Here is a 226,216-nt window from a genome sequence, read left to right on the forward strand (position 1 = left end):
CCGGGACGGTGGACCGGTAGGAGACGGTCTTGGTGTCCGGGATGGGCAGGGCGTCGATGTCGGCGCGGATCGCGAACAGCGGGCGGCCCTGGGCCTCGGGGGAAGAGGTGCCGATGTCGCAGACGAGTCCGGTGCCCATGGCGAGTACGCGCGGCCGCAGACCGGCGGCCTCCAGGCGCGCCTTGATGGCGGCCGTCGTGCGGAACTCCTGGTTGCCGAGCTCGGGGTGCATGTGGAGGTCGCGCCGGAAGGCGATCAGCTCCGAACGCAGCGGCTCGGTCAGTCTGCCGGGCACGGCCTCGTCGCCCGGCACGTCGCCCGTGCCGGGCAGCTCGTCTGCGCCGGGTCGTTCGGCTTCTTCGGACTCGCGGGACATCAACTGGTTCACCCAGTGAAGGTTATGCCCCCGAGCGGGTCGGCTGTCGTCCGATCAACAAAAGATCAGCCTCATAGGCGAAGAAAGCCCTCGGTGAGGGGCATGGGTGCGGGGGGCGGTGGGTAAACTCACTCCCTTTGTCCGGGACCGGGGTGGGCGGCCGGTGCCGTGCCGTCCCTTCAAGCGGGCGCCGCCAGCCGGTGCACCCCGCGGGCCGTGCCGGTGACCACGGCCAGGAAGCCCCCGGCCCGCGGTGACGCGGTCTCCCGCAGCCATTCCGGCGCGATGTCGCACACCGCGACCTTGATCCCGGTGCCGGCGAGCGCGAGCGGCAGGGTGTGGACGACCGTCGACGGGAAGCTGAGCACGGACTCGCCTATCGGGCCCCGGCGGGCGATCAGCTCCAGCGGCAGATCCGGCCGGACGATCTCCAGACCGGTCACGGAGGCGAGCCGGTGCAGCTTGTCCGGGCTCTCCCTGCGGTGCGCGAAGTAGCGGGTGGCCCCGTGGGCGCGGGCGAGCCCCTCGACGGCGTCCAGGTACTGCTCCGCGCCGACGACGCCCGTCTCCACGAGCGAGGTGCCGACCATGTCGGCGCCCCGGGTCAGCAGCGGCGGGCCGAACCGGGCGCGGGTCCAGGCGTAGTCGTTGGCGGTCACCTCGACGCCGGGCGGCGGCTCGACCGGCATCGAGGTGAAGACCTCGACGGGGCGGCCGGGCGCCGGGGTCAGGCGCTTGCGGGCGGCGAACGTGACGGGCGCGAGCACCAGCTCACGCGGCCCGCGCCGGCCGCCGCGCCGGTGCCAGCGCACGAGCTGCTCGCCGCGCGCGATCTGGGCGACGAACTCCATGGTGGCGGTGCCGTCGTCCACGACGGTGAGGGCCCGGCCGCCGACGAGGGTCAACAGGAGCTGGACGTAGCGGGAGAAGGGGTCGCCTATGACGATCCGCTCGGCCGTGCGCAGCATCGGCCCGAGCTCCCGGACCGTCCGCACCGGCGCACCGGCCCCGCCGCGCGCCTCCTGCCAGCGGACGCGGAACCCCTCGTCACGCGCCAGCTCCGCCATCCGCCGGAGCTGCCCGCGCGACATGGGGTCGGTCGGCGACAGCACGACCACGGTGAGCGAGTCCGCCGGGGTCCCCTCGGCGTAGGCCCACTCCAGGGTGTTCAGAAGCTGGACCGGGCTCTCGACGAAGGCGAGATTCACTGCGATTCACCTCGTGATTCCTGCGCGGGGGGCGCCCTGACGGGCGCGCGGGGTGGGGGTGCGCCCCGGGGGGGCGCGGGTACGGGGGTCGGGCTGCGCCCTGGGGGCGCGGGTTCGGTGCCGCCCGGCGGTAGCCGGGCTGCACCTGGCGGTGCGGGTGCGCCCCAACGGGCGCGGATACTGCGCCCCGGAGGGCGCGGCTTCGGTGCCACCCGGCAGGGCCGGGGTGCACCTGGCGGTGCGGTGCACCCCGATGGGGCGCGGGTTCCGTACCACCCGGCGGGTGCTGCGCCCCGGAGGGCGCGGGCTTCGTGCACCCGGCGGAGCCGGGGTGCGCCTCGCGGCGCGGGTTCCCTGCGGGTGCGGGTGCACCCCAGGGGGCGCGGGCTTGGTGCACCCGGCGGAGCCGGGGTGCCGCCCCGGGGGCGCGGCTTCGGTGCCACCCGGCAGGGCCGGGCTGCACCTGGCGGTGCGGGTGCGCCCCGGGCGGGGCCTCGGGCACCCGGCGGGGCCGGGGTGCGCACGAGGTGTCGGTCGCGCGCCCTGCGAGCGCCCCCCGCGCCCGGGGGCGCAGGGGGGACGGGGTGGGGTCAGACCGTGGCCGGTTCGCGGTCGCCGGCCTCGGCGACGACGCCCGGGACGCGGCGGAGCTTCTTCATCGGGCCCAGTTCGCTCTCGTAGACCTTCTTCACACCGTCGCCGAGGGACTCCTCGACGACGCGGATGTCGCGGACCAGGCGGGCCAGGCCCTGGGGCTCGACGGAGGCGGCCTGGTCGGAGCCCCACATGGCGCGGTCGAGGGTGATGTGGCGCTCGACGAAGGTGGCGCCGAGGGCGACGGCGGCGAGGGTGGTCTGGAGGCCGGTCTCGTGGCCGGAGTAGCCGATCGGGACGTTGGGGTACTCGGCCTGGAGGGTGTTGATGACCCGCAGGTTGAGCTCCTCGGCCTTCGCCGGGTACGTCGAGGTGGCGTGGCAGAGCAGGATGTTCTCGCTGCCGAGGACCTCGACGGCGTGGCGGATCTGCTTCGGCGTCGACATGCCGGTGGAGAGGATGACGGTGCGCCCGGTGGCGCGCAGGGCGCGGAGCAGCTCGTCGTCGGTGAGGGACGCGGAGGCGACCTTGTGGGCGGGGACGTCGAACTTCTCCAGGAAGGCGACGGCCTCGGTGTCCCACGGGGAGGCGAACCAGTCGATGCCGCGGCGGCGGCAGTACTCGTCGATGGCGCGGTACTCGTCCTCGCCGAACTCGACCCGGTGGCGGTAGTCGATGTACGTCATCCGGCCCCACGGCGTGTCGCGCTCGATGTCCCACTGGTCGCGCGGGGTGCAGATCTCCGGGGTGCGCTTCTGGAACTTGACCGCGTCGCAGCCGGCGTCCGCGGCGGCGTCGATCAGCTTGAACGCGTTGTCCAGGTCACCGTTGTGGTTGATGCCGATCTCGCCGGTGATGTAGACGGGGCGGCCGGGGCCCGCGGTCTTGGTGCCGAAGGTGCGCAGACGGGTGGTGCTCATGGGGGTGTTTCCTTACTTCTCGGAGGAGTGCACGGGGGACGTGCGGGCGGTTTCAGGGGTGTCGAGGTGCGGGCCGAGGAGCCAGGCGGCGATCTCGCGGATCGCGCCCTCGCCGCCGGGTGTCGCGGTGACGGCACGGGCGGCGGCCCGTACGGAGTCGTGCGCGCTGGCCACGGCCACGGGCCAGCCGGCGAGGTGGAAGCACGGGAGGTCGTTGACGTCGTTGCCGACGTAGAGCACCCGCTCGGGGGCGATGCCCCGTTCGTCGCACCACTGCTTCAGGGCGATGTCCTTGCGGTCGATGCCGTGCAGGACGGGGACCTGGAGCTTGCGGGCGCGGGCGGCGACGACGGGGTTCTGCTCGGTGGAGAGGATCAGCAGGTCGACGCCGGCGCGGCGCAGCCGGGCCACGCCGAGTCCGTCGCCGCGGTGCACGGCGACGATCTCGCGGCCGTCGGCGTCGATGAGGACGCGGTCGTCGGTCTGGGTGCCGTCGAAGTCGAGGACGACGGCGTCGACGTCCTCGCGGGTGGGCAGCGCGGCCGTGTCGAGCAGCGGCGCGAGTGCCCGGGCGCGGGCGAGGTCGTGCGGGTCGTCGACCTCCAGCACCCGGGCGGGGTCGGTGCGCACCAGCGCGGTGCGGCCGAAGAAGCGGTGGCCCGCCTCCCGGAAGCCGGCCGCGTCCATGGCGTAGGCGGCGCCGGTCTCCAGGAAGTCCTGGGGGCGGTCCTGGCGGCGGGGCCGGACGGACCGGTCGTGGTTGACGCCCTGCCCGGCGCCGGCGGCGGTGTCGTCCTCGCGCCAGACGAAGCCGTGGAACGGGGCCACGGCGACCGCGCTGTCGGCGCCGTCGTCGGCGACGGCGCGGGCGACGCCGTCGATGTCCTCACGGGTCAGGAACGGGCTGGTGCACTGGACGAGCAGGACGACGTCGACGGGGGTGCCGTGGAGGGCCTCGTGGGTGTCCATGGCGTGCAGCACGGCCGACTCGCTGGTGGCGGTGTCGCCGGCGATGGCGGCGGGCCGCAGCACGACCTCGGCGCCCGCCGCCCGGGCGGCGGCGGCGATGTCGGCGTCGTCGGTGGAGACGGCGACGTGCGTCACCAGGGGGGCGTCGAGGCAGGCGCGGACGGCGCGGCCGACGAGCGGCACACCGGCGACGGGTGCCAGGTTCTTGGCGGGGACGCCCTTCGAGCCGCCCCGGGCGGGGATCACGGCGAGTACGTTCATCGGGGCTCCAGTACGGGGGCGGACGGCGTCGTGGGCAGGGCGGCGGCGGCTTCGCCGCGGGCGGCGGGGCCGGTGGCCGGGGCGGCGCGCGGGTGCGCGGGGCGGGGGGCCGTCACAGCTCGCCCATCCGCCGGATGACGGGGGCGACCCGCTGCACGCCGTGGCGGTAGGCGCCCCGGGCGGCCTCGCGGACCGCCTGGCGCACCGCGCGCCGGATGCCGGTGGGCGCGGTCTCGGGGGCGGCGGCGCCGGCCAGCGGGGTGCCGTCGGGGGCGAGGTGGTGGCGGGCGAGCAGCGGCGGCAGATAGCCGGGGGCGGTGGCGGGTGTGTAGTACGGGGCGAGCGGGGGCCGTTCGGCGGCGAGCAGCAGTTCGGCGACCCGCTGCCGGGCCTCGTCGAAGGCCTTGTCGTACGCCCCGTCGGCGGCGACGCCCTGGCGGGCGAGCCAGTCGGGGTCCGGCGCGGGCCGGTGGCCGCCGTCGAGCAGGTCCCAGGAGGTGAGCAGGCCCGAGCCGAGGAAGTGGTGGTTGCCGAGCGGCTCGCGGACCCCGAGGTCGGTGAGGACCGCGGTGGGGATGGAGCGGTGCAGGGATTCGAGCGCGGCGGTCGAGGAGACGGTGACCAGGAGGTCCGTGCGGTCCAGGACCTCGCCCATGTTCCCGTACACCAGGCGGAAGTTGGGCGGCAGGCCGCCGGGCAGCTTCTGCGCGAGCTTCTGGTAGGGCAGTTCCTCCAGGTGGGTGGTGTGCTCGCCCGGCCGGGAGCGGAGCTTGAGCAGCACCTCGCGGCCCGGGTGGAGCCGGGCGTGCTCGACGAGCCGGCGCAGCAGGTAGGTGCGGTCGGCACGGCTGTCCGGCACGGAGGGCTGGGCGGCGAACACGACGGTGTCGCGCCCGTCCTCGGGCCGGTAGGGCGCCCCGCCGAGGAACGGCAGCGCGGCCTCGGTGACGGCGGCCGGGTCGGCGCCGACCCCGCGGTAGACGGCGCGGAAACGGTCCGCGTCGTGGCGGGAGTTGGCGAGGACGACGTCGGCGCCGTGGCGCAGCAGCAGTCCGTCGGAGAGCTTCTCGTAGACGACGCCGACGTAGCCGGTGACGACGACGGGGCGGCGGGCGAGGCCGAGGGCGGCGAGGCCGTGGAGCATCGCCTGCACTCCGCCGCCGACGAGGGCGAGGACGACGATGTCGTAGGAGCCGTCCGCGATCTCGCGCAGGAACTCCCTCCCCGTCACCTCGCGCAGGTCGTCGACGGCGACGCCGACCTCGGCGAGCTGGCGCGGGGTGGGGGTGGCGCGGCCGCGCAGCAGGAAGCCGCTCAGCTCCACGGAGGTGCTGGGGGTGATCCGGCGTGCGGTCAGCGCACCCCATTTCCACCGGGTGTCGGAGTCGGCGAGTACGGCTACCCGTACGGCCTCGCTGGTACGTGTTGGCACGTCGAGGACGCTAGGAAGGCATGTGGTTTCACGGCCCAACTCGACTGCAACAGCGGGTTAACAGCGCACTTACGGACGGGTGAATGGGCCGGGTGCCGGACGGGTTAAGGGCCCCGATGCCCAGCGTTCACCTGCCATACCGCTGTGCGTCAGCGCGAATGACGAGGCGCCGCCTAGCGTCGTGCGGGTGGTTAAGCTCTCCGTCATCGTGCCGTTCTTCAACGTGCAGACATACGCCCCCGACACCCTCAGAAGCCTGCGGGCGAATGCCCGGGAGGACTTCGAGTTCCTTTTCGTCGACGACTGCTCGACGGACGGGACGCCGGAGATCCTGGAACGGGCCGAGCGGCAGATTCCCGGGGCACGGCTCATCCGGCACGAGAGGAACGGGGGCCTGGCCACCGCGCGCAACACCGGTCTGGACGCGGCCCGGGGCGAGTACATCGCCTTCCTCGACGGGGACGACTGGCTGTCGCCCGGTCACTTCGAGGGCCTGCTGGCCCCGTTGGAGGAGCTGGGCTGCGACTTCGTGCGCACCGACCATGTGCAGTGCACCGCACGGGCGCGCACGGTGCACCGGGTGCCGGTGGGTCCGCGCGGCGAGGTGCTGAAGCCGCGGGACTGGATCCTGCCGGCGGACCGGTCGACGGGCGTCGACTATCCGTACGCGTGGGCCGGGATGTACCACCGCAGGCTGGCCGATCAGGGGCTGCTGCATTTCACCCACGGGCTGCGCACGGCGGAGGACCGGCCGTGGATCTGGCGGCTGCACCGGGACGCCGCGTCATTCGCGGTGATCAGCCGGCTGGGAATCTTCTACCGCCGCGGTGTGGCCTCCTCCTTGACGCAGATCGGCGACATCCGGCAGCTCGATTTCATTCGCGCTTTCGACCAGGTGCTCGACGAGACGGCGGCGGACCGGGACGCGGAGAAACTGCTCCCGAAAGCGGTCCGCACGTATTGCGCCGTCATTTCGCATCACCTCGGTTCGATCGAACGGTTCGAACCGCAGGTGGCGCGGAAACTGCGCGCGATGAGCGCCGCGGCACTGCGCCGGATGCCCCAGGCGGTGCTCGACGACGCGCTGGCCTCCATGGACGTGGAGCGCGCGTCCCGGCTGCGCAGGCTGCGCCGCCGTCCCTCCCCGATGACCGCGGAGGCGGCGGCCTGATGCCCACCACCCAGATCTTCTTCGCCTCCTCCCTCTACGGCGTCGCCACCGTCGCCGCCGCGCTCGACAGCGGCTGCTTCGCCGCCGCGGACCGGCGTCTGCTGCTCGTCAGCAACAACGCGGCCACGCCCGAGACCACCCCGGCGCTCGACGAGATGCCCGGCTTCGAGCGGCTGCGCTCCCGCTTCGACGGGGTGCTCTCGTGGAACGGGGCCATCGCGCCCTTCCACCCGGGCGGCTGGTCCCCGCGCCCCGACGACGTCCCGCTGTGGGAGCGGTATCTGCGCGGGCTGTGGGACCTGGGCGACGACCGGATCGAACTGGCCGTGGAGTCGGTGCAGGTGGTGCCCGCGCTCGCGGTCGCCCAGCTCTTCCCGGACGCGACGCTGTGCGTGTACGCGGACGGCCTGATGAGCTACGGCCCCACCCGGAACAAGATCGACCCGCTGGTGGGCGAGCGGGTGCGCAGGCTGCTGCACCTGGATCTGGTGCCGGGGCTGAAGCCGCTGCTGCTGGCGGAGTTCGGCGCGGTGCCGGAGGTGGTGCCCACCGAGTCCTTCGTCAAGGTGATCGCCGAACTCTCCGACGCCGTCCCGGACGCGGTGCCGGGCGTGGCGGCGGGCCCGGCGGACGCGTCGGCGCACGGGGAGCCGGGCGCCGGGGACGGGCCCGCGCTGATCCTCGGCCAGTACCTCGCGGCGCTCGACATCATCACGCGCGAGGAGGAGGAGCAGCTCCATGTGCGGATGCTGCGCGGGGTGGCCGCGCACGGGCACCGCCGGGTGGTCTTCAAGCCGCACCCGACGGCCCCGGCCTCCTGGAACCGCACCCTGGAGGAGGAGGCGCGGGAGCTGGGCGTCGAGCTGACGGTGGTGGAGCGCCCGCTGCTCGCCGAGGTGCTCTACCGGCAGCTCCGTCCCTCGCTCGTGGCGGGCTGCTTCTCCACCGGGCTGTTCACGGCCGCCGCGTTCCACGGCATCCCGGTCGCCCGGCTGGGCACGGAGCCGCTGCTCGACCGGCTCACGCCGTACCAGAACAGCAACCGCGTGCCGCTCACCGTCGTCGACGCCCTGGTGCCGGACCTGGAGACGGGCACGCCCGTGGTGCCCGGCCCGCCGGACGCGTTCCTGACGGGGCTGCTGGAGGCGGTCGGCTTCGCGATGCAGCCGCAGATCCGCCCGGATCTGCGGCCGGCGGCCGAGCGGTTCCTCGCCACCTCGCTGAACTCCCGCACGCTGCGCTACTTCAAGCGCCGGCGGCTGACCGTGCTCGGGCTGCCGGGCGGTCTTCCGGTGCCGCGCAACGAGGCGGTGCGCCGGGTGGTGCGGCGGGCCCGCCATCTGAAGCGGGCCGTGCTGCGCTGAGCCGGGCGCCCGGCCGAGACGACGGCACCGGCCGGCGGACCATCGGTCCGCCGGCCGGTGCCGTGTTCGCGTTCGCGTTCGTGTGCGCGTCGGTGTTCGTGCGGGGCCGCGGTCGTACCTGGCCGCTTCGTCAGGCGCTGCTGAGCGACAGCTTCACCGCGAAGCCGAGGAAGAGCGCGCCCGCCGCCGAAGTCGCCCCGGCCGACAGCCGCTTGCGGCGCCGGAAGGCGGCGGCGAGGCGGGTGCCGCTGAAGATCAGCGTGGTCAGGTAGAGGAAGCTGCCGAGCTGGAGCAGGGCGCCGAGGACGACGAAGGACAGCGCCGGGTAGGCGTAGGACGGGTCGACGAACTGCACGAAGAAGGAGATCAGGAAGAGGATCGCCTTCGGGTTGAACAGGCTGATGACCAGCGCCCGCCGGTACGGGTTCTCCGCGGCGCCCGAGGGCGCTCCGCTCTCGCCCGTACCGGCCGCCGCCTCGCCCCGGGAGCGCCACATGCTCCACGCGGCGCGCAGCATGCCGATCGCCATCCACGTCAGGTAGCCCGCGCCCGCGTACTTCACGATCATGAAGAGCACCGGCGTGGTCTGGAGCAGCGAGGCCGCGCCGAGGGCGGCCAGGGTCATCAGGACGGTGTCGCCGGTGAACACACCGGCGGCCGCCTTGTATCCGGTCCGGGTGCCCTTGCGGGCGGCGACGGACAGCACGTAGAGCGAGTTCGGCCCCGGCAGCAGAATGATGAGGACGAGGCCGACGAGGTAGGTCGGCAGATCGGTGACACCCAGCATGAGCCGGAGTGTCGCACACGAGTACGAGGACCTGCACAGCCGTCTCACATTCGGAGTTCAGTGCTCCGCATCACCCCGGACCGGTCCGCCGGAGGGCACGCGCCAGGTGCCGTCAGTACGCGTCCGGGGGCACGTAGCTCCCCCACACCTCGCGCAGCGCGTCGCACACCTCGCCGACGGTGGCCCGCGCGCGCAGCGCCTCCTTCATCGGGGGCAGCACGTTGTCCGTGCCGGCGGCCGCCTCCTTCAGCGCGGCCAGCGCCCGCCCCACCGCCTGCCCGTCGCGGCCCGCGCGCAGCCGGGCGAGGCGCTCGGCCTGCCGGGCCTCGATGGCGGGGTCGACGCGCAGCGGCTCGTACGGCTCCTCCGCGTCGAGGGTGAAGCGGTTGACGCCGACGACCACCCGCTCGCCCGCGTCGGTCTCCCGGGCGATCCGGTAGGCGTTGCGTTCGATCTCCTCCTTCTGGAAGCCGCGCTCGATCGCGGCGACCGCCCCGCCCATGTCCTCCACCCGGCGCATCAGCGCCAGTGCCGCCGCCTCCACGTCGTCGGTCATCGACTCCATCACGTACGAGCCGGCGAACGGGTCCACCGTGGCCGTCACGTCCGTCTCGTACGCCAGCACCTGCTGGGTGCGCAGCGCGAGGCGGGCCGATTTGTCCGTCGGCAGCGCGATCGCCTCGTCGAAGGAGTTGGTGTGCAGCGACTGGGTGCCGCCGAGGACCGCGGCGAGCCCCTGCACCGCGACCCGGACGAGGTTCACCTCCGGCTGCTGGGCCGTGAGCTGCACCCCGGCGGTCTGGGTGTGGAAGCGCAGCATCCACGACTTCGGGTCGCGCGCACCGAACTCGTCCCGCATCACCCGCGCCCAGATCCGCCGGGCCGCGCGGAACTTCGCCACCTCCTCCAGCAGCGTGGTGCGCGCCACGAAGAAGAAGGACAGCCGGGGGGCGAAGTCGTCCACGTCCATGCCCGCCGCGACGGCCGTGCGCACGTACTCGATGCCGTCGGCGAGGGTGAAGGCGATCTCCTGCACGGGCGAGGCCCCGGCCTCGGCCATGTGGTAGCCCGAGATCGAGATCGTGTTCCACTTCGGGATCCCGGTGCGGCAGTAGCGGAAGATGTCGGCGACCAGCCGCAGCGACGGCGCCGGCGGAAAGATGTACGTGCCGCGGGCGATGTACTCCTTGAGCACGTCGTTCTGGACGGTGCCGGTCAGCTTCGCGGCCGGTACGCCCTGCTCCTCGGCCACGAGCTGGTACATCAGCAGCAGCAGGGCGGCGGGGGCGTTGATCGTCATCGACGTCGACACCCGGTCCAGCGGGATCCCGTCGAACAGCACCCGCATGTCCTCGACCGAGTCGACCGCCACCCCGACCTTGCCCACCTCGCCGTGCGCGACGGCGGCGTCGGAGTCGTACCCCATCTGCGTCGGGAGGTCGAAGGCCACGGAGAGTCCGGTCGTGCCGTGGGCGATCAGCTCCTTGTAGCGGGCGTTCGACTCCGCCGCCGTGCCGAACCCCGCGTACTGCCGCATCGTCCACGGCCGGCCGGTGTACATCGTGGGATACACGCCGCGGGTGAACGGGAAGGCGCCGGGCTCCCCCAGCTCCGCTGCCGGGTCCCGCCCGGCAGCGCCGTCCGGCCCGTAGACCGGCTCGATCGGCAGCCCCGACTCGGATTCGCGTGTCATCCGCCTGTGCCTCCGCGATCAGCCGACGGCCGTCCGTGCCACGTGTGTCACAGACCGGGGACGACGCGTCGTGTCGTTCTCGTCCCCCAACTGTTACCCCCATGATGCTCGGGATTGTGCAACCCGGCCGTTGCGGAATCTGTCTCTTCAGGCACAGGACCGAAATAGGGGGACGATCATGCTCAGGAAGAACATCGCGGTCAGAACGCTGGCGGCCGCCGCCGCGCTCACCGTGGCCGCGGTGACCGCCGGCTGTTCGGCGCAGGCGGCGACGGACGTCCGGACGGACGCCAAGCCGAGCGCCGCGCCGACGACCTCGGAGCCGGCCGGCGACGCCTCGCCGTCCGAGTCCGCCGAGCCCTCGGAGCCGGCCTCCCCGACGCCGTCGGCGTCGCCCTCGCCGTCGGCGTCCTCCTCGGCCCCGCCCGCGAAGGTGCTCATGGCGCCCGGCGCGAAGGGCGAGCAGGTGAAGGAGCTCCAGGCGCGGCTGGCCCAGATCGGCTGGTTCGACGACAAGCCGACGGGCTCGTACGGGCCGGTCACCAGCACCGCCGTCAAGGGCTTCCAGGGCAAGCGGCAGCTCCCCGCCACCGGCAGCACGGACGAGGTGACCTGGCAGAAGCTGCTGGGCATGACGACGAAGCCGACGCGTGCGGAGCTCGACGGCAAGGACGTCGAGAAGCCGAAGGCGAAGCTCGACCCGCGGTGCATGGAAGGCCGCGTGATGTGCATCAGCAAGACCACCCGCACGCTGTCCTGGATGATCGACGGCAAGGTGCTGTCGACGATGGACGTCCGGTTCGGCTCGCAGTACACGCCGACCCGTGAGGGCGAGTTCAAGGTCGGCTGGAAGTCCCGGGACCACGTCTCGACGATCTACGACACCCCCATGCCGTACGCGATGTTCTTCAGCGGCGGCCAGGCCGTCCACTACTCCTCCGACTTCGCGGCCCGCGGCTACAACGGCGCGTCGCACGGCTGTGTGAACGTCCGGGACAAGGCCGCCGTCGCGGCCCTCTTCGACCAGGTGCGCACCGGCGACAAGGTCGTCATCTACTGGTGAGCCCCGTCGGGCGGGCACGGAGCGGGCGCCTGCGGGCGGGCTCCGTGCCCGGGTCGGACCGGTCGTGAAGAAACGTTCCGAACTGGAAATCCACTGATCTCGCCGGATCCGGCGCGGCAGGTGTGACGTTTTCCGGACGGCTGGCGCAGTATGAAGTGCCGACTGGTCATCGGCCGCGCGAAGAGCCGGGGTTCCCCCCGTACCTGCGGCTCAGCGCACCCGGCGCGGGCGGGACACGTTCCCCCGGTCCCGCCCGCGCCCTTTCTCCTCGCCTTGCTTCCCCCTCCGCCCGCACCGGGCTTCGCCGGGGATCTCCGTCTGCGACGGGCTTCGCCGGTCTGCCCCAGCCCCTCGGGGCGGGAGAAGCGGGAACACGGCAGCCCCGCGCGGCGGAGAAGCGCGAACACGGCAGCCCCGCGCGGTGGAAGAGCGGGTACGCGACAGCCCCGCACGGCAGGGAAAACGGGAACGCGGCGGCAGGGCCCCGCGGAGCGTCAGAGCAGCGGGGTGGCCGCGGCGGACGCCAGGGCCGCCACGGTGTCCCGCGGTGGCGACGGGACCAGCTCGGGGGCGATCCGCAGCGGGTCGGGCGGCGTGAGGGAGACGTTGCCGTCCTTCCCCGAACCGGAGCCCGAGCCGGAACCGCCCTTGCCGTTGCCCGAGCCCCCGGAGTCGCGGTCGTCGTCGCCCTGGTCGCCGTCGCCCCAGCCGTCCCCGGAGGAGTCGCCGCCGAGCACGCGGTCGCAGAACTTCTTCACCCCGTCCGGCCCGTCGGCCAGCTCCTCCAGGCGCTTGCGGCGCTCGGGGTCGATACGGCCGCTGCGGTACGCCTTGCAGGTCTCGACGATCCTGCGCCGGACGTCGGAGTCCTTGCCGGGTGACGAACCGGGCGTCGTGGGGGCGGCGTCGGAGCCGCCGGTCCCGTCCGGGGTGCCGGTGACGCCGCCGTCGCCGGGGGCCGTCCGCGTGGGGCCGCCGCTCGCCGCGGGCGGGGAGGGCGGCGGGCTGACGGAACCGGGCGGCTTCGGGGACCCGTCGCCGGCCTCCCCCTCCGGGCTCCGCGTCTCCAGCGGTCCGGGGGTCGCGGCGGCCGTGACGGAGGACGCGGGCACCGGGGCGTGGTCGCGGTGGAAGGGGGGGGGCAGCACACCGGTGCCCGCCGCGACCGCGACGCCGCCGAGCGCGCACCCCGCGAGCGCCGCCGCGATGCCGAAGCGGAGCGGGCGGCCGAAGCGCAGTCCGCGGACGGGGACGCCGCCGCGGGTGACGGTCACGGTGCCGATCGAGTCGCCGGCCGGGGCCGCCGCGTCGCCCCGTGCCTTGCGGAAGGCCGCCAGGGCGGCCGCCTCGCCGGGCAGTTCGCCGTCGTCGAAACGGTGGCGGTACGCGCCGGCGCCGCGCAGTGCCGCGCCCAGCCGGGCCGCCTGCACACGGGCGTGCTCGTCGGCGGCTCGTACAGGTTCTCCCCGCAGCAGTTGCTCCGCCGCGTCCCTGTCAAGCCACTCGTAGCGCTCGTCCGCCATCACATGTCCTTCTGCGTCCGCGTACGCGAATGCGTCACACCGGCGGAGGTGGGGGCTCCGGTGCGCGGGGCGCGTTGTGGGGGGAGTCCGTCTAGGTCACCGGCCTGCTGTTCACCACCGTCACCGGCCGGCGGGCCGTCCGCGAGCAGGGGTTCCGCGAGGCCGGTCGGCGTCGCCGGGACGGGCGCGCCGTGGGTGCTCTCCAGCAGTTCGGCGAGCCGCTTGAGGCCCCGGTGGGCCGCGGTGCGCACGGCGCCGGGCCGCTTGCCGAGGGTCTGCGCCGCGCTCTTGGCGTCCAGTCCGACGACCACGCGCAGCACCACGGCCTCGGCCTGGTCCTGCGGGAGTTGGGCTATCAGGGCCATGGTGCTGCCCGTGCTGATGGACTCCATGGCCTCGGCGACGGTGTCCGATTCGGACGGCTTGCCGGTGAGTTCGGTCTCGTCGCCGCCGACGGCCGGGCGGCGGCCGCGCATCCGGATGTGGTCCAGGGCGCGGTTGCGGGCGATGCGGGCGGCCCAGCCGCGGAAGCGGTCGGCGTCGCCGCTGAAGCGGTCGAGGTCCCGGGATATCTGGAGCCATGCCTCGGAGGCGACGTCCTCGGCGTCCGCATCGCCGACGAGCGTGCGTACATAGCCGATCAGCCGCGGGTGCACGGCGCGGTACACAGTACGGAAGGCGTCCTCGTCCCCGTCCTGAGCCGCGAGCACCGCGGTGGTCAGCTCCGCGTCGTCCCCCAGCACTACCTCATACCTGTCTGAATCGCAGCTGGTCACCACTGCCGCGCCACCCTGCGCGAACCAGCACGCTACGTCCTTTTCCGGGTGCGCGTCCATGCCTAGTACAACCGGCAACAACCTAACAACGCGGTGCGGTGTGACAGAAAACGCATGCACGGCGCTGAGAGGAGTACGGGGTGCCACTGTCACCCCGTCCGAACGACGACCGGGGCCTCTCCTGTGGGGGGTGGCGGCCCCGGTCGTCCTTCATGATCGCCACGACGAGTGTGATCACGAAGGTGCGATTCCGCGGGATGCTGCGGCGAACCGTAGGCAATCCGTGATGCTTTCGAGACGCCCGGTCCGGCTTCGGGCCGGGCGTCCGCCGGGGACCGCACGGGTCCGGTCGCGGTGGGGCTAACGCACCACGCGGTGGCTGAGGTGGACGACTCCGGCGCCGAAGGTGCGGGTCCCGATCAGTTCGAGGTCCACCCGGCGCTCGCCGTGCGGGAAGAACGGGACGCCGCCGCCGACCAGCACCGGGTAGACCATGGCCCGGTACTCGTCGATCAGGTCCAGCGCGGCCGCCTCGGCGGCGAGGTTCGCGCCGCCGATCGCGATCTCGCCCTCCCCCGGCTCGGCGCGGAGCCGCTCGATCTCCTCCGCCACGCTGCCGGTGGCCAGCCGCGCCTGCCCCTCCACCGCCGACAGCGTCCGGGAGAACACCACCTTGGGCAGCGGCTTCCAGAGCGCCGTCCACTCACGGTTGTCCGCGTCGAGCGACGGGTCCTGGTCGGCGGTCTCCCAGTAGAGCATCGTCTCGTAGAGCCGACGGCCCATCAGATGGACGCCGACCTGCCGGATCTCCTCGATCCAGAAGCGGAAGACGTCGTCGCCGGGCGTCGTCCAGTCGAAGCCTCCGTCCGGTCCGACGATGTAGCCGTCGAGCGAGACGCTCATCGAATAGGTCACGCTGCGCATCAGATGTCCTCCTCGGTGACGGGTTCGACAGTACGACCGCCGGGCGCCCCGGGACTCATCGCGACGCGCGGCACTCGCGGGGCGCGGCCTTCACGGGCCGGACGGGGCACGGCCTTCGCGGGCGCGGCGACGCGCGGCGCTCGCGGGCGAGGCCTTCGCGGGCCGGACGTGGCGCGGCGTCCGCGGGCGGCCTCCCCGCGGGCACGGCGACGGGCCGCCGCGCCGGAGCGCGGCGGCCCGCGGATGCCGCTGCCGGTCCTTCCCTCCGGTCAGCCGGTGGCGCAGCTCCTGCCGCCGAGGGTGAAGGCCGCCGGGGCGCTGTTGCCGCCCGTCCAGCTGGCGGTGAAGCCGAAGCTCGCCGTCCCGCCGGGTGCCACGCCGCCGTTCCAGGCGACGTTGGAGGCGGTGACCGCGGTGCCGTTCTGCTGATGGACGGCGTTCCAGATCTGCGTGATCCGCTGGCCCTGCGGGAACGACCAGGCGAGCTGCCAGCCGTTCAGGGCCGTGGTGCCCTTGTTGGTGAGGGTGACGTCCGCCTGGAAGCCGCCCGACCACTGGTTGGTGATCTTGTAGCTCACGGCGCAGACGGCGGTCGGGTCCGGGTCGGTCGGGTCGGTCGGGTCGGTCGGGTCCGTGGGATCGGTCGGGTCCGTCGGATCGGTGCCGCCGCCGTCCGAGGAGTCGCCGTAGATGATGCCGCGCCCGTTGGTCGCGATGTAGACGCGGCCGAAGACGCGCGGGTCACCGGTGATCGAGGCGCCCGTCCAGCCCCACTGGTGGGCGTCGTCGTTGATCCGGACCCAGCTCGCGCCCTTGTCGGTGGAGCGGAAGATCCCGCGCTTGCCGCCGATCTGGGCGCTGATGAACAGCGTCTGGTACGAGGCGCCGGCGGCCGCCTTGCCGAAGCCGACGGCGTCCGCCTCCTGCACACCGGTCAGTTTGGTGAACGTGGCGCCGGAGTCGATGGAGTGCCACAGCCCGTAGGTGCCGTTCTCCTTGCCGCCGGCGAGCCAGATGTCGCCCTCGGTGCCGGGGACGGCCTGGAAGCGGACGTTGCCCTCGGCGGGCAGACCGGTCGCCTTGGCGGCGAAGGTCGCGCCGCCGTCGGTGGAGACGTAGAACGTGCCGGCCTTGAAGCCGTAGAACTTCTTCGGGTTCTTGCGGTCGGACTCCACGATCGCGTCCGCGGGGATCCCGGTGGACGCCGTCCAGGAGGTGCCGAAGCCGGTGGTGCGGTGCACGCCCGCGCCGGCCGGGCTCCAGACGAAGGAGCCGCCGTCGGCCGCGGCGGCCACCGTGCCGCCGCCGGTCACGCCGGAGGGCTGGGAGCCCTGGAACCAGTTGGCGCCGTTGTCGGTGGAGAAGCCGATGTTCTGCGTGGTGTCGCCGTGGCCGACCCGCACCACGGTGTTCGGGTTGGCCTCGGCGAAGTCGAGGCTGGTGGTGCCGCTCATGTTCGGGGTGCGGAACATCATCGACGGGACCTTGTCGACGTCCGTGTGCCGGAAGCCGCCGAGGTCGAGCATGCCGCTGAGCAGCGGCGCGCCGGAGGGCGGGCTCGCCAGGTCGTTGACCGCCGTCTCCTCCAGCCCCTTGATCATGGGCTTGATGCCGAAGGTGCCGCCGGTGTCCCAGGTCGTGAGGTTCTCGGTGCCGTAGATCGTGGCGCCGGTCCCGTACATCATCCGGTCGGAGTCGAACGGGTCGATCTCCAGCGCCTCGGTCATCCAGCCGAGCTTCGGCGCGGTCTCCGGCGGGGAGGGGTTGCCGCCCCAGGTCAGCCACGGCACCGAGGAGACGTCCTGGGTGTAGTGGTTGACCCGGTTCGGATAGCCGTTGTACTCCCACGCCTGCTTCCAGGTCGCGCCGCTGTCGGTGGACCGGAAGATCTGGGTGTCGGGCCACCAGGAGCTGTAGGCGGTGGCCATCAGGGTGCCGGGCTTCTGCCGGTCGACGCTCAGTCCGCTGAAGCCGTAGTAGGTGTCGGCCTCGGCGACCGGGCTGACGTCGGTCCACGCGCCGGTCGCCGTGGTGTAGCGGTAGACGCGGCCCTTGCCGCCGTCGTACGGGCCGCCGGTGTCGCTGAGCGTCACGAACAACTGGCCGGTGGCGGAGTCCAGTACGCCCTTGTGGGCGAGGTAGCCGGTCGGCTGCCCGGCGACGCGGGACCAGGTGGTGCCGCCGTCCGACGAGCGGTAGACGGCGTTCTCCTTGTCGGCGACGCCGACGTAGATGTCCTTGGTGACGCTGCCGGCGGCGGAGGAGCGCTCGTCGAAGGTGACCCAGACGACGCCCTGGTTGTCGTTGCCGTAGCCGCTGGTGTCGGACGGGTCCTGCGCGTAGTTGCCCGGGTTGGGGAAGGACGCCACCTGGGACCAGGTGACACCGGAGTCCGTGGAGCGCCACAGGCCCTTGCCGCTGGGCGCGCCGAAGTAGAGGACGGAGTTCTTGTTCGGGTCCACCGCGAGGCGTTCGCCCATGCCGCGGCCGGGCATGTTGCCGCCCAGCTTGAAGGGGAGCTGGGTGGCCTGCCAGCTCGCACCGCGGTCCGAGGAGCGCAGGATCGCGCCGTTGGTCGGGTCCCAGTCGTTGGTGTACGTGCCGACGGCGGCGTACACCTTGGCGGGCTGCACGGGGTCGGAGGCGATGCTGGCGACACCGGTCCAGCCCCAGCGGTCCCAGTCGACCCAGTCCAGCAGCGGCTTCCACTGCTTGCCGGACTCGTCCCAGCGGTAGGCGCCGCCGATGTCGGTGCGGGCGTAGGCGAGGTTCTTCTCGGTCCGGTTGAAGACGATGCCGGGCACGAAGCCGCCGCCGTCGATGCGGACGTTCTTCCAGGTGTAGGACGGGTCGGCGGCGGCGGCCTGTGACGCCGCCCTCGCCGACACATCGGATGCCTCGGCGGTCCCGACCGCCTGCGGAGCGGCGGGCGGGTGCGGCGAGGGGCGCGCCGCGGAGGCGGGGCCGGCGGTGAACAGCCCCGCCGTCATGCTGAGTGCCGCCACCAGGACGGCGGCTGGTCTGGCGCGTAGGCGCACGGGAGAATCCTCTCCGAGCGGGACCGCCAACGGAGGCGGTGTGCGGGTGACTTGGAGATGGGAGCGCTCCCATGTGGCGTGCTCGATGGTAGCGGCGCGGCGGGTGGGGGTGAAGAGCCGTGCGCCACTCATCCGATGACTGCGGGCGTCAACTCCGTTGCGGGCGGGGCCTGAAGGGCCGCCGGCCGGGCGTGTCCGCTCCTGGCCGGAGACACGCACGCGGCCGGCGACCCGCACGCGACGTGCCGCGTGCGGGTCGCCTCACGCGGCACGCGGCGCGCCGGTCGCGGGACCGGCCGATCGCGTGCGGGGAGTCGGGGGCGGCCGGGGCCGGGTCCCGTGTCAGCCGACGTGCACGCCCGCCGTCTCGCGGTCCGCGGCGGCCTCGATCTCGGCCCGGGAGGGGTTGCGGATCACGAGGAACGCGATGACGGCCGAGGCGAGGCTGAGGCCGGCGGCCCACCAGAACGCGGTGGTGTACCCCTCGATGTCGGCAGCGAGGCGGGCGACGGTCGGGTCGGACGCGAAGGTCTCCTTCAGGGACTCGGCGTAGAACGTCGACAGGAGCGCTATGCCGACCGATCCGCCCACCTGCTGGGCGGTGTTGACCAGGGCCGACGCGGCCCCCGCGTCGGCCGGGCCGACGCGGGCGGTGCCGGCGGCGAAGGTGGTCGGGAAGAGGACGCCGGCACCGAGCCCGGCGGCGACGAGACCGGGAAGGACCCCGTCGACGTATCCGGAGCCGGTGTCCAGTTGCGCGAGCAGCAGGCATCCGAGGGCGGCCAGCGCCAGACCGGCGGAGATCAGGGTTCGCGGGCCGATCTTGTTCAGCAGCACGCCCGCGGTGACGCCGGAGGCGACCATGATCGCGATGTTGAGGGGCATAAACGCGAACCCGCTCTTCAACGGGGAGTAGTCCAGGTTCTGCTGGAGGTAGAAGGTGAGGAACAGGAAGACGCCGAACATCGTGACGCCCAGGGCGGCGATCGCGAAGCAGGCCCCGGCACGGCTTCGGTCCGCGAGGAGGCGCAGCGGCAGCAGTGCGTGGTCGCTGCGCCGCTCGATCATCACGAAGGCGGCGAGCAGCACGCCGCCGAGAAGCAGCAGTGCGAGGGTGGTCGTCGAGCCCCAGCCTTCGGTCTCCGCCCGGGAGACGCCCAGCACCAGCGCGAAGAGGCCGGCGGTGGCGGTCAGCGCTCCGGGCAGGTCGAGGACCTTTCGGGCGTTGCTCGTCTCGTCCTTGCGGATCGCACGGACGCCGAGCAGCGCGACGCACGCGAAGACGATGTTGACGTACAGGCACCACCGCCAGGACACGAGGTCGGTCAGGACGCCCCCGAGGAGCAGTCCGGCACCGGCACCCACTCCGGCGATGGCGCTGAAGACGCCGAACGCCTTGTTGCGCTCCGCGGGTTCGGTGAAGGTCACCGCGACCGTGGCGAGCGCGGCGGGGGCCAGAACCGCTCCGAAGACGCCCTGCCCCACCCGCGCCACGATGAGGGTTTCGAAGTTCTGCGCCGCGCCGCCGAGTGCCGAGGCGAGGGCGAAGCCGATCAGGCCGACGGCGAACAGACGGCGACGGCCGAAGAGGTCACCGAGCCGGCCGCCGAGGAGGAGAAGCGCTCCGAAGGCGATCGCGTACGAGCTGACGACCCACTGCCGGTCGTCGACGGAGAAGCCGAGGTCGGCCTGGGCCGAGGGCAGGGCGATGTTGACGATGGTCGCGTCGAGGACGACCATCAGTTGGGCGACGCCGACGACGGCCAGCACCAGCCACTTGCGGTTCTGATTGACGTGCGGGGACAAGGGCTTGCGCCCTCCTTCCAGACGAGTGGACACGTGGCCCATCAGGTGGTTGGAGGTCGCGCTCAAGCCCTAGCGTCCGACCGAACCGGCGAGCCGACGTCAGTCGGTTGAGGCAAGGCCGGCTTTCTGCGGCGAGGATTCTAGGCACAACGGCTCAGACGCGTCAAAGCACCACATACGGTGATCCACCGATGACACGCCACGCCCGCACTCGCCCCGCCGGGCCGGCGTCCTCGCGCCCGCGGGTCGTCACCCGCGAGCTCGGCGTCGCCCGCGGCCTCGACAAGGTTCCGGCCGGTACGGCCGCGGCCGCGGGCGCGGGCGCGGGGCAGCGAAGGCCCACGGGACCCTGGGCCGCGAAGGCCCCGGGCCGCCCGCGGACAGCGTCCCCGGGGCGGGCGGCCCGGGGTGCGGACGTCCTCGGGCCGCCCGGCGGTGCGTGCCGGGGTGACCGTGCCGGTCAGCCCCATCCGGCACCCGCCAAGCGCGGGCTCCTCGGGCGGCGTTCCGGCGATCCCAGGCACGCGCGACCCGGGGGCGCGAGCGGTCGGGCCCTCGCGTCCCCGGGGCGGGCGGCCCGGGGCGCGGACATCCCCGGGCCGCCCGGCGGTGCGTGCCGGGGCGGGCGGGGTCAGTCCCGGCCCGCGCCCGCCAGGGCGGGCTCCGCGGGGGCCGGCTCGGTGGGCTTGCGCGGGCCGGGAGTCGCCCGGGGGACGATCGCCGGGACGCCCTTGCCCTTCGCCGCCCGGAGGGCGATCCACCGGTCGGCGAACAGGTTGAGGAGCAGGCCGGCCGCTCCCCAGACGCCGATGGTGAGCAGGTGGCCGCCGATGGCGTCGCCGCCGAAGTACACCAGGTCGCGGGCCGTGCCGACGGCCGCCGGGAGCGGCAGCACGTCGTGCAGGGTGCGGAAGATGTCGGGGACCATGGCGAGCGGCAGGCCGCCGCCCGAGGCCGGGACGCCGAGCAGCATCAGCACCACCATCACGGGGATGATCGCGGCGAGGCCGAAGAGACGGGTGAAGGCGTTGGCGGCCAGCGAGACGCAGAAGATCGTCAGCGCCCCGATGCCGATCAGCGCCCCGGCGTGGCCGTTGACCGCGCCGATCATGACGTCGAAGAGCAGCCAGAGCCACAGCGCCATGCCGACCGACCAGCCGGCCAGCTTGACCGCGAACTGGCGGGTGCGCCGCAGTTCGGGGGCGCCGCCGCGGAGCACCGCGGCGATCAGGAAGCCCGCCATGATCCAGGACATGCCGACGTAGAGGCTGTTGGTGCCCATGGTGTCGTCGGGGGTGAGCGGTTCCAGGTCGGTGGTGGTGAGTGCGGCCTGTTGCCCCTGGGCGACCTGGGTGAAGGTGCTGGTCAGGATGGTCTGCTGGCTGCTGCCCGCGCCGGAGGCGCCGAGCAGTTCGGCCGCACCGCCGGCCTCGGTGGGCAGGACGTAGGCGCCGGCGATCTCCTGGTCCCTGATCAGGTCTGCGGCCTCGTCGGCGGAGTCGAGCGCGCGCAGGTCGAACATGGCGCCGAGCGAGGGTTCCATCCCGGCCACGGCCCGTTCGGCCTGCTGCTGGGTGGCGCCGACGACGGCGACGGGCATGTCCCGCACCTGCGGCTTGTGCATGGAGCCGGCCATCAGCCCGACCACGCAGACCAGGATCGCCATCGGGAAGGCGAAGGCGGCGATGTAGCGGGCGCGCGGGGAGCGGACCGGGCCGCCGGCGAGGGCGGGGAGCGGCAGGGAGGAGTCGGTGGCGGGCGGCGCGGCGGGTATCGCGAGGCCGGAGCGGCGTTCCTTGAGGAAGCACAGGGCGAGGGCGGCGGCGATCCAGGCGCCCAGCGTCAGCAGGTGGCCGCCGATTCCGCGTCCGTCGAAGTAGATCAGCGAGCGCATCGCCTCACCGGCCGCCGGGAGCGGCAGCACGCCGTGCAGCCATTGGAAGAACCCCGGCATGGTGTGGATCGAGAGCGAGAGGTTCGACGACGGCATGCCGAAGACGACCCAGAGCAGCATGCCGAAGAGCACGGCGAGCGGCCCGACCAGCTTGGTGAAGAGGAGCTGGGTCGTGGCGACGGCGCCGGTGGCGAGCAGGCCGATGCCGAGGAAGTGCAGGTAGTGCCCGTCGACCGCGCCCACGACGGGGCCGAGCAGGACCCAGATCAGGGTGCTGGTCAGCGCGGACCAGCCGAGCATCAGCGGGAGGAAGCGGCGCAGCGTCAGCAGGTAGGGCAGCGACATGGTGAGGATGCTGAGCGGCACATAGCCGGCGAGCATCATGCCCATGCCGGCGAAGAGCACGGCGGTCCCGGAGAGGTCCTCCCCGGCGAGCGGGGCGACGTCCTCGGTGGTCGTGGTCCAGCCGTTCTCCACGGCGACCGGCGCCAGGAGCTGCTGGACGGTGCCGGCCTGGGAGGCTCCGGCGGCGCCCGCCGTGTAGACGACGGCCTCCGCCCCGCCCTGGGCGGGCGGCAGCAGGGCGCCGCTGATCTCGCGGTCCTCGAGGAGGTCGACGGCCTCGTCCCCGGTGGCGACGGTGCGGACGTCGAGCGCGCCGCCTGCGGCCTTCTCGATCCCGTCGGCGAGCGCCTGGGCCTGGGCGCCGGTGCCGACCACGGCGACGGGCATGTCGCGCGGCGCCGGATCGTGCATGGTCCCGACGTACGTCGCGTACATCATCGTGACCATCAGGAAGGGCATCGCGAAGAGCGCGACATAGCGGCCCATGCGGGTCCTGCGGTCCTCCTCGGGGACGGCCGGGCCGCCGCCCGGGGCCGCCTCCGGCTGCTGCGCGCGCTCCGGTGCTCCGGCGCTCGACGATTCCACGTTGGACTCCTGGCAGAGGGGGTGGGTGGCGCCCGGCACTCCGCGGTTCCGCCCGCCGCGGTGCGGGGGAGGTCGCCGGACCCTCCCACTGTAAGTCACGTGACTTAAGAATGCCCTCATGGGCTAGCTTGGAGCCGCCGAACCGCGCTCCACCTGGGAGGACCCGCCGTCGTGGCCAGATCCGACGCCAGCCGCACCGCCCTGCTCGACGCCGCCGAGCGGCTCTTCGCCGAGTCCGGGATCGCCCAGGTCTCGGACCGGAAGATCGCGGAGGCGGCGGGCAACAGCAACCACTCCGCGGTGGGCTACTACTTCGGCGGCCGCGACGGCATGCTGCGGGCCCTGCTGACCCGCCACCTCACCGGCCAGGAGGACGGCCGCAGGCGGTACTTCGACTCCTCCGACTCGCTGCTGGGCGACGTGCGCAGCCTGGTGCTGCCCGCCACCGAGGAGCTGGCCCGGCTCGCCGACGAGGCCGGGCCGGACGGGCAGACCTGGCGGGCCCGCTTCGTGTCCGCCGCCCTCCACGACCCGCAGACGGTCGCGATCTACCGGGAGCTCGGGGACACCGCCCCGGTCGCCCGCGCGGTGATCCACTCCATCGCCGGACGCATCGACGACCTGCCCGCCGAGGTGGTCCGCGCCCGCGCCGCGCTGATGACCCACGTCATCACCTCGACGTGCGCCGAGTACGAGGACAAGACCGCCCGCGAGCGCACCTCCCCCGACTGGCGGGCGACCGGCCGCTTCCTGGCCGACGCCATCGCCGGGCTGCTGCGCGCCCCGGTCAGCACCGACTGACGGCACCGGGACGCCGCCACGACCGGCCTGGCCGCCACCGACCCGCGTCCGGTTAGACTTTGCGGCGGTGACGAGCTGTGACGCACTGCGACGGCGACCCGACGGGCACTCGCGGGGCACGGAGGGGGCACGCCATGGCACAGGTACTGATCCGCATCGAACCCGACCCGGACGCGAAGGCGACCCGGTCCCTCTATCGCGCCCTCTGCCGGGATCCGGATCTGGGCGGATCCGCCGGGCTGTCGCTCCGCGAGTCCGCTCCGGCACACGATGAACTCGGGCCCGCCGCGGACGCCGTCCTCGCCGTCGTCAACAGCGGCGTCGCCCTCGGAGCGCTCGTCGTGGCCATCGCCTCGTGGCGGGACAGCCGCTCGACCAAGTGGACCGTCGCCCTGGAGCGGGACGGACTGACGGTGGAGCTCCAGGGCAGTTCGCGGGAGGAACTGGACCGGATCGTCCGTGCGCTGGAGGGGCCGCGAGGTGACGGTTCCTGACCCGGAACGGTCTCGCGTACTCCTCATCGGCTTCTCCGCCTTCGCCGACTTCCCGCCCGTCCCGGCGGTCCCCAACAACCTGCGACGGCTGAAGGAGATCTTCCGCGACGAGCGGATCTGGGGGATCCGCGGGCGGAACGTCGTCACCCTCACCGGCAGGCACGGAATGAGCAGGGGCGGCCTGCTGCGCCGGATCCATGACGAAGCCGACCGCGCCGAGGACACCCTCGTCGTGTACTACGCAGGGCACGGCTTCCTGGACGAGGACGACGACGACAGTCTGCTGCTCGCTCTGCCGGGTTCGAGGAGACGGCAGCACTTCTCGGCCCTTCCCTACGAGGAGTTGCGCCGGGCGGTGCGCAACTCCGGGGCGCGACGGAAGGTGGTGATCCTCGACTGCTGCTACTCGGGCCGGGCGCACGCGAACGGCCACCTCGACGGTTCGGTTCCGGGCGAACACCGGGAGGTCGCTCACCAGGCTCCGATCGAAGGTGCCTGTGTCCTCACCGCCACCTCCGACTACGCCAGGGCCCGCGCATCGCCGGACCAGCCGTACACGGCGTTCAGCGGCGCGCTCATCTCGGCACTGGAGAACGGGGTTCCCGGAGCGGGACCGCACCTCGACATCCGGGCGGTCTTCGGCGCGCTGCGCCAGGAGATGCGCAGTCAGGGCCTCCCGCGGCCGCATCTGAGCACGCGGGACGACGGCAGCGCGCTCGTGCTGGGCCGCAACCTCGCGCACGACGGGGACACCGCCCTGTCCCCGCCGGAGGAGTCCGGAGCGGCTTCCCCGCCACCGCGGAGCGATTTGGTACGACGGCGGCCCCGGCCGGCGGTCCTGCGCCGCCTGGCCGTCGGGGTGAGCGCCCTGGCCGTGGTGGCGGCCACCGTCACCTTCGTCGTCACGAAGCACCAGGACACACCGGCCTCCGCGGGGGCGTGCCCGGCCGAGGGGTCCCGGCAGGCCGACCTCGTGCCCGCCGGCCGGCCGGACAGCAGGACCCGCTTCCCCGGGGCGACGGGCTTCAGTCTGCCGAACGACCTCGTCGGTCCGATGACGGTGATCGGATTCGAGCCACCGCCCGCCGTCGGCGGGCATCCTGGAACGTATCTGTGGCAACCCGAGCGCCGGTGCTTCGCGGCACCCGCGGGCTTCGGAAGCGACTATCTGGATGTCGCCGTCAGCCCTGACGGACAGTGGATCGCAGGCGTGGACATGCGCAATGTGCCCGGCGCGCCGGTGACCGTCATGGACCGGAAAGGCGGCAGCAGAAGAGTCGTCCCCGTCCCACCCGGGATGTACGCCACCCATCTCCAGTGGAACAGGCGGAGCGACACACTGCTCTTCACCCAGGCGCGGGCCGACACCCGGCACGACTACACCATCACGCGAGGGGCGGACGCGGTCACCCTCGCTCTGCACGAGGCGAAGCCGAAGGTCCTCGAACTGGGGGCCAACGCCCCGTACCAGTGGGGGCCGGACGGCACCATCGCCGGCAACTACGGCTACGCCGATCCGCTCGATGTCCGCATGTTCGACACCTCGGGTCGGCACAAGTCGACGCTCGAAGGGGTCGGGATTCTCGGGCAGGCCGGGATGAAGGGATTCTCGCCGTCGGAAGCGGAGATGGTGACCCATTGCCCGGGCGGACCGGACGAGCACTGGGCCTGCGTCTGGGATGTCCGGCGAGGAGACCTCGTCGGCACCCATCCGGCGGGCCGTGTCTTCCCGGGCCGGCCCTTCGGCAGCCTGGGCTGGTACGACGACAAGCACCTCCTGATGACCGTCTGGGACGTCGAGACGGACTGGTGGGCGACGGCCGTCCGGGACATCGGGACCCCCGGGCCGGGGTCGGCCGCCGGCCGGACGACCGTCCTCGGGCGGATGGCCGACAAGGGCGGCCACCTCATCTTCGCCCCCGCCCCCTCCTGACGCCCGGCCCCGCGGCCGGATGGTGACGGGCGAGGTCGCCCCGGGCAGGATGGCGCGCATGGCCGACGACGGGAACACGATCTTCACGCTGCCCCACGGCGCGAGCGGCTTCTCCACCCGGGCGGCCGGTCCGCTGCCGGTGACCGACACGCGTGCCTTCCGCCGCGCCCTCTTCACGGCGGCCCGTGCCGCCGGGGGCGAGGCCGGCGAGGTGGAACGGCAGACGTATCCGCTGAGCTTCCACACCGGCGCCGTCGTCCTCCGCGAGGACGAGCACGTCGTCCTGTGCCATGCCCACCTCCCGTGGATCGCCTTCGCGACGGAACGCCGCAACTGGTACACCGAGCAGTTCGGCGATCCCCCGCCGTGGGCGTCGGCCTTCGCGGAGGCGGGCTTCGACGTCCTCGGGCGCGAGCACCTCCTGACCCCGCTCGCCGAGGTGGACACCTCGTTCCTGTCGCGCGCCGAGTGGTACAACGTGCGCACGTACGGGGTCGACACGCTCGGCGGCGTCCTCTTCAACGCCTGGGCCTGACCGCCGGGCCACCCCACGACCGCGCCCTCCGCCCGGAGTGCCGCAACCCTCGCGTCCGGTCCGCCCGGCCCGTGCGGACCTTGCCCGAACCCGGCAGCCGGGCGCGGCGGTTGACTGCCCGCCCGGGGGCCTGCGGGACCGCCCCCGGCACCCGTAGCGTCGCCCTCGGCGGCGACCGGGGCCACCGGCCCCGCGCACGACCGCGTACGAGGGAGGCGGAGCAGGTGGACTGGAACGAGCCCGTGTTCAAGCGCAGCAAGTGGGGCACCAGCCGCTACGTCTACAACGCGGAGAACCCCCTCGGGATGGCGCTGATCGTCCTGAGCGTCATCGTCACCGTGACGGTGCTGGTGATGATGCAGACCCGGTCGGGCCCCTTCGCCCTGGACGACCGCCCCGCCCCGGACCCGCCCGCCCCGTCCGTCTACGTACCGGACGCGTACCTGCCGGACATGGACGCGCCCGGCGGCCCGACGGCCTCTTTGGAGGTGCCGACTCCCTGACCCCCGTGTCCGTGGCCGGTGGGACCGGGCAGCTCGCACCAGACCGTCTTGCCGCCCGGCGCCTGCCCGACGCCCCACCGCAGACTGAGCGCGTCCAGCAGGGCGAGCCCGCGCCCGCCCTCGTCGTCCTCGGCCGCGCTGCGCAGCACGGGCAGCGCACGGGGGTCGGGGTCGGTGACCTCCAGCCGCATCCGGCCCCGGTCGCAGGTGACCCGCAGCGTGACCGGCACCCCGGCGCCGACGTGACGGATCACGTTGGTCAGCAACTCGTCGGCGCAGAGCTGGAGATCACCGCCGTACGCGCGCAGCAGGCGGCGCGCGGCGGGGACGGACTCCGGCGTCGCGAGCAGGTCGAGGGCGAGGACGGAGACGGGCGGCCTCATCGCCCGGCCCCCTTGCGCAGGGCGGCGGTCAGCGCCCTCGCGGTGAGCACGTTGCAGTTGCCGAGGGAGACCAGGGGCCGGGTCGGGTAGCGGGAGGCGAACGTCGGCAGGTCGACGCCGAGGGACGGGAGCGTGATGCCGTGCGCGGCGAGGGCCGCCCTCAGCTCCTCGGCGCAGGTGTCCGCGTCGGGGTGGTGGTCGTGCGTGGGGGGCAAGGGGTCACACCTTCCAGTGCGCTGGGTGACGAACTGCTCACACCCTGGCGCGGTGCCGCGTACCGTGAGAAGCCTTTCGGAGCCCCGCCGTGAACTGCGGTGACACGGGGCGTGGTTGGTATCGGGCGTGGACACCCCGGGAAGCGGCACCAGGAGCGGTGAACGATGGGACAGCGCAAGGACATCGACGGCTCGGCAAGCGTCCCCACCTTCTACGGCAAGGAACTGCGGTGGAAGCGCGAGGAGGCGGGGCTGACACTCACCCAGCTCGTCGAGGGCAGCTTCTACGGCCCGAGCCACCTCAGCGAGATCGAGCGCGGGGAGCGCCGGATGCCGGCGGAGCTGGCCTCGCACGTGGACCGGGTGCTCGGCACGGACGGGTTCTTCCAGCGCCGCTGCGAGGACGTGCGGAACGCGCGGCGGCGCGGGCACGCGCGGTACTTCGAGCGGGTGCTGGAGGCGGAGAAGCACGCGGAGTCCATCGAGGAGTGGTGCCCGACGCTGATCCCGGGGTTGTTGCAGACGGACGCGTATGCGCGGGCGGTGGTGCGGGCGACGCATCCGCTGGCGCGGGACGAGGAGGTCGAGGAGAAGGTGAGCGCGCGGATGGCGCGGGCCCAACTCTTCGACGTGGACCACCGGTCACCGGTGTACTGGGCGATTCTCTCCGAGTCGCTGATCCGGCAACCGATCCTGCCGCCCGGGCAGATGGCTGAGCAATGGGGGCACATCGCGGCACTCGCGCGAAGGCGCCGGATCGTTCCCCAGGTGCTTCCGTGGAACTGTGGAGCGCACCCGTTCATGCTCGGCACCGCCAAGGTCATGGCTTTCCCAGATGCACCACCGCTCGTGTACACGGAAGCGCTGCACAGCGGGGACACCATCGACGATCCGGCCCTCGTGAAGGAGTACCGCAGGTCGTACGATCTGCTCAGGGCCGCCGCGCTGCCGCCGGAGGCGTCCCTCGCCCTGATCGAGCGCGCGGCTGAGGATCACCGACATGGCAAGCAGGACGATTGACCTGAGCACCGCCGTCTGGCGCAAGTCGAGCTACAGCAACGGCAGCGGCGGCGACTGCGTCGAGGTCGCCGAGGCGTTCCCCGGCGCGGCCACCTGGCGCAAGTCCACGTACAGCAACGGCGACGGCGGCGACTGCGTCGAGGTCTGCGACGCGCACCCCGGCGTCGTCCCCGTGCGGGACTCGAAGGTGCCCCACGGGCCGGTCCTCACGATCGCCGGGCCCGCGTGGACCGCCTTCGTCGCCTCGCTCACGGGGGACGACGCCGCATAGCGGCGGCTACCCGAGGTCGGCCTCGATCACCGTGCGGGTGATCAGGGGCCGGTCCCGCAACGCGAGGATCTCGTTGGCGAGTTCCACGGTCTCCAGGGGGTTCCGCTCGCCGTGGACCTCGATCGCGGCGGCCAGGAGGCCGCGCGGCACGGCGTCCGCGTCGAGCAGGACGCGCCAGTCCTCCGGGGACAGGTCGAGGAACTCCAGGCCGTCGAGGCGGGCGATCTCCAGCGGGTCGGCGAGGGTGCCCGGGTAGGCGGTCAGGGTGCGCAGGCGCGGGAGGCCGAAGAGCGGTGCGAGGCCGACCGGTTCGCCCTCCATCACGCCGAGGCTCAGCGCCTCCAGCCCGGGGTGGGCGGCTGCCTCCACGCTGGGGACGGAGCTGCGGTTCACCCAGGCCACGACCGGCTTCGCGGCGGCGGTGCCCGCGCCCCGGCCGTCCGCGGCGTGCCGGTCGAGCACCAGGTCGGTGAGGGAGTCGGCGACCAGGCCCGCGCCGATGTTCTCCTCGTGGCTCATCACGATGACCTGCCCGAGGTGTCCGCCCGGCCCGGGGGTCAGGTCGACGGCGATCCGGTCGCCGCCGCCGGTGTCCCCGAAGACGATCCAGCCCGGCGAGCCGACGAGCCCCTGCACGGCGGCGTCGGGCCGGGTGTCCACGGCGTCCATCGCCGCGTACTTCCACGGCGCCGGGCGGGAGGCGTTGTCCGCGACGTACACCTCGTCCAGCGCGAGGAGTTCGCAGCCGACCGCCTTCGCCATCCGGGTCGCCGCGCCGTAGTCCTCGCCGAGGTCCTGCCAGCGGGCCCGGACGACCCGGTAGAGGGCCTTCAGCTCCTCCGGCAGCGTGATCCCCAGGCGGGCCCCGGTCGCCGCGATCTCCTCCTCGGTGGCGCCGATCGCGTCGGGCAGCCGCTCGCGGAGCGTGCGCTCCAGCAGTGCGGGGTCGGCGGTCGGGGCGGGTGCCGCGCGCGGTGACGGGTCCGGCAACCGGCGCCACGGCTCGGGGACGGCCCCCTCGGCCAGCACGAGCGCGCCGACGGGCTGGGACACACCGGACTCGACCGAGGGCCCCAGGTCGATGAAGTGGACCCGTACCGTGCCGGGGGCGGGGGCCTCCATGACGAAGGAGACGTGGTCGACGCCCTCCTCCACCAGGACGTTCCGCACCTTCTCGACCGCGTCGAACTCGGCCTGCATGTCGCTCACCAGAGCCGCCCGCCCGGGCTGGAACACGGGCCGGGCCACCGGCACGCTCCAGCCCCCGCGGCCGACCGTCCCCGTCACGTATCCGCCGGGCGCGGCGAGGTGTTCGGCGTTGTCCTGGAGCATGAGCCGCAGCAGCGGCTCCCAGGTCGTGACGTCGTGTATCGGGGACAACTCTTCCTCCGTGGTGTGGTGTGCGGAGCCCGCAGGGCGTCCGGTCGTCATCCGACGGGCAGGCGGCGGCGACCGGCGATCTCCGTCGCAAGCGCGCCGCCGACGAGGACGAGTCCGAGCAGCGCGGTCAGGCCCGCACCGTAGAGGTGGGAGCGGTCGTCGAGCGCGCGGGCCCGGACCTCCTCCTGTGCGGCCGTGCCGGAGCGGTCGTCGAGGAAGTACCGGGAGTCCATGGAGTTCGCCCGGTGGTCGCCGAGCAGGAACAGCCTGCCCTCGGGGACGGTCACGTCGTACTCGGGAGCCCCGGCGCCCGACGGGTCTCCGTCCTTGACGTACGGCTCCTCCAGCGGTTTCCCGTTCACGGTCACCGGCTCGCCCGGCCGCTGCGCGACCCGGTCGCCGCCGACGCCGATGACGCGCCGCACGGCGGGCATCCCGCCGTACCACCCGGGCGACGCGTGCAGCACCACGTCGCCCCGCCGCACCTCGCCCGGCTCGACGCGCTCCAGGAAGACCCGGTCACCGGGCGCGTACGCCGGCCGCATGGACTCGCCCGCGACGACGGCCGTCGTGTGCCCGGCGACGACGTACCAGAGGGCCCCCGCCAGCAGGAGCAGCCCCACCGCCCCCAGCCCTCGGAAGAACGCCTTCACTCTCCACCCGTGCACCGGCCCGCCCCTTGATGTCGTCCGTCAACCCTGGTCACGGGCGTGCGTTCCCCGGACGTGCGGCGGAGCGGGCCCGTGATCGGCAGCGGATTATCGGACGTTCGGCCGACGTCAGGTCAACTCGGATCGCAAAGCGGACATGCGAGCGCGGTGAGCCTCAGCCCGTGACGCGGGCCCGGCGGGAGACGACGGCGCGCAGCACGCGGCGGCCCTCGGTGGAGATCTCCAGGGCGTGGCGCAGGCCGTTGCCGCCGGGCGGTTCGGCGACGATCTCCAGGATCTGCGCCTGCCGGCGCAGCTCCCCGGCGACCATCGGGCCGACGCCCTCCGGCCCGTCCTCCCGGCAGCGGGCGAGGAGTTCGGGGCCGCAGTCCCCCACGTCGAAGCGCCGGTGCACCTCCAGCGCCGACGCCGAGCAGCCGTCGGCCCAGGCGCGCAGCGCGTCGGGAGCCCAGTCGGAGGGGGCGGCGGCGAGCATCGCGCGCACCAGGGCGGCGTCCTCGTCGTCGAGCGCCGTGCTCTCCAGGGCCTGCCGCGCAGCGGCGAGTTCGCCGGCCCAGCCCTCCTCGCCGCGGGCGATCGACGCCCACAGCGGCCGCAGGACGTCGTCGTCCTGCGCGAGCAGCGGCAGACACCGGTCCAGGCACCCGAGCCCGCTCGCGGCCAGACCGCGCACGTCGGCCTCTGCGAGGAGTTCCGTCAGGCTCTTGGAGGTCATGCGCACGCCTTCCGTCCGGGACGAATCACACCCTTGTACCTGTTCGTACTGCGCCAGGTGGCTCGAATGCGTCACTCCGTGGCCGGAACGTTACCGTCGGCGCAGACGGGTGCCCGAAACGGCCGTGACCGGCGCGGTGGGCGCCGGTCACGGTGGTGCGGCGGGCGCGGCGGGCGCCCGGTTCCGGTCCGGTCAGACGGGGTTGCCCGCGCCGCGCAGTGCCTTGGTGTGCTGCATGCGCGTCAGGCGGTGGACGAAGAGGGCGGCGACGACGGCGGCCACGATGTCCAGGAGGCAGGCGAGGACGACGAAGTCGGCCGCGGAGACGATCTCGTGGAGCGACTCGGCCCGCTCGTAGCGGCGGTCCGCGAACCGCACGGCGATCCAGGCGGCGACGAACAGACCCCACCAGACGTTCAGCAGCGTGGCGCGCTCGTGGTCGTCGGGGGCGTGCGGGTCGGTGCGGCTGGCGCGCCAGGTCTCGGCGGCGACGCCGCGCGGGATCCAGAGGAACGCGATCGGGATGAACCAGCCGCCGATCGCCCAGCCGGTGCCGCGGGTGAAGCGGTCCGGGGCGAAGATCCCCGCGTTGGAGCGGACGCGGTGGAACCAGATGATGAAGACGGTCGCCGTCGCCAGCAGGGCCAGCACCTGGGCCACGGAGGTGGCCGCCATCAGCAGGTCGGCGGCGTCGGCGTCCGTCTCCGACACGGCGAGGAACCCGCCGTCGGACATGGCGGTGACCACCCGGCGGAGGTTGAACGCGGCGAGGGCCGCGGCGAGGTCGGTGACGGCGACGACGATCAGCAGGATCACCGCGGCGCGGCCCAGCCCGACCGGGGAGCGGAGCGGCTGGTAGGTCCCGGGCGCCGGGGGCCGCACAACGACCGGGCTGAGGTTCGGCGTGGCGGACGCCGCCGGAGGCGTCGTCACCGGCACGGGCGCCCCGCCCGAAGGGGCGGCGGGCTCCGCGGGGGCGGTGGCGGCTCCGGCCGCCGGGGCGGACGCGGGCACGGCCGGGGCGGGTGCCGGGCCGCTCTCCGCGGCCGGGGCCTTCGCGAGCGACGCGGCCCCCTCGGGCGCGGCGGGCTCGGATCCGGCAACGCCTCCCGGCGCGGGGGCCTCCGGCGCGGCGGCTTCCGCCACCGGGGCGGACGCGCCCTCCGGCGCGGCGGCGCGGCACTCCGCGCACAGCGGCCCGCCCTCGGTCGCGGGTCTCTCCTGGCAACGTGAACACGGCATGACGAACGAACCCCCCAAGGGAACGGTGGCAGAGGGTCGCGACCGCCCCCAGCGGTGCGACACGGGAACACACGGGTGGACGGTCCGCGCGAGAACGGCGGCCGTCGCGCGGACCATATGTCCGCGCGACGGCCGCCGTCCAGTGGAAACCCCAGGTCAGACCCTCGGCAGGTCGGCCGGGGCGGCCCGTCAGGAGGTCGCCCGGTCGGCCACCGCCTGGAACTGTGCCCAGGAGAGGGCCGGCCGCTCCGCGTCCCAGAGCTTCTGGGAGACGGCCTGGAGGGGGCGGCGGATGCCGTCGGCGACCTGGGCCTGGGTCTGGGAGTTCGCGAGGTCGCACCAGACGGCGAACCGGCCGCCGAGGATCTGGTCCGAGTACTTCGCCGCGACGGGCGTGGTCCCGCGCAGCACCAGCGGCGTCCACTCCTCGTAGATGCGGCGGCCGGTCGGGTAGGTGAAGTCGTTGGGCTCGCCGAGCACGTAGTAGAGGTACTCGTCGTTGAGGTTCACCACCTTGCGGCCCTCGGCGAGGTACTCCGTCGGCGGGCGGGCGCCGATCTCCTTGCCCGTCCAGTACTCGACCTCGATGTCCTTCGACGCGGTGACGCTGCCGCCGGTGAAGAAGCCGTCGTTCCACGCCTTCGGGGTCTGCTTCGCGGCGCGCACCACGGCGGCGCGGTCGTTCATCCAGCCCTCGGTCAGGTCCTGGACGCCGGCGCCCGGGCCGTACTTCTCCGTCGCCGCGCTCGCGAGCTGCGGGTAGGAGGCGGCGGGGTCGCTGACGGTCAGCGCCTGGTACTCGTCGGCCCCGATGTGGAACCACCGGCCGCCGAAGAGCCCCGTGTACTCGCGCAGCAGGTCGTCGATCAGCTCCGCCGACTCCGGCTTGGAGATGTCGATGGCGCCCTGCCGCGGCACGCCCTGCGCGTTGCGGAGCTGGAGCTGCGGGTGGGCGCGCAGCACCGCGCCGAGGTGTCCGGGCGAGTCGATCTCGCCGAAGACGTCGATGTGCAGCCGCTGCCCGAGCGCGATGATGCGCTTGATCTGCGCCGTCGTCAGATGCGGGTCGGTGACGATCTCGGGGTGGGAGGTGGACTCGATGCGCCACGCCTGGTCGTCGGAGAAGTGCAGTCCGAGCTGGTTCAGCTTGAGGTCGGCCATCTCCCGCATCCGGGCCTCGATCCACTCCGCGGTGAAGTGCTTGCGGGCGATGTCGAGGTTGAAGCCGCGCTGCGGGCGGGCCGGCCGGTCGCGGACGACGCCCTCCGGCATGGCGCCGGAGGCGTTGACGGACTGCTTGAGGGTGCGGGTGCCGTAGAAGACGCCGGCCTCGTCGGGGCCGGCGATGCGGACGATCGAGTCGCGGACGGTCACGGTGTACGACTCGGGCGCGCCGCCGGAGGCGGAGAGCGACAGCGCCACGTCGCCCGACCGGGCGGTGTTCGTGCCGCGGTAGTCGAGCTCCAGTTCCTGCGCGATGAGCCGCCCCTCGTCGGCGAGCTCCTCGCTGCCCTTGGCGACGACCACCGCGCCGTCCGCGCCGGGCCGCCAGCCGGGGCCGCGCGCGGCCTCGTGCTCGCTCACGGCGGGGACGGTGGCGGGCGGCTCCGAGAGGGGGTAGCTGCGCGTCGGGCTGGGGGTCGCCGTGGTGGGGGCCGCCTGGTCGGGTGCCGCGCTGCCCGGATCCTGCGGGGAGTCGTCGGAGCAGCCGGCCAGGGCGAGGGAGAGGACGGCGAGGGCGGCTATCGCGCCGGTGGCGTGCGTCCTGCGTGAGCGCCGGGTCATGGGCGAACCTTCCGTGGTCCGGCCGGGCCTGCCGGCCGGCCGGGCGAGATGGCGTCGTCGGGGCGCGGCGCGGCCGGTGGTGCCGGGCCGGGAGGCGAAAACGCCCCGAAGGGGTGAAACCGGGTGGAACGTCTCCTCCAGAGTCCACCCACAACGTCCATCACATGGGTTCAAACTCTCCCGTCCGGGTGAAATTCGCGCATCCTTCGGACAGCTTTCGACACAGATCGATACCGTTGCGGCTCATCCTCATCTGCCTTCCCTGCCTCATCTGCCGTCCCAGCCGGCTTCGCCGGCCCTTCGAGGAGTCCCGCTGTCCAGCGACACGCCCGCCGGCATTCCCGAGCGACCGCCGGCCGTCCGACACGCCTTGCGCGGACACGCCGGGAGCGCGCTCTTCCCGCAGGCCATACCGTCCGGACCGGGCAGCCCGTACCGGTCCGGCAGCCTGCCCGGACTCGCCGCGTTCAACACCATGCCCGCCCCGGCGGCCGAGGAGCTGCTCCTCGACTGCTGCGGCAGCCACCGCTGGGCCCGGCGTGTCGCGGCGCACCGGCCCTACCCCGACCTGGAATCCCTGCTCGCGGGGTGCGACGAGGCCGGATACGACCTGACCCCGGCCGATGTGCACGAGGCCCTGGCCCACGAGCGCTCGGCCCTCGCGCCCGGGGCTCCCCCGGCGGCGCAGACCGCGCTGGCCGCGGCGCACGCCGCCTACGAGAGCAGATTCGGACACGCGTTCGTGATCTGCCTCGACGCGTACCGGCCCGAGGAGTGGCTCGACCGGGTGCTCGACGGCATCCGGCGGCGACTCGCCCACGACCCGGACGAGGAGCGGTCCGTCTCGGCCGACGAGTTGCGGGCCCTGGCCCGCTCCCGGCTGGCGCACGCGATGGCCGCCCACCCGCCGGGCGGAGGTCCGGGAGGCCGCGGCCAGTAGCCCGTCCGTGGCTGTTTGATTGCCTGTTTGATCACACCGGTGCACCCCGGGCGAACGAACCGACAACACGTCGCTACGATGGCGAGGGCCGGAGGACCGTACCCGGCCGGGCCCGACCGACACCCACAAGCCGGCAGGCCCCAGTCCCCGCTCCCGGAGGGTTCTTCCGTGCCGGCTGGAACGCTGTACCGCGGCCGGGAAGGAATGTGGAGCTGGGTGGCTCACCGAGTCACCGGCGTCCTCATCTTCTTCTTCCTGTTCGTACATGTGCTGGACACCGCTCTCGTCCGCGTCTCCCCCGAGGCGTACGACGAGGTCGTCGCCACCTACAAGACACCGCTCGTCGCGCTGCTGGAATACGGCCTCGTCGCCGCGATCCTCTTCCACGCGCTCAACGGCCTGCGCGTCATCGCCGTGGACTTCTGGTCCAAGGGCCCGCGCTACCAGAAGCAGATGCTCTGGACCGTGATGGGCATCTGGGTCGTGCTGATGGCAGGCGCGCTGTACCCGGTGCTCGGCCACGCCGCTCGTGAACTGTTCGGGAGCTGAGGCGAGAGATGTCCACTGAGGTAACTTCTTCCGGGATCGGCGAGGTCGAGGGCGAGCGCGTCTACGATGTCGACAACCCGGCCCCGTACATCGAGGCACCGCGCAAGCGCACCGGGAAGACCCCGAAGTCGACCCGCGGCAACTTCGAGATGGCCGCGTGGCTGTTCATGCGCCTGTCCGGCGTGGTGCTCGTCGTCCTGGTCATCGGCCACCTGCTGATCCAGCTCGTGCTCGACGGCGGCGTCTCCAAGATCGGCTTCGCCTTCGTGGCCGGCCGCTGGGCGTCCCCGTTCTGGCAGACCTGGGACCTGCTGATGCTGTGGCTCGCCATGCTGCACGGCGCCAACGGCCTCCGCACCGTCATCAACGACTACGCGGAGCGCACCAACACGCGCCTGTGGCTCAAGGGCCTGCTGTACACCGCCACGGTGTTCACCATCCTTCTGGGCACGCTGGTGATCTTCACCTTCGACCCGAACATCCGCTAGGCACGGGGCTGAGGTAATCCACCCATGAAGATCCACAAGTACGACACCGTCATCGTGGGCGCCGGCGGCGCCGGCATGCGCGCCGCCATCGAGTCGACGAAGCGCAGCCGCACCGCGGTGCTGACGAAGCTCTACCCCACCCGGTCCCACACGGGCGCCGCGCAGGGCGGCATGGCCGCCGCGCTGGCGAACGTGGAGGAGGACAACTGGGAGTGGCACACCTTCGACACCGTCAAGGGCGGTGACTACCTGGTCGACCAGGACGCCGCCGAGATCCTGGCGAAGGAGGCCATCGACGCCGTCCTCGACCTGGAGAAGATGGGCCTGCCGTTCAACCGGACCCCGAACGGCACCATCGACCAGCGCCGCTTCGGCGGCCACTCCCGCAACCACGGCGAGGCCCCGGTCCGCCGGTCCTGCTACGCCGCGGACCGCACCGGTCACATGATCCTCCAGACGCTGTACCAGAACTGCGTCAAGGAGGGCGTGGAGTTCTTCAACGAGTTCTACGTCCTGGACCAGCTCATCACCGAGGTCGACGGCGTCCGCAAGTCCGCCGGCGTGGTCGCCTACGAGCTGGCCACCGGCGAGATCCACGTCTTCCAGGCGAAGGCCGTGATCTACGCGTCCGGCGGCACCGGCAAGTTCTTCAAGGTGACCTCCAACGCGCACACCCTGACCGGTGACGGCCAGGCGGCCTGCTACCGCCGCGGCCTGCCGCTGGAGGACATGGAGTTCTTCCAGTTCCACCCGACGGGCATCTGGCGCATGGGCATCCTGCTGACGGAGGGCGCCCGCGGTGAGGGCGGCATCCTCCGCAACAAGGACGGCGAGCGCTTCATGGAGAAGTACGCGCCGGTCATGAAGGACCTCGCGTCCCGTGACGTCGTCTCGCGCTCCATCTACACGGAGATCCGCGAGGGCCGCGGCTGCGGTCCCGAGGGCGACCACGTGTACCTGGACCTCACCCACCTGCCGCCGGAGCAGCTCGACGCCAAGCTCCCGGACATCACCGAGTTCGCGCGGACCTACCTCGGCATCGAGCCCTACACGGACCCGATCCCGATCCAGCCGACCGCGCACTACGCCATGGGCGGCATCCCGACCAACGTCGAGGGCGAGGTGCTCGCGGACAACACCACCGTCGTCCCGGGCCTCTACGCCGCCGGCGAGGTCGCCTGCGTCTCCGTGCACGGCGCCAACCGCCTCGGCACCAACTCGCTGCTGGACATCAACGTCTTCGGACGCCGCTCCGGCATCGCCGCCGCCGAGTACGCCGCGAAGCACGACTACGTCGAGCTGCCCGAGAACCCCGCCTCGCTGGTCGAGGAGCAGGTCGAGCGGCTGCGGAACTCCACGGGCAACGAGCGGGTGGCCGCCCTGCGCCTGGAGCTCCAGGAGACGATGGACGCCAACGTGATGGTGTTCCGCACCGAGCAGACGATCAAGACGGCCGTCGAGAAGATCGCCGAGCTGCGGGCGCGCTACAAGAACGTGTCCGTCCAGGACAAGGGCAAGCGGTTCAACACCGACCTGCTGGAGGCCATCGAGCTGGGCAACCTGCTCGACCTGGCCGAGGTCATGGCCGTCTCCGCACTGGCCCGCAAGGAGTCGCGCGGCGGTCACTACCGCGAGGACTTCCCGAACCGCGACGACGTCAACTTCATGCGCCACACCATGGCGTACCGCGAGGTGGGCGACGACGGCTCCGAGTCGATCCGTCTCGACTACAAGCCGGTCGTCCAGACCCGCTACCAGCCGATGGAGCGTAAGTACTGATGGCTACCCCCGTACTGGACAAGGTCGAGGCGGAATCCGCCGCCTCCCCGTACATCACGGTCACGATGCGGATCCGCCGCTTCAACCCCGAGGTGTCGGACGCGTCGGTCTGGGAGGACTTCCAGATCGAGATCGACCCGAAGGAGCGGGTGCTCGACGCCCTTCACAAGATCAAGTGGGACGTCGACGGCACGCTGACCTTCCGCCGCTCCTGCGCGCACGGCATCTGCGGCTCCGACGCGATGCGGATCAACGGCAAGAACAGGCTCGCCTGCAAGACGCTGATCAAGGACATCAACCCGGAGAAGCCGATCACGGTCGAGGCCATCAAGGGCCTGACGGTCCTCAAGGACCTGGTCGTGGACATGGAGCCGTTCTTCCAGGCGTACCGGGACGTCATGCCGTTCCTGGTCACCAAGGGGAACGAGCCGACGCGCGAGCGCCTGCAGTCCGCCGAGGACCGCGAGCGCTTCGACGACACCACCAAGTGCATCCTGTGCGCCGCGTGCACGTCCTCGTGCCCGGTGTTCTGGAACGACGGCCAGTACTTCGGCCCGGCGGCGATCGTCAACGCGCACCGCTTCATCTTCGACTCGCGTGACGAGGCCGGGGAGCAGCGCCTGGAGATCCTCAACGACAAGGACGGCGTGTGGCGTTGCCGCACCACGTTCAACTGCACGGACGCCTGCCCTCGCGGTATCGAGGTCACCAAGGCGATCCAGGAGGTCAAGCGGGCGCTGATCACGCGCCGCTTCTGATCCCCGCCGGCCACGGCCGGGCGCACGTCACGGAAGGGCCCCGACTCCCCGCGGAGTCGGGGCCCTTCCGTGTCCGGTGCCGACTTCACCGACCGGGGCGGCACCTGGCAGGATCGTGGGGAGTCCGGCAGAGCGGCACAGAACGGGGACCTCCATGACCGAGCCACGCGCGCCCAGGGAAGAGGAACCCGAGTACGACTGGGGCCCGGACGAGCCCGCCGCGGCGCCCGCGCACCCGCCCACGCAGGCGTACGGCGTGCCGCACGACCCCACCCGGGCCGAGGGCGAGTCGCTCGCCCGGCAGGCCGCCTACCAGCCGACGGTGGGGGCCGGGGTGCCGCTGCCCGCCCAGGGGGCCGGCGCGCCCGCCGCCGGGGCGCAGCCGTTGATCACGATCGGCGACATCACCGTCCTGGCGGACTCGGTGGTCACCCCGGCGGGCACCATGCCGCTGCGGGGCGCCGTGTGGAACGCGGTGGACCACTCCCGCACCGAGAAGAAGACCCCGGTGTACGCGATCGTGCTCGCGGTGCTGTTCGTCGCCGCCTGCGGTCTCGGTCTGCTCTTCCTGCTGCTCAGCGAGAAGCGGACGACGGGCTTCATCCAGGTGACGGTGACCGGCGGCGGCCACCACCACACGACGGCGGTCCCGGCGAAGGGGCCGGAGACCTGGACCGAGGTGATGGGGCAGGTCACCTACGCCCGTTCGATCAGCGCCAGCGCCATGTGAGGGCTCCCGCGTCTCCGGCAGTCACAGCGGTCCCGGCGGCTCAGGCGGCTCAGGCGGTCCCGGCGGCCTCGGCGGCCTCGGTGAGGAAGTCCGCCAGCAGGGCGGTGGTCTCCTCCGGGCGCTCCATGCTCGGGAGGTGTCCGGCCCAGGGCAGTTCGACGTGCCGGGCGCCGGGGACGGCCCCGGCGAGGTGGGCGGCGCCCAGCCGGAAGTCGCTCAGGTCGTGGGCGCCGGAGACGACCAGCAGGGGCACGCCGATGCCCGCCAGGTCGTGGGGGCCGTCCGCCTCGGTGGCGGAGAGCACGAAGCGCGCCCCCTCCTTCTCCACCGCCTGCTCGGCCGCGGTCTGCACCTCGAAGGCGTGGAGCTGCATGGCGTGGACGGCCGCCCGGACGGTCTCGCCGCCCTCCGGGCCCACCCAGGTCTCCACGTTGAGCGCGGCGGCCGCTTCGAGGTCGTCGGCCTCGAAGAGTTCGTTCTCCCGGCGGTCGAACTCGGCCAGTTCCGGGCTCGCGCAGCCGCCCTGGTCCGGCAGGGGTGCGTTGAGCACCGCCAGCGCGGTGAGCCGCTCCGGGGCGCGCAGGGCGGTGAAGAGCGCCACCCGGCCGCCGAACGACGCCCCGACGAGCGCCGCGCGTTCGATGCCGAGGTGGTCCATCAGGGCCAGTACGTCACCGGAGTTGGTGTAGGGCTCCTCGGCGACCGGGCTCTCGCCGAAGCCGCGGAGGTCGGGGCGCACCACCCGGTGGCCGGCCGCGGCCAGGGCGGTGAACTGGGCGTCCCACATGCGCCGGTCGCACACGCCGGCGTGGAGGAGCAGGACTGCGGGGCCGTCGCCGGCCTCGTCGTAAGAGAGGGTCATCCGGCCGAGGTTAGGGCCAGGGGCCCTGGTCACGCCGCCGATTTCCGGCCCGGGAGGGCGCGTTGGCCGTCACACCCATGACTTGAACATGTTCAAAAGAAGGTCTACAGTCATGACCGCCAGCTTTTGAACATGTTCAAGGGAGGGTGGGGCATGGACCTCACTGTCGTCGCGTACGTCATCTACCTGCTGATCAGCGTCGCCCTCACGGTCTGGGTGGCACGCACCCTCAGCCGGAACGGGAAGATCTTCCTCGCGGACGTCCTCAAGGGGAACGAGACCCTCGCCGACGCCGTCAACCATCTGCTCGTCGTCGGCTTCTACCTGGTCAACCTGGGCTTCGTCACCCTCTACCTCAAGGCGGCCGAGGCCGTGTCCGACGCCCGGGGGCTGTTCGAGGCCCTGTCGGTGAAGATCGGCGTGGTGCTGCTCGTCCTCGGCGTCATGCACCTCGGCAACGTCTGGGTGCTCAACCGGATCCGCCGCCGGGGCGTCATGGAGCGCGAACTCACCCCGCCCGTCGGCCCCCAGGGCTGGACCAGGCAGCAGTCGGCCACCGGCCCCTGGACGCCGCCCGCCACCGGCCCGGCCGGGGCGTGACACCGTGACCACCGCCGTCCGGGGCCTGACGGTCCTCTACGACGCCGAGTGTCCCCTCTGCGTCCACCTGCGCGCCTGGCTGATGCGCCGGCCGCAGCTCGTGCCCCTGCACACGGTCCCGGCCGGCTCCGCCGAGGCCCGCCACCGCTACCCGGAGCTCGACCACGGGCGCACCCTGCGGGAGATCACCGTGATCGGCGACGCGGGCCAGGTCTACACCGGGCAGGCCGCCTGGGTCGTGTGCCTGTGGGCGCTCACCGAGTACCGGGCGAAGGCCCACTGGCTGGCCACCCCGGCCGGGGCGCCCTTCGTCCGGGCCACCATGCTCGCGGCGGCCAAGTACCGCGAGCGCCTCGGCCCCGGGCGGGGCGCCACGCCCTGCGACGTGCGGTGCGCGGCACCCCGTTAGGCTCGTCCACCGTGACAGATGCGAAGGCCCCCACCCCGTCAACGGCACCCCCGGCACCCCCGGCAGCCCGGACAGCTCAGGCAGCTCAGGCAGCTCGGACGCCCGAGGCCGGGAAGGCGCAGAAGGCATCGCAGGCGCCGAAGAGCGAGCAGACCCGCACGCTGATCCTGGAGACCGCCCTGCGGCTCTTCCAGGAACGGGGCTACGACAAGACGACGATGCGGGCCATCGCCAAGGAGGCCGGGGTCTCCGTCGGGAACGCGTACTACTACTTCGCCTCCAAGGAGCACCTCGTCCAGGGCTTCTACGACCGGATCGCCGCGGAGCACCGTGCGGCGGTCCGGCCCGTGCTGGACGCCGAGACCGACTTCGAGGCCCGGCTGGCGGGGGTGCTCACCGCGTGGCTGGACATCGCCGCGCCGTACCACGAGTTCGCCGCGCAGTTCTTCAAGAACGCCGCCGACCCGGAGTCGCCGCTCAGCCCCTTCTCCCCCGAGTCCGAGCACGCCCGGGAGGCCGCCATCGACGTGCACCGGGAAGTGCTCGCCGGGTCGAAGGCGAAGGTCGCCGAGGAACTGCGCGACATACTCCCGGAGTTGATGTGGCTCTCCCAGATGGGCCTCGTCCTGTACTGGGTGTTCGACCGCTCCGAGGGCAGCGAGCGCAGCCGGCGGCTGGCCGTCCGCGGCGCCCGGCTGACCAGCCGGGGCGTCGCGCTCGCCCGCTTCCGGGTGCTGCGCCCGCTCGTGCGCGAGGTGCACGAGCTGTTCACCGACTTCCTGCCGGGGATGGCGCAGACCGTGGCCGCCCGCAGGACCGCGGGCGGCGGGACCGGTCCCGCTCAGGCCTGACGCGAGGCGAGCTGCACCACGGTGATGTCCGACTCCGCGCCAACCCGCACCGGCGGGCCCCAGGCGCCCGCGCCCCGGGACACGTAGAGCTGGGTGTCCCCGTAGCGCTCCAGTCCCGCGACGGTGGGGTTGGCCAGGCCGGCCAGCATGTTGCCCGGCCAGAGCTGTCCGCCGTGGGTGTGCCCGGAGAGCTGGAGGTCCACCCCGTGGTCCACGGCGTCGTGGATCACGACCGGCTGGTGGGCCAGGAGCACCGCCGCACGGGACCGGTCGCGGTCGCCGAGCGCCCGGCCGAAGTCCGGGCCCTGGCCCGTGTCCTCGCCCGCGACGTCGTCCACTCCGGCCAGGTCGAAGCCGCCCGCGATCTCGACGCGCTCGTTGCGCAGCGGACGCAGGCCCAGCTCGCGCACATGGTCGACCCACTCGTCGACGCCGGAGAAGTACTCGTGGTTGCCGGTCACGAAGAACGACCCGTCCCGGGCCCGCAGCTGAGCCAGCGGTTCGGCGGCGTGCCCGAGGTCGGCGACGCTGCCGTCCACCAGGTCGCCGACGACGGCCACCAGGTCGGGCTGCGCGGCGTTGATCGAGTCCACGATCCGCTGGGTGTGGGCGCGCCCCAGGATCGGGCCGAGGTGCACATCGCTGACGACGGCGATCCGGTAGCCGTGCGCGGCCCGGGGCAGCTTGGCCAGCGGCACGGTGACCCGCTTGACGCGGGGCCCGCGCAGCACGCCGTACGTCCCGTACCCGACCGTCCCCACCGCGGCGGCCGCCGCGGCCCCCCCGACCACCCGCGCGACGAACAACCGCCGCGAGACCGTGGCGGGGGCGGTGACGCCCTCGGGGGCGTCGCCGCCTGCGGGGGCGCCGGCCTCGGGGGCGGTGTCGGTCGCCGCGGGTGCCGCACCGCTGGGGGCGTCGGCCGCGGACGCGGTGGCGGTCGCAGCCGTGCCGGCGGCGGCCGCGGGCGACGCGGCGTCCGCGGGCGACGCGGCGTCCGCGGTCGCCGTCGCGGTCGTTCCGGCGGAGCCGGTGTCGCCCGCCGGGGCCGCACCGCTCGGGGCGGCGGCCGCCTGGGCGGAGGTGCCCGCCGCAGCGGCGGAAGCCGCCCCGGAACCCGGGGCGCTCGGCGTGGCGGTGGTCGCCGCGCCGGCGGCGGCAGCGCCAGCCGCGGGCGACGCCCCGTCAGGCGACGTGCCGGACGGCGTCGACGCGCCCGGGGCGGCGCCCTGCGCCGCCTCCCCCGCGCTCCGCGCGGCGGCGCGGCGGGTGAGGGCGCGGGTCAGGAGCGGGCGGACCGCCTCGCCGACGACGAGGGCCAGGACGATGTACAGCAGGAGCGCCAGCCACAGGTACCCCGGCCAGGCCAGCACCTGCTCGACCCAGAACGGCGCCCCCGTCCGCGCCGACAGCAGCGCGCCGAACGAGAGCGCGGGGAGGACCCAGATCGCCACCGTGCCGATCCGGCGGGCCGCCCCTCCGGGTGCCGTCGTGTCGCGGACGAGGCGCCGCCACACGTACCAGTGCACCCCGGCGAGCAGGGCGAGGACCAGAATGATCACGAGTGCGGCGACAGCCACCATGGACGGTTTCCCCTACCCCTTCAGGTGCGCTCTTCGCGCAAGGCGCGCACACCGCGCAACCCGATGACCCCGACGACCGTCCCCAGAACAAAGGACGTGATGGCGAGCAGCAGATGGACCCAGAAGTACCCGGTCGGGTCGCCCGCGTCGTCGAACGCGAGCCCGCTGCCGTCCTGCCACAGGTTTTTGACGAAAGTGACCCAGATGAACCAGCTCCACACCCCGAACGCGAGCAGGAACCAGGACACGGGGCGGCTGAGCTTCATGAGCCAAGTATCGCGGGTGTCACCCGACCGGGTACTCCGGGGTGGGCTGTCCCGGCGTCGTGCCCGGCGGGTCAGCGGGCCGATCTCCATATTTTCCCCGGCGCACTGTACGTTCTCGTCCGTGTCTGCTCTGTCTGCTGCCCTCAGGTCCGCCGCGCGAAGGGCCGCGCCGGCGGTTCTCGCCGCCGCGATGCTGCCCGCGATGACCGCCGCACCCGCGTTCGCGGCCGTGCACGACGACAAGCCCGGCAAACAGCCGCAGCCCCCGGCGCAGATGTCCGGCGTCGGCGGGGTGCAACTCGGCAAGCCCGGCACCCAGGTGAGCCTCGGCGCGGGTGCGCCGGTCCTCCCGAAGGACGTCAGCGGGCGGTCGTGGATCGTCGCGGACGCCGAGAGCGGTGAGGTGCTCGCCTCGCACAACGCCCACTGGAAGCTGCCCCCGGCGTCGACGCTGAAGATGCTGTTCGCCGACACCCTGCTGCCCAAGCTCCCGAAGGACGCCGTGCACAAGGTGACCGACGCGGAGCTCGCGGGCGTCGGTGAGGGCAGCAGCCTGGTCGGGGTCAAGGAGGACCACACCTACAGCGTCCACGACCTGTGGCTGGGTGTGTTCCTGCGCTCGGGCAACGACGCCGTCCACGTGCTGTCGGCGATGAACGACGGCGTGGAGAAGACCGTCCAGGACATGCAGGCGCACGCCGAGGAGCTCCAGGCGCTCGACACCACCGTCGTCTCGCCCGACGGCTACGACGAGCCGGGGCAGGTGTCCTCCGCGTACGACCTGACGCTGATCGCCCGCAGCGGCCTTCAGAAGAAGGACTTCCGGGAGTACGCGTCCACCGTGACCGCGCAGTTCCCGGGCGAGCAGAAGAAGGGCAAGCCGCGCGAGACGTTCGCGATCCAGAACACCAACCGGCTGCTGACCGGGGCGGACGGCGTCTCCCCGTACCAGGGCATCGCCGGCATCAAGAACGGCAACACCACCCACGCTGGCTCGACCTTCACCGGTGTCGCCGAGCGGAACGGCCGGGTGCTGCTGGTGACGGTGATGAACCCGTCGTCCGAGGAGGGCCAGGCCGTCTACAAGGAGGCGGCGCGGCTGCTCGACTGGGGGTTCGCCGCCGCGGGCAAGGTGACCCCGGTGGGTGAGCTGGTGGCCCCGAAGTCGGCGGAGCTGCCGTCGTCGGGCGGCTCGGAGCCGGTGCGGGAGGGCAAGGGCGCCCCCGCCGAGCCGGTGGCCGCCGCGCAGACCGGCTCGGGCGGCATGGGCATCGCGCTCGCCGTCATGGGCGGCGTGCTGGTGGTGCTGGCCGCGGGCGGCTTCCTCGTCAGGCGCCGCTGGCCGCTGCCGGACCGGATGCGCCGTTCCCCGCGTCCGTGACGGACGGGCCCTGCCCGTCCGCCGTGTCCGCCCCGGCGGGCTTCTCGTCGCTGCCCGGCGTCGCCGTCCAGGCGGCGCAGTACAGCAGCAGCTTGGCCGTGAAGTTGATCCACAGCAGCAGCGCGATCGGCACGCCGAAGGCCCCGTACATGCTGCGTGAGGCGACCCCGCTGAGGTAGCCGCTGAGCAGCAGCTTCAGCAGTTCGAAGCCGACCGAGCCGATGAGCGCGGCCACCAGCAGCCGGCGGCGGGGCGGATGGGCGCCGGGCAGCAGGGTCAGCAGGTAGAGCAGGATCAGGAAGTTCGCCAGCACGGCGAGGACGAGGGCGGCGATCCGCAGCAGGACGCCGCCGACGCCCCCCTCCTCCAGGCCCAGCCGCTTCATCGTCCAGCCGACGGCGGTGGAGCCCAGCGCGGAGACCGCGAAGGTCAGCAGCCCGGTGCAGCCGAGCCCGGCGAGCACCCCGACGTCCTTGGCCTTGCGCAGGACGGGATTGCCCTCGTCCTCGTCGTCGGTGCCCCAGACCGCCCGCAGGCAGTCCCGCATCGAGCCGACCCAGCTCGCGCCGGTGAGCAGCAGCAGCACGCCGGAGACGACACCGACCGTGCCCGCGTTGGCGACCAGCGAGTTGATGTCGAGCTGGTCGGAGATGCCGGGGATCTGCTCGGCGATCTTGTCGTTGAGCTCGTCCACCGCGTTCTTGTCGAGGGCCGCCGCGATGATCGCGGCGGCGAAGGTGATCAGCGGGAAGAGCGCCAGGAAGCTCAGGAACGTGATGGCGGCCGCGAGCCGCGTCCAGTGCGCCCGTTCCAGCGTCTCGTAGCTGCGCCAGGCGTGGGTGCGCATCAGCCGTTCGACGAGGGGGCCCACGACGGGGAGCTTGATCAGCCAGTCCATGGGCTACGCCTACCCGGTCACCGCCCGTGCAGCCCCCGCGACCCGCCGGGACGGCCGCGACCGAACGCAGGTGCCGGGCGCCGCTGGCGGCAGGTCAGAGGGTGGTGGCGTGCTCGTCGACCGGGGAGCCCTGCGCGGGGACGCCCGCGACGCCGCCGCCGAAGGCGTAGGTGTTCAGCTTCCGCCACACCGCGTCCGTGCCCTGCTCGTAGAGCGCGAAGGAGGCGCACGTCCAGGCGGCGGTGTACTCGGACAGCTCCGTGTACGCCCGGTCCATGGCCTCCTCGGCGATGCCGTGGGCCACGGTGACGTGCGGGTGGTAGGGGAACTGGAGCTCGCGTGCCAGCGGCCCGGCGGTGTCGCGCACCCGCTCCTGGAGCCAGGAGCAGGCGGAGCCGCCCTCGACGACCTGGACGAAGACCACGGGCGACAGCGGACGGAAGGTGCCGGTGCCCGACAGCCGCATCGCGAACGGCCGGCCCGCGGTGGCGACGGCGGCCAGGTGGGCCCGCACGGCGGGCAGCGCGCCGGAGTCGACCTCGGTGGGCGGCAGCAGCGTGACGTGGGTCGGGATGCCGTACGCGGCCAGGTCCCCGAAGCCCGCGCGGCGTTCCTGGAGCAGGCTGCCGTGTGGCTCCGGGACCGCGATCGAAACGCCGAGCGTTACGGTCCCCACGTCGTTCTCCTCGGGTCTGTGCACCGGGTGTCCGGTACGAGGTCGGTTGTGGTGGTGCAGCCGCCAGTGTGGCGGCTGCACCCACTTCGTGGCCAGAGTCCTTGGACACAGGTCCTTCGGCTCGGGCGGGGCCGTGACGGCTCCGTGACGGCGCGGTGACGGCCCGCTGCGGGCCCCGTGCGGGCGCCCGGCCCGCACGGTGGCTTTTCAGTGCTTCGCGGGGATGAATCCCACCTTGTCGTATGTGCTGGCCAGCGTCTCGGCGGCCACCGTACGGGCCTTCTCCGCGCCCTTGGCGAGGATCGAGTCCAGCGTCTCGGTGTCGTCCAGGTATTCCTGCGTACGGGTGCGGAAGGGTGTGACGAATTCGACCATCACGTCCGCGAGGTCGGTCTTGAGCGCACCGTAGCCCTTGCCCTCGTACTTCTGCTCCAGATCGGCGACGGCCGTACCCGTGAGGGTGGAGTAGACGGTGAGCAGGTTGCTGACACCGGGCTTCTCGGCGGGGTCGAAGCGGATCACGGTGTCGGTGTCGGTGACCGCGCTCTTCACCTTCTTCGCGGTGGCCTTCGGCTCGTCGAGGAGGTTGATCAGGCCCTTGGGCGTGGAGGCCGACTTGCTCATCTTGATCGCCGGGTCCTGGAGGTCGTAGATCTTGGCGACCTCCTTCAGGATGTGCGGGCGCGGCACGGTGAAGGTGTCGCCGAAGCGGCCGTTGAACCGCTCCGCGAGGTCGCGGGTCAGCTCGATGTGCTGGCGCTGGTCCTCGCCGACCGGGACCTCGTTCGCCTGGTACAGCAGGATGTCGGCGACCTGGAGGATCGGGTACGTGAACAGGCCGACCGAGGCGCGGTCGGCGCCCTGGCGCGCGGACTTGTCCTTGAACTGCGTCATCCGCGAGGCCTCGCCGAATCCGGTGAAGCAGTTCATCACCCAGGCGAGCTGCGCGTGCTCGGGCACGTGGCTCTGCACGAACAGGGTGCAGCGCTCCGGGTCCAGGCCGGCGGCGAGGAGCTGGGCGACCGCGAGGCGGGTGTTGGCGCGCAGCTCGGCGGGATCCTGCGGGACCGTGATCGCGTGCAGGTCGACGACCATGTAGAAGGCGTCGTGGGTCTCCTGGAGCGCCACCCACTGGCGGACGGCGCCGAGGTAGTTGCCGAGGTGGAACGAGCCCGCGGTGGGCTGGATCCCGGAGAGCACACGAGGACGCTGCTGCATGGCGGTGCCATTCCCCTGCTGGTGGTGGGCGACGGTCGGGTCAGAGGCCATGCACATCATTCTCTCAGGTGCCCGGCGGGCCCCGGTCCGCCGGGCGCGCGCCGGTCGCGCGCCCGGCGGGCGGGGGCGCGGTCAGACCGCCAGGCCCGGCGCGGGGTGGGCGGCCATCAGGGCGGCGACCTCGGCGCGGACGGCGGCGAGGGTCTCCTCGTCGCCCGCGGACGCCGCGGTGACGGCCCGGTCGATCCACTCCGCGACGGCGGGCATGTGCTCGGCGGTCAGCCCGCGCGAGGTGAGCGAGGGCGTGCCGATACGGATGCCGGACGGGTCGAACGGCTTGCGGGGGTCGTAGGGGACGGTGTTGTAGTTGACGACGATGCCGGCCCGGTCGAGGGCCTTCGCCGCGATCTTGCCGGGCACGTCCTTCGAGGTCAGGTCGATGAGGATCAGGTGGTTGTCGGTGCCGCCGGAGACCAGGTCGAAGCCGCGCTCCAGCAGCGCGTCGGCGAGCGCCCGGGCGTTGGCCACCACCGCGTGGGCGTAGTCGCGGAAGGAGGGCAGCGCGGCCTCCTTGAGGGCGACGGCGATCGCGGCGGTGGTCTGGTTGTGCGGGCCGCCCTGGAGGCCGGGGAAGACGGCCTTGTCGATCGCCCTGGCGTGCTCCTCACGGGCCATCAGCATCGCGCCGCGCGGGCCGCGCAGGGTCTTGTGGGTGGTGGTGGAGACCACGTCCACGTGCGGCACCGGCGACGGGTGGGCGCCGCCGGCGACGAGGCCGGCGATGTGCGCGATGTCGGCGACCAGCACCGCGCCCGCCTCCCGGGCGATCTCCCCGAAGGCGGCGAAGTCGATGGTGCGCGGCAGGGCGGTGCCGCCGCAGAAGATGACCTTGGGCCGCTCCTTGAGGGCCAGGTCGCGCACCTCGTCGAAGTCGATCAGGCCGGTGTCGCGGCGCACCCCGTACTGCACGCCGCGGAACCAGGAGCCGGTCGCCGAGACGCCCCAGCCGTGGGTGAGGTGGCCGCCCATCGGCAGGGCCATGCCCATCACCGTGTCGCCCGGCTCGGCGAAGGCCAGGTAGACGGCGAGGTTGGCCGGGGAGCCGGAATACGGCTGGACATTGGCGTGGCCGGTGCCGAAGAGGGCCCGGGCGCGGGCCACGGCCAGGGACTCGACCGGGTCGATGTTCTGCTGGCCCTCGTAGTAGCGGCGGCCCGGGTAGCCCTCGCTGTACTTGTTCTGGAGGACGGTGCCGGACGCCTCCAGCACGGCGGAGGAGACGTAGTTCTCGCTCGGGATGAGCCGCAGGGTCTCGGCCTGGAGCAGCTCCTCGGCGCCGACGAGGGCGGCGAGTTCGGGGTCGGCGGCGGCGAGGGCGGGATGCGGGAGCGGAAGGGCCATGGGTGTCCTCCGGGACGGTCCGTGACGATCGGTCGTTGTCCCGGGGTGCCCAGGCGGACGGCACCACGTGCGAAGCCCCGCACGGCTCCCCCGGGGTCGATTCCCCGCGCGCCAGTCGCCGTACGTCGCGCCACCCTAGCGGGCCCGGCGTGTGGGGGACGGCGGCGTCCGCATGGCGAGCGACCATGGAGAAGGGGGCCGGCCGAGAGGGTGGGGGCCACCGGGGGGCCGCCGCACGACGATCGGAGCACCCGTGTCCACCACGCCGCCCGCCACGACGTCCGCCCTCGCCGCCGCCGAGGCGCACACCGCGCACACCTACCACCCGCTGCCGGTCGTCGTCGCCTCGGCGGACGGCGCCTGGATGACCGACGTGGAGGGCCGCCGCTACCTCGATCTGCTCGCCGGCTACTCCGCGCTCAACTTCGGACACGGCAACCGGCGCCTGATCGCGGCGGCCAAGGCCCAGCTCGACCGGGTGACGCTCACCTCCCGGGCCTTCCACCACGACCGGTTCGCCGACTTCTGCGCCCAGCTCGCCGAGCTGTGCGAGATGGAGGCGGTGCTGCCGATGAACACCGGCGCCGAGGCCGTGGAGACGGCGGTGAAGACCGTCCGCAAGTGGGGCTACCGGGTCAAGGGGGTGCCCCAGGGGCAGGCGAAGATCGTCGTCGCCGCGAACAACTTCCACGGCCGCACCACCACGCTGATCAGCTTCTCCACCGACCACGACGCCCGGGCGGACTTCGGCCCCTACACCCCGGGCTTCGAGATCGTGCCCTACGGCGACCTGACGGCCATGGAGAACGCCCTGTCGGCGAACACGGTGGCCGTGCTGCTGGAGCCCGTCCAGGGCGAGGCCGGGGTGATCGTGCCGCCGCCGGGCTATCTGCGCGGGGTGCGCGAGCTGACCCGGGAGCGCGGGGTGCTCTTCGTCGCCGACGAGATCCAGTCCGGCCTCGGCCGCACCGGTGCCACCTTCGCCTGCCGCCAGGAGGGCGTGGTCCCGGACATGTACGTGCTGGGCAAGGCGCTGGGCGGCGGCGTGGTGCCGGTCTCGGCCGTGGTCTCGTCGGCCGAGGTGCTCGGCGTCTTCCGCCCCGGCGAGCACGGCTCGACGTTCGGCGGGAACCCGCTGGCGTGCGCGGTGGCGCTGGAGGTGATCGCGATGCTGCGCACCGGCGAGTTCCAGCAGCGCGCCGCCGAGCTGGGCGCGCACCTGCACCGCGAGCTGGGCGCGCTGGTGGGCGGCGGCTCGGTGGACGCGGTACGGGGCCGGGGCCTGTGGGCCGGCATCGACGTCGCCCCGTCCCGGGGGACGGGGCGCGAGATCTCGGAGCAGCTCATGGAACGCGGCGTCCTGGCCAAGGACACCCAGGGCGCGACGCTCCGGATCGCGCCGCCGCTGATCATCTCCGAGGAGGACCTGGACTGGGGGCTCGACCGCCTGCGCGAGGTCCTGGCGGGGGGCGGATCGGGCGGATCGGGCGGCGCGGGGGGATCGGGCGGATCGGGCGGATCGCCGGGGGCGTGATGTCCTGACGGCGGCGCGGGGGCCGCGGGCGGCGCGCCGGGGGCGTGAGGCGGGCGGGCCCGCCGCGGGTGGCGGGCCCGCCCGGGCCGGAGGTCCCGTGCGGACCGGGGTCGGGGCCTCGGGGCCTCGGGGCCTCAGAGGATCACGTGCGGGAGGAAGCGGGCGTACCCGTCCGTGATCAGACCGGCCGACTCCCGGATGCCGAGGCCGGCCGACTCCCCGTCGACCACCCAGGCGCCCAGCACCGTGCGGTTGCCGTCGAACGAGGGCAGCGGCGCCAGCTCCTGGTGGCAGCAGGGCTCACCGGGCTGGACGAACGCGCTGCCCGCCTCGTGCACGGTGACGCCGGCGCCCTCGCGGCCGAGCAGCGGCTTGGACACCCAGCCGGGCCCGGCGGCCAGTTCGCGCGGCCCGTCGAGATAGGCCGGGAGCAGGTTCGGGTGGCCCGGGTACAGCTCCCACAGGATCGCCAGCAGCGCCTTGTTGGAGAGCAGCATCTTCCACGCGGGCTCGATCCAGCAGGTGGTCCCGGTGCCGCCGCCGTTGTCCAGGGTGTCCAGGACGTGCGGACCGAAGTCGTCGGTGACCAGCCACTCCCACGGGTAGAGCTTGAAGCAGCTCCGGATGAAGCGCAGCCGGTCGTCGACGAAGCGGCCCGAGATGCCGTCCCAGCCGATGCTCTCGACGGAGAGCGCCTCCGTCTCGATGCCCGCCTGTTCGGCGGTCTCGCGCAGATACGCGACGGTCATCAGGTCCTCGCCGCACTCGTCGCCGTCGGTGTGCACGAAGTGCACGGGGCCGGGCGGCAGCAGCGGCGCCTGACGGCGCCAGGCGGCGACGAGGCGCTCGTGGAGGGAGTTCCACTGGTCGGCGCCGGGGAAGCGCTCCTCCATCCAGAACCACTGGGGGCTCGCGGCCTCGACGAGCGAGGTCGGGGTGTCGGCGTTGTACTCCAGCATCCTGGCGGGGCCGGTGCCGTCGTAGTGGAGGTCGAACCGCCCGTAGAGGGACGGCAGTTCGTCGCGCCGCCGCCAGGCCTCGGCGACATGGGCGACGACCCGGGGGTCGGTGATGCCCAGTTCGGCGAAACGCTTCTTCTCGACGATGTGGGCGGCCGCCGCCAGCGACATGGCGTGCAGTTCCTCGACCACCTCCTCCAGGGCCTCGACCTCGGGGAGGGTGAACTCGTAGTAGGCGCTCTCGTCCCAGTAGGGGCGCAGGGAGCCGTCCGGGTGCCGGGTCAGCGGGTAGACGCAGCCCTGCGCCTCGACGGTCTCCTGCCAGCCTTGGCGCGGCTCGATGGTGCGGCGCTGCACGGCGCTCAGCCCCCGCCCGAGCCGGACTTGCCGAAACCGCCGCGCTTGACGGCGGACTTGTCGAAGCTGCCGCCGGAGACCTTGCCGTCGCTGACCGTGCCGCCGTAGTAGTACTTGCCGCCACCGCCGCCCGAGCCGTTGCTGCCGCTCTTGCAGCGGGAGTCCGGCAGTATCTCGCGCGACACGGGGTCGGCACACCGCTTGTCCGGCTCCGACCCGCACGCCGCGAGCGAGGCGGCGAGCAGCCCCACCCCTCCGAGCAGCACCGTGCCCGACCTCAGCCTGCGTCGTCCCATCGTGACCTCTCCCCCGTCGTCCTGCGTCGTCCTGCGTCGTTCCGACGTCACCGGCCGGGGCCGGTGCGTCCACCTGATGTCCACGCCCCGAACGGCACCCGCGGTTCCGCTTCCCGCCCGCCGACCGCACGGCGCGGCGCCCGCGTGGTGCGGGCGGGCCGTGCGACGGCGGCTGCGCGGCGCGGTGTCCTGCGTGGCGCGGCGTGCTGGGTGATGCGGGCTGCGGCGTTCTGCGTGGTGTGTCGGTTCCCGGCCATGTCCGGTTCCCCTGCCATCCTGCCCCGCCGGGGTCCGCCCAGGCACTGCCGGGGTCCGGCAGACTCCACCGCGCCCCAGGTGCCCGCGCCCGGCAGCCCACCGGGGGGGGGGGGGACGGCTGGTCGCCGCCTCAGAGAGCGCGCAGCCGGTTCTCCCGGCCGATACGCCGCTCGCCGAGGCTGATGACGGGCGCGTTCTCCCGCCGTGGCCCGGCGGCCGCATCGACGTCCGGCGCGAGTGACCTCAGGAGCACGGGGTGCAGGGCCACGTCCTCGGCCGCCTGAAGAAGCGAGGGCTGCTCGCCGTACCGGCGGGTCAGCATCGCCCGCATGAGTGCCGGCTGTTCCGGATGCACGGTCACCGGCTCGGCCGCTCGCCAACCGCGCGCGGACAGTTGCTTGTACAGGCTTTCGCGGCGGGCGGCGTCCACATGTCCGAGATCGTGCGCGCGGTTGATCAGGGCCTGGATCGAGACGCCCCAACGCTTTTTCAGAGCAGCGAAGTCCCTCAGCATCAAGGGCCCGTCGAAGGCCTCCGCGGCGCGTTCACGCGGCAGAAGGAACGCTCCTGCGAACCGGTGCGCCTCCACCTCGGCGGTGGGGGCGTCGAGCAGCCCCCGGCGGGCGGGGTGCAGCACCAGGTGGCCGAGTTCATGGGCGGTGGTGAAACGCTGCCGGTCACCGCTGCCGGCGGAGAAGTAACTGACCAGCATCGGATCACCTGCGCCCCGCCAGCAGGAAGCACCGGAGTGCCCCACGACGATCTCCTCGCCATTGCCCTGGGCATCGACCAGCACCAGCGGCACGACGGGGATACCCGCGCCCTCACAGGCACGGATGACGTGCCCGACGACGCCGTCGCGGGCCAGGCCCAGCGCGTCACGGGTGAGCCCGGCGAGCTCCTCGATGTCGTCCATGCCGAGGTCGCCCTCGGCGCGCGGCAGCCGGGTGCGCCGCACCCGGGTCTCGGCGATGAGGCCGGCTGCGACGCGGTACGCCTCGCGCACGGTCGCCTCGACCCGTTCCACCTCACGCGCCGACGTGCCGGCCTTCTTCCGGAAGGCCAGCGTGTCGGTCGGCAGATCCACCGGGTCGATCTCGAAGAAGGACATGGGCGTGCCGGTGGCCTGGGCGATACGCGTCAGCACGTCGTCGGTGACCGCCCTGGTGCCCCGCTGCATCTGCGAGACAAGAGGCTGGGAGACGCCTGCGGCCTGGGCCAGTTCACCCTGGGTGAGACCCATCAGGAGTCTGAGCGTGCGGATACGCTCCCCAGGATTACGCCCCACTTCCTTCACCCTCTTCGCGAAGATCGTCGTCGAAATCGAAGGGCAGCGCGATGCCGCCCTCGTCCGGGACGAACTCCCACTCGGCACCCGTGAACGTCTCAGTGTGGCGGGGCAGCTCGAAGTCCAGGTCGAACTTGGGCGGGCGACCCGGCTTCCACTCCCCGATCGGACGCACGATGCGCACGGAGATCTCCCCGCCGGTCTCCGCAGGAGACAACCAGACGGCGAGGAGGTTGCTCACCTCGACACCGAACAGGTCAACCGTTCGATTTCGATAGTAGCTAATCCGCGCCTTGTTCCTGCCGGGGGCGGGAATCAGATCGAACGGCGTGGCATGCAGGAGCCGCAGGGTCATGGTGCCGTGCGCCAGATGCAGACGGCCACTGGCCACCGAGAGGGGGCGCCAGCCTCCCAGATCCGCCCGCCCGGAGTGCAGCTCCTCCAACCGCCGCCTGGCGTGGTCGCGCGTGAGGTCCGTGCGCCCCTTGCTGTAGCCCTCACCGACCATCCCCGTCTCGTCGTAGTGACCGTGCGCGGCGGTGTAGCCAAGGTCGAGCGCGGCATACAGGGGCTCGGCCAGCCCTTCGGTGGCAGCCGTGATGTAGGAGGCGTCCTCAGGTGTGAGCATGCGCGTTATTTTATAGCGCCGAATCCCACACCCGTGGAACAGTGCACAGGTTCCACCCTTTCGGGGCCCGCGAAACCTAGAGTCCCCTCGTGTTCCTCGGGATGATCTGCGCCCTCGCGTCCGCGGTCTGCTACGGCACGGCCTCCGTCCTCCAGGCCATGGCGGCGCGCAGCACCGCGCCCGGCAGCGGGTCCGGTGTGGACGCGGCGCTGCTGATGCGGGCCGTGCGCCAGTGGCGGTATCTGCTGGGGCTCGGGCTGGACGGGGCCGGGTTCCTGCTCCAGATCGTGGCCCTGCGGGCGCTCCCCATCTACGCCGTCGGGGCCGCGCTCGCCGCGAGTCTCGCCGTCACGGCGGTCGTGGCGGCCCGGCTGATGCGGATCCGGCTGAAGCGGGCCGAGTGGGCGGCGGTCGCCGCCGTCTGTCTGGGGCTGGCGCTGCTGGGCCTCGCGTCCGGGCCGGAGGGCGACCGGGAGGGCTCGGACGCGCTGCGGTGGTCGATGCTCGGCGCGGCGGCGGGGGTGCTCGCCGTGGGCGCGCTCGCCGGGCGGCTGCCGGACAAGCCGCGCGCGCTGGTGCTGGGGCTGGGGTCGGGCATCGGCTTCGGGGTCGTCGAGGTGTCCGTCCGGCTGATCGACTCGCTCGCCCTGCCGGGCCTGTTCGCCAACCCGGCGCTGTACGCGCTGCTGCTCGGCGGCGGGGCGGCCTTCCTGCTGCTGACCTCGGCCCTCGCCCGCGGCTCGGTGACGACCGCGACCGCCGGGATGGTCATCGGCGAGACCGTGGGGCCCGCCCTGATCGGCGTCGTCTGGCTCGGCGACCGCACCCGGGAGGGCCTGGCCCCGCTCGCCGTCGCCGGCTTCACCGTCGCGGTGGCGGGCGCCCTGGCACTGGCCCGGTTCGGCGAACCGCCGGCCCGTCCGGAGCCCGCTCCAAACGCCGCCCCGGCCGGGTGAGCGGCCGGCCGGGGCGCACGGCTCAGTCCTCCCCGTCGACGCCTCGCGCGGTGCGCCATTTCCGCAGGTCGTCCAGCACCTTTCGCGTCAACTCGGCGTACTGCACGGGGCACTCCCACAGGCCGCGGTCGGAGAGCTCGGCCGGCACGGGGGTGTCCGGGTGGTCGTCCGGTGCGTACAGGTGGACCACCGCGCTGTACCGGGCCTTCGTCTTGGACGGTACGGAGGACCAGGGGTGCCGCGGATGCGCGCAGGCGACGTCGAGGTCGACGGTGGCCAGGGCGGCGGCGATGTCCCGTGTGTACGAGGGCGGCAGGCCCGCGTACGACTGGGCGACGCCCATCCACAGGCACAGGTGCAGGCCGATGCGCTCGTCGTCGCGCACCCGGCCGGAGAGCAGGCGGCGGGCGGACCACAGGGCGACCGGGCCGGTGTTGTCCTCCCAGGTGCGGCGGATCGACTCCTGTGCGGCCACGATGTCGAGGCTGCCGTCCTCCCGGACGAACTGCGCGTCGAGGTGGGAGACGTCGATGTCGCCGAAGGTCTGATTCCGCGCCGCGCTCAGCTCGCCCACGGCCTCGTCCGCGAGGTCCGCCAGGAGCCTCTCGCAGGTGAACGCCGCGGAGTCCTCCTCGTCGAGGTCGTAGTCCTCGGTGAATTCCGCCCACCCGGCCCGGGTCAGCATGCTCACCCCGGCCTCGACCTGGTACTCCCCGCCCAGCCGCTCGAGGTGAGCGCCGTCCGCGCACGCGCAGGAGGCGCCGGCCGGCCCGGACCGGAGCCCGTCCAGTGCCCGGATGTACGCCTCGAACAGGGACGCCGAGTGGACGCGGGAGGCCAGGTACCAGGAGGTGGCGTGCAGGAGGATCGTGTATCCGGCCCGCTCCCGGCGGGCCTCCGGCGTGCCGTCGCGGCCGATCGCGCCGGCGGCGTCCGCGGCAAGACCGGCGAGGGTCGGTTCGGGATCCGCATAGGGGTAGTCGTTGACGATCCCGGACAGGTCGGAGATCAGTTCCTGACGGCTCGGGTGCAGCACACGCGTCTCTTCGGTCACATCCATCACGGACGGTGCCGGACACGGGGCGGTTCCCCGGCGGACGCGACCGGCGGGGACGCGCCGCCGGTGCGTCCGGGCGCTCACGGATCCAGCGGGGCCGCGGCCGGTCACGCGGCGACCCGCCCACGGTCGCGCCCGCTTCGCCTCGCACACGCGTGCTGGAACAATTCCCCTGTGGTGGACAACAGTTGGTGGATCGGGCTGATAACCGGCGGCACCGCCGTCGTCGCGAGCTGGGTGACCGGGCGGAGCCTCACCCGGTCGGCGCGGGTGGAGGCCGAGGTCACGGCGACCGCGGCCGAGGTGGCGCAGGCGCGCACCCGGCGGCGGGACGCGTACCGGGAGCTGAGCGCCACGGTGCACGGGCTCTCCGAGGTGTTCTGGCGCATGGAGGAGGCGGACGCCGCTCCCGAGGGCGCACGGCGGGAGGCGATCCTCGGGGAGATGCGCAACGCGTCACGCGCCGCGCTCAACGAGGTGACGCGGGCCAGCCGCGAGGTCGCCCTGGAGGGGCCCGCGGATGCCGCCGAGGCCGCGAGACAGCTGCGGCGCAGGGCGCTCACTGCGCAGCGGGAGCTGGTCGGCCTGGCCACGGGCGAGGGGGACCGGGAGGCGTACGACCGGGCCTACCGGGTGTTCCGCGAGGAGCACTCCCGCTTCCTGGACCTGGCCCGCGCGGCCCTGGAGGTCGGCTGAGGCGGTGGTCGGCGAGTCCGTGGCCGGGCGCGGGGCGGCCCGCGCCCGGCGGGCCCGGCGCGGACTCCGTTCCCGGCGGCTCACGGACCGGCCCGCCTCCGGTGGTCACGCCGTCGCGCGGAGCACGTTGCACAGGGTGTCGAGCGTCCCGCTCCAGGAGCTGTCCGAGGGGGTGCCGTAGCCGACGACCAGGCCCTCCGGGCCGCCCGGGAGGGCCGACGGGTGGCGGAAGCGGGAGAGCCCCTGGACCTGGAGGCCGTGCCAGGCCGCCGCTCGCAGCGCCAGGGCCTCGCCGCCCGGGGGCAGTTCGAGGACGGCGTGCAGCCCGGCGGCGATCCCGCTCACCCGGACGTGGGGCGCGTCGCGGCGCAGGCGTTCCACCAGGTCGTCGCGGCGGCGCCGGTAGCGCAGCCGCATGGCCCGGACATGGCGGTCGTACGCGCCCGAGGTGAGGAACTCCGCGAGGGTGAGCTGGTCCGTGACGCCGGTCAGCCGCTGCTCGCCGCCGCTCGCGTCGAGCACCTCGCCGACGACGGGCTCGGGCAGCACCATCCAGGCGAGCCGCAGCCCCGGGGCCAGGGACTTGCTGGCGGTGCCGAAGTAGACGACCCGCTCGGGGTCGAGCCCCTGGAGCGCGCCCACCGGCTGGCGGTCGTAGCGGAACTCGCCGTCGTAGTCGTCCTCCAGGACCAGCCCGCCCGTCCGGCGCGCCCAGTCGACGACGGCGGCGCGGCCGGTGGGCGACAGCGGGACGCCGAGCGGGAACTGGTGCGCCGGCGTCATCAGCACCGCACCGGCCCCGTGCAGCGCCCCGGGCGGCTCGGGGCGGGTGCCGGTGGCGTCGAACGGCAGTGCGGAGAGGGCCAGTCCGGCGTCGGTGAGCAGATCCCAGTGGATGTCCAGCCCGTAGGACTCGACGGCGGCCCGGCGCACCCCGCGGCGGGCCAGTGCCCGGCCCATGAGGGCGAGCCCGTGCGCGAATCCGGAGCAGATCAGGATGCGTTCGGGCGTGGCGTGCACCCCCCGGGCACGGGCCAGGTAGTCGGCGAGCGCGGTGCGCAGTTCGACGCGTCCGCGCGGATCGCCGTACCCGAACGCGTCGTCGGGGACGCCGGCGAGGGCCCGGCGGGCCGCCTTGAGCCAGGCGGCCCGGGGGAACGAGGCGACGTCGGGGCGCCCCGCCATCAGGCTGTAGGCGGGGCGGTCGCGCACCGGCCGGCTGCGCGTCGGCGCCGCGGGCGCCGGGGCTGGCGGCCGGACGGCGGGGCGCGGGGCGACCCGGGTGCCGGAGCCCTGCCGGGCGGTGAGCCAGCCCTCGGCGACGAGTTCGGCGTAGGCGTCGGCGACGGTGTTGCGGGCGATGCCGAGGTCGGCGGCGAGCGAACGGGAGGACGGGAGCCGGGTGCCGGGTGCGAGCCGGCCCGTGCGCACGGCGTCCCGCAGGGCGCCCATCAGGCCGGCGCGCAGACGCGGTCCGCTCAGGTCCAGGTGCAGGTCGGCACCGAAAGTGGCCCGGGAATCGGTCATGGGAATGGACCATACTCCTGCGCCACACGACGCCTACGGTCGGACGCATGACGACGACACCGACGGCATCCGAAGGCGGCTACGCCCCCGAGCACACCCCCCGGCTGAGCGTCTCCGGCGTGCTGCCCCACGTCTACAAGGCGGCGGCGCGGCTGGACGCGGAGGCCCGCAAGGGCCTCGACCCGAAGCTGGTCGAGCTGGTCAAGATCCGTGCCTCGCAGATCAACCACTGCGCGTTCTGCCTCGACATGCACAGCAAGGACGCGCTGGCCGCCGGGGAGTCGGTGGAGCGGATCGTGCAGCTGTCCGCGTGGGAGGAGTCGCGGCACTTCTACACGGAGAAGGAGATCGCGGCGCTCGAACTGACGGAGGCGGTGACGGTGCTCACCGACGGCTTCGTCCCCGACGAGGTGTTCGAGCGGGCGGCCAAGCAGTTCGAGGAGACGGAGCTGGCCCAGCTCGTCGCGTCCATCGGCATGATCAACTTCTGGAACCGCCTCGGCGTCGCCGGCCGCCTGACGCCCGGCCACTACCACCCGGGCTCCCCGAAGCACTGAGCCGCCCGGAACCTGTCCACGGAAAGGCCGACATGACGAACACCGGGACGCAGTACTTCCGTTCACTGCACCACGGCAGGCATCCGGAGCATCCCCTGGTCCTGCCCGGACCGTGGGACGCGGCCGCCGCCCGGGCGTTCGCGGACGCCGGCTTCCCGGCCCTGGCGACGCCGAGCGCGGGGGTCGCGGCGTCGCTCGGGTACGCGGACGGGGACGTGCCCGCGGACGAGATGTTCGCGGCCGTGACCCGGATCGCGCGGGCGGCCGGCGTACCGGTCAGCGCGGACCTGGAGGGCGGGTACGGGCTGCCGCCGAAGGAGCTGGTCGAGCGGACCCTCGCGACGGGCGCGGTCGGCTGCAACCTGGAGGACAGCGGCCCGTCCGGCGCGCTCGCGGACCCGCACCGGCACGCGGACTGGCTGGCCGAGGTGTGCGCGGAGGCCGACGGCGCGCTGTTCGTGAACGCCCGCGTGGACACGTATCTGCGCGGCGACACGGACCCGGAGGCGGCGGTCGCCCGGATCACCCTCTACGAGGCCGCCGGGGTGCACGGCGTCTACCCGATCACGGCGCCGCCGGAGCATCTGCCGGTACTGGCGGCCGCGACGACGCTCCCGGTCAACGTCCACGCCGCCGCGACCGCTCCCCCGGTCGCGGCGCTCGGCCGGCTCGGCGCCCGCCGGATCACCTTCGGCCCGGGCCTTCAGCGGCGGGCGCTCGGGGCCGTGGCGGAGATGGCCCGCGAGCTGGCCGGATTCCCCCCGGACGCGGCGCCGACCCTCTGAAGAGGCTCAACTCCCTTGCCCCGTCCGTCTCGCCGCACGGACGATCGAGGCATGTTCGGACTGACGAAGCGGGATGCGCAGACCATTTTCGTACGGGACTCGGACGCCGTGACCGCCGCGCTCGGAAAGGCACTGGCCGAGGCCCCGCCGGAGGAGCGGCCCGGTCTGGAGCGTGCGCTGGAGATCGCCGGCGGCGTCTGTTCGTCCTCCGAGGCCGAGACGCAGGCCCGCTGGGTCCGCGCCCACCTGGACGCGGCGGCGGTGACGGGCCCGGCCGACTCGGTCACGGCGATCAAGGCGCTGCGCGAGGCCGCACCGGGGATGAGCCTGCTCGCCGCGGTCGAACTGGCCCGCACCACACGGGCGGTGGAGGACGCGCGGGGCGCCGCGTAGCGCGGGTGGCGGGCGGGGCGCGGCACGCGAGGGCGGGCGGGGCGTCCCGCCGGTTCCGCCGGGTCGGGCGCTGTCCCGATCCCTTCGATCTTTGGCCGTGGCAGGTGTGGAGAGCGCCGGGCGGGGCGCGGACCATGAGGGAGTTCGTTCGCCGTCGTGACGAGGGAGGGGCCGACGTGGCTCTGGAGATGCGAGACCGGTGTGAGCGCTGCGAGACGGCCGTCCTGGCGGCCGACGGGCCCGCGCGGATCTGTTCGTACGAGTGCAGCTTCTGCGTGGCCTGCGCCGACGCCATGACGGGTGTGTGCCCCAACTGCGGTGGCGAACTGGTGCCCCGGCCGCGCCGCGCCGCCGCGGACCCCGCCGGGACGCGGGACGCCTGAGCCGGTCCGGGGCGCCCACCCCGAGGGCGGCGCGGGGGCGGATCGGGAGCCGTTCAGGGACCGTTCGGGGGCCGTTCAGGGACCGTCGGGGGCGGATCGGGGGCGGATCGGGCGACCATATATCTTGACGATCGAGATACTTTGCATCCTCGATCCAGAAGGGCACGCCCGTGTCACTGCTGTTCGCCGTTCTCGCGGCCGGTCAACTCGCCCTGGCCGTCGCCTTGGCGCGGTACGTGCGGACGGCTCCCGGGCGCCTCGCCCTCATACCCGCCCTGACCTGCGCCGCCCTGGTCTGGGACAACGGGGTGATCGCGCTGGGCGCCGCCATGGGCGAAGGGCCGCTCCTGGAAGCGCTCAACACGCCCCGTTTCGTGCTGCATGCCCTGCTCACGCCGCTCCTCGTCATCTGGGCGCTGACGGCGGCGGAGTGCGCCGGCGTGCGCGCCGCCTCCCGCCCGCCGCTGCGCATCGCCGCGGGCGTGCTCACCCTGCTGCTGATCGTCGCGGGCACCGCCCACGACATCGTCGGGCTGTCCCTGAGCCCCGAGGAGTGGCACGGAGTCCTGCGCTACGCGAACGACGCCCCCTCCCCCGTCGGCCCGCTGCCGGCCATCGTGACCGGCCTGGTGGTCCTCGGCGCCGGGATCGCCGTCTGGCGGCGCACGGGCTTCGGGCCGCTCGCCGTCACGGCGGCCGTCATGGTCGTCGTCTCCGGGGCCGCCGCGGGAATCCCCGTGCTCGGCAACGCGGGCGAGGTCGTCCTCGCCACGGGGTTCCTGCTCACCGTCCGCCGCTTCCTTCCCGGCCGGACGGCTCCGGAGGCGGCCACCGCCTGACCGCGCGCCACGCATCGCCGCAGGTCGCACCGGATCGCGGGAACCCGCGACCCGGTGTCCCGCGACCCGCTCGCGCACGACGCAAAAGACTTTCAAGTACCGGGGGAAAGAACCTCACCCACCCCACCGGAGCCCGCGACGCAATGCGTCACCCTCCCGGGTGACTTGGGCCGATCGGACTGGATTTCGGGCCGGTGGGCGGGCATATGCTCGCCGCGACAACTCCAGACATGCGTCGGCCCCCGGCCGGGACTGCGAATCCCGATCGAGGGCCTGACCACCGAGGAAGTACGAGGCTTCCCGATGGATACCCCGCAGATTAGCGCGCCCTCGCGCGCCCCGTCCCGCGTTCCCGGGCGCGTCACCGCTTTCGGCGTCGTCCACGTCCACGCGATCCACACCGAGCGCTTCACCATCGTCGGCAACCACCTCGCCCAGCACGGCGCGTTGTCGCTGACCGCTATCGGGCTCGCCGTGCACATCCAGTCGCTGCCCGACGGCGCGAAGGTCGGCGTCAAGGCGCTCTCCGCCCGCTTCCCGGAGAGCGAGGCCCGGATCGCCACCGCCCTGCGCGAGCTGGAGACCCACAGCTACCTGCGGCGCTTCGTGGAGCGCCTTCCCGGCGGCAAGGTCGTCACCCGCACGCTCTCGTACGCCCGGCCGGAGGGGGTTCGCGAGGCAGTGCCCCCGGAGCCGGTGCGGCCCGTGGAGCCCGTGCGGCCCGCCCCCGCCCCCGTCGCCCCCGTCGAGCCCGAGCCCGAGCCGGTGCCGGTGCCGGAAGCCGCCGCCCCGCCGCCGGAGCCCGGGACACCCCCGGCCCCGCTCCCGGAGCCCGCCGCGTACGACCCGGACCGCCACCGCACCGCCTCCGGCCTGCTCTCCGCGCTGCGGCGCGACGACGCCCGCCTGCTGCTCTCCGCGCACGAGGTGCGCCGACTGACCCCCGCCGTCTCCGCCTGGCTCGAACGCGAGGCCCACCCCGACGCCGTCCGCCTCGCTCTCACCACCGGCCTGCCCGCCACCCTCAGACGCCCCGCCGGCCTCCTCGCCCACCGCCTCGCCACCCTCCTGCCGCCACCCCTCCCGGCTCCGCCGCCCCCGCCCCTCCCGATGCGGAACTGCGACGGCTGCGAACGCGGCATCCGCGCCCCGGAGGGGGAGCTGTGCCGCGACTGCCGGGGCACGGCGGCGAGGGCCGCCTAGCATGAGAGGGACGACCCCTGCCGCCGGGTACGGACGACGAGGAGCGAGCCCCATGACCATCGCCCCGGACGACGCTCAGCACGACGCCCGCCTGTACGAGGTCATGCGCGAGTTCGTCCAGTCCATGGACGACACCCTTCCCGGCAAGTTCGAGATCACCAAGGAAGGGATCGTCCACGACATGATGTCGCCCGCACGGCCGCACGAGCTCACCGTGCTGCGTGTCCGCCGGCGCCTCGAACAGGTGCTTCCGGAGGGCTTGGTGGCGCACACCGGCACGCCCGACGTGGAGCACGCGGGCGAAGGCGTCATGCGCCACCCGGACGTGATGGTCATCGCCGAGGCCGACATGGAGGGCGAGGGCTCGTTCGACCCGTACACCGTGCTCGCCGCGATCGAGGTCGTCTCCCGCTCCAACCCGGACAACGACTGGGTGGGCAAGATGCGCGACTACCCCTTGCTCGGCATCCCGGTCTACGCGCTCTTCGACCCCCGCACCGGTTCCGGCGCGGTACTCGGCGACATCCACACCACCCCGGCGGGCCCGCGCTACGCCGCCCGCCGGGAGTTCGTGTACGGCGAGAAGGTCACCATCGGCGACTGGACGATCCCGACCGAGGGGCTGCCGCTGTACGCGGACTGATCAGGCGTCCGCCCGTACGTCACGACACCCGCCGGTACGCGGCGGACCCGCACGCTCGGCGAGCGTGCGGGTCCGGTCCGGGGAGCGCGGGGCGTTCAGCCCTGCGGCAGCCACTCCCGCCAGGTCGGCTCGTTCGCGGCGACCCACTTCCTCGCGGCCTCCTCGGGCGAGAGCTTCTGCTCCGCGATCATCAGGGAGACCTCGTTCTGTTCCTTCTCCGTCCAGCGGAACTTCTTCAGGAAGGCGGCCGCGTCGCCGCCCTTGTCCGCGAAGCGGGTGTTGAGGAACTTCTGGAGGGGGGTGTGGGGGTAGGCGCAGGCGACCTCGTCCGGGTCGGCGTCGCAGCCCTCGGTGTACTCGGGGAGCTTCACCTCCGTCATGGGCACCTTCTCGAAGAGCCACTGGGGCTTGTACCAGTAGGAGAGGAACGGCTTCTTCGCCTTGGCGAACTGCTGGATCTGGGTGATCTGCGCCGCCTCGGAGCCGGCGAAGACGACCTGGTAGTCCAGGTCCAGGTTCTTCACCAGGGCCTTGTCGTTGGTGACGTAGGACGGGGAGCCGTCCAGCAACTGGCCCTTGCCGCCGCTCTCCGCGGTGCGGAGCTGGTCGGCGTACTTGTCGAGGTTCTTCCAGTCGGTGACGTCCGGGTGCTGCTCGGCGAAGTACGTGGGCACGAACCAGCCGATGTGGCCGGTGACCCCGAGGTCGCCGCCGCGGGTGATGGTGCCCTTGTCCTCGATGTAGCGCTGCTCCTGCTCCGGGTGGCCCCAGTCCTCCAGGATGGCGTCCACCCGGCCCTGGCTGAGCGCGTCCCAGGCCGGGACCTCGTCGATCTGGACGGTGTCGACGCGGTAGCCGAGCTCCTTCTCCAGCAGGTACTGCGCGACGGCGACATTGGCCTGCGCGCCCACCCAGGACTGCACGGACAGGGTGACCGTGCGGGCACCCTGGGCGGCGGCGTACGGGGACGCCTGCTTCGTCATGTCGGCCGCGCCGCAGCCGGTGAGCACGGTCAGACCGAGGGCGGCGGCGAGGACGGCGAAACGCGGGCGAGCCATGTCAGGCCCCCTTTCCGGCGGGTGCGCGACGGTCCGTGGGCTGGGTGACGCGGTCGAGCATCAGGCCGAGGCAGACGATCGCGGCGCCCGCGACCAGTCCGGTCGCCAGGTCGCCCTGGGCGAGGCCGAAGACGACGTCGTAGCCCAGCGCGCCACCGCCCACCAGGCCGCCGATGACGACCACGGCGAGGACCAGGACGACACCCTGGTTCACCGCGAGCAGCAGCGCGGGCCGGGCGAGGGGCAGTTGGACCTGGAGGAGCTGCTGGCGGCCGGTCGCGCCCAGCGAGCGCGCGGCCTCCACGGCGGACGGGTCCACGGCGGCCATGCCCTGCGCGGTGATGCGGACGACGGCGGGCAGCGCGTACACCACGGCGGCGGCGACCGCCGGCGCGCGGCCGACGCCGAAGAGCGCGACCACCGGGATCAGGTACACGAACTGCGGCATCGTCTGGAAGACGTCCAGCACCGGGCGCAGCGCGCGGTTCAGCCGGGCGCTGCGGGCGGCGGCGATGCCGGTGGCGAAGCCGGCGACCAGGGTGACGGCGACGGCGGCCAGCACCTGGGACAGCGTGTCGAGCGCGGGCTCCCACACGCCGAGGACACCGATCCCGGCCATCGCGAGGACGGCCGTCGCGGCCGTGCGCCAGGTGCCGATGAGCAGGGCGAGCGCGCCGACCAGGAGCAGCACGGCCCACCAGGGCAGCCACGTCAGGCCGGAGCGCACCGGGTCCAGCACCCAGGTGGTGAAGTGGGCCGCCCAGTCGGAGGTGCCGCCGATGACGGGGACGCCGGTGTAGAGGTGGGCGGTCATCCAGTCGACGGCCCGGTTGACGGGCTCGGCGACGTCCAGCGTCCAGGCGTCGGGCCAGCCGAGCCGGCCGGTGAACCGGCCGGCCAGCGCGGCGGCGAGGGTGACGGCCGCGGCGATCGCCCAGCCGAGGCGGGCACCGCGGGCGGGGGCGTCGCCGAGGCGGGCGCCGGCGGCCGCGGTGACGCGGTCGAGGACGACGGCGAGCAGCACGATCGGGACGCCCGCGGCGAGCGCGGCACCGACGTCGACGGAGGCCAGCGCCTGGTAGACGCGGTCGCCGAGACCGCCGGCCCCGATCACGGAGGCGATGACGGCCATGGAGAGCGCCATCATGATCGACTGGTTGAGGCCGAGCAGGAGTTCCTTGCGGGCGAGCGGCAGCCGGGCGGTCAGCAGCCGCTGCCGGGCGGTCGCGCCGAGCGAGGCGGCGGCCTCCATCACCCCGGCGTCCGCGCCGCGCAGACCGAGCGCGGTCAGCCGGGCCATGGGCGGGGCCGCGTAGACGACGGTGGCGAGGACGGCGGCGGGCACGCCGATGCCGAAGACGAGGACGACCGGCAGCAGGTAGGCGAAGGCGGGGAGCACCTGCATGGTGTCGAGGACGGGGCGCAGCACGCGGTGCATCCGGTCCGAGAGGCCGGCGGCGAGACCGAGGAGGCCGCCGAGCAGCACGGACGCGGCGACGGCGACGGCCATCAGGGCCAGCGTCTGCATGGTGGGCACCCACATGCCGAGGAGCCCGCAGGCGGCGAACGCCGCGACGGAGCCGAGCGCGAGGCGGACACCCGCGACGCGCCAGGCGATCACACCGGCGGCCGCGGTGACACCGGCCCAGCCGGCGGCGAGCAGCACCAGGTAGACCGCGCGCACCGAGAGCACGACGGCGTTGCTGACGTGGCCGAGGACGTAGAGGAAGAGGGGGTGGCTGTCCCGGTTGTCGATGATCCAGTCGCTGGTGTCGCCGAGCGGTCCGGAGAGGTCGACGGCCATCCGGCCGGGCCAGGTGCCGCCGCCGAGGAGGACGGCGCCGAGGACGAGCAGCACGGCGGTCCCGGCGGCGATGAGCCGCGTGCGGTGCCGGGCGAGCGAGCGTCGCGCCGACCGGGAGGACGCCGCGGCCGCGGGGGACGTCGCGGCCGCGGCGTCGGGGGCGTCCCCGGTGGAGGTGCCGACGGGCGTGGCGGTGGCGGTCACCGGCCCCACCGCCCGGGGGCGGGGGCGGTCGTGACCGGCCGGGGCGCGGGGAGGGCACTCACCGGCCGGGGCACGGGGAGGGCACTCACCGGCCGCGGCGCGGGGATGCGGGGTATCCGGGGGCCGCAGCCCGTCAGGCGCGGGGTGCGGGGGCCGAGGGTGCGGGCCGCCGTGGCCGAGCCGGGGCGGCGCGGCGCGGCGGAGGCGCGGTCGTGCGGGGTGCGGGGGCCCGGTATGCGGGGGGTGTCGTGCGGGGTGCGGGGCGTGCGCGGGTCGGAGGCGGGGCGGAGGGCGCGGGGGCCCGGCGGGGGCCAGGTGGTGTGGGAGTGCATCAGGCCACCGCCTTCCGCGCCGGGGGCGTGACACCGGCGACCACGCCCAGCAGCCCCGCGTGGTCGACGACGCCCAGGCAGCGGCCGCCCTCGACGACGCGGGCGGACTCGCCGGTGCGGGCGACGGCCTCGATGGCCTCGTGGACGGTGGCGTCCGGCGCGAGGGCCGGGCCGGTCTCCGTCTCGGCGGCGGCCGCCGGGCGCATCGCGGCGCGCACGGTCATGACCTGCTCGCGCGGCACGTCCCGGACGAAGTCGCGGACGTAGTCGTCGGCCGGCGAGCCGACGATCTCCTCGGGGGTGCCGAGCTGCACGATCCGGCCGTCGCGCATCAGCGCGATCCGGTCGCCGAGGCGCAGCGCCTCGGCGAGGTCGTGGGTGATGAAGACCATGGTGCGGCCCTCCTCCCGGTGGAGGCGGACGACCTCCTCCTGCATGTCCCGCCGGATCAGCGGGTCGAGCGCGCTGAACGGCTCGTCGAACAGCAGCACCTCCGGGTCGACGGCGAGCGCGCGGGCGAGGCCGACGCGCTGCTGCTGGCCGCCGGAGAGCTGGCCTGGGCGCCGGTGCTCCAGGCCGGCGAGGCCGACCTTCTCCACGAACCCGGCCGCCCGCGTACGCCGTTCCGCGCGCCCGACGCCCTGGATCTCCAGGCCGTAGGCGATGTTGTCGAGGACGGAGCGGTGCGGCAGCAGGCCGAAGTGCTGGAAGACCATGGCGGCCCGGTGGCGGCGCAGGGCGCGCAGCCGGCCCGCGTCCATGGAGAGCACGTCCTCGCCGTCGATGGCGATCGCGCCCGAGGTGGGTTCGATCAGCCGGGTCAGACAGCGCACCAGCGTGGACTTGCCGGAGCCGGACAGGCCCATGACGACGAAGACCTCGCCCTTGCGGACGTCGAAGGAGACGCCGCGCACGGCGGCGGTGCAGCCGGTGCGCTCGCGCAGCTCGGCGGCGTCGAGCGAGGCGAGTTCCGGGTCGGCGGGGACCCGGTCGGCCTTCGGGCCGAAGACCTTCCACAGGTCGCGCACGGCGAAGACGGGCGGCGCCGCCTCGGGGGTGTCGGGTGCGCCGGATGCGGCGGGTGCGGTGGCGGTACTCATCGGCTCGTGCCTCCCAGCAGGTCGGCGCACTTCTCGCCGACCATGAGGACGCCGATCATCGGGTTCACGGCGGTCATGGTCGGGAAGACGGACGCGTCGGCGATCCGGATGTTCTGCAGGCCCCTGATCCTCAGGTCGGGGGCGACGACGGCGAGTTCGTCGTCGGCCGCGCCCATCCGGCAGGTGCCGGCGGGGTGGTAGACGGTGTGCGCGACCTGGCGGGCGTAGGCGCTCAGCTCCTCGTCGGAGGTGATCTCCGGGCCCGGGCAGACCTCCCGCTTCAGCCAGCCGGCCAGCGGCTCGGTGGCGGCGATCTCGCGGGCGACGCGGATGCCGTCGACCAGGGTCCGGCCGTCGTAGTCGTCCTCGTCGGTGAAGTACCGGAAGTCCAGGGCGGGCTTGACCGCGGGGTCGGCGCTCGTCAGGTAGAGCCGGCCGCGGCTGCGGGGCTTCGGGATGTTCGGCGTCATCGACACGCCGTGCGCGGGGCGTTCGTAGCCGATCCGCTCCGGATTGTCGGTGAACGGGATCTGGTAGAAGTGGAACATCAGGTCCGGCCCGGCGGACGCGGGGTCGCGGCGGACGAAGAGCCCCGCGTCGGAGTCCATCGCGGAGTTCTCCGGGATGGGGCCGTGGGTCTCCCAGACGATCACCGACTCGGGGTGGTCGAGCAGGTTCTCGCCGACGCCCGGCAGGTCGTGGACGACCGGGATGCCGAGCTTCTCCAGGTCGGCACAGGGCCCGATGCCGGAGTGCAGCAGCAGCCGCGGGGTGTCCACCGCGCCCGCGCACACCAGCACTTCGCGCCGGGCGCGCACGACGTGCTCCGCGCCGTCGGCGGTGCGGATGTGCACGCCGGTGGCCCGGGTGCCCTCCAGCTCCAGCCGGAACGCCCAGGTCTCCAGGGCGATGTGGAGGTTGGGCCGGTCCAGGAACGGGTGCAGATAGGCGACCGAGGCGGAGGAGCGCTTGTTGTCCTCCGGGTGGTACGCCAGGTCGAAGAAGCCGGTGCCCTCGTGGAAGGGCGCCCGGTTGAAGCCCTCGACGCGCGGCACCGACAGGGCCGCCTGCGCGGCGTCGACGAAGTCGCGGGCGATGGCGTTCCGGTCGGCCTCGTCGACGGGGACGATGTTGTTGCGCAGCCGGCCGAAGTACGGGTCCATCGCGGCGGCGTCCCAGCCCTCGGCGCCCGCCTCGGCCCACTCGTCCCAGTCGGACGGCAGCGGCTTGAAGGCGATCAGGGTGTTGTGGGACGAGCAGCCGCCGAGCACCCGGGCGCGGCTGTGGCGGATGTGCGAGTTGCCGCGCGGCTGCTCGGTCGTCGGGTAGTCGTAGTCCAGCTCGCCGCCGAGCAGGCCCATCCAGCGGCGCAGGGTGAGCACGTCGTCGCGGCCGACGTCGCTGGGGCCGCCCTCGATGACGGCGACGGTGACGTCCGGGTCCTCGGTCAGCCGGGAGGCGATCACCGATCCGGCGGTGCCGCCGCCGACGACGACGTAGTCGTAGACCTGGTTCTCGTGGTTCTCGGTCATGGGTCCGTCCCCCGTGCTCAGCCCGCGAACCAGCGCACGGGGCGCGGGGCGAGGTTCTCGTAGACGTGCTTGGACTCGCGGTACTCGGCGAGGCCCGTCGGCCCGAGCTCGCGGCCGGTGCCGGACTTGCCGAAGCCGCCCCACTCCGCCTGCGGCAGATAGGGGTGGAAGTCGTTGATCCAGACCGTGCCGTGGCGCAGCCGGGCGGCGACCCGCCGGGCGCGGGCGGTGTCGGCGCTCCACACGCCGCCGGCCAGGCCGTACTCGGTGTCGTTGGCGAGGGCGACGGCCTCGTCCTCGGTGGTGAAGGTCTCCACGGTGAGGACCGGGCCGAACACCTCCTCGCGGATCACGCGCATGTCGCGGTGGCAGTGGTCGAGCACGGTGGGCCGGTAGAAGAAGCCGGGCCCCTCGGGCTTCTCGCCGCCGGCGCGGAGCACGGCGCCCTCCCTCAGCGCGGAGGCGACGAAGTCCTCGGTCTTCGCGAGCTGGGCGGCGGAGACGAGGGGGCCGCACTCGACGCCCTCGTCGGTGCCCCGGCCGAGGCGTATCCGCTCGGCGCGGCGGGCGAGTTCGGTGACGAAGCGCTCGCGCACCGACTCCTCGACGATCAGCCGGGAGCCGGCCGAGCAGACCTGGCCGCTGTGGATGAAGGCGGCGTTGAGCGCCTGGTCGACGGCGGTGTCGAAGCCCTCGTCGGTGGCGCAGGCGTCGGCGAAGACGACGTTCGGGTTCTTGCCGCCGAGCTCCAGGGCGACCTTCTTCACGCCCTCGGCCGCCGCCTTGGCCACCTTGACCCCGCTGACGAGGCCGCCGGTGAAGGAGACCAGGTCGACGTCCGGGTGCTCGGCGAGGCGGGCGCCCACGGTGGCTCCGGGGCCGGTGACGATGTTGGCGGCGCCGAGCGGCAGCCCGGCCTCCATCAGCAGCTCGACGAGCACGACCGTGGTCAGCGGGGTGATCTCGCTGGGCTTGACGACGAAGGTGTTGCCCGCGGCGAGGGCGGGCGCGATCTTCCAGCTCGCCTGGAGCAGCGGGTAGTTCCACGGCGTGATCAGCGCGCAGACGCCGACCGGCTCGTGCACGACGACGCTGTGGATGTCGTCCGACCCGGCGTCGACGACCCGGCCGCCGCTCTCCGCCGCCAGCAGGTCGGCGAAGTAGAGGAAGGCGTCGCGCACGCAGTCGACGTCGACGCGGCCCTCCTCCAGCGTCTTGCCCGCGTCCCGGCTCTCCAGGGCGCCGATCCGCTCCCGGTCCCGCTCCAGCAGCCCGGCGACCCGGCGCAGCAGCGCCGCGCGGTCGGCGGCCGGCGTACGGGGCCAGGACCCGTCGTCGAAGGCCGCCCGGGCGGCGGCGACGGCGTCGTCGGTGTCCGCGACGTCGCCCTCCGACACGACCGCGAACACGTTCGCGTCGACGGGGTCGATGATCTCGCGGGTGGCGCCGGAGACGGCCGCTCGCCACTCTCCGCCCACATGGATGGTCTGTTGTGCTGCCGACACGTCGCGTTGTGGCCTTTCGTTCCCGGTACTTCCCCCTGCCGGTCGCCCCGGCGATCGGGCCGCCTGCCCCCGCCCCGCCGATCCATGCGTATCGCTTCACGGATAGTGGGCCGCTTCACACCGCGCGTGAGACGGGGGTCACGCCCCGGCGGGCGGCTTCCGCCCGTCCGGCGGAGCCGGGGTGGCGGGCGGCTTCAGCCCGTCCGGCGCGGTGCCCGGCGGAGCCGGGGTGGCGGGCGGCTTCAGCCCGTCCGGCGATTGAGGACACGGCCGCAGGCCGTGCCACGACCACCGGGCCCGCGCCCGGAGCGCTGCGTTCCCGACCGCGGCCCGGTGGCCGCGGCACCACGCTGCGCGCGGTGTCCTCAAACGCCGGACGGGCTGAAAGGGCAAGCGCCCCGGGACCGGAGCCTCAACCGCCGACGGGCCCCGAAGGGCCGGCAACCTCAGCCCGTCCGGCGATTGAGGACACGGCCGCAGGCCGTACCCCGACCACCGGGCCGCGCCCGGAGCGCCGCGTTCCCGACCGCGGCCCGGTGGCCGCGGCACCACGCTGCGCGCGGTGTCCTCGAACGCCGGACGGGCTGGAAAGGCAGCCCCACGCCAAGCGCCCCGCAGGGAAAAGGCGTTGTTCCGCCGGAGCGGGCGCCGCTAGCGTCAGCGCATCGACGTGTAGCTCAGTCAGCCAGAGCGCCGGGCTTCGGACCCGGAGGGCGCGGGGGCGGAACCCGCCACGTCGGCTTATGGACGAGAACGCTGAGCAGCAGCATCCGACCGCGTCGCCCTCCTACGCCCGCGCCGAGCTGGCGCGGGCCTTCACCACCTCGGTGACCCACGGGGATCCGGCCACCCGTGAGCGCGCCACGGCGCGCGTCGCGCGGTGGCGGGCCGTCCTCGCGGGCATGGCGGACGGGCGGCTGCGCATCGGATCGCGCACCCCGGTCGCCGGGCTTCCCGCCTGGGTCACCCCCGAGGTCGTCCGCGGCGGCTTCGCCACCGGGCAGCCCGCCGCCGGCGGTCCGCTGCTCCCCCACGAGACGGCCGCCGCCGAGCGGGCCGGTGTCCCCGGGGACCGGCGGGCGCTCTTCGCCCACTTCCTGACCGAGCCCGGCCTCACCGAGCTGTGGGAGCTGCTGGACAGCGGCCGCTACGAGGTCGCCCTCCCCGAGGAGGCCGCGCTGCTGACGGTGGCGTGGCTGGTCCGGGCCGGGGAGACGGACGCCGCGCTGGAGCTGGTGAAGACCTTGGAGCCGTTCGCCGGACGGCTGCGCATGCTGCCGCGCCCCTCGGACGTCTCCCCGCCCGGCCCCGGCGCGCTCCACCGCAGGACCGCCGACGACGCCGGCTGGTCGCTGGCCCTGCGCGGCCCGAACGGCAGGGTCGAGGCCCAGCGCGAGTCGCTGGCGGTCTGGCTGCCGTTCGCCGACGAGCTGCTGTCGCACTGGCTGGAGGTACGGGAGCCCGACGGCACCTCCCGGAACGCCCCGGACCAGGGCCGCACACCCGCCCCGCACGCCCCCGCCGCGCACGCTCCCGCCCCGCACGCCCCCGCCGCGTACGACGCGGACTGGCTGGCGCGCGGCGACGCGCTGCTGCGCCGCTACCGCCGCCTGGCCGAGGAGCACACCCGGTGCGCCAAGCACCGCCGCCCCCGGGAGAACGCGGCGATCCTGCGGGCCGCGCTGGAGGACGTCGTGGCGGGCCGCCGGCCCGCCGCCCGGCTGGAGGGGCTGCTGCGGCACGCGGTGGCGTCGATGGTGCGCAAGCGCGGCGTCCCCGGTTCGGCGCGGCACGCGGCGCTCCGCGGTGAGCAGGCCCGCCAGGCCGCGCTGCCCGCGCACCACCTGCTGGCGCAGCTCGTGGTGGTCCGGCTGTCCGGGCTTCCGCAGGGCGTCGGCATCGCCGACACGGCCCCGCTGCTCGCCCCGGTGAGCGCGCGGGAGGCCGAGGAGAGCGGACTGCCGGCCGGTACGGAGATGCCGCCGTCGGTGCGCGCCACCGTGGAGTCGGCGCTGAGCGCGCCGCTCGCCGTGCTGGTGGAGCGGGGTGTGGTGCCGTCCGCCGAGGTGCTGGCGGAGCTCGTGCCGCAGCTCGTCGCGGCCACCACCGCCGACGCCTACCGGGACGGGGCGCTGCGCACCCTGATGGCGTCCGTGTACCGGGCGTTCCGCAACCGGCGTTCGCTGCTGCTGCTCCACCTGGCGAGCCAGGTGCGTGTCGAGGAGCTGCCCTGGGTGCGCGCCGTGGCCGGGCACCGCGGCGGCGACGAGGCCGTGGCGGACGCCGCCCGCGCCGCCCTGCGCGAGCTGGGCACGCTCGCGGTGCAGGCGTTCCCGGGGACGCTGCTGCCGAATCCGCTGGTGCGGGAGATGTCGGTGCTCGCGCGCGAGGCCGATCTCGGCGTGCCGTTCACGGAGGAGCTGGCCGCGGACATCTTCATGGGCGAGTTCGGGCCCAAGTTCCTCGTCGCGGCACGGGTCGCGGCGGAACTGCTGCGCGGGACGCTCTACGAGCGCTACTACGGCGTCGACTACGCCGCCGTGCGCAACCTGGCGATCACCGAGGCGGGGCGCGCGGCGGGCCGTTCGCGCCCCGCGCGCACCTCGCCCGAGTTCGGGCGGTTGTGCGCCGAGCGGGCGGCGGCCGAGCGGACCGGCGGCGGCCGGGGCGGGTCCGTGGCGGCCAACGGCACGGTGATCGAGCAGGCGCAGATCCTGACCACCCACAATCTGGCGACGCTCGTGGGCCGGGTCGGCATCACGCCCGAGCCGGGCCACGACGCCCTCGCCGCGCGCTGCTTCCACACCGTGTGCCGGCTCGCCGCACGGGTGCACGGCGAGCGGCGTCCGCTCGCGACCATCAAGGACGCGGCGTACGCGTGGCGGCAGATGGTGTTCCACCTGTCGCTGTGCGCGGACGACCGCCGCGCCGCCGTACTGGTCGCGCTCGACGGACAGGCGGCCCGGTACCCGGAGCACGTCGCGGCGCGGCTGGCGCCCGCCCTGGCCGGACTGCGGCTGACCGCCGCCGGGGGCGCCTTCGGGCCCGACGGCACCGCGGACGGCGGCCGGGCGCGGCGGCTGGTCGGCTGGTCGACGGGGTGGCACTGGATGCGCGACGAACGTCCGTCGGACACCGCCCGGGCCGCCTCGCGCACCTGACGCCGTCCCGGCCGTCCCGCCCCGGTCCGGACGGCCGGAAGGAGCTCTCGGCCGCAGGCCCTAGAGTCGCGGGCATGACCACGACCTTCAGCGAGCCGCTGCGGCGGCTCACGGAACGCCATGCCGCCTGGGGCGCCGAACAGCTCGACACCTTCAACGAGTTCCTCCCCGTCGGCGACTGGAGCGCCGATCTCGGGCAGCGCCTGTTCCGTCAGTCGGGGAAGGAGCTGCGGATCTCGCTGCTCGGCACGTTCGAGGTCAACGAGTGCTCCTGGCTGTGGGCGTGGGCCAACCCCGGCTTCGCCTCCTCGCCGCTCGCCGAGGCGGCCGAGGCGGTCCGGGCCTACGGACACGCGCACGGGGTGCCGGAGTTCACCGGGGAGCTGGTCCCGCTCGACGGCCACGAGGACCCGCGGACTGCGGCGGAGACCCTGGCGTTCACGGCGATGGGCGTCCTCGGCGCGACCGGCTACCTCGGGGTCCAGGCCAGCCCGGACGCGCGCGCCTACATGGTCCCGGACGACCCGCAGGTCCCCCGCGCCGAGCCGGACGCGATCACGCTGCCCCGGGTGCTGCTCACCGGGGCCTCCCTGGTGCCCTGCTCGGCGCGCGCCGTGGTCGAGGGGTACGTCGCCCACCACGCCCTGCCGCACCGCGCCGCGGCGGACCGGCTGAGCGCGGGCCTGCCCGACGGCGGCACCGTGGAGGTCCTCTTCGACGAGCACGACCGCATCGCCTCCGTCCGCGTCAACACGGGCGCGCCCGCGGCGTCCTGAGCGACCGGAGCCTCGCTCCGGTACTTCCCCGGGACGGCATGCCACCGCCCCCGCCGGCCGGAGCCGACGGGGGCGGTGTGCGAGGTGCGGGGCGGCTCAGATGAGGCCGAGCTCGCGGACGGCCGCGCGCTCCTCCTCCAGCTCCTGCACGGACGCGTCGATGCGCGCACGCGAGAACTCGTTGATGTCCAGGCCCTGGACGATCTCGTAGCGGCCGTCCTTGGTGGTGACGGGGAACGAGGAGATCAGGCCCTCCGGGACGCCGTAGGAGCCGTCCGACGGGATGCCCATGGAGGTCCAGTTGCCCTCGGCGGTGCCGTTGACCCAGGTGTGGACGTGGTCGATGGCGGCGTTCGCGGCCGAGGCGGCCGAGGAGGCGCCGCGCGCCTCGATGATCGCCGCGCCGCGCTTGGCGACGGTCGGGATGAAGTCGTCGGCCAGCCACTTCTCGTCGTTGACGACCTCGGCGGCGTTCTTGCCGGCGATCGTGGCGTGGAAGATGTCCGGGTACTGGGTGGCCGAGTGGTTGCCCCAGATCGTCAGGCGCTGGATGTCGGAGACGGCCGCACCGGTCTTCGCGGCGAGCTGCGAGATCGCGCGGTTGTGGTCGAGGCGGGTCATCGCGGTGAAGCGCTCGGCCGGTACGTCCGGGGCCGCGGCCTGGGCGATCAGGGCGTTGGTGTTGGCCGGGTTGCCCACGACGAGGACCTTGATGTCGTCCGCGGCGTTGTCGTTGATGGCCTTGCCCTGGGGCTTGAAGATGCCGCCGTTGGCCGAGAGCAGGTCACCGCGCTCCATGCCCTTGGTGCGGGGGCGGGCACCGACGAGGAGGGCCACGTTGGCGCCGTCGAAGCCGACGTTCGGGTCGTCGGTGATGTCGATGCCCTTGAGCAGCGGGAAGGCGCAGTCGTCGAGCTCCATGGCGGTGCCCTCGGCGGCCTTCAGGCCCTGCGGGATCTCGAGGAGGCGCAGCTTGACCGGCACATCCGCGCCGAGCAGGTGTCCGGAGGCGATACGGAAGAGCAGCGCGTAGCCGATCTGGCCGGCCGCGCCGGTCACGGTGACGTTGACGGGGGTGCGGGTCATGACGATCTCCGTTAGACAGCTGGCGGATGGGGCAGCGCTCCCCATGCGGGTCGGCTCGTCCACGCCCACCTGAATCTTGACGTGAAGAGACTTCCAGCGGTCAGGCTATCGGACCCGGGCCCCCGCCCGTCCATGCCCCCTCGCGGCGCGGCCCGTTCCCGCCGCCCCCGCACGCCTCCGCGCGCCGGGCCCGCGCACCCTGGCGCGCCCGGCCACCGCATCCGTAGCGCAACGATCACACGATGGCGGAATGGTCACTTCCGTGCCACAGGGAACTGCCGCCCCTTGAACCGTTTTGGCACGTCCATGACTCTTGAAACCACGACGGCGCCCGTCCTCCCTCGGGGGAGAGGACGGGCGCCGTCCCCGTGTACGGGGGTGGTGCGCAGGCCGTCGCGGTGACGGCTCCGGGGGTGGTGCGCCCGCCCGGCGGGCGCCTCGCGGGCGCCTTCCGGGCGCGGCTCTAGCGGACCGTGAAGTGGACCGCTTCCTCGATGATCGGGATGTCCAGCCAGGGCTTGGGCTGGGCCACCAGCGCCAGCAGCACGATCGCCGTGCCCAGCAGCCCGTACGTGACCATGTCGGTGAACCGCGAGCGGACCGCGAGCATGCCGACGGACGGCATGACACGGCGCAGCACGGCCCCGGTGAGCAGCGCGGCCCCGATCAGGATGATCCCGATCCGGACGGCGTCGGTGAACGCGTCGGTCCCGACGATCAGCAGACCCGCCGCCGTCATCCCGAGCACCGTCAGCAGCGGCCACTGCCGCGCCGGCGCGGGCGCGTCGCCCGGCGCGGCCCGGCCGCCGCCCTCGGGGCGCGCGGTGTCCAGGGTGACGGCGGGCGGACGCCGCGAAGCCGACCGACCGGCCTCCTCGCCCTCGTCCGGTTCCCCGTCGCCCCGCTCGTCCGCCGCCCCGCGGCCCTCGGCCGCGTCCTCCCGCCCCCGTCCCCGTCGCCCGCGCCCGGCGCCGCCTTCGGGGCGGCGCCGTCGGACGCGGCGGCGGCCGGCGCGTCCGGCACCGAACCGTTCGGCGCCCCGTCGCCCGGCGCCACCGCGGAAGCCGTGCCGTGCGACGCGGCCGTGCCGCCGGACTCCGCGCCGGCCGGCGCGCCCGCCGCCGAACCGTCCGCGGCGGCAGGGCTCACGTCCGTACCGTCCGCGGCCTGCGGCGCCGGCCCCTCCGCCGTCTCCGGCGCGGGAGCGTCCTGCCTGCCCGGCGCGGGTGCGGCGCCCGTGGTCTCGCCCATGGCGTCAGCCCTTCCCCGTCAGCCCTCGGACGGGGCCGCGACCGCGCGCTCCGCGGCCTCGACCACGTTGACCAGGAGCTGCGCCCGCGTCATCGGGCCCACGCCGCCGGGGTTGGGGGCGACCCAGCCGGCCACCTCGGCGACGCCCGGGTGCACATCGCCGACGATCTTGCCGTGCTCGTCGCGGCTGACGCCGACGTCGAGGACGGCCGCGCCCGGCTTCACGTCCTCGGGCTTGATCAGGTGCGGGACGCCCGCGGCCGCCACGATGATGTCCGCCTGCCGCAGGTGCGACGACAGATCGCGCGTCCCCGTGTGGCACTGCGTCACGGTGGCGTTCTCCGACTTGCGGGTCAGCACCAGCGGCATCGGGCGGCCGATGGTGATGCCGCGGCCGACGACGACCACGTTCGCGCCCTTGATCTCGACGCCGTGGTGGCGCAGGAGCTGGACGATGCCGTACGGGGTGCACGGCAGGGGGCCCTCGATGCCGAGCACCAGCCGGCCCAGGCTCATCGGGTGCAGCCCGTCGGCGTCCTTGGCCGGATCCATCAGCTCCAGGACCCGGTTTGCGTCGATGCCCTTGGGAAGCGGGAGTTGGACGATGTAGCCGGTGCACTCGGGGTTGTCGTTGAGCTCGCGCACCACCGCCTCGATCTCCTCCTGCGAGGCGGTCGCGGGCAGTTCGCGCTGGATGGAGGCGATGCCGACCTGCGCACAGTCACGGTGCTTGCCGTTGACGTACCAGCGGCTCCCCGGGTCGTCCCCGACCAGCAGGGTCCCGAGCCCCGGGGTGACACCCCGCTCCTTGAGGGCCGCCACGCGGGCGGTCAGATCGGACTTGATCGCGGCTGCGGTGGCCTTGCCGTCGAGAATCTGGGCAGTCATGACCCCATCCTCCCGGATGGACCCGCCCCGGTTCCAATCCGGGCCGCCCCGGTCTCGCGGTTCGGTCGCCCGGCCCGGGCGAACAACAGGTTGCACTTGCACAACACCTGTGGGTATCGGCTGGACAAAAAGTCGGCCAAGACATGACGATGAACCGCGCAGTGCCGCGGGCAGTGCCGGGGGGCCGGACATCGAAGATCGTGCAGTACCTCCGCTCGGACCGCGTCGTCCCCGCACTTCCAACGGAGGAAACACCGCCATGAGCTTCGGCGACCCCAACAACCCCTACGCCCAGCAGGGCCAGCCGCAGGGCCAGCAGCCCGGTTACGGCTACCCCCAGGCCCCGCCGGTCCAGCCCTACGGCGGCGGCTACCCGACCGGCCCGGTGGAGATGCCCGGCGCCGTCAAGGCCGCGCGGATATTCCTGTACGTCATCGTGGTCTGCCAGGTCATCGTGGCCGGCATCTACGGCTACAGCATCTCCGAGTTCGACAAGACGACCTCGGAGCTCAACGGCACCGACGCCGAGGTCTTCGCCGACCTCGGCAAGGGCGTGCTCGGCTTCCTGCTCGGCCTCTCCCTGGTCTTCGCCGCCCTCGGCCTCGCGCTGGCCCTGAAGTACGCGAGCGGCGGCAACGGCGTCCGCGTCTGCGCCATCGTCTACGGCTCGTTCGCCATCGTCAGCGGCATCTTCACCATCCCGGTGGGCCTGGTCACGCTGATCGTCGCGATCCTGCTGATCGTGTTCGCGGCGAAGCGCGACAGCGCCGAGTGGTTCAAGCGCCCGCGCCACTGACACCCACGGTGCACGGGAAAGGCCGTGGCCCCCGCCCGTCGGGCGGGGGCCACGGCCTTTCCCGTGCACCGTGACACCGCGTCCGTGCCACACCGGGCGAAAGGTGTGACCCGGCGGCCGTGCCCTCCCTACCCTGGCGTGACCCATCCGGGGAAGGACAGCGGGGGAGGACGGATGCACACGATCATCGTGGTGCCAGGGGCCCGGGACACCGCCGTGGCGCCGGACCAGATCCGGCTCGGCCCGGGCGACCGGCTCCGGTTCGGCCGGACCCCCGGCGGCTCCGGACGGCGGACGCTGGCCATCGACCATCCCGGGGTCTCCCGCACGGCCGGCGAGATCACCGCCGCGGGGACCCACTGGGCGCTCAGCAACTTCAGCGGCTCCAGCACCTACGTGGTCGAGAACCCGGAGGGCGCCGGGGAGCACATCAAGGTCGCGTCCGGACGCATCGGCGCTCCCGTGCCCTTCGAGTTCTCACGGATCGTGCTGCCCGCCGCGGACGAGCTGGTCAGCTTCGACGTGTGGGCACCGCGCCACGACTACGCCGACGGGACGGCGGACGCCTGCGACGGCGAACCGACCGCGTCCGCCTTCCCCCTGGACCGCACCAGGCGCTACTTCCAGGTCCTCGCCGCCCTCTGCGAGCCCCGGCTGCGCGGGGCACCGCACGCGCCGCCGCCCACCGTCGACCGGATCGCAGGCCGGCTGCGCCCCCTGTGGCCCGCCGCCAACCGGGCCGCCGTGCAGTGGAACATCGACTACCTCGCCGTCAAACTGCGCATCAAACCGGGCCCGGACACCGCGGAACAGGGGCCCCGGCTGCACACCAAGAAGGAGATGCTGGTCTCCCTCGCCCTGCGCTTCGACCTGGTCCGCGAGGACGACCTGACCGTCCTGACCGGCCCGGCGGGCTGCCCGGACGCGGGGCACGTCCCGGGCCGCGGGGACGCCTCGCGCCGTACGCAGGGAGCGGGCGGTGCGGACTTCCCGGGCGGTGCCGTCCGGTGACCGGCCGGCGGGAGCCGGAGCCGTACACCGTCGCCGACCTGCCGCGCGGCTACCGGGTCGGGCCCTGGGCCGTGGAGAAGCCGCTCGGCTCGGGCGCCTTCGGCCAGGTGTACGCCGCTCGGCACGCGGACGCCGCCGCCGACCCGGCCCGCGCGGCCCTGAAGTTCCTGCCGACCGGCACCCACACCCCGCGACAGCTCCGCCACCTGCGGGAACTGGCCGAACGGGAGGTGTCGCTGCTGAGCCGGCTGCGCTCTCCCCGGCTGATCCGGATGCACGACGCGCTCACCGTCGACGACCCCGACCACCCCGAACTCGACGGCGCCACCGTCCTCGTGCTGGAGGAGGCGCGGGGCTCCCTGGAGGCCCTGCTCGCCTCGGACAGCGCGCCCCGGCAGGGACCGGCCCTGCTGGCGCAGATCTGCGAGGGGCTGTGCCAGCTCCACGACGCGGGCTGGGTGCACGGCGACCTCAAGCCCGCCAACGTGCTGCTGATGGCCGACGGCACGGCACGGCTGGGCGACTTCAACCTCGCTTCCGAGCTGGACGGCACCCACGCCTACGCCCCCGCCTTCACCACCGCCGACTACTCCCCGCCCGAACTCCTCTGGTCGGAGGTCGGCGAGCGGGGCACCCGGATCCGGCCGACCGCGGACATCTGGGCGTTCGGCGTCCTGGCGCACCTGGTGCTGACGGGCGCCCTCCCGCTGCCGGGCCCCACCCCGGCCGCCCGCCGGGACGTGGCCGTGCGCTACGCGCGGGGCGAGGAGGAACTGCGCCTCTCCCCCGGACTGCCTCCGGCCTGGCGGGAGATCGTCACGGACTGCCTCTCCCGTACCCACGACGACCGCGTCCGGCACGACGCCGCGTCACTGCTGCGCCGAGTGACCGGCGCGGCGGAGGGGCGCCCGTCCTCAGGGCGGCGCCGGCCCCGGTGGCGGCTGCTCGCCGCGACGGCGGCCCTGCTCGCCCTCACGGCGGCCGGCGTCGCCGCCGGCGTGCTGCGGCCGGACGCCCCTCCCACCGAGCCGGACGCCCGCCCGGACACGGCCACCGCCGTGGCGGCGACGGCCACCGGCTTCGACCGCTGCGCACCGGGCTCGGTCTGCTTCTTCACCGGCACCGGCGGCTCCGGAGAGATGTGCGGCTGGGAGGGCGACGAGTTCACCTGGACCGAGGGCACCGTCCGCTGCTCCTGGGCCGAGCGCCGCCGCCCCTCCTCGGTCTACAACAACGGCGTCGCCGACCCCAACGGCTTCGTCCACGTCGTCTACTTCGCCGAACCGGGCCTCAGACGCCGCCTCGGCTGCGTCGAACAGGGCGCCCGCCACGACCTCCCCGCCCGGCCGGACGTGCGCTCCCACATCTGGGCGAAGGCCTGCTGACGCCGGCGCGCCCGGCAGTGCCGCCGGGCGCGCCGGCCCCGTGTCAGCGCAGGTAGACCTTGGGCCCGAGCTCCATCGGCCGTTCACCGGACGAGCACTCGCCACCCCACTTCGCGCTGTTGATCCGGGTGGTCGCGGGGAAGTTCGTCCACGAGCCCGAGGTGAGCCCGGAGGCGTTCTCGTCGAAGTGGAGGCAGCCCTTCACCGAGCGGTAGGTGCCGTCCCCGTAGTTGACCCAGCCCGCGTACCGGATGTGGTCGGCGCCCACGTCCTGCATCCCGTTGTTCAGCATCGACCGGACGTCGCCGGAGGTGCCGGACCAGGTGCCGGCCGTCCTCTTGTCGATGCCGTCGGTGAGGTTCGTGCCGTTGAACGCGCAGACGTAGCCCGGCGCGCACCCGTTGTGCGTGTCGTCCCCGGCGTGTGCCGTCCCCGCGACCGCGAACACGGCCCCCAACGCCGCGGTGACCGCGACTGCCCCGGCTCGGCGCATGCGTGACCTCATGGTTTCCCCCATCGAATGGTGTCGGGGCGATCTGCCCGAGGACGACGCTAGGGAGGAGGCGCGGCGCACGGCACCTCGTACGAACGAGGTTGACGCCGACGGGGGCGCCCCTCCCTCCGCCGGGCGAGGACCGGCGGAGGGAGGGGCGACGGCCGTCAGTGGAAGAAGTGGCGCGTGCCCGTGAGGTACATCGTCACGCCCGCCTTCGCGGCGGCCTCGGCGACCAGTTCGTCGCGGACCGAACCGCCCGGCTGCACCACGGCCTTGACGCCGGCGGCCGTCAGGATCTCCAGACCGTCGGGGAAGGGGAAGAACGCGTCCGACGCGGCGTAGGAACCGCGGGCGCGCTCCTCGCCCGCGCGCTCCACGGCCAGCTTGGCCGAGTCGACGCGGTTGACCTGGCCCATGCCGACGCCGACCGAGGCGCCGTCCTTGGCCAGCAGGATCGCGTTGGACTTGACCGCGCGGCACGCCTTCCAGGCGAAGGCCAGCTCGGCGAGCTCCTCGGCCGTGAGCGCCTCGCCCGTGGCCAGCGTCCAGTTCGCCGGGTCGTCGCCGTCGGCCTGGAGGCGGTCGGTGACCTGGAGCAGCGCGCCGCCGTCGATCGGCTTGAGCTCGACCGGGGCCGTCGGGGCGCCCTCGGCGCGCAGCACCCGGATGTTCTTCTTCTTGGCCAGCACCTCGACCGCGCCGTCCTCGTAGCCGGGCGCGACGATGACCTCGGTGAAGATCTCGGCGACCTGCTCGGCCATGGCGACGGACACCGGGCGGTTGACGGCGATCACGCCGCCGAACGCGGAGAGCGGGTCGCAGGCGTGCGCCTTGCGGTGCGCCTCGGCGACGTCGGCGCCGATCGCGATGCCGCACGGGTTGGCGTGCTTGATGATCGCGACGCACGGCTCGGCGTGGTCGTACGCGGCCCGGCGCGCGGCGTCGGTGTCCGTGTAGTTGTTGTAGGACATCTCCTTGCCGTGGAGCTGCTCGGCCCGCGCGAGGCCGCCCGTGCCCGAGGTGTAGAGCGCGGCGGGCTGGTGCGGGTTCTCGCCGTAGCGCAGGACGTTCTCGCGCTCCCAGGTGGCGCCCAGGAAGTCGGGGAAGCCGCTCTCGTCGGCCGCCGCGTAGGAGGACGCGAACCAGGAGGCCACGGCCACGTCGTACGCGGCGGTGTGCTGGAACGCCTCGGCGGCGAGCCGCTTGCGGGCGGACAGGTCGAAGCCGCCCCCGCGGACGGCCGCGAGCACGTCCGTGTACCGGGCGGGGCTGGTGACGACCGCCACGGACGGGTGGTTCTTGGCGGCGGCGCGGACCATGGACGGGCCGCCGATGTCGATCTGCTCGACGCACTCGTCGTCGCTCGCGCCGGAGGCGACGGTCTCCTTGAACGGGTAGAGGTTCACGACCACCAGGTCGAACGGCTCCACGCCCAGCTCGGCGAGCTGCTCGCGGTGGGCGTCCAGCCGCAGGTCGGCGAGGATGCCGGCGTGCACACGGGGGTGGAGCGTCTTGACGCGGCCGTCCAGGCACTCGGGGAAGCCGGTCAGCTCCTCGACCTTGGTGACGGGGACGCCCGCGGCGGCGATCTTCGCGGCGGTGGAGCCGGTGGACACGAGCTCGACACCGGCCTCGTGCAGACCCCGGGCAAGCTCCTCGAGACCCGTCTTGTCGTAGACGCTGACCAGTGCGCGACGGATGGGCTTGTTACCCGACTTATTCACCGACATGAACCTTTCGTCCCTCAATGCGGTAGCCGTGCCGGGCGAGACGCCCCACGACCTCGACGAGCAGCGATCGCTCGACTTCCTTGATGCGCTCGTGGAGAGCGTCTTCGTCGTCCGTCTCCCGTACCTCGACCACGCCCTGGGCGATGATCGGGCCGGTGTCGACGCCGTCGTCGACGAGGTGGACGGTGCACCCGGTGACCTTCGCCCCGTACGCGAGCGCGTCCCGCACTCCGTGGGCACCGGGGAAACTGGGCAGCAGCGCGGGGTGGGTGTTGACGACCCGCCCGCCGAACCGCGCGAGGAATTCCTTCCCCACGATCTTCATGAAGCCGGCCGAGACCACGAGGTCCGGCTCGTACGCGGCGGTCGCCTCGGTCAGGGCCGCGTCCCACTCGGCGCGGGACGCGAAGTCCTTGACCCGGCGGACGAACGTCGGCAGCCCGGCGCGCTCGGCGCGCTCCAGACCGGCGATTCCCGTCCGGTCCGCGCCGACGGCGACCACCTCGGCGCCGAACCCGTCGGGGTCGGCGGCGATCGCGTCGAGGAGGGCCTGGAGGTTCGTCCCCGATCCGGAGACCAGGACGACGAGGCGGGCGGCGGCCACAGGGGGACTCTTTTCGCGTTACGGTGCGGCTTTGTAGGGTCGTACGAACACTTCGCATCCCCGGATACGGGGAACTCTACGAAGGGGCCGACCGTCAGCAACGATACCGGCACACAGCCCGGCCCCCACGGGACGGGGGCGTGGCCGGAAGGTAGCGTCTGGGGACAGAGCCCGCGCCCGGGCGGGTTCGAAGCCGGGCTTGACGAGGGGAAGACGTTCACCAGATGCCGGACCGACGCCACCGTACGGACCTCCTGTTGCTGCGGGAGCGCCAGTCCACGGACGACGACAACCCGTTCGCGCCGCCGCCCGAGGGCAGGCCGGACCAGCCCTGGCAGCCCCGCCACCCGGCGGACGGCTCCTCCGGGGACCCTTCGTCCGGGGACCCGTCGAACTCCTCCGGCTCCGGCCGGGACGGCGACGGCTCGTCGCAGGGCGGCGGCCAGTGGAGCAGCCGCCAGCCCGGCCGCTCGTCGGGCGGCGGCTTCGGCCGCCCCGGCGGCCGCAAGGGCGACCAGAACGGCCCCGAGGGCGGCGGCTCCGGCGGCGGCCTGCGCTGGGACCCGACCGACCCCCTCCAGCGCCGCGCGCGGTACGCACTGCTGGGCGGCATGTGGGCGTTCTTCTTCGCGCTCTTCGACTTCCCCGAGATCGCGCTGCTGCTGGGCGCCCTCGCCGTCTACTGGGCCGTGAGCTCGCTGCGCGGCAAGCCGGTCGCCACGGCCGGGGACTCCGCGCAGGCGGCGGGGAACGCGCCCCGGCCCGCCGGGGCCCAGCCCGCGCAGCGGCAGTCGAGCCGCCCGCAGATCACCGCCGCGACGAGCGGCCTGGTGATGGCGGGCATCGCGCTGCTGATCGTGGCGGCCTCGTTCGCGGCGCAGCTCGTCTACCGCGACTACTACACGTGCGTGAACGACGCCCTGACCAAGTCCGGTCAGATGGCGTGCAACGACCTGCTCCCCGAGCCGCTGCGCGACGTCCTCGGCGTCCAGGAGTAGCCCGCCCCGCACGCACCCGCTCGCGGCCCGGCCCCGGTACTTCCGGGGACCGGGCCGCAGGCATGTCGGGGCTGCCGCCGGGACCGGGCGGGGCCGGGCCGGCATGGGACGGGGGGCACGGGACGGGGGCGCGCGGGGCCGTGCGGGGCCGTGCGGCCTGGGGCGGGGGCGTGCGGGGGCGCGGAGGTGCGTGGCGCGCGGGGTGCGTGCGGGGGGCGGGGCCGGTCAGGAGGGGGGCGGGCTCGGGGGCGGCGGGTCGTCGTCGGAGCCCGCCGGCGGTGCGGCCGCGGGGGCGTCGTCCCCGGGCGGCTCCGGGACGGAGGGCGCGGCGGGGGCGTCGGCGCCGGAGGGCTCCGGGGCGGGGGGCGCGGCCGGCGGGGCGGGGGCCGGCGGGGTCGGGGACGTGCGGGCGGTCCAGGTCGCCGCGGGCAGGACGTCGTACAGCTCGAAGTCGTCCTCCAGGTCGAACACGTCCAGCGTCGTCACGGCGGACGGCGCCCCGCCGCCCGCCCCGGCCTCCGCGGCGCCGGCGTCCGCACCGGCGCCTTCGCCCTCGTCGGCGCCGCGCTCCGCGCGCTCGCTCCGCGGCACCCGCACCCGCCAGGCCCGGATCCCCAGCGCCAGCGGGACGGCGAGCGCCGCCGTCCAGACCAGGGCGGCGGCCCCCACCCGCCACCACACCGGACCGAACTCGGCCAGCCGCCCCCCACCCAGCGGACCGCCCGCCGCCGCTGCCGCCACGGCGGTGAACACCGCGCAGCCCGCCGCGCCGAGCAGCGCGGTCAGCGCCGTCCCGCCGCGCGACCAGGCGTCGTCCCGTTCGCCGTACCGGGGCGCCGCGGCACCGGCGGTACGCCAGGCGATCAGCACCGCGGCGGCCACCGGGACCGCCGCCCCCGCCCAGTGCACGGCCTCGCCCGGCCCGCGGCCCGGCAGGGCGGCGAGCAGCGGGAAGTCCGGCAGGGCGGGCCTTCCGGTCAGCGCGAACGGCGTCGCCGTCGCCCCCGTCCCGAGCGCGAACCCGGGCCCCAGCCCGTACGCGGCACCCCACACCGCCGCGTTCGGCAGCAGCGCGAGGGCCAGCAGCACCACGGCGAGCCGGCCCGACCAGTCGCCCGCGAGGCCGGACAGCGACGCCTGCGCGGCGGGTCCGTGCCACACGAGCGAGGAGAGGACCAGCACCGCACCGCCGCCGATCAGCACGCACGTCGCCCAGGCGGCGGAGCGCAGCGCCACCGCGGCACGGGTGCGCGCGAGGGCCACCCGCAGGCGGCGGGGCAGCCCGGCGGGCAGCGGCCCGAACGGCCGGCCGTGCGCGCTCCACGCGCCGAACGCCGCCGCCCCGGACACCACGAGCGGCAGGTGCACCATCGCGCTCACCGGAAGCGCGGCGAACGGCCCGCCGGCGGCGTAGAGCACCACGGGCGCGGCGACCAGCATGTAGCCGCTGGTCGTCGCGGCGAGGACGGCCGACACGGAGGGCGCGGGCCGCTCCTCGGCCTGCTCGCCCGTCCGCTCCAGCGCCTCGCGCGCCGCCCGGTGCGCGAGCCACACGGGCAGCGCGGTGAGCAGCAGCGGCACGACGCCCATCGGGGCGGGGACGGCCGACACCGTGTCCGCGCGGACGAGTTCGGCGCCGTGGGCGAGCAGCCAGGTCGCGGCCGCGACCCGGAGCGCGCCGCCGGAGCCGCTGTCCGGGTAGGGGGAGCTGATCCACAGCACCATCACCAGCACCGTGACGGCCCCGAGTCCGAGCCCGGCGGCCGTCGCGCCCCGCACGAAGGCGCCCACCACGGCCCCGGACGCGCTTCCGTGGACGGCGGGGCGGTGTTCGGCGACGGCGGCGGGGCTGGGGTCGGTCGTCTGGGTCACCCGGCCATGCTCCCAACGACACGCGCTTCGTCCGCGTAACGGGCGAATGACCGTGGTGTCGCACAAAATACGTTTGTCTAATTTTCTGCCTGCTAGAGCGCTGCATGGAGCCTCATATGACTCAGAGCACCGCACCGTCCGCGCCGGGGTCGCCACTGCCGCCGCCCAAGGAACGCCGCAGGCTCCGCGAGGCCGGCTCGCTGACGGAGGCTCAACTGGCCGCCGCGGTCGGCGTCACCAAGGCGACGCTCCGCTCCTGGGAGACCGGCCGCACCAGCCCCCGGGGGCGCAAGCGCGAGATGTACGCGAAGGTGCTCGCCACCTACGAGACGGCCCCCGCCCCCGCGCCCGCCGACACCACGACGGCCCCGGCACCCGCCCCCGAGAAGGCCCGGGCCCACCCCCGCAAGCGGCCTCCGGAGTCGGACCCGGCACCGGACCACCCCGCCCCCGCGCGCCGGGGCGCGCCCGCCGACACCACGACGGCCCCGGCTGCCGACGTGCCCGGGGCGGACGGGGCGGACGCGCCCGCCGCCGCCCGCGCGCCGAAGGCGTCCGCGGCCGGGGCAGCGGCACCGGCACACTCCCGGAGGCGCACACCGCGCCCGCGCCCGACCCGGCGGCCACGCCCGACCCGGCGGCCACGCCGGACGCGGCGGAGCCCGCCGCCGCAGCGGACCGCACGCCGAGGGCGCCCGCGGACGGGGCGGACGGGCACGCGTCGGAGCCCGGGGCGGACGGGGCCGTGGGACGCCCCGCCCCGCTCACCCCCGAGGAAGCGTTCGACCTGCTCTACACCCACGCCGCGGCCGGCCTCGTCCGTCAGACCTTCGTGCTCACCGGGCGCCGCCGGCTCTCGCAGGAGGCGGTCGAGCGGGCCTTCCAGCTCGCCTGGCAGCGCTGGCCCGAGGTCGCCACCGACCGCGACCCGACGGGCTGGGTGCGGGCCGCGGCGTACGAGTACGCCATGTCGCCCTGGCACCGGCTGCGCCCCGCGCACCGCCACCCCGACGAGCCGCCCGCCGAACCGGAGCGGCGCGAGCTGCTCACGGCCCTGCACACGCTGCCGCCGCCGTATCTGCGCACCCTGCTGCTCTACGACGGACTCGGGCTCGACCTGCCGGAGACGGCCGCCGAGACCGAGGCCAGCACGCCCGCCGCGGCCAGCCGTGTCCTGCACGCGCGGGAGGCCGTGGCCGAACGCCTCCCCGCTCTGGCGGCGGAGGGCGCGCTCCAGGACGCACTGCGCGCGCTCGCCGCCGGCGGCCCCGCCCCCGACCCGTCCCCCGCGCAGGACGTGCGCACCGGCTGCGAGCGGCGCGCCGAGGTGTGGACCAGGGTGGTCGTCGTCGCGACGGCCCTCATCGTGGCCGCGACCGCGATCGCGCTGCTCACCTCACCGGGGCACTACGAACCGCCGATGCCGCCCACCCGGCAGGTCGAGGGCGTGCCGGCACCGCACAGCGGGCCCCAGCGGCTGACCGCCGAGGACCGCAAGCTGCGCGACCGGCTCGCCGCGGAGCCCGCGGCGGGGCCGGAGCGGCTGCTGCCCGGCCTCGGCTGAACCGCGCCGCGCACGCGTGAGGGCCCGCCCCCGTGAACCGGGGGCGGGCCCTCACGCGTGTCGGGAACCGTGCGGCACCCGGTGCGGACGTCAGCCCGCGAGGATGGCGCGCGCCAGCTTGGCGGTCTCGGTCGGCGTCTTGCCGACCTGGACGCCGGCGGCCTCCAGGGCCTCCTTCTTCGCCTGGGCGGTGCCGGAGGAGCCGGAGACGATGGCGCCGGCGTGGCCCATGGTCTTGCCCTCGGGCGCGGTGAAGCCCGCGACGTAGCCGACGACCGGCTTGGTGACGTTGGCCTTGATGAAGTCGGCCGCACGCTCCTCGGCGTCGCCGCCGATCTCGCCGATCATGACGATCAGGTCGGTCTCGGGGTCGGCCTCGAACGCGGCGAGCGCGTCGATGTGCGTGGTGCCGATGACCGGGTCGCCACCGATGCCGACGGCGGACGAGAAGCCGATGTCACGGAGCTCGTACATCATCTGGTAGGTCAGCGTGCCGGACTTGGACACCAGACCGATGCGGCCGGGCTTGGTGATGTCGCCCGGGATGATGCCGGCGTTGGACTGGCCCGGCGTGATGAGACCGGGGCAGTTCGGGCCGATGATGCGGGTCTTGTTGCCCTTCGACGTCGCGTACGCCCAGAAGGCGGCGGAGTCGTGGACGGCGATGCCCTCGGTGATGACGACCGCGAGCGGGATCTCGGCGTCGATGGCCTCGACGACGGCGGCCTTGGCGAAGGCCGGCGGCACGAAGAGGACGGAGACGTCGGCGCCCGTCTTCTCCATCGCCTCGGCGACGGAGCCGAAGACCGGTACCTCGGTGCCGTCGAAGTCGACGGAGGTGCCGGCCTTGCGCGGGTTCACGCCGCCGACGATGTTGGTGCCGTCGCCGAGCATCAGCTTGGTGTGCTTCATGCCCGTGGCACCGGTCATGCCCTGGACGATGACCTTGCTGTCCTTGTTCAGGAAGATAGCCATGGTTCTACAGTCCCTCTTCCCTTACTTGGCCGCAGCGGCGAGCTCGGCGGCCTTGTCGGCCGCGCCGTCCATGGTGTCCACGCGCTGCACCAGCGGGTGGTTGGCGTCGGAGAGGATCTTGCGACCGAGCTCCGCGTTGTTGCCGTCCAGACGGACGACCAGCGGCTTGGTGACCGCCTCGCCCTTGTCGGCGAGCAGGGCGAGCGCCTGGACGATGCCGTTGGCGACCTCGTCGCAGGCGGTGATGCCGCCGAAGACGTTGACGAAGACGGACTTGACGTCCGGGTCGCCGAGGATGATCTCCAGGCCGTTCGCCATCACCTGGGCGGACGCGCCGCCGCCGATGTCGAGGAAGTTGGCCGGCTTCACGCCGCCGTGGTTCTCACCGGCGTACGCGACGACGTCCAGGGTCGACATGACCAGGCCGGCACCGTTGCCGATGATGCCGACCTCGCCCTCGAGCTTCACGTAGTTGAGGTTCTTGGCCTTGGCGGCAGCCTCGAGCGGGTTGGCTGCGGCGTGGTCCACGAACTCCTCGTGACCCGGCTGACGGAACTCGGCGTTCTCGTCGAGGGAGACCTTGCCGTCCAGCGCCAGGATGTCGCCGCTCGCGACCTTGGCGAGCGGGTTCACCTCGACGAGGAGCGCGTCCTCGGCGATGAAGGTGTCCCACAGGGTCACCAGGACCTCGGCGACCTTCTCCGCGACCTCGGCCGGGAACTGGGCCTGCGCGACGATGTCGCGGGCCTTCTCGATCGTGACGCCGGTGTTGGCGTCGACCGGGACCTTCGCGAGCTTCTCGGGGGTCTTCTCGGCGACCTCCTCGATGTCCATGCCGCCGGCGACGGAGGCCATGGCGAGGAAGGTGCGGTTGGTGCGGTCGAGGAGGTACGAGACGTAGTACTCCTCGACGATCTCCGGAGCGGTCTCCGCGATCATCACCTTGTGGACCGTGTGGCCCTTGATGTCCATCCCGAGGATGTCCGTCGCGCGGGCGACGGCCTCGTCCGGGGTGGCGGCCAGCTTCACGCCACCGGCCTTGCCGCGGCCGCCGACCTTGACCTGCGCCTTGACGACCGACTTGCCGCCCAGTCGCTCCGTCGCCTCGCGCGCCGCCTCAGGCGTGTCGATGACTTCACCGGCCAGCACCGGTACACCGTGCTTGGCGAAGAGGTCCCTCGCCTGGTACTCGAACAGGTCCACGCGCGTCCGTCCCTTTTCTGATGATCGCGGTTCGTTGTCTGCGTGGGCAGTGCCGCGAAGGGCAACGTGACGAGCGCTGTCACAAGGGAGGCACACACGGTGTCCGTGGGCGCGGCATGTCCGCCTGGCAGGTTATCCCCGCATCGCGCGGGTCCCTAAGTCGCAGATCACACCTGGGCGGTGATTACGGTCACAGACCCCCCGCCTCACCTGCGCGGACCGCGGACTGTGAGCCTCGGCACTCCCCCGGGCGCCGCGCGCGGCCGCCCGTGCCGGGCACCTGGTCAGCACCCGTGCGCCGGGCGGGCGGCGGGCGCCGTGACGCCGCCCCGCCCCGGGCCGCGCCCGCCGTGCGCGGGATCCGGCCACGGTGCCCCGGTCCGCGGCGGGTACGCCCACAAGGCGTACCCGCCCGGGCCGGTCAGGCGGTGGCCGGGACCGGGAGGGGACGCCTCTCGATCGCCGCCGCCATCACCTCGGGGAACAGGTCCGGTGTGCAGGCGAACGCCGGCGAGCCGAGGGCGGCCAGCGCCGCCGCGTGCTCCCGGTCGTAGGCGGGCGCCCCCTCGTCCGAGAGCGCCAGCAGCGTGACGAACCGCACGCCCGCCGCCTGCATGGCGGCCACCCGCTTCAGCATCTCGTCGCGTATGCCCCCCTCGTAGAGGTCGCTGATCAGGACGACGACCGTGTCCGCGGGGCGGGTGATCCGCGACTGGCAGTAGGCGAGCGCCCGGTTGATGTCGGTCCCGCCGCCGAGCCGGGTGCCGAAGAGCACGTCGACGGGATCGTCCAGCTGGTCCGTCAGATCGGCGACGGCGGTGTCGAAGACGACCAGCCGGGTGGCGATGGAGCGCATCGAGGCGAGGACGGCGCCGAAGACGGAGGCATAGACGACGGAGGCCGCCATGGACCCCGACTGGTCGATGCAGAGCACCACCTCCTTCTTCACCGACCGCGAGGCGCGTCCGTAGCCGATCAGCCGCTCGGGGACGACCGTGCGGTGCTCGGGGAGGTAGTTGCGGAGGTTCGCCCGGATGGTGCGGTCCCAGTCGATGTCGCGGTGACGGGGGCGGCCGATCCGCGCCGAGCGGTCCAGCGCCCCGGTCAGCGTGGACCGTGTGCGGGTGGCGAGCCGCTTCTCCAGCTCCCCGACGACCTTGCGGACCACGGCCCGGGCCGTCTCCTTCGTCGTCTCCGGCATCGCCTTGTTGAGGGAGAGCAGGGTGCCGACGAGGTGCACGTCCGCCTCGACGGCCTCCAGCATCTCGGGCTCCAGCAGGAGCGCGGAGAGGCCGAGCCGGTCGATCGCGTCGCGCTGCATCACCTGGACCACGGAGCTGGGGAAGTAGGTGCGGATGTCCCCCAGCCAGCGGGCCACCGAGGGCGCGGACGCGCCCAGGCCGGCCGATCTGCCGCCGCTCCTGCCCTGGCCGGCGGGGCGGGCGCCGTAGAGCGAGGCGAGCGCGCCGTCCATGGCGGCGTCCGTGCCGGCGAGGGCGACGCCCGTGCCGTCGGCGGCGTCGCCGCCGAGGACCAGGCGCCATCGCCGGAGCCGCTCGCCGTGCCCGTCCGGAGCCGCCCCCGCGGCACCGCCTGCCCCGGTCTCGGCCGCCGGGGCGGCCTCGTGCGTCGTCATCGGCTCACTCCCGCGAAATCGTCATGGCGGCCTCCGCCGCCCCCGTCGGCACCGGACCGGGCGGCCCCGGTGAACCCAGCCGGCCCGGTGAACCCGGAGCCTCCAGCCGCAGGCCCGGTTGGCCTGGTGGGCGGGGCGGTCCCGGTGGCCCCGGTCGACCCGGCGCCCTCACCGCCTCCGCCGCCCCCGGCGGCACCCCCGGCGATGCCCAGCAGCAGACGCACCACCGGCAGGACCTCCTCGGCCCGCGACTCGTCGAGGCCGGGGCCGAAGCCGGGGGCCGCCGGTTCGGGGGGTGCTCCGCCCGGCGTGGCGGCGGGGCCCCGGCGCACCAGTTCGCCGAGGGTGCGGCGGACGCCCGGCTCGTAGGCGGAGAACGTGCGGCGCAGCAGGGGCAGCACGTCGGTGAAGGCGTGATCGGGCACGCCCGTCAGCCAGGCGTCCACCAAACCGAGCAGCCGCTCGTCGTGGACGAGCAGCAGCCCGCCGCCGGACTCGCCGCCGACGAAGCCCTCGATCCAGGCCGCCGCCTGCGCCGGCGGCACGGCGGGCGAGAGCGCGAGGCCCATCAGCCGGGCGGCCTCGTCCTCCGCGAGCTGCCCCTCGTCGAGCAGCAGCCTGGCCGCCCGGCCGCGCAGGACGCCGTGGACGGTGTCCCGTGCGGCGAGCCGGCGCAGGGCGTCGCGCCAGCGGGGCGCCGTGCCGGACGAACCGGGCAGCAGGGCGACCGCGGTGTGCACGCCGTCGATCAGGCCGCGCATCTCCGCGGCCGCGTCCGCGTCGAGCCCGGTGCAGGCGGGGGGCAGGCCGATGCAGATCCGCTCCGCGAGACCGGCCGCCACCTCGCCGAGCGCCTCGGTGTCCGTGGCGCGGACGTCCCCGTAGCGCAGGGAGCGGGCGAGGGCGGGCAGGGCCCGGGCGAGGTGGCCGACGTCGGTGTCGAGCGCCGCGCGGTCGGCCAGGGCGGCCATCACCACGGGCAGGGCGTCGGGCAGCGAGGCCAGCAGGCACTGCTCGGCCAGGGCGGTGACCTCGCCGAGCGATCCGGCGGACACCGCGCCGGACGTGGCCTTCGCCGTCGCGGCGGCGAGCACGGTGGTGCCCCACATGCCGGCCTCGGCCACCTTGACGTGCAGCTCGGGCTCCCAGCGCAGCCGCCAGGTCTCGCGGAAGGTGCCCGTGCTGCCCCGGCCGGCGGCGGGCTCGCCCCAGCCGACGGAGAGGAGTCGCAGCCGGTGCAGCAGCAGGCTCCGGCCCGCGTCGCCGTCCTTGCGCAGGTCGAGCTCCAGCTCCCGCTCCGCGGCCTCCGGCTTCAGCCGCAGGGCGCGCTGCTGCCGGGCGAGATCCCGCTGGAGGGGCACCGCGGGCGCGGCGTCGGGCACCTCGCCGAGCACGTCGCCCACGACGAGTGCGTCCCGCACCAGGTCGAGCGGCACGTCGGAGCCGTCGCACATCACCGCGCGCACCGCGTCGGTGGTCTCGCCGAGGCCGGCGAACGGGCGGCCCCGGACGACCGCGAGGGTCTCGGCGAGACGGACGGCCTCGATGACATGGGCGGGGGACACGGGCCGGTCCTCCTCGCGCAGCAGCCGCGCGACCTTCGTCATCCAGCGCTCGACCGGCCGGTCGGGAACCTCGAACAGGTGGCCGTACCAGCCGGGCGAGTCGATGCCCGCGCCGTATCCGGAGTACCGGGAGAGCCTGCGGTGCGTCCACGGCACCCAGGTGGTCTCCGTCCTGACCTTCGAAAGCCCCTTCAGCAGGGCCCGGTCGGCGGCGACCGTGCGGCGCTCGGCGAGGGCCGGGACGTGCCAGGCACCGCAGACGACGGCGACGCCGTCGCCGAACTCCTTGCGCGCGGCCCGCAGGGCGAGCCGCATGTGGGCCTCGCGGATCAGGTCCCGCTCGTGGCCGCCGTGTCCGTACGTCTCGCGCAGCGCGGTCATGGCCTCCGCGACGGCGGCGAAGGGGGCGAAGGCGTCGGCGGGGCCGTCGCCGCCGCGGTGCTCGACGACGTCCTCCCACCAGCGCTCCGGGTCGTCGTAGCCGGCGGCGTCGGCCAGCACCCCGATCGGGTCGATCCGCACCCCGGGACCGCCGGGACCGGGCACCGGCTCCCCGCCCTCACCGGCCTCCGGGGCGAGGCCCCTCGCACCGGCGTCCGGCTCCGGGCCGCCGCTCCCGGCCCCGGCGGCGGGGCCGTCGTCCCCGGCCGCGGGGGCCGGGCCGGCGCCGGACGGGTCCATGGCGAGGGAGTGCGCCGCGGGCAGGTCGATGAAGCGGACCGGTACGCCGTGCGCCAGGGCCCAGCGGACGGCCACCCACTCCGGGCTGAAGGCGGCGAACGGCCAGAACGCCGAGCGCCCGGGGTCGTCCACGGCGTGGGCGAGCAGCGCCACCGGGGGCCGCATCCGCTCGTCGGCCGCCAGGTGCACCAGCCCGTCGCCCTCCGGGGGCCCCTCGATCAGCACCGCCGGGGGCCGCGCCGCGTCGAGGGCCGCGCCGACCGCCCGGGCGGAGCCGGGCCCGTGGTGGCGGACGCCGAGCAGGAGCGGGCCGCTCATGCGCTCACCTCGCGGCAGGCGCGGTAGAAGTCCTTCCAGCCGTCCCGCTCGCGCACCACGGTCTCCAGGTACTCCTGCCAGATCACCCGGTCGGCCGCGGGGTCGCGGACGACCGCGCCGAGGATCCCGGCCGCCACGTCCTGGGGGCGCAGCACGCCGTCGCCGAAGTGCGCGGCGAGCGCGAGGCCGCCGGTGACGACGGAGATCGCCTCGGCCGTGGAGAGCGTGCCCGACGGGGACTTGAGCTTGGTGCGCCCGTCGGCGGACATCCCGTCACGCAGCTCCCGGAAGACGGTGACGACCCGGCGGATCTCCTCCAGGCCCTCGGGCACGGCCGGCAGGTCGAGCGAGCGCCCGAGCTGGTCCACCCGGCGGGCGACGATGTCGACCTCGGCGTCGGAGGTGGCGGGCAGCGGCAGGACCACCGTGTTGAAACGCCTGCGCAGCGCGCTGGAGAGGTCGTTGACCCCGCGGTCGCGGTCGTTGGCCGTGGCGATCAGGTTGAACCCGCGGACGGCCTGGACCTCCTGGCCCAGCTCGGGCACCGGCAGCGTCTTCTCGGACAGGATGGTGATCAGGGTGTCCTGGACGTCGGCGGGGATGCGGGTCAGCTCCTCGACGCGTGCGGTCATGCCCTCCGACATGGCGCGCATCACGGGACTGGGCACGAGGGCGTCGCGGCTGGGGCCGTGGGCGAGGAGCTGCGCGTAGTTCCACCCGTAGCGGACGGCCTCCTCCGGGGTGCCCGCCGTGCCCTGCACCAGCAGTGTCGAGTCGCCGCTGACGGCGGCGGCCAGGTGCTCCGACACCCAGGTCTTGGCCGTGCCGGGCACACCGAGGAGCAGCAGGGCCCGGTCGGTCGCCAGGGTGGTGACCGCGACCTCGACGATCCTGCGCGGGCCGACGTACTTCGGGGTGACGAGGGTGCCGTCGGCGAGCGTCCCGCCGAGCAGATAGGTGGCGACCGCCCAGGGCGAGAGCCGCCAGTTGACCGGGCGCGGGCGGTCGTCGTGCGCGGCGAGCGCGGCGAGTTCGGCGGCGAAGGCGTCCTCCGCGTGCGGCCTCAGGGCCTCGGCGGAGCTGGTGGCGGCGGTAGCGGGCACGGTCATGGTTCCCCCTCCAGATCGTTCGACCCGTTGTGGGACCACCGTGCACCACGCCACTGACAACGGGGCGTTGCCGCAGGTCACCGCCGTGGCGGCGACCTGCGACGGGGAGTTGGGGCGGGGCGTCGGGGGCGGTTACTGCTCGCTGCCGACGGGCGATTCGCCGATACAGCCGCCGGCGGTCATCAGCCCTTCCCCGGACTCCTCGGCGAGCACCTTGCCCTTGTGGGTGATCTTGCAGGTGACCTTCGCGCCCGTGAGGTCGGCGGCGGCCGGGATGACGCCCGACGGCATGATGCCGCGCAGGGTGACCGTCTTCGTCCAGGGCAGCTCGGGCTTGTCGACCGTGGTGACGGACGGTTCGAGGGCCTTGCCCCCGCCGTCGTGGTAGCTGATCGAGTCGACGTTGTCGCCCGTGACCTCGTAGGTGACCTCGTAGGTGTCGTTGACCGCCTTGTCGACCGTGTCCACGGCCTCGGAACAGGCGGTGGCGCCGAGGGCGAGACCCGCCGCGGCGACGGCGCCGCAGACGGAGCGGGCGAAACGGTTCATACGTGACCTCGGTTCTCGAGTCGTCGATACGTCCACTCAGTGTAAAGGGAAGGTAAAGACCGTTTCGCCACCAGGAGTTCGCAGGTCGGAGCGATTGTCAGTGGCGGGGCCTAGCGTCGTTCCCATGCTGCGACTCGACGGGGACCCCGCGGACACGGGGGAGCGCTGGACACCGGAACAGGTGCTGTCACTGGCACCTGACGACGCGTCACGCAAGGCGGGGGCCCGGCTCTCCACCGCCGGGCCGTGGTCGGCCACGGGCTCGGACGGCGCGGGGGCGGTCTGGGGGCTGTGCAAGGGCAGCGGCGGCAGCCCGTACCGGACGGTCGTGGATCTCACCGGGCCCGCGTACACGTGCAGTTGCCCGAGCCGGAAGTTCCCCTGCAAGCACGCCCTGGGGCTGCTCCTGCTGTGGTCCCGGGACAGCACGGCGGCGGGCGGCGCCGCCGTCCCCGACTGGGCGGCCCCGTGGCTGACCGCCCGGCGCGAGCGCGCCGCCGCCGGACGGCCGGCGGCACGGACCGGCGCGGCCCGGGCGGGCGGGGACACGGAGGCGGCCAGGAAGCGGGCCGAGCGCAGGGCCGCGCGGATCACCGCGGGCGCCACCGAACTGGAGCAGCGGCTCGCCGATCTGCTCCGCGGCGGCCTCGCCGCGGCCGGCCGCTCCGGGTACGGGCTGTGGGAGGAGACGGCCGCCCGGATGGTCGACGCGCAGGCCCCCGGCCTCGCCTCCCGGGTGAGGGAGCTCGGCGCCGTCCCGGGGTCGGGTGCGGGCTGGCCGCCGCGGCTGCTGGAGGAATGCGCGCTCCTCCATCTCCTGGACACCGCGTGGCTCGGCCGCGACCGGCTGCCCGAGCCGCTGGCCGTCACCGTGCGCACCAGGGTGGGCCTCCCCTCGGTCGCCGACGGCGCCACCGTCCGCGACCACTGGCTGATCCTGTCGCAGGACGACACCTCCGACGGCAGGCTCATCACCCGCCGCATCTGGCTGCACGGCCGCGACACCGGGCGCAGCGCCCTGCTGCTGTCGTTCGGCGCCGCCGGACGCAGCCCGCAACTGGCGCTCCCGGTGGGCCTGATGGCACAGGCCGACGTCACCTCCCACGGCGGCGCCGGACAGCTCCGGGCGGAGATCGGCGACCTGCTGAGCGTGCCGGTGCCGATCGACGCGCCGCCGAAGGGCACGGACTGCGCCGGCGCCACCGGGCTCTACGCCAGGGCGCTGCGCGACGACCCGTGGCTGGAGGCCCTGCCCGTCACCCTCTCCGGCGTCGTCCCCGTCCCGGCCGGCGACGGCTGGCAGCTCGCCGACGCCGACGGCGACGACGCGCTGCCCGTCGCTCCCGCCGTGGTGTCACGGCCGGGGCTGTGGCGGCTCGTCGCCCTCGCGGGCGGGCGGCCCGTCACCGTCTTCGGCGAGTTCGGCCACCAGGGCTTCGTGCCGCTGACGGCCTGGTCCGACGATCCGTCCGAGACGGTCCCGCTGATCTGAAGGAGGCCGCGATGACCACCCGCACCCACCCCTCCGGCACGGCGACGCCGTGGGAGGAGCTCGTCACCTCCGCCCTGCTCGGCACCGACCGGCGGCCCCCGTCCCCGGAGTCGGTGCCGCCCGGCAAGGAGCCGCCCCTCGCGCTGCTCGACGCCGCGGCCGTGGAGACGCTGCGCCGCCGGGCCGGCCTGCGGCCCGCAGCCGCCCCGGCGGACCGGCCCGCCGCGGCGCCGCACGATCCCCGTCCGGAGCCGCCCGCGGCGGCCCGGCGCAGACTCGCCCAGTTGCTGGCCGACCGCGCGGGCGCGGCGGGCGCGGGCGGCCGCCGGGGCACCGCCCCCGACCTCACCGAGCTGCTCCCCCAGTGGCTGGCCGCGGCCGGCGAGCGCGGCTACCGGGCCCCGGCCCCCGCGCTGCCCGCCCTGCTGGACGCCGCCCGCGCCCGTACCGACCTGAGGCCCCTGGCCCTCGCCTTCGCCGGCCCGCGCGGCCTGTGGCTCGCCCGGCTCAACCCGGAGTGGAGGTTCGCGCTGCGCGGCGGCTCCGGGAGCACCGCCGTGCCGTCCCCGGACGACGGCACCGCGGTACGGCGCCTGTGGGAGGAGGGGCTGTTCGCCGAGCGGGTGGCGCTGCTCTCCGCGCTGCGGGCCCATGACGCGGAGTCCGCCCGCGCCCTGCTCGCCTCCACCTGGCCGACGGAACGGGCGGAGGACCGGCTGATGTTCCTCGACTCCCTGCGCACGGGTCTGACCGGTGCCGACGAGCCCTTCCTGGAGCAGGCCCTGGCCGACCGCAGCCGCAACGTCCGCGCGACGGCGGCCGAATTGCTGTCCGCGCTCCCCCGGTCCGCGCTCGCCGCGCGGATGGCCGCCCGCGCCGCCACCTGCGTCGCACTCGACCACAGCGGCGGCGCAGGTCCGGTGATCGCGGTCGAGGCGCCCCACGAGTGCGACGCCCTGATGCAGCGCGACGGGGTCGTGCCCACCGCCCCGTCGGGGCGCGGCGAGCGGTCCTGGTGGTTCGGCCAGCTCGTGGAGGCCGCGCCGCTGTCCACCTGGCCGGCCCGCCTCGGCGGGCGCAGCCCCCACGACATCGTGGCGCTGCCCGTCTCGGACGACTGGGCCGACGAACTGCACGCCGCCTGGTGCAGGGCCGCCGTGCGCCAGCACGACGCCCCGTGGTCCCGGGCCCTGCTCGGATCGCCCTCGGCCCCGCCGTCGACCGGCCCCGGCACCACGTCCCCGGCCGAGCGCTCGAAGCTCCTCGCGACCCTGCCCGACGCGGAACGGGCGTGCTGGGTGGCCGATTTCATCGCCGCGCACGGCCTGTCGGAGGCCTTCCAGCTGCTCGGCGTCTGCGCGGTGCCCTGGGCGGAGCCGCTGGGCAGGGCCGTCGTCGACGCCCTGGACATCGCCCGGGACGCCGGCAGCTACCCGTGGAGCTTCAGCGGGGTGATGGGCCTCGCGGAACGCTGCCTCGACCCCTCGGAGGCCGCCCGCCTGGAGATACTCACCGCGACCCCCGACGAGCCGGAGGACGCCTCACCGGGAGCGGGCGGCTACTGGTCCGAGGCGTTCCAGCGCCTCGTCTCCACCCTCCGCCTGCGCGCCACCATGCACGCGGAACTCGCCTGACGCCCCGCCTGTGCGCGGAACTCTCCCGATGCCCCGCCTGCACGCGGAACCCGCCCGACGCCCCGCCTGTGCGCGGAACCCGCCCGACGCCCCCGGGCGCGCGCCCGTCAGCCGGGGCCGGAGGCCGGCGCACGGGGCGCCGGCCCTCACGTGACCCTCGGATCAGGCCGCGACGCGCACGTTCGCGTTCACCCAGTCCACGATGGCCGTCGTCGTCGCCCCGGGCGTGAAGATCTCCGCGACGCCCAGCTCCTTGAGCGGGGGGATGTCCGCCTCGGGGATGATGCCGCCGCCGAAGACCTTGATGTCCTCCGCCTCACGGTCCTTCAGCAGCTCGATCACCTTGGCGAAGAGGGTGTTGTGCGCGCCGGAGAGGATCGACAGGCCGATCGCGTCCGCGTCCTCCTGGATGGCGGTGTCCACGATCTGCTCGGGCGTCTGGTGCAGCCCGGTGTAGATGACCTCCATACCCGCGTCCCGCAGCGCCCGCGCGATCACCTTGGCGCCCCGGTCGTGGCCGTCGAGCCCCGGCTTGGCGACCACTACACGGATCGGACCCGTCACACCCATCACTGCCTCCACCTACCGATGCGCCGCCTTGGCACGGGGCTGCCGCGCGCCAGGGGTGCGGCGCACGGAGTGAACGAACGTTATCTGCCGTTGTCCAGCATCCCGCAAGCCGCCGTTTCACGGGACTCGGGGAGGGGGAAATCACACGTGGGACATTTTTCGTGAGCGTCGCACCGGCACCAGGCACCGCGCGGGCCCCCCGGCGCGCGGCACCCGTTCAGCACCGCCACGGGAGCCGCCGCAGGTCCACACGGGTGGCCGTACCACCGAGCCGACAGCCGCACGGCTCGGTGGTACGGCCCGTCGCGGACCACCGACGCACCGCGCGCACCCGCTGAGCGCGCCCCGCCGAGGGCGCACCCCGCGGTCGCCCCGCCGCGGGGCACGGCGCCCGGACGAGCCGCGCCGGCCGGGAGGTCGCTGTGAAGCCTCTGCAACTGCCCTCGCCCCTCGGACCTCTCGCACCGCCCCTCGTGGCACCGCTCGGGCCACGGGTGACACGGCTCGCCGCCCGCCTGACGGTGCGCTGCCTGGACGAGCTGCGCCGGTACCGCGCCCCTTCTTCCGCCCTGGTCCGGGCGACGGCGCTGGAGCTGGTGATCCTCGCCGGGCATCTGGTGCTCTACCCGACGGGTGTGGTGCCCGAGCGCCCCGTGCCGCGCCGGGCCGGGCGGCCGCGGGGCGGCACGCCCCGGCTGCCCGCCGGGGACACCGTCCCGACCGTGCTGCTGCACGGCTTCGCCGACAACCGCTCGGTGTTCGTCCTGCTGCGCCGGGCACTCGCCCAGCACGGCCCCCACCAGGTGGCCTGCCTCAACTACTCCCCTCTCACCTGCGACATCCGTGCCGCGGCCGATCTGCTGGGCCGCCATGTGGAGGAGGTCTGCGCCCGCACCGGGCGCGCCGAGGTGGACATCGTCGGGCACAGCCTGGGCGGCCTCATCGCCCGTTACTACGTGCAGCGCCTCGGCGGCGACCGGCGGGTGCGCACCCTGGTGACCCTCGGGACGCCGCACGCGGGCACGTCGGTGGCGCCGCTCGCGGGCGTGCATCCGATCGTGCGCCAGATGCGGCCGGGCTCCTCGGTGATCGAGGAACTGCGCGCTCCGGCCCCGGGCTGCCGGACCCGGTTCGTCAGCTTCTGGAGCGATCTGGACCGGATCATGGTGCCGGTGGAGAGCGCCCGCCTGGACCACCCCGACCTGCTGGCGGAGAACGTGCCGGTCAGCGGGATCGGCCATCTCGCACTGCCCGTTCACCCCGCGGTCGCCGCCGGCATCCGGGAGGCGCTCGCTCCCGGGCCGCGTGCCACGGGTCCGGTGGAGGCCGTCGCCTGACCGCTTTTCGAACAGTTGTCGAACGTAGGGCCAAAGCTCGGCACGCTCGCCGCCGAAAGACGGCCGAATGCCCGTTTCCTGACAGCGGAGATGCCGACGAAGATTGTCGCCATCGCATACCGCCGGGTACAGTCACGCCACTGCTTCCCCCCGGGGCCCCTCTCCACACGGCTCCGGACGCAGGTCCTGCTGCCGAGGCGAGAGAGAAGTTGGTGAACGACCAGCACGCCCACGCCGGGTACGCCGGCTACGCCACCGGCAGCTTCGATTCGGATCCGCTCTTCGGCACCATGCCGGGCGCCCACGAAGCGGGCCACAGCGGCCAGTACGACGCCTCCGCCTGGGACGCGTCCGCCCCGACCGCCGGCTACGACGCCTACGCGTCGGCCCAACAGCCCTCGTACGACCAGCAGTACGCGCAGTACGACACCACCGGCCAGTGGGACGCGAGCGCCTGGAACCAGGCCGGCGAGACGGGCGGCTACGAGACCGCCGCCGCCACCTTCGCGTACGACACGACGGGGCAGTGGGCATCCCCCTCCGTCGACACCGGCGCCTTCGACGCCACCGCGTGGAACCATGGCACGGGCACCCCGGAGGGTCTCGTACCGCAACAGTTCGCCCCGGAGCAGGAGTTCGCCCCGGCCCCCGGCTACGACACCGGCGCCTACACCGAGTACCAGGAAGCCGAGTACCGGGAAGCCGAGTACCAGCACACCGCGTACTCCGCCGACGCCGGCCACCTCACCGGCACGGACTACGGGCAGACCACCGACTACGCGCAGGCCCAGGACTACGGGCAGCAGACGCACGACCTCCCGCAGCACGACCTCCCGCAGCACGGCGACGAATCCGCCGCCCTGCCGGACCACGACCACACCGGGTACGACGCGGCGCGGTACGAGGACCTCGGCCACGAGTCCGCGTACGACACGGCCGCCTACGACGAGGCCGCCCCCGGCGGGGAGCATCCGGACGACGAGCCGGCCGGCCACGCCCACCCCGCCGACGACGGCGCCGTGGACGACGAGCCCGACCAGCACAGCGCGCTGACCCAGACGATGACGGCGGTGCCGGTCACCCCCCGCCCGGTCCGCCGCGCCGGCGGCAGCCGCGGCAGGCGCCGCACGCCCGCCAAGCGCTCGGCCCTCCTCACCGTCGCCGTGCCCTCCGCCTGCGTGATGGGCGTCGCCGGCATCGCGGCCGCCTCGGTCGGCGACATCGGCGCCGTCGAGAAGAAGGACGACACGGCCAACCTCGCCGCCGCGGACCCGGCCTCCGTGAAGCCGGTCGCCGTCAACAACGAGATGGACACCCAGCTCGCCGCCCTGAGCGCCGACGCCCGCGACTTCGGTGACCGCGCCTCGCGCACCCAGGAGCGCATCGACCTCAAGGAACGCCAGGCGGCGGAGAAGAAGAAGCGCGAGGAGGAGGCGGCCCGCCGCGAGGCGCTGCGACCGAAGTTCTCGCTCCCGGTCAAGCGGACGGGCCTGAGCGCCTACTACGGCCAGTCCGGCGTCAACTGGATGTCGCTGCACAGCGGTATCGACTTCCCCGTGATGCAGGGCACCGAGGTCCTGGCCGCCACCGACGGCACCGTGCGCACCCAGTGGAACGGCGCCTACGGCAACATGGTCATCGTGACCGCCGCCGACGGCACCGAGACCTGGTACTGCCACCTCAGCTCGGCCAAGATCCGCAGCGGCTCGGTCAAGGCGGGCGACGTGATCGCCTACTCGGGCGACACCGGCAACTCCACCGGCCCGCACCTGCACTTCGAGGTGCGCCCCGGTGGCGGCGCGGCGATCGACCCGCTGGCCTGGCTGCGCAGCCACGGCCTCGACCCCACGTAGATCTCGGCGCACCGGCCCCGGCCGGACCTGCGCACACCGGAAAGGGGGCCGCTACGCGGCCCCCTTCTCGCGTCCCCGGGAGGGGGATCGGTCAGAGCTTCTCGACCGGCGCGTACCGCAGCAGCAGCCTCTTCGGCTTCTCGTCGCCGAAGTCGATCGTCGCCTGGGCCTCCGAGCCGGAGCCCGTCACGCCCACGACCGTCCCGAGACCGAACTGGTCATGGGTGACCCGGTCCCCCACCGACAGGGCGATCACGGGCTTGTCGTTGGTGCGCCGGGTCGCGAAGCCGGACGCCCCCGCGCGGGAGCGGGACGACGACAGCGACGAGGTGATCCCGGACGTCGGCCCGGCGGGCGCGGCCATGGGGCCGGTGCGCCGCCAGTCCAGGTGCGCGACCGGGATCTCCTCCAGGAAGCGCGACGGCGGGTTGTACGAGGGCTGCCCCCAGGCGCTGCGCATCGACGAACGCGTCAGGTACAGGCGCTCCCGGGCCCGGGTGATGCCCACGTACGCCAGCCGGCGCTCCTCCTCCAGCTCCTTGGTCTGGCCCAGCGCCCGCATGTGCGGGAAGACGCCGTCCTCCATGCCGGTCAGGAAGACCACCGGGAACTCCAGCCCCTTCGCGGTGTGCAGGGTCATCAGCGTGATGACGCCGGTGCCCTCCGCCTCGTCGTCGGGGATCTGGTCGGAGTCCGCCACCAGCGCGACCTGCTCCAGGAACTCCGCCAGCGTGCCGGCGCCCTCCTCCTCGGAGCGGTCCTGCTCGAACTCCAGCGCCACGGCCGCCAGTTCCTGGAGGTTCTCGATGCGCGTCTCGTCCTGCGGGTCGGTGGACGCCTGGAGTTCGGCGAGGTAGCCCGTCCGCTCCAGGACGGCCTCCAGCACGACGGCGGGACCGGCGCCGGACTCGGCGATGGTCCGCAGCTCCTCCATGAGCACGTTGAACCGCTTGACCGCGTTGGCCGACCGGGCGGCCATGCCGTAGGCCTCGTCGACCCGCTTGAGCGCCTGCGGGAAGGTGATCCGCTCACGCTGCGCCAGGGCGTCGACCATCGCCTCGGCCCGCTCGCCGATGCCGCGCTTGGGCACGTTGAGGATGCGGCGCAGCGGCACGTTGTCCTCGGGGTTGGCGAGCACCCGCAGATAGGCCAGCACGTCGCGGACCTCCTTGCGCTCGTAGAAGCGCACGCCGCCGACGACCTTGTAGGGCAGGCCGACGCGGATGAAGATCTCCTCGAAGACACGGGACTGCGCGTTCGTCCGGTAGAAGACGGCGACGTCCCCGGCGCGGGCGTCGCCCGCGTCCGTGAGCCGGTCGATCTCGTCGGCGACGAACTGCGCCTCGTCGTGCTCGGTGTCCGCGACGTAGCCGGTGATCCGGGCGCCCTCGCCCGCGTTGGTCCACAGGTTCTTCGGGCGGCGGGACTCGTTGCGCTCGATGACGGCGTTGGCGGCGGAGAGGATCGTCTGGGTGGAGCGGTAGTTCTGCTCCAGCAGGATCGTGGTCGCGTCCGGGTAGTCCTCCTCGAACTGGAGGATGTTGCGGATGGTCGCGCCGCGGAAGGCGTAGATCGACTGGTCGGCGTCGCCGACGACGCACAGCTCGGCCGGCCCCAGGTCCTCGTAGCCGGTGCCGACCAGCTCGCGCACGAGCGTGTACTGGGCGTGGTTGGTGTCCTGGTACTCGTCGACCATGACGTGCCGGAAGCGGCGGCGGTAGTGCTCGGCCACGTCGGGGAAGGCCTGGAGCAGGTGGACCGTCGTCATGATGATGTCGTCGAAGTCCAGCGCGTTGGCCTCGCGCAGCCGCGACTGGTACATCCGGTACGCCTCGGCCAGCGTCTTCTCGAAGCCGTCGGCCGCCTGGTCGGCGAAGGTCTCCTCGTCGATCAGCTCGTTCTTCAGGTTGGAGATCTTGGCGCTGAACGACTTCGGCGGGAACTTCTTCGGGTCGAGGTCCAGGTCGCGGCAGACCAGCGCCATCAGGCGCTTGGAGTCGGCGGCGTCGTAGATCGAGAACGACGAGGTGAAGCCGAGCCTCTTCGACTCGCGGCGCAGGATGCGCACACAGGCGCTGTGGAACGTCATGACCCACATGGCGTTCGCCCGGGGGCCGACGAGCTGCTCGACCCGCTCCTTCATCTCCCCGGCGGCCTTGTTGGTGAAGGTGATCGCCAGTATCTGGCCGGGGTGGACGTGCCGGGTGCCCAGCAGATGGGCGATGCGGTGGGTCAGCACCCTGGTCTTGCCGGAGCCCGCGCCGGCGACGATGAGCAGCGGGGAGCCGGTGTGGACGACCGCGGCCGACTGCTGTTCGTTCAGCCCGTCGAGCAGGGCGGCCGGATCCGCCACGGGGCGCGGGTGGCCGTCGCGGTAGTAGCCCTCGCGGGCCGGGGGCACGTCGTAGCCGCCCTGGAAGAGGTCGTCCGGGATCGGCTCCGGTGCGTGCTCCTCGGGCGGCGGGGGCTGCTCCTCCTGGTGGGGCTCCCCCTCGGGGGACTGGAGGCCGGCCAGGAAGCTGTCGTCAAAGAGGCTGCTCATCGCCTACCGAGTCTAGGCGGCCCCACCGACACTCCGGGCCGCATCGGCGGACCCGCCCCCGGAGCAGGGGACGGGACACGGTGTGTGACCGGGCGGATCCGGGACGCCATCGCCGCGTCGCCGGTGAAGAAGGTCACGAAAATGTATCGGACATATCGAACATCAACCTTCACAGCACCCGCACGAGTTGGCTAGCGTGCTCGACCAGACGGCCCGCACCCCTCCCGGCGAACCGCGCCGAACGGGTCGACTGCGCCGAATCCGTGCTGACCGCTGGGCAGTTCGGAACCGGGGACCCACTCAAGCAGCACCGGGGTGAATCGGGCCGTGTCCGCACGGCCCGTAGGGCACCTTCCGTTCGCCCGAACCCGACAGCTAACCCGGTAGGCGGTCCACGGAAGAAGGAGATGCCGGCCTTGGCGTCGCATCGCAGGATCCGCAGTCGCAGCACCAGGACCTCCCCCGCCGTCGGGTTCACGACGGCCGCCCTCGCGGGCGTCACCCTCCTGTCGACGCAGAGCGCCACCGCCTCGCCGAACGACCCCAAGCCCTCCATCGAGGAGGTGCAGAAGAAGGTCGACGACCTCTACCGCCAGGCCGGCAGCGCGACCCAGGAGTACAACAAGGCCAAGGAGTCCACGGCCGAGCAGCGGCGTGAGGTCGACACCCTGCTCGACGAGGCGGCCACCCGCGCCGAGCAGCTCAACGAGTCCCGCCGGGCGCTCGGCACGTTCGCCGCCGCCCAGTACCGCACGGGCGCGGTCACCCCGACCGCCGCGCTGATGTTCGCGGACAGCCCGCAGGCGTACTTCGACCAGTCGCAGCTCATGAACCGCATGACCGACCAGCAGCGGACGGCGGTCAAGGACTACGAGGACGAGCGCGCCGCGGCGGCCGTGCAGCGCGCGGAGGCGGGCAGGAAGCTCCAGGCGCTCACCGAGTCCCAGCAGGCGCTGCGCACGAGCAAGCAGACCGTGCAGACCAAGCTCACCGAGGCCCGCACGCTGCTCGACCGGCTGACGGCCGAGGAGAAGGCCCGGCTCGCCGCCGCCGAGCGCAAGAAGGAGGAGGAGGCCCGGCGGAAGGCGGAGGAGAAGGCCAAGGCGGAGGCCGAGGCCCGCGCTGCGGCGGAGGCCGAGGCGGCCCGCCAGGAGAGGGAGCGGCAGCAGCAGGAGCAGCCGCCGCCTTCCGGCGGTACCGGCGGCACGACCGACGGCAACTACACGGCCAAGGCCGACAAGGTGCTCGCCTTCGCCCGCGCCCAGATCGGCAAGCCCTACGTCTGGGGTGCGACCGGGCCGAGCTCCTACGACTGCTCCGGGCTGACGCAGGCGGCCTGGAAGGCGGCCGGCGTCGACCTGCCGCGCACCACCTGGGACCAGGTGGAGGTCGGCAAGCGGGTGGCGACGGCCGATCTGCTCCCCGGTGACCTCGTCTTCTTCTACGACGACATCAGCCATGTCGGCATCTACATCGGCGACGGCATGATGATCCACGCCCCGAAGCCGGGGGCGAACGTCCGCGAGGAGTCGATCTACTACATGCCGATCTACGGCAGCGTCCGCCCGGTCTGACCCCGGAGCGGACCGGGCGCCCGACGGAAGGGGGCGGCGGCGGCATCACCGGCCGCCGCCGCCCCCTGTGCGCGAGGCGGTTCCCCGGGATCAGGTCCAGAGCGTCGCGATGAAGATGTTGGCGACCGTCAGCCCGCCGACGGCTCCGAAGACGGCCTTGTCGACGCGCTCCTCGTCCCGCTTGACGTAGACCAGGCCGAGGATCACCACCAGCACCGCGAGCTTGATGCCGATCTTGAGGTTGTTCACCGTCTGGTCGTCGGCCTGGTTGAGGCCCACCAGCGCGACGCCGGTGACCAGCATCGTCAGCGCGCCGTGCAGCATCGCGGGGACGAAGCGGGCCGTCCCCGCGCCCATCGCCTTCATCTGGGTGAGGAAGCCACCCAGCAGTGAGGCGATGCCGATGATGTGCAGGGCCACGAAGACATTGATGAGTACGTCCATGCGGCGGAGCCTATGCGGCCCCCGACGGCGGTCCGGCGGCCGGGGCCCTCTTACCGCACGGGCGGGCGGCCCGGCCGCCGTCGGCGGACATCGGTCAGGACAGGGGGCGGACCGATGCCCCCGGCAGACGGCAGAACGTCAGGAAACGGGCAGCTACGAGCACATTCGGGCAGTTGTGTTCCTCATGTCTCGCTCCGGTAACGGCCGGGGCTAGCGTCTCGCACCAGGTGGCCGCTCCCACCGCCGCCGTGCAGCCGGGCGGCACGGCCACCCCCGCCGAAGGTCCGGCGGCATGCCCGCTCCCCCGTGCGGCGTGCCGCCGGGCCGCGGGACCGGCGGACGGACGACGGAAGGAACGGCGCCACCGTGGCAGCGCACCGGAAACCGCACCGCAGCCCCCACCGAAAACCCCAGCGGAATCCGCTCGCCGGACCGGCCGCCCGCACCGCGGCCACCCTGGCCCTCGCGGGAGCGGCCGCCGGCGCGGCGGGCGGCCTCGCCCACGCCGAGCCGCACCTCACCCCCGCGCAGATCAAGGCCCGCGTCGACGCCCTGTACCAGCAGGCCGAGGCGGCCACCGAGAAGTACAACGGCGCGAAGGAGCGCTCGGACACGGCCCGGGAGGCGCTCGACGCGCTCCGCGACCGGGCGGCCCGCAGCACCGAGCAGCTGAGCGCCTCCCGCGCCGCCCTCGGTTCCTTCGCGACGGCCCAGTACCGCGCGGGCGGCATGGACCCGGGGCTGCGGCTCGCGCTGACCTCGTCCCCCGACGCCTACCTGGAGCAGGCCGCGCTGGCCGAGCGGGTCGGCGACCGGCAGGCCCGGGCGGTCGCGGACGTCCGGCGCCGGATCGCCGGCATCGCCGGGCTCCGCGCCGAGGGGGGCAAGCGGGTCGCGGAGCTGGAAGAACGCCGGCGCGAGCTCCTGCGCCACAAGACCACCGTGCGGGACCGGCTCGCCGCGGCCGAGCGCCTGCTGGCCCGGCTCACCGCCGAGCAGCGCGCGGCGTACGAGCGCGGCACGGCCGAACCGGCCCGCGCCGACCGCTCGGGCCGGGACGGGGGCCCCGCCGCCGCGCCGGGCAGCCGCGCGGCGCAGGCCGTCGCCTACGCCTACGGCGCCCTCGGCAAGCCCTACGTCTGGGGCGCCACCGGCCCGGGCTCGTACGACTGCTCCGGGCTGACCCAGGCCGCGTGGAAGGCCGCCGGAGTCTCGCTGCCGCGCACCACCTACACCCAGATCGACGCCGGCCGGCGGGTGCCCCGCTCCCAACTCGCCCCCGGCGACCTGGTGTTCTTCTACTCGGGCGTCACCCATGTCGGCCTCTACATCGGCGACGGACGGATGATCCACGCGCCGCGGCCGGGCGCGCCCGTGCGGATCGCGCCGATCGACGAGATGCCGTTCGCCGGTGCCACCCGCGTCGGCTGAGCGGCCCCGGCGGGGGCGTCCCTCAGACGAGCCGCCGCGCCGTCGCCCAGCGGGTCAGCTCATGGCGGTTGGAGAGCTGCAACTTCCGCAGCACCGCCGAGACATGGGACTCGACCGTCTTCACCGAGATGAAGAGCTGCTTGGCGATCTCCTTGTAGGCGTAGCCGCGGGCGATGAGCCGCAGCACCTCCCGCTCGCGCTGGGTCAGCCGGTCCAGGTCCTCGTCCACCGGCACCGCGTCGGTGGACGCGAAGGCGTCCAGCACGAAGCCGGCCAGCCGCGGCGAGAAGACGGCGTCGCCCTCCTGCACCCGGAAGATCGAGTCCACCAGGTCGGTGCCCGTGATGGTCTTGGTGACATAGCCGCGGGCGCCGCCGCGGATCACGCCGATCACGTCCTCCGCCGCGTCGGACACGGAGAGCGCGAGGAAGCGCACCGGGTGCTGCGCGGCGGCCATCAGCGTGGCGCAGCGGCGCAGCACCTCCACCCCGCCGCCGCCGGGCAGGTGCACGTCCAGCAGCACGACCTCGGGACGGGTGGCGGTGATGACGGTGACGGCCTGGTCCACGTCGGCGGCCTCGCCGACCACCTCGACGCCGGTGGCGGCCGTCTGCCCGATCTCCGCCTGCACCCCCGCGCGGAACATCCGGTGGTCGTCGACGAGCACCACCCGTACCCGCCGCTCGGCGGTCTCTTCAGCAGCCTCGGTCATCCGTCAGCCCTCTCCATCTCGAGCTCCACCTCGGTCCCCCCGCCGGGCACCGCGCGGAGCCGTGCCGTACCGCCGTTGCGCTGCATCCGGCCGATGATCGATTCTCTTACGCCCATCCTGTCACCGGGCACCGCGTCCAGGTCGAATCCCGGCCCCCGGTCCCGGACGGAGACGAACACCGAACGGGGCTCGACCTCGGCGAAGACCTGGACCGCGCCTCCCGAACCACCGTACTTGGCGGCGTTGACCATCGCTTCGCGCGCGGCCTGCATCTGTGCCGTCAGGCGTTCGTCCAGCGGGCAGTCGCCGACGACGACCACCTCGACGGGCACACCGTGCTTGTCCTCGACCTCGGCGGCGGTCCGCTTCACCGCCTCGGCGAGCGAGTCCGGCTCCTCCTCGTCGTCCTTGCCCGTTCCCTCGGGGCGGTAGAGCCAGTTCCGCAGCTCGCGCTCCTGCGCGCGGGCGAGGCGGCGCACCTCGCCGGGGTCCTCGGCGTTGCGCTGGATCAGGGTGAGGGTGTGCAGGACGGAGTCGTGCACATGGGCGGCGACCTCGGCCCGTTCCTGGGCCCGGATGCGCATGGTCCGCTCCTCGGAGAGGTCCTGGGTCATCCGCACCAGCCAGGGGCCGGCGAGCAGGGCCACACCGGCCACGACGGCGATCACGGCGGTCAGGACGGAGCCGAGCTGCGCGGCCGAGCCGCGCACCACCACGAAGACGGTCAGCCCCGTCACCGCGAGACCGACACCGGCGAGGACCCGCACCAGCGGGATCAGACGGCGCGGCCCGGCCCCGGACGCCGGCGGTGTCCAGCTCGCCCGGCGGGCGTTGTCCGCCTGCCGCCAGACCAGTACCACGCCCGCGCCGATCAGCAGGATCGGGACGACGTAGCGGTTGCTGCTGTTGCGCTCCAGGTTGTCGACGAAGATCGCGCCGCCGACGAACAGCGCGCCGAGCGCGAGCAGTTGGCCCTTGTCCGGCTTGCGCAGCCGCCGCCGGCCGTCGGGCGAGACCTCGAAGAGGGTGCGGCCCTGCGCCCCGCGCCCGCCGACGCCGAGCGGGACGACGATCCAGAACACGGCGTACGGCAGGGCGCCCAGCCCGTCCGCCATGAACAGCAGCAGGAACACCAGGCGCACCCAGATGACCGGCAGTCCCAGATGTCCGGCGAGACCGCGCGCGACACCGCCGAGCAGCCGCCCGTCGGCGCTGCGGTACAGCTTGCGGACCGCCGGCTCTTCGGCCTCGGACGGACGGGTGGCGACTGGCATGCCCCGATCGTCACACGGCGGCGGGGGCGCGGACATCAGGGCAGTCCCTTAATCCGACCCTGAGACCGCCCGTCCGGTGCCGGGACCGCGCCGGGTGCCCGGGCGGGGCCGCCCGGAGGCGCCGTCCGGGGGCCCGCGCCGGGGTCCGCCGCCCCGGCCGGCCGCGGCCGCCCGAGGGGCCGGGCCCGCGGCCCCGGGGCGAATATCAGGGAACGGCCAGGGTCGGGGCGGCTGCCCCCCGGGCCGCCGGGCCGTCACCATGGACACATGAGCCAGCCGACCACCGCGCCACCCCTCCCGCCGCAGGAGCCGGACGGGCAGCAGCCGCTGCGCCGCACCCCGCGCTCCAAGATGGTGGCGGGCGTCTGCGGCGGGCTCGGCCGCCACTGCGACGTGGACCCGGTGATCTTCCGCATCGTGGTCGCCGTGCTCTCCGCGACCGGCGGCGTCGGGCTGATCTTCTACGGCTTCGCGTGGCTGCTGGTCCCCGCGGACGACGAGGACGAGAACGAGTTCCGCCGGATGCTGACCGGGCGGGTCGACCGCGCCGCGCTGAGCGCCGTCCTGCTCGCCCTGCTCGGCAGCGGACTGCTGCTCACCACGCTGAGCAACGCGGACATGCTCGCCTTCGCTTCCATGCTGTCGCTGGCCGGCGCCGGGGTCGCCGTGTGGTCGCTGCGCCGCAGGGCCGCCTCGCCGGACGGCGCCCCGCTGGACCCGGTGACCGCCCAGACGGTGGCCGAGGCCCCGCCCGAGACCAAGGCCCCGCCCTCCCCCGACGCCCCCTCGTGGTGGCGCGACCCGATCCTGAAGGACGGCACCACGGGGCCGGTGGCGGCCGGCTACCTGTGGGGCCCCGAGGACGCCGTCGCCTCCGGGCCCGGCGCACGCGACCGGGGCCGCCGCCCGGCGGCGCCCGCGCAGCCCTGGGGACGGCGCGGCATCGGCGGCGCGGTCGTCGCCCTGGCGATCGTCGCGGGGGCGGTGGGCACGGTGGCCAGCTGGGACGGCCGGCCGCTGGGCGCCAGCCTCCAGATCGGCCTGGTCGCCGCCCTGGCCGTGCTCGGCGCCGGTCTCGTGGTGAGCAGCGTCGTCGGCCGCACCGGCTTCGGCACCGTCCTGCTGACCACGGTGACCGCCTGTCTGCTGGCGGGCGCCTCGGCCCTGCCGGAGAACATCAGCACCACCTTCGGCGAACGGACCTGGCGGCCCGCGTCGGCCGCCGCCCTGGCGCCCTCCCACGAGCTGGGCTCGGGCTCCGCCACCCTGGACCTCGGGGCCGTGGAGGTGCCGCCCGGCACCACGGTGTCCACCCGCGCCGAGGTCGGCCTCGGCCTGCTCCGGGTCGTGGTGCCCCGCGACGCCACGGTGGTGCTGGACGCCGAGGTCGGCTTCGGGGACGTCCGGCTGCCCCCGGGGACGGCGGGCGGCGCCGCGGGACCGGACCTGACGGTGCGCGAGACCCTGGCACCGCCCAAGGGCACCGAGCCCGCGGGGAGGCTGGAACTGAAGCTGGACGTGAGCTTCGGACAGGTGGAGGTGGACCGTGTCGCACCATGAGTTCCTGCACGGCTTCCGGCCCGGCCGGCTGATCGCCGGGCTGTCGGTGCTGACCTGCGCGGCGCTGTACGCGGGCGACGCCGCGGGCGCCTGGCACACGCCCTGGTTCACCGCCCTCCCCGTCGTCCTCGGCGGTCTGTGCCTGGCCGGGTTCGCGGGGTCCCTGCACTACGGTGTGCGGCGCCGCCGGGCCCGCAGGAAGGCGTCGGCCGAGAACCGGTCGGCACCGGCCAGCACCAGCGGCAGCCAGGCCATCAGATAGGCCAGGTCGTTGCCGTAGTAGTACGGGTCGCTCTGCCAGCTCACGGTGAGCCACAGGCTCAGCGAGATCAGCGCGCCGCCGAGCGCGGCCACCCGGGCCAGCAGCCCGACGAGGGTGCCGATGCCGACGGCCAGTTCACCGAAGGCGATCGCGTAGCCGAAGCCCTCCGGGCTCTTCAGCGCGAGGTCGACCAGACCGGGCACGGCGGAGCTGTCCCGCACCCCCTCCATCAGCGCGCCGATGGAACCGGGGCCGGACGCCGACATGAACGCGCTGTCGGTCAGCTTGTCGATGCCCGCGTAGACGAAGGTGATGCCGAGGAACAGCCGCAGCGGAAGCAGGGCGTTCGCCGTGGCCCACGCCTTCCAGCCGCGCGGACCGCCGCCGGGGACGCCGTCGTCCGATGCCGTCCGGTACGAGTGTGTCATCGCTGTTCCCGCCTTCAGTCGACCCGTCAACCGACCATACGTACGGGCAGGCGGCGCCGCTCACCAGGGGTGCGCCACGTTCCGTGACACGGACGGTACAGCCGGGGCGGCCGGGGCAGAAGGGGGCGGCGGCACACGGCGACGCCGCCGCTCCGGGAGTCGGAGCGGCGGCGTCGGCGGCACGGGTGCGGGGAGGAGGTCACTCCCACTCGATGGTGCCCGGCGGCTTGCTGGTGACGTCCAGCACGACGCGGTTCACATCGGCCACCTCGTTGGTGATCCGGGTCGAGATGCGGGCCAGCACCTCGTACGGCATCCGCGTCCAGTCCGCGGTCATGGCGTCCTCGGACGAGACCGGGCGCAGCACGATCGGGTGGCCGTAGGTGCGGCCGTCGCCCTGGACGCCGACGCTGCGCACATCGGCGAGCAGCACGACCGGGCACTGCCAGATCTCGCGGTCCAGACCGGCCGCGGTGAGCTCCTCGCGGGCGATGGCGTCGGCCTCCCGCAGCAGGTCCAGGCGCTCGCGGGTGACCTCGCCGACGATCCGGATGCCGAGGCCGGGGCCGGGGAACGGCTGGCGCTGGACGATCTCGTCGGGCAGGCCGAGCTCCTGGCCGACCATCCGGACCTCGTCCTTGAAGAGCTGGCGCAGCGGCTCGACGAGCTCGAACTCCAGGTCCTCGGGCAGACCGCCGACGTTGTGGTGGGACTTGATGTTGGCGGTGCCGGTGCCGCCGCCGGACTCGACGACGTCCGGGTAGAGGGTGCCCTGCACGAGGAAGGCGACCTGCTCGCCGTCGGCGGCGCCCTCGGCGACGATCTCGGCCTGCGCCTGCTCGAAGACCCGGATGAACTCACGGCCGATGATCTTGCGCTTGGTCTCCGGGTCGGAGACGCCGGCGAGCGCGGCCAGGAAGCGCTCCTGCGCGTCGACGACCTTGAGGTTGACGCCGGTGGAGGCGACGAAGTCCTTCTCGACCTGCTCGGTCTCGCCCTTGCGCATCAGACCGTGGTCGACGTACACGCAGGTGAGCTGGGAGCCGATGGCCTTCTGGACGAGCGCGGCGGCCACCGCGGAGTCGACGCCGCCGGACAGGCCGCAGATGGCGCGCTTGGTGCCGACCTGGGCGCGGATGGCCTCGACCTGCTCCTCGATGACGTTCCCGGTGGTCCAGGTCGGCTCGATGCCGGCGCCGCGGTAGAGGAAGTGCTCCAGGACCTGCTGGCCGTGGGTGGAGTGCAGAACCTCGGGGTGGTACTGGACGCCGTAGAGCTTCTTCTCGTCGTTCTCGAACGCGGCGACCGGGACCACGTCGGTGGAGGCGGTGACGGTGAAGCCCTCCGGAGCGGCGGAGCAGGCGTCGCCGTGCGACATCCACACCGGCTGCTCGGCCGGGGTGCCCTCGAAGAGGGTGGAGCCGGGCTTGCTGACGTGCAGCGGGGTCCGGCCGTACTCACGGGCGCCGGTGTTGTCGACGGTGCCGCCGAGGGTGGTCGCCATCAGCTGGAAGCCGTAGCACATGCCGAAGACCGGGACACCGGCCTCGAAGATCGCGCGGTCGAGGCGCGGGGCGCCCTCCGCGTACACCGACGACGGGCCGCCGGACAGGATGATCGCTCGGGGGTTCCTGGCCAGCATCTCCTCCACGGGCATCGTGGACGGGACGATCTCGCTGTAGACCCGGGCCTCGCGGACGCGGCGGGCGATGAGCTGTGCGTACTGGGCGCCGAAGTCGACAACGAGGACGGTGTCCGGGTTGGATGCGGGCGCGGCAGCGGGAGACGCTGATGACACTTGCGGCCTTCCGGCGGTGGGAGTGAGGGTCGGTATCTGTCGATTCTACCGGGGGTCCCGCGCCCTCTTTTCGTCTCACCATCCGAACCCGCTTTGGCCCGCCCCGGGGCCGGGGCCATACTGACCGCATGCACCAGCAGCTGACCCACGTCTTTACCTATGGCACCGGCCCGTCCGGCTGCCATGGTCGTGCTGCCTAGCTTCAGACAGCGACTTCCCAGGCGCCCCGGGCCGACAAGGCCCGGGGCGCTTCGGCTTTCCCGGGTCCTGCCGGTCCGGTGCGCCTCCCCGACACAGAGGAGACCCCCGTGACCGAGGTAACCGACAGGACCGGCGCCCGCACCGACGGAGCGGCCCAGCTGATCACCGGCGCCCGTGAGCGCATCGACGCGCTCGACGACCGGATCATCGGCCTGATCCAGGAACGCATGGCGGTCTCGGCCGTCATCCAGGACGCGCGCATCACCTCCGGCGGACGCCGGGTGAACCTGGCCCGCGAGATGGAGGTCCTCGCCCACTACCGGGACGCCCTCGGCAAGCCGGGCACCTCCCTCGCGATGACGATGCTGGAGCTGTGCCGCGGCCGCATCTGACCGGCCCGGCACCGCGGGCGGCCTCGCCGAGGAGGGCCGGGCGGGACGGGACGGCTCGCCCGGGGACGACCTGGCAGGGCGGGACTGCGGAAGGGACGGCGGGGAGGGCGTACGTCGCGCACCTGCGTTCGGGTGCGCCCTCACCCGTACGGCGCGTGACGTGCCGGGCCCGTCTTCGTTGATCCGGATGTCCGTGCCAGCCAGGGGCGGGCCCCGCAGGAAAACCACGCGTGGCTCCGCTGGAGCGTGTGGCGCACCGGACGGTGCGCCGTGGGACCTCGCACCAGCGCGTGACCGGTCGGCAGGGGACAGCAGCCCGGTCACCCCAAGAGCGGTCGGCCCGGGGACGCCCGGCGCCGACCGCATCGGTCCCTGACCCGAGTCCCCGCTCCCCGCCCCTGCCCCCGAGTCCCGGCGCCGGCGTCCCCGCTCCGCGCGACACCGCACCTGACCAACCGCACCAGACCATCGGCCGCTTCCGCAGCGTTTCCGGTCCGCCCGGAAGACGGCCCGCCCCTCGCGGCGCCACCCCCCGGCGCCGCGCTGCGGCACCGGCGCTGCCCTGACGCCGGTGCCGACGAAGGGCCCCGCGGCCACTGCCCGCGGGGCCCTTCTCCCTGTCCGCTTCGGCCCGCGGCGGCGGCCCGGATCCCCTCCCGCCGGGAAGTGACTCACGTCACACGCCGAATCGTGTTCCGGAGGACAACCATTCCCACTGGCCACAGGTCATGCATGCGTAACAACGGTTTCCTGGACGCCACGCGCGCGGGGCCGTACGCAGGCCACAGGGCCGCTGCACTCGGAGGGGGGTGCAGCGGCCTTCGTGCGTCCCGGCCACGGAGGCGGCCCGCAGGGCCCCAGACCGTCCCCCGGCCCCCGTGGGCCGTCCGCTCCCCCGCGGACCGTTCGCCGGCCACGGCAGCCGGACGGCCGTCAGGCCTCCCGCTGCGACGCCTCCCGCGCGGGCTCCTTCTGCACCGGCTCCGGCAGCGGACTCCCCGCCTGCGCCTGTGCCGCCTTCCTCGGCGGCACGGCCGGCATGCCGAGGAACGGCAGCCGCAGCGCCCCGAAGGCCTCCGCCGGGACCGCGGGCGTCCGCGGCGTCACCGGCGCCAGCCGCTCGTACACCGTGCCCTGCTCCGGCCGCGGGTCCGCCTCGCCCTTGTTCGGCCAGAAGGACATCGCCCGCTCCGCCTGCGCGGTGATCGTCAGCGAGGGATTGACGCCGAGGTTGGCGGAGACGGCCGAGCCGTCCACCACCGTGATCCCCGGGTGCCCGTACAGCCGGTGGTAGGGGTCGATGACACCCGACGCCGCGTCCGCGCCGATCGGGCAGCCGCCGAGGAAGTGCGCGGTCAGCGGGGTGCCCATCACTTCGCCGATGTTGGAGCCCGGGAAGCCGTTGATCTCCTCGGCGAGCAGCGTCGCGGCGCGCGTGGCCTCGGGGATCTGCGTCGGGTTGGGCGCGCCGTGGCCCTGGCGGGCGGTGAGCAGGCCCTTGCCGAGGCCCTTCGGCTTGCGGTACGTCGTCAGCGAGTTGTCCAGCGACTGCATGACGAGCCCGATGATCGTCCGCTCCGACCAGCGCCGGTTGGACAGCGCGCGGACGGCGAGCCAGGGGTGCCGGGCCATGTTGCCGAACCAGCCCGCCACCCGGCCCTTGACCCGGTAGGGCACCTGGAGCACGGTCATGCCGCCCATGGCGTTCGAACCCCGCCCGTACCGGACGGGCTCGATGTGGGTGTCGGCGTCCGGGTGGATCGAGGACGTGATCGCGACCCCGCGGGTGAAGTCGACCTTCTCCGTGCCGTGGCGCCTGCGGTAGCGCCGGTTGTCGGTCTGGGCGCCCACCAGCGCCTCGGAGTTGGTGCGGGTCAGCTCGCCGAGCCGGGCGGACAGGCGCGGCAGCAGTCCGGTGTCCTTCATCCGGTGCAGCAGGGTCTGCGTCCCGTAGGTGCCGGCCGCGACGACGACCCGGCGGGCGGTGAACGTCCGGCCCCTGCCCTTGCGGCGCTTGTCGCTGGGCAGGGTGCGCACCGCGAAGCCGCCGCGGCCGTCCTCGGCGAGCGAGACGACGGAGGTCATCGGGTGGACCTCGGCGCCCGCCTTCTCGGCGAGGTAGAGGTAGTTCTCGTTGAGGGTGTTCTTCGCGCCGTGGCGGCACCCGGTCATGCACTCGCCGCACTCGGTGCACGCCTTGCGCGCCGGGCCGGCGCCGCCGAAGTACGGGTCCGCCACCTCCTGGCCGGGCCGGGCCCTCGCCGCGCCGTCGGCGTCGTCGCCGTCCCCGAAGAAGACGCCGACGGGCGCCATGTGGAAGGAGTCCCCGACGCCCATCGCCTGGGCGGTCGCCTTCAGATGGACGTCCGACGGCGTCATCGTCGGGTTCAGCCGGACGCCGAGCATCCGCCGGGCCTGGTCGTAGTACGGCGCCAGCTCGTCCTGCCAGTCCGTGATGTCCTTCCACTGCGGGTCGTTGAAGAACGGCGCGGGCGGCACGTAGAGGGTGTTGGCGTAGTTGAGCGAACCGCCGCCGACGCCCGCGCCCGCCAGCACCATCACATTGCCGAGCAGATGGATGCGCTGGATGCCGAAGAGGCCGAGCGCGGGCGCCCACAGGTAGTTGCGCAGGTCCCAGGAGTTCTTCGGCAGCGACTCGCGGGTGAAGCGCCGCCCGGCCTCCAGCACACCGACCCGGTAGCCCTTCTCCGACAGCCGCAGGGCGGAGACGGAACCGCCGAAGCCGGAGCCCACGACGAGCACGTCGTAGTCGTACGCGTCGTCGTCCGTGTCCTGGTTTCGGGCAGGGGGTACCTCGGACATGGCTCTCCTCGTCAGATGGGCGGGCACAAGCGGGTGGGACCGGGCGCGGTTCAGCGCAGGCGCAGGGCCTTCATCGCCTTCAGGCTGAGGCTCATGAGCTTCGCGTACTTCTCGTCGTCCATGCCGAACGACGGTGCCAGCGGCATCAGCCGCTGCTGGGCGACGGTCTGCGCCTCGGTGTACTTGAGGATTCCCTCGGAGCCGTGGCGCCGGCCGAGGCCGGAGTCCTTCATACCGCCCATCGGCGCCTGGACGCTTCCGTAGGCGGGGGCGTAGCCCTCGTTGATGTTGACGGTGCCGGTGCGCAGCTTCGCCGCGACCGCGTGGCCCCGCCTGCCGTCCTTGGTCCACACGCTCGAATTGAGGCCGTAGGCCGTGGCGTTGGCCAGTTCGACGACCTCGTCCTCGTCGGAGAAGCGGTAGATCGCGACCACGGGCCCGAAGGTCTCCTCGCCGCAGACCGCCATCGGCGCCTCGACGCCGTCGAGGATGGTGGGCTCGAAGAAGTAGGGGCCGATGTCCGGACGGGCGACGCCGCCCGCGACGACGGTCGCGCCCTTGGCGACGGCCTCCTCGACGTGCCGGGTGACGGTCTCCAGCTGGCGGGCGCCCACCAGGGAGCCCATGTCGGCGCCGTAGGCGAGGGAGTTGCCGAGGCGCATCGCCCGGGTGCGGGCGGCGAAGCGGGCGACGAAGTCGTCGGCGACGGACTCGTGCACATAGAGCCGCTCGATGGAGATGCAGAGCTGCCCGGCGGAGGAGAAGCAGGCCCGGACGGCTCCGGCGGCGGCCTTCTCCACATCGGCGTCGCGCAGCACCAGCATGGCGTTCTTGCCGCCGAGTTCGAGGGAGACCCCCACCAGGCGGGCGGCCGCGCCCTGGGCGACCTCGCGGCCGGTGCGGGTGGACCCGGTGAACGAGACGTAGTCGGCGTGCCGCACGACCTCCGGTCCGACGACCGGGCCCTCGCCGATGACGACCTGGAACACCTCGGCCGGCAGGCCCGCCTCGATCAGCAGGTCGCGCGCCCACAGGGCGGTCAGCGCGGTCTCGGTGTCGGGCTTCATGACGACGGCGTTGCCGGAGACGAAGGCGGGCAGCGCGTCGCCGACGGACAGCTCCAGCGGGTAGTTCCAGGGGGCGATCTGGCCCACGACCCCGCGCGGCTGGCGCAGTTCGGTGGTCTTGGTGAGGACGGGGACGACCCCGGTGTGGTGCTTGGGCCGCAGGTAGGCGGGAGCCCTGCGGCCGTAGTGGCGGGCCGAGACGGCGACGGCCAGCACTTCCTCGTGGGCGTGCAGCCGCGCCTTGCCCGTCTCCAGCTGGATCAGGTCGAGCACCTCGGCCTGGCGCTCCAGCACCAGGTCGTGGAAGCGCAGCAGGACGGCGGCCCGCGCCCGGACCGGCGTGGCCTCCCACACCCGCTGGGCGGCCCGGGCGCGCCCGAAGGCGGCGGCCACGTCCTCGGGGGTGGACTCGGGCAGGTCCGCCAGCTTCTCGCCGGTGAATGGCGCGTGGTTCACGGTGCGGCCGGAGCCGGCCACGCCCTTGGTCAGCCGGGCGACCAGATCGGGCGTCACGACGTCGGCGGCGGTCCGCGCGCCGGCGGGAGCCGCGGCGATGGGATTGGTACCGAGGGCGGTGGCGGTGGCCTGCGTGTCCGTCATGGGGGCGAGGGTATGCCGCAATCAACGCTTTGGGTACCCGTCGGTAACAGCTTTTACCGGGCCCTCACCATCGCGCCAGCGATCACTGGCACATAAGCCCTGATCAGCGGCTTGTCGTCCCCGCACGGCCCGGAGGCCCCACCGCGAACGTGGCGCGGGCGTGGAGAGCGCCCCGCCTCCCGGGTCGCACGGAACGGGCCGTTCCGCGCGCAGGGGCCGACGGGCGGCCGACTGCGCGGCCGATGGGGCGCCCCGCGGATCACTCCGGCGGCGGCCGCCAGCCGCGCAGCATGGTGTCGAACTGCTCCCGGGTCTCGGACCAGTCCTCGGCCGGCCCCGACATGTAGAGCGCGTACTCGGTGCCGTTGTCGCCGAAGTACATCTGGTCGATCGCCCGGCGCGGCCCCGGGTGCTCCTTCCGCTCGGTCCAGCGGAACTCCCACAGCGCGGACTGCGTCTGGTCGCGGAAGGTGTTGGGCCGCAGCTTGACCCGCTCGTACCGGGGCAGCCGCTCCGCCAGCCCCTCCTCCATGTCGAGCATGTGCATGTACGGGTTCTCGAAGTCCGGGGAGGGGTCGACGCTGATCCGGATGCGGTGGCGGCCGTTGTCCGGGGTGTAGTCGATCTGGTCGCCGTCGGTCTGGCGGACCCATCCGTCCGGCACCCACAGGACGAAGCCCGTCGGGTCCTCCACCCGGTTCCAGCCCTCGGGGACGTCCGACCCGGCCTGCCCGCCCGGGTCCGCAGGCCCGCCGCCCGGGTCCGCCGTCCCGCCGCCCGCGCCGGCGGAGACGCCCGGCGTGGCGCCCGTACCCGTACCCGTACCCGTACCGCCGTCCTTGTCGCCCGCGTGCTGGAGCACGGCGAAGCCGGCCCCCGCCCCGATCACGGCGGCGGCCACCACGACCACCGCCAGCCGGCGCAGTCGCGCCCCGCGCCGCGGCGCGGAAGCGGGCGCCGCGGCGGTCAGCCGTCCGGTGCCGGGCGCTGGTGCCGGCCCGGTGCCGGGGTACGCGGGGGCGAATCCGCCCCCGCCGTGCCCGCCCCCGCCGTGCCCGGGCACGGTGGCGGCCGGCGGGTACACCGCGCGCTCGGTCACCCGCGGCGCCGGCACGGGCCGGGTCGTCGCCGTGGACCCCCGGCCCTCCAGCACGTCGGTGAGCATGCGCTCCGTCTCGGCGACCGACGGCCGGGCCGCCGGATCCTTCCGCAGCAGCGCCATGATGACCGGGACCAGGTCCTGCGCCCGCCGGGGCTCCGGCGGTTCGTCGGACACCACGGCCTGCATGGTCGACAGCGGCGACGACCGCCGGAACGGCGACTCGCCCTCCAGCGCCGTGTACAGAGTGGCGCCCAGCGACCACAGGTCCGACGCCGGGCCGGGGTCGTGACCGCGCACCCGCTCGGGGGCCAGGTAGTCGATCGATCCGACGATCTCCCCGGTCCGGGTGATCGTGGAGTCGCCCTCTATCGCCGCGATCCCGAAGTCCGTGATCAGCGCCCGGCCGTCCTCGCCGAGCAGGACGTTGGCGGGCTTGATGTCCCGGTGCAGCACCCCGGCCGCGTGCGCGGCGCGCAGCGCCCGCAGCACGTCCAGACCGATCCGGGCCGCCCGCACCGCGTCGATGGCGCCGGGCTCCTTCGCCGCGTCCGCGAGCGAGGGACCGTCGACGTACTGCATGACGATCCACGGGCGGTTGTCGTGCTCCAGCACGTCGTGCACGGTGACCACACCCGGGTGGCTGATCCGCGCCGCGGCGCGCGCCTCCTTCTGGGTGCGCGCGTGCAGGACCAGCCGGTCCGCCTCGGCCACGTACAGACCCGCCGTCAGTTCCTTGACGGCGACGACCCGGTGGAGCACTTCGTCGTGGGCGCGCCAGACCTTGCCCATGCCGCCCCGGCCGATGCTCTCGCCGAGCCGGTAGCGCCCCGCGAGCAGCAGTCCCGTGCCCGTGCTGTGAGTGTGTTCCACGTACCCCGCCCCGTTTCCTGAAGTGCCAGGTTACGGATCGGAGGTACGCGCACGGAACCCGGGAACGCTCAAGTGACCGCACCGTGATGCGTGATGGGACGCGCGGCCCTTCGCGCGAAGGCCCTCACGCGGCCCCGGCGGGGCCGGTGCGGAGCACCCGCCGCCCGGGCGGGCGCGGGTGATCCGCCGCCCCGGGCGGGCGCGACCACCGCGCCGCCCGCCTCAGCCCGTGACGCGGTAGGTCGAGGTGGCCTGCCGGTGGATCTCGGTCACCTTCTCCTTCTGGTCGGCCGGTCCGATCACCTGGACCACGTGGTAGTCGCCGTTCACGATCAGCGCGAGGTTGCGCACGAACACCTCGCGGCCGGTGCTGTCCTGCCAGGTGAACTGGCCCTCCGCCATGGACTGCTTGCCCACGTCGATCCGGCGCAGCCCCGTCGCGCTGGCCCACGAGGAGTCACGGAACGGCTGGAGCTCACGCTCCTTGTCCCGCTGGTACGTCAGCGGGTCGTCGCCGTTGTCCGCCACCGAGTCCCGGCCGGGGACCACGATCAGGGTGAAGTCCCCGCCCACGTAACGGACCTGGCCCGCGTCGTTGATCGGCCGTCGCTGCCATGCCTTGTCGACGGCGAGCCGGAAGCCCTCGGCGTCCTCGCGCAGCACATAGCCGGCCGGCAGGTCCGCCGCCGGGGCGGACGTCTGGGGCTGCTGCGATCCGGGCGTGCGGTCCGGTGACGGTTCACCGCCGCCGGACGGGCCCGGGGACGCCTCCGCGGAGGGACGGCTCCCGGTGTCCGCGCCCTGCGCGGGGCCCTCCTCACCGGCCTTGGGCATGAAGAGGAAGGCATAGGCCACGGCGGCGGCCAGCAGCAGCAGTATCAGCACCAGCAGCGTACGGCCGAGGGCACGCGGCGCCCCGCCCCGCGCCGCACCGCGCGGCGGGAGTTCGTCGTACGCCGGCGGGGCGGGCGGGCGCTCGGTGCGCACCGGGCGGGCCGCGCCCCGGGACTTCTTCTGGCGGTGGCGGCCGTGCGCCGCCTCCCGGCCGCCGAAGCGGCGCCGGCGCACCAGTTCCCCGCGCCGCCGGACGATCGGCAGCAGCGCCGGGTCCACCGGACCGGACGGCACCGGGACGACGTCCACGCCCGCCTCGGGCTCCGGCGCCGAGCGCACCAGCGAGCGCAGCCAGCCGCTCAGCTCCTCGAACTCGGGCCGCTCGGTCGGGTCCTGACGCAGCAGCGACTCCACCACCGGGCGCAGCGGGCCGCACTCCTCGGCGAACGCGGGCGGCTCCGAGCACACCATCTGCACGAGCTCGTGCGCGCTGTCCTCCGGGTACGGGGCGTGGCCCTGGACCGCCCGGTACAGCAGCGCGCCCAGCGCCCACAGGTCCGTGGCGGGCCCGACGGGCGCGGCGAGCTGCCAGTTGTCGTGGACGGGCCCGGCCTGCTCCGGGGCCCACCGCTCGGTGACGGCCCCGACGACCGCGATCCTCGCCTGGCGCGCCCGCTCGGCGGCCAGCGGCGTGGTGGGGCCGCGGAAGACGGCGGCGGGGGCGGCGGCCACGACCTCGTCCCAGCGGCCGGGCGGCGACGCGGCCGGTCCGGCGGGGCCGGGCACCGGGCGGCGCTGGGAGTCGGCGCGCAGGGCGTCGCTCCCGCTGGTCCAGCTCCCGGAGGGGCCGCTGCCGGAGCGGGCGGGCGGCAGGGCGGGGCGGTCCGCGCCGCTCCGGCCCGCGTCCCGGCCGCCGTCCCCCGTTCGGCGGCGGCCCGGCGCACGCCGTAGGGGTCGTCGCGGTAGGCGTCGCCGGGGGCGGAGTCCCCGGCGGGGCGGGCCGCGGGCAGGGCCGCCGGCCGCCGCCCGCCGGCAGCGGGGCGGGGCCGTCGTGGCCGGACGGCGGGGTGTCGCGCCAGACACCGGCGAGACGGGCCCGGCCGGGGCCCTCCCGGCCGTCGTCGCCCACGCCGTCCCGGGCGCCGCCGTCGTGGCCCTCGCCGCCGCCGCGGCCCGCGTACGGGTCGTCATTCGTGTCGTCGTCGCCGTCGTCCGCGTCGTCGGCATCGTCGTCGTGGTAGAGGGCCGCGTACCGCTCGGCCGGGTCCTGCGCCCACCAGTCCGGGTCGACCCCGTCCTGCACGGGGCGCTCGCCTGCGGGGCGTTCCACGGCCGGCACGGAAGCGGACCGCTGCTCGTCCTGGATCCGGGCCGCCGCGCGGGCGCCCGCGCGGTAGGCGGCGATGGCGCCCGCCCGTGCGGCCCGCACGTCCGGGACCTGTCCGCCGCCCTCTGCGCCCTGACGCGGCAGGGCGGCGGGCCGCCTGCCTCGGCGGGGCGGACGGGCGCGGGCAGCAGCGGCTGCCGCGCGGGCGCGAGCTCGGCGGCCCCCGCTCCGGCGCCGTGCGCCGCCCGTGTCCGGTGTCCTGACCGCTTTCCGTCCATGCGCCATGGCCGGTGTCGTACTCCGTGCCGCCGCTCCTGGCCGGCGGGAGCACGCCCTGGCCCGAGTGCCCGCCGTGGCCGGGGTCGTGGCCCAGGGCCGGGTTCCCGTCCTGGTGACCACCCCGGACGGCCGGGGGCACCGGCCGGTGGGCGGTCGCGTCGGGGGCCGCGTAGGGCGCTTCGTCCGGGTCCTCGGGGACGGGGGCGTAGCCGCAGAGCGCCTCCTCGGCCGCACCGGACGCCAGCCCGGTGAGCACCACCCGGCCGTCCTCGCACACGAGCACCGTGCGCACGGTGATGTTCCGGTGGGTCCAGCCGTGGGCGTGCAGCACCCGCAGCGCGGCGAGCACATCGGCGGCCACCTCGGCGGCCCGGTAGGGGCTGAGCGGACGCTCCGCGAGCATCGCGGCCAGGGGACGGGCGTCGACCACCTCGCTCACGATCCAGAGCGAACCGTCCTCCGCGAAGACGTCGAAGACCTGGTCCAGCCGCGGGTGGTCGGGGATGCGGGCCGCCGCCTGCGCCGCCTCGACCGCGCGGAGCACCGCGGGGTCCGAGGGGCGCCGGGTCGCCCTGCCGGGTGCCCGGCGCGGCACGGCCGCGCCGGCCAGCCCGTCGCCGTCGAGCACCTCGGCGTCCACGACCTCGGGCAACGGCACCTGACGCACGAGGACTTCATGGCCGCTGTACGTGTCGAACGCACGCGTCTCCGCCAGTTCGAACTCGTCGGACGGCGGCAGCGGCAGGCGGTAGCGGTCGGCCAGCACCCTTCCCGCGTAGTCCTCCACGACGCCTCCCCACAGCGCGCTGTCCCGGCCGCGCCGGGAAACCCCGCCAAGCCGTCACATCCGGTCGCCCAACGGCCCCTTTACGGCTCCGTATCGTCCACGACTACTCACGATACGTGGCCCCGGTCAGTCCTTGGGGCTGAACGTCGCGAACGCCGTGCGGCGCAGCGTCTCGCACTCCTCGCCGTCCCACTCGTCGGCCTTGCAGGTGATCATGATCGAGTAGCCGCGCTTGGCGTCGACCTTGAAGCCCCTGTTCAGCACGCGGACGACCTGGCCGCGCTCGTTCCGCTGGAACTCCCAGTCGGCGACGGTCGGATAGCCGTTGTACTCGGTCTTCTTTATCCCGATGTGCTTGTACCCGTTACTGGTGGCGCTCACCGCGGCGACGGCCGCCGCCCAGGCGGCCGCGGCATCGTCCTTGGGGCTGCTGTTGAAGTCGACCTGGACCCGGGGCACTCCGCCGTCGACGCTGAACTTGCCGCCCGAGTTCTGGCCGGCGACGCCGGTGAGGCGGAAGCCCGACGGCATCGCCATGGTGAAGTGCCAGCGGTCGTTGGAGACCATGACGTACCCCTCGGGCAGGGTGGCCTGCCCGGAACCGGCGCCCGCGCCGTCGTCGTCACCGGACGACGCGCCGTCGTCGGCGCCCTCGCCGCCGTCCTGGCCGTCGTCCTGGCCGTCGTCGGCTCCGCCGTCCTGACCGGGCTCGCCGCTGTCGGGGCTCGCCCCCGTGCCGGTGCCGCCGTCGGCCGCCGGATCGCCGCCCTGCGTGGCGCCCGCCGACGAGGTCTTGTCGCCGGCGCCCTTGCCGTTGCCCTCGGCCTTCTTCTCCCCGTCACCGCCGAGGGCGATGACGAGCACGGTGGACAGCACGGCGAGCGCCGCGACCACCGCGATGATCACCAGGGTGCGGCGGGGCACCACGTCGGTGATGGACGCCCGTGCCGTGGCGGGCCGGCGGCCCGGGTCCGCGCCCTCGGCGCGCGAGGCCGCGGTGCGGTTCGGGGAACGGTTCTCGGCCTTGGCGGCCGCCGCCGCGTTGCGCACCGAACGCAGCGCGCCGCGCACCCGGTCGGCCGCCGCCGGGTCCTTCGGCGTGGCGGCCGGCCGCGCGGGTGCCGCCGGAGGGGCGGGCGGCGCGGGCGGGAGCATGATGACGCGGGTCTGCTCGGGCGACGGCTCGGGCTCGGCCGGCGTCTCGGGCTCCGCGGGCGCGTTGACGACGCGGGTGAGCATCGCGCGGGCGCCCGCGTCGTCGAGCCGCTGGGCCGGGTCCTTGGCGAGCAGGCCGTAGATGACCTCCTCCAGCGGACCGGCGTTCTTCGGCGGGTCCAGCGGCTCGGTCATCACGGCGGTCAGCGTCGCGATCGCGGAGCCCTTGTCGTACGGCGGGCTGCCCTCCACGCTCGCGTAGAGCAGACCGCCCAGCGACCAGAGGTCGGCGGCGGGGCCGGGCTTGTGGCCGCGGGCCCGCTCGGGCGAGATGTACGAGGGCGCGCCGACGAGCATGCCGGTCGAGGTGATCGAGGGGTCGCCCTCGACCTGGGCGATGCCGAAGTCGGTGAGGACGACACGGCCGTCCTTGCCGATGAGGACGTTGGACGGCTTCACGTCGCGGTGCAGGATGCCCTCGCGGTGCGCGGAGCGCAGCACGTCGAGGATGGCGAGACCGACCTCGGCGGCACGACGGGGCGTCAGCACCCCGTCCTCGCGCACGACCTCGGCGAGGGACTTGCCCTCGACGAGCTCCATGACGATCCAGGGGCGGTCGTCCTCGTCGACGACGTCGAAGACGGTGACCGCGCTGTTGTTGCGGATCCTCGCGATGGCCTTCGCCTCGCGGAGCGTCCGCGTGATGAGGCGGCGCTTCTCGTCCTCGTCGATGGCGTTCGGGAAGCGGAGCTCCTTGACGGCGACGGTGCGGCCGAGGGTCTCGTCCACGGCACGCCACACGGTGCCCATGCCACCGCGCCCGAGCACCCCGCCGAGCCGGTAGCGCCCGGCGAGCAGCCGCTCCTCCGCCGCGGGGGCGGCCTTGGCCGACGCGGCCTTGCCGGACGGACCCTTGGCCGAAGCGCTCCCGACGGAGGCGCCGTTGCCGGAGGCATTCTTGTCGGACGCGCCCTTGCCCGGCGCGCTCCTGTCGGACGCGCTCTCGGCCGGCGTCCCGCCGGAGGCACGCTCGCCCGCCGGAGCCTCGCCACGGTCCGGCGTCCCACCCGAGGGCCGCTCGCCCGCCGGGGCCTCGTCACGGGCGGACGTCCCGCCGGCGGCGGAGCCCTCGCCGCGGGCGTCCCCGGCGTCGCGGCCGGTGTCCTGAGCGGCCGTCACCGCACCGGCCCGGGGCGCGGTGCCCGCGTCCGTCCCGTCCGCCGTGTCGCCTGCGCCCGGGGCGCCGCCGTCCGCCGTACCGGACATGCGCTCGTCGCCGGCGGAGTCCTCACCCCTGCCCGCGGACCCGGCCCCCTCGGCCTCGTTCCGCTGGGGCCCCCGCGCCTGCTCAGCCTCCGACATGCGTCCCCTCTGCGATCCTGATCTTCGCCCGCGCTGCCGCTTCCCGCTCGACGCGGTAACCCGCCCTGGCAGAGCGACCATTGTCCCTCACCACGGGACCGGTGCTGTTCCCGGGGCCACTGCGCTCCCGGGCACCCGCGCACCGGTGCCACCCCCCACCATGCCATCACCGCGCGTGAAGCCGGGCCCTGTGCTGGTCGGAGCGTCACGGGTCCGGCGGGCCGCGGCCGTGCGGCGGACGTCCACCCGCCCGCCGCACGATCGCGGGTCAGAGGGGCACGATGTCCGGTGCCCCGAGCCGGGCCGCGTCCGCCGTCAGATCGTCGGGCTGGCGCTGGGACTCCCGCTCCGCCTGCACCCGCTTCTCGTAGTGCTCGATCTCCTTCTCCACATGGGACTTCTCCCAGCCCAGCACCGGGGCCATCAGCTCCGCGCACTCCCGGGCGGACCGGGTGCCCCGGTCGAAGGTCTCGATCGAGATCCGGGTCCGGCGCGTCAGGACGTCGTCCAGATGGCGCGCGCCCTCGTGGGAGGCCGCGTAGACGATCTCGGCGCGCAGATAGTCGTCAGCGCCGCCGACCGGTTCGCCGAGACCGGGGTCCGCGGCGATGAGGTCCAGCAGTTCCTCGGTGAGCGACCCGTAGCGGTTCAACAGGTGCTCGACCCGCACGACATGGAGGCCGACCCGGGCGGCGATCCTGGCCCTGGCGTTCCACAGGGCGCGGTAGCCCTCGGCGCCGAGGAGCGGCACGTCCTCGGTGACGCAGGCCGCCACCCGCTGGTCGAGACCGTGCACGGCCTCGTCCACCGCGTCCTTGGCCATCACCCGGTACGTCGTGTACTTGCCGCCGGCCACGACGACGAGCCCCGGCACGGGGTGGGCGACCGTGTGCTCGCGCGAGAGCTTGCTGGTGGCGTCCGACTCCCCCGCGAGCAGTGGCCTCAGACCCGCGTACACCCCCTGGACGTCGTCGCGGGTGAGCGGCACCGCGAGGACCGAATTGACGTGCTCCAGCAGGTAGTCGATGTCGGCGCTGGAGGCGGCCGGGTGCGCCTTGTCGAGCTCCCAGCCGGTGTCCGTGGTGCCGACGATCCAGTGCCGGCCCCAGGGGATGACGAAGAGCACGGACTTCTCCGTGCGCAGGATCAGCCCCGTCGAGGAGTGGATGCGGTCCTTGGGCACCACGAGGTGGATGCCCTTGGAGGCGCGCACATGGAACTGGCCGCGCTCCGCGATCAGCGCCTGGGTGTCGTCCGTCCACACGCCGGTGGCGTTCACCACCTGACGGGCGCGGATCTCGTACTCGCCACCGCCCTCGACGTCGAGCACCCGGGCCCCGACGACCCGCTCCCCCTCCCTGAGGAAGCCGATGACCCGGGCCCTGCTGGCCACCTGCGCCCCGTAGGAGGCGGCGGTGCGGACCAGGGTCGTCACGAACCGGGCGTCGTCCATCTGCGCGTCGTAGTACTGGAGGGCGCCCACCAGGGCGTCCTTCTTCAGCGCGGGCGCCACGCGCAGGGCGCGCCGCCGGGAGAGATGGCGGTGCACGGGCAGGCCGCGCCCGTGGCCCGAGGAGACCGACATCGCGTCGTACAGCGCGACGCCCGATCCGGCGTACCACCGCTCCCAGCCCTTGTGCTGGAGGGGATAGAGGAACGGCACCGGCTTGACGAGGTGCGGGGCCAGCCGCTCCAGCAGCAGGCCGCGTTCCTTGAGCGCCTCCCTGACGAGGGCGAAGTCGAGCATCTCCAGATACCGCAGCCCGCCGTGGATCAGCTTGCTCGACCGGCTCGACGTGCCCGAGGCCCAGTCGCGCGCCTCGACGAGACCGGTCGCCAGCCCTCTGGTCGCCGCGTCCAGGGCGGTACCGGCACCGACCACCCCCGCGCCGACCACCAGCACGTCCAGTTCGCGCTCGGCCATGGAGGCGAGCGCCGCGGCGCGCTCCTCCGGTCCCAGTGTCGCTGTCCTCACTGCTGCCTCCCGTCGCCCCCTACGTCCCCTGCGGTCGGGCTCACACAGTCGATTCTGTCCGCAGTCACGGACTTCAGCCACTGCCTGTGGATAACACCCCGTTAGCCACGCGCTCACAATGCGACATCACGGTCATATTTACGCCTAGTCTGACATTGCGCGCGCCCGTTCCGCCCACAGGGCTTGCGTCCCGTGTCACCTCCGGTTATGGGAAGGACGGCCCGCCATGCCCGCTGATCTCGCCGTCGTCGGCCTCGGCCACCTCGGTCTGCCCCTCGCCCAGGCCGCCGTCGCCGCACGCATCGAGACCATCGGTTACGACCCCGGCAGTCGCCACCCGGCCGAACCGGCGGCGGGGATCACCGCGGCGGAGATCCGCCGGATGCTCTCCGCCGGCTTCCGCACCGTCACCGATCCCGCGGAGCTGGGCCGGGTGCGCACCGCCGTGGTCTGCGCGCCGACCCCGCCCGGCCCCGACGGCACGCCCGACCTGACGGCGCTCGCCGACGCCGCCCGCGCCCTGGCGTCCCGGCTGCGCCCGCACACCACCGTCATCCTGGAGTCGGCGGTGCAGCCCGGGACCACCGAGGAGTTCCTGCGCCCGCTGCTGGAGGAGGGCTCCGGCCTGCGCGCCGGCCGCGACTTCCACCTCGCCTACTCCCCCAGCCGCACCGACCCCGGCAACCGCGACCACGGCTACGCCAACACCCCCAAGGTGATCGGCGGGCTCACCCCCGCCTGCACCGAGTCCGCCGCCGCCTTCTACAGCCGCCTCACCGACAAGGTGGTGCGTGCCCGGGGACTGCGGGAGGCCGAGACTGTCAAGGTCCTGGAGACGAACTTCCGGCACGTCAACATCGCCCTCGTCAACGAGATGGCCGTGCTCTGCCACGGTCTGGGCATCGACCTGTGGGACGTCATCCGCTGCGCCGAGACCAAGCCCTTCGGCTTCCAGGCGTTCCGCCCCGGCCCCGGCGTCGGCGGCCACGGCGTGCCGCTCGACCCGGGCGTCCTCCCGCCGACCGGCCGCACCCTGCGCATGGTCGGCCTCGCCCAGGACATCAACACGCGGATGCCGCAGTACGTGATCCAGCGCTGCGCCACGCTCCTCAACGAGCACGGCAAGTCCGCGCGCGGCGCCCGTGTGCTGCTCCTCGGCGTCACCTACAAGCCCGACCTCGCCGACCTCCAGGGCTCCCCCGCCCCGGAGATCGCCCGGCGGCTGATGGACATGGGCGCGGCCGTGAGCTACCACGACCCGCACGTCCCGGACTGGCGCGTCGGCCAGGTGCCCGTGCCCCGCGCCGACTCCCTCTACGAGGCGGCCGCCCGCGCCGACCTGACCGTACTGCTCCAGCACCACCGCACCTACGACCTCCAGGGGCTCGCCGTGAAGGCCCAACTCCTGCTGGACACAAGGGGAGCAACGCCCGCGGGCGCGGCGCACCGGCTGTGAGACGTGTCGCGGACATGCAACGGTCGGGTAACTGAGGGGCGTTCTGTCCGACCGGGCTGCTACTGTCCGGAATCGCTCGCACGCTCGTGCGACGCATCTCACGCCTCCAGGGGGAACTTCCGCATGTCCCAGCCCGTACCGCCGCCCTCCGGCAACCCGTACGCCCAGGGAACCCCGGGCACGCCGGGCAACCCCTTCGCCCCGGCCCCGCCGCCCGCCCCGGTCCGCAACAACATCGGCCTCGGCCTGATCGTCGCGGTCGTCACGGCCCTGGTCACCGCCGGCGCGTACGGTGCGCTCGCCGGTGCCATCGAGGCCGAGGTCGGCTACGCGGCCGTCGCCGTCGGCTTCCTGATCGGCTTCGCCGCCGCCAAGACCGGCGGCCCCAACCCGGTGCTCCCGATCGTGAGCGCCGTGCTCGCGGTCGGCGCGGTCTACCTGGGCCAGCTCGTCGGCATGGCCGTGATCGTCGCGGACGAACTGGGCGGGTCCTTCACGGACGTCTTCTTCGACCAGTTCAGCCTGCTGACCGAGGCATGGTCGGAGGTGGCCGACGGCATGTCGTACCTCTTCCTGGCCATCGGCGCGATCACCGCCTTCGGTGGCGCCAAGAAGGCCAACGGCTGATCCCGGCACCGCACACGGCAGGGCCCCGGCACCGAGAGGTGCCGGGGCCCTGCCGTTGCGTGCGGTCAGCGGCGGTGCTGGGAGTCCGCCACCGTCACCTCGACGCGCTGGAACTCCTTGAGCTCGCTGTAGCCCGTCGTGGCCATCGCGCGGCGCAGCGCCCCGAAGAAGTTCATCGAGCCGTCGGGGGTGTGGGACGGTCCGGTCAGCACCTCCTCGGTGGTGCCGACGATCCCGAGGTCGACCAGCTTGCCGCGGGGCACGTCCTCGTGGACGGCCTCCATGCCCCAGTGACGGCCCCGGCCGGGCGCGTCCGTGGCGCGGGCGAGCGGGGAGCCGATCATCACCGAGTCGGCACCGCAGGCGATGGCCTTGGGCAGGTCGCCGGACCAGCCCACGCCGCCGTCCGCGATGACGTGCACGTACCGGCCGCCGGACTCGTCCATGTAGTCGCGGCGGGCCGCGGCCACATCGGCGACGGCGGTCGCCATCGGCACCTGGATGCCCAGCACGTTGCGGGTGGTGTGGGCGGCGCCGCCGCCGAAGCCCACCAGCACGCCCGCCGCGCCGGTGCGCATCAGGTGCAGCGCCGCGGTGTAGGTGGCACAGCCGCCGACGATGACCGGGACGTCGAGCTCGTAGATGAACTGCTTGAGGTTCAGCGGCTCGGCGGCACCGGAGACGTGCTCGGCCGAGACGGTGGTGCCGCGGATGACGAAGATGTCGACGCCGGCGTCCACGACCGCCTTGGAGAACTGCGCGGTGCGCTGCGGGGAGAGCGCGGCGGCCGTCACCACACCCGAGTCGCGCACCTCCTTGATGCGCTGCCCGATCAGCTCCTCCTTGATCGGGGCGTCGTAGATCTCCTGGAGACGGCGCGTGGCGGTCTCCGGGTCGAGCTCCGCGATCTCGTCGAGCAGCGGCTGCGGGTCCTCGTAGCGGGTCCACAGGCCTTCGAGGTTCAGGACACCGAGGCCGCCCATCTCACCGATGCGGATGGCGGTCGCCGGGGACACGACCGAGTCCATCGGGGCGGCCAGGAACGGCAGGTCGAAGCGGTAGGCGTCGATCTGCCAGGCGATCGAGACCTCCTTCGGGTCCCGGGTGCGCCGGCTCGGTACGACGGCGATGTCATCGAACGCGTACGCCCGGCGGCCGCGCTTGCCGCGCCCGATCTCGATCTCAGTCACGATGTGTGGCCTTTCCCTCTACGTCTGCCCCACCAGTATCCCCGACACATGCCAGGGGCGGCCCCGGCGACCCGGGACCGCCCCTGGCGGAGTCTGGCGGGAGGTGCGGACTACTTCCTGCTGTAGTTCGGCGCCTCGACCGTCATCTGGATGTCGTGCGGGTGGCTCTCCTTGAGCCCCGCGGACGTGATCCGGACGAAGCGCCCGTTCTCCTGGAGCTGCGGCACGGTGCGTCCGCCGACGTAGAACATCGACTGGCGCAGCCCGCCCACGAGCTGGTGGACGACCGCGGAGAGCGGACCCCGGTAGGGCACCTGGCCCTCGATGCCCTCGGGCACCAGCTTCTCGTCGGAGGCGACGCCCTCCTGGAAGTAGCGGTCCTTGGAGAAGGAGCGCTGGTCGCCGCGGGACTGCATCGCGCCCAGCGAGCCCATGCCGCGGTACGACTTGAACTGCTTGCCGTTGATGAACATCAGCTCGCCCGGGGACTCCTCGCAGCCGGCGAGCAGCGAGCCGAGCATCACCGTGTCGGCGCCGGCGACCAGCGCCTTGGCGATGTCGCCGGAGTACTGGAGGCCGCCGTCGCCGATGACCGGGACACCGGCCGCCTTCGCGGCGAGCGAGGCCTCGTAGATCGCGGTGACCTGCGGGACGCCGATGCCGGCGACCACCCGGGTGGTGCAGATGGAGCCGGGGCCGACGCCCACCTTGATGCCGTCCACACCGGCGTCGATCAGCGCCTGGGCGCCGTCCCGGGTGGCGATGTTGCCGCCGATGACGTCGACGCCCGAGGCGTTCGACTTGATCTTGGCGACCATGTCGCCGACCAGCCGGGAGTGGCCGTGGGCGGTGTCCACGACGATGAAGTCGACACCCGCCTCGATCAGCGCCTGGGCGCGCTCGAAGGCGTCGCCCGCCACACCGACGGCCGCGCCGACGAGCAGGCGGCCCTCCTTGTCCTTGGCCGCGTTCGGGTACTTCTCGGCCTTGACGAAGTCCTTGACCGTGATCAGGCCCTTGAGGATGCCCCCGTCGTCGACCAGCGGCAGCTTCTCGATCTTGTGGCGGCGCAGCAGCTCCATGGCGTCCACGCCGGAGATGCCGACCTTGCCGGTGACCAGCGGCATCGGCGTCATGACCTCGCGCACCTGGCGCGTGCGGTCGGACTCGAAGGCCATGTCCCGGTTGGTGACGATGCCGAGCAGCTTGCCCGCGGCGTCGGTGACCGGCACACCGCTGATGCGGAACTTGGCGCACAGCCGGTCCGCGTCGGCGAGGGTGGCGTCCGGGTGGACCGTGATCGGGTCCGTGACCATGCCGGACTCGGAGCGCTTGACCAGGTCGACCTGGTTGGCCTGGTCGGCGATGGAGAGATTGCGGTGCAGCACACCGGCGCCGCCCTGGCGGGCCATGGCGATGGCCATCCGCGACTCGGTGACCTTGTCCATGGCGGCGGACAGCAGCGGGATGTTCACCCGCACGTTCTTCGAGATGTACGAGGAGGTGTCGATCTGGTCGGGGGCCATGTCGGAGGACCCCGGCAGCAGCAGCACATCGTCGTAGGTCAGCCCGAGTGTCGCGAATTTCTCGGGCACTCCGTCGACGTTGGTCATGACACCTTCCCCAATGGCCTTGATCGGTGCGGATGTCCATGCTAACGGCCTCTCGGGCCGTCTCATTCCACGATCAAGATCGTCGAGCAGCTTTGTTGTTTCGTACGGGAGCCGCCGGACGGGCGTTCACTGCTCGGCGAGCGCCCGCAGACGGCTCAGCGCGCGGTGCTGCGCGACCCGCACGGCACCGGGCGACATCCCCAGCATCTGCCCCGTCTCCTCCGCGGTGAGCCCGACCGCCACCCGCAGCACCAGCAGCTCGCGCTGGTTCTCCGGGAGGTTGGCGAGGAGCTTCTTGGCCCACTCCGCGTCGTCGCTGAGCAGCGCGCGCTCCTCCGGACCGAGGGAGTCGTCCGGGCGCTCCGGCATCTCGTCCGACGGCACCGCCGTCGAACCGGGGTGCCGCATGGCGGCGCGCTGGAGGTCGGCGACCTTGTGCGAGGCGATGGCGAAGACGAACGCCTCGAAGGGGCGGCCGGTGTCCCGGTAGCGCGGCAGGGCCATCAGCACCGCCACGCACACCTCCTGCGCGAGGTCGTCCGCGAAGTGGCGGGCGTCACCGGGCAGCCGGTTCAGACGGGAGCGGCAGAAGCGCAGGGCCAGCGGATGGACGTGCGCGAGCAGGTCGTGGGTGGCCTGCTCGTCGCCGTCGACGGCACGGTGGACGAGTGCACCGATGGCCCCCTGGGCTGCCGTCGCCTCGTCGTCACGCATCGGTCCATGGTGCCCTGGCGACGGAGCGTCCGCGGCACCGCGTCCCATGTTGTGCACCGAAGCGTTATGAGCAGGTGCGCCGGAACTCATCTCCTGCGCCCTCCCCTCCCGCTCGACCGAATCGTCCCCGAGGAACTCCACACCTCAAGGATGCGGCATTGCGCGGGAAACGGATGCCCTCGGGCATCCGTCACCCCGTGCCGGACCCGTCAGCGGACCAGGCCCCAGCGGAATCCGAGGGCCACCGCGTGCGCCCGGTCCGAGGCGCCGAGCTTCTTGAACAGCCTCCTGGCGTGCGTCTTCACCGTGTCCTCGGAGAGGAAGAGCTCGCGCCCGATCTCCGCGTTGGACCGGCCGTGGCTCATGCCTTCGAGCACCTGGATCTCCCGCGCGGTGAGCGTGGGGGCCGCTCCCATCTCGGCCGACCGCAGCCGGCGCGGGGCGAGCCGCCAGGTCGGGTCGGCGAGCGCCTGGGTGACGGTCGCGCGGAGCTCGGCGCGCGAGGCGTCCTTGTGCAGATAGCCGCGGGCCCCGGCGGCGACCGCGAGCGCGACGCCGTCCAGGTCCTCGGCGACGGTCAGCATGATGATCCGCGCGCCGGGGTCGGCCGACAGCAGTCGGCGCACGGTCTCGACGCCGCCCAGACCGGGCATGCGCACGTCCATGAGAATGAGGTCCGAGCGATCCGCGCCCCAGCGGCGGAGGACTTCCTCCCCGTTGGCCGCGGTCGTCACGCGTTCGACACCGGGCACGGTCGCGACCGCGCGGCGCAGCGCTTCTCGGGCAAGGGGGGAGTCGTCGCAGACGAGGACGGAAGTCATGACTGACCTCCGTGACTCGCACAGCTGTTGCGCGTCACCTTGTGCCTCCAGGCTGAGTACGTGTGTCGTCACCTGTGCGGTTGAACGCTGTCGGACATGTGCCCGAGAGCTTGTCGCTTCAACCGCCTCCGCTCTCTCAACGATGGTCACTCGAAAGAGTTACGGGGGGAGCGAGGGTCTTCGCACCCAGCGTGAGCGTACGTGCGCGGAGGGGAGCGTCGCAGGTCACCTCGCCGGTACTCGCCGGTCATGCCCCATTCAGACGCTTTTCTTCCCTTTAGGTGGTGTCTTTGGCTAGATTCGCAATGAGTCATATTTACATCTACTTACACAGGAGATGTACGGTCGTTGGCACAGCGTGGGATGCCTGATCCGGGCGACCACCCGCCCGCGGGCCCGCCCGTTCGTTGCGGTCCTGTTCCACCCAGGACCGTCCACCCAGCACGGTTTCAAGGGGACATGCGCCATGGCAGATTTCTCTCGCCTTCCCGGACCCAACGCCGATCTGTGGGACTGGCAGCTCCTCGCGGCATGCCGCGGGGTCGACAGCTCGCTCTTCTTCCATCCGGAGGGCGAACGCGGCGCAGCGCGCAGCGCGCGCGAGAACTCGGCGAAAGAGGTCTGCATGAGGTGCCCGGTCCGGGCGGAGTGCGCGGCGCACGCGCTGGCCGTCCGTGAGCCGTACGGCGTCTGGGGCGGACTGACGGAGGACGAGCGCGAGGAGCTCATGGGCCGCGCCCGTCACCGCTTGATCCCCGCGACGAGCGCGGGTGGCACGGCGAGGGGCTGAGACCCGGAACAGCAATCGAAGAAACGTTCCTGCAAGGATCCGCCGAAGCGTGATCCGCAAGGAGACTCCACGCCGGTCCCGGCGCAGCCGCCGGGACCGGCGGCTGCTTTTTCGGGGGCGGTCCCGGCAGGCCGGCGCGGGCTCCACCCCGGTCCGGGCGAGGCCGCGGTGCGGGTTCGGCGGACCGCGACGGCCGGCGGCGCGGGCTCCACCCCGGTCAGGGCGAGGCCGCGGTGCGGGTTCGGCGGGGCGCGGCGGACCGCGCCGGCCGGCGCCCCGGGGCGGTCAGCGGGTCGCGGCGCGGGCGAGTTCGTCGAGGGTGGCCGCGACCGCCGGGACCTGGGACAGGTCCGGCAGGGTGAGGGCGACGATCTCGCGGTGCACCGGCGGCTCCACCGTGACGGTGCGCGCGCCCTTCGTCAGGACGGAGTCCAGCGCGAGCTCGGGCAGCACCGCCACCCCGAGACCCGCGCCGACCAGGCCGATCACCGCCGGGTAGTCGTCGGTGGCGAAGTCGATGCGGGGGGTGAAGCCGGCCTCCTCGCAGACCTCCACGAGCTGGCGCCGGCAGCGCGGGCAGCCGGCGATCCACGGCTCGTCGCCGAGGTCGCCGATGGCCACCGTGTCCTCGGCGGCCAGCCGGTGCCCCTCGGGCACCAGCCCCACCAGCCGGTCGGTGAACAGCGGCCGGACGGTCAGGTCGTCCCACTCGGTGCCGGAGGCGCCGTAGCGGAAGGCGAGGGCGATGTCGCAGTCCCCGTCGCGGAGCATCTCCACCGAGCGGGGCGGCTCCGCGTCGACGAGGGAGACCCGGGTGCCGGGGTGTGCGGCGCGCAGGGCGGCCAGCGCCGCGGGGACCAGCGTGGAGCTGGCGCTCGGGAAGGACACCAGGCGCACCCGGCCGGCCCGGAGCCCGGCGATGGCCGCGATCTCCTCCTCGGCGGCGGTGAGCCCCGCCAGGATGCCGGAGGCGTGGCGCACCAGGGCCTCGCCGGCCTGGGTCAGCCGCATCTCACGGCCGGTGCGGATGAGCAGCGGGGTGCCGGCCGAGCCCTCCAGCGCCTTCATCTGCTGACTCACGGCGGGCTGGGTGCAGCCCAGGTCGCGGGCCGCCGCGGAGAAGGAGCCGGTGGCGGCGACGGCGCGCAGGACACGGAGATGACGAGCCTCGATCACTCTTCGAGCATAAGGCAGGCTTGGGGGTGGCGTGGCATATTCGATGGTTGCTTTGGGCCCGGTCGGTTAGCGTGCGGTCATGAAGCTTCTGTCCGTGAACACCGGTCTCCTCACGCCCTCCGAGCACGCCGCCACCGGCACCACCGGCATCGACAAGCGGCCGGCCGACGGGCCCGTCCTGGTGACGGACCCGGGTCCGAAGGGCAGCGGGGGCAGCGGGCTGGCCGGGGACGAGATCTCCGACCTGCGCCACCACGGCGGCAGCGACCAGGCCGTCTACGCCTTCGCCCGCGAGGACCTGGACGCCTGGGAGCGCGAGCTGGGCAGGCCGCTGGCGAACGGCGCGTTCGGCGAGAACCTCACCACCGCCGGCGTCGACGTGACCGGGGCGCTGATCGGCGAGCGGTGGCGCGTCGGCGCGGAGCTGGTGCTGGAGGTGACCAGCGGCCGCATCCCGTGCCGGACCTTCGGCGGCCACCTCGGCGAGCGCGGCTGGGTGCGGCGGTTCACGCAGGCCGGGGCGCCCGGCGCGTATCTGCGGGTGATCTCGCCCGGCGAGATCCGCGTGGGCGACGCGGTCAAGATCGTGCACCGCCCCGCGCACGACGTCACCGTCGCGATGTCGTTCCGCGCGGAGACGGTGGAGCGGACGCTGCTGCCCCGGGTGCTGGCGGCGGGGGACGCGCTCCATCCGGAGCAACTGCGCGACGCCCTCGCCTACGTGGAGAAGTACGGGGCGGGCGACGGCGCCGGGGCCGTGTGAGATCCCCTCGTGCGGGAGGCCCGTACACGGCGCCCGCACGGGGACCACTAACGTGCCGTCCATGACGACTGCACTGATCACGGGCGCGACCGCGGGCATCGGCGCCGCGTTCGCACGGCGCCTCGCGGCCGACGGCCACAACCTCGTACTGGTCGCCCGTGACACGGCACGGCTGCGCGAACAGGCCACCGAACTCCACGACCGGCACGGCATCGAGGCCGAGGTGCTGACCGCCGACCTGTCGGCGGAGGAGGGCATCGGGGCCGTGGAGCGGCGCCTCGGGGACCGCAGGCACCCGGTGGACCTGCTCGTCAACAACGCCGGCTTCGGGAACAAGGGCCGATTCCTCGAGGTCACCATGGCCGACGAGCTGACGATGCTCAAGGTGCACTGCGAGGCCGTGCTGCGGCTGACCGCGGCGGCGGCCGGGCCGATGAAGGAGCGCGGGCGCGGCGGCGTGGTGAACGTGGCCTCGGTCGCCGCGTTCGTCCCGCGCGGCACCTACGGCGCCTCCAAGGCGTGGGTCGTGCAGTTCACCCAGGGCGCGGCGCGTGATCTGGCGGGGTCGGGCGTGCGGCTGATGGCGCTGTGCCCCGGCTTCGTGCGGACCGAGTTCCACGAGCGCGCCGGGATGGGGACGGACAACATCCCCGGCTGGATGTGGCTGGACGCCGACAAGCTGGTGTCGGCGGCGCTCGCGGACCTGGCGCGGGGCAGGACGGTGTCCGTCCCGGACCCGCGGTACAAGGCGCTGATGGGCGTGGTGAAGCTGACGCCGCGCGGGCTGCTGGGCGGGATGTCCTCACGGGCGGGGCGCTCGTACGGACCGCAGTGAGACGACCGGGCGAATGTGATAAGCGTCACTAAAATGGAGGCATCCCCTGCGGCGGGAGGCGCCATGAAATTCGTGCAGATCATCGACTACAAGACCGCCGACTTCGACGGCATGAACAGCGTGATGGAGCGGTGGGTCGAGCAGACCAAGGGGAAGCGGACCACCGGCCACGCCGTCACCGGCAAGGACCGCACCGACAGCAGGCACTACGTCGACATCGTGGAGTTCAACTCCTACGAGGAGGCGATGGAGAACTCCCATCTCCCGGAGACGGACAAGATGTTCCAGGAGATGGTGGCGCTCTGCGACGGCATGCCGTCCTTCACCGACCTGGACGTCGTCCGCGAGGAGCAGCTCAACGCGGCGGTCGCGCGGCGCTTCTTCCACGAGGTCGCCGTCGGCGGGAACATGGACGCGATCGGCGAGATGTTCACCGACGACTACACCGACCACGACGTCGCCAACGAGGCCGCCTCCGAGACCGGCACCGAGGTGATCCGGCGGGACGTCACCATGTGGCGCGACGCCTTCGACTTCACCTTCGAGCTGGACCGGCAGGTGTGCGAGGGGGACGACGTGGTGATGCTCTGGACCTGGAGCGGCAAGCACAAGGCCGAGTTCATGGGCATCCCGGCGAGCGGTGACGAGTGCACCATGACGGGCACGACCGTCTTCCGCTTCGAGGGCGGGAAGATCAAGGAAGGCTGGTGGCACTTCGACGTGCTCGGGCTGATGAAACAGCTCGGCGCGGCCTGAGCGCCCCGTCCCCGTCCCGCGCACGGCCCACCCCGGACAGGACCGGGCGGCTCGGCGCGCCCCGGACCGGGAACGCACCGGGCCCCCCGCCCCGCGTGAGCGGGAACAGGGGGCCCGGCACCGGTGCGGGGCGCCGCACCGGCGGTGGATCAGTGGCTGTGGCCGTGTCCGTGACCGGCGTCGGCCTCCTCCTCGGCCGGCTTCTCGACGACCAGGGTCTCGGTCGTGAGCAGCAGGGAGGCGATGGAGGCGGCGTTCTCCAGGGCGGAGCGCGTCACCTTGACGGGGTCGATGACGCCGGCCTTGACCAGGTCGCCGTACTCGCCGGTCGCGGCGTTGAAGCCGTTGCCCTTGTCGAGTTCCGCCACCTTGGAGGTGATGACGTAGCCCTCGAGGCCGGCGTTCTCGGCGATCCAGCGCAGCGGCTCGACCGCGGCGCGGCGGACGACCGCCACACCGGTGGCCTCGTCGCCCTGCTTGCCGAGGTTGTCCTCGAGCACCTTGACGGCGTGGACCAGAGCGGAGCCACCACCGGAGACGATGCCCTCCTCGACCGCGGCGCGGGTCGCGGAGATGGCGTCCTCCAGACGGTGCTTCTTCTCCTTCAGCTCCACCTCGGTGGCGGCGCCGACCTTGATCACGCACACGCCGCCGGCCAGCTTCGCGAGGCGCTCCTGGAGCTTCTCGCGGTCCCAGTCGGAGTCCGTGGACTCGATCTCGGCCTTGATCTGGTTGACACGGCCGGTCACGTCGGCGGAGTCGCCGCCGCCGTCGACGATGGTGGTGTCGTCCTTGGTGACGGTCACGCGGCGGGCGCTGCCCAGCACGTCCAGACCGGCCTGGTCGAGCTTGAGGCCGACCTCCTCGGCGATGACGGTGGCACCGGTGAGGGTGGCCATGTCGCCGAGCATCGCCTTGCGGCGGTCGCCGAAGCCGGGGGCCTTGACGGCCACCGCGTTGAACGTGCCGCGGATCTTGTTCACGACCAGGGTCGACAGGGCCTCGCCCTCGACGTCCTCGGCGATGATCAGCAGCGGCTTGGAGCCACCCGCCTGGATGACCTTCTCCAGCAGCGGCAGCAGGTCCTGGATCGAGGCGATCTTGCCCTGGTGGATCAGGATGTACGGGTCGTCGAGGACGGCCTCCATACGCTCCTGGTCGGTCACCATGTACGGGGACAGGTAGCCCTTGTCGAAGGCCATGCCCTCGGTGAAGTCCAGCTCCAGACCGAAGGTGTTGGACTCCTCGACGGTGATGACACCGTCCTTGCCGACCTTGTCCATCGCCTCGGCGATGAGCTCGCCGACCTGCTGGTCCTGGGCGGACAGCGCGGCGACGGCGGCGATGTCGCTCTTGTCGTCGATGGGACGCGCGGTCGCGAGCAGCTCGTCGGAGACGGCCTTGACGGCGGCGTCGATGCCCTTCTTCAGGGCGGCCGGGGAGGCGCCGGCGGCGACGTTGCGCAGACCCTCGCGGACCAGGGCCTGGGCCAGCACGGTGGCGGTGGTCGTACCGTCACCCGCGATGTCGTTGGTCTTGGTCGCCACCTCCTTCACGAGCTGCGCGCCGAGGTTCTCGTACGGGTCCTCGATCTCGACCTCACGGGCGATCGTGACACCGTCGTTGGTGATGGTGGGAGCGCCGAACTTCTTGTCGATGACGACGTTGCGGCCGCGGGGGCCGATCGTCACCTTGACCGTGTCGGCAAGCTTGTTGACGCCACGCTCGAGGGCGCGACGGGCGTCCTCGTCGAACTTCAGGATCTTCGCCATGGAGCTTCTCAAGTCCTCTCGAAACGAACCGCGCCCCTCGCCGCCCGGCAACTAGCGGGGTGACCAGGGGCGCGGATCGAAGTAAATCGGTGAATTACTTCTCGACGATCGCGAGCACGTCGCGAGCCGAGAGGACGAGGTACTCCTCGCCGCTGTACTTCACTTCGGTGCCGCCGTACTTGCTGTAGAGCACGACATCGCCGACGTTCACGTCGAGCGGAAGACGCTCGCCGTTCTCGAAGCGGCCCGGGCCCACGGCCAGGACGACGCCCTCCTGGGGCTTCTCCTTGGCGGTGTCCGGAATAACCAGGCCAGAGGCCGTGGTCTGCTCGGCGTCGAGCGGCTGGACCACAATGCGGTCCTCGAGCGGCTTGATGGCAACCTTGGAGCTGGCGGTCGTCACGATCCGACCTCCCCCTTCGGAGATCTCACGGGGTTAACTGTCTGAGGTGGCGACCAGGTGGATCCGTCGTCGCGGGTGCCGGACCTGCCCGTCGCTGTGTTGGCACTCTCCAGTGGTGAGTGCCAGGAGCGAGACTATGACCGGGATTAGCACTCGGTCAAGCGGAGTGCCAATCCGGCCGCGCGCGCCGTCCTGATCCCGACCCCGGCGGCCGGCCCCGCGATGGTCCCGCAGCGGCCCCCGCACCCGCCCCGGACAACGCCGTCCCGCCGTCCGGGGTTCCGCGGGCGGGCTCCCGGGCTCAGACGTAGTCCTCCAGCCGGGCGACGGCGTACCCCTTCTCCGTCACGGTCTTCATCACCCGCCGGATCATGTCGGGCATGCTGCCCTTCCAGTCGTCCTTGCCGCGGAAGTGGGTGAGGATGATGTCGCCCGGGTGCAGATCGCGGTCCCACTCCCGCCACTCCATGTGGTCGGGGAACGCCTCGGAGGCCCACAGCGGCACGGCCTCGACGCCGCAGGACTTCGCCACCCGCAGCGTGTCGCCGTTGTAGTTGCCGTACGGCGGGCGGAACAGCCGGGGCCTGGTGCCGTACCGCTTCTGGAGCTTCTCCTGCTGGCCGCAGATCTCCCGCTGCTGCTGGGCGTACGAAAGGCCGGGCAGATAGCGGTGGTTGAGGGTGTGGTTGTGCAGCGCCACCCCGCTGTCGCGCATCTTCGCGAAGTACCCGTAGTCGTCGCCGATGACGTAGTCGCTGAGGAAGGCGCTGTACGGGATCTGGAGTTCGGTCATCATCCGCAGCAGCTCGGGGTCCTTCTCCGCGCCGTCGTCGATCGTCAGGAAGACGATCTTCTCCTTGGTGGGCACGGTGGTGAAGACGGGCGGGAGGTTCTCGCCGCCCTTGACCTCGAAGCCCTTGCGGGTGGTGATCCTCGGCTTCGCCGCCGGGGGCGGGGGCGCGGCGAGCGGCGTCCGCGCGAGACCCCACTTCCGGGCGGCCGCGGCGCGCAGGGCCTGGTTGCGTCTGACCTTCTCCACGTACGCGGCCAGCGCGCCGGACGTGCCGGCGCCCTCCTGCGCCCCCGGACCGCGCCCGGCCTGCGCCTCCGCCGAGGGGCTCGCGGGGCGAGCGCCCCCCGGCCCCTCGGCGGCACAGCCCGCACCGAGGGCGGCGACCACGAGCGCGGCGACGATCACACGGACCCGGCGCGCTCCCACATTTACCTTTTGTCCTACTAGCTGCATGGCGTCGCATCCTGTCAGCGCGACCTCCCCCGGCCCGGCAGACACCGCCTCCCTGCGCGGTCCGTCCCCCGCCTGGCCGACAATGGGCCGGTGAACGACCTCGATCCGCTCGCCGCCTTCTCCGCCCTGCGCACCGAGGAGGGCGCCGCCCTGCTCGCCTCGCTGGCCTCCTACGACCCGGCCGGCGAACTCGCCGTCGCCACCCGGCTGCGCCGCGACCACCCCGCCGCCCTGGTGTCGGCGGCCCTCGGCCAGGCGAGGCTGCGGCAGCGGGCCGCGGCGAAGTTCGGCGCCGAGGACGCCGCGCGGATGTTCTTCACCCCGAACGGCGTCGAGCAGTCCACCCGCCGCCCGGTCGCCGAGTACCGTGCCGCCCGCTTCGCGGCGCTCGGGGTGCGCGGCGTGGCCGATCTCTGCGGCGGCATCGGCGGGGACGCCCTGGCGCTCGCCCGCGCGGGCATCCGGGTGCTGGCCGTCGACCGCGACCCGCTCACCGCCGAGACCGCCCGCGCCAACGCGGCCGCGCTCGGCCTGGACGGCCTGATCGAGGTGCGCTGCGCGGACGTGGCGGACGTCGACGTCTCCGGCTGGGACGCGGTGTTCGTGGACCCGGCACGGCGCGGCGGACGCGGCAGGATCTTCGACCCCGAGGCGTACTCGCCGCCGCTGTCCTGGGCGGTCGGGGCGGCGCGGAGCCGTCCGCACGCCGCGCTGAAGGTGGCGCCCGGCATCCCGCACGAGGCCGTCCCCGAGGGCGCCGAGGCGGAGTGGATCTCCGACGGCGGGGACGTGAAGGAGGCGGTGCTCTGGTTCGGCACGTCCCCGGGCACCGTCCGGGCCACCCTCCTCCCGGGCCCGCACACGCTGACCGGCCGGGGGCTCCCCGACCCCGCCGTCCGCCCGCTCGGCCGCTACCTCTACGAGCCGGACGGGGCCGTCATCCGCTCCCATCTGGTCGCCGAGGCGGCCGAGGAGGTGTCGGGCGGGCTGATCGACGCCTCGATCGCCTACATCACCTCGGACGTGCTGCGGCCGACCCCGTACGCGACCGCGTACGAGATCACCGACCAACTCCCCTTCGGCGTCAAGAAGCTGAAGGCCCTGCTGCGCGAGCGGCGGGTGGGGAACCTGACGGTCAAGAAGCGCGGCTCGGCCGTCGAGCCCGAGGAACTGCGCCGCAAGGTCAAGCCGCAGGGCCCCGAGGCCGCGACGGTGTTCCTCACCCGGGTCGCGGGGGCGCCGGCCATGCTGGTGGGCCGACCGGTCTGAGCCGGCGGGCGGCGGGCGGGCGCCCGGGCCGGGCCGGGCGGGCGCGACTGTGCGGCGGTCAGCGGGCGGGCGGTCCGGCCCGACGGCTGTGCGGCGGTCAGCGGGCCGGCGCGGTGTCCGGGCGGGCGCCGCGCGGCAGCAGGCGCAGGGCCCAGCGGTAGTGGGCCACCGCCTTGGCCGTGCCGATCAGACCGGTGAGCCAGGCGATCATGCCCAGCCCCATCAGCAGCACCACGCCCAGCAGCGTGTCCTCCCCGCGCCGCGCGGTCGCCGGGACCACGAACGACAGCCACAGACCGCAGCCGCACAGCACGAACGACGGCAGCAGCCAGGTCAGTCCGAGCCCCGGGGTCACGTACGCGGCGTCCCGCGGGGGATCGGTGTCCAGCGCGCTCCACGCCCGCAGCCGGCGGCGCACGGTGGCGTCACGCGTCAGCCCGAAGCCGATCAGCAGGCCGGTGGGCACCATGAGGCCGAGGCCCAGCACGGCGAGCACCCCGGCGATCAGCACGCCCAGCGGGTCGACGGCCTCGGCGAAGACGCGCAGCGCCGAGGCGAAGAGCACCCAGCCGGCCGCGAAGCCCCCCGCCAGCGCCCACAGGGAGGCCAGCACGGACACCCCGACGCTCCGCCGGTGCAGTTCGTCCAGCACCCGCGCGCGGTCGGCGAGGAGCGCGTACCGGTGCGGCCACGCACCGGTCCCCTGAGGCGGCGGCAAAGGCGGCAGCGGATCACGGCGGGACATGGGGCGACCCTATCGGCAGCGCTCGCACGGCCGTTCGCCGTCACCGCCCCCGCAGGCGGGCGTCAGGGCCGTCCGGCGCGGGCGCGGTCGGCGCGGTCGAGCAGCAGTTCCCTCTCCCGGGCGTTGCGCGTCATCCCGGCGGCCCGCTCGAACTCGTCGCACGCCTCCTCGTGACGGCCCAGCCGGGCCAGCAGGTCGCCCCGCACGCTGGGCAGCAAGTGGTAGTCCTTCAGGGCCGGTTCGTCCCTCAGGGCGTCCACCAGCGCGAGGCCGGCCGAGGGCCCCTCGGCCATGGAGAGCGCGACCGCGCGGTTCAGCTCGACCACCGGGGACGGGGTGAGCCGCGCCAACTGCGCGTAGAGGGCGGCGATGGTGGCCCAGTCGGTGTCCTCGTAGCGCCCCGCCCGCGCGTGGCAGGCCGCGATCGCCGCCTGGAGCGTGTAGGGCCCGTACGGGCCGCCGCCGGCCCGGTGCAGGGCCTCGACGCCGCGCCGCATCAGCAGGCCGTTCCAGCGCGATCGGTTCTGGTCGGCCAGCAGCACCGGCTCTCCCCCGGGCCCCGTGCGCGCCGGGATGCGGGACGCCTGGAACTCCAGCAGGGCCGCCAGCCCGTGCACCTCCGGCTCGGCGGGCATCAGCCCCTGGAGCACCCTGGCCAGCCGCAGCGCGTCCTCGCAGAGCGCCGGGCGGACGAGGTCGTCGCCGGCGGTCGCCGCGTACCCCTCGTTGAAGACCAGGTAGATGACCTCCAGCACGGATCCCAGCCGCTCGGCCCGGTCGGCCCCGTAGGGCACCTCGAAGGCGACACCGGCCCGGGCGAGACCCCGCTTGGCGCGCACGATGCGCTGGGCGACGGTCGGTTCGGCGGCGAGGAAGGCGCGGGCGATCTCCTCGGTCGTCAGACCGCCGAGAAGCCGGAGCGTCAGCGCGATCCGGGCGTCGGTCGACAGCACCGGGTGGCAGGCCGTGAAGATGAGCCGCAGCAGGTCGTCGTCGATGTCGTCCGGCCCGGCGGGCTCCTCGGGCGGCGGCGCGTCCTCCAGGGTGCGCCCGACCTCGGCGAGCTTGCGCGCGTACGTCTCCCGGCGGCGTACGAGGTCGATCGCGCGGTGCTTGGCGGTGGCCATGAGCCAGGCGCCCGGTCTGTCCGGGACACCCGACTCCGGCCACTGTTCCAGCGCGGCGACGAGAGCGTCCTGCGCGATCTCCTCGGCGATCCCCACGTCCCGCACGACCCGGGTGACACCGGCGATGATCCGCGCGGACTCGATCCGGAAAACCGCCTCGACCGTCTCGGCCGTCTTCTGCGCTCCTGCTGCCGTCACGGCCACCCATCAGAGCAGCCGCCCGGTGCGGGGGCAAACTCAGCCCGCCTGGATCTCCCGGACCTCGCAGGTCACCGACCACTCGGCGGGGTGCACCTCCACGAAGCGGCGGGCCCACTCCACGGCCTCGGCCATGTCCTTGCACTGCATCATGGCGTAGCCGCCGACGACCTCCTTGGTCTCGGTGAAGGGGCCGTCGGTGTACGACACCTTGCCGCCGGACCAGGTCACCCGGGTGGCCTGGGAGGTGGGCATCAGCCCCGCCGTGTCGAGCATGACGCCGGCCTTGGTGATCTCCTCCAGCAGCTTGCCCATCCGGTCGTTGAACTCGTCGGGGAACTCGGCTCCGGCCATCTCGTTCTCGTCGATGCGGACCATCGAAAGGAAGCGCGGCATGGTGACTCCTCCATCGTGTGCGGGCGGGTCCGTTCCCCGCTCTCACCCCTGCGTCGAACGGCGGGCCGCCGGATCGACACGGGCGGCGGAGATTCTCGCCGAGTTTTTTTCCGGCACCCCGGCGGACGCGCGGAAACGGCGCGCCGGAGCCTCTCCGGGAGCGCGCCGGAGCACCTCCGGGGGGACGGGAAGGCCGAACCCGCCGGGCCCCACCGCCCCGCCCCCGGCGGCTCAGCCCAGCGACTCGAAGCGCCAGCGGTGGACCGGCCGGGTGATCATGTCCGCTGCCGGCTCCGGCAGTTCGGGCAGCTCGGCGGCCGTGTCCGGCGCCTCCCACCAGGTGATGACCAGCACCCTGTCCCCGGCCGCCCGCAGCGTCTCGCGGCGCAGGGGCTCACGGGCCAGCTCCCGGGAGCGGGCCCACTCCAGCAGTTCGGGGCCCCGGCCCTCGGCCGCCCGGGCCTCCCACATCAGCGCGACGACCGTCACGAGTACAGGTTCTCCTTGCTGACCTCGTGGACGTGGTCGTGGCCGTGGTGGTGGCTGCCGGGCACATGGGACTCGGTCACCGGCAGCGAGGAGTCCGCCGACAGCTCCCAGTCCGACGCGGGCCGGTTCCTGGCGACCATCTCGGCGCCCAGGGCGGCCACCATCGCGCCGTTGTCGGTGCACAGCTTCGGTCGCGGCACCCGCAGCCGGATGCCGGCCCGTTCGCACCGCTCCTGGGCGAGCGCGCGCAGCCGGGAGTTGGCCGCCACGCCGCCGCCGATCATCAGATGGTCGACGCCCTCGTCCTTGCAGGCGCGCACCGCCTTGCGGGTCAGCACGTCGACGACCGCCTCCTGGAAGGAGGCCGCCACGTCCCGGACGGGGACGTCCTCGCCCGCCGCCCGCTTCGCCTCGATCCAGCGCGCCACGGCCGTCTTCAGACCGGAGAAGGAGAAGTCGTACGCCGGGTCCTTCGCCCCGCTCAGGCCGCGCGGGAACGCGATGGCGCGCGGGTCGCCCTCCCTGGCGAGCCGGTCGATCACCGGACCGCCGGGGAAGCCGAGGTCCAGCACCCGGGCGATCTTGTCGAACGCCTCGCCGGCCGCGTCGTCGATCGTCGCGCCCATGGGGCGGACGTCGGCCGTGATGTCCGGGGCGAGCAGCAGCGAGGAGTGGCCGCCGGAGACCAGCAGGGCCATCGTCGGCTCCGGCAGCGGGCCGTGCTCCAGCTGGTCCACGCAGATGTGCGAGGCGAGGTGGTTGACGCCGTAGAGCGGCTTGCCGAGGGCGTACGCGTACGCCTTGGCCGCCGAGACGCCGACAAGCAGCGCGCCCGCGAGACCGGGCCCCGCCGTGACCGCGATGCCGTCGAGGTCGCGGGCGGAGACGCCGGCCTCCTTCAGCGCGCGCTCGATCGTCGGGACCATCGCCTCCAGGTGGGCGCGCGAGGCGATCTCCGGCACCACTCCACCGAAGCGGGCGTGGGTGTCGACGCTGGAGGCGATGGCGTCGGCGAGCAGCGTCGTACCGCGGACGATGCCGACGCCGGTCTCGTCGCAGGAGGTCTCGATGCCGAGTACAAGCGGTTCGTCAGCCATCAGTGGTCTCTGTTCCTTGTACGGTCAGTCGCATGACGAGGGCGTCGATGTTGCCGGGCTGGTAGTAGCCGCGGCGGAAGCCGATGGGCTCGAAGCCGAAGCGTTCGTAGAGCTTCTGGGCCCGGGTGTTGTCCACGCGCACTTCGAGCAGGACCTCTTCGCACTCGAAGGCGGTGGCGTGCTGGAGCAGGTCGGTCAGCAGCCGGGCGCCGAGCCCGGTGCCCCACTGGCCGCGCTCCACGGCGATGGTCTGGACGTCGCCCAGCCCGCCGGCCGCCGCGAGGCCCGCGTAGCCGACGATCCGGCCCCCCTCCTCCGCCACCAGGTAGCGCCGGGTGGCCCGGGGGCCGCGCGCGTGGGCGAGCTCGGACCAGAACATCCCCGGCGACCAGGCGTCCTCCGGGAACAGCTCGTGCTCCAGCTCCAGCACCGGCTCCAGGTCCCACCAGCGCATCTCGCGCAGGACGGCGGCGCTCACTTGGGGGTGACCACCTTGTAGTTCTTGGGGACCTGCGCGTCGGGGCGGCGCAGGTACAGCGGCAGCGCGGGCAGGAACGGGGCGCCGGAGCGCAGCCGTTCGGCGGCGAGCGCCGCGAGCGCCGCCGCACTGACGTGCTCGGGGCCGCGGGCGTCCGGGAACGTACCGGGGTAGAGCACCGCACCGGCGCCCACCGCCGGCAGGCCGGCGACCTGCTCGGCGATGTCGTCCGGGCGGTCGACGGCGGCCTCGGTCACGCGGGTGCGGGCGTCGTCGTACCGGGCCCAGTAGACCTCCTTGCGGCGCGCGTCGGTGGCCACCACGAAGGGGCCGTCGATGCCGGAGGCGTAGGCGAGTCCGTCCAGCGTGCACACCCCGTGCACGGGGATCCCCAGCGCCGAGGCGAAGGTCGTCGCCGTCACCAGGCCGACGCGCAAGCCGGTGTACGGCCCGGGGCCGACGCCGACGACGAGGCCGGTGACGGCGTCGGGCTTCACCCCGGCCTCGGCGAGGACGCGGTCGACGGCGGGCAGCAGCAGCTCCCCGTGCCGGCGGGCGTCCACCCGGCTGGACTCGGCGACGACGGACGTGCCGTCGTGGAGCGCGGCGGTGACGGCGGGAGTGGCGGTATCCATGGCGAGCAAGAGCACGCAAACAGCCTACGGCTCCCGGCGGAGGGGCACGGTGCCCGTCGAACGGGACGGCTGCTGCTAACGTCACCACGACCGGGATACGACCGGCACAGGGATGGACACGGAAGCGAAGGGTGGGCACGGTGGCACGCAGCAGCTCGGGACTCGTGGCCGGGCTCACGGCGGCCGCGCTGGCGGGCGTCGTGTTCCTCGCCTACCAGGCGTCGGCGAACATGCCCGACAACCTGGCCGCCCCCGGTTCGCAGAGCCCCGCCCCGTCCGCCAGCGCCTCCGGCAGCCCGGAGGCCAAGCCGGCCGACCCGCTCGCCGTGCCGGCCGACTCGGGCACCGGTGCGCGGGTGGTCTACGCGCTCGCCGACCGGCGGGTCTGGCTGGTGGACGACAAGGGCGAGCCGCGCACCTTCACCGTCATGCCGTCGACCGTCGACCCGAAGCCCGGCACGTACGCGGTCACCTCGCGTTCCGGCAAGGTAGCCGGGTCGGACGGCACCCCGATCGAGCACGTGGTGCGCTTCGCGACCGTCGGCGGGGTCTCCATCGGCTTCAGCGCGGCGGTGGACGGCTCGATGGCCAGCCCGGACCCGTCCAAGAAGACGGGCGGGGTCCGGATGAAGCGGGCCGACGGGGACGCCATGTGGAAGTTCGCCGCGATCGGCGCGCGGGTCGTCGTCGTCCCGTAGGGCCCGGTGATCCGCCCCGGGGCGCCGCGGGCACCCGTACGGGGACGGCTGTACGAATCGAACGCGCCGGCTAGGCGGCGTCCCGCCGCGGGGCGCTCCCGCCGTGCCGCGTCCCCTCGCGGGGCACCGCGCGCGGCGGTGTCGACACGGCGCTCGCCGCGGCGCACGACGCCAGCAGATCGCGCATGGACAGCGGAGCGGGCGACGCGGAGGACGCCGCGGACGGGGACGGCTGTCGGGTCTGCGCGGACTCTGCCGCGCGCTCGGATGCCGGCATGGACGCCTCCTGGGGGCTCCGGGGGCCGCCTTGGTTAGGTGAACCTAACCAGCTCTCCGCACCATGTCATCACGCGTGAGGCGGCCCGCGCAACATTTTCCCGACGTCTTGTCGGAACATACGGCGCGGCCGTCCGCTTCACGCCACCGGGTGCTCCGGATCAGGCCGTCGCCGCTTCACGCCACCGGGTGCTCCGGATCAGGCCGTCGCCGACTCCAGGTCCACGCCGGACCACCGCGCCCCGTGGCCGCGGAGCGTCACCTCGCGGTGGTCGTCGTCCGTGTCGCCCGCCGTCCGGTGGATCAGCACGTGCAGACGGTCGTCGGTCAGGTCCTCCACCTTGCCGTCGCCCCACTCGACCACCACCACCGACTCCGGCAGCGACACGTCGAGGTCGAGGTCCTCCATCTCGTCGAGGCCCCCGCCCAGCCGGTAGGCGTCGACGTGGACCAGCGCGGGGCCGCCCGTCAGCGACGGGTGGACCCGGGCGATCACGAACGTCGGGGAGGTGACGGCGCCGCGCACCCCGAGCCCCTCGCCCAGACCGCGCGTCAGGGTCGTCTTGCCGGCGCCCAGTTCGCCGGTCAGCATCACGAGGTCGCCGGGGCGCAGCAGCTTGGCGACGGAGCGCCCGAGGTCCCGCATCCGCTCCGGCGATTCGACGGAGAGACGGGCGGAGCGGACGGCCGGTTCAGCTCCCGGGCTGTGCAGTGCTTCCATACGTGCCAACGTTAGCCGCTGCCGGTACGGCTCCCGCCCGCACCAGCAGGTCCGCCAGCCGGTCGGTGACGGCCTCCGGATGCTCCAGCATCACCAGGTGGCCGCCGTCCGGGACGATGACCAGCTCGGCCTCCGGCAGCAGGTCCGCGATCGCCTCGCTGTGCGTGGTCGGCGTCACCAGGTCCTTGTCGCCCGCGAGGACGAGCACGGGGAGACCGGCGAAGACCGGCAGCGCGGCGGACTTGTCGTGCTCGGTGAACGCCGGGTAGAACTCGGCGACCACGTCGATCGGCGTCGACTCGATCAGCCGTTCCGCGAAGCGGGCGACGGCCGGGTCCACGTCCTTCGAGGAGAACGAGTACCGCTTGATCAGCCCGGCGAAGAGGTCCGCCGTCGCCCGGCGCCCCCGCTCCACCAGTTCCGCCTGGGAGCCGAGCGCCCGCAGCACCCCGGGCAGCACCCGGCGCACCACGTTGACGCCCGCCACCGGCAGCCCGTAGTTGACCTCGCCGAGACGGCCGGCGGAGGTCCCGACGAAGGCCGCGGCGGCCACCCGCTCGCGCACCAGCCCGGGGAACTGCGCGCCCAGCGCCATCATCGTCATGCCGCCCATCGAGTGGCCGACCAGCACCAGCGGGCCCTCGGGCGCCGCCGCGTCGATCACGGCCTTCAGGTCCCGGCCGAGCTGGTCGATGGTGACCGGCACGCCGTCCGGGCCCGCCTGCGAGGCACCGCGGGCCGAGCGGCCGTGGCTGCGCTGGTCCCAGAAGACCGTGCGCACCAGGCCGCGCAGGGCCGCCCGCTGGAAGTGCCAGGAGTCCTGGCCGAGGCAGTAGCCGTGGCTGAACACCACGGTGACCGGGGCGGGCGCCTTGCGGCCGAACAGCCGCCGCCGGCGCGGCGCGGCCACCTGCGGGTCGACGTCCTCGACCTCGTAGTGGAGCTCGGTGCCGTCGTCGGCGACCGCCGTGCCGGGGACGCCGCGCAGCGATCCGTAGGGGCCGGTGGCGTCGAGGGCGAGCCGGGCCTTCTTCCGCATGCCCCGGCCCACGGTGAGCCGCTCCAGCGCCACACCGGCGGCCGCGCCGGCGGCGATGACGCCTATGGCCGTGCCGGCGACGCCTCCCGCCCTGCGCCAGGCGCCCGTCGCCGCCGCGGCGGCCGCGACGGCGTCCCCCGTGCTGGTCTCGCTCACCGTGCCTCTCCTACTCGTCGACGGCGGCCGGCCGCCCGGGCGCCGGGTCGTGGGGCTGCTCGTGGAGATGGACGCGCGGGACCCGCGCCCCGATCCGGGTGACGATCTCGTAAGCGATCGTCCCCGCGGCCTGCGCCCAGTCCTCCGCCGTCGGCTCGCCGCGGTCGCCCGGGCCGAAGAGCAGCGCCTCGGCCCCCTCGTCGACCGTCTGCCCGCCGAGGTCGACCACGAACTGGTCCATCGCCACCCGGCCGGCCACCCGGCGCCACTCGCCGCCGACCAGGACCGGGCCCCGGCCGGACGCGTGCCGGGGGATGCCGTCGGCGTAGCCGAGCGGGACCAGTCCGAGGGTCGTCTCCCCGCCGGTGACGTAGTGGTGCCCGTAGCTGACCCCGTGGCCCGCGGGCACGTGCTTGACCAGGGCGACGGACGCGGCGAGCGTCATCACCGGACGCAGCCCGAGCTCGGCCGGGGTGCCCAGCTCGGGCGCCGGGGAGACGCCGTACATCGCGATGCCCGTCCGCACGAGGTCGAAGTGGGACTCCGGCAGGGTCAGCGTGGCCGGGGAGTTGGCGATGTGCCGCACCTCCGGCTCCACACCGGCCTTCTCGGCGTGGTCGACCATGTCCCGGAAGAGGTGGAGCTGCCGGTCGATCGAGGGGTGCCCCGGCTCGTCGGCGCAGGCGAAGTGGGACCACAGACCCGTGACGGTGACCAGGCCCTCGTCCTCGGCCGCACGGGCGGCGGCGACCAGGGCGGGCCAGTCGGCGGGCTGGCAGCCGTTGCGGCCGAGCCCGGTGTCGGCCTTGAGCTGGATCCGGGCGGGGCGGCCCGCCTCCCGGGCCGCCGCGGTGACCTCGCGCAGCGCCCACATACCGCTGACGGCCATGTCGAGGTCGGCCTCGATGCCCGCGCGCCACGGGTCGCCCGGGGTCCACAGCCAGCACATGATCCGGCCGCCGACACCGGCGGCGCGCAGCGCGAGCGCCTCCTGGGGGGTCGCCGTGCCGAGCCAGGCGGCACCGGCGTCGAGTGCGGCCCTGGCGCAGGGCACCATGCCGTGGCCGTACGCGTCCGACTTCACCACGGCCATCAGCGCGGAGTGCGGCGCACGGGCCCGCAGCGCACGGACGTTGGCGCGCAGGGCGGCGAGGTCGATCTCGGCACGGGCGCGTGGCGGTGCGGGGTGCGGCGGCGGTGTCTGGCTCATCGCGGCAAGTCTCTCAGAAGCCGCCGCCCGCCCCCGCCCGCCCGGCACCGCACACCCGCCGCGGCGTGCGGCGGAACGCCCGGACCGCGCCCCGCACGGCCCCCGCGCGGCGCGGCCGGGGCCTCGCGCGGGGCGGGTTCCCCCGGCCGCGGGTTCGGCGTGGCGTCCACCCGGGCGGGCGGACCGGCGCGGTGAGTCGCGAGGCGCGGCAAAAGGGCCCGGTCGCAGACCCCGCGCGGCGCGGCGCCCGCCCGGGCGGACGGGACCGGCGCGGCCGAGAAATCGCGAGGCACCCGCGCCCGCCCAACAGCCGGGGCGGCGCGTGTTCCCCCGGCCGCAGGTTCGGCGCGGCACCCACCCCGGGCGGGCGGACCGGCACGGTGAGTCGCGAGGCGCGGCAAAAGGGCCCGGCGTGGCGCGACAGGGGCCGATAATCGGCGCGGCTGCCGCGAGCCCGGCCCGGCGCGGCCGAGGACTCGCGCGGCGTGGGCGTGCACCCGGGCGGAAAGGCCCGGCGCGGCCCGAGAGCTCGCGGCCCGTGGCGCTCCCCCACCCGCGCGCCCGGCCCGGCGCGGCCGAGGACTCGCGCGGCGTGGCGCCCACCCGGGCGGACGGGACCGGCGTGGCGCGGGCCGGAAAGGCGGTATCCGGGAGGGACGCGGCAGCCCCCGGTGTCCGCGTGGTGGGACCGCTCAGGGCTCCCCGGGGGTTCCGTCGCCCGGATCGCGGACGTCGTGCCAGGCGGCCGGGAGCGTCGCGGCCACGTCGTAGGCGGTGAGGGGGACGCCCCGGGCGGCGGCCAGCCGGGCCGCGAGGCCGTGCAGATAGGCGGCGGCCGATCCCGCGTCGCGGGCGTCCAGACCGGCGGCGAGCAGGGAACCGGCCAGGCCCGAGAGGACGTCGCCGCTGCCGGCGGTCGCCAGCCAGGGGGTCCCCATCGGGTTGGCCCGCACCGGCGTGCCGCCGTCCGGGCCGGCGACCAGCGTGGTGGAGCCCTTGAGCAGCACCGTCGCCCCGTGGCGGGCGGACAGCTCGCGCACACTGGTGAGCCGGGCGGCCTCCACCTCCTCGCGGGCCACGCCGAGCAGCGCGGCGGCCTCCCCCGCGTGCGGGGTCAGCAGCGTGGGCGCGGCCCGGCCGCGCAGGTCCCCGGCGTCCAGCAGGCGCAGCCCGTCCGCGTCGACGAGGACGGGCACGTCGGTGGCGAGGACCTCGCGCACGGCGTCGGCGTTCTCGCCGATGCCGGGCCCGACCACCCATGCCTGGACCCGGCCCGCCTTCCCGGGCGGCCCGGCGCTGACCAGGCACTCGGGGAAGCGGGCGATCACCGCGTCGGCGGCCGGGCCCACGTACCGCACGGCCCCGGCGCCGCCCCGCAGCGCGCCGGCCACGGCCAGCACGGCCGCCCCCGGGTAGCGCGCGGAACCGGCGACGACGCCGACGACACCCCGCCGGTACTTGTCGCTCTCGGCCGCCGGGAGCGGCAGCATCCGGGCGACGTCGGCGTGCTGGAGCGCCTCCAGACCGGCGACGGAGGGCAGTTCGTCCCCGATGCCGATGTCCACCAGCCGCACGGCTCCGGCGTACTCCCGGGCCGGGTCCACCAGCAGGCCCGGCTTGTACGTGCCGAAGGTGACCGTCAGATCCGCCCGCAGCGCCTCGCCCAGGACCTCCCCGGTGTCCGCCTCGACCCCGCTCGGCAGGTCGACGGCGACGACGACGGCGTCGGACCCGCGGGCGGCACGGGCCACCGGCACCGCGTCCGGGCGCAGTCCGCCGCGGCCGCCGATGCCGGTGATGCCGTCGAGCACGAGATCGGCGGCGGCCAGCGGCTCGAACGGGTCGTCGGCGACCCGGCCGCCCGCGGCGAACAGGGCCGCCAGGCCCGCCCGGTGGGTCCGCCCGGGGGCGAGCAGCACGGCGGCGACCCCGGCGCCGCGCCGCGCCAGCCGGGCGCCGGCGAAGAGGGTGTCGCCGCCGTTGGCCCCGCTGCCGACGAGCAGCACCACCCGGGCCCCGTACACCCTGCCCAGCAGCCCGGCGCAGGCGGCGGCCAGTCCGGCGGCGGCCCGCTGCATGAGAACGCCCTCCGGCAGCCGGGCCATCACCCGTTCCTCGGCGTGCCGGACCGCTTCGACGCTGTACGCACTACGCATGCCCCCGAGTCTGCCCCAGCCGGACGCCGTCGACGCGGCGTCCCGCCCCGGCACGTCGGGGGGGCGCCGACGTGGTGCGAGGGCCCCGGGTCCTTGGTCCGGGTCCGAACGCCCGACGTGCGGCGCGGCCCCAGGGCGTATTGCGAGAGTCCCTCCTGGCCCGCGACGCCTGGCACGCCCTCCCCCAGCTACCGCTGGGAGGTACCCCCATGCCGCGTTGTCGGAGTCATCCGAGTACGCCCGGTACGAGGATGATCCTCCGCCTTGCGATCGCACGCACCAGACGCCGCAGGCCCCGCCCTTCGGGCGGACGGAGCTGCTCTCGCAACACGCCCTAGCCCTCCGCGATCACCACCGCGGACGCCACCCCCGCGTCATGACTGAGCGACACGTGCCAGGTGCGCACGCCCAGTTCGGTCGCCCGCGCCAGGACCGTGCCGCGGACCCGGAGGCGGGGGCGGCCGGAGTCCTCGACGTAGACCTCGGCGTCCGTCCAGAGCAGCCCGCCCGGGGCGCCGAGCGCCTTGGCCAGGGCCTCCTTCGCGGCGAACCGGGCCGCGAGGGAGGCGTTGCCCCGGCGTTCCCCGCTCGGCAGCAGCAGCTCGTGCTCGACGAACAGCCGCCGGGCCATGGCCGGTGTGCGCCGGAGCGACTCGGCGAACCGGTCGATCTCCGCCACGTCGATCCCCACCCCGATGATCATCAGCCGGTCTCCCCCGCCCTTCCCGCGCGCGTCGCCGCGCTCATTCCACCGTCACCGACTTCGCCAGGTTCCTCGGCTGGTCGACCTCGTTGCCCCGGGCCGTCGCCAGCTCGCAGGCGAACACCTGGAGGGGCACCGTGGCCACCATCGGCTGGAGCAGCGTCGGGGTCGCCGGGATCCGGATGAGGTGATCCGCGTACGGGACGACCGCCTCGTCGCCCTCCTCGGCGATCACGATGGTGCGCGCCCCGCGGGCCCGGATCTCCTGGATGTTGGAGACGATCTTGTCGTGCAGCACGGACCGGCCGCGCGGCGACGGCACGACCACCACCACCGGCAGGTCCTCCTCGATCAGCGCGATCGGACCGTGCTTGAGCTCACCGGCCGCGAAGCCCTCCGCGTGCATGTAGGCCAGCTCCTTGAGCTTCAGCGCGCCCTCCAGGGCGACCGGGTAGCCCACATGGCGGCCCAGGAAGAGCACCGTGTTCTTGTGTGCCAGCGAGCGCGCCAGCTCCCGCACCGGCTCCATCGTCTCCAGCACCCGCTCCACCGCGCCGGAGATCTGCGCCAGGTCGCGGATCACCGCCCGGATCTCGTCGCCCCACTTGGTGCCGCGCACCTGCCCCAGGTACAGCGCGACCAGGTAGCAGGCGACGACCTGCGTCAGGAACGCCTTGGTCGAGGCGACGGCGACCTCCGGTCCGGCGTGGGTGTAGAGCACCGCGTCGGACTCGCGGGGGATCGTCGAGCCGTTGGTGTTGCAGATCGCGAGGACCCGCGCGCCCTGCTCCCGGGCGTGCCGGAGCGCCATCAGCGTGTCCATGGTCTCGCCGGACTGCGAGATCGCGACGACCAGCGTGCGGTGGTCGAGGATCGGGTCCCGGTAGCGGAACTCGCTCGCCAGCTCCACCTCGCACGGGATCCGGGTCCAGTGCTCGATCGCGTACTTGGCGATCAGCCCGGCGTGGAAGGCGGTGCCGCAGGCGACGACGACGATCTTGTCGGCCTCGCGCAGCACGTTCGCCGGGATGCGGATCTCGTCGAGGCGCAGCGCCCCCGAGGCGTCGATACGGCCCAGGAGGGTGTCGGCGACGGCCTTCGGCTGCTCGGCGATCTCCTTGAGCATGAAGTAGTCGTAGCCGCCCTTCTCGGCGGCCGAGGCGTCCCAGTCCACGTGGTAGGCCCGCACGTCGGCGGGCTCCCCGTCGAAGCCGGTGACGCTCACCCCGTCCCGCCGGAGCTCCACGACCTGGTCCTGGCCCAGTTCCACGGCGGAGCGGGTGTGGGCGATGAAGGCGGCCACGTCCGAGGCGAGGAAGTACTCGCCCTCCCCCACCCCGACCACCAGCGGGGAGTTGCGCCGGGCGCCGACGACCACGTCGGGCTCGTCCGCGTGCACGGCCACCAGGGTGAAGGCGCCCTCCAGCTGCCGGCACACCATGCGCATCGACTCGGCGAGGTCGCCCGCCGAGGAGAACGCCTCGGCCAGCAGATGGGCGACCACCTCGGTGTCCGTCTCGGAGGCCAGGTCGTGGCCGCGTTCGGCCAGCTCGGCCCGCAGGGCGGCGAAGTTCTCGATGATCCCGTTGTGGACGACGGCGACGCGCCCGGCGTTGTCCAGATGGGGGTGGGCGTTGACGTCCGTGGGCCCGCCGTGGGTGGCCCACCGGGTGTGCCCGACGGCGGTGGAGCCGGCCGGCAGCGGCCGTTCCGTCAGCTCCTTCTCCAGGTTGACGAGCTTGCCCGCCTTCTTCGCCGCGGCGAGTCCCCCGTCGGCGAGGACCGCCACACCCGCCGAGTCGTATCCGCGGTACTCCAGCCGCTTCAGACCGGCGACGACCACATCAAGCGCCGACTGCCCGCCGACGTAACCCACGATTCCGCACATGTCGGCAGCCTACGGCTCGGGGCCCGGCACGGCACCGAGACGGACCGGGCCCCGGGGCTCAGACCTTGGCGCGGTACGCCCGCATCGCCAGCGGGCAGAACACCGCGGCGATCCCCACGGCCCACACCAGCGACCACATCACCGGCTCCGCCACCGGACCGCCGACGAGCAGCCCCCGGTAGGCGTCCGACAGATGGGTGACCGGGTTGACGTCGCTCCAGGCCTGGAGCCAGCCCGGCATCGTGTCCACGATGACGAACGCGCTGCTGGTGAAGGTGATCGGGAAGATCAGGGTGAAGGCGAACGCCTGCACCTTCTCCGCGTCGCCCGCGAGCATCCCGATGAGCACCGCCGTCCAGGAGACGGCCGCCGCGAAGACGATCAGCAGCACGGCGCCGAGCAGGAACCCGCCGAAGCCGCCGGTGATCCGGAAGCCCATCAGCAGCCCGATGCCGATCATGAGCAGCATCGCCCACACGTGCTTGGCGAGGTCCGCCGTGATCCGCCCGATGAGCGGCGCGGAGCGGGCGATGGGCAGGCTGCGCAGCCGGTCGAAGACGCCCTTCGTCAGGTCCGTGTTGAGCGCCATCGCCGTGTACACCGTCATGAAGAGGGTGTTCTGCACGATGATCCCGGGCAGCGCGTACTCCAGATAGGCGTCGGTCGAACCGGCCATCTGCCCGCCCAGCACATACGTGAAGAGGAAGACGAACATGATCGGCGTGACGGAGTAGTCCACCAGCTCCAGCGGGTTGTGCTTGACCGCCACCAGGCTGCGCCACGCCATCGTCAGCGTCTGCCCGGCCCACGCCAGCGGCCGCACGCGGCCGGAGCCCGTGAGCGGTGCGGTGACCGCCGCGCCGGTCATCGCGAACCCACCGCCTCCGCCTGCCCGGCGGCGCCCCCGTCGCCGGCCGGGTCCGCGCCGTCCGCGCCGTCGGTGCCGCCGGGCTCGGCCCGGTGTCCGGTGAGGGCGAGGAAGACCTCGTCGAGCGAGGAGCGCCGCAGCGCGAGTTCGCCGACCGCGATGCCCTCGGCGTCGAGGCCGCGGACCACCGCGGGCATCAGCTCCGGGTCGTTCACCGGGGCGGTGACCGCGTCGCCCTCGATCCGGGTGCCGGGCCCGGCAGCGCGGGCGACCAGCGCGTGCGCGGCGGCGAGGTCGCCGGGGGCGAGCGGGCGGACCTCCAGCACCTGGCCGCCCACCTCGTTCTTCAGCCGGTCGGGCGTGCCCTGGGCGATCACCCGGCCCCGGTCGATGACCACGATGTCGTCGGCGAGCACATCGGCCTCGTTCAGGTACTGGGTGGTGAGCAGGGCGGTGGTGCCCTCGGCGACCAGGGCGCGCAGCATGTCCCACAGCTCGCCGCGGCTGTGCGGGTCGAGCCCGGTGGTGGGCTCGTCCAGGAAGAGGATGCTGGGCCGCCCGACCAGGCTGGCCGCGAGATCGAGGCGTCTGCGCATACCGCCGGAGTACGTCTTCGCCGCCCGCCCCGCGGCGTCCGACAGCCCGAACCGGGCCAGCAGCTCCCGGGCGCGCGCCCGGGCGTCCGGCCTGGTCATACCGAGCAGACGGCCGATGAGCAGCAGGTTCTCGGTGCCGGTGAGGTTCTCGTCGACGGCCGCGTACTGGCCGGTCAGGCCGATGAGGGAGCGCACCGCGCCCGCTTGGGCGACCACGTCGTGGCCGGCCACCGTGGCGCGGCCGCCGTCGGGCGGCAGCAGGGTGGCGAAGATCCGCACGGCCGTCGTCTTGCCCGCCCCGTTCGGACCGAGCAGGCCGAGCACCGAACCCGTCCGGGCCGCCAGATCCACCCCCGCCAGGGCCTCGGTGCCTCGGAACCGCTTGACCAGGCCCTCCGCCTGGATCGCGTACGTCATGGGATTCCCCTCGTGACCTCGCGCTGTCGCGGACGTCGCGGGTCGGCGCCCACCTCTTCCCCCACTGTGACGCACGCCACGGACATTCCGCCCGGTCCCGGTCCGCGACGGGCCCCGGGACGCACCGGCGTGATCCAGCCCACCCCCCACAACCGGGGCCCAGCCCCGACAATGGGCCCTGTGATCTCTTCGCCGCCACGAAGCGCCCACCGCCGGGCAGAGCCTCCGTCGACCCCCTACGTCGACCTCACCCGCGCGGAGTGGAGCGCCCTGCGCGAGAAAACGCCGCTGCCGCTGACCGCCGAGGAGGTCGAACGGCTCCGGGGTCTGGGCGACGTCATCGACCTCGACGAGGTCCGGGACGTGTACCTGCCGCTGTCCCGGCTGCTGAACCTGTACGTGCAGGCCACGGCCGAGCTGCGGGGCGCCCTCAACACCTTCCTCGGCGACGCGGGCAACGGCCACGGCGCCCAGCGGGGGACGCCGTTCGTCATAGGGGTGGCCGGCTCCGTGGCCGTCGGCAAGTCCACCGTGGCCCGGCTGCTCCAGGCGCTGCTCGCCCGCTGGCCGGAGCACCCGCGGGTCGAGCTGGTCACCACCGACGGCTTCCTGCTGCCCATGAAGGAGCTCGCCGACCGCGGCCTCATGTCGCGCAAGGGGTTCCCGGAGTCGTACGACCGCCGGGCGCTGACCCGGTTCGTCGCGGACATCAAGGCGGGCAAGGACGAGGTCACCGCGCCCGTCTACTCCCACCTGATCTACGACATCGTCCCCGACGAGCGGCTGACCGTCCGCAGACCCGACATCCTGATCGTCGAGGGGCTCAACGTCCTCCAGCCCGCGCTGCCCGGCAAGGACGGGCGCACCCGGGTCGGGCTCGCCGACTACTTCGACTTCAGCGTGTACGTCGACGCGCGGCCCGAGGACATCGAGACCTGGTACCTGAACCGTTTCCGCAAGCTGCGCGAGACGGCGTTCCAGAACCCGTTCTCCTACTTCCGCAAGTACACCCAGGTCTCCGAGGAGGAGGCCCTGGACTACGCCCGGACCATGTGGCGCACCATCAACAAGCCCAACCTGCTGGAGAACGTGGCCCCCACCCGGGGACGCGCCACACTGGTGCTGCGCAAGGGGCCCGACCACAAGGTCCAGCGGCTGTCGCTGCGCAAGCTCTAGGGGGACCCCGCGTGCTGCACCTGCGAGTGATCACACCGGCCGACCGCACGGCCGAGGTGACCGGCCTGCTGGAGAGGACCGTCGGCACGGCCCACCTGGTGGTCCTGGAAGGGGCCGCCCGCGATCCGCGCGGCGACCTCGTGCTGTGCGACGTCGCCCGGGAGGCCGGCGACGCGGTCCTGTCCGAGCTGCGGGCCATGGGGATCGACAAGTCCGGCTCGGTGTCCGTGGACGAGATCGGGCTGTCCCTGTCCGCGCGCGCCGACCGGGCGGAGAAGGAGGCGCCGGGGGAGGCCGCCGACGCGGTGCTGTGGGAGCAGCTCTCGGACGCCACGCACGAGGAGTCGACGCTCAGCGTCACCTATCTGGCGTTCCTGATGCTGGCGACGATGATCGCCGCCTGCGGCGTCGTCCTGGACAACGCGATCCTCATCGTCGGCGCGATGGCCGTCGGCCCGGAGTTCGGGCCGCTGGCCGGGATCTGCACGGCCCTGGTGCGGCGGACACCGCGCCTGGCCTGGCGCTCCGTGATCGCCCTGATCGCCGGCTTCGCGGCCGCGATGCTGGTGACCGTGGGCTTCAGCCTGCTGATGGACGCGCTCGGCCTGTTCACGGACGAGCAGGTGGAGGGCGACCGGCCCAACACCCGCTTCATCTACGACCCGGACGCCTTCTCCTTCGTCGTCGCGGCCCTCGCGGGCACGGCCGGCATGCTCTCGCTGACGTCGGCCAAGTCGGGCGCCCTGGTCGGCGTGGCCATCTCGGTGACGACCGTCCCGGCCGCGGCCAACGCCGCCGTCGCCTTCAGCTACCGCGAGTACGCGCAGGCCTGGGGCTCGACCGAGCAGCTCCTGCTGAACCTCGCGGGCATCGTGCTCGCCGGCACGGCGACCCTGCTGGTGCAGAAGGCGCTATGGCGCCGCAGCCGGCGCCGGGCGCAGCGCACCGGCTGATTCCGCGGACCGTACGTACGAGGGCGCCCCCGGACCGTGGTCCGGGGGCGCCCTCGTACGTACGGATCGGGTCAGCCCAGCGAGGACTTGACGACGTCGGCCAGCCGGCCGGCGACGCTCTTCGCCTGCTCCAGGTCGGGGGCCTCGACCATCACGCGCACCAGCGGCTCGGTGCCCGAGGAGCGCAGCAGCACCCGGCCGGTGGCGCCGAGCTCGCGCTCGGCCTCGGTCACGGCCTGGGACAGCTCCTTGGAGGTGGTCACCCGGGACTTGTCGACGTCGCGGACGTTGACGAGCACCTGCGGCAGCCGCTCCATCACACCGGCCAGCTCCGCGAGCGAGCGGCCGGTCGCGGCGAGACGGGCCGCGAGCATCAGACCGGTCAGCGTGCCGTCACCGGTGGTGGCGTGGTCGAGGACGATGACGTGGCCGGACTGCTCGCCGCCGAGCGCGTAGCCCTTCTCCTTCATCGCCTCCAGCACGTAGCGGTCGCCGACCGCGGTCTGCACCAGCTCGACGCCCTCGCGCTCCATCGCCAGCTTGAAGCCGAGGTTCGACATGACGGTGGCCACCACGGTGTCGCCGCGCAGGGTGCCCGCCTCGCGCATCGCGAGGGCGAGCACGGCGAGGATCTGGTCGCCGTCGACCTCCTCGCCCGCCGCGTCCACGGCCAGGCAGCGGTCCGCGTCGCCGTCGTGCGCGATGCCGAGGTGGGCACCGTGCTCGACGACGGCGGCCTTGAGCAGGCCGAGGTGGGTCGATCCGCAGCCGTCGTTGATGTTGAGGCCGTCCGGCTCGGCGCCGATGGTCACGACCTCGGCACCGGCGCGGGTGAACGCCTCGGGCGACACGCGGGACGCGGCGCCGTGCGCCTCGTCCAGCACGATCTTCAGACCGTCGAGCCGGTTCGGGAGGACGGCGACGAGGTGGGCGACGTACTTGTCGAAGCCCTCGTCGTACTCCTTGACCCGGCCGACCCCGGCGCCGGTCGGGCGCTCCCAGGGCTCACCGGTGCGGTGCTGCTCGTAGACCTGCTCGATGCGGTCCTCCAGCTCGTCGGCGAGCTTGTGCCCGCCGCGGGCGAAGAACTTGATGCCGTTGTCCGGCATGGCGTTGTGGCTGGCGGAGAGCATCACACCGAGGTCGGCGCCGAGCGCACCGGTGAGATACGCCACCGCGGGGGTGGGCAGCACACCGACGCGCAGCACGTCGACTCCGGCACTCGCCAGACCGGCCACCACGGCGGCCTCCAGGAACTCTCCGGACGCACGGGGGTCACGGCCCACCACAGCGGTCGGGCGATGGCCGGCGAAGGAACCCGCCTCGGCCAGCACGTGCGCCGCCGCGACCGACAGCCCGAGCGCGAGCTCGGCCGTGAGATCGGCGTTGGCCACACCGCGTACGCCGTCCGTTCCGAAGAGTCGTCCCACTGGTGTTCCTCCGAGAAGCTGATTGCTCGAACTCTTGCACGCCCGAGGTCGTCGGGAGTCGATAAACGAACGCCCCGGCAGCAACGAGTGCCGCCGGGGCGAACGAAAAGCCGTACAGAAGCCGTGTCGGCTCGTACAGCCGGCGCGATTAGCGCTTGCTGTACTGCGGGGCCTTACGGGCCTTCTTGAGACCGGCCTTCTTGCGCTCGACCGCACGGTCGTCGCGGGAGAGGAAGCCGGCCTTCTTCAGCGGGCCGCGGTTGTTGTCCACGTCCGCCTCGTTCAGGGCGCGGGCCACACCGAGGCGCAGGGCACCGGCCTGGCCGGAGACGCCGCCACCCGAGATGCGGGCGATGACGTCGTAGCGGTCGTCGAGCTCGAGCACCTTGAAGGGCTCGTTGACTTCCTGCTGGTGCACCTTGTTGGGGAAGTAGTCCTCAAGGGTGCGGCCGTTGATCTTCCACTTGCCGGAGCCCGGAACGATCCGGACGCGGGCGATGGCGTTCTTGCGACGGCCCAGGCCGGCGGCCGGCTGCGGGTCGCCGAAGCGGGAAGCCAGGGACTCGGAGGTGTACTCGCCCTCGACCGGAACCTCGGTCTCGGTGGTGTACTGCTCGACGTCAACCTCTTCGAGCGGGGTCTCGGCGGTGGTCTCAGCCACGATTCTCCTCAGATTCTTTTCGTCTTAGGGGGTGGCCGGACTTACTGCGCGACCTGGGTGATCTCGAACGGGACAGGCTGCTGCGCAGCGTGCGGGTGGTTCTCGCCCGCGTAGACCTTCAGCTTCGAGAGCATCTGACGGCCCAGGGTGTTCTTGGGGAGCATGCCCTTGATGGCCTTCTCGACGGCCTTCTCGGGGTTCTTCTCCAGCAGCTCGTCGTAGCGGACGGAGCGCAGACCACCCGGGTAACCGGAGTGGCGGTACGCCATCTTCTGGGTCCGCTTGTTGCCGGACAGGTGCACCTTGTCCGCGTTGACGATGATGACGAAGTCACCAGCGTCGACGTGCGGCGCGTAGATCGGCTTGTGCTTGCCCCGGAGAAGGGTTGCGGCGGTGGTCGCCAGACGGCCCAGGACGATGTCCTGCGCGTCGATGATGTGCCACTGGCGCGTCACATCGCCGGGCTTGGGGCTGTACGTACGCACGGTCGTAGCCTTCGCTTCTTCAGTGATGGGGTCCTCCGCGGCCGGTTAAGGCACGAAGGACGGGGTCCTGACAAGGCCACCCGGACGATCACGACAGCCTTGGCGGCGCTACGGGGACGCAACCCGAGTGCCTGCCGCTGGTCATCGGCCCGGTGGACCGGCGTAAGGGCCCCTCACGTGAGATAGAGCAAGCCAATACGCATAACGAACCAGAAGAATACCGTCGCCCCCCGTACGGGTCAAAATCCCGTGCCCGGCCCCGGTCAGGGCGCGCCGAGCGTCTCGGCGAGGAAGCGCGCCTGGTTCCTGCCGAGCCCGGTGGCGATCACGGCGCTGTCGCCGGTCAGCGGCGTCTTCAGTCCCACATGCGCCAGCAGCCGGTCCTCGCCCTGCACGACGGCGAGCCGGTCGGCCGGCTCCGGCCGTCCGGCGACCCGGGTGGTCAGCGCCGTCCACGCCGCGCGGTCTGCGTCCTCGAACGTCACCTCGACCTCCCAGCCCTCCAGCCCCGACGAGGGGTCCGACTCCCGGGCGACGACCTCGCGGAAGCTCTCCACGGTCAGGCCCTCGGCGACCGACACCTCCACGCACACGCTGCGGTCGTCCGCGACGAAGCCCCGCCCGTCGGGCACCGGGGACTCCGTCGCCGCCCCGATCACACCGCCCGCGCCCGAACCGGTCCCCGGGCACACCCCCTGGTACTCCCGGGCCACCTCCAGGAACCGCACCGGGCCGTCCGGCACGCCCGCCGGGCTGCCCGCGCCCTCCCACGGCCGCCAGACGAACAGCGACGCCGTCAGCACCGCCACCGCGAACGCGCCCGCGACCCGGGCCGGCCGCGCGTAGCGGGCGCTCCTCGCGGCCGGCCGGTCCGGCGCGTCGCCCCCCGGGGCGTCCAGCCGGGACGTGGCGGGCGGCGCCGGCACCCGCGAGGTCGGCGCGTCCGGGCCGAAGCGGCGGTCCGCGGCCTCCAGCGCCTCGATCCGGCGGGCGCGGTGGCGCTCCACGGCCTGGGCCCAGCGCGGCCCGATCCAGTCCTCGCCGCCCCGTGCGGAGGACGGCCTGCCGCTGAGCCGGCGCGCGCACAGCTCGACGACCTGGGCCGGCGTCGGGCGCCCGGCCGGGTCCGTCGCGAGGCACGGCAGCACCAGGCCGGCCACCTCCCCCGGCAGCCCGGTGACGTCCGTCTCGCCCCGGGCGGCGCGCACCAGCAGCTCCATCGCCGAGGCGGTCGCGATCCGCGCGTACGGCGGCCGGCCGGTGGCGAGGCAGAAGAGGGTGGCCCCCAGCGAGAACACGTCGGACGCGCTCGTCGTCGGCTCGCCCCGGGCCTGTTCGGGGGCGGCGAAGGCCACCGTGCCGAGTGCGGTCTGGGTCCGGGTCACGTCGTGCGCCTGCGAGATCCCGAAGTCGATCAGCCGGGGGCCCTCGATCGGCAGCAGCACGTTCGACGGCTTCACGTCCCGGTGGACCAGACCGGCCTCGTGCAGCGAGACGAGCGCCTCGGCGATCCCGGCGGCGACCCAGTGCAGCGCGTCCGGCCCCAGCGTGCCGCAGCCGTCCAGCAGTTCCTTCAGCGAGGGCGCGGGCACGTACTCCTGCGCCATCCAGGGCACCGCCGCCGCCGGGTCCGCCGCGACGATGCTCGCGGTGTAGACGCCCCGCACCCGCTGGGCCAGCGCGACCTCGCGGGCGAAGCGCCGGCGGTCGTCCTCGCTGTCGGTGAGCAGCGTCTTGAGGGCGACCGTCCGGCCGCCGTCGGTGCGGGCCAGATACACGCGGCCCATGCCGCCGGCGGCCAGCTCCGCCAGCACGGTGAACCGTCCGAACCGCTCACCCGGGCGCACCGCGCCCGTGTCCTGTGCCCCCTGCATGACCGCCCCCCAGGCGTCCCGCCCCCGCCGTGCGACGCCCGCGCGGCACGGCAACGACGCCTCCCTACCCCGGGACGGTTCCGTTCACCCGCGCCCCGGGGCGCCACCGGCAGGGGTCTAGCGCGCCCGCTCGACGCGGCGCTCGTCCCAGACGGGCTCCGGGGTCTCGCGGACCCTGCCGTCCGAGCCGAAGACCAGGAACCGGTCGAAGGACTTGGCGAACCACCGGTCGTGGGTGACCGAGAGCACCGTGCCCTCGTACGCCTCCAGGCCCGCCTGGAGCGCCTCGGCCGACTCCAGGTCCAGGTTGTCCGTCGGCTCGTCGAGCAGCAGCGCCGTCGTGCCCGCGAGCTCCAGCAGCAGGATCTGGAAACGCGCCTGCTGCCCGCCGGAGAGCTTCTCGAAGGGCTGGTCGCCCTGGCGCTCCAGCTCGTACCGGCGCAGCACCGACATCGCCCCGCCCCGGTCCTTCGCGTGCTCCGTCCACAGGATGTCGACGAGGGTGCGGCCCATCAGCTCGGGGTGGGCGTGGGTCTGCGCGAAGTGGCCCGGCACCACGCGGGCGCCCAGCTTCCACGCACCGGTGTGCGCCACCCCGTCCCCGGCGAGCAGCCGCAGGAAGTGGGACTTGCCGGAGCCGTTGGACCCGAGGACGGCCACCCGCTCGCCGTAGAAGACCTCCAGCGAGAACGGCTTCATCAGACCGGTGAGCTCCAGGTCCGTGCAGGTCAGGGCGCGCACCCCGGTCCGGCCGCCGCGCAGCCGCATCCTGATCTCCTGCTCGCGGGGCGGCTCCGGCGGCGGGCCGGCCTCCTCGAACTTCCGGAAGCGGGTCTGCATCGCCCGGTAGCGCGAGGCCATGTCCGGGCTGATGGCCGCCTGCTGGCGCAGCCGGTGCACCAGCGCCTTCAGCCGGGCGTGCTCCTCGTCCCAGCGCCGCTTCAGCTCCTCGAAGCGGGCGAAGCGCTCCTTGCGCGCCTCGGGGAAGGTGGCGAAGCCGCCGCCGTGGATCCAGACGTCGGATCCGGCGGGCCCCGGCTCCACCGCCACGATCCGCTCGGCGGCCCGGGAGAGCAGCTCCCGGTCGTGGGAGACGAACAGGATCGTCTTGCGGGTCTCCGCGAGCCGCTCCTCCAGCCACCGCTTGCCCGGTACGTCCAGGTAGTTGTCCGGCTCGTCGAGCAGCAGCACCTCGTCGGGACCGCGCAGCAGGGCCTCCAGCACCAGCCGCTTCTGCTCGCCGCCGGAGAGCGTGCGCACCTGCCGCCACTGCGCCTGCTCGTACGGGACGCCCAGCGCGGCCGTGGTGCACATGTCCCAGACCGTCTCCGCCTCGTAGCCGCGCGCCTCCGCCCAGTCGCTCAGCGCCTGCGCGTACCGCATCTGCGCGGCCTCGTCGTCCACGGTCATGATCGCGTGCTCGGCCTTGTCGACCGCGGCGGCGGCCTCCCGGATGCGCGGCTGGGAGACCGACACCAGCAGGTCCCGCACCGTGCGCTCGTCGCGCACCGAACCGACGAACTGGGGCATCACCCCGAGGCCGCCGCTGACCGTCACCGAGCCGCCGTGCGGCTGGATCTCGCCCGCGATGATCCGCAGCAGCGTCGTCTTGCCCGCGCCGTTCGCGCCCACCAGCGCGGCGACCGCGCCCTCGCCCACGCGGAACGACGCGTCGCCGAGGAGCACCCGCCCGTCCGGTAGGTAGTACTCGAGGTGTGCCGCTTCCACATGTCCCATGGGGCGATTGTCACCGCCGGGACCGCCCTCACCCAACCGGTTTAGGATGCGCGGCATGAGCTTTGGGCAGGGGGGACCTCAGTGGGGGTCCGGCGGACAGGACCAGGACCCGTACCACCAGGGCCAGTACGGGGGCGGGCAGGGGGGTTTCGGCCAGGGCTCCTACGGCGGTGACCGGTACGGCTCCGACCCCGGCACCCCGGACTGGGCGGCGCTCGCGGACGCCTCCGCCGCCCGCACCCGGCGCCGGCGCTGGCTGATGATCGGCGGCGGAGCCCTCGCGACCGCGCTGATCGCGGGCGCCGTGGCCACCGCGATCGTCACCTCCAACAAGGACGACGGCCCGACGGCCTCCGACCGCAACGGCACCCTGCCCACCGCGCCCACGCTGCCGCAGGAGTCCACCCAGCCGCAGCCGTCCTTCTCCTCGGTGGCCCCGCTGCCCCCGCCGAACCCCAAGGACTTCATCTCCGACCGGAAGAAGGACACCGCGCCGCTGAGCGCCGACACCCTCTTCCCGGGCAAGAAGCTCACCATGGGCAACGGCTCCCGCGTCTACACCAAGGGCCTCACCGCACGGACCGGCAACTGCGCCGCCGCCACCACGCCGGCGCTCGGCGGGGTGCTGGAGCGCAACACGTGCGAGCAGGTGTTCCGCGCCACCTACGTCAAGGACGGCATCGCGGTCACCGTCGGCGTCGCGACCTTCGCGAACGAGGCCACCGCCAAGAAGGCCGTCCGGGAGGCGAAGGGCGGCGTCGTCCCGCTGCCCGGCGCCGGCGTCCCCACCTTCTGCAAGGGCGGGCCCGTCTGCCGGAACACCTACAACTCCTACGGCCGCTACGCCTACTTCACCATCACCGGCTACACCACGGCCAAGTCGGTGACCACGAAGGACACCAAGGCGTACCAGACCGGCGACGACATCGGCGAGTTCGCCTTCCGCCAGATCGTGCGCCGCGGCGACGACCAGGCGAAGGCGGCGGCCACCCGCCCCGCGCAGTGACGCGGGGCGGGCGGTGACCGGCGCACGGTGACCGGCGCACGGTGACCGGCGGCTCATCGCCGGAGCCGTCCTCTGGTCGTCCTCGCCGTGCCCGGTTCCTTCCCGTCGTACGTGCCGCCCGTGCCGTGTCAGACCGTGCCGCGCCGCCGGCGCACCACCATGAAGAGCACCCCGCCCGCCAGGACGGCCGCGGCCGCGCCGAACGCCACGGGCAGCACCGGCGATCCGGTGGACGCCAGATTCCCGCCGGTCGCGCCGGTGGAGCCGCCGGCCGAAGCGCCGCCGGACGCAGCCGCGCCCCCGTCGGAGCCGCCCGAGGACGTCCCGCCCGCGGTGGAGCCGCCGGAGGAGGTGCCGCCGGAGCCGTCACCCGGCTCGTCGACCGGGTTCACCACGACGGCCGCCGAGTCGTTCGACGGCTTCTTGTCGTGCTCGCCGTGTCCGCCGTAGTACGTGGACGAGACCTCGATCCGGCCCTTGGCGTTCTCGACGTGCTTCTCGATCAGCAGGACGAACGGCAGGTCCGCGCGGGCGTCCTCCAGGATGAACGTGCCCTGGTCACAGACGTAGAGGGGCGCCCCGGGCTCCTCCCCGTAGTACTTCTTGCGGTCCACGGAGTAGCCGTGGCAGCCGTCCGGAACCTCCGTCACCCTGGTGCCCGGGGGCACCAGGAACTCGACGGCGCCGACGGAACGCGGGTCGCCGCCGCTGGTGCCGGTGACCCAGGCCGGGCCGTTGTTGCGGAAGCCCAGGTCGACGGTGACGTGCTCGCCCTTCGCGCCCGTGGCCGTGTCCCCGACCGCCTGGAAGTCGGCCGTGTTGCGGGCCGTCGGCTCCCACCAGCCGTCATTGTCGAAGATGTAGAGGTCGGTCGAGCGGGCGGAGGCTCCGGTCTTCTCCATCACGACCGCCGGGCCCGTCCCCTGGGTGAAGCTCAGCTTCCCGCGCAGCTTCGCCCGCTCGGCGGGGGTGTCCTCCAGGAACCGGTAGCTCAGCCGGTCCACATAGGCCCGCGTGCCCGTCCTCACCGCGATGCCGCGGTCGGCGCGGTAGGTGGCGCCCGGCTCGTACGTGCCCGGGAAGGAGCACAGCGCGAAGACGGTCTGCTCCGGCCCCGGCAGATCGGCGTACTCGCAGTTACCCGCGGTGCGCGGCAGCTCCAGGCCCCGGGTGCCGGTCAGCGTGAGCAGCACCCCCGCGGCCGGCAGTGTGCCCTTGTTGGTGAAGGAGTACCGGGGGTTCTGCACCTCGCCCACGGACGGACTGTCCTTCAACGGCACGCGCACGGCGGCGAGATCCGGCCCGCCCACCCGCACCAGGGTCGAGGAGCCCTCGACGGTGATGCCCTCGGAGGCGGCGGTGACCGTCAGCCGCCCGCTCTGCCCGTTCCTGCTCCCCTGGGCGGCGAGCAGTTCGGGGACACCGACGGACGCGATCTCGCCCTCGACGGTGTGCCGGCACGTCATCGTGGTACCGGCGATCGAACAGAAGCGTGCGTCGATCGCCCGGACCTTCACGTCGACGAACGACGCGATCTCCGAGAAGTCGTAGGTCAGCACGTACTCCCGGGCGGCCGTGTCCCCGGCCGGCCGCTCCAGCGCCGCGTGGAACCAGGGCTGCTGGAGCGTCGAACCGGGCAGCGGCAGCCCGAGTTCCGCCTCCAGCGTGACCCGGTACCCGGGCTCCTCGGCACGCGCCGTGCCCGCGGCTCCGCCCAGGACGGCCGCCATCGCACCCAGGGCCGCCAGGGCCCCCGTCAGACGCCGCAGCGTCCGTCTCCCGCCGACCTCGCGCATCCCGCACCCCGTCCGTTCGTCACCCGAAAGCCGTCCTGCGTCCACCGAGTAGACCAACGGGGACGAGGATGGTTGCCCCGGTGCCGGAGACACGGCGAGCGCCCGGGGCTTCTTCCGGTGCCGGAGACACGGCGAGCGCCCGGGGCTTCTTCCGGTGCCGGGGACACGGCAAGCGCCCGGGGCTTCTTCCGGTACGCGGCCGCACGTCGCACGGATCTCCCGCCGCCGGGGCGCGGGGCCCGTCAGGAGGCCCGCCGGCGCCTGCGCACCACGACGAACGCCCCGCCGGCCAGGGCGATCAGCGTCGCACCCAGGGCGAACGCCAGGACGCCCCGGGGGCCCTCGGCCACCTCGGCCGGATTGACCACCACGGAGGCCGTGTTGTTGTCCGGATCGGCGTCGTCGTCGGGCCAGAACTGGTTCGTGCCGCCATGGAGCTCGATCCGGCCCCGGGCGTTCTCGACCTCCTTCTCGAGCAGCAGGCCGAAGCGCAGCCCGTGCCGCTCGTCCTCCAGAACCCGGCCGACGAACCGGCACTCGTACGCCGGCGCACCGAGCCCGTTGTGGAGCAGCTTCCCGTCCGCCCCCCACGCCCGGCACCGGTCGGGTTTGGAGGTCACCTTCGTGCCCGGCGGCACGGTGAACCACACGGCGGCCACGCTGGTGGGGTCACCGGGGCCGAGCTGGGTGATCCACGCCGGGCCGTTGTTGCGGAAGCCCAGATCGACGGTGAACCGCTCCCCCCGCGCGGCGAAGGCCGTGTCCCCGAGGACCTGGAGATCCGTGGTGGTCCGGGCCCAGAGCTCGTCGAACCCCGTGTCGTACTTCCCGACATCGTCGGCGGGAGGAAGCCCCGAGCCCTCCTTTCTCATGATCACGGACGGCCCGTTGCCCCTCGTGAGGACCAGGCCGGCGCGCAGCCGCTCGCGTTCGGCCGGGGAGTCGACCACGAACTCGTACTCCAGCGTGTCGACGAACGCCCGCTCCCCCGTCCGCACCTCGATCCCCCGGTCGGCGCGGTAGGCGGCGCCGGGCTCGAAGGGGCCCTCGAACGAGCAGAGCGCGAAACCGGTCTCCACCGGCCCCGGCAGGTCGGCGTACTCGCAGTTGCCGGCGGTACGGGGGAGGTCCATGCCCCGGGTGACCGTCAGTGCCAGCAGCACCCTCCCGGCCGGCAGCGTGCCCTTGTTGACGAACGAGTAGCGCGGACGCTGGACCTCGCCCACGAACGGCCTGTGGTCCAGGGGCACCCGGACGGCGAAGAGCTCTGCTCCGCCCACGCGCACCAGGGTCGAGGCGCCCCGCACGGTGACGCCCTCGGACTCGGCGGTCACCCGCAGATGACCGCTGCTCCCGTCCCGCGCGCCCCGGACCGCCCGGAGCAGGGGAGTCGGCACCAGCGGGTTGTCGTTCACATACCGGTGACGGCACGTCATGCGCGTGCCGTCGATGGTGCACCTGTCCCCGGAGTGGGGCTTGACCCCGACGTCGACGAAGCCGGCCAGCTCGGAGAAGTCCCAGGTGAACACGTAGTCCCGGGGCGCATCACCCTTCGGCTTGAGGAGATACGCGTGGTAGGAGGGCGGCTGATCGCGCGACCCCGCCGGCGGCAGCCGCAGAGCGGCCTCGGTCTGTATCGCGTACACGGGCTCCTCGGCCCGCACGACCCCGGCCGAGCCGCCCAGGAGGGCCAGGGACGCCGCGAAGGCCGCCGCACCGCGTAACAGTCGTCCCGCAGCCCCCGCCATGGCCCCACCCCTCGCCCGCACCGCTCTGCACCCGGACGGAACTCCCCGTCCCTGTGGCAAGACCGTTCAGCGGGCGGATGGTTGCCCCGGGCTTCAGCAGCAGCCCGCCGAAGCCCCCGGCAGCGAGCGCTTGTTGCGCGCCTCCCTGCTGCGCGCGGCGAGCAACTCGTCGGCGGGGTAGCCGACTTCCTCCAGGGTCAGGCCGTGCGGGCGCACCACGTGCACCGCCGAGTCCCGGACACCGGCCGCCAGGACCTCCGCCGGCCAGTCGACCGGGCGGTGCCCGTCGCCGACGAACAGCATCGCCCCGACGAGGGAGCGCACCATGTTGTGGCAGAAGGCGTCGGCCCGCACCGTGGCGGTGAGGATCCCCGAGGCGTCCCGCGCCCAGGACAGTTGCTGGAGAGTGCGGATCGTCGTGGCGCCCTCGCGCTTCTTGCAGTACGCGGCGAAGTCGTGCTCCCCCACCAGCCGTTCGGCCGCGGAGTTCATCGCGTCCACGTCCAACGGCCAGTCGTGCCACAGCACATGGCCCCGCAGCAGCGGGTCGACGCCGCCGGGCGCGTCGGTCACCCGGTACGCGTAGCGCCGCCAGATCGCCGAGAAGCGGGCGTTGAACCCGGGGGCCGCCTCCTCGGCGCTCCAGACGCGCACGTCCCGGGAGAGCCGGCCGGCCAGCCGCTTGAGCAGCTTCTCCCGGTGCTCGGCCCACACCTCGACGGGCAGGTCGACGTGGGCCACCTGGCCCCGTGCGTGCACCCCGGCGTCCGTGCGCCCCGCGACCGTCAGCTCGTACGTGGTGGCCGAACGCGTCACCGTCCGCAGGGCGTCCTCGATCTCGCCCTGCACGGTCCGCTGCCCGTGGGCCTGCTTCGCCCAGCCGGAGAAGTCCTTGCCGTCGTACGAAAGGTCCAGCCGCACCCGGACGTGTCCGGGCCTCACCTCGTCGCTCACGCGACCATCCTCTCAACTCACGCGGAACGGGCCCGCCCCCACCAGGGGGACGGGCCCGTTCGACGAACCTGGGATCAGGCTCAGGCGTCCTTGGACTCCTCGGCCGGGGCCTCGGCGGCCTCGTCCTTGGTGTCCTCGACCTTGGACTCCTCGGCCTTGGCCTCGGACTCCTTGACGGCGCGCTTGGTGGCGGCCTCGGCCTCGGCGACGGTCGCCTTCTTCGCGATCTCACCCTCGACCAGCTCGATCACGGCCATCGGGGCGTTGTCACCACGACGGTTGCCGATCTTCGTGATGCGGGTGTAGCCGCCCGGACGCTCGGCGTAACGCGGAGCGATCTCGGTGAAGAGCGTGTGCACGATGCCCTTGTCCGTGATCGTCTGCAGCACCAGGCGACGGTTGTGGATGTCGCCCTTCTTCGCCTTGGTGATCAGGCGCTCGGCGACCGGACGCAGGCGGCGGGCCTTGGCCTCGGTCGTGGTGATGCGGCCGTGCTCGAACAGCGACTTCGCCAGGTTCGCGAGAAGCAGCTTCTCGTGAGCGGCGCTGCCACCGAAACGGGCTCCCTTGGTGGGACGCGGCATGGTGTTTCTCCTTGGTGTCTGCACCGGCCGTACGAGGTACCGGTGTCAGTATCCGAGCAGGCGGTTACCTGTCGGAGACCCGCGCCCCCAGGGGGGCGCGGGGCGGTGCTGCTCACGCGGCGCCACCGCGTGGACGCGGTCGGCCGCCGGCAGCGGTACGGGCCGTGAGGCCCGGGTCTCAGTACTGCTCGGTCTCGACGAAGCCCGCGTCCGCGTCGTCGTCGGCGCCGAAGGCGTCGGCGGCGGCGGTCGGGTCGAATCCGGGCGGGCTGTCCTTGAGGGCCAGGCCCATGCCGGCCAGCTTCGCCTTGACCTCGTCGATCGACTTCGCACCGAAGTTGCGGATGTCGAGCAGGTCGGCCTCGGAACGCGCCACGAGCTCACCCACGGAGTGGATGCCCTCGCGCTTAAGGCAGTTGTACGAACGAACGGTGAGCTCGAGCTCCTCGATCGGCAGCGCCAGGTCGGCGGCGAGGGCGGCGTCCGTCGGGGACGGGCCCATGTCGATGCCCTCGGCGTCGATGTTGAGCTCACGGGCCAGACCGAACAGCTCGACCAGGGTCTTTCCGGCGGACGCCATGGCGTCGCGCGGGCGCATGGCCTGCTTGGTCTCGACGTCGACGATCAGCTTGTCGAAGTCGGTCCGCTGCTCGACTCGGGTCGCCTCGACCTTGTAGGTGACCTTGAGGACCGGCGAGTAGATGGAGTCGACCGGGATGCGGCCGATCTCCTGGCCGACCTGCTTGTTCTGCACGGCGGAGACGTAGCCGCGACCGCGCTCGACGGTCAGCTCCATCTCCAGCTTGCCCTTGCCGTTCAGCGTGGCGAGGACCAGGTCGGGGTTGTGCACCTCGACACCGGCCGGCGGGGCGATGTCCGCGGCGGTGACCAGGCCGGGGCCCTGCTTGCGCAGGTACATCACGACCGGCTCGTCGTGCTCCGAGGAGACGACCAGCTGCTTGATGTTGAGGATGAGGTCGGTGACGTCCTCCTTGACGCCCGGCACGGTGGTGAACTCGTGCAGGACACCGTCGATGCGGATGGACGTGACGGCCGCACCCGGGATCGAGGAGAGGAGGGTACGGCGCAGGGAGTTGCCGAGCGTGTAGCCGAAGCCCGGCTCCAGGGGCTCGATGACGAACCGCGAACGGTACTCGTCGACGACCTCTTCGGTCAGCGAGGGACGCTGAGCGATCAGCATGATGTGTTTCCTTCAGTCGTGGACGCCCGCTATTTGACGTCCTCTGATACAGGGTACGGGCGGCACGCCCCGAAAGGGACGTACCGCCCGGAAACACCCTGGTCCTGCGGCCGAGGCCGCAGAAGGCCGTGCGTCAGACGCGGCGGCGCTTCGGCGGACGGCAGCCGTTGTGCGGGGTGGGGGTGACGTCCTGGATCGAGCCGACCTCGAGGCCGGTGGCCTGGAGGGAGCGGATCGCGGTCTCACGGCCGGAGCCGGGACCCTTGACGAAGACGTCGACCTTGCGCATGCCGTGCTCCTGCGCGCGGCGGGCGGCCGACTCGGCGGCCATCTGCGCGGCGAAGGGGGTGGACTTGCGCGAGCCCTTGAAGCCGACGTGGCCGGCGGAGGCCCAGGAGATCACGTTGCCCGAGGGGTCCGTGATCGAGACGATCGTGTTGTTGAACGTGCTCTTGATGTGCGCGTGGCCGTGAGCGACGTTCTTCTTTTCCTTGCGGCGCACCTTCTTGGCAGCGCCCTGACGTCCCTTGGGGGGCATCTTCTAACTCCTACGGGAGGTGGTCGGTCCTACAGCGAAGACCGCTGATGAGCGTCCGCTGAGGACTACTTCTTGCCCGGCTTCTTCTTGCCGGCGATCGCGCGACGCGGGCCCTTGCGGGTACGCGCGTTCGTGCTGGTGCGCTGGCCGTGGACCGGCAGGCCGCGGCGGTGACGCAGACCCTGGTAGCAGCCGATCTCGACCTTGCGGCGGATGTTGGCCTGGATGTCGCGGCGGAGGTCACCTTCGGTCTGGAAGTTGACGTCCACGTACTCGCGGATCTTGACCAGGTCCTCTTCCGGGAGGTCACGAACGCGGACGTTCGGGTCGACACCGGTGGCGGCGAGGGTCTCCTGGGACCGGGTGCGCCCGATGCCGAAAACGTAGGTGAGGGCGACCTCGATGCGCTTTTCGCGCGGAAGGTCAACGCCTTCAAGGCGTGCCATTCATGGCTCCTGTGATAGTCGGAGGTCTTCAGCAGAGTCGATCCGTGGCCGCCGACCCCCGCGAGGGGGTGGTACGACCAGGTCCCCGGCCTCCACCGGGGGTGTCGCCGACCGAAGCCAGGCGGACCCTGCGTATGTACATGCTTTTACGTGCGTCGCGCGAAGAACTGCGAGTGCAGGTGGTCGTGCGTCAGCCCTGGCGCTGCTTGTGGCGCAGGTTGTCGCAGATGACCATGACCCGGCCGTGACGGCGGATCACCTTGCACTTGTCGCAGATCTTCTTGACGCTCGGCTTGACCTTCATGGGATGTGAGGTTCTCCGGGTCAGTGCCGACACCCCGCGAACGGGGGTGCGACAAGATCTACTTGTAGCGGTAGACGATCCGCCCACGCGTCAGGTCGTAGGGAGAGAGCTCCACCACGACCCGGTCGTCCGGAAGGATACGGATGTAGTGCATACGCATCTTGCCGGAGATGTGCGCGAGGACCTTGTGACCGTTCTGGAGCTCCACCTTGAACATGGCGTTCGGGAGGGACTCGATCACGGTGCCCTCGATTTCGATGGCACCTTGCTTCTTGGCCACGCTTCGCCCTTCGAATCGGCTACCTTGATCGACTCTCGAACCGGGTGCGGACACACGGATGCACGAGAGCCGACGCATCAGTCTACGTCAGGGGTGCCGAAAAGACGAATTCGTCAAGTCTGCCCACCGGCGCAGATCGTCAATCCAGGCTCGGGCCGGCGGATCCGGCTCAGGCCAGCGGATCCGGAGCCGCGGTGACGCCCAGCTCCGCCAGCTTCGCCCGGCCGCCGTCGGGGGCCGTCAGCACCAGCGGGCCCTCCTCGGTGAGGGCGACCGAGTGCTCCCAGTGCGAGGACCAGGTGCCGTCGGTGGTGATGACCGTCCAGTCGTCGGCGAGGACCTCGGTGTGCGGGGTGCCCAACGAGACCATGGGCTCGATCGCCAGGCAGAAGCCGGGCACCAGCTTCGGGCCGCGGCCGCGCCCCCGGGAGACGTAGTTCAGCAGGTGCGGGTCCATGTGCATCTCGGTGCCGATGCCGTGGCCGCCGTAGTCCTCGATGATCCCGTACTTGCCGGTCGCCGGACGCGGCTGGCGGCGGATGTAGGTCTCGATCGCGCGGGAGACGTCGACGAGGCGGCTGCCGGTCTTCATGGCCGCGATACCGGCCCACATCGACTCCTCGGTCACCCGGGAGAGTTCGATCAGCTCCGGAGCGTGACCGGAGCCCACGAAGGCCGTGTAGGCCGCGTCGCCGTGCCAGCCGTCGACGATCGCGCCGCAGTCGACGGAGATGATGTCGCCGTCCTTCAGGACGGTCTTCTCGTCGGGGATGCCGTGCACCACGACCTCGTTCACCGAGGTGCAGATGGTGGCGGGGAAGCCGCCGTAGCCGAGGAAGTTCGACTTGGCACCGTGCTCGGCGATGACCTTGCGGGCCACCTCGTCCAGGTCGCGGGTGGTGGCGCCGGGGACGGCCGCCTCTCGGGTGGCCGCGTGGATGGCGGCGACGACCAGTCCCGCCTCACGCATCTTCGCGATCTGCTCGGGGGTCTTGATCTGCACCATTGCGGCGGGCGCCTTTCCGGTCGGGGACGGTCTCGGGGAAAACGGGGCGAGTCAACGATAAGGCCGCGGCGTCCTGGGGACACCGCGGCCTTGTCTCGGGTCGTGCGGGTGGCTCAGGCCTGGGCGGCCTTGTCCACCTTCAGAGCCTCCATGGCACGGGCGGTCACGTCGACCACCTTGCCCAGTGCGGAGATCGTGACCACCAGGCCCTGGGCCTTGTAGTAGTCGATGATCGGCTCGGTCTGCGTGTGGTAGACCTCCAGCCGCTTGCGCACGGTCTCCTCGGAGTCGTCGTCGCGCTGGTACAGCTCGCCGCCGCACTCGTCGCAGACGCCCTCGGTCTTCGGAGGCGTGTACGCGACGTGGAAGACGTGCGCGCTGTTGTTGCGGCAGACCCGCCGGCCGGCGATCCGCTTGACGACCTCGTCCTCGGGGACCTCCAGGTCGAGCACGGCGTCGAGCGTGACGCCCTCGCCCTGGAGCATGCCGTCCAGTGCCTCGGCCTGGCCCACGTTCCGCGGGAAGCCGTCGAGCAGGAAGCCGTTCACGGCGTCCGGCTGCGACATGCGGTCCTTGGCCATGCCGATGGTGACCTCGTCGGGTACCAGGTTGCCGGCGTCCATGTACGCCTTGGCCTGCTTGCCCAGCTCCGTGCCCTGGGAGATGTTGGCGCGGAAGAGGTCGCCCGTGGAGATGTGCGGGATCGACAGGTTCTTCGCCAGGAAGGCTGCCTGCGTTCCCTTCCCGGCACCGGGCGGTCCGACGAGGACGATTCGCATCAGCGGAGGAACCCTTCGTAATTACGCTGCTGGAGCTGGCTCTCGATCTGCTTCACGGTCTCCAGACCCACACCCACGATGATGAGGATGCTCGTCCCGCCGAACGGGAAGTTCTGGTTCGCGCCGCCGAAGCCTGCCAACGCCATCGTCGGGACAAGAGCAATCAGACCCAGGTACAGCGAGCCCGGCCAAGTGATCCTGTTGAGCACGTAGCTCAGATACTCGGCAGTAGGACGACCGGCCCGGATACCCGGGATGAAGCCACCATACTTCTTCATGTTGTCCGCGACTTCCTCGGGGTTGAACGAGATCGCCACGTAGAAGAAGGCGAAGAACACGATCAACAGGAAGTACGTAGCGATGTAGTAGGGGTGGTCACCCTTCACGAAGTGGGCTTCGATCCAGGTCTTCCAGCCCGACGTACCGCTGGAGAACTGCGCGACGAGCGCCGGGATGTAGAGCAGCGACGACGCGAAGATGACGGGAATCACACCCGCCTGGTTCACCTTGAGCGGGATGTACGTGGACGTACCGCCGTACGACCTGCGGCCGATCATGCGCTTCGCGTACTGCACCGGGATCCGGCGCTGGGCCTGCTCGACGAAGACGACGAGGCCGACCATCACGAAGCCGATCAGGATGACGGTGCCGAACTCGATCCAGCCCTGGGCGAGCTTGCCGCTCTCCTTGATGGCCCACAGGGCGCCCGGGAAGCCGGCCGCGATCGAGATGAACATCAGGATCGACATGCCGTTGCCGATGCCGCGGTCGGTGATGAGCTCGCCGAGCCACATGACGGCGGCGGTACCGGCGGTCATCGTGAGGACCATCACGACGGTGGTGAAGATCGACTGGTCCGGGACGATGTCGTTGGCGACCCGGCAGCCGCTGAAGAGCGCGCCGCTGCGGGCGGTGGCGACGAGGCCGGTGCCCTGGAGCACGGCGAGGGCGACCGTCAGATAACGCGTGTACTGCGTGATCTTCGCGGTGCCGGACTGGCCCTCCTTCTTGAGGGCCTCCAGCCGCGGGATGACCACCGTCAGCAGCTGGAGAATGATGCTCGCCGTGATGTACGGCATGATGCCGAGCGCGAAGATGGTGATCTGCAGCAGCGCGCCGCCGCTGAACATGTTCACCAGCCCGAAGAGGCTGTTGTTGCCCTTCGAGGCTGCATCCACACAGATCTGCACGTTCTGGTAGTCGACGCCCGGAACCGGGATGTGCGACCCGAGGCGGTACAGAACGATGATGGCCAGGGTAAAGAGCAGCTTCTTGCGCAGGTCGGGCGTCTTGAACGCCCGGGCGAACGCGGTGAGCACGGTGCCTCCTGCGACCCCCGCGCTACTGCGTCAGAGGTGACGGTTTTGAGGATCGACGAATAGGAAAGGGGCCAAACCGCTCGGCGGGCCCCATGAGGCACACCGGGCTGAAGTTAACAACGCACGCCACCTTACCGGCGACCATGCCCCCCTAGGAACGACCAACCGGGGATGCCCCATTTGAGAGGCATCCCCGGCTGGATGTTCAGGCCATCGAGTCGTCTCAGACGAGCTCGGTGACGGTGCCGCCGGCGGCGGCAATCTTCTCCTTGGCGGAACCGGAGACGGCGTCGACCGTCACCTGGAGCGCCACGGAGACCTCGCCCTGGCCAAGGACCTTGACGAGCTGGTTCTTGCGCACGGCACCCTTGGCGACCAGGTCGGCCACGGTGACCTCGCCACCCTGCGGGTACAGGGCCGCGAGCTTGTCCAGGTTCACGACCTGGTACTCGGTGCGGAACGGGTTCTTGAAGCCCTTGAGCTTCGGGAGGCGCATGTGGAGGGGCATCTGCCCACCCTCGAAGCGCTCCGGAACCTGGTAACGGGCCTTCGTGCCCTTGGTACCACGACCGGCCGTCTTACCCTTCGACGCCTCACCACGACCCACACGGGTCTTGGCGGTCTTGGCGCCCGGGGCGGGACGGAGGTTGTGGACCTTCAGCGGCTTCTGCTCCGCCATGTCAGTCGACCTCCTCGACCGTCACGAGGTGGCGGACGGTGTGCACCATGCCGCGGAACTCGGGGCGGTCCTCCTTGACGACCACGTCGTTCAGGCGCTTGAGCCCGAGCGAACGCAGCGTGTCACGGTGGTTCTGCTTGCTGCCGATGTACGACTTCGTCTGCGTGATCTTGAGACGGGCCATTACGCACCCGCTCCCGCACGCGCACGCAGCAGGGCCGCGGGGGCGACGTCCTCGAGGGGCAGACCACGGCGGGCCGCGATCTCCTCGGGACGCTGCAGACCCTTGAGGGCCTCCACGGTCGCGTGCACGATGTTGATCGCGTTGTCCGAGCCGAGCGACTTCGACAGGATGTCGTGCACGCCCGCGCACTCGAGCACGGCGCGCACCGGGCCACCGGCGATGACGCCGGTACCGGGGGAAGCCGGCTTCAGCAGAACGACGCCGGCAGCCTTCTCGCCCTGGATCGGGTGCGGGATGGTGCCCTGGATACGGGGGACCTTGAAGAAGTGCTTCTTGGCCTCCTCAACACCCTTGGCGATGGCGGCCGGCACCTCCTTGGCCTTGCCGTAACCGACGCCGACGGTGCCGTCACCATCGCCCACCACGACCAGCGCGGTGAAGCTGAAGCGACGACCACCCTTCACAACCTTGGCGACGCGGTTGATCGCGACGACGCGCTCGACGTACGCGGTCTTCTCGGCGGCGGCTGCGCCACCGTCGCGACCCTTCCGGTCCCGCCGCTCGCCGCCACCGGCACCGCTTCCGCGGCGCTGGGGTCCAGCCATTGGATTACCTCTCTCTGTTACGTCCGTTAGTCCCGGAACCGGGGCTCAGAACTTCAGCCCGGCTTCGCGGGCGGCGTCAGCCAGAGCGGCAATGCGCCCGGCGTACCTGTTGCCACCACGGTCGAACACGACGGCCTCGACACCGGCGGCCTTGGCGCGCTCGGCGACCAGGGCGCCGACCTGCTGGGCCTGCGCGGACTTGTCACCCTCGCCACCGCGGATCGACGTGTCCAGGGTCGACGCCGACGCAAGGGTGTGACCCTTGAGGTCGTCGATGACCTGCGCGACGATGTTGCGGTTCGAACGCGTCACGACGAGGCGCGGACGCTCCGCCGTACCCGACACGCTCTTGCGGATGCGGATGTGGCGGCGCTGCTTCGCGGCGCGCTTGTAGGCGTCGCCCTTAGCGATCTTCGTGCCGTATGCCATTGCTTACTTACCCGCCTTTCCGACCTTGCGGCGGATGACCTCGCCCGCGTACTTGACGCCCTTGGCCTTGTACGGGTCGGGCTTGCGCAGCTTGCGGATGTTCGCGGCGACCTCGCCGACCTTCTGCTTGTCGATGCCCTCGACCGAGAACTTGGTCGGCGACTCGACCTTGAAGGAGATGCCCTCGGGCGCCTCCACCAGGATCGGGTGGCTGTAGCCGAGCTGGAACTCCAGGTTGGAGCCCTTCGCGGCGACGCGGTAACCGACACCGCTGATCTCGAGCGCCTTGGTGTATCCCTGGGTCACACCGGTGATCATGTTCGCCACCAGCGTGCGGGACAGGCCGTGCAGGGCCTTGTTCTGACGCTCGTCGTTGGGACGGGTGACGTTGAGAACGCCGTCCTCGCCCTTAACAATCTCGATCGGCGACGCGACGGTGTGCGTGAGGGTGCCCTTGGAACCCTTCACGACGACCGTGCGGCCATCGATGGTGACGTCCACACCGGCGGGAACCTGGATGGGGAGCTTGCCGATTCGCGACATGAGCTATTCCTCCGTTCCCGACTACCAGACGTAGGCGAGGACTTCCCCACCCACGCCCTTCTTCTGCGCCTGCTGGCCGGTCAGGAGGCCGTGGGACGTGGAGATGATCGCCACGCCCAGGCCGCCGAGAACCTTCGGCAGGTTGGTGGACTTCGCGTAAACACGCAGACCCGGCTTGGAGATGCGCTTGATGCCGGCGATCGAACGCTCACGGTTCGGGCCGAACTTCAGCTCCAGGACGAGGTTCTTGCCGACTTCGGCGTCCTCGACCTTCCAGCCGGTGATGAAACCCTCCTGCTGGAGGATCTCGGCGATGTGCGACTTGATCTTGCTGTGCGGCATGGCCACGGAGTCGTGGTACGCCGAGTTCGCGTTACGCAGACGCGTCAGCATGTCTGCGATCGGATCAGTCATGGTCATGAATTGGCCTTCGGCCTCTCTCGCCGGGGTTTCCTGTATGCGCCATCCCTCTCCCCACACAGGGGCGGGACGGGTGCGGCGCGGGGACCTACGGCGTAGTAAGTCGTGACGGGCGGCGGACGCCCAACCCCACAAGCCTACGGCATGCGGGGAGGGCGCTCCGCCGACCCTCTGCTTACCGAGAGACTCCGGTCATCCCTGAAAGAAGGGACTACCAGGAGCTCTTGGTCACGCCCGGGAGCTCTCCACGGTGAGCCATCTCACGAAGGCACACGCGGCAGAGGCCGAACTTGCGGTACACGGAGTGCGGGCGGCCACAGCGCTGGCAGCGGGTGTAGGCACGCACACCGAACTTGGGCTTACGAGCAGCCTTGGCAATCAGAGCCTTCTTCGCCATCTCGCTTACGCCTCCTTGAAGGGGAAGCCGAGGTGACGGAGAAGCGCACGGCCCTCAGCGTCGTTGGTCGCCGTGGTCACCACGGTGATGTCCATACCCCGGACGCGGTCGATCTTGTCCTGGTCGATCTCGTGGAACATGACCTGCTCGGTGAGACCGAAGGTGTAGTTGCCACGGCCGTCGAACTGCTTGGGGGACAGACCACGGAAGTCGCGGATGCGCGGAAGCGCGAGCGACAGGGTGCGGTCCAGGAACTCCCACATGCGGTCGCCACGGAGCGTGACGTGGGCACCGATCGGCTGGCCCTCACGCAGCTTGAACTGCGCGATGGACTTGCGGGCCTTGGTGACGGCCGGCTTCTGACCGGTGATCGTGGTGAGGTCGCGAATCGCGCCGTCGATCAGCTTGGAGTCGCGGGCGGCGTCGCCCACACCCATGTTGACCACGATCTTGACGAGGCCGGGAACCTGCATGACGTTCTCGTAGGAGAACTCCTCACGCAGCTTGCCCGCGATCTCCTCGCGGTACTTCGTCTTCAGACGCGGAGTGGTGGTGGTAGCCATCAGATGTCCTCACCCGTCCGCTTGGCAACGCGGATCTTGTTGCCCTCGTCGTCGAAGCGGAAACCGACGCGGGTCACGACCTTCTTGCCGTCCTTCTCCACGACGAGCTGAACGTTGCTCACGTGAATGGGGGCCTCGGTGGTGACGATGCCGCCGGTCTGCGAACCACGAGCGGTCTGGCCGGCCTTGGTGTGCTTCTTGACCCGGTTGACACCCTCGACCAGGACACGGTCCTCGCGGGGGAAGGCCGCGATGACCTTGCCCTGCTTGCCCTTGTCCTTACCGGTGATGACCTGGACCAGGTCGCCCTTCTTGATCTTCATGCTTACAGCACCTCCGGCGCGAGCGAGATGATCTTCATGAACTTCTTCTCGCGCAGCTCACGGCCGACGGGGCCGAAGATACGGGTGCCGCGAGGGTCGCCGTCGTTCTTCAGAATGACGGCGGCGTTCTCGTCGAAGCGGATGTACGAGCCGTCCTGACGACGACGCTCCTTGACGGTGCGAACGATGACCGCCTTGACGACGTCACCCTTCTTCACGTTGCCACCGGGGATCGCGTCCTTGACGGTGGCGACGATGACGTCACCGATGCCCGCGTAGCGGCGACCGGAGCCACCGAGAACACGGATGCAAAGGATCTCCTTGGCACCAGTGTTGTCGGCGACGCGCAGTCGCGACTCCTGCTGGATCACGTCTATCTCCTGATTGTCTGCCGGTTCCCGGCGGGGGTCTCCCGGGGAGACCCCCGCCGAGCCTGGCGGAACGAACTCGAAGGGTTACCCCTTCGAGCGATTACTTGGCCTTCTCGAGGATCTCGACGACGCGCCAGTGCTTGGTCGACGACAGCTTCCGGGTCTCCATCAGGAGGACACGGTCGCCGACGCCGGCAGCGTTCTGCTCGTCGTGGGCCTTGAGCTTGTTGGTACGGCGGATGACCTTGCCGTACAGCGCGTGCTTCACACGGTCCTCGACGGCGACGACGACGGTCTTGTCCATCTTGTCGCTGACGACCAGGCCCTCACGGGTCTTGCGTGCGTTGCGCTCGGTCTTCTCAGTCACGTTGTTCTCGCTCATCAGGCGCTCTCCACCGTCTCGATGCCCAGCTCGCGCTCACGCATCAGGGTGTAGATCCGGGCGATGTCCTTGCGGACGGCCTTCAGCCGGCCGTGGTTCTCGAGCTGGCCCGTCGCCGCCTGGAAGCGGAGGTTGAACAGCTCTTCCTTGGCCTCGCGGAGCTTGGCAACAAGCTCCTCGTTGCCCAGCTCGCGCAGCTCGGACGCCTTGGTACCGGCCGACATCACGCTTCACCTGCCTCGCGCTTGACGATCCGGCACTTCATCGGCAGCTTGTGCGCCGCGCGAGTCAGAGCCTCACGTGCGATCTTCTCGTTCGGGTAGGACAGCTCGAACATGACCCGGCCCGGGTGCACGTTCGCGACCCACCACTCCGGGGAACCCTTACCGGAACCCATGCGGGTCTCGGCGGGCTTCTTCGTCAGCGGACGGTCCGGGTAGATGTTGATCCAGACCTTGCCGCCACGCTTGATGTGGCGGGTCATCGCGATACGAGCCGCCTCGATCTGGCGGTTGGTCACGTACGCCGGAGTCATGGCCTGAATGCCGTACTCGCCGAACGCGACCGTCGTACCACCCTTGGCCATACCGCGGCGCTTGGGGTGGTGCTGCTTGCGGTGCTTGACCCTACGGGGGATCAGCATGTCGGTCAGGCCTCCGTTCCGGTGCTCTCAGCAGCCGGAGCGGCGGGAGCGTCGGCCTTGGGGGCCTCGGCTGCCTGAGCCTGCTGCGGCTTGCGACCGCGGCCGCCACGCTCGCCACCACGGCCACCGCGACCGGCCGGGCGGTCGGCGCCGCCACGGGCCGGGCGGTTGCCCGCACGGGCAGCAGCGTTCTCGGCGCGGACCTCGGCGATGTTCTTGACGTCGCCCTTGTAGATCCAGACCTTCACGCCGATGCGGCCGAAGGTCGTCTTGGCCTCGAAGAAGCCGTACTCGACGTTCGCGCGGAGCGTGTGCAGCGGCACACGGCCCTCGCGGTAGAACTCCGAGCGGGACATCTCGGCGCCGCCGAGACGGCCGCCACACTGGATCTTGATGCCCTTGGCGCCGGCCTTCATCGCCGACTGCATGCTCTTGCGCATGGCACGGCGGAAGGAGACGCGGGAGGACAGCTGCTCGGCAACGGCCTGGGCCACGAGCTGAGCGTCGACCTCGGGGTTCTTGACCTCGAGGATGTTCAGCTGGACCTGCTTGCCCGTGAGCTTCTCGAGGTCTCCGCGGATGCGGTCGGCCTCGGCGCCACGGCGGCCGATGACGATGCCGGGACGCGCGGTGTGGATGTCCACCCGCACGCGGTCACGGGTGCGCTCGATCTCAACCTTCGAGATGCCGGCGCGCTCCATGCCGGACGTCATCATCCGACGGATGGCGACGTCTTCCTTGACGTAGTCCTTGTACAGCTTGTCGGCGTACCAGCGGGACTTGAAGTCCGTGGTGATACCGAGCCGGAACCCGTGCGGGTTTACCTTCTGGCCCATTACCGGGTTCCTTCCTTGCTGCTGACGACCACGGTGATGTGGCTGGTCCGCTTACGGATCCGGTAGGCACGGCCCTGGGCACGCGGACGGAACCGCTTCAGGGTCGGGCCCTCATCCACGTACGCCTCGCTGATGACCAGCGAAGAGGCGTCGGTGTGGTCGTAGTTGTGCGCGGCGTTGGCAATGGCGCTGTCCAGCACCTTGCCAACCGGCACGCTCGCGGCCTGCGGGGCGAAACGCAGGACCGCCTGAGCCTCCGTGGCATCCATGCCACGGATGAGGTCCACCACGCGGCGGGCCTTCATGGGCGTGACGCGGATGTACCGCGCCTGGGCCCTGGCTTCCATGGTTGTCCCTTCGGTGTAAGTCATAGTCGTTCCACCCCGCTTTAGCGGCGCTTCGACTTCCGGTCGTCCTTGACGTGGCCGCGGAAGGTGCGAGTCGGCGAGAACTCGCCGAGCTTGTGGCCGACCATGGACTCGGTGACGAACACCGGGACATGGATCTTGCCGTTGTGCACCGCGATCGTGTGGCCGAGCATGGCCGGGATGATCATCGAGCGACGGGACCAGGTCTTGATGACGTTCTTGGTGCCGGCTTCGTTCTGGGCGTCCACCTTCTTGATCAGGTGGTCGTCGACGAAGGGCCCCTTCTTGAGACTGCGCGGCATCTAAACCCGCTCCTAGCGCTTCTTGTTCGTCTTGCGGCGGCGGACGATGTACTTGTTCGAAGCCTTCTTCGGCGAACGAGTACGACCCTCCTTCTGACCCCACGGGGAGACCGGGTGGCGACCACCGGAGGTCTTGCCCTCACCACCACCGTGCGGGTGGTCAACCGGGTTCATCGCGACACCGCGGACGGTCGGGCGGACGCCCTTCCAGCGCAGACGGCCGGCCTTGCCCCAGTTGATGTTCGACTGCTCGGCGTTGCCGACCTCGCCGATGGTGGCGCGGCAGCGGACGTCGACCAGACGGATCTCGCCGGACGGCATGCGCAGGTGGGCCATCTGGCCCTCCTTCGCGAGCAGCTGCACGGAGGCACCCGCGGAACGGGCGAACTTCGCGCCGCCGCCGGGCCGCAGCTCGATGGCGTGGATGGTCGTACCGACCGGGATGTTGCGCAGCGCCAGGTTGTTGCCGGGCTTGATGTCGGCCCCGGGGCCGTTCTCGACGCGGTCGCCCTGGTTCAGGCCACGCGGCGCGATGATGTAGCGCTTCTCGCCGTCCACGTAGTGGAGCAGCGCGATGCGCGCGGTGCGGTTCGGGTCGTACTCGATGTGAGCGACCTTGGCCGGCACGCCGTCCTTGTCGTGACGACGGAAGTCGATCACGCGGTAGGCGCGCTTGTGGCCACCGCCCTGGTGACGGACGGTCACACGACCGGTGTTGTTACGGCCGCCCTTGCTGTGCAGGGGGCGGACCAGCGACTTCTCCGGCGTGGACCGCGTGATCTCGACGAAGTCGGCGACGCTGGAGCCACGACGGCCCGGAGTCGTCGGCTTGTACTTGCGGATACCCATTTCTCAGTCCTCGTCCGATATTCGGACGACTCGACCTCCGTCAGGAGGTCGGGCCGCCGAAGATGTCGATACGGTCGCCCTCAGCAAGGGTCACGATGGCGCGCTTGGTGTTGGCGCGCTTGCCGAAACCGGTGCGGGTGCGCTTGCGCTTGCCCTGGCGGTTGATCGTGTTGACCCCGGTGACCTTGACCGAGAAGACCGCCTCGACGGCCTGCTTGATCTGGGTCTTGTTGGAACCGGGCGCGACGATGAACGTGTACTTGTTCTCGTCCAGCAGCGCGTAGCTCTTCTCGGAGACAACCGGCTTGACGAGAACGTCGCGCGGGTCCGTGAAGGTCTTGCTGGTGATCGTGGCCTCGGACATCAGGCCTCGCTCCCTTCGGTGTCGTTGGCGGCCTTGGGGCCGGACACGAAGGACTCGAAGGCGGCCTGGGTGAAGACCACGTCGTCGGAGACGAGCACGTCGTACGTGTTCAGCTGGCCCGGCTCCAGGATGTGGACCTGGGGCAGGTTGCGGGCGGACAGCCACGCGGCCTCGTCCGCACGCTCGACGATCAGGAGCACGTTCTTGCGCTCGGAGATCTTGCCCAGCAGGGACTTGGCGGACTTCGTGGACACCGCGCCGTCGACCACGCCGGAGACGACGTGGATGCGGGAGTGGCGGGCCCGGTCGGTGAGGGCACCGCGCAGGGCGGCGGCCTTCATCTTCTTCGGGGTCCGCTGCGAGTAGTCACGCGGCACGGGGCCGTGCACGACGCCACCGCCGGCGAACTGCGGCGCACGGGTCGAACCCTGACGGGCGCGGCCGGTGCCCTTCTGGCGGTAGGGCTTCTTGCCGCCACCACGGACCTCGCCACGCGTCTTGACCTTGTGCGTGCCCTGACGGGCGGCGGCCAGCTGCGCGACGACGACCTGGTGGATCAGCGGGATGCTGACCTTGGCGTCGAAGATCTCGGCCGGGAGCTCGACGGTCCCGGACTTGTCGCCGGCGGGCGACAGAATGTCAATGGTGCTCATAGTCCTCAGGCCCCCTTGGCCGCAGTGCGGACCAGGACCAGGCCGCCGTTCGGACCGGGAACTGCGCCCTTGATGAGGAGCAGACCCTTCTCCGCGTCAACGGCGTGAACGGTCAGGTTCTGGGTGGTGACCCGCTCGTTGCCCATGCGGCCCGCCATGCGGAGGCCCTTGAACACACGGCCCGGGGTGGCGCAGCCACCGATGGAACCGGGAGAGCGGTGCTTGCGCTGGGTACCGTGACCGGCGCCGAGGCCCTTGAAGTTGTGACGCTTCATGACACCGGCGAAGCCCTTGCCCTTGCTCTTGCCCGTGACGTCGACCTTGACGCCGGACTCGAACACCTGGGCGGTGATCTCCTGGCCCAGCGTGTACTCGCTGGCGTCAGGGGTGCGGAGCTCCACCAGGTGGCGGCGGGGGGTCACGTCGGCCTTGGCGAAGTGGCCCTTGAGGGGCTTGTTCACCTTGCGAGGGTCGATCTCGCCGAAGGCGATCTGGACCGACTCGTAGCCGTCGATGTCGTTCGTACGGACCTGGGTGACGACGCAGGGCCCGGCCTTGACAACGGTCACCGGGACGACACGGTTGTTCTCGTCCCAGACCTGGGTCATGCCGAGCTTCTCGCCCAGGACGCCCTTGATCTGCTTTGCCATCTCTTCCGCGCCTCTCAGAGCTTGATCTCGATGTCAACGCCGGCCGGAAGGTCCAGGCGCATCAGCGAGTCAACGGTCTTGGGCGTCGGGTCGAGGATGTCGATCAGGCGCTTGTGCGTGCGCATCTCGAAGTGCTCGCGCGAGTCCTTGTACTTGTGCGGCGACTTGATGACGCAGTACACGTTCTTCTCAGTGGGCAGCGGCACCGGGCCCGCGACCGACGCACCAGTGCGGGTCACCGTCTCGACGATCTTCTTCGCCGAGGAGTCGATGACCTCGTGGTCGTAGGCCTTGAGCCGGATGCGGATCTTCTGTCCCGCCATGGCTACTCAGTAGTCCTTTGTCTAGTGAAACGCTCTGGTGCCCGGCGAGTCCTGCACTCTTCTCCGACCCACGCGGTCGGGCGTGTCGCATTCCCTCTACGAAGATCTCCCGAAGGATTTCCCAACCAAGGGGTTGCGGGCCCGAAGACCGCTGACCGGGGGAAGAGCTCCCGCCGTGCGCCTGGCCGGTACCCCGCTGACGCTTCCCGGAAGATTCCCGTACGTCCGCCGATTCCCGCCTGGGGCGAGGAAGGGCGACGAGTACTGTGGGACTCGCTTCCGGTCCTCCCGGCGGGAGGCGCGCAGCATCGGCACTCAACCGAGCAACCCGGACAGTCTGCCATACGGCCCACGCGCCTGGCCAATCGAGCGGAAGAGATTACCCCGCGGGGGTTGCCTGTCAAACCGCCGCGCGACCCCCGATACCGGAGGCGGTCCGTCCGCCACCGCGCGCCGGGCGTGGGCCGAAGGGGCCGGCGGCCGGCCGGCCCGGGAGCACGGCCGGCCCGTGCCACCCGGCGCGGGCCGGGCGGGCGGGGGCGCCGCGGGGCGGGCGCCAAGCCCGTCAGCCCGGTACCGAGGTCCGGGCGCGGGACGGGAACAGCCGGACGAGACCGGCCGCGAGCACGACCGCCGCGGGCACCGCGAGCACCAGCGCCGGCCGCACCGGGAGGCTCAGCAGCCACGCGCCGAGCACGCCCCCGCCGACCATCGCCAGGATCGACGACAGCCGCCGCAGCTCCACCCCGGCCCCCGAGCCCACCCGGCTGTCGGACGCGAGCGGATGCAGCGCCACGACCAGACCGGTGAGCGCCCGGGTCGCCACCGTGGTGGTCACCCCCGGCAGCGCGACCCGCAGCGCCGTCACGTTCCGCACCCCCATCGCGCAGGCCACCATCGCGATCGCGGCCAGGTGGCGGGCGTCCGCCGGGCCGCCCGTGGTGTCGATGCCCACCCCCCAGATCACCAGGGCCCCCGCCCCCAGCAGCACACCCTCCACCACCAGCGCCGCCTCGAACCAGGGCCGCTCCCGCACGTCGATCGCCGTCTCCACCCGGGACCCGGCGACCGCGCCGAGCGCGAAGCCGGCCAGCGAGACCGCCGAGACGGCGGCGGAGACGCCCGGCGCGCCCCCGAGCGAGAAGCCGAGAAGCAGCAGGCTGCCCGTCTGCACGGCGGCGAACACCGGTCCGAGCGCGAGGAAGGAGACGGCCTCGACCATCCCCGTCGTCACGGTGAGCAGCAGCATCACGGAGGTCAGAAACGCCCCCGGCCTCGGTTTCATACCGGGACGATACGGGCGGCCCCGGCACGCGCGACGGCACTCCCCCGGGGCCTCACCCCACCGGGCGCACCCCCGCCGCACCGGCCCGTCCGGCGGCGTAAATGCCTCGAAGCCCTGCCCGCCGCGCACCTACAGTGACGACGGCATCAACGGTCACGGGGGACGGTCACCATGCGTACGCACTATCCGCGGACCCGGCATCTGCCCTGGTCACCCGGGGCCACACCGGACGATCTGCGCACCGCCGGCCTCGACGGGCTGCGGGGGCGCGAGGTGGTCGTCACCGAGAAGCTCGACGGCGAGAACACCACGCTCTACGCGGACGGGCTGCACGCCCGCTCCCTCGACTCGGCCCACCACCCGTCCCGTACCTGGGTGAAGGCGCTCCAGGGCCGGATCGGTCACACGATCCCCGAGGACTGGCGGATCTGCGGCGAGAACCTCTACGCCCGCCACTCGCTCGCCTACGACGACCTGGACGGGTACTTCTACGGCTTCTCGGTGTGGGACGAACTGGGCTGGTGCCCGGACTGGGACCGCACCGTGCGCTTCCTGCGCGAGCGCGGCATCCCCGTGCCCCGGGTGCTGTGGCGCGGCGTGTTCGACGAACGCGCGCTGCGCGCCCTGCGGCTGGACCTCGGACGCCAGGAGGGCTACGTCGTCCGCACGGCCGACGGCTTCATGGCGGAGGAGTTCGGCGAGCGGGTCGCCAAGTGGGTGCGCCCGGGACATGTGACGACCTCCGCCCACTGGATGCACACGGCCGTCGTGCCCAACGGACTCGGCCCCGGCGCGCCCCTGTGGGCGGTCCGCTCGGGCGCCCCCGGGCCCCGGCGGCCCGGACCGGGAGCCGGAGCAGGGCGGCGACCCCGCGTGGACGTACGCCAGGCCGGACCGGGAGCCGGAGGCGGACGGCGGCCCGGCCGGCACGTGCGCGAGGCCGGACCGGGAGGCGGCCGCCCGGCTGGAGACCGGCGGGGCACTCGGGGACGCCCGGCTGGAGGCCGTGCTCGCCGTGCTCCTGCACCGGGAGCGGCGGGCGCGACTCGCCGCCGGGCTCGCCGGCCGCCTCGGGCTGCCGCAGGCACGGCGGATCGCGGACCTCGTCGGGCTGCACCCGGCGCTCCACCGCCCCCACCCCGACGCCGACCGCCGCTCCGGCCTGCTGCGCCTGTCGCGCGCCGCCGACCTGACGGCCCTGCACGCGGTGGCCCGGGCCACCGCCGAAGGCCCCGAGGCACGCGAACAGGTGGAGTGGTCCGCGCTGCACGCCGAGGAGATCGGCCCGCCGGCCGCCTTCGGCACGGCGTTCGCTGACCTGGACACCGAGACCGCCGCCCGCTGCCGCGCCGAGGCGCACACCGCGTACGCCGACGGACGGATCACCGGCCCCGACGAGGCCGTCGCCGCGACCTGGCGCTGGCGCTCCGGCGACTTCCCCCGGCTGATCCGCACCGTGGGCCCCTCGGGCAGCGGCAAGAGCACCTTCGCCCGCGCCCTCCCGGGCGTCGACACCCGTATCGCCCTGGACGACCTGCGCGCTGCCCGCGGCTCCCGAGCCGACCAGCGCGCCAACGGCGAGGTCCTCCGCGACGCGCTCGCCCGGCTGGACGCCGCGCTCACCGGCCGCGCCACGGTGGTCTGGGACGCCACCTCGCTGGGCCGGCAGCAGCGCTCCCTCGTCGACGCCGTCGCCCGCCGCAGGGACGCGCTGATCACCGACGCGGTCGTCCTCGTCGACGAGGACGAACTGGCGCGGCGCAACGCGCGCCGCGCCCACCCCGTGCCGCCCGCGGTGCTCGCCTCCCAGCTGCGCCGCTTCGGCCCGCCCTACCCGGGCGAGGCGCACCGCACCTGGTACATCGGGGCGAGTGGGACGATCGAGGAGGAGGCGTAGCCATGCGCACCAGCGAGGAGATCTACCACCGGGTCCGCTGGGACGCCCGCTTCGACCCGGCCCGCTTCACCATCGGGGTGATGCAGCGGGGCGCGGCCCCCAAGCGGGTCCCGCTGCCGGCGTTCGTGCCCGGCGGCGAGATCCCCTGGCACCGGGTGCTCTTCTTCGAGGCGGACGGCGAGACGGTATGGGACCGGGCCACCGGCAGCGACCGCATCGACGCCACCGACGCGGGCCGGGTGCGCGAGGCCCGCACGCTGCGCGCCCCCTTCTTCGCCGCCCGCACCCCGTACGTCTTCGACGGCGGGGACTGGGTCCCGGCCCGCGCGCCGCGGGGCGCGGTGCCGCACCCGGCCCGGGTGCGGGTGCTGACCTGGAACACGCTCTGGGACCGCTACGACGCCGACCGCATCGACACCGCCCGGCGCAGGCCGCTGCTGATCGCGGCGCTGCGGGCGGCGGACGCGGACGTGATCGCGCTCCAGGAGGTCGAACCGCGGCTGCTCGCCATGCTCCTCGGCGCGCCGTGGGTGCGCGGGGCGTACACGCTGGGCACCGACCCCGCCGCGCGGGACGTCGACGACTGCGGGCTGCTGCTGCTCAGCCGGCTGCCCGTCCGGGAGGCCGCCTTCCACCGGCTCGGCCCGCACAAGGCGGTGACCGCGCTGGTCGTGGAGACCGGCGGCGAGCCGCTCACCGTCGCGGCGACCCATCTGAGCAGCGACCACTCCGCCGACGGCGCAGCACGCCGTGAGGCCGAACTGGCCCGGCTGGCCGAGGGGTTGGCCCCTCTCGACGGCGACGTCGCCCTGCTGGGCGACTTCAACGACGGCACGGACGGGCCGCAGACGGCGCTCGGTATGCGGGACGCCTGGAGCGAGGCCCACGGCGCCGGCGACACGACCCCGACCTTCGACCCGGCCGCCAACCCGCTCGCCGCGGTCTCCTCGCTGACCGGCCGCGCCTCCCGGCTCGACCGGGTGCTGCTGCGCGGCGAGCGGCCGCGGGTGCGGGAGGCCGCGCTCCTCGGCACCGAACCCGCCCCGGACGGCCCGTACATCTCCGACCACTACGGCGTCCTCTCCGAACTGGACCTCGCCCGGGCGGAGTCGGGTCCGGCGGCGGGGCCGGGCGGGGAGGCGCTCGGGGTCCTCGGCGTACGGCCCACCGTCCGGACGGCGCTGGCCTGGATCCCGCCGCGGGAGACCTGGGCGGCGCTCCAGGAGATCCGCCGGGAGAACGACCCGCAGATCCACCGCTGGCCGCCGCACGTCAATCTGCTCTTCGGCTTCGTGCCCGAGTCGTCCTTCGACGCGGCCCTGCCGCTGATCTCCGCCGCGGTGACCGGTCTGGAGCCGTTCCCGGCGCGGCTGGCGGGGGTGAACTGGTTCGGCCACCGGGAGGGCGCGACGGTGTGGCTGGACCCGGCGGGCGCGGGCGAGGAGCCGTGGGCGGACCTGCACCGGCGGCTGCTGGACCGCTTCCCGGGCTGCCGTGGCCGGCACCCCGGCTTCACCCCGCATCTGAGCCTCGGCCGCACCACCGACCCCCACGCCCTGACCGCCGCCTGCGAGGCCCGCCTCGCCCCGGCCGACACCACCGTCGGCGAGATCGCCCTCCTCTCCCGCCGCGGCGACGAGCCGATGCGCGTCCGCGCGACGGTCGCCCTGGGCACGGGCGAGGTGCGCCGGGCGGAGGAGCCGCCGGACGGGGCGGAGGCGGCCGACGGGGCGGAGGCGGCCGACCGGCCGCCACGCACCACCGACGGACCGGCCGGCGCACCCGGCGGCGAACCCGGCGGGGCGCAGGGCGGGGCCGCCGGCGCGGGGGCCGCCCGCGCGGAGGGGCGGGCCCCTGACGCGGGGGCCGCCCGCGCCGAGTACCAGGCCCGCAACGCGGCTGCCGCCCGCGAGGAGAGGCTGCCCCGCAGCACGGAGGCTGCCCGCGAGGAGTGGCAGGCCCGCGACGCGAGAGCCACCCGCGCGGAGGAGGGGGCGGCCCCAGACACGAGAGCCGCCCGCGCCGAGCACCAGGCCCCCGACGCGCAAGCCGCCCACGCCGAGCACCAAGCCCCCGACGCGCAAGCCGCCCACGCCGAGCACCAAGCCCCCGACGCGCAAGCCGCCCACGCCGAGCACCAAGCCCCCGACGCGCAAGCCGCCCACGCCAAGGACCAAGCCCCCGACGCGGGGGCCGCCCGCGCCGAGGACGGGCAGGTTCGTCGCGTCGTGGCCGGGATCGAAGGGGCACTGCCCGGTGGGGCCGTGCATGTCGTCGGCTCCCGGCGGACGGGGTGCGCGCTGCCCGGGGCGGACCTGGACCTCGTGGTGGCCCTGCCGGGCGGCGCGACGACCGCGGACGTACGGGCGGCGCTCGGGGCCGCCCTCCCCGACGCGACCGGCATCCGCGACGTGACCGGCGCCCGGGTGCCGGGCGTCCGGCTGACCGCCGGCGGGCTGGCGGTGGACCTGGCCGTGGTGGCCACCGGCTCGGCCGACCCGGCCGAGGCCGTCGCCCTCCGTACCGAGCTGGGCGAGGCCCCGGCCGTGGCGCTCAGCGCGGTCAGCGACGCGGACGCCGTGACCGCCGCCGTCGCCGGACGCCGGGCGGCGTTCGCCGCGCTCGCCCGCGAGGTGAAGGCGTGGGCACGGGCCCGCGGCCTGGACTGCGCCCCCTTCGGCGGGCTGCCGGGCATCGCCTGGGCCGTGCTGGCCGCCCGCACCGTGCGCGACACGGACCCCACCGGCACCGACGCCCCGGCCCTGCTGAGCGGCTTCTTCGCCACCTGGGCCGCCTGGGACTGGCGCACACCGGTGGCTCTGACGCCCTCGCCCGAGGACCCCGCCCCCGGCCCCGGCGCCGCGCCCGTCACCGTCCTGACGCCCTCGGCACCCGTGCGCTCCTGCACCGAGCAGGTCACCCCGGGCATGCGCGACCTGCTGACGCAGGAGCTGTACCGCGCCTGGGAGCTGACGGACCCGGGCGGCGCCCCCGCCCGCGAGGAGCTGCACGCCCCGCCGCCGCTGCACCGCAGACACGCGGCCTGGGCGGTGGTGACCGTCGCCCCGGGCGCCGACGCGGGCCGGCTCCGCGGCCGGATGCGGGCCGTCGTCGCCGACCTCGCCGATGCCGCGCCCGCGGCCCACGCCTGGCCCCGCCCGTACTCGGTCTCCCCTGCCCGCTACGCCATCGGCCTCGGCCAGTACCCGCCCGGTGCCGCCCGGCTCGCGGAGATCGCGACGGCACGCCTGCGCGGGCTGGACGGGGTCACCCTGGACCTCGTCGGCGGCGGCGAGGTCCCGAGCCTGCGCTGACCCGCGCCCGGCCTCACCGCCCGGCGTCGGGCGGCGGCCCCTGCTCCCCGGCGACGCCGCCACCCCGCGGACACCACCTCCCCCGCCGACGGCCAGATCCCGGCCCCGCACCGGCCTACCCCGGCTCACCGCCCGGCGCCGGGCGGCCCCTGCCCCGGCAACGCAGCCACCACCCGAGCGGACACGGGCTGCCCGTCAGCGGGGATGTCCCCGACGCGGACGATCGCGGCCCTTGGTTCCTGGCGGGGCCGGCGCCCCCTGCGGACCCCGCCTGCCCGGCTGCGGGCGACGCCACCCCGCGGACACCACCTCCCCCCCGACGGCGAGATCCCGAGCCCGCAGCGACCTACGCCGGCTCACGGCCCGGCGCCCGCCGGCGGCCCCTGCCCACCGGCAGCCACGCCCCCGGGCGCGGACGGCGTGGCGTCGACGTCCCCAGTCAACACCGGAACGCCGCCCACGGCGGCCACCCCGCCCGCCGCCGCGGCGCACCGCCGGGCCAGCTCCCCGAACGCCTCCCCGAGGTCGGGCGGACCGACGACCTCGATGCCGCAGTCGAACCGGGCGATCGTCGCGGCGAGCGCCGCCCAGGACCACGAGCCCATGACCAGCCGGCAGCGGTCCGGGCCGAGCTCCTCGACGAGGGCGTCGTGGGCCCAGGGGGCCACGGCCGAGGCCGGCAGGGCGAGGACGACCTCCCCGCGGCAGGGCCAGTCCCCGGAGCCGGCGGCACCCCGGAACCGGTCGTTCACGAAGGCCGCCACATCGCCGCCGGGCAGCTCGCGCGGGGTGAAGCGCGGCCCCGTCGGCGTACGCGGGGTGATCCGGTCGGCGCGGAAGGTGCGCCAGTCCTCCCGGTCGAGGTCCCAGGCGACGAGGTACCAGCGCCCGCCCCGGGTGACCAGGTGGTGGGGCTGCGTCCGGCGCCGGACGGCGGTCGCGGCCCCGTCACCGGAGGCGTGGTCGAAGCGCAGCTCCTCGCGAGCGTGGACGGCGGCGGCGAGCGTCATGAGCACCCCGGCGTCGACCCGGGCGGCGGGTTCCGGGGACCGTTCCACGGCCGTCACCCGGAGGGTGTCGATCCGGTGCCGCAGCCGCGCGGGCATCACCTGCCGCACGGTGGTCAGCGCGCGGGCCGCGGACTCCTCGATGCCGGCACCGGCGGTGGTCGCGATGCGCAGCGCGACGGCGAGCGCGACGGCCTGGTCGTCGTCGAAGAGCAGCGGCGGCAGCTCGGCCCCCGCGTCCAGCCGGTACCCGCCGTCCGGTCCCTTGAACGCGACGACGGGATAGCCGAGTTCGCGCAGCCGGTCCACGTCTCGGCGCACGGTGCGGGGGCTGACGTCGAGGCGCTCGGCGAGCAGCGCCCCCGGCCAGTCACGGCGGGCCTGGAGCAGCGAGAGCAGGGACAGCAGGCGCGCTGACGTCTTCGGCATGCCTCCATCGTGCCGCGAGAAGAGGACACTTCCTGACCGCCACCCCTGCGACGGTGGTCCCCGTACGCCACCGGGCACGACGTGAGGACCGACCGCCATGACCACCACCGCACCCCACTCCCCCGCCGCGGCCGAGCGGGCCGAACTGCTCGCCGCCCTCGCCACCGCGCGCGCGGCCCTGACCGGCACCGTGCGCGGGCTCGACGACGCGCGGGCGGCGGCGCGGCCCACGGTCAGCGCCCTCTGCCTCGGCGGGCTCGTCAAGCACGTCGCCGCCATGGAGGAGAGCTGGATGCGCTTCGTGACGGACGGGCCCTCGGCCATGGCCCACGAGCTGCCCGAGGGCGTCACCTGGGCCGATCTCGCCGCGGGCACCGCGCGTGAGGTTCCCCGGTGGGCGAGGGACCACGCGGACGGTTTCCGGATGCTGCCCGGCGAGACCCTGGCGGGGATCCTCGCCGGCTACGAGCGGGTCGCCGCCCGGAGCGAGGAGATCGTCGCCGGCGTGCCCGACCTGTCGGCGGCGCACCCGCTGCCCGAGGCCCCCTGGCACGAGCCGGGCGCGGTGCGCAGCGTGCGCGGGGTGCTGGCACATCTCATCGCCGAGACCGCGCAGCACGCGGGGCACGCGGACATCCTGCGCGAGACACTCGACGGGCGGACGTCCGGCTGACCGCGCCATCCCCACCGAAGGGAACCTCATCGTGACGACGCACACCCCGCGGCGCCCCGCGGCCCCCGCGGGGATCGAACGGACCGCTCCCGGCGCTCGCCACCCGCGGGCCGGGGCGGACGGCGGGCCGGCCCGATGACCGTGCTCTCCGCCCGGGCGCTGAACCGCGCCGCGCTCGCCCGCCAGTTGCTGCTCGACCGCTCGGCCCTGACCGCCCCGGAGGCCGTCCGGCACCTGTGCGGCCTCCAGGCGCAGGAGCCGCAGGAGCCGTTCACCGGGCTCTGGTCCCGGCTGCGCGACTTCGCCCCGGCGGACCTCTCCGGCCTGCTGACCGGCCGGCAGGCGGTACGCGTCCATCTGATGCGCCGCACCATGCACCTGGTCGCCGCCGACGACGCCCTCGGCTGGCGTGCCCGCCACGACGCCATGCTGCGCCAGCGGGTCCTCGCCACCTACCGGCGCGAGCTCGACGGGGTCGACCTCGCCGAACTCGCCGCCGCCGGCCGGGCGGTGATGGCCGACGGCGAGCCCCGCACCATGGGCGAAGTCGCCCGGGCCGTCGTGGGCCGCTGGCCCGGGGCAGGTCCGCGCCCGCTGGGCGAGCTGCTGGTGGCGGCGCTGCTGCCCACCGTCCAGCTGCCCCCGCGCGGGCTGTGGCGCACCACGGGCGGAGCGCGCTACCTGCTCCTCGCCTCCTGGCTGGGCCGCGAGCCGGACCCGCCCGCGCCCGACGGCACCGACCCCGTCGGCGAGGAACTCGTGCTGCGCTATCTGGCGGCGTACGGGCCGGCCGCCACCGCCGACCTGCGTGCCTGGTCCGGGCTCGCCGGGCTGCCCGGGGCGGTCGCCGCGCTCCGGCCCCGGCTGGCCTCCTTCCGCGACGAGGCGGGACGCCTGCTGCTCGACCTGCCCGACGCGCCCCGCCCGGACCCGGACACCCCGGCACCGGTGCGCTTCCTGCCGGCGTTCGACAACGCGGTCCTCGGCTACCAGGACCGCAGCCGGATCATCGACGACGAGCACCGCCTGCTCTCGGTCGCCGGGGAGCGTGTCGTACTGGTCGACGGCCGCGTCGCCGCGACGTGGACGGCCGGCGAGGGCACGGTGACCGTGTCCCCGCTCGGCCGCCTCGCCCGCGCCGACCGCGACGCCGTCGAGTCCGAGGGCACCGCGCTGGCGTCGTTCCTCTCCGACGGCGCCGGGGACCGCGTCAGGTTCGCCCCGTCCCCCTGAGCCACCCTGCGCCACCCTCCTGAGCCGCCCCGCGCCACCCGCGCCGCCCCCACCCGGCCCGGCCCCCTCCGCACCGCCCACCGACCGGCGCGGACGGGGCCGGGTCGCCGTCTCCCACGGGCGCTCCTCAGCAGTGCGGCCTTCCCGCCGGCTGTGGCCAACTCCCGCCCCATAGCGCCGCGTTATGGCAAAGCGTTATTACCCGCCGCGTCCGCACGGCCGGAATCCTGGTGCCGCCCGGAAACCCCCGCACGCACGGCCACCCACCGTGCGTCTTCGGAAATGAGGAGCCTTGCGCATATCCAGGATCGTGACCGCTCTCGCGGCCGCCTTTCTCTCCGCCCTCGCGGTGATCCCCACCGCGACCACCGCCACCGCCGCGCCCACCGGCCCCCAGCCCATCATCGGCGGCGGCTACGCGCAGAGCGGCCCCTGGGCCGCCCGCCTGTTCTCCAACGGCAGGGAGACCTGTTCGGCGACGATCATCGCCCCCACCTGGATCCTGACCGCCAAGCACTGCGTCACCGGCGGCGGGCTGTCGTTCCGCATCGGCAGCCTGGACCAGCACAGCGGCGGCACCGTCGCCAACGGCGCCCAGACCTACACCCACAGCTCGGACCTCGCCCTGGTGCGGCTGGACCGTTCGGTCGGCGGCACCTACGCCACCCTCGGCCAGCCCGGCACCGTCCGCGTCGGCCAGAGCGTCCAGGTCTACGGCTGGGGCGCCACCTCGCAGTGCGGCTCCGAGGCCAACTGCCAGTCCCGCTACCTCAAGGTCGCGAACGTGACCGTGTCCAGCGGCTGCACCGACGCCTACGGCGGCTCCGCGATCTGCGCCCGCCGCGGCAACGGCATCACCGCCGGCGGAGACTCCGGCGGCCCGATGATGCTGAACGGCGTCCAGGTCGGCGTCGCCTCCACCAGCGACCGCCAGACCACCACGGCGTACACCAACGTCACCGCCTACCGGTCCTGGATCCAGTCGGTCGCCGGCGTCTGATCCCGGGAACCCGGGGGCACGCCCCCGGCACCCCGCACATGACGAAGGGCCCCGCACCTCCCTTGCGAGAGGTGCGGGGCCCTTCTTGCAGCTCGGTGAGCTACCAGGTCAGACCAACGGGACTTACTTGTTGATCTTGGTGACCTGGCCGGCGCCCACGGTCCGGCCACCCTCACGGATGGCGAACTTCAGGCCCTCTTCCATGGCGACGGGCTGGATCAGCTCGACGGTCATCTGGGTGTTGTCACCCGGCATGACCATCTCGGTGCCCTCGGGGAGGGTCACGACGCCGGTCACGTCCGTGGTACGGAAGTAGAACTGCGGGCGGTAGTTGTTGAAGAACGGGGTGTGACGGCCACCCTCGTCCTTCGACAGGATGTAGGCCTGGGCCTCGAACTCGGTGTGCGGCGTGACCGAACCGGGCTTGATGATGACCTGGCCGCGCTCGACGTCCTCGCGCTTGATGCCACGGAGGAGCAGACCGACGTTCTCACCGGCCTGGCCCTCGTCGAGCAGCTTGCGGAACATCTCGATGCCGGTGACCGTGGTGGTGGTCTTCTCGGTCTTGATACCGACGATGTCGACGGTCTCGTTGACCTTGAGGACACCACGCTCGATGCGGCCGGTGACGACGGTGCCACGACCGGTGATCGTGAAGACGTCCTCGATCGGCATCAGGAACGGCTTGTCGACGTCACGCTCGGGCTGCGGGATCGCCTCGTCGACGGCGGCCATCAGGTTCAGGACCGACTGGCCCCACTCCTTGTCGCCCTCGAGCGCCTTGAGCGCCGAGACCTTGACGACCGGCAGGTCGTCGCCCGGGAACTCGTACTCGGAGAGGAGCTCACGCACCTCGAGCTCGACGAGCTCCAGGATCTCCTCGTCGTCCACCATGTCGGCCTTGTTCAGGGCGACGACGATGTACGGAACGCCGACCTGGCGGGCCAGGAGCACGTGCTCCTTGGTCTGCGGCATCGGGCCGTCGGTGGCGGCGACCACGAGGATGGCGCCGTCCATCTGCGCCGCACCCGTGATCATGTTCTTGATGTAGTCCGCGTGACCGGGGCAGTCGACGTGGGCGTAGTGACGCGACTCGGTCTGGTACTCGACGTGCGCGATGGAGATGGTGATACCGCGCTGGCGCTCCTCGGGAGCCTTGTCGATCTGGTCGAAGGCCGAGGCCTCGTTCAGGTCCGGGTACGCGTCGTGCAGCACCTTGGTAATGGCGGCCGTGAGGGTCGTCTTACCGTGGTCGATGTGACCGATGGTGCCGATGTTGACGTGCGGCTTAGTCCGCTCGAACTTCGCCTTCGCCACTGGGGTCCTCCTGGAGTGGTTCTGAACGCCTTGCTCATCGGCGCCAGGTGATCTTTGCTGGGAAGCCGGCCGCCGGGGACAACCCCTGAAGGTTTCGGGGCGAACCCCGGCGGTCGGTGTCAAGCCTAAAGCGTCAACTCGGGTGAGTTACTCGCCCTTGGCCTTCGCGATGATCTCCTCGGCGACGTTCCGGGGAACCTCGGCGTAGGAGTCGAACTGCATCGAGTAGCTTGCGCGACCCGAGGTCTTGCTGCGGAGGTCTCCGACGTAGCCGAACATCTCCGAGAGGGGCACGAGGCCCTTCACGACGCGAGCGCCGCTGCGCTCCTCCATGGCCTGGATCTGGCCACGGCGGGAGTTGATGTCGCCGATGACCTCACCCATGTAGTCCTCGGGCGTGGTGACCTCGACGGACATCATCGGCTCGAGAAGCACGGGCGAAGCCTTGCGCGCGGCCTCCTTGAAGGCCTGCGAACCGGCGATCTTGAAGGCGAGCTCGGAGGAGTCGACCTCGTGGTAGCCACCGTCGAGAAGAATGACGCGGACGCCCGTCATCTCGTAGCCCGCCAGGATGCCGAACTGCATGGCCTCCTGCGCACCCGCGTCCACCGAGGGGATGTACTCCTTGGGGATGCGGCCACCGGTGACCTTGTTCACGAACTCGTACGAGGCGTCGCCGCCCTCGATCGGCTCGATCGCGATCTGCACCTTGGCGAACTGACCGGTACCACCGGTCTGCTTCTTGTGCGTGTAGTCGTGACGCTCGACGGCCTTGCGGATCGTCTCGCGGTACGCGACCTGCGGCTTGCCGACGTTGGCCTCGACCTTGAACTCGCGACGCATGCGGTCGACGAGGACGTCGAGGTGGAGCTCACCCATACCACCGATGATGGTCTGGCCGGTCTCCTCGTCCGAGTGGACCTGGAAGGAGGGGTCCTCCTCCGCGAGACGCTGGATGGCGACACCCAGCTTCTCCTGGTCACCCTTGGACTTGGGCTCGATCGCGACCTGGATGACCGGCGCCGGGAAGTCCATGGACTCCAGGATCACCGGGTTCTTCTCGTCGCACAGCGTCTCACCGGTGGTGGTCTGCTTCAGGCCCATGACGGCGACGATGTCGCCGGCGCCCACGGCGTCGATCTCCTCACGCTTGTTCGCGTGCATCCGGTAGATCTTGCCGATGCGCTCCTTCTTGCCCTTGACGGAGTTCAGCACCGAGGTGCCGGCCTCCAGGCGACCCGAGTAGACCCGGATGAAGGTGAGCTTGCCGAGGTGCGGGTCGCTCGCGATCTTGAACGCGAGGGCCGACAGGGGCTCGGACTCGGACGGCTTGCGGGTCACGACCTCCTCCGGGTCCTTGACGCCGTGGCCCTCGATGGCCTCGACGTCCAGGGGGGAGGGGAGGTAGCGCACGACGGCGTCGAGCAGGGGCTGGACGCCCTTGTTCTTGAACGCGGTGCCGCAGAACACGGGGGTGACCGTGGTGTCGCCGCCCTTGCCGGACGCGATGGTGATACGACGGATCGCGGCGTACAGCTGCTCCTCGGTGGGCTCCTGGCCCTCCAGGTACAGCTCCATGATCTCTTCGTCGTTCTCCGCGACGGTCTCGACCAGCTTGCCGCGCCACTCCTCGGCGGCCTCGGTGTGCGTGGCCGGGATGTCGACGACGTCGTACATCTCACCCTTGGTGGCCTCGGCGGACCAGACCAGGGCCTTCATGCGGACGAGGTCGACCACGCCCTTGAAGTCGGCCTCGGCGCCGATCGGGAGCTGCATGACGATCGGGGTCGCGCCGAGGCGGTTCACGATCATGTCGACACAGCGGTGGAACTCGGCACCGGTGCGGTCGAGCTTGTTGACGAAGCAGATGCGCGGCACGCCGTAGCGGTCGGCCTGGCGCCACACCGTCTCGGACTGCGGCTCCACACCGGCGACACCGTCGAACACGGTCACGGCGCCGTCGAGGACGCGGAGCGAACGCTCCACCTCGACGGTGAAGTCCACGTGACCGGGGGTGTCGATGATGTTGATGGTGTGGTCGACGTCCTCGAGCGGCCAGTGACAGGTCGTCGCGGCGGACGTGATGGTGATGCCGCGCTCCTGCTCCTGCTCCATCCAGTCCATCGTGGCAGCGCCGTCGTGGACCTCACCGATCTTGTAGCTCACACCGGTGTAGAACAGGATGCGCTCGGTGGTCGTCGTCTTGCCCGCGTCGATGTGGGCCATGATCCCGATGTTGCGGACCTTGGCCAGGTCAAGCGAAGTGGTGGCCATATGGCTCAGTCTTCTCTCGGTCTCGATGGGGGTAGCGACTACCAGCGGTAGTGCGCGAAGGCCTTGTTGGACTCGGCCATCTTGTGCGTGTCCTCACGCTTCTTGACCGAAGCGCCGAGGCCGTTGGAGGCGTCGAGCAGTTCGTTCATGAGGCGCTCGGTCATGGTCTTCTCGCGGCGGGCGCGGGAGTAGCCCACGACCCAGCGCAGCGCGAGGGTGGAGGCGCGGCCCGGCTTGACCTCGATCGGCACCTGGTAGGTGGCGCCACCGACACGGCGGGACTTGACCTCGAGGGACGGCTTGACGTTCTCGAGAGCGCGCTTCAGCGTGATGACCGGGTCGGCGCCGGTCTTCTCGCGAAGACCCTCCATGGCGCCGTAGACGATCCGCTCGGCGGTGGAACGCTTGCCGTTCAGCAGGATCTTGTTGATGAGCGAGGTCACCAGAGGAGAACCGTAGACCGGGTCGATGATGACCGGGCGCTTCGGGGCGGGGCCCTTACGAGGCATTCTTACTTCTCCTTCTTGGCGCCGTAGCGGCTGCGGGCCTGCTTGCGGTTCTTGACGCCCTGGGTGTCCAGGGAACCGCGGATGATCTTGTAGCGAACACCCGGCAGGTCCTTCACACGGCCACCACGCACGAGCACGATGGAGTGCTCCTGCAGGTTGTGTCCCTCACCCGGGATGTAGGCCGTGACCTCGATACCGGAGGTCAGACGCACACGCGCGACCTTACGGAGGGCCGAGTTCGGCTTCTTCGGGGTGGTCGTGAACACACGCGTGCAGACGCCGCGGCGCTGAGGGGAACCCTCGAGTGCGGGCGTCTTGTTCTTCTCGACCTTGTCCTGCCGGCCCTTGCGGACCAGCTGCTGGATCGTAGGCACTACTTCTCCGGTTTCTGTGTGCCGTCTGTGAAACTAACCTGGAACGTCACCGACCCACGCGGTCGGGTGTGTCGGAAGCTGCGGACCTCCGCACAAGGCGGAAACGGCGCAGATCGCGGTGGCCGGTCTCGGACTCGCGGTGCGGTTGAGGACACGCACACGAGCCCAGGCACACCCCAGGCACAAGGTCTGAGCGTACCTACCGCATCGGCATCGGTCAAAACAAATGGCCTCGCGCAGCCGCCCACGGCCTTCGGGCGGCGCCCGCCGCCCCCGGGCGACCCGCTCGGCGCCCCGCCCCCGCCGGCCCGGCGAACGCCGGAGGGCGGCCACCCCCACGGGGTGACCGCCCTCCGGACGTCGCTCACGCCTTACTGGTTGTACGGACCGTAGTCGTAGTCCTCCAGCGGGACGGCCTGGCCGGAGCCGGTGCCGAACGGCGAGTAGTCGATGTCGTCGTAGCCGACGGCCGAGTACATCGCGGCCTTGGCCTCCTCGGTCGGCTCGACCCGGATGTTGCGGTAGCGGGACAGACCCGTACCGGCCGGGATGAGCTTACCGATGATGACGTTCTCCTTGAGGCCGATCAGGGAGTCCGACTTGGCGTTGATCGCCGCGTCGGTCAGGACCCTGGTCGTCTCCTGGAAGGACGCCGCGGACAGCCACGACTCGGTCGCCAGCGAGGCCTTGGTGATACCCATCAGCTGCGGACGGCCGGAGGCGGGGTGACCGCCCTCGGTGACCACACGACGGTTCTCGGTCTCGAAGCGCGAACGCTCGACCAGCTCGCCCGGCAGCAGCTCCGCGTCGCCGGACTCGATGATCGTCACACGGCGCAGCATCTGCCGGATGATGATCTCGATGTGCTTGTCGTGGATCGACACGCCCTGCGAGTTGTAGACCTTCTGGACCTCGCCGACCAGGTGGACCTGGACCGCGCGCTGGCCGAGGATGCGCAGCACGTCGTGCGGGTTGGTCGCACCGAAGGCCAGCGGCTCGCCGACCTGGACGTGGTCGCCCTCGCGGACCTTGAGCTTGGCACGCTTCGAGATCGGGTACGCCGTCTCGTCGCTGCCGTCGTCCGGGGTGACGACGATCTTCTTGGTCTTCTCGGTCTCCTCGATCCGCACGCGGCCGGCGGCCTCGGAGATCGGGGCGACACCCTTCGGGGTACGGGCCTCGAAGAGCTCGACGACACGCGGCAGACCCTGGGTGATGTCGTCACCGGCCACACCACCGGTGTGGAAGGTACGCATCGTCAGCTGGGTACCGGGCTCACCGATGGACTGGGCGGCGATGATGCCGACCGCCTCACCGATGTCGACCAGCTTGCCGGTGGCCAGCGAACGGCCGTAGCAGAAGGCACAGGTGCCGACGGCCGACTCGCAGGTCAGGACCGAGCGGGTCTTGACCTCCTCGACGCCCGCGGCGACCACGGCGTCGATGAGCACGTCACCGAGGTCGACGTTGGCCGGCGCGATGACCTTGCCGTCCACGACGACGTCCTCGGCGAGCATCCGCGCGTACACGGAGGTCTCGACGTCCTCCGCCTTGCGCAGCACGCCGTCGGCGCCCCGCTCGGCGATCCGCAGCTTGAGGCCGCGGTCGGTGCCGCAGTCCTCCTCGCGGATGATGACGTCCTGCGAGACGTCCACCAGACGACGGGTCAGGTAACCCGAGTCGGCGGTACGCAGGGCGGTGTCCGCCAGACCCTTACGGGCACCGTGCGTGGAGATGAAGTACTCCAGCACGGACAGGCCCTCACGGAAGGACGCCTTGATCGGACGCGGGATGGTCTCGTTCTTGGCGTTCGACACCAGACCACGCATACCGGCGATCTGACGCATCTGCATCATGTTTCCACGAGCACCCGAGTTGACCATCATGAAGATGGGGTTGGTCTTCGGGAAGTTCGCGTTCATCGCCTCGGCGACCTCGTTGGTCGCCTTGGTCCAGATCGCGATGAGCTCCTGGGTGCGCTCGTCCTTGGTGATCAGACCGCGCTCGTACTGCTTCTGGACCTTCTCGTCCTGGGCCTCGTAGCCCGCGACGATCTCCTTCTTCGCCTCGGGAACGACGACGTCGGAGATGGCCACGGTGACACCGGAACGGGTCGCCCAGAAGAAGCCGGACGCCTTCAGGTTGTCGAGCGTCGCCGCCACGATGACCTTGGGGTAGCGCTCGGCCAGGTCGTTGACGATCTCGGAGAGCTGCTTCTTGCCCACCGAGTAGTCGACGAACGGGTAGTCCTCGGGCAGCAGCTCGTTGAAGAGCGCACGGCCGAGCGTGGTCTTCAGACGGAAGCTGTCGCCCTGCTGCCAGGTGTTCTCCTCGCCCTCCTCGGGCGCCGGAGGCGTCCAGCCGCGCGGCGGGATGGTGCCCACCGGGAAGCGGATGTCGACCTTCGCCTGGAGCGAGAGCTCGCGGGCGTCGAAGGCCATGATCGCCTCGGCGGTGGAGCCGAAGGACCGGCCCTCGCCGATGACCTCGCGCTCCTCCTCGTCCGTGGTGAGGAAGAAGAGGCCGAGCACCATGTCCTGGGTGGGCATGGTGACCGGACGGCCGTCGGCCGGCTTGAGGATGTTGTTGGAGGACAGCATCAGGATGCGGGCCTCGGCCTGCGCCTCCGCGGAGAGCGGCAGGTGCACGGCCATCTGGTCACCGTCGAAGTCCGCGTTGAACGCGGTGCAGACGAGCGGGTGGATCTGGATGGCCTTGCCCTCGACGAGCTGCGGCTCGAAGGCCTGGATGCCGAGGCGGTGCAGCGTGGGCGCACGGTTCAGCAGCACCGGGTGCTCGGCGATGACCTCTTCGAGGACGTCGTACACCACGGTGCGGCCGCGCTCGACCATGCGCTTGGCCGACTTGATGTTCTGCGCGTGGTTCAGGTCGACCAGGCGCTTCATCACGAACGGCTTGAAGAGCTCCAGCGCCATGGCCTTCGGCAGACCGCACTGGTGCAGCTTGAGCTGCGGGCCGACGACGATGACGGAACGCGCCGAGTAGTCGACTCGCTTGCCGAGCAGGTTCTGACGGAAACGGCCCTGCTTGCCCTTGAGCATGTCGCTCAGGGACTTCAGCGGACGGTTGCCGGGGCCCGTGACCGGGCGGCCGCGGCGGCCGTTGTCGAAGAGGGCGTCGACCGCCTCCTGGAGCATGCGCTTCTCGTTGTTCACGATGATCTCGGGCGCGCCGAGGTCGAGAAGCCGCTTCAGGCGGTTGTTGCGGTTGATGACACGGCGGTACAGGTCGTTCAGGTCGGAGGTCGCGAAGCGGCCACCGTCGAGCTGCACCATCGGACGCAGGTCCGGCGGGATGACCGGGACGCAGTCCAGCACCATGCCCTTGGGGCTGTTGGAGGTCTGCAGGAACGCGGAGACGACCTTGAGGCGCTTGAGCGCACGGGTCTTCTTCTGGCCCTTGCCGGTGCGGATGATCTCGCGGAGGCGCTCGGCCTCCTCGTCGAGGTCGAAGGACTCCAGGCGCTTCTGCAGCGCGGCGGCGCCCATCGAGCCGTCGAAGTAGGTGCCGAAGCGGTCGCGCAGCTCGCGGTAGAGCAGCTCGTCGCCCTCCAGGTCCTGGACCTTGAGGTTCTTGAAGCGGTTCCACACCTCGTCGAGACGGTCGATCTCGCGCTGGGCGCGGTCACGGAGCTGCTTCATCTCGCGCTCGGCGCCCTCGCGCACCTTGCGGCGCACGTCGGCCTTGGCGCCCTCGGCCTCGAGCTCGGCCAGGTCGGTCTCGAGCTTCTTGGCGCGGGCCTCGAGGTCTGCGTCGCGGCGGTTCTCGATCTGCTGGCGCTCGACGGAGACGTGGGCCTCCAGCGACGGCAGGTCGCGCGTACGGCGCTCGTCGTCGACGTACGTGATCATGTAGGCGGCGAAGTAGATGACCTTCTCGAGGTCCTTCGGCGCCAGGTCCAGCAGGTAGCCCAGGCGCGACGGGACGCCCTTGAAGTACCAGATGTGGGTGACGGGAGCGGCCAGCTCGATGTGGCCCATCCGCTCACGGCGCACCTTGGCGCGGGTGACCTCGACGCCACAGCGCTCACAGATGATGCCCTTGAAGCGGACACGCTTGTACTTGCCGCAGTAGCACTCCCAGTCCCGGGTCGGACCGAAGATCTTCTCGCAGAAGAGTCCGTCCTTCTCGGGCTTCAGGGTGCGGTAGTTGATGGTCTCCGGCTTCTTGACCTCGCCGTGGGACCAGGTCCGGATGTCGTCCGCGGTGGCCAGGCCGATCCGCAGCTCGTCGAAGAAGTTGACGTCGAGCACTTTTTCGTCAATCCCTCTTTCGGGGTTGTGCCCTCCGCGTCAGCGGAAAACGGGCTCTGTATCAGTGGTCTGTACGGTCCCGGGGACGGTGGGGGCTCCCTTCCGGGAGCCCCCACCGGGCCCGTCAGACCTCTTCGACGCTGCTCGGCTCGCGCCGGGACAGGTCGATACCGAGCTCCTCCGCGGCGCGGAAGACGTCCTCGTCCGTGTCGCGCATCTCGATGGACATGCCGTCCGAGGACAGCACCTCCACGTTGAGGCAGAGCGACTGCATTTCCTTGATGAGCACCTTGAAGGACTCGGGAATGCCGGGCTCGGGGATGTTCTCGCCCTTGACGATGGCCTCGTAGACCTTCACGCGGCCGGTCACGTCGTCGGACTTGATCGTCAGCAGCTCCTGGAGTGCGTAGGCGGCGCCGTACGCCTCCAGCGCCCACACCTCCATCTCACCGAATCGCTGGCCACCGAACTGGGCCTTACCACCCAGCGGCTGCTGGGTGATCATCGAGTACGGACCGGTCGAACGGGCGTGGAGCTTGTCGTCGACCAGGTGGTGGAGCTTGAGGATGTACATGTACCCGACCGAGATCGGGTCCGGGAACGGCTCGCCGGAGCGGCCGTCGAACAGGCGCGCCTTACCGGTCGGGAGCACCATGCGCTCTCCGTCGCGGTTCGGGATGGTGTGCTGGAGCAGGCCGGCCAGCTCGTCCTCGCGGGCACCGTCGAAGACCGGGGTCGCGACGTTGGTGCCGGCGGCGACGTCGTCCGCGCCGATGGCCTGGAGGCGCTGCGCCCACTCGTCCGCGAGGCCGGAGACGTCCCAGCCGCGGCTGGCGAGCCAGCCGAGGTGGATCTCCAGGACCTGTCCCGGGTTCATTCGGGACGGGACACCCAGCGGGTTGAGGATGATGTCGACCGGGGTGCCGTCCTCCAGGAACGGCATGTCCTCGATCGGCAGGATCTTGGAGATGACGCCCTTGTTGCCGTGGCGGCCGGCGAGCTTGTCACCATCGGTGATCTTGCGCTTCTGGGCCACGTAGACGCGGACCAGCTGGTTGACGCCCGGAGGAAGCTCGTCGCCCTCCTCGCGGTCGAAGACGCGCACGCCGATGACCTTGCCGGTCTCGCCGTGGGGCACCTTCAGCGAGGTGTCGCGGACCTCGCGCGCCTTCTCGCCGAAGATCGCGCGGAGCAGGCGCTCCTCCGGGGTGAGCTCGGTCTCGCCCTTGGGCGTGACCTTGCCGACCAGGATGTCGCCGGCGACGACCTCGGCACCGATCCGGATGATGCCGCGCTCGTCGAGGTCGGCGAGGACCTCCTCGGAGACGTTCGGGATGTCCCGGGTGATCTCCTCGGGGCCCAGCTTGGTGTCACGGGCGTCGACCTCGTGCTCCTCGATGTGGATCGAGGAGAGGACGTCGTCCTGCACGAGGCGCTGCGACAGGATGATCGCGTCCTCGTAGTTGTGGCCCTCCCACGGCATGAACGCCACGAGCAGGTTCTTGCCGAGCGCCATCTCGCCGTTCTCCGTGGCGGGACCGTCGGCGAGGACCTGGCCCTCGATGATCCGGTCGCCCTCGTCGACGACGACCTTCTGGTTGACCGAGGTGCCCTGGTTGGAGCGGGAGAACTTGTGCAGGCGGTACGTGGTGTACGTGCCGTCGTCGTTGGCGATGGTGATGTAGTCCGCGGAGACCTCCTGGACCACACCGTCCTTCTCGGCCTTGAGCACGTCGCCGGCGTCGGTGGCGCAGCGGTACTCCATGCCGGTGCCCACGAGCGGCGCCTCGGACTTGATGAGCGGCACGGCCTGCCTCATCATGTTCGCGCCCATGAGGGCGCGGTTGGCGTCGTCGTGCTCGAGGAACGGGATCATGGCGGTCGCGACCGACACCATCTGGCGCGGCGAGACGTCCATGTAGTCGACGTCCGTGCCGGGCACGTAGTCGACCTCGCCGCCACGGCGGCGGACCAGCACGCGGGACTCGGCGAACCGGAGCTCGTCGGTCAGCGGCGCGTTGGCCTGCGCGATGACGAAGCGGTCCTCCTCGTCGGCGGTGAGGTAGTCGACGTCGTCGCCGACGACACCCTCGACGACCTTGCGGTACGGCGTCTCGATGAAGCCGAACGCGTTGATCCGGCCGTACGAGGCGAGCGAACCGATCAGACCGATGTTCGGGCCTTCGGGCGTCTCGATCGGACACATGCGGCCGTAGTGCGACGGGTGCACGTCACGGACCTCGAAGCCGGCCCGCTCACGGGACAGACCACCCGGGCCGAGGGCGTTGAGACGACGCTTGTGCGTCAGGCCCGACAGCGGGTTGTTCTGGTCCATGAACTGCGAGAGCTGGCTGGTGCCGAAGAACTCCTTGATGGAGGCGACGACCGGCCGGATGTTGATCAGGGTCTGCGGCGTGATCGCCTCGACGTCCTGGGTGGTCATCCGCTCGCGCACGACCCGCTCCATACGGGCGAGACCCGTACGGACCTGGTTCTGGATCAGCTCGCCGACGTTGCGGATGCGGCGGTTGCCGAAGTGGTCGATGTCGTCCGTCTCGACCATGATCGAGCGGCCGGACTCGCCGACCGTCTCGGTCTCACCGGCGTGCAGCTTCACCAGGTACTTGATGGTGGCGATGACGTCGTCGGTGGTGAGCACGCCGGCGTCCAGCGGCTCGTTCGCGCCGAGCTTCTTGTTCACCTTGTAGCGGCCGACCTTCGCGAGGTCGTAGCGCTTCGGGTTGAAGTAGAGGTTCTCGAGCAGCGTCTGAGCGGCCTCGCGGGTGGGCGGCTCGCCCGGGCGCAGCTTGCGGTAGATGTCGAGCAGCGCGTCGTCCTGGCCCTGGGTGTGGTCCTTCTCCAGGGTGGCGCGCATGGACTCGTACTCGCCGAACTCCTCGAGGATCTGCTCGGTCGTCCAGCCGAGCGCCTTGAGCAGGACGGTCACGGACTGCTTGCGCTTGCGGTCGATGCGCACACCGACCATGTCGCGCTTGTCGATCTCCATCTCCAGCCAGGCACCCCGGGACGGGATGATCTTGGCGGTGTAGATGTCCTTGTCGGACGTCTTGTCGATGGAGGAGTCGAAGTAGACACCCGGCGAGCGCACGAGCTGCGACACGACGACACGCTCGGTGCCGTTGATGACGAAGGTGCCCTTGTTGGTCATGAGCGGGAAGTCGCCCATGAAGACCGTCTGGGACTTGATCTCGCCGGTCTCGTTGTTCGTGAACTCGGCGGTGACGAAGAGCGGGGCGGCGAACGTGAAGTCGCGGTCCTTGCACTCGTCGATGGAGTTCTTCGGGGGCTCGAAACGGTGGTCGCGGAAGGTCAGCGACATCGACCCGGAGAAGTCCTCGATCGGGGAGATCTCCTCGAAGATCTCCTCCAGACCGGACTTCGTGGGGACGTCCTGTCCGCTGTCGAGAGCCGCCTCGACACGAGCCTTCCATGCGGCATTGCCGAGCAGCCAGTCGAAGCTCTCGGTCTGGAGCGCAAGGAGGTTCGGAACCTCGAGGGGCTCCTTGATCTTTGCAAAGGAGATGCGCAGCGGGGCAGTGCTGGCGCCGTTGTTCGTATTCGCGGTCGAGGCGTTGCGCGAGGCGGCCAAGAGGGGGTCCTTCCGAGGGCTCGGACTCACTACGCGCGTACCGGTCCCATGCTGTGCGTCGAAAGAAGGCCCAGGTCGGGGCTTGTTTTCGGTCGATGCTCAGGTATGGAGATGCCCCTGGTGACGGGCAGGGGGCAGCTAACAGGCAGCGCAAAGGGTCAGTGTAGCCACATGGCACACTGATGTCCAGTCCCGGTTTTGGGAAGACACGAGACCCTTCGTTGTACTCAACTCCGCGAACCCCATGCGCCGTGAGGCGCACATCGATACTGCCCGTTCGGCCGCCGATCCATGCCTCGGATACGGATCGTTGTGGCGACGCGTCCTGAGAATTGCGCGCTGCGTGCGGTTCGTCAAGGCCCCCTGCCCCCGGGCTGCCGCCAAGGGTCGCCCGCAGGCCACCGGGAGCGGGGCGTCTGCCTGCGGATTCGCTCCGCAGACGGCCATGATCACCCTACCCCGCACAGCGGGAAGAGCAAGGCAGCCTCCACCGGCCCGCCCGCATGCCGAAGGGCGACCACCCGGTTGGATGATCGCCCTTCGGTGTGCGTGCGTTACACACCGGGAGTCGGCGGACTCCCGACGCGCACGCTCAGTGAGTCACGGGGACTCGTGAGGTCACTTGACCTCGACGGAGGCGCCGGCGGCCTTGAGGGACTCGGCAGCCTTCTCCGCGGCCTCCTTGGCGACCTTCTCGAGGACCGGCTTCGGGGTGCCGTCGACGAGGTCCTTGGCCTCCTTCAGACCCAGGGAGGTCAGCTCGCGCACGACCTTGATGACCTGGATCTTCTTCTCGCCGGCGCCGGTGAGGATGACGTCGAACTCGTCCTGCTCCTCGACGGCCTCGGCGGCGGCGGCCGGGCCGGCCGGGGCGGCGGCGACGGCCGCGGCGGCGGTGACGTCGAACTTCTCCTCGAAGGCCTTCACGAACTCGGAGAGCTCGATGAGGGTCATCTCTTCGAACTGCGCGAGCAGGTCGTCCTGGGACAGCTTCGCCATGATGGCGTCCTTCCACTCATTCGGCTGGTGCCGTGTGTACATGTAGGCGGGCGTACATTTCGGCCCGCTGCGACCCGCGCCTAGGCGGCGAGGGTCATTGCGCGAGCCGAATTACTCGGCACCGCCCTGCTCGGCCTGCTTGGCACGAAGCGCCTCCGCGGTGCGGACGAACTTCGAGGGAAGCGCCTGGAAGAGCTGAGCAGTCTGCGTCTGCTTGCCCTTGAAGGCACCCGCCAGCTTGGCGAGCAGAACCTCGCGGGACTCGAGGTCCGCGAGCTTCTTGATCTCATCGGCGGACAGCGCCTTGCCATCAAGGACACCGCCCTTGATGATCAGGTTCGGGTTGTCCTTGGCGAAGTCACGAAGACCCTTCGCCGACTCCACCGGGTCACCGGTGATGAAGGCAACCGCCGTCGGACCAGCGAAGTGGTCGTCGAGCGAGGTGATCCCGGCCTCATTGGCCGCAATCTTGGTCAGCGTGTTCTTCACCACGGCGTACTGGGCGTTCTCACCGAGCGAACGACGCAGCGTCTTGAGCTGCGCCACGGTGAGACCCCGGTACTCGGTCAGCACAGCGGCGTTCGAGCTGCGGAACTGCTCCGCGAGCTCGGCTACCGCGGCAGCCTTGTCGGGCCTTGCCATGAGCGTCGGCCTCCTTCCGGGTGATGAGGACCGCTCAGAAGGGGCTGAACAAAACGAAACGCCCCGGCGCAGGCGCACGGGGCGTAGCTCGACCGGAACGGAAACCGTCCGGGAGCTTTCCACAGTCACCTGCGCGGGTCGTCCGCTCTGAGCGGATCCTTCGGCCACCGGACCCTCGGGAAGGAGAGCACGGCAACGACCAGCGGTCTTTGGCTTCTGTGGAAGAGTACGGGAACGGATCCCCGTCAGGCAAATCCGGTCAACTGCGGCCGCCGGGTCAGGAAGCGGCCGAGTCCGACTGGGCGTCCTGGGCGGCCTCGAGACCCTCGCCGAGCTCACTCAGCATCTCCATCAGGTCGACGGTCTCGCCGGCCGGAGGGGTCTGCACGGTGGCCTTGGCGCCGTAGTCGGAGTACTCGGCCACGATCGTCATGGCGCCCTCGGGGCTGTCCATGCCCACGTTCATCTTGGCCGGGTAGCCGTCGCCGTCGACCCAGACCTCGATGTCGTAGCCCTCGATGCCGGCATTCTCGACGCCCTGCAGCAGGCTCTTGCGCTCCTCCGCGGAGAGCACGTCGAGGGACTCGTTGGCGTCGACCATCTCGGCGACGGTGAGCGAGCCCTTGTAGTGGTCCGTGTCGACGCCGCCGACCTTCTCGGAGCCCACGTGCTTCAGGTTGGGCGAGTCGAGCAGGATGGCGAGCTGGGCGGCCGGGTCCTGGTTCATGTTCTCCAGGCCGCCGGTCATCTGCTTCTGCAGTTCCTTGTCGCCGGACTGCTCGGCTATCGCGCCGATGTCCATCTTCATCCAGCGCTTGCCGTCCATGTCCTTGGCGGCCTCGGCGCCCATGTCCATGTACATCACGTTGTCGACCATGAGCATGCGCATCTGCTCGGGGCCGCCGGGCTCGGTCTGGAACGCCTCGCCCTTCACCGTCATGTCCATCAGCGTCGGGTCCCACCCCATGACGCCCGTCATCTCCATGTCGCCGCCGCCCTCCATGGAGGCCGGCATCTTCATCGTCATCCGCACCTTGGCGGACTTGGCCTCGGAGGTCTTCTCGAACGCGGCCGTCAGGGCCTGGGTGGCCGCCGAACGGTCCTGCGTCTTCGCCTTCGCGGCGGGCGCGTCGGCGGCCTTCTTCTCCTCGCCCTGACAGCCGGCGACACCGGCGATCACCGCGAGAGCCGTGACCGCCACGCCCGCGCGCCTCATGACCGACTTGCTCATTCCCCACCCCTGGTTGTCGTTTGCGAACTCTTTAACCGTAACCCACGGGTACCACACCGGAGAAAAGGAAAACCGGCCCCCACCGCCTCAACTGCGCGGTGGGGGCCGGTTCTTCAGACGCGAGACCCGCGGCTGCCGTCCTGGGATCAGACGGCGGCCGGGTCCTCCTCGACGAGGAGGTTGCGGGTGCGGTTGGAGTCCAGCGGGATGCCGGGGCCCATCGTCGTCGTCAGGGTCGCCTTCTTGATGTAGCGGCCCTTGGCGGCGGACGGCTTCAGACGGAGGATCTCGTCCAGCGCCGCCGCGTAGTTCTCGACCAGCTTCGTCTCGTCGAAGGAAACCTTGCCGATGATGAAGTGCAGGTTCGAGTGCTTGTCGACGCGGAACTCGATCTTGCCGCCCTTGATCTCGTTGACGGCCTTGGCGACGTCCATCGTGACGGTGCCGGTCTTCGGGTTCGGCATCAGACCACGCGGACCGAGCACGCGGCCCAGGCGGCCGACCTTGCCCATGAGGTCCGGGGTGGCGACGACCGCGTCGAACTCGTTCAGGCGCTGGCCCTTGGAGATCTCGTCGATCAGTTCGTCGGAGCCGACGATGTCGGCGCCCGCGGCTTCCGCTGCCGCAGCACGGTCACCGGTCGCGAAGACCAGGACCCGGGCGGTCTTGCCGGTGCCGTGCGGAAGGTTGACGGTGCCACGGACCATCTGGTCCGCCTTGCGCGGGTCGACACCCAGGCGGAAGGCGACCTCGACGGTGCCGTCGAACTTGGTGGCGGCGGTGTCCTTGGCGAGACGGACGGCCTCGAGCGGGGCGTAGTTCCGCTCCCGGTCGACCTTGGCGTCCGCGCCGCGGAGAGCCTTGCTGCGCTTCACTTCTTCTCCTGTGGAGTAACACCATGCGGGGTCGCCGCACGGCTCAGGTGTGGAGTCGTGGTCCGGGCCGGCGCTGGCCCTGCCACTGAGGTCTTACGGGGACTGTCAGCCCTCGACCGTGATGCCCATGGAACGGGCGGTGCCGGCGATGATCTTCTCCGCGGCGTCCAGGTCGTTGGCGTTCAGGTCGGGCATCTTGGTGGTGGCGATGTCACGGACCTGGTCGCGCGTCAGCTTGGCGACCTTGGTCTTGTGCGGCTCGCCGGAGCCCTTGTCCACACCCGCGGCCTTGAGGATCAGCTTGGCGGCCGGCGGAGTCTTGGTCACGAAGGTGAAGGAACGGTCCTCGTAGACCGTGATCTCCACCGGCACGACCATGCCACGCTGCGACTCGGTCGCGGCGTTGTAGGCCTTGCAGAACTCCATGATGTTGACGCCGTGCTGACCCAGGGCGGGACCGACCGGCGGAGCCGGGTTGGCCGCGCCGGCCTGGATCTGGAGCTTGATAAGCCCCGTGACCTTCTTCTTCTTGGGAGGCATGTGCTCTCTCCGGGTCTAGTGAGAGTTTTCGGCACTCCGTCCGGTCATCCGGATGGAGGCATACCGCACAACGATAACGGGTATTGATGCGCGGCCAAAAACCGAGCAGGTCAGACAGCCCGGAATGGGCGGTCCGACCTGTTCGGAAGCCGTACGTCCAGAAGGTTCAGTTCTTCTGGATCTGGTCGAAGCTCAGCTCGACCGGGGTCTCGCGGCCGAAGATCTCGACGAGGCCCTTGACCTTCTTCGAGTCGGCGTTGATCTCGTTGATCGTGGCCTGGAGCGTGGCGAACGGGCCGTCGGTGACGGTGACCGAGTCGCCGACCTCGAAGTCCAGGACCTGGACCTCGACCTTGCGGGCCGGAGCCGGCTTGCCCTCGGCCTCGGCGGCCTCGCGGGCGGCCTTCTCCTCGGCCTCGGGGGCGAGCATCTTGACGATCTCGTCCAGCGTCAGCGGGTACGGGTCGTAGGCGTTGCCCACGAAGCCGGTGACACCGGGCGTGTTGCGCACGACGCCCCAGGACTCGTTCGTCAGGTCCATGCGGACGAGCACATAGCCGGGCAGCTTGTTCTGCCGGACGTTCTTGCGCTCGCCGTTCTTGATCTGGACGATCTCTTCCTCGGGGACCTCGGCCTGGTAGATGAAGTCCTCGACGTTCAGCGAGACGGCACGCTGCTCCAGGTTGGCCTTCACGCGCTTCTCGTAGCCCGCGTAGGTGTGGATCACGTACCACTCGCCGGGCAGACCGCGGAGTTCGTCACGCAGTGCGGCGATCGGGTCGGCCGGGGCCTCGGGCTCGGCGGCGGGCTCGTCCTCGGCCTCCGCCTCGGCGGCCTCGTCGTCCTCGCCGGCGGGCTCGTCGTCCTCGGCCTCGTCCTCGTCGGCGGAGGAGTCGTCCTCGGTGTGCAGTGCTGCGTCCTCGGCGGCCTCGCCCGCGGCGTCGTCGGCGGCCTCGGCCTCGTCCGGATCCACAGCGTCTGCCGCCTCGACGATGTCGAGCTCGTCCTCGGTGGACTCGAAGCTCTCGCCGGACCGGGCGGAGTCGTTCAGGTTCGCGTCAGACACGGTGGCTGCTTCTTCCTGGATACATATGGGTGGAACATGCGAAAGGGGCGCCGTTTGACGGCGCCCTCCGCGGATCAGCCGAAGACGTACTTGACTGCTTCCTGGAAGCCGAAGTCAATCACGGTCACGAGGCCGATCATGACGACGACGAAGATAATCACCACTGTGGTGTACGTCGTCAGCTGGCTGCGCGTAGGCCAGACGACCTTGCGGAGCTCGGCGACGATCTGGCGGTAGAAGAGGCCGAGGCGGCCCAGCGGGCCCTTCTTGCCGCGCTTGCCGCCCTTGCGGGGCTTCTTGTCCCGCGACTCGTCCTCGGCATCAGGCATGTCGATGGAGCCCACGGCGTCCGTCACGATCTCTCACCTGATTCCCGGGTCGGCCGTGCCGCGCCCGGTGGAGCCGCACGGCGGTGCATTGAAGTACGTACATGCGCACACAGCCTGGCGAAGGTGTGTGTAGCAGGGCCGGAGGGACTTGAACCCCCAACCGCTGGTTTTGGAGACCAGTGCTCTACCAATTGAGCTACGACCCTTTGTGGTGCCCCCCAACCTACCGCATCCGGCCGGATGCACTAAGTGCCCGGTGCGGATGTGGCTGGTGAAGGCCAACGACGGTTGAGTGTACGTGTTCCCAGGCCCGGCGTCGAACACGATCCACTCCGGCGGTGGGACGGTCCGCTTCTGACCACTGTTGTCCGCTCCTCGAAACCTGTGTGCCGCCCCGGTTTGGCGTCTGGGAGCATGGGCCGCATGAGCGCTGCAACCCCTCCCACCGAGCGCCGGGTCTCCGCCCGCATCGGCGCGATCTCCGAGTCCGCGACCCTCGCCGTCGACGCCAAGGCCAAGGCCCTCAAGGCCGCCGGGCGTCCGGTGATCGGCTTCGGCGCGGGTGAGCCCGACTTCCCGACGCCCGACTACATCGTCGAGGCCGCCGTCGAGGCCTGCCGCAACCCGAAGTACCACCGCTACACGCCGGCCGGCGGTCTGCCCGAGCTGAAGAAGGCCATCGCCGAGAAGACCCTCCGGGACTCCGGGTACGAGGTCGACCCCGCCCAGATCCTGGTGACCAACGGCGGCAAGCAGGCCATCTACGAGGCGTTCGCCGCGATCCTCGACCCGGGTGACGAGGTCGTCGTCCCCGCCCCGTACTGGACCACGTACCCCGAGTCGATCCGGCTCGCGGGCGGCGTGCCGGTCGAGGTCGTCGCCGACGAGACCACCGGCTACCGGGTCTCGGTGGAGCAGCTGGAGGCCGCGCGCACCGAGCGGACGAAGGTCGTCCTGTTCGTCTCGCCGTCCAACCCGACCGGCGCGGTCTACAGCGAGGCCGACGCCCGCGCGATCGGCGAGTGGGCCGCCGAGCACGGCCTGTGGGTGCTGACCGACGAGATCTACGAGCACCTCGTCTACGGCGACGCGACGTTCACCTCGCTGCCCGCCCTGGTGCCGGCGCTCCGCGAGAAGTGCATCGTGGTCAACGGCGTCGCCAAGACGTACGCGATGACCGGCTGGCGCGTGGGGTGGATCATCGGCCCCAAGGACGTCGTGAAGGCCGCGACCAACCTCCAGTCGCACGCCACCTCCAACGTCTCCAACGTGGCGCAGGTCGCCGCGCTGGCCGCCGTCTCCGGCGACCTGGAGGCCGTGAAGGAGATGCGCAAGGCGTTCGACCGCCGCCGCCAGACCATCGTGAAGATGCTGAGCGAGATCGACGGCGTGGTGTGCCCGACCCCCGAGGGCGCGTTCTACGCCTACCCGTCGGTGAAGGGCCTGCTCGGCAAGGAGATCCGCGGCAAGCGCCCGCAGACCTCGGTGGAGCTCGCCGCCCTGATCCTGGACGAGGTCGAGGTCGCGGTCGTGCCCGGCGAGGCCTTCGGCACCCCCGGCTACCTGCGCCTGTCGTACGCGCTCGGCGACGAGGACCTGGTCGAGGGAGTCTCGCGGATCCAGAAGCTGCTCGCGGAGGCGAAGGCCTGACGGCCCTCCCCACTGCCCGCGCGGCGCCCGTCCCGGTCCCCGGGGCGGGCGCCGCGCGCGTTTCGGGGGTCCCCGGCCGGGCAGGCGCGTTCCGGGGCGTCCTCGCGGGTCCGGGTGGCGGCGTCGTGCCGGTCGCGGGGCCCTCGCCGCGGCTGCGTCGTGCGTTCGGGCAAGCGCCCGATCGGGGAAACCCCCTGCCGCGTCCGGTCGCACTGAGGCAGGATCACCTGATGGAGCACGTACGCGATCTCTCGCTTCTGCCGAAGGCCCATCTGCATCTGCACTTCACCGGGTCGATGCGCCCCGCCACCCTGCTCGAACTCGCCGACAAGTACGGCGTGCACCTGCCGGAGGCGCTGACCGGCGGGGAGCCGCCGAAGCTGCGCGCGACCGACGAACGGGGCTGGTTCCGCTTCCAGCGGCTGTACGACATGGCCCGCTCCTGCCTGCGTGAGCCGGAGGACATCCGGCGGCTCGTGCGGGAGGCCGCCGAGGAGGACATCAGGGACGGCTCGGGCTGGCTGGAGATCCAGGTCGACCCCACCTCGTACGCGCCGCGGCTGGGCGGGCTGATCCCCGCCCTGGAGGTCATCCTCGACGCCGTGGACTCCGCCTCGCGGGAGACCGGACTGGGCATGCGGGTGCTGGTCGCCGCGAACCGGATGAAGCACCCGCTGGACGCCCGCACCCTGGCCCGGCTCGCCGTGCGCTACGCCGACCGCGGCATCGTGGGCTTCGGCCTCTCCAACGACGAACGCCGGGGCATGGCGCGGGACTTCGACCGCGCCTTCGCCATCGCCCGCGAGGGCGGGCTGCTGGCCGCCCCGCACGGGGGCGAGCTCACCGGGCCGGCCTCGGTGCGCGACTGCCTCGACGACCTCCACGCCGCCCGCATCGGCCACGGCGTGCGCGCGGCGGAGGACCCCCGGCTGATGCGCAAGCTCGCCGAGCGGCAGATCACCTGCGAGGTGTGCCCGGCGTCCAACGTCGCGCTCGGCGTCTACGAGAAGCCGGCGGACGTGCCGCTGCGGACGCTCTTCGACGCGGGGGTCCCGATGGCGCTCGGCGCGGACGACCCGCTGCTCTTCGGCTCGCGCCTCGCCGCCCAGTACGAGCTGGCCCGGCGCCACCACGGCTTCACGGACGCGGAACTGGCCGAGCTGGCACGCCAGTCGGTGCGGGGGTCGGCGGCGCCGGAGGACGTGCGGGCCAAGCTGCTGGCCGGCGTCGACGACTGGCTGGCACAGCCGCCGACCGCCTGATCGGGGTCCGGGGGCCGGGCGCCGGGCGGCGCAACGGGGGGGCGGGACGGCGTCCGGCACGGTGGGCCCGGCGGCGGGCCCGGCTGCGGGCCCGGCCGGTGGGCCCGGCGCAGCTCCCGGGACGGCGTCCGGCACGACTCCCGGGCGGCGGGCCGGGGCGCGGGCGGCGGCGGCGTCCGGCACGACTCCCGGGCGGCGGGCCGGGGCGCGGGCGGCGGCGTCCGACACGACTCCCGGGCGGGCCGGGGCGCGGGCGGCGGCGGGGTCCGCGCGGTGACCTGACCGGGGTCCGGCCGGGGCGGGCGGTCTGCACGGGCCGCCGGTCAGCGCGGGGGATCCGCCGGGGCGATGCCGCGCAGCAGGGTGCGTGCCAGGCCCGCGGCGAAGTCGTCCAGCGGCCGGGGCGGCCTGCCGTCGCCGGTGGCGTCGTAGGCGAAGGCGCGCTGGGCGCACGCGCCGAGGAGCAGGGAGGCGGCCGCGTGGGTGTCGGCCTCCGGGTGGATCCGGCCGGCCTCGCGTTCCGCGTCGAGGTAGGCGGTGAGCCCCTCGATCGGCCGGTGCGGCCCGGTGCCCAGGCGCCGCATGCCCTCCTCGTGCCGGCGCTTCAGCCGGGGCTCGGCGTAGAGGGAGGCGGCCATGGGGAAGGTGCGCTCGTAGAAGAGGGCGGCCTGGCGGGCGATCTCGGTGAGGTTCTCCTCGACGCTCGCGCCGCCCGGTTCGGTGACGAGACGGGTGAGCAGGGCGCCCAGTCCGGGCAGCCGCTCCTCCAGCACCGTGACGAACAGCTCCTCCTTGCCGGTGAAGTGCTTGTACAGCGCCGCCTCGGAGCAGCCGGCGGCCCGGGCGATCTCCTTGGTCGTCGTACGGGCCAGGCCGAGCGTGAGCATCAGCTCGCAGGCGGCGTCGACGATGCGCGCTCGGGTCGGCTTCCGCTCCATGTCCGCTCCGCTTCTCCTTGACGCAGGGGTGAGTACTCACTCACCCTAGTGGTGAGTGAGTACTCACCCACCTTTTGGAGTGTGCACGATGGAGCTCACCGTCTTCGGAGCCACCGGCGGCATCGGCCGGGAGATCGTCCGGCAGGCGCTGGACGCCGGGCACGGGGTCACGGCCGTGGTGCGGGACCCCGCCCGGCTCGACGCCGGCGGCCCGCGTCTGAAGGTGTTCCCCGCCGACCTCAGCGATCCGGACGCCCTGCGCCCGGCCGTCGCCGGACGCGACGCGGTGCTGTCCGGGCTGGGCGCCCGCAGGAAGGCCGACGCGGGGGTCGCGGCGCGGCTCACCCGCGTCGTGCTGGCCGCGATGGAGGCCGAGGAGGTGCGCCGGCTGCTGGTGGTGAGCGCCGCCCCGCTGGGCGCCCCGGCCGGACGGGATCCGCTGCCGGACCGGGCGATGACCGCGCTCGTCGGCGCGGTGCTGAAGGACGTCTACACGGATCTGCGGGCCATGGAGGAGGCGCTCGCGCGCAGTGCCGCCGACTGGACCGCCGTACGCCCGCCGAGGCTGGTGGACAGGCCGCTGACCGGGCGGTACCGCACGGCCGTCGGCGCCAACCCGCGCAGCGCGCGGGTCATCGGCCGGGCCGACGTGGCACACGCGATGCTGGCGATGACGGCGGACCCGGCGACGGTCGGCCGGGGCG

At 72.9% G+C, this 226,216-nt stretch carries 206 protein-coding genes, 2 tRNA genes, 3 pseudogenes and 2 riboswitches (2 of these 213 running past the window's edge); of the genes and pseudogenes, 67 read left to right on the forward strand and 144 right to left on the reverse strand.

The features are described 5' to 3' along the window. The 5 genes from JE024_RS13640 to JE024_RS13660 form a co-directional block, all read right to left on the reverse strand. Positions 1–376: the 5' portion of an amidohydrolase gene (locus JE024_RS13640; protein WP_205376534.1), read on the reverse strand. It extends 902 nt beyond the left edge of the window; the window shows 376 of its 1,278 coding nt (coding positions 1–376); it begins with the start codon at positions 374–376; its stop codon lies off the left edge, out of view. A 179-nt stretch (positions 377–555) separates the two neighbouring features. Next, the gene (locus JE024_RS13645) at positions 556–1,584 is read right to left on the reverse strand and encodes a hypothetical protein (protein ID WP_205373856.1); all 1,029 of its coding nucleotides are present in this window, start codon (positions 1,582–1,584) and stop codon (positions 556–558) included. A gap of 590 nt (positions 1,585–2,174) precedes the next feature. After that, positions 2,175–3,098: an N-acetylneuraminate synthase family protein gene (locus JE024_RS13650; RefSeq protein WP_205373857.1), complete on the reverse strand. Its 924-nt coding sequence runs from the start codon at positions 3,096–3,098 to the stop codon at positions 2,175–2,177. A 12-nt stretch (positions 3,099–3,110) separates the two neighbouring features. Beyond that, the gene (locus JE024_RS13655; RefSeq protein ID WP_205373858.1) at positions 3,111–4,328 is read right to left on the reverse strand and encodes an acylneuraminate cytidylyltransferase; all 1,218 of its coding nucleotides are present in this window, start codon (positions 4,326–4,328) and stop codon (positions 3,111–3,113) included. A gap of 112 nt (positions 4,329–4,440) precedes the next feature. Next, entirely contained in the window at positions 4,441–5,760 is a 1,320-nt protein-coding gene (locus JE024_RS13660) for a DUF6716 putative glycosyltransferase (protein ID WP_205373859.1), read from the reverse strand. A gap of 187 nt (positions 5,761–5,947) precedes the next feature. Here JE024_RS13660 and JE024_RS13665 point away from each other — a divergent pair, with 187 nt between their 5' ends. Beyond that, entirely contained in the window at positions 5,948–6,931 is a 984-nt protein-coding gene (locus JE024_RS13665) for a glycosyltransferase family 2 protein (RefSeq protein ID WP_205373860.1), read from the forward strand. Then, positions 6,931–8,295 carry a polysialyltransferase family glycosyltransferase gene (locus JE024_RS13670; RefSeq protein ID WP_205373861.1) on the forward strand — a complete coding sequence of 455 codons (1,365 nt, stop codon included), beginning with the start codon at positions 6,931–6,933 and terminating at the stop codon, positions 8,293–8,295. The genes JE024_RS13665 and JE024_RS13670 overlap by 1 nt, the downstream gene beginning before the upstream one ends. 130 nt (positions 8,296–8,425) lie before the next feature. Here the strand turns inward: JE024_RS13670 and leuE are convergent, their stop codons facing one another. Beyond that, positions 8,426–9,082, reverse strand: coding sequence for a leucine efflux protein LeuE (leuE, locus tag JE024_RS13675; RefSeq protein WP_205373862.1), 657 nt, complete (start codon positions 9,080–9,082; stop codon positions 8,426–8,428). Between the two features lie 112 nt (positions 9,083–9,194). Next, entirely contained in the window at positions 9,195–10,775 is a 1,581-nt protein-coding gene (locus tag JE024_RS13680) for an acyl-CoA mutase large subunit family protein (protein ID WP_205373863.1), read from the reverse strand. Positions 10,776–10,953: 178 nt separating this feature from the next. On the opposite strand from JE024_RS13680, the gene JE024_RS13685 reads away from it, so the two are divergent. Continuing rightward, on the forward strand, positions 10,954–11,838 hold the full coding sequence (locus JE024_RS13685; protein ID WP_205373864.1) for a L,D-transpeptidase family protein: 885 nt from the start codon (positions 10,954–10,956) through the stop codon (positions 11,836–11,838). 494 nt (positions 11,839–12,332) lie between these two features. Here JE024_RS13685 and JE024_RS13690 read toward each other — a convergent pair whose 3' ends face one another. From JE024_RS13690 to JE024_RS13715, 6 genes are all read right to left on the reverse strand, one after another. Further along, positions 12,333–13,361 carry a hypothetical protein gene (locus tag JE024_RS13690; protein ID WP_205373865.1) on the reverse strand — a complete coding sequence of 343 codons (1,029 nt, stop codon included), beginning with the start codon at positions 13,359–13,361 and terminating at the stop codon, positions 12,333–12,335. Continuing rightward, entirely contained in the window at positions 13,361–14,104 is a 744-nt protein-coding gene (locus JE024_RS13695; protein ID WP_205373866.1) for an RNA polymerase sigma factor, read from the reverse strand. Before JE024_RS13695 ends, JE024_RS13690 begins: the two co-directional genes overlap by 1 nt. A 393-nt stretch (positions 14,105–14,497) precedes the next feature. After that, positions 14,498–15,061, reverse strand: a complete 564-nt coding sequence (locus tag JE024_RS13700) for a dihydrofolate reductase family protein (protein WP_205373867.1) — start codon at positions 15,059–15,061, stop codon at positions 14,498–14,500. A gap of 269 nt (positions 15,062–15,330) precedes the next feature. Then, positions 15,331–18,051: a cellulose binding domain-containing protein gene (locus JE024_RS13705; RefSeq protein ID WP_205376535.1), complete on the reverse strand. Its 2,721-nt coding sequence runs from the start codon at positions 18,049–18,051 to the stop codon at positions 15,331–15,333. 390 nt (positions 18,052–18,441) lie between these two features. After that, complete coding sequence (locus tag JE024_RS13710; protein WP_244882829.1) at positions 18,442–19,905, reverse strand: MFS transporter; 1,464 nt, start codon at positions 19,903–19,905, stop codon at positions 18,442–18,444. Positions 19,906–20,536: 631 nt separating this feature from the next. Then, entirely contained in the window at positions 20,537–22,729 is a 2,193-nt protein-coding gene (locus JE024_RS13715) for an ABC transporter permease (RefSeq protein WP_244882832.1), read from the reverse strand. Positions 22,730–22,900: 171 nt separating this feature from the next. Between JE024_RS13715 and JE024_RS13720 the strand changes: the two genes are divergently transcribed. The 5 genes from JE024_RS13720 to JE024_RS13740 all read left to right on the forward strand — a co-directional run bounded on the left by JE024_RS13720 (position 22,901) and on the right by JE024_RS13740 (position 26,995). Continuing rightward, positions 22,901–23,530 (forward strand): TetR family transcriptional regulator, encoded by a 630-nt coding sequence (locus JE024_RS13720; protein WP_205373868.1) that lies wholly within the window; start codon positions 22,901–22,903, stop codon positions 23,528–23,530. Positions 23,531–23,664: 134 nt separating this feature from the next. Continuing rightward, a complete protein-coding gene (locus tag JE024_RS13725; RefSeq protein WP_205373869.1) occupies positions 23,665–24,024 on the forward strand; it encodes an effector-associated constant component EACC1 in 360 nt (119 codons plus the stop codon). Then, on the forward strand, positions 24,011–25,957 hold the full coding sequence (locus tag JE024_RS13730) for a caspase, EACC1-associated type (protein WP_205373870.1): 1,947 nt from the start codon (positions 24,011–24,013) through the stop codon (positions 25,955–25,957). Before JE024_RS13725 ends, JE024_RS13730 begins: the two co-directional genes overlap by 14 nt. Before the next feature lie 58 nt (positions 25,958–26,015). Beyond that, a complete protein-coding gene (locus tag JE024_RS13735; protein ID WP_205373871.1) occupies positions 26,016–26,492 on the forward strand; it encodes a hypothetical protein in 477 nt (158 codons plus the stop codon). A 224-nt stretch (positions 26,493–26,716) separates the two neighbouring features. Further along, a complete protein-coding gene (locus JE024_RS13740) occupies positions 26,717–26,995 on the forward strand; it encodes a hypothetical protein (RefSeq protein ID WP_205373872.1) in 279 nt (92 codons plus the stop codon). Here the strand turns inward: JE024_RS13740 and JE024_RS13745 are convergent. Both JE024_RS13745 and JE024_RS13750 read right to left on the reverse strand, forming a co-directional pair. Then, the gene (locus JE024_RS13745) at positions 26,917–27,378 is read right to left on the reverse strand and encodes an ATP-binding protein (protein WP_205373873.1); all 462 of its coding nucleotides are present in this window, start codon (positions 27,376–27,378) and stop codon (positions 26,917–26,919) included. The two genes, JE024_RS13740 and JE024_RS13745, sit on opposite strands and share 79 nt — an antisense overlap. Beyond that, entirely contained in the window at positions 27,375–27,593 is a 219-nt protein-coding gene (locus JE024_RS13750) for a hypothetical protein (RefSeq protein ID WP_205373874.1), read from the reverse strand. Before JE024_RS13750 ends, JE024_RS13745 begins: the two co-directional genes overlap by 4 nt. A 165-nt stretch (positions 27,594–27,758) precedes the next feature. Between JE024_RS13750 and JE024_RS13755 the strand changes: the two genes are divergently transcribed. Both JE024_RS13755 and JE024_RS13760 read left to right on the forward strand, forming a co-directional pair. Next, the gene (locus tag JE024_RS13755) at positions 27,759–28,613 is read left to right on the forward strand and encodes a helix-turn-helix domain-containing protein (RefSeq protein ID WP_205373875.1); all 855 of its coding nucleotides are present in this window, start codon (positions 27,759–27,761) and stop codon (positions 28,611–28,613) included. Continuing rightward, a complete protein-coding gene (locus JE024_RS13760) occupies positions 28,594–28,884 on the forward strand; it encodes a DUF397 domain-containing protein (protein WP_205373876.1) in 291 nt (96 codons plus the stop codon). Before JE024_RS13755 ends, JE024_RS13760 begins: the two co-directional genes overlap by 20 nt. Before the next feature lie 6 nt (positions 28,885–28,890). On the opposite strand, the gene JE024_RS13765 is transcribed toward JE024_RS13760, so the two are convergent. From JE024_RS13765 to JE024_RS13785, 5 genes are all read right to left on the reverse strand, one after another. After that, entirely contained in the window at positions 28,891–30,264 is a 1,374-nt protein-coding gene (locus JE024_RS13765; protein WP_205373877.1) for an SMI1/KNR4 family protein, read from the reverse strand. Positions 30,265–30,311: 47 nt separating this feature from the next. After that, on the reverse strand, positions 30,312–30,932 hold the full coding sequence (gene lepB / locus JE024_RS13770) for a signal peptidase I (RefSeq protein ID WP_244882834.1): 621 nt from the start codon (positions 30,930–30,932) through the stop codon (positions 30,312–30,314). A 157-nt stretch (positions 30,933–31,089) separates the two neighbouring features. Beyond that, entirely contained in the window at positions 31,090–31,650 is a 561-nt protein-coding gene (locus JE024_RS13775; protein ID WP_205373878.1) for a hypothetical protein, read from the reverse strand. 192 nt (positions 31,651–31,842) lie between these two features. Then, positions 31,843–32,892 carry a DUF4328 domain-containing protein gene (locus JE024_RS13780; protein WP_205373879.1) on the reverse strand — a complete coding sequence of 350 codons (1,050 nt, stop codon included), beginning with the start codon at positions 32,890–32,892 and terminating at the stop codon, positions 31,843–31,845. A 189-nt stretch (positions 32,893–33,081) separates the two neighbouring features. Then, on the reverse strand, positions 33,082–34,677 hold the full coding sequence (locus JE024_RS13785) for a beta-N-acetylhexosaminidase (RefSeq protein WP_205373880.1): 1,596 nt from the start codon (positions 34,675–34,677) through the stop codon (positions 33,082–33,084). Between the two features lie 370 nt (positions 34,678–35,047). Between JE024_RS13785 and JE024_RS41065 the strand changes: the two genes are divergently transcribed. The 6 genes from JE024_RS41065 (at position 35,048) to JE024_RS13815 (ending at position 39,921) form a co-directional block, all read left to right on the forward strand. Next, positions 35,048–35,617, forward strand: coding sequence for a 2-oxo-4-hydroxy-4-carboxy-5-ureidoimidazoline decarboxylase (locus tag JE024_RS41065; protein WP_372449804.1), 570 nt, complete (start codon positions 35,048–35,050; stop codon positions 35,615–35,617). 168 nt (positions 35,618–35,785) lie between these two features. Beyond that, complete coding sequence (gene sdhC / locus JE024_RS13795) at positions 35,786–36,166, forward strand: succinate dehydrogenase, cytochrome b556 subunit (RefSeq protein WP_147987791.1); 381 nt, start codon at positions 35,786–35,788, stop codon at positions 36,164–36,166. Positions 36,167–36,174: 8 nt separating this feature from the next. Continuing rightward, positions 36,175–36,654 carry a succinate dehydrogenase hydrophobic membrane anchor subunit gene (locus tag JE024_RS13800; protein WP_205373882.1) on the forward strand — a complete coding sequence of 160 codons (480 nt, stop codon included), beginning with the start codon at positions 36,175–36,177 and terminating at the stop codon, positions 36,652–36,654. A gap of 24 nt (positions 36,655–36,678) precedes the next feature. Then, positions 36,679–38,433 carry a succinate dehydrogenase flavoprotein subunit gene (sdhA, locus tag JE024_RS13805; RefSeq protein ID WP_205373883.1) on the forward strand — a complete coding sequence of 585 codons (1,755 nt, stop codon included), beginning with the start codon at positions 36,679–36,681 and terminating at the stop codon, positions 38,431–38,433. Beyond that, the gene (locus tag JE024_RS13810) at positions 38,433–39,191 is read left to right on the forward strand and encodes a succinate dehydrogenase iron-sulfur subunit (protein WP_030318427.1); all 759 of its coding nucleotides are present in this window, start codon (positions 38,433–38,435) and stop codon (positions 39,189–39,191) included. Before sdhA ends, JE024_RS13810 begins: the two co-directional genes overlap by 1 nt. A gap of 154 nt (positions 39,192–39,345) precedes the next feature. After that, positions 39,346–39,921, forward strand: coding sequence for a hypothetical protein (locus JE024_RS13815; protein WP_205373884.1), 576 nt, complete (start codon positions 39,346–39,348; stop codon positions 39,919–39,921). Positions 39,922–39,970: 49 nt separating this feature from the next. On the opposite strand, the gene JE024_RS13820 is transcribed toward JE024_RS13815, so the two are convergent. Then, positions 39,971–40,783 (reverse strand): alpha/beta fold hydrolase, encoded by an 813-nt coding sequence (locus tag JE024_RS13820; RefSeq protein ID WP_205373885.1) that lies wholly within the window; start codon positions 40,781–40,783, stop codon positions 39,971–39,973. A gap of 153 nt (positions 40,784–40,936) precedes the next feature. Here JE024_RS13820 and JE024_RS13825 point away from each other — a divergent pair, with 153 nt between their 5' ends. From JE024_RS13825 to JE024_RS13835, 3 genes are all read left to right on the forward strand, one after another. Further along, a complete protein-coding gene (locus JE024_RS13825; RefSeq protein WP_205373886.1) occupies positions 40,937–41,383 on the forward strand; it encodes a hypothetical protein in 447 nt (148 codons plus the stop codon). Between the two features lie 4 nt (positions 41,384–41,387). Next, positions 41,388–41,792 (forward strand): thiol-disulfide oxidoreductase DCC family protein, encoded by a 405-nt coding sequence (locus JE024_RS13830; RefSeq protein ID WP_205373887.1) that lies wholly within the window; start codon positions 41,388–41,390, stop codon positions 41,790–41,792. A gap of 161 nt (positions 41,793–41,953) precedes the next feature. Further along, positions 41,954–42,643: a TetR/AcrR family transcriptional regulator gene (locus tag JE024_RS13835; RefSeq protein ID WP_205376538.1), complete on the forward strand. Its 690-nt coding sequence runs from the start codon at positions 41,954–41,956 to the stop codon at positions 42,641–42,643. Here JE024_RS13835 and JE024_RS13840 read toward each other — a convergent pair. Continuing rightward, positions 42,634–44,226, reverse strand: a complete 1,593-nt coding sequence (locus tag JE024_RS13840) for a metallophosphoesterase (RefSeq protein ID WP_205373888.1) — start codon at positions 44,224–44,226, stop codon at positions 42,634–42,636. The two genes, JE024_RS13835 and JE024_RS13840, sit on opposite strands and share 10 nt — an antisense overlap. Before the next feature lie 20 nt (positions 44,227–44,246). After that, positions 44,247–44,492, reverse strand: a complete 246-nt coding sequence (locus tag JE024_RS41070; RefSeq protein WP_244882835.1) for an SCO4848 family membrane protein — start codon at positions 44,490–44,492, stop codon at positions 44,247–44,249. Between the two features lie 202 nt (positions 44,493–44,694). Here JE024_RS41070 and JE024_RS13845 point away from each other — a divergent pair, with 202 nt between their 5' ends. Further along, on the forward strand, positions 44,695–45,873 hold the full coding sequence (locus JE024_RS13845; RefSeq protein ID WP_244882838.1) for a D-alanyl-D-alanine carboxypeptidase family protein: 1,179 nt from the start codon (positions 44,695–44,697) through the stop codon (positions 45,871–45,873). On the opposite strand, the gene JE024_RS13850 is transcribed toward JE024_RS13845, so the two are convergent. The 4 genes from JE024_RS13850 to glyA all read right to left on the reverse strand — a co-directional run bounded on the left by JE024_RS13850 (position 45,821) and on the right by glyA (position 50,066). Beyond that, positions 45,821–46,771, reverse strand: coding sequence for a YihY/virulence factor BrkB family protein (locus JE024_RS13850; RefSeq protein ID WP_205373890.1), 951 nt, complete (start codon positions 46,769–46,771; stop codon positions 45,821–45,823). The two genes, JE024_RS13845 and JE024_RS13850, sit on opposite strands and share 53 nt — an antisense overlap. Before the next feature lie 94 nt (positions 46,772–46,865). Beyond that, positions 46,866–47,447, reverse strand: coding sequence for a 2'-5' RNA ligase family protein (locus JE024_RS13855; protein WP_205373891.1), 582 nt, complete (start codon positions 47,445–47,447; stop codon positions 46,866–46,868). 207 nt (positions 47,448–47,654) lie between these two features. Continuing rightward, the gene (gene trpS, locus JE024_RS13860) at positions 47,655–48,665 is read right to left on the reverse strand and encodes a tryptophan--tRNA ligase (RefSeq protein WP_205376539.1); all 1,011 of its coding nucleotides are present in this window, start codon (positions 48,663–48,665) and stop codon (positions 47,655–47,657) included. 132 nt (positions 48,666–48,797) lie between these two features. Beyond that, positions 48,798–50,066 (reverse strand): serine hydroxymethyltransferase, encoded by a 1,269-nt coding sequence (glyA, locus tag JE024_RS13865; RefSeq protein WP_205373892.1) that lies wholly within the window; start codon positions 50,064–50,066, stop codon positions 48,798–48,800. A 40-nt stretch (positions 50,067–50,106) separates the two neighbouring features. Continuing rightward, positions 50,107–50,195, reverse strand: a riboswitch (ZMP/ZTP riboswitch). 124 nt (positions 50,196–50,319) lie between these two features. Here glyA and rocD point away from each other — a divergent pair. Continuing rightward, positions 50,320–51,534 (forward strand): annotated as a pseudogene (gene rocD / locus JE024_RS13870) (ornithine--oxo-acid transaminase); the annotation flags it as partial. A gap of 200 nt (positions 51,535–51,734) precedes the next feature. On the opposite strand, the gene JE024_RS13875 reads toward rocD, so the two are convergent. The 4 genes from JE024_RS13875 to JE024_RS13890 form a co-directional block, all read right to left on the reverse strand. Further along, a complete protein-coding gene (locus JE024_RS13875; RefSeq protein ID WP_205373894.1) occupies positions 51,735–52,916 on the reverse strand; it encodes a glutathionylspermidine synthase family protein in 1,182 nt (393 codons plus the stop codon). A 5-nt stretch (positions 52,917–52,921) separates the two neighbouring features. Next, positions 52,922–53,212: a hypothetical protein gene (locus tag JE024_RS13880; RefSeq protein WP_205373895.1), complete on the reverse strand. Its 291-nt coding sequence runs from the start codon at positions 53,210–53,212 to the stop codon at positions 52,922–52,924. A 388-nt stretch (positions 53,213–53,600) separates the two neighbouring features. Next, a complete protein-coding gene (locus tag JE024_RS13885) occupies positions 53,601–54,845 on the reverse strand; it encodes a helix-turn-helix domain-containing protein (protein WP_307840698.1) in 1,245 nt (414 codons plus the stop codon). Beyond that, positions 54,748–55,386, reverse strand: coding sequence for a hypothetical protein (locus JE024_RS13890; RefSeq protein ID WP_205373897.1), 639 nt, complete (start codon positions 55,384–55,386; stop codon positions 54,748–54,750). The genes JE024_RS13885 and JE024_RS13890 overlap by 98 nt, the downstream gene beginning before the upstream one ends. A gap of 101 nt (positions 55,387–55,487) precedes the next feature. On the opposite strand from JE024_RS13890, the gene JE024_RS13895 reads away from it, so the two are divergent. Then, the gene (locus JE024_RS13895; RefSeq protein ID WP_205376540.1) at positions 55,488–56,342 is read left to right on the forward strand and encodes a hypothetical protein; all 855 of its coding nucleotides are present in this window, start codon (positions 55,488–55,490) and stop codon (positions 56,340–56,342) included. A 22-nt stretch (positions 56,343–56,364) separates the two neighbouring features. Here JE024_RS13895 and JE024_RS13900 read toward each other — a convergent pair whose 3' ends face one another. Further along, positions 56,365–57,402: a hypothetical protein gene (locus tag JE024_RS13900; RefSeq protein ID WP_205373898.1), complete on the reverse strand. Its 1,038-nt coding sequence runs from the start codon at positions 57,400–57,402 to the stop codon at positions 56,365–56,367. A gap of 171 nt (positions 57,403–57,573) precedes the next feature. On the opposite strand from JE024_RS13900, the gene JE024_RS13905 reads away from it, so the two are divergent. Next, entirely contained in the window at positions 57,574–58,095 is a 522-nt protein-coding gene (locus tag JE024_RS13905; RefSeq protein WP_205373899.1) for a hypothetical protein, read from the forward strand. 105 nt (positions 58,096–58,200) lie between these two features. On the opposite strand, the gene pdxR is transcribed toward JE024_RS13905, so the two are convergent. Then, positions 58,201–59,622 (reverse strand): MocR-like pyridoxine biosynthesis transcription factor PdxR, encoded by a 1,422-nt coding sequence (gene pdxR / locus JE024_RS13910; RefSeq protein WP_205373900.1) that lies wholly within the window; start codon positions 59,620–59,622, stop codon positions 58,201–58,203. Between the two features lie 47 nt (positions 59,623–59,669). Here pdxR and JE024_RS13915 point away from each other — a divergent pair, with 47 nt between their 5' ends. The 7 genes from JE024_RS13915 (at position 59,670) to JE024_RS13945 (ending at position 64,425) form a co-directional block, all read left to right on the forward strand. After that, positions 59,670–60,179 carry a carboxymuconolactone decarboxylase family protein gene (locus JE024_RS13915; protein WP_205373901.1) on the forward strand — a complete coding sequence of 170 codons (510 nt, stop codon included), beginning with the start codon at positions 59,670–59,672 and terminating at the stop codon, positions 60,177–60,179. A 32-nt stretch (positions 60,180–60,211) separates the two neighbouring features. Next, positions 60,212–60,964 (forward strand): isocitrate lyase/PEP mutase family protein, encoded by a 753-nt coding sequence (locus JE024_RS13920; RefSeq protein ID WP_205373902.1) that lies wholly within the window; start codon positions 60,212–60,214, stop codon positions 60,962–60,964. A gap of 51 nt (positions 60,965–61,015) precedes the next feature. After that, positions 61,016–61,357: a hypothetical protein gene (locus JE024_RS13925; protein WP_205373903.1), complete on the forward strand. Its 342-nt coding sequence runs from the start codon at positions 61,016–61,018 to the stop codon at positions 61,355–61,357. A 176-nt stretch (positions 61,358–61,533) separates the two neighbouring features. Beyond that, positions 61,534–61,740 (forward strand): DUF1272 domain-containing protein, encoded by a 207-nt coding sequence (locus JE024_RS13930; RefSeq protein WP_205373904.1) that lies wholly within the window; start codon positions 61,534–61,536, stop codon positions 61,738–61,740. Between the two features lie 170 nt (positions 61,741–61,910). Then, the gene (locus JE024_RS13935; RefSeq protein ID WP_205373905.1) at positions 61,911–62,579 is read left to right on the forward strand and encodes a hypothetical protein; all 669 of its coding nucleotides are present in this window, start codon (positions 61,911–61,913) and stop codon (positions 62,577–62,579) included. Between the two features lie 303 nt (positions 62,580–62,882). Next, positions 62,883–63,782 carry a helix-turn-helix domain-containing protein gene (locus tag JE024_RS13940; protein WP_205373906.1) on the forward strand — a complete coding sequence of 300 codons (900 nt, stop codon included), beginning with the start codon at positions 62,883–62,885 and terminating at the stop codon, positions 63,780–63,782. A gap of 52 nt (positions 63,783–63,834) precedes the next feature. Further along, the gene (locus JE024_RS13945; protein WP_205373907.1) at positions 63,835–64,425 is read left to right on the forward strand and encodes a Uma2 family endonuclease; all 591 of its coding nucleotides are present in this window, start codon (positions 63,835–63,837) and stop codon (positions 64,423–64,425) included. A 95-nt stretch (positions 64,426–64,520) separates the two neighbouring features. On the opposite strand, the gene JE024_RS13950 is transcribed toward JE024_RS13945, so the two are convergent. The 5 genes from JE024_RS13950 to JE024_RS13970 all read right to left on the reverse strand — a co-directional run bounded on the left by JE024_RS13950 (position 64,521) and on the right by JE024_RS13970 (position 71,960). Next, positions 64,521–65,483 (reverse strand): ABC transporter substrate-binding protein, encoded by a 963-nt coding sequence (locus JE024_RS13950; protein WP_205373908.1) that lies wholly within the window; start codon positions 65,481–65,483, stop codon positions 64,521–64,523. Position 65,484: 1 nt separating this feature from the next. Beyond that, positions 65,485–67,491 (reverse strand): ABC transporter permease subunit, encoded by a 2,007-nt coding sequence (locus tag JE024_RS13955; protein WP_372449806.1) that lies wholly within the window; start codon positions 67,489–67,491, stop codon positions 65,485–65,487. 331 nt (positions 67,492–67,822) lie between these two features. Further along, positions 67,823–68,923: a quaternary amine ABC transporter ATP-binding protein gene (locus JE024_RS13960; protein WP_205373909.1), complete on the reverse strand. Its 1,101-nt coding sequence runs from the start codon at positions 68,921–68,923 to the stop codon at positions 67,823–67,825. After that, positions 68,920–70,455 carry a GMC family oxidoreductase gene (locus JE024_RS13965; protein WP_205373910.1) on the reverse strand — a complete coding sequence of 512 codons (1,536 nt, stop codon included), beginning with the start codon at positions 70,453–70,455 and terminating at the stop codon, positions 68,920–68,922. Before JE024_RS13965 ends, JE024_RS13960 begins: the two co-directional genes overlap by 4 nt. Positions 70,456–70,472: 17 nt before the next feature. After that, positions 70,473–71,960 (reverse strand): aldehyde dehydrogenase family protein, encoded by a 1,488-nt coding sequence (locus JE024_RS13970; RefSeq protein ID WP_205373911.1) that lies wholly within the window; start codon positions 71,958–71,960, stop codon positions 70,473–70,475. A 666-nt stretch (positions 71,961–72,626) separates the two neighbouring features. Here JE024_RS13970 and JE024_RS13975 point away from each other — a divergent pair. From JE024_RS13975 to JE024_RS13985, 3 genes are all read left to right on the forward strand, one after another. Then, positions 72,627–72,700 (forward strand) — tRNA-Arg (locus JE024_RS13975). A 3-nt stretch (positions 72,701–72,703) separates the two neighbouring features. Further along, complete coding sequence (locus tag JE024_RS13980; RefSeq protein ID WP_205373912.1) at positions 72,704–75,121, forward strand: hypothetical protein; 2,418 nt, start codon at positions 72,704–72,706, stop codon at positions 75,119–75,121. Positions 75,122–75,195: 74 nt separating this feature from the next. Beyond that, positions 75,196–75,897 (forward strand): DUF6882 domain-containing protein, encoded by a 702-nt coding sequence (locus JE024_RS13985; protein ID WP_205373913.1) that lies wholly within the window; start codon positions 75,196–75,198, stop codon positions 75,895–75,897. A gap of 96 nt (positions 75,898–75,993) precedes the next feature. On the opposite strand, the gene JE024_RS13990 is transcribed toward JE024_RS13985, so the two are convergent. The 3 genes from JE024_RS13990 to JE024_RS14000 form a co-directional block, all read right to left on the reverse strand. Beyond that, on the reverse strand, positions 75,994–76,983 hold the full coding sequence (locus JE024_RS13990; RefSeq protein WP_205373914.1) for a malate dehydrogenase: 990 nt from the start codon (positions 76,981–76,983) through the stop codon (positions 75,994–75,996). 463 nt (positions 76,984–77,446) lie between these two features. Then, positions 77,447–77,722, reverse strand: coding sequence for a DUF3017 domain-containing protein (locus tag JE024_RS13995; protein WP_244882840.1), 276 nt, complete (start codon positions 77,720–77,722; stop codon positions 77,447–77,449). A gap of 530 nt (positions 77,723–78,252) precedes the next feature. Beyond that, positions 78,253–79,122, reverse strand: coding sequence for a bifunctional methylenetetrahydrofolate dehydrogenase/methenyltetrahydrofolate cyclohydrolase (locus JE024_RS14000; RefSeq protein ID WP_205373915.1), 870 nt, complete (start codon positions 79,120–79,122; stop codon positions 78,253–78,255). Between the two features lie 259 nt (positions 79,123–79,381). On the opposite strand from JE024_RS14000, the gene JE024_RS14005 reads away from it, so the two are divergent. The 3 genes from JE024_RS14005 (at position 79,382) to JE024_RS14015 (ending at position 82,314) form a co-directional block, all read left to right on the forward strand. After that, complete coding sequence (locus JE024_RS14005) at positions 79,382–79,918, forward strand: hypothetical protein (protein ID WP_205373916.1); 537 nt, start codon at positions 79,382–79,384, stop codon at positions 79,916–79,918. A gap of 174 nt (positions 79,919–80,092) precedes the next feature. Next, positions 80,093–80,929 (forward strand): FHA domain-containing protein, encoded by an 837-nt coding sequence (locus JE024_RS14010; RefSeq protein WP_244882841.1) that lies wholly within the window; start codon positions 80,093–80,095, stop codon positions 80,927–80,929. Next, complete coding sequence (locus tag JE024_RS14015; RefSeq protein ID WP_205373917.1) at positions 80,926–82,314, forward strand: protein kinase domain-containing protein; 1,389 nt, start codon at positions 80,926–80,928, stop codon at positions 82,312–82,314. Before JE024_RS14010 ends, JE024_RS14015 begins: the two co-directional genes overlap by 4 nt. A gap of 43 nt (positions 82,315–82,357) precedes the next feature. Here the strand turns inward: JE024_RS14015 and JE024_RS14020 are convergent, their stop codons facing one another. The 3 genes from JE024_RS14020 to purN all read right to left on the reverse strand — a co-directional run bounded on the left by JE024_RS14020 (position 82,358) and on the right by purN (position 85,144). After that, positions 82,358–82,819, reverse strand: coding sequence for a hypothetical protein (locus JE024_RS14020; RefSeq protein WP_205373918.1), 462 nt, complete (start codon positions 82,817–82,819; stop codon positions 82,358–82,360). A gap of 155 nt (positions 82,820–82,974) precedes the next feature. Then, positions 82,975–84,540 (reverse strand): bifunctional phosphoribosylaminoimidazolecarboxamide formyltransferase/IMP cyclohydrolase, encoded by a 1,566-nt coding sequence (gene purH / locus JE024_RS14025; protein ID WP_205373919.1) that lies wholly within the window; start codon positions 84,538–84,540, stop codon positions 82,975–82,977. Continuing rightward, on the reverse strand, positions 84,527–85,144 hold the full coding sequence (gene purN, locus JE024_RS14030) for a phosphoribosylglycinamide formyltransferase (RefSeq protein ID WP_205373920.1): 618 nt from the start codon (positions 85,142–85,144) through the stop codon (positions 84,527–84,529). Before purN ends, purH begins: the two co-directional genes overlap by 14 nt. Positions 85,145–85,368: 224 nt before the next feature. On the opposite strand from purN, the gene JE024_RS14035 reads away from it, so the two are divergent. Beyond that, complete coding sequence (locus tag JE024_RS14035) at positions 85,369–86,142, forward strand: hypothetical protein (protein WP_205373921.1); 774 nt, start codon at positions 85,369–85,371, stop codon at positions 86,140–86,142. Between the two features lie 225 nt (positions 86,143–86,367). On the opposite strand, the gene JE024_RS14040 is transcribed toward JE024_RS14035, so the two are convergent. Further along, a complete protein-coding gene (locus JE024_RS14040) occupies positions 86,368–88,014 on the reverse strand; it encodes a cell division protein PerM (protein ID WP_205373922.1) in 1,647 nt (548 codons plus the stop codon). A 116-nt stretch (positions 88,015–88,130) separates the two neighbouring features. On the opposite strand from JE024_RS14040, the pseudogene JE024_RS41075 reads away from it, so the two are divergent. Next, positions 88,131–88,289, forward strand: a pseudogene (locus JE024_RS41075) (helix-turn-helix domain-containing protein); the annotation flags it as partial. 470 nt (positions 88,290–88,759) lie between these two features. Beyond that, the gene (locus tag JE024_RS41080) at positions 88,760–89,578 is read left to right on the forward strand and encodes a SigE family RNA polymerase sigma factor (RefSeq protein WP_244882842.1); all 819 of its coding nucleotides are present in this window, start codon (positions 88,760–88,762) and stop codon (positions 89,576–89,578) included. A 90-nt stretch (positions 89,579–89,668) separates the two neighbouring features. Here the strand turns inward: JE024_RS41080 and sucD are convergent, their stop codons facing one another. From sucD to JE024_RS14075, 6 genes are all read right to left on the reverse strand, one after another. Then, on the reverse strand, positions 89,669–90,553 hold the full coding sequence (gene sucD, locus JE024_RS14050; protein ID WP_205373924.1) for a succinate--CoA ligase subunit alpha: 885 nt from the start codon (positions 90,551–90,553) through the stop codon (positions 89,669–89,671). Positions 90,554–90,574: 21 nt separating this feature from the next. Beyond that, on the reverse strand, positions 90,575–91,756 hold the full coding sequence (gene sucC / locus JE024_RS14055) for an ADP-forming succinate--CoA ligase subunit beta (protein ID WP_187741935.1): 1,182 nt from the start codon (positions 91,754–91,756) through the stop codon (positions 90,575–90,577). A gap of 421 nt (positions 91,757–92,177) precedes the next feature. Continuing rightward, positions 92,178–93,392, reverse strand: coding sequence for a vWA domain-containing protein (locus JE024_RS14060; protein WP_205373925.1), 1,215 nt, complete (start codon positions 93,390–93,392; stop codon positions 92,178–92,180). Beyond that, complete coding sequence (locus JE024_RS14065; RefSeq protein WP_244882844.1) at positions 93,389–95,956, reverse strand: DUF5682 family protein; 2,568 nt, start codon at positions 95,954–95,956, stop codon at positions 93,389–93,391. The genes JE024_RS14060 and JE024_RS14065 overlap by 4 nt, the downstream gene beginning before the upstream one ends. Then, positions 95,953–97,065 carry an ATP-binding protein gene (locus JE024_RS14070; protein ID WP_205373926.1) on the reverse strand — a complete coding sequence of 371 codons (1,113 nt, stop codon included), beginning with the start codon at positions 97,063–97,065 and terminating at the stop codon, positions 95,953–95,955. Before JE024_RS14070 ends, JE024_RS14065 begins: the two co-directional genes overlap by 4 nt. A 132-nt stretch (positions 97,066–97,197) precedes the next feature. Continuing rightward, a complete protein-coding gene (locus tag JE024_RS14075; RefSeq protein ID WP_205373927.1) occupies positions 97,198–97,614 on the reverse strand; it encodes an MmpS family transport accessory protein in 417 nt (138 codons plus the stop codon). A 124-nt stretch (positions 97,615–97,738) separates the two neighbouring features. On the opposite strand from JE024_RS14075, the gene JE024_RS14080 reads away from it, so the two are divergent. Then, positions 97,739–99,106, forward strand: coding sequence for an SWIM zinc finger family protein (locus JE024_RS14080; protein ID WP_205373928.1), 1,368 nt, complete (start codon positions 97,739–97,741; stop codon positions 99,104–99,106). Between the two features lie 11 nt (positions 99,107–99,117). Then, on the forward strand, positions 99,118–100,740 hold the full coding sequence (locus JE024_RS14085) for a DUF5691 domain-containing protein (RefSeq protein WP_205373929.1): 1,623 nt from the start codon (positions 99,118–99,120) through the stop codon (positions 100,738–100,740). Between the two features lie 162 nt (positions 100,741–100,902). Here JE024_RS14085 and icmB read toward each other — a convergent pair whose 3' ends face one another. Then, positions 100,903–101,310: a coenzyme B12-dependent isobutyryl CoA mutase small subunit gene (gene icmB / locus JE024_RS14090; protein ID WP_205373930.1), complete on the reverse strand. Its 408-nt coding sequence runs from the start codon at positions 101,308–101,310 to the stop codon at positions 100,903–100,905. A gap of 515 nt (positions 101,311–101,825) precedes the next feature. On the opposite strand from icmB, the gene JE024_RS14095 reads away from it, so the two are divergent. Next, positions 101,826–102,647 carry an esterase/lipase family protein gene (locus JE024_RS14095; protein ID WP_244883172.1) on the forward strand — a complete coding sequence of 274 codons (822 nt, stop codon included), beginning with the start codon at positions 101,826–101,828 and terminating at the stop codon, positions 102,645–102,647. Positions 102,648–102,859: 212 nt separating this feature from the next. Then, positions 102,860–104,500 carry a M23 family metallopeptidase gene (locus tag JE024_RS14100; RefSeq protein WP_205373931.1) on the forward strand — a complete coding sequence of 547 codons (1,641 nt, stop codon included), beginning with the start codon at positions 102,860–102,862 and terminating at the stop codon, positions 104,498–104,500. 91 nt (positions 104,501–104,591) lie between these two features. Here the strand turns inward: JE024_RS14100 and pcrA are convergent, their stop codons facing one another. Next, entirely contained in the window at positions 104,592–107,042 is a 2,451-nt protein-coding gene (pcrA, locus tag JE024_RS14105; protein WP_205373932.1) for a DNA helicase PcrA, read from the reverse strand. A gap of 243 nt (positions 107,043–107,285) precedes the next feature. Continuing rightward, a riboswitch (cyclic di-AMP (ydaO/yuaA leader) is annotated at positions 107,286–107,447 on the forward strand. Positions 107,448–107,449: 2 nt separating this feature from the next. Between pcrA and JE024_RS14110 the strand changes: the two genes are divergently transcribed. Further along, entirely contained in the window at positions 107,450–108,616 is a 1,167-nt protein-coding gene (locus tag JE024_RS14110) for a C40 family peptidase (RefSeq protein WP_205373933.1), read from the forward strand. Positions 108,617–108,706: 90 nt separating this feature from the next. Here the strand turns inward: JE024_RS14110 and JE024_RS14115 are convergent, their stop codons facing one another. Further along, entirely contained in the window at positions 108,707–109,060 is a 354-nt protein-coding gene (locus tag JE024_RS14115) for a hypothetical protein (RefSeq protein WP_205373934.1), read from the reverse strand. A gap of 366 nt (positions 109,061–109,426) precedes the next feature. On the opposite strand from JE024_RS14115, the gene JE024_RS14120 reads away from it, so the two are divergent. Continuing rightward, entirely contained in the window at positions 109,427–110,491 is a 1,065-nt protein-coding gene (locus JE024_RS14120; RefSeq protein ID WP_205373935.1) for a C40 family peptidase, read from the forward strand. 22 nt (positions 110,492–110,513) lie between these two features. On the opposite strand, the gene JE024_RS14125 is transcribed toward JE024_RS14120, so the two are convergent. Both JE024_RS14125 and JE024_RS14130 read right to left on the reverse strand, forming a co-directional pair. Continuing rightward, positions 110,514–111,203: a LuxR C-terminal-related transcriptional regulator gene (locus JE024_RS14125; RefSeq protein WP_205373936.1), complete on the reverse strand. Its 690-nt coding sequence runs from the start codon at positions 111,201–111,203 to the stop codon at positions 110,514–110,516. Further along, the gene (locus JE024_RS14130; RefSeq protein WP_205373937.1) at positions 111,200–112,477 is read right to left on the reverse strand and encodes an ATP-binding protein; all 1,278 of its coding nucleotides are present in this window, start codon (positions 112,475–112,477) and stop codon (positions 111,200–111,202) included. Before JE024_RS14130 ends, JE024_RS14125 begins: the two co-directional genes overlap by 4 nt. A gap of 267 nt (positions 112,478–112,744) precedes the next feature. Between JE024_RS14130 and JE024_RS14135 the strand changes: the two genes are divergently transcribed. Together JE024_RS14135 and JE024_RS14140 are read left to right on the forward strand one after the other, a co-directional pair. Further along, the gene (locus JE024_RS14135; RefSeq protein WP_205373938.1) at positions 112,745–114,037 is read left to right on the forward strand and encodes a PspC domain-containing protein; all 1,293 of its coding nucleotides are present in this window, start codon (positions 112,745–112,747) and stop codon (positions 114,035–114,037) included. Further along, on the forward strand, positions 114,024–114,299 hold the full coding sequence (locus JE024_RS14140) for a hypothetical protein (RefSeq protein ID WP_244882846.1): 276 nt from the start codon (positions 114,024–114,026) through the stop codon (positions 114,297–114,299). Before JE024_RS14135 ends, JE024_RS14140 begins: the two co-directional genes overlap by 14 nt. Here the strand turns inward: JE024_RS14140 and JE024_RS14145 are convergent. After that, positions 114,206–114,727, reverse strand: a complete 522-nt coding sequence (locus JE024_RS14145) for a DoxX family protein (protein WP_205373939.1) — start codon at positions 114,725–114,727, stop codon at positions 114,206–114,208. The two genes, JE024_RS14140 and JE024_RS14145, sit on opposite strands and share 94 nt — an antisense overlap. Before the next feature lie 199 nt (positions 114,728–114,926). Then, positions 114,927–116,525, reverse strand: a complete 1,599-nt coding sequence (gene guaA / locus JE024_RS14150) for a glutamine-hydrolyzing GMP synthase (RefSeq protein WP_205373940.1) — start codon at positions 116,523–116,525, stop codon at positions 114,927–114,929. A gap of 308 nt (positions 116,526–116,833) precedes the next feature. On the opposite strand from guaA, the gene JE024_RS14155 reads away from it, so the two are divergent. Then, positions 116,834–117,118: a chorismate mutase gene (locus JE024_RS14155; RefSeq protein WP_205373941.1), complete on the forward strand. Its 285-nt coding sequence runs from the start codon at positions 116,834–116,836 to the stop codon at positions 117,116–117,118. Between the two features lie 933 nt (positions 117,119–118,051). Here JE024_RS14155 and JE024_RS14160 read toward each other — a convergent pair. The 7 genes from JE024_RS14160 to JE024_RS14190 form a co-directional block, all read right to left on the reverse strand. After that, a complete protein-coding gene (locus JE024_RS14160) occupies positions 118,052–119,941 on the reverse strand; it encodes a GMC family oxidoreductase (RefSeq protein ID WP_244882848.1) in 1,890 nt (629 codons plus the stop codon). Positions 119,942–119,991: 50 nt separating this feature from the next. Then, the gene (locus tag JE024_RS14165; protein WP_205373942.1) at positions 119,992–121,608 is read right to left on the reverse strand and encodes a succinic semialdehyde dehydrogenase; all 1,617 of its coding nucleotides are present in this window, start codon (positions 121,606–121,608) and stop codon (positions 119,992–119,994) included. 259 nt (positions 121,609–121,867) lie between these two features. After that, positions 121,868–123,580, reverse strand: a complete 1,713-nt coding sequence (locus JE024_RS14170) for a serine/threonine-protein kinase (protein ID WP_205373943.1) — start codon at positions 123,578–123,580, stop codon at positions 121,868–121,870. 222 nt (positions 123,581–123,802) lie between these two features. Continuing rightward, positions 123,803–125,200 (reverse strand): serine/threonine kinase C-terminal domain-containing protein, encoded by a 1,398-nt coding sequence (locus tag JE024_RS14175; RefSeq protein ID WP_205373944.1) that lies wholly within the window; start codon positions 125,198–125,200, stop codon positions 123,803–123,805. Between the two features lie 401 nt (positions 125,201–125,601). Then, positions 125,602–126,807, reverse strand: coding sequence for a protein kinase (locus JE024_RS41085; RefSeq protein ID WP_244882851.1), 1,206 nt, complete (start codon positions 126,805–126,807; stop codon positions 125,602–125,604). A gap of 126 nt (positions 126,808–126,933) precedes the next feature. Beyond that, positions 126,934–129,324: a serine/threonine-protein kinase gene (locus tag JE024_RS14185; protein WP_205373945.1), complete on the reverse strand. Its 2,391-nt coding sequence runs from the start codon at positions 129,322–129,324 to the stop codon at positions 126,934–126,936. A 268-nt stretch (positions 129,325–129,592) separates the two neighbouring features. Then, entirely contained in the window at positions 129,593–131,299 is a 1,707-nt protein-coding gene (locus JE024_RS14190) for a glycerol-3-phosphate dehydrogenase/oxidase (RefSeq protein ID WP_205373946.1), read from the reverse strand. Between the two features lie 226 nt (positions 131,300–131,525). Between JE024_RS14190 and JE024_RS14195 the strand changes: the two genes are divergently transcribed. Together JE024_RS14195 and JE024_RS14200 are read left to right on the forward strand one after the other, a co-directional pair. After that, positions 131,526–132,755, forward strand: a complete 1,230-nt coding sequence (locus JE024_RS14195) for a nucleotide sugar dehydrogenase (protein ID WP_205373947.1) — start codon at positions 131,526–131,528, stop codon at positions 132,753–132,755. 123 nt (positions 132,756–132,878) lie between these two features. Next, positions 132,879–133,382, forward strand: a complete 504-nt coding sequence (locus JE024_RS14200) for a hypothetical protein (RefSeq protein WP_205373948.1) — start codon at positions 132,879–132,881, stop codon at positions 133,380–133,382. A 65-nt stretch (positions 133,383–133,447) separates the two neighbouring features. Here JE024_RS14200 and JE024_RS14205 read toward each other — a convergent pair whose 3' ends face one another. From JE024_RS14205 to JE024_RS14220, 4 genes are all read right to left on the reverse strand, one after another. Further along, entirely contained in the window at positions 133,448–134,572 is a 1,125-nt protein-coding gene (locus tag JE024_RS14205) for a GuaB3 family IMP dehydrogenase-related protein (protein WP_187741911.1), read from the reverse strand. A 110-nt stretch (positions 134,573–134,682) separates the two neighbouring features. After that, positions 134,683–136,185, reverse strand: coding sequence for an IMP dehydrogenase (gene guaB, locus JE024_RS14210; RefSeq protein ID WP_205373949.1), 1,503 nt, complete (start codon positions 136,183–136,185; stop codon positions 134,683–134,685). Between the two features lie 126 nt (positions 136,186–136,311). Further along, on the reverse strand, positions 136,312–136,899 hold the full coding sequence (locus JE024_RS14215) for a sigma-70 family RNA polymerase sigma factor (protein WP_205373950.1): 588 nt from the start codon (positions 136,897–136,899) through the stop codon (positions 136,312–136,314). A 209-nt stretch (positions 136,900–137,108) separates the two neighbouring features. Beyond that, the gene (locus tag JE024_RS14220) at positions 137,109–137,720 is read right to left on the reverse strand and encodes a response regulator transcription factor (RefSeq protein ID WP_003948568.1); all 612 of its coding nucleotides are present in this window, start codon (positions 137,718–137,720) and stop codon (positions 137,109–137,111) included. Between the two features lie 466 nt (positions 137,721–138,186). On the opposite strand from JE024_RS14220, the gene JE024_RS14225 reads away from it, so the two are divergent. Next, positions 138,187–138,510: a WhiB family transcriptional regulator gene (locus tag JE024_RS14225; protein WP_205373951.1), complete on the forward strand. Its 324-nt coding sequence runs from the start codon at positions 138,187–138,189 to the stop codon at positions 138,508–138,510. A 285-nt stretch (positions 138,511–138,795) separates the two neighbouring features. Here JE024_RS14225 and JE024_RS14230 read toward each other — a convergent pair whose 3' ends face one another. Continuing rightward, on the reverse strand, positions 138,796–139,686 hold the full coding sequence (locus JE024_RS14230) for a LysR family transcriptional regulator (protein ID WP_205373952.1): 891 nt from the start codon (positions 139,684–139,686) through the stop codon (positions 138,796–138,798). A 79-nt stretch (positions 139,687–139,765) separates the two neighbouring features. Between JE024_RS14230 and JE024_RS14235 the strand changes: the two genes are divergently transcribed. From JE024_RS14235 to JE024_RS14245, 3 genes are all read left to right on the forward strand, one after another. Continuing rightward, positions 139,766–140,449 (forward strand): MOSC domain-containing protein, encoded by a 684-nt coding sequence (locus JE024_RS14235; RefSeq protein WP_205373953.1) that lies wholly within the window; start codon positions 139,766–139,768, stop codon positions 140,447–140,449. Between the two features lie 61 nt (positions 140,450–140,510). Next, entirely contained in the window at positions 140,511–141,284 is a 774-nt protein-coding gene (locus JE024_RS14240; RefSeq protein ID WP_205373954.1) for an SDR family NAD(P)-dependent oxidoreductase, read from the forward strand. A 63-nt stretch (positions 141,285–141,347) separates the two neighbouring features. After that, positions 141,348–142,040: an ester cyclase gene (locus JE024_RS14245; RefSeq protein WP_205373955.1), complete on the forward strand. Its 693-nt coding sequence runs from the start codon at positions 141,348–141,350 to the stop codon at positions 142,038–142,040. A gap of 149 nt (positions 142,041–142,189) precedes the next feature. On the opposite strand, the gene groL is transcribed toward JE024_RS14245, so the two are convergent. The 3 genes from groL to JE024_RS14260 form a co-directional block, all read right to left on the reverse strand. Next, positions 142,190–143,812 (reverse strand): chaperonin GroEL, encoded by a 1,623-nt coding sequence (gene groL, locus JE024_RS14250; RefSeq protein ID WP_205373956.1) that lies wholly within the window; start codon positions 143,810–143,812, stop codon positions 142,190–142,192. A 94-nt stretch (positions 143,813–143,906) separates the two neighbouring features. Beyond that, on the reverse strand, positions 143,907–144,215 hold the full coding sequence (gene groES, locus JE024_RS14255; protein WP_147987721.1) for a co-chaperone GroES: 309 nt from the start codon (positions 144,213–144,215) through the stop codon (positions 143,907–143,909). A gap of 301 nt (positions 144,216–144,516) precedes the next feature. Next, positions 144,517–145,461 (reverse strand): polysaccharide deacetylase family protein, encoded by a 945-nt coding sequence (locus JE024_RS14260; protein ID WP_205373957.1) that lies wholly within the window; start codon positions 145,459–145,461, stop codon positions 144,517–144,519. A gap of 90 nt (positions 145,462–145,551) precedes the next feature. On the opposite strand from JE024_RS14260, the gene JE024_RS14265 reads away from it, so the two are divergent. Further along, on the forward strand, positions 145,552–146,730 hold the full coding sequence (locus JE024_RS14265; protein WP_244882853.1) for a THUMP-like domain-containing protein: 1,179 nt from the start codon (positions 145,552–145,554) through the stop codon (positions 146,728–146,730). Between the two features lie 97 nt (positions 146,731–146,827). On the opposite strand, the gene JE024_RS14270 is transcribed toward JE024_RS14265, so the two are convergent. From JE024_RS14270 to tsaB, 7 genes are all read right to left on the reverse strand, one after another. After that, positions 146,828–147,475, reverse strand: coding sequence for a hypothetical protein (locus JE024_RS14270; RefSeq protein ID WP_205373958.1), 648 nt, complete (start codon positions 147,473–147,475; stop codon positions 146,828–146,830). 62 nt (positions 147,476–147,537) lie between these two features. Further along, the gene (locus tag JE024_RS14275) at positions 147,538–148,806 is read right to left on the reverse strand and encodes an RNA polymerase sigma factor (RefSeq protein ID WP_205373959.1); all 1,269 of its coding nucleotides are present in this window, start codon (positions 148,804–148,806) and stop codon (positions 147,538–147,540) included. A 33-nt stretch (positions 148,807–148,839) separates the two neighbouring features. Continuing rightward, a complete protein-coding gene (locus JE024_RS14280; RefSeq protein ID WP_205373960.1) occupies positions 148,840–149,196 on the reverse strand; it encodes a YciI family protein in 357 nt (118 codons plus the stop codon). A 231-nt stretch (positions 149,197–149,427) separates the two neighbouring features. Beyond that, positions 149,428–149,685 (reverse strand): hypothetical protein, encoded by a 258-nt coding sequence (locus JE024_RS14285; RefSeq protein WP_205373961.1) that lies wholly within the window; start codon positions 149,683–149,685, stop codon positions 149,428–149,430. Continuing rightward, positions 149,682–150,782 (reverse strand): tRNA (adenosine(37)-N6)-threonylcarbamoyltransferase complex transferase subunit TsaD, encoded by a 1,101-nt coding sequence (gene tsaD, locus JE024_RS14290; protein ID WP_205373962.1) that lies wholly within the window; start codon positions 150,780–150,782, stop codon positions 149,682–149,684. The genes JE024_RS14285 and tsaD overlap by 4 nt, the downstream gene beginning before the upstream one ends. After that, the gene (gene rimI / locus JE024_RS14295) at positions 150,775–151,260 is read right to left on the reverse strand and encodes a ribosomal protein S18-alanine N-acetyltransferase (RefSeq protein ID WP_205373963.1); all 486 of its coding nucleotides are present in this window, start codon (positions 151,258–151,260) and stop codon (positions 150,775–150,777) included. The genes tsaD and rimI overlap by 8 nt, the downstream gene beginning before the upstream one ends. After that, positions 151,257–151,910: a tRNA (adenosine(37)-N6)-threonylcarbamoyltransferase complex dimerization subunit type 1 TsaB gene (gene tsaB / locus JE024_RS14300; protein WP_205373964.1), complete on the reverse strand. Its 654-nt coding sequence runs from the start codon at positions 151,908–151,910 to the stop codon at positions 151,257–151,259. Before tsaB ends, rimI begins: the two co-directional genes overlap by 4 nt. 125 nt (positions 151,911–152,035) lie before the next feature. On the opposite strand from tsaB, the gene JE024_RS14305 reads away from it, so the two are divergent. Next, complete coding sequence (locus tag JE024_RS14305) at positions 152,036–152,593, forward strand: L,D-transpeptidase (protein ID WP_205373965.1); 558 nt, start codon at positions 152,036–152,038, stop codon at positions 152,591–152,593. 70 nt (positions 152,594–152,663) lie between these two features. Here JE024_RS14305 and JE024_RS14310 read toward each other — a convergent pair whose 3' ends face one another. The 9 genes from JE024_RS14310 to JE024_RS14350 form a co-directional block, all read right to left on the reverse strand. Further along, entirely contained in the window at positions 152,664–152,870 is a 207-nt protein-coding gene (locus JE024_RS14310) for a hypothetical protein (protein ID WP_205373966.1), read from the reverse strand. 198 nt (positions 152,871–153,068) lie between these two features. Further along, the gene (gene tsaE / locus JE024_RS14315; protein ID WP_205373967.1) at positions 153,069–153,590 is read right to left on the reverse strand and encodes a tRNA (adenosine(37)-N6)-threonylcarbamoyltransferase complex ATPase subunit type 1 TsaE; all 522 of its coding nucleotides are present in this window, start codon (positions 153,588–153,590) and stop codon (positions 153,069–153,071) included. Further along, positions 153,562–154,785, reverse strand: a complete 1,224-nt coding sequence (locus JE024_RS14320) for an alpha/beta fold hydrolase (RefSeq protein WP_205373968.1) — start codon at positions 154,783–154,785, stop codon at positions 153,562–153,564. Before JE024_RS14320 ends, tsaE begins: the two co-directional genes overlap by 29 nt. Positions 154,786–154,795: 10 nt before the next feature. Then, positions 154,796–155,995: an alanine racemase gene (gene alr / locus JE024_RS14325; RefSeq protein WP_205373969.1), complete on the reverse strand. Its 1,200-nt coding sequence runs from the start codon at positions 155,993–155,995 to the stop codon at positions 154,796–154,798. A gap of 692 nt (positions 155,996–156,687) precedes the next feature. Continuing rightward, entirely contained in the window at positions 156,688–158,151 is a 1,464-nt protein-coding gene (locus JE024_RS14330; RefSeq protein WP_205373970.1) for an NAD(P)H-hydrate dehydratase, read from the reverse strand. Between the two features lie 334 nt (positions 158,152–158,485). Beyond that, complete coding sequence (locus JE024_RS14335; RefSeq protein WP_205373971.1) at positions 158,486–158,854, reverse strand: holo-ACP synthase; 369 nt, start codon at positions 158,852–158,854, stop codon at positions 158,486–158,488. Between the two features lie 40 nt (positions 158,855–158,894). Next, entirely contained in the window at positions 158,895–160,742 is a 1,848-nt protein-coding gene (glmS, locus tag JE024_RS14340) for a glutamine--fructose-6-phosphate transaminase (isomerizing) (protein WP_205373972.1), read from the reverse strand. Positions 160,743–160,800: 58 nt separating this feature from the next. Continuing rightward, entirely contained in the window at positions 160,801–161,610 is an 810-nt protein-coding gene (locus JE024_RS14345; RefSeq protein ID WP_205373973.1) for an ABC transporter permease, read from the reverse strand. Then, positions 161,607–162,623 (reverse strand): ATP-binding cassette domain-containing protein, encoded by a 1,017-nt coding sequence (locus JE024_RS14350; RefSeq protein WP_205373974.1) that lies wholly within the window; start codon positions 162,621–162,623, stop codon positions 161,607–161,609. The genes JE024_RS14345 and JE024_RS14350 overlap by 4 nt, the downstream gene beginning before the upstream one ends. Positions 162,624–162,803: 180 nt before the next feature. Here JE024_RS14350 and coaA point away from each other — a divergent pair, with 180 nt between their 5' ends. Both coaA and JE024_RS14360 read left to right on the forward strand, forming a co-directional pair. Next, the gene (gene coaA, locus JE024_RS14355; RefSeq protein WP_205373975.1) at positions 162,804–163,799 is read left to right on the forward strand and encodes a type I pantothenate kinase; all 996 of its coding nucleotides are present in this window, start codon (positions 162,804–162,806) and stop codon (positions 163,797–163,799) included. A gap of 11 nt (positions 163,800–163,810) precedes the next feature. Then, positions 163,811–164,752 (forward strand): DUF389 domain-containing protein, encoded by a 942-nt coding sequence (locus tag JE024_RS14360; RefSeq protein WP_205373976.1) that lies wholly within the window; start codon positions 163,811–163,813, stop codon positions 164,750–164,752. Positions 164,753–164,823: 71 nt separating this feature from the next. Here the strand turns inward: JE024_RS14360 and glmM are convergent, their stop codons facing one another. From glmM to JE024_RS14385, 5 genes are all read right to left on the reverse strand, one after another. Further along, positions 164,824–166,182 carry a phosphoglucosamine mutase gene (gene glmM, locus JE024_RS14365; protein ID WP_205373977.1) on the reverse strand — a complete coding sequence of 453 codons (1,359 nt, stop codon included), beginning with the start codon at positions 166,180–166,182 and terminating at the stop codon, positions 164,824–164,826. A 148-nt stretch (positions 166,183–166,330) separates the two neighbouring features. Then, entirely contained in the window at positions 166,331–166,843 is a 513-nt protein-coding gene (gene rpsI, locus JE024_RS14370) for a 30S ribosomal protein S9 (RefSeq protein ID WP_205373978.1), read from the reverse strand. A gap of 41 nt (positions 166,844–166,884) precedes the next feature. Next, on the reverse strand, positions 166,885–167,328 hold the full coding sequence (gene rplM / locus JE024_RS14375; RefSeq protein WP_147987699.1) for a 50S ribosomal protein L13: 444 nt from the start codon (positions 167,326–167,328) through the stop codon (positions 166,885–166,887). A gap of 263 nt (positions 167,329–167,591) precedes the next feature. Continuing rightward, positions 167,592–169,202 carry a serine/threonine-protein kinase gene (locus JE024_RS14380; protein ID WP_205373979.1) on the reverse strand — a complete coding sequence of 537 codons (1,611 nt, stop codon included), beginning with the start codon at positions 169,200–169,202 and terminating at the stop codon, positions 167,592–167,594. Positions 169,203–169,319: 117 nt separating this feature from the next. Beyond that, entirely contained in the window at positions 169,320–170,939 is a 1,620-nt protein-coding gene (locus JE024_RS14385; RefSeq protein ID WP_205373980.1) for an ABC-F family ATP-binding cassette domain-containing protein, read from the reverse strand. 55 nt (positions 170,940–170,994) lie between these two features. On the opposite strand from JE024_RS14385, the gene JE024_RS14390 reads away from it, so the two are divergent. Then, positions 170,995–171,945 carry a hypothetical protein gene (locus JE024_RS14390; RefSeq protein ID WP_205373981.1) on the forward strand — a complete coding sequence of 317 codons (951 nt, stop codon included), beginning with the start codon at positions 170,995–170,997 and terminating at the stop codon, positions 171,943–171,945. A gap of 128 nt (positions 171,946–172,073) precedes the next feature. On the opposite strand, the gene JE024_RS14395 is transcribed toward JE024_RS14390, so the two are convergent. From JE024_RS14395 to JE024_RS14560, 34 genes are all read right to left on the reverse strand, one after another. Further along, on the reverse strand, positions 172,074–173,741 hold the full coding sequence (locus tag JE024_RS14395) for an LAVTG motif-containing sortase-dependent surface protein (RefSeq protein WP_205373982.1): 1,668 nt from the start codon (positions 173,739–173,741) through the stop codon (positions 172,074–172,076). A gap of 242 nt (positions 173,742–173,983) precedes the next feature. Then, positions 173,984–175,489, reverse strand: coding sequence for a hypothetical protein (locus JE024_RS14400; protein ID WP_205373983.1), 1,506 nt, complete (start codon positions 175,487–175,489; stop codon positions 173,984–173,986). Between the two features lie 93 nt (positions 175,490–175,582). Then, positions 175,583–176,443: a tRNA pseudouridine(38-40) synthase TruA gene (truA, locus tag JE024_RS14405; RefSeq protein ID WP_205373984.1), complete on the reverse strand. Its 861-nt coding sequence runs from the start codon at positions 176,441–176,443 to the stop codon at positions 175,583–175,585. Between the two features lie 80 nt (positions 176,444–176,523). After that, positions 176,524–177,027 carry a 50S ribosomal protein L17 gene (gene rplQ / locus JE024_RS14410; protein ID WP_205373985.1) on the reverse strand — a complete coding sequence of 168 codons (504 nt, stop codon included), beginning with the start codon at positions 177,025–177,027 and terminating at the stop codon, positions 176,524–176,526. Positions 177,028–177,205: 178 nt separating this feature from the next. Further along, complete coding sequence (locus JE024_RS14415) at positions 177,206–178,228, reverse strand: DNA-directed RNA polymerase subunit alpha (RefSeq protein WP_003956430.1); 1,023 nt, start codon at positions 178,226–178,228, stop codon at positions 177,206–177,208. A gap of 133 nt (positions 178,229–178,361) precedes the next feature. Continuing rightward, the gene (gene rpsK, locus JE024_RS14420) at positions 178,362–178,766 is read right to left on the reverse strand and encodes a 30S ribosomal protein S11 (protein WP_003956432.1); all 405 of its coding nucleotides are present in this window, start codon (positions 178,764–178,766) and stop codon (positions 178,362–178,364) included. 65 nt (positions 178,767–178,831) lie between these two features. After that, the gene (gene rpsM / locus JE024_RS14425) at positions 178,832–179,212 is read right to left on the reverse strand and encodes a 30S ribosomal protein S13 (protein ID WP_205373986.1); all 381 of its coding nucleotides are present in this window, start codon (positions 179,210–179,212) and stop codon (positions 178,832–178,834) included. A 190-nt stretch (positions 179,213–179,402) separates the two neighbouring features. After that, positions 179,403–179,516: a 50S ribosomal protein L36 gene (rpmJ, locus tag JE024_RS14430; RefSeq protein ID WP_003956441.1), complete on the reverse strand. Its 114-nt coding sequence runs from the start codon at positions 179,514–179,516 to the stop codon at positions 179,403–179,405. 58 nt (positions 179,517–179,574) lie between these two features. Further along, positions 179,575–179,796: a translation initiation factor IF-1 gene (gene infA / locus JE024_RS14435; protein WP_003956442.1), complete on the reverse strand. Its 222-nt coding sequence runs from the start codon at positions 179,794–179,796 to the stop codon at positions 179,575–179,577. 169 nt (positions 179,797–179,965) lie between these two features. Continuing rightward, positions 179,966–180,802: a type I methionyl aminopeptidase gene (gene map / locus JE024_RS14440; protein ID WP_205373987.1), complete on the reverse strand. Its 837-nt coding sequence runs from the start codon at positions 180,800–180,802 to the stop codon at positions 179,966–179,968. 113 nt (positions 180,803–180,915) lie between these two features. Beyond that, positions 180,916–181,581: an adenylate kinase gene (locus JE024_RS14445; RefSeq protein ID WP_205373988.1), complete on the reverse strand. Its 666-nt coding sequence runs from the start codon at positions 181,579–181,581 to the stop codon at positions 180,916–180,918. Continuing rightward, positions 181,581–182,900 carry a preprotein translocase subunit SecY gene (gene secY, locus JE024_RS14450; protein WP_205373989.1) on the reverse strand — a complete coding sequence of 440 codons (1,320 nt, stop codon included), beginning with the start codon at positions 182,898–182,900 and terminating at the stop codon, positions 181,581–181,583. The genes JE024_RS14445 and secY overlap by 1 nt, the downstream gene beginning before the upstream one ends. A 223-nt stretch (positions 182,901–183,123) precedes the next feature. After that, a complete protein-coding gene (gene rplO, locus JE024_RS14455) occupies positions 183,124–183,579 on the reverse strand; it encodes a 50S ribosomal protein L15 (RefSeq protein WP_205373990.1) in 456 nt (151 codons plus the stop codon). A gap of 1 nt (position 183,580) precedes the next feature. Continuing rightward, on the reverse strand, positions 183,581–183,763 hold the full coding sequence (gene rpmD / locus JE024_RS14460; protein ID WP_005313525.1) for a 50S ribosomal protein L30: 183 nt from the start codon (positions 183,761–183,763) through the stop codon (positions 183,581–183,583). Further along, a complete protein-coding gene (gene rpsE / locus JE024_RS14465) occupies positions 183,763–184,368 on the reverse strand; it encodes a 30S ribosomal protein S5 (RefSeq protein WP_030201551.1) in 606 nt (201 codons plus the stop codon). The genes rpmD and rpsE overlap by 1 nt, the downstream gene beginning before the upstream one ends. Positions 184,369–184,413: 45 nt before the next feature. Continuing rightward, entirely contained in the window at positions 184,414–184,797 is a 384-nt protein-coding gene (gene rplR, locus JE024_RS14470; protein ID WP_205373991.1) for a 50S ribosomal protein L18, read from the reverse strand. A gap of 3 nt (positions 184,798–184,800) precedes the next feature. Continuing rightward, positions 184,801–185,340: a 50S ribosomal protein L6 gene (gene rplF, locus JE024_RS14475; protein ID WP_147987687.1), complete on the reverse strand. Its 540-nt coding sequence runs from the start codon at positions 185,338–185,340 to the stop codon at positions 184,801–184,803. A gap of 21 nt (positions 185,341–185,361) precedes the next feature. Continuing rightward, positions 185,362–185,760, reverse strand: a complete 399-nt coding sequence (gene rpsH / locus JE024_RS14480) for a 30S ribosomal protein S8 (protein ID WP_018847496.1) — start codon at positions 185,758–185,760, stop codon at positions 185,362–185,364. A gap of 211 nt (positions 185,761–185,971) precedes the next feature. Next, the gene (locus JE024_RS14485; protein ID WP_003956452.1) at positions 185,972–186,157 is read right to left on the reverse strand and encodes a type Z 30S ribosomal protein S14; all 186 of its coding nucleotides are present in this window, start codon (positions 186,155–186,157) and stop codon (positions 185,972–185,974) included. A gap of 5 nt (positions 186,158–186,162) precedes the next feature. Next, the gene (gene rplE, locus JE024_RS14490; protein WP_147987686.1) at positions 186,163–186,720 is read right to left on the reverse strand and encodes a 50S ribosomal protein L5; all 558 of its coding nucleotides are present in this window, start codon (positions 186,718–186,720) and stop codon (positions 186,163–186,165) included. Next, complete coding sequence (gene rplX / locus JE024_RS14495) at positions 186,720–187,043, reverse strand: 50S ribosomal protein L24 (RefSeq protein ID WP_005313570.1); 324 nt, start codon at positions 187,041–187,043, stop codon at positions 186,720–186,722. Before rplX ends, rplE begins: the two co-directional genes overlap by 1 nt. Before the next feature lie 2 nt (positions 187,044–187,045). Next, positions 187,046–187,414 carry a 50S ribosomal protein L14 gene (rplN, locus tag JE024_RS14500; protein WP_003956455.1) on the reverse strand — a complete coding sequence of 123 codons (369 nt, stop codon included), beginning with the start codon at positions 187,412–187,414 and terminating at the stop codon, positions 187,046–187,048. A 100-nt stretch (positions 187,415–187,514) separates the two neighbouring features. Beyond that, positions 187,515–187,796, reverse strand: coding sequence for a 30S ribosomal protein S17 (gene rpsQ, locus JE024_RS14505; RefSeq protein ID WP_147987685.1), 282 nt, complete (start codon positions 187,794–187,796; stop codon positions 187,515–187,517). Next, positions 187,796–188,020, reverse strand: a complete 225-nt coding sequence (gene rpmC, locus JE024_RS14510) for a 50S ribosomal protein L29 (protein ID WP_017949657.1) — start codon at positions 188,018–188,020, stop codon at positions 187,796–187,798. The genes rpsQ and rpmC overlap by 1 nt, the downstream gene beginning before the upstream one ends. Next, entirely contained in the window at positions 188,020–188,439 is a 420-nt protein-coding gene (rplP, locus tag JE024_RS14515) for a 50S ribosomal protein L16 (protein ID WP_005313579.1), read from the reverse strand. Before rplP ends, rpmC begins: the two co-directional genes overlap by 1 nt. A 5-nt stretch (positions 188,440–188,444) precedes the next feature. Continuing rightward, complete coding sequence (gene rpsC, locus JE024_RS14520; RefSeq protein ID WP_187741873.1) at positions 188,445–189,275, reverse strand: 30S ribosomal protein S3; 831 nt, start codon at positions 189,273–189,275, stop codon at positions 188,445–188,447. Further along, positions 189,275–189,622 (reverse strand): 50S ribosomal protein L22, encoded by a 348-nt coding sequence (rplV, locus tag JE024_RS14525; protein ID WP_004571827.1) that lies wholly within the window; start codon positions 189,620–189,622, stop codon positions 189,275–189,277. The genes rpsC and rplV overlap by 1 nt, the downstream gene beginning before the upstream one ends. A 41-nt stretch (positions 189,623–189,663) precedes the next feature. Beyond that, a complete protein-coding gene (rpsS, locus tag JE024_RS14530; protein ID WP_147987683.1) occupies positions 189,664–189,945 on the reverse strand; it encodes a 30S ribosomal protein S19 in 282 nt (93 codons plus the stop codon). Positions 189,946–189,957: 12 nt separating this feature from the next. Next, positions 189,958–190,794: a 50S ribosomal protein L2 gene (gene rplB / locus JE024_RS14535; protein ID WP_147987682.1), complete on the reverse strand. Its 837-nt coding sequence runs from the start codon at positions 190,792–190,794 to the stop codon at positions 189,958–189,960. A 40-nt stretch (positions 190,795–190,834) separates the two neighbouring features. Beyond that, the gene (rplW, locus tag JE024_RS14540; protein ID WP_147987681.1) at positions 190,835–191,158 is read right to left on the reverse strand and encodes a 50S ribosomal protein L23; all 324 of its coding nucleotides are present in this window, start codon (positions 191,156–191,158) and stop codon (positions 190,835–190,837) included. Further along, positions 191,158–191,811: a 50S ribosomal protein L4 gene (gene rplD / locus JE024_RS14545; RefSeq protein ID WP_205373992.1), complete on the reverse strand. Its 654-nt coding sequence runs from the start codon at positions 191,809–191,811 to the stop codon at positions 191,158–191,160. Before rplD ends, rplW begins: the two co-directional genes overlap by 1 nt. Before the next feature lie 5 nt (positions 191,812–191,816). Continuing rightward, the gene (rplC, locus tag JE024_RS14550; protein ID WP_205373993.1) at positions 191,817–192,461 is read right to left on the reverse strand and encodes a 50S ribosomal protein L3; all 645 of its coding nucleotides are present in this window, start codon (positions 192,459–192,461) and stop codon (positions 191,817–191,819) included. A gap of 14 nt (positions 192,462–192,475) precedes the next feature. Beyond that, positions 192,476–192,784, reverse strand: coding sequence for a 30S ribosomal protein S10 (gene rpsJ / locus JE024_RS14555; RefSeq protein ID WP_003948644.1), 309 nt, complete (start codon positions 192,782–192,784; stop codon positions 192,476–192,478). Positions 192,785–193,349: 565 nt separating this feature from the next. Continuing rightward, positions 193,350–194,069, reverse strand: a complete 720-nt coding sequence (locus JE024_RS14560) for a YoaK family protein (RefSeq protein WP_205373994.1) — start codon at positions 194,067–194,069, stop codon at positions 193,350–193,352. Between the two features lie 171 nt (positions 194,070–194,240). Here JE024_RS14560 and JE024_RS14565 point away from each other — a divergent pair. Beyond that, positions 194,241–195,966 (forward strand): annotated as a pseudogene (locus tag JE024_RS14565) (RNA ligase family protein). Between the two features lie 2 nt (positions 195,967–195,968). Beyond that, positions 195,969–199,280, forward strand: coding sequence for a poly(A) polymerase (locus JE024_RS14570; protein WP_205373995.1), 3,312 nt, complete (start codon positions 195,969–195,971; stop codon positions 199,278–199,280). Positions 199,281–199,636: 356 nt separating this feature from the next. Here the strand turns inward: JE024_RS14570 and JE024_RS14575 are convergent, their stop codons facing one another. After that, on the reverse strand, positions 199,637–200,716 hold the full coding sequence (locus tag JE024_RS14575) for a helix-turn-helix transcriptional regulator (RefSeq protein WP_205373996.1): 1,080 nt from the start codon (positions 200,714–200,716) through the stop codon (positions 199,637–199,639). A 97-nt stretch (positions 200,717–200,813) separates the two neighbouring features. On the opposite strand from JE024_RS14575, the gene JE024_RS14580 reads away from it, so the two are divergent. From JE024_RS14580 to JE024_RS14590, 3 genes are all read left to right on the forward strand, one after another. Beyond that, positions 200,814–201,389, forward strand: a complete 576-nt coding sequence (locus JE024_RS14580; protein WP_205373997.1) for a DinB family protein — start codon at positions 200,814–200,816, stop codon at positions 201,387–201,389. 135 nt (positions 201,390–201,524) lie between these two features. After that, complete coding sequence (locus JE024_RS14585) at positions 201,525–202,622, forward strand: winged helix DNA-binding domain-containing protein (RefSeq protein WP_205373998.1); 1,098 nt, start codon at positions 201,525–201,527, stop codon at positions 202,620–202,622. A gap of 292 nt (positions 202,623–202,914) precedes the next feature. Further along, the gene (locus JE024_RS14590) at positions 202,915–203,622 is read left to right on the forward strand and encodes a S1 family peptidase (protein ID WP_205373999.1); all 708 of its coding nucleotides are present in this window, start codon (positions 202,915–202,917) and stop codon (positions 203,620–203,622) included. A 123-nt stretch (positions 203,623–203,745) separates the two neighbouring features. Here the strand turns inward: JE024_RS14590 and tuf are convergent, their stop codons facing one another. The 14 genes from tuf to JE024_RS14660 all read right to left on the reverse strand — a co-directional run bounded on the left by tuf (position 203,746) and on the right by JE024_RS14660 (position 221,868). After that, the gene (tuf, locus tag JE024_RS14595; protein WP_187741868.1) at positions 203,746–204,939 is read right to left on the reverse strand and encodes an elongation factor Tu; all 1,194 of its coding nucleotides are present in this window, start codon (positions 204,937–204,939) and stop codon (positions 203,746–203,748) included. A 147-nt stretch (positions 204,940–205,086) separates the two neighbouring features. Then, entirely contained in the window at positions 205,087–207,213 is a 2,127-nt protein-coding gene (fusA, locus tag JE024_RS14600) for an elongation factor G (protein ID WP_205374000.1), read from the reverse strand. A gap of 38 nt (positions 207,214–207,251) precedes the next feature. Then, positions 207,252–207,722: a 30S ribosomal protein S7 gene (gene rpsG / locus JE024_RS14605; RefSeq protein ID WP_006347241.1), complete on the reverse strand. Its 471-nt coding sequence runs from the start codon at positions 207,720–207,722 to the stop codon at positions 207,252–207,254. 2 nt (positions 207,723–207,724) lie between these two features. Then, entirely contained in the window at positions 207,725–208,096 is a 372-nt protein-coding gene (rpsL, locus tag JE024_RS14610; RefSeq protein ID WP_003948652.1) for a 30S ribosomal protein S12, read from the reverse strand. Between the two features lie 371 nt (positions 208,097–208,467). Further along, on the reverse strand, positions 208,468–212,370 hold the full coding sequence (locus JE024_RS14615) for a DNA-directed RNA polymerase subunit beta' (protein WP_205374001.1): 3,903 nt from the start codon (positions 212,368–212,370) through the stop codon (positions 208,468–208,470). 124 nt (positions 212,371–212,494) lie between these two features. Continuing rightward, complete coding sequence (gene rpoB, locus JE024_RS14620; protein ID WP_205374002.1) at positions 212,495–215,980, reverse strand: DNA-directed RNA polymerase subunit beta; 3,486 nt, start codon at positions 215,978–215,980, stop codon at positions 212,495–212,497. A gap of 618 nt (positions 215,981–216,598) precedes the next feature. Further along, entirely contained in the window at positions 216,599–216,979 is a 381-nt protein-coding gene (gene rplL, locus JE024_RS14625; RefSeq protein ID WP_187741864.1) for a 50S ribosomal protein L7/L12, read from the reverse strand. 111 nt (positions 216,980–217,090) lie between these two features. Further along, the gene (rplJ, locus tag JE024_RS14630) at positions 217,091–217,621 is read right to left on the reverse strand and encodes a 50S ribosomal protein L10 (protein WP_187741863.1); all 531 of its coding nucleotides are present in this window, start codon (positions 217,619–217,621) and stop codon (positions 217,091–217,093) included. A gap of 277 nt (positions 217,622–217,898) precedes the next feature. Beyond that, positions 217,899–218,852: an SCO4651 family lipoprotein gene (locus tag JE024_RS14635; RefSeq protein ID WP_205374003.1), complete on the reverse strand. Its 954-nt coding sequence runs from the start codon at positions 218,850–218,852 to the stop codon at positions 217,899–217,901. Between the two features lie 146 nt (positions 218,853–218,998). Continuing rightward, positions 218,999–219,727 carry a 50S ribosomal protein L1 gene (rplA, locus tag JE024_RS14640; protein ID WP_205374004.1) on the reverse strand — a complete coding sequence of 243 codons (729 nt, stop codon included), beginning with the start codon at positions 219,725–219,727 and terminating at the stop codon, positions 218,999–219,001. Positions 219,728–219,832: 105 nt separating this feature from the next. Then, positions 219,833–220,267, reverse strand: a complete 435-nt coding sequence (gene rplK / locus JE024_RS14645) for a 50S ribosomal protein L11 (protein ID WP_003956479.1) — start codon at positions 220,265–220,267, stop codon at positions 219,833–219,835. A 166-nt stretch (positions 220,268–220,433) separates the two neighbouring features. Beyond that, positions 220,434–221,333, reverse strand: coding sequence for a transcription termination/antitermination protein NusG (nusG, locus tag JE024_RS14650; RefSeq protein ID WP_205374005.1), 900 nt, complete (start codon positions 221,331–221,333; stop codon positions 220,434–220,436). A 74-nt stretch (positions 221,334–221,407) separates the two neighbouring features. Continuing rightward, positions 221,408–221,689 (reverse strand): preprotein translocase subunit SecE, encoded by a 282-nt coding sequence (gene secE, locus JE024_RS14655; protein WP_205374006.1) that lies wholly within the window; start codon positions 221,687–221,689, stop codon positions 221,408–221,410. 106 nt (positions 221,690–221,795) lie between these two features. After that, positions 221,796–221,868: transfer RNA gene (locus tag JE024_RS14660), tRNA-Trp, on the reverse strand. 217 nt (positions 221,869–222,085) lie between these two features. Here JE024_RS14660 and JE024_RS14665 point away from each other — a divergent pair. Next, positions 222,086–223,312, forward strand: coding sequence for a pyridoxal phosphate-dependent aminotransferase (locus JE024_RS14665; RefSeq protein ID WP_205374007.1), 1,227 nt, complete (start codon positions 222,086–222,088; stop codon positions 223,310–223,312). 230 nt (positions 223,313–223,542) lie between these two features. Continuing rightward, positions 223,543–224,574, forward strand: a complete 1,032-nt coding sequence (locus JE024_RS14670; RefSeq protein ID WP_205374008.1) for an adenosine deaminase — start codon at positions 223,543–223,545, stop codon at positions 224,572–224,574. Positions 224,575–224,897: 323 nt separating this feature from the next. On the opposite strand, the gene JE024_RS14675 is transcribed toward JE024_RS14670, so the two are convergent. Continuing rightward, positions 224,898–225,512, reverse strand: coding sequence for a TetR/AcrR family transcriptional regulator (locus tag JE024_RS14675; protein WP_205374009.1), 615 nt, complete (start codon positions 225,510–225,512; stop codon positions 224,898–224,900). Between the two features lie 88 nt (positions 225,513–225,600). On the opposite strand from JE024_RS14675, the gene JE024_RS14680 reads away from it, so the two are divergent. Further along, positions 225,601–226,216, forward strand: partial view of an NAD(P)-dependent oxidoreductase gene (locus JE024_RS14680; protein ID WP_205374010.1) — the 5' portion only. It continues 17 nt past the right edge of the window; 616 of the gene's 633 nt are visible here — the first part of the coding sequence; its start codon is at positions 225,601–225,603; the stop codon falls past the right edge of the window.

It is taken from the genome of Streptomyces zhihengii, assembly GCF_016919245.1.
Classification (GTDB): Bacteria; Actinomycetota; Actinomycetes; order Streptomycetales; family Streptomycetaceae; genus Streptomyces; species Streptomyces zhihengii.

Excerpts from the sequence above, each read along its gene's own strand:
- JE024_RS14415 (WP_003956430.1), bottom strand. The coding sequence starts at position 178,228 with ATGCTGATCGCTCAGCGTCCCTCGCTGACCGAAGAGGTCGTCGACGAG.
- rplX (WP_005313570.1), bottom strand. The coding sequence starts at position 187,043 with ATGAAGATCAAGAAGGGCGACCTGGTCCAGGTCATCACCGGTAAGGAC.
- JE024_RS13840 (WP_205373888.1), bottom strand. The coding sequence starts at position 44,226 with ATGGTGGCTGTCGCCGCACTCGTGATCATTCTGGTCCTCGCCCTGCTC.
- JE024_RS13815 (WP_205373884.1), top strand. The coding sequence starts at position 39,346 with ATGACCGAGCCACGCGCGCCCAGGGAAGAGGAACCCGAGTACGACTGG.
- rpmD (WP_005313525.1), bottom strand. The coding sequence starts at position 183,763 with ATGGCCCGTCTCAAGATCACGCAGACGAAGTCGTACATCGGCAGCAAG.
- sdhA (WP_205373883.1), top strand. The coding sequence starts at position 36,679 with ATGAAGATCCACAAGTACGACACCGTCATCGTGGGCGCCGGCGGCGCC.
- JE024_RS14165 (WP_205373942.1), bottom strand. The coding sequence starts at position 121,608 with ATGACGGACACGCAGGCCACCGCCACCGCCCTCGGTACCAATCCCATC.
- JE024_RS14670 (WP_205374008.1), top strand. The coding sequence starts at position 223,543 with ATGGAGCACGTACGCGATCTCTCGCTTCTGCCGAAGGCCCATCTGCAT.
- rplO (WP_205373990.1), bottom strand. The coding sequence starts at position 183,579 with ATGGCGGAGCAGAAGCCGCTGAAGGTCCACAACCTCCGTCCCGCCCCG.
- JE024_RS13915 (WP_205373901.1), top strand. The coding sequence starts at position 59,670 with ATGACGACGACACCGACGGCATCCGAAGGCGGCTACGCCCCCGAGCAC.
- JE024_RS13820 (WP_205373885.1), bottom strand. The coding sequence starts at position 40,783 with ATGACCCTCTCTTACGACGAGGCCGGCGACGGCCCCGCAGTCCTGCTC.
- rplV (WP_004571827.1), bottom strand. The coding sequence starts at position 189,622 with ATGGAAGCCAGGGCCCAGGCGCGGTACATCCGCGTCACGCCCATGAAG.
- JE024_RS14185 (WP_205373945.1), bottom strand. The coding sequence starts at position 129,324 with ATGTCGGAGGCTGAGCAGGCGCGGGGGCCCCAGCGGAACGAGGCCGAG.
- JE024_RS13685 (WP_205373864.1), top strand. The coding sequence starts at position 10,954 with ATGCTCAGGAAGAACATCGCGGTCAGAACGCTGGCGGCCGCCGCCGCG.
- JE024_RS14135 (WP_205373938.1), top strand. The coding sequence starts at position 112,745 with ATGAGCCAGCCGACCACCGCGCCACCCCTCCCGCCGCAGGAGCCGGAC.
- JE024_RS13995 (WP_244882840.1), bottom strand. The coding sequence starts at position 77,722 with ATGACGGCGGCGGGTCTGCTGATCGTCGGGACCGACGCGTTCACCGAC.
- JE024_RS14560 (WP_205373994.1), bottom strand. The coding sequence starts at position 194,069 with ATGAAACCGAGGCCGGGGGCGTTTCTGACCTCCGTGATGCTGCTGCTC.
- groL (WP_205373956.1), bottom strand. The coding sequence starts at position 143,812 with ATGGCGAAGATCCTGAAGTTCGACGAGGACGCCCGTCGCGCCCTCGAG.
- JE024_RS13735 (WP_205373871.1), top strand. The coding sequence starts at position 26,016 with ATGGCCGACGACGGGAACACGATCTTCACGCTGCCCCACGGCGCGAGC.
- JE024_RS14485 (WP_003956452.1), bottom strand. The coding sequence starts at position 186,157 with ATGGCGAAGAAGGCTCTGATTGCCAAGGCTGCTCGTAAGCCCAAGTTC.
- JE024_RS13690 (WP_205373865.1), bottom strand. The coding sequence starts at position 13,361 with ATGGCGGACGAGCGCTACGAGTGGCTTGACAGGGACGCGGCGGAGCAA.
- JE024_RS14215 (WP_205373950.1), bottom strand. The coding sequence starts at position 136,899 with ATGCGTGACGACGAGGCGACGGCAGCCCAGGGGGCCATCGGTGCACTC.
- purH (WP_205373919.1), bottom strand. The coding sequence starts at position 84,540 with ATGTCGGTGAATAAGTCGGGTAACAAGCCCATCCGTCGCGCACTGGTC.
- JE024_RS14130 (WP_205373937.1), bottom strand. The coding sequence starts at position 112,477 with ATGCCAGTCGCCACCCGTCCGTCCGAGGCCGAAGAGCCGGCGGTCCGC.
- JE024_RS13760 (WP_205373876.1), top strand. The coding sequence starts at position 28,594 with ATGGCAAGCAGGACGATTGACCTGAGCACCGCCGTCTGGCGCAAGTCG.
- pcrA (WP_205373932.1), bottom strand. The coding sequence starts at position 107,042 with ATGAGCAGCCTCTTTGACGACAGCTTCCTGGCCGGCCTCCAGTCCCCC.
- JE024_RS13755 (WP_205373875.1), top strand. The coding sequence starts at position 27,759 with ATGGGACAGCGCAAGGACATCGACGGCTCGGCAAGCGTCCCCACCTTC.
- JE024_RS14245 (WP_205373955.1), top strand. The coding sequence starts at position 141,348 with ATGAAATTCGTGCAGATCATCGACTACAAGACCGCCGACTTCGACGGC.
- JE024_RS14010 (WP_244882841.1), top strand. The coding sequence starts at position 80,093 with ATGCACACGATCATCGTGGTGCCAGGGGCCCGGGACACCGCCGTGGCG.
- JE024_RS13780 (WP_205373879.1), bottom strand. The coding sequence starts at position 32,892 with ATGCCGTGTTCACGTTGCCAGGAGAGACCCGCGACCGAGGGCGGGCCG.
- JE024_RS14005 (WP_205373916.1), top strand. The coding sequence starts at position 79,382 with ATGAGCTTCGGCGACCCCAACAACCCCTACGCCCAGCAGGGCCAGCCG.
- JE024_RS14060 (WP_205373925.1), bottom strand. The coding sequence starts at position 93,392 with ATGACGACGCACGAGGCCGCCCCGGCGGCCGAGACCGGGGCAGGCGGT.
- JE024_RS14075 (WP_205373927.1), bottom strand. The coding sequence starts at position 97,614 with ATGAACCGTTTCGCCCGCTCCGTCTGCGGCGCCGTCGCCGCGGCGGGT.
- JE024_RS13825 (WP_205373886.1), top strand. The coding sequence starts at position 40,937 with ATGGACCTCACTGTCGTCGCGTACGTCATCTACCTGCTGATCAGCGTC.
- JE024_RS14070 (WP_205373926.1), bottom strand. The coding sequence starts at position 97,065 with ATGACCGTGCCCGCTACCGCCGCCACCAGCTCCGCCGAGGCCCTGAGG.
- rpsM (WP_205373986.1), bottom strand. The coding sequence starts at position 179,212 with ATGGCACGCCTTGAAGGCGTTGACCTTCCGCGCGAAAAGCGCATCGAG.
- JE024_RS13880 (WP_205373895.1), bottom strand. The coding sequence starts at position 53,212 with ATGGGACGACGCAGGCTGAGGTCGGGCACGGTGCTGCTCGGAGGGGTG.
- JE024_RS14675 (WP_205374009.1), bottom strand. The coding sequence starts at position 225,512 with ATGGAGCGGAAGCCGACCCGAGCGCGCATCGTCGACGCCGCCTGCGAG.
- JE024_RS13850 (WP_205373890.1), bottom strand. The coding sequence starts at position 46,771 with ATGGACTGGCTGATCAAGCTCCCCGTCGTGGGCCCCCTCGTCGAACGG.
- JE024_RS13845 (WP_244882838.1), top strand. The coding sequence starts at position 44,695 with ATGACCGCCGCACCCGCGTTCGCGGCCGTGCACGACGACAAGCCCGGC.
- JE024_RS14345 (WP_205373973.1), bottom strand. The coding sequence starts at position 161,610 with ATGACCGGCGCGGCGGTCACCGCACCGCTCACGGGCTCCGGCCGCGTG.
- rplE (WP_147987686.1), bottom strand. The coding sequence starts at position 186,720 with ATGGCTACCACCACCACTCCGCGTCTGAAGACGAAGTACCGCGAGGAG.
- rpsJ (WP_003948644.1), bottom strand. The coding sequence starts at position 192,784 with ATGGCGGGACAGAAGATCCGCATCCGGCTCAAGGCCTACGACCACGAG.
- JE024_RS14160 (WP_244882848.1), bottom strand. The coding sequence starts at position 119,941 with ATGTCCGAGGTACCCCCTGCCCGAAACCAGGACACGGACGACGACGCG.
- rpsS (WP_147987683.1), bottom strand. The coding sequence starts at position 189,945 with ATGCCGCGCAGTCTCAAGAAGGGGCCCTTCGTCGACGACCACCTGATC.
- JE024_RS14125 (WP_205373936.1), bottom strand. The coding sequence starts at position 111,203 with ATGACCGAGGCTGCTGAAGAGACCGCCGAGCGGCGGGTACGGGTGGTG.
- rpsQ (WP_147987685.1), bottom strand. The coding sequence starts at position 187,796 with ATGAGCGAGAACAACGTGACTGAGAAGACCGAGCGCAACGCACGCAAG.
- JE024_RS13785 (WP_205373880.1), bottom strand. The coding sequence starts at position 34,677 with ATGACCCGGCGCTCACGCAGGACGCACGCCACCGGCGCGATAGCCGCC.
- JE024_RS14385 (WP_205373980.1), bottom strand. The coding sequence starts at position 170,939 with ATGGGACATGTGGAAGCGGCACACCTCGAGTACTACCTACCGGACGGG.
- glyA (WP_205373892.1), bottom strand. The coding sequence starts at position 50,066 with ATGGCCCTTCCGCTCCCGCATCCCGCCCTCGCCGCCGCCGACCCCGAA.
- JE024_RS14310 (WP_205373966.1), bottom strand. The coding sequence starts at position 152,870 with ATGCCGGCATCCGAGCGCGCGGCAGAGTCCGCGCAGACCCGACAGCCG.
- JE024_RS13890 (WP_205373897.1), bottom strand. The coding sequence starts at position 55,386 with ATGCTCACACCTGAGGACGCCTCCTACATCACGGCTGCCACCGAAGGG.
- JE024_RS13990 (WP_205373914.1), bottom strand. The coding sequence starts at position 76,983 with ATGACCCGCACCCCCGTCAACGTCACCGTGACCGGCGCGGCCGGCCAG.
- JE024_RS14335 (WP_205373971.1), bottom strand. The coding sequence starts at position 158,854 with ATGATCATCGGGGTGGGGATCGACGTGGCGGAGATCGACCGGTTCGCC.
- JE024_RS13980 (WP_205373912.1), top strand. The coding sequence starts at position 72,704 with ATGGACGAGAACGCTGAGCAGCAGCATCCGACCGCGTCGCCCTCCTAC.
- JE024_RS14350 (WP_205373974.1), bottom strand. The coding sequence starts at position 162,623 with ATGACGTACGCGATCCAGGCGGAGGGCCTGGTCAAGCGGTTCCGAGGC.
- JE024_RS14390 (WP_205373981.1), top strand. The coding sequence starts at position 170,995 with ATGAGCTTTGGGCAGGGGGGACCTCAGTGGGGGTCCGGCGGACAGGAC.
- JE024_RS13950 (WP_205373908.1), bottom strand. The coding sequence starts at position 65,483 with ATGGCTCGCCCGCGTTTCGCCGTCCTCGCCGCCGCCCTCGGTCTGACC.
- JE024_RS14065 (WP_244882844.1), bottom strand. The coding sequence starts at position 95,956 with ATGAGCGGCCCGCTCCTGCTCGGCGTCCGCCACCACGGGCCCGGCTCC.
- JE024_RS14665 (WP_205374007.1), top strand. The coding sequence starts at position 222,086 with ATGAGCGCTGCAACCCCTCCCACCGAGCGCCGGGTCTCCGCCCGCATC.
- JE024_RS14400 (WP_205373983.1), bottom strand. The coding sequence starts at position 175,489 with ATGGCGGGGGCTGCGGGACGACTGTTACGCGGTGCGGCGGCCTTCGCG.
- rplL (WP_187741864.1), bottom strand. The coding sequence starts at position 216,979 with ATGGCGAAGCTGTCCCAGGACGACCTGCTCGCGCAGTTCGAAGAGATG.
- JE024_RS14195 (WP_205373947.1), top strand. The coding sequence starts at position 131,526 with ATGCCCGCTGATCTCGCCGTCGTCGGCCTCGGCCACCTCGGTCTGCCC.
- rplK (WP_003956479.1), bottom strand. The coding sequence starts at position 220,267 with ATGCCTCCCAAGAAGAAGAAGGTCACGGGGCTTATCAAGCTCCAGATC.
- JE024_RS14635 (WP_205374003.1), bottom strand. The coding sequence starts at position 218,852 with ATGAGCAAGTCGGTCATGAGGCGCGCGGGCGTGGCGGTCACGGCTCTC.
- JE024_RS13985 (WP_205373913.1), top strand. The coding sequence starts at position 75,196 with ATGACCACGACCTTCAGCGAGCCGCTGCGGCGGCTCACGGAACGCCAT.
- JE024_RS13725 (WP_205373869.1), top strand. The coding sequence starts at position 23,665 with ATGGCACAGGTACTGATCCGCATCGAACCCGACCCGGACGCGAAGGCG.
- leuE (WP_205373862.1), bottom strand. The coding sequence starts at position 9,082 with ATGCTGGGTGTCACCGATCTGCCGACCTACCTCGTCGGCCTCGTCCTC.
- JE024_RS14395 (WP_205373982.1), bottom strand. The coding sequence starts at position 173,741 with ATGCGCGAGGTCGGCGGGAGACGGACGCTGCGGCGTCTGACGGGGGCC.
- rplQ (WP_205373985.1), bottom strand. The coding sequence starts at position 177,027 with ATGCCGCGTCCCACCAAGGGAGCCCGTTTCGGTGGCAGCGCCGCTCAC.
- rplF (WP_147987687.1), bottom strand. The coding sequence starts at position 185,340 with ATGTCGCGAATCGGCAAGCTCCCCATCCAGGTTCCCGCCGGTGTGGAC.
- JE024_RS13920 (WP_205373902.1), top strand. The coding sequence starts at position 60,212 with ATGACGAACACCGGGACGCAGTACTTCCGTTCACTGCACCACGGCAGG.
- JE024_RS14585 (WP_205373998.1), top strand. The coding sequence starts at position 201,525 with ATGACCGTGCTCTCCGCCCGGGCGCTGAACCGCGCCGCGCTCGCCCGC.
- JE024_RS13680 (WP_205373863.1), bottom strand. The coding sequence starts at position 10,775 with ATGACACGCGAATCCGAGTCGGGGCTGCCGATCGAGCCGGTCTACGGG.
- rplJ (WP_187741863.1), bottom strand. The coding sequence starts at position 217,621 with ATGGCAAGGCCCGACAAGGCTGCCGCGGTAGCCGAGCTCGCGGAGCAG.
- JE024_RS13895 (WP_205376540.1), top strand. The coding sequence starts at position 55,488 with ATGATCTGCGCCCTCGCGTCCGCGGTCTGCTACGGCACGGCCTCCGTC.
- trpS (WP_205376539.1), bottom strand. The coding sequence starts at position 48,665 with ATGCAGCAGCGTCCTCGTGTGCTCTCCGGGATCCAGCCCACCGCGGGC.
- JE024_RS14000 (WP_205373915.1), bottom strand. The coding sequence starts at position 79,122 with ATGACTGCCCAGATTCTCGACGGCAAGGCCACCGCAGCCGCGATCAAG.
- rpsH (WP_018847496.1), bottom strand. The coding sequence starts at position 185,760 with ATGACCATGACTGATCCGATCGCAGACATGCTGACGCGTCTGCGTAAC.
- tsaE (WP_205373967.1), bottom strand. The coding sequence starts at position 153,590 with ATGGAAGCACTGCACAGCCCGGGAGCTGAACCGGCCGTCCGCTCCGCC.
- rpsK (WP_003956432.1), bottom strand. The coding sequence starts at position 178,766 with ATGCCCCCCAAGGGACGTCAGGGCGCTGCCAAGAAGGTGCGCCGCAAG.
- JE024_RS14220 (WP_003948568.1), bottom strand. The coding sequence starts at position 137,720 with ATGACTTCCGTCCTCGTCTGCGACGACTCCCCCCTTGCCCGAGAAGCG.
- JE024_RS14575 (WP_205373996.1), bottom strand. The coding sequence starts at position 200,716 with ATGCCGAAGACGTCAGCGCGCCTGCTGTCCCTGCTCTCGCTGCTCCAG.
- JE024_RS13800 (WP_205373882.1), top strand. The coding sequence starts at position 36,175 with ATGTCCACTGAGGTAACTTCTTCCGGGATCGGCGAGGTCGAGGGCGAG.
- rpsC (WP_187741873.1), bottom strand. The coding sequence starts at position 189,275 with ATGGGCCAGAAGGTAAACCCGCACGGGTTCCGGCTCGGTATCACCACG.
- rplC (WP_205373993.1), bottom strand. The coding sequence starts at position 192,461 with ATGGCAAAGCAGATCAAGGGCGTCCTGGGCGAGAAGCTCGGCATGACC.
- rpsE (WP_030201551.1), bottom strand. The coding sequence starts at position 184,368 with ATGGCTGGACCCCAGCGCCGCGGAAGCGGTGCCGGTGGCGGCGAGCGG.
- JE024_RS14225 (WP_205373951.1), top strand. The coding sequence starts at position 138,187 with ATGGCAGATTTCTCTCGCCTTCCCGGACCCAACGCCGATCTGTGGGAC.
- fusA (WP_205374000.1), bottom strand. The coding sequence starts at position 207,213 with ATGGCCACCACTTCGCTTGACCTGGCCAAGGTCCGCAACATCGGGATC.
- JE024_RS14445 (WP_205373988.1), bottom strand. The coding sequence starts at position 181,581 with ATGCGAATCGTCCTCGTCGGACCGCCCGGTGCCGGGAAGGGAACGCAG.
- JE024_RS13655 (WP_205373858.1), bottom strand. The coding sequence starts at position 4,328 with ATGAACGTACTCGCCGTGATCCCCGCCCGGGGCGGCTCGAAGGGCGTC.
- JE024_RS41070 (WP_244882835.1), bottom strand. The coding sequence starts at position 44,492 with ATGAAGCTCAGCCGCCCCGTGTCCTGGTTCCTGCTCGCGTTCGGGGTG.
- JE024_RS14200 (WP_205373948.1), top strand. The coding sequence starts at position 132,879 with ATGTCCCAGCCCGTACCGCCGCCCTCCGGCAACCCGTACGCCCAGGGA.
- tsaD (WP_205373962.1), bottom strand. The coding sequence starts at position 150,782 with ATGGCTGACGAACCGCTTGTACTCGGCATCGAGACCTCCTGCGACGAG.
- map (WP_205373987.1), bottom strand. The coding sequence starts at position 180,802 with ATGGTGCAGATCAAGACCCCCGAGCAGATCGCGAAGATGCGTGAGGCG.
- JE024_RS14110 (WP_205373933.1), top strand. The coding sequence starts at position 107,450 with ATGCCGGCCTTGGCGTCGCATCGCAGGATCCGCAGTCGCAGCACCAGG.
- icmB (WP_205373930.1), bottom strand. The coding sequence starts at position 101,310 with ATGGGTGTGACGGGTCCGATCCGTGTAGTGGTCGCCAAGCCGGGGCTC.
- JE024_RS13650 (WP_205373857.1), bottom strand. The coding sequence starts at position 3,098 with ATGAGCACCACCCGTCTGCGCACCTTCGGCACCAAGACCGCGGGCCCC.
- JE024_RS14260 (WP_205373957.1), bottom strand. The coding sequence starts at position 145,461 with ATGCAGCTAGTAGGACAAAAGGTAAATGTGGGAGCGCGCCGGGTCCGT.
- JE024_RS14570 (WP_205373995.1), top strand. The coding sequence starts at position 195,969 with ATGCGCACCAGCGAGGAGATCTACCACCGGGTCCGCTGGGACGCCCGC.
- rpmJ (WP_003956441.1), bottom strand. The coding sequence starts at position 179,516 with ATGAAGGTCAAGCCGAGCGTCAAGAAGATCTGCGACAAGTGCAAGGTG.
- JE024_RS14020 (WP_205373918.1), bottom strand. The coding sequence starts at position 82,819 with ATGAGGTCACGCATGCGCCGAGCCGGGGCAGTCGCGGTCACCGCGGCG.
- JE024_RS14280 (WP_205373960.1), bottom strand. The coding sequence starts at position 149,196 with ATGCCGCGCTTCCTTTCGATGGTCCGCATCGACGAGAACGAGATGGCC.
- JE024_RS14035 (WP_205373921.1), top strand. The coding sequence starts at position 85,369 with ATGCCGGACCGACGCCACCGTACGGACCTCCTGTTGCTGCGGGAGCGC.
- JE024_RS14115 (WP_205373934.1), bottom strand. The coding sequence starts at position 109,060 with ATGGACGTACTCATCAATGTCTTCGTGGCCCTGCACATCATCGGCATC.
- JE024_RS14085 (WP_205373929.1), top strand. The coding sequence starts at position 99,118 with ATGACCACCCGCACCCACCCCTCCGGCACGGCGACGCCGTGGGAGGAG.
- JE024_RS14380 (WP_205373979.1), bottom strand. The coding sequence starts at position 169,202 with ATGCAGGGGGCACAGGACACGGGCGCGGTGCGCCCGGGTGAGCGGTTC.
- JE024_RS14080 (WP_205373928.1), top strand. The coding sequence starts at position 97,739 with ATGCTGCGACTCGACGGGGACCCCGCGGACACGGGGGAGCGCTGGACA.
- JE024_RS13945 (WP_205373907.1), top strand. The coding sequence starts at position 63,835 with ATGACCATCGCCCCGGACGACGCTCAGCACGACGCCCGCCTGTACGAG.
- rplR (WP_205373991.1), bottom strand. The coding sequence starts at position 184,797 with ATGGCATACGGCACGAAGATCGCTAAGGGCGACGCCTACAAGCGCGCC.
- JE024_RS14270 (WP_205373958.1), bottom strand. The coding sequence starts at position 147,475 with ATGTCCCGCCGTGATCCGCTGCCGCCTTTGCCGCCGCCTCAGGGGACC.
- JE024_RS14240 (WP_205373954.1), top strand. The coding sequence starts at position 140,511 with ATGACGACTGCACTGATCACGGGCGCGACCGCGGGCATCGGCGCCGCG.
- rplW (WP_147987681.1), bottom strand. The coding sequence starts at position 191,158 with ATGTCCGAGGCCACGATCACCAGCAAGACCTTCACGGACCCGCGCGAC.
- JE024_RS14580 (WP_205373997.1), top strand. The coding sequence starts at position 200,814 with ATGACCACCACCGCACCCCACTCCCCCGCCGCGGCCGAGCGGGCCGAA.
- glmS (WP_205373972.1), bottom strand. The coding sequence starts at position 160,742 with ATGTGCGGAATCGTGGGTTACGTCGGCGGGCAGTCGGCGCTTGATGTG.
- JE024_RS13900 (WP_205373898.1), bottom strand. The coding sequence starts at position 57,402 with ATGGATGTGACCGAAGAGACGCGTGTGCTGCACCCGAGCCGTCAGGAA.
- JE024_RS13940 (WP_205373906.1), top strand. The coding sequence starts at position 62,883 with ATGGATACCCCGCAGATTAGCGCGCCCTCGCGCGCCCCGTCCCGCGTT.
- JE024_RS13960 (WP_205373909.1), bottom strand. The coding sequence starts at position 68,923 with ATGAGTACCGCCACCGCACCCGCCGCATCCGGCGCACCCGACACCCCC.
- rplD (WP_205373992.1), bottom strand. The coding sequence starts at position 191,811 with ATGAGCACCATTGACATTCTGTCGCCCGCCGGCGACAAGTCCGGGACC.
- JE024_RS14145 (WP_205373939.1), bottom strand. The coding sequence starts at position 114,727 with ATGACACACTCGTACCGGACGGCATCGGACGACGGCGTCCCCGGCGGC.
- rplP (WP_005313579.1), bottom strand. The coding sequence starts at position 188,439 with ATGCTGATCCCCCGTAGGGTCAAGCACCGCAAGCAGCACCACCCCAAG.
- JE024_RS13965 (WP_205373910.1), bottom strand. The coding sequence starts at position 70,455 with ATGACCGAGAACCACGAGAACCAGGTCTACGACTACGTCGTCGTCGGC.
- alr (WP_205373969.1), bottom strand. The coding sequence starts at position 155,995 with ATGAGCCAGACACCGCCGCCGCACCCCGCACCGCCACGCGCCCGTGCC.
- rplB (WP_147987682.1), bottom strand. The coding sequence starts at position 190,794 with ATGGGTATCCGCAAGTACAAGCCGACGACTCCGGGCCGTCGTGGCTCC.
- JE024_RS13670 (WP_205373861.1), top strand. The coding sequence starts at position 6,931 with ATGCCCACCACCCAGATCTTCTTCGCCTCCTCCCTCTACGGCGTCGCC.
- JE024_RS13775 (WP_205373878.1), bottom strand. The coding sequence starts at position 31,650 with ATGACCTCCAAGAGCCTGACGGAACTCCTCGCAGAGGCCGACGTGCGC.
- pdxR (WP_205373900.1), bottom strand. The coding sequence starts at position 59,622 with ATGACCGATTCCCGGGCCACTTTCGGTGCCGACCTGCACCTGGACCTG.
- JE024_RS13925 (WP_205373903.1), top strand. The coding sequence starts at position 61,016 with ATGTTCGGACTGACGAAGCGGGATGCGCAGACCATTTTCGTACGGGAC.
- JE024_RS13745 (WP_205373873.1), bottom strand. The coding sequence starts at position 27,378 with ATGAGGCCGCCCGTCTCCGTCCTCGCCCTCGACCTGCTCGCGACGCCG.
- sucD (WP_205373924.1), bottom strand. The coding sequence starts at position 90,553 with ATGGCTATCTTCCTGAACAAGGACAGCAAGGTCATCGTCCAGGGCATG.
- guaB (WP_205373949.1), bottom strand. The coding sequence starts at position 136,185 with ATGACCAACGTCGACGGAGTGCCCGAGAAATTCGCGACACTCGGGCTG.
- JE024_RS14235 (WP_205373953.1), top strand. The coding sequence starts at position 139,766 with ATGAAGCTTCTGTCCGTGAACACCGGTCTCCTCACGCCCTCCGAGCAC.
- JE024_RS13810 (WP_030318427.1), top strand. The coding sequence starts at position 38,433 with ATGGCTACCCCCGTACTGGACAAGGTCGAGGCGGAATCCGCCGCCTCC.
- JE024_RS13700 (WP_205373867.1), bottom strand. The coding sequence starts at position 15,061 with ATGCGCAGCGTGACCTATTCGATGAGCGTCTCGCTCGACGGCTACATC.
- JE024_RS13705 (WP_205376535.1), bottom strand. The coding sequence starts at position 18,051 with ATGACGGCGGGGCTGTTCACCGCCGGCCCCGCCTCCGCGGCGCGCCCC.
- rpsG (WP_006347241.1), bottom strand. The coding sequence starts at position 207,722 with ATGCCTCGTAAGGGCCCCGCCCCGAAGCGCCCGGTCATCATCGACCCG.
- JE024_RS14330 (WP_205373970.1), bottom strand. The coding sequence starts at position 158,151 with ATGCGTAGTGCGTACAGCGTCGAAGCGGTCCGGCACGCCGAGGAACGG.
- rpmC (WP_017949657.1), bottom strand. The coding sequence starts at position 188,020 with ATGTCGGCCGGTACCAAGGCGTCCGAGCTGCGCGAGCTGGGCAACGAG.